The organism is Microbacterium sp. UBA1612, from assembly GCF_002321605.1.
Classification (GTDB): Bacteria; Actinomycetota; Actinomycetes; order Actinomycetales; family Microbacteriaceae; genus Microbacterium; species Microbacterium luteum.
Map to the genome: position 1 here is coordinate 4,472 of NZ_DCMW01000023.1, position 230,686 is coordinate 235,157.

A 230,686-nucleotide genomic window follows, 5' to 3' on the forward strand; every position below is an offset into this window, starting at 1 on the left:
GAGGATGTGCCCGCCTGGAACAGCAGCGGCGTGCGCTGCGGTCCGGGCGGCACCGTCAGCAGGCCCTTGGCGTCGAAGTGCGGCCCGTGGTGCTCGATCTCGCGCACCTTGTCGGGGTCGGCGAAGACGCCGCGCTCGCGGTCGACGGCGAGGCCGTCGTCATCCCATGACCCCTCCCACAGTTTCAGCGACAGGTCGACGTGGTCGGTGGCGATCTCGTAGCGCTTGTCGTGGTCGGTCAGCGGGATGCCGAACAGGCGCGCGGACGCGTTCTGACCGGCGCCGGTGACGATGTTCCAGCCGATGCGTCCGCGCGTGAGGTGGTCGAGCGTCGCGAGCTTGCGGGCGACCATTGGAGGCTTCTCGACCATGGTCGAGAGGGTGACGGCGAGACCCAGGCGGTCGGTCACGGCGGCGAGGGCGGGGAGGATCGCCATCGGATCGGCTTTCGGGAACTGGATGGCGCCGCGGATCGCGGCCGGCGGCACGGCATCGTCGACGATCGGGTATCCGTAGTCGTCGGCGAGGAACAGGAAGTCCACGCCGGCTTGTTCGCAGCGCCGTGCCATCGTGACCCAGTACTCCAGGTCGAGGTAGTCCGTCGACCGGTTCTCGGGCAGCTTCCACATGCCCATCGGGCCTGCGCTCTGGAACATGCCGAGCTTCCACGGTGCCGCCATCCGACTCTCCTCCGACCTGAGTGAACTGAACGGTTCACACTGTAGGCGGCGATTGTTTCGGCGAGGTCACCGGCGGGTCAGAAGCGCGTGCACCGTGGCGTGGTTCGCCGCGCGAAGCTCGTCGGGATCGACGCCGGTGAGGGTGAGGAACTGCAGGCCGCGCCAGAGGCCGACCAGCTGCGTCGCCGCGACGCGGGCGTCGTCGGCGCCGAAACCGTCGCGCCGCAGCACCTCGGCGGTCGCGTCGATCCACTCGTGCGCGATGCGGTCGGTGAAGGCGTCCCAGCCGTCGCGGTCGCGCATCGCGGTGCCGAACTGCTGGAAGAACAGGCGCAGGAACGGGTGGTTCTCGGGCGCGGAGAGGTCTTCCCACACCGCCAGCAGGCGCTGTTCGATCGGACCGTCGCCGGCGAGGCGGGCGAACATGTCGCGCAGGCGGGGAAAGCGCTCGAACGCCGCCTGCGCGGCCTCATCCAGCAGCCCCTGCTTGGAGCCGAAGTAGTACAGCACCATGCGGTTGTTCGACCCGATACCGCGCGCGATCGCGCTGAGGCTCATGTCGATCACGCCCTCGCGCAGGATGAGGTCGGTCGCGAGCCCGAGCAGGCGCGCGCGCTCCGGGCTGTCGCCGGCGTCGTTCACGCGAGCCAGGCGTCGATGGCGGACCTCGCGCGCGCCTTCGTCTCGTCATCGGCGAGGGTGGTCTCGATCGAGGTCCACGCGCACGCGGCGAGCTGCTCGTCGGTCATCCCGAGTTCCCGCCGGCACAGCTCGTACTCGTCGAGGATGTCGGGCCCGAACAGGATCGGGTCGTCGGCGTTGATCGAGCAGCGCACACCCGCATCCAGCAAACCCACGAGCGGATGCGCGGTCATGTCGTCGACGACTTCGAGCAACAGGTTCGAGGTGGGGCACACATCCAGCGGGATGCCGCGATCGGCCAGTTCCGCCACGAGCGCCGGGTCTTCCGCCGCGCGGACGCCGTGGAGGATGCGGTCGGCCTGCAGGGCATCCAGGGCGTCGCGGATCGACTCCGGGCCCACGAGTTCGCCGGCGTGCGGCGTGGACTGGAGCCCGGCGGCCTTGGCGAGGGCGAACGGCTCGGCGAAGTCGCCGGCGGGGTAGCCGCGCTCCTCGTTGGCGAGCCCGAGGGAGACCACGCCGTCGCCGGCGCGCGCGGCGGCCGCACGAGCGATCACCATGGCTTCATCGAGATCGCGCATCCGGTCGATGGTCGGCATGAGTCCGAAGGCGACGCCGTGTGCCGCCGACGCGGCGCGGGCCAGCGCGATGAGTTCGTTCAGCGCCGCCTCGACGGTGCCGTAGCGTTCGGCGTAGAACTGCGGGCTCACGGCGAGTTCGAGGTAGGCGACGCCCTGCGCCGCCTGATCGGCGAAGATCTCATCGGTCAGGATGCCCAGATGGTCGGGGTGGTCGAGCGAGGCCAGGAGGCTGCGATACGTCGCGCTGAATTGGGTGAAGCCGGCGAAGCCGGTCGTCGGCGCCTCGTCGATGCCGAGCTTCTGCGACAGTCGCGTGAGCGTCGCCGGGCGCATCGCCGCCTCCATGTGCAGGTGCAGGTGTCCCTTGGGGAGGTCGCGCAGGTCGCGCGTGGCGGGGGCGGGGGTGGTCACGGATGCTCCTGGGGTCGGCGAAGTGAATCGAACGGTTCATACCCTACGGTCGCGATGTTTCCGCGACGTGTCCGGCGAGTGCCGCCGTGCCTGCACGCGACGAGGGCGCCCCGACTGCGGTCGGGACGCCCTCTGATCGCGCCGGGTGGATGAGGTTTACCCGGCGAGCTGTCCGAGCTCCCGCAGATGGCGGTAGGCGCCCTTGAAATAGAGGAGCGGCTCGGTGTCGCGCTCGTGCCACTCGGCGGGGCTCATCTCGACGACCTTGCCGATCACGATGAGGTGGTCGCCGGCTTCGTGCTCCGCCCAGATCTCGCAGTCGACCCACATCAGGGTGTCGGCGATGATCGGGTTGCCGGAGGCGGCCGGGCTCCAGTCGATGCCGGCCCACTTGTCGGTGCCCTTGCGGGCGAACTGGTTCGAGACGGCGCGCTGATCGTGAGCGAGCACGTTCACGGCGAACTTGCCGTCTGCGGCGATCCGCGGATACGTGGTCGACGTCTTCATGACGCTGAACGACACCAGCGGCGGATCGACGGACACCGAGTAGAACGACTGGCACGTGAAGCCGATCGGTGCGCCGTCTTCGGTGCCGGAGACGATGGTGATGCCCGAGGCGTAGTGGCCGAGCGTGTCGCGGAAGCGGCGCGCGTCGATGGCCGTGGGCGGGGTGGGGTGAGACATGAATCCTCCTTCGGCCGTCGTTCAGGCGGTCACGGGCGCGTCGGCCGTCGCGGCGGCGACGGTGGCCAGGCGGTTGAGATTGCTGCGGTACTCGGCGGCGGCGTTGGCGACGACCTCGTCGAGCTTGTCCATCTGGCTGAGGGCCAGGTAGAAGCCGCGTCCGGGAACGGTCGCGCCGAGCTCCACCAGGAGCGGTGAGAGCGTGAAGGTCGGGCCCATGGCGTGGGTGAAGTCGGCGCCGGTGTGGACCGGGATCGCGGTGACGCCGGCGAGGCCGTTCGCGGGGTATCGATCGAGGAAGGCCTTGAGAAGGCCCGTGTAGGTCGCCTTGTACGTCGGCGACGCGAACGCCACCAGATCGCTCTCGGCGACCTGCGTGTTCAGGGCGGACATCTTCTCCGACGGCCACGCGAAGATCTCATCCACGTGGTCGGCGAGGTCGATGACCTCGAGTTCGTACGAGCCGGGGCTCAGCAGGTGGGAGACCAGAAGCTCGGCCACCTTGCGGGTGCGGGATGCCGGCTTGGGGTTGCCGACGACGACCATCACTTTCAACGACATATGTTGCTCACATCCGTACCGGTTGAGGGGGAACGGAGAGTGCCGTGACTCCACGTAGCGCAGGGGCTGTGGAGCGCACGAGACCTCCACACGCATCCAGGTTCTTTTGGCCCGGAGCGCCCGCAACGGCTTACGCTGCGTGACCGATTCTGCCACCGCCGTGTTTCCGGTGTGTGACGTCGGTCACAGAACGACACACACTCGGCGCAATACGCCGTTTACATCCGTGTGACCGACGGGCAACGCGTCCGGCGCACACTGGATCTCGCAGCGTAAGCCGCTGCGGACCCTCTCGGGACACAAGACCCCGGGGGCAAGCATCGGGTCTGGTGACGGACCGCGTTCGTTGCGTGCCGCCGATCGACCCGTGCTCACCATCCGAGCGACGTCGTCGAAAGGGAGTCCGTCATGACCCTGCTGTACCCGGACCTGTCCGAGAGCACGCGCGTGCTCGATGTGCCAACGCACGACCCCGACCATGTGCGCGGGGCGATGGGAAGGTTCCCGACCGGCGTGGTCGCCCTCTGCGCCATCGTCGACGGCGTGCCCGTCGGCATGGTGGCCTCGTCGTTTTCCGTCGGAGCGTCGTACAGCCCGCCCATGGTGATGTTCTCGGTGCAGAACTCCTCCACGACCTGGCCGATCCTTCGTCGGGCCGAGCGCATCGGCGTGAGCGTGCTCGGATCGCATCAGTCCGACGCCTGCATGCAGCTGGCTTCCCGCAGCCGCGACCGCTTCGACGGGCTGGCCACGACGGTGACCGACGACGGCGCCGTGCTGATCGACGGCGCGGCGATGTGGTTCGACTGCGACGTCTACAGCTGCGCTCCGGCCGGAGACCACTCGGTCGTCGTGATGCGGGTGCACACCATGAACATCGACGACGCGGGTGCGCCGCTGATCTATCACGAGCGCAGGTTCCACGGGCTGGCCGTGATCGACGGAGGTCGCGCGTGACCCCGGAGGAGCTGCGCGTGCTGGCGGATCCTGCCGAGGCGGCGATGGTGCACTCCGTCGGTGGGGCCCCGGCCGTGATCGGCACGGTCATCCACGGCGATCAGCGCGGGCGCGAACTGGGCTTCCCGACCGCGAACCTCGCGCTCGCATCCGACGACCGCATCGAGGACGGCGTCTGGGCCGCCGACGTCTACGTCGGCAACGTGCGCCACATCGCCGCCGCCTCGATCGGCCGCCGCCCCACGTTCTACGCCGCCGGAGGCGTGCGCCTGCTCGAACCGTTCCTGCTGGATTTCGACGGCGACCTCTACGGTCGAACGATCGTCGTGCACCTGCGCGAGCGGATCCGTCCGCAGCGGCGGTTCGCAAGCGCGGTCGCGCTCATCCAGCAGATGCGTCGCGATGTCGAGGACGTTCGCCGGTGGGCGCAGACGGCGCGTTCGCGACCGCTTCGCGCACGCGCGGCGCTGCCCGCGGGCGCCGCATCGCGATCACCGCAGCGGCATGGGGCGCGGGACGCCCAGCGGCGCCGCCTCATCGAAGCCGCGGTGCAGCAGGAGCTCGCCGCTGGCGCCGTCATCTCGCACGAGCGGATCGCCGCCGTGTCCGGCGTGCCGGTCGGCTACCTCCGGTGGCTGCTCCCGTCGATCGACGACCTGCGCGCGGTGGCTCGCGAGGTCACGGTGCCGTACCCCCGCTGAGCGGTCCTGGGCGGCGCCAGGCGGATCAGGAGCGGTGCGTGCGGTAGTACTCCAGCAGGGCGCGGGTGGATGCATCCTGCGCGGCGATCGCATCCTCGTCGCCCTCGATCGCGGGGGCGATCTGCAGCGCGAGCTGCTTGCCGAGCTCGACCCCCCACTGGTCGAAGGAGTTGATGCCCCAGATCACGCCCTGCGTGAACGTGATGTGCTCGTACAGAGCGACCAGCTCGCCGAGCACGCGCGGGGTGAGCGCCGGCGCGAAGATCGACGTGGTCGGCCGGTTGCCGGCGAAGGTGCGGGCGGCCACGAGCGCACCCGTCGTGCCCTCGGCCTCGACTTCCTCGGCGTTCTTGCCGAACGCGAGCGCCTTGGTCTGCGCGAGGAAGTTCGACAGGAACAGTCCGTGAACGTCGCGGCCGTCGTCCTGAAGCGGGTAGGCGGGGTTCGCGAAGGCGATGAAGTCAGCCGGGATGAGGCGGGTGCCCTGGTGGATGAGCTGGTAGAACGCGTGCTGTCCGTTGGTGCCCGGTTCGCCCCAGAACACCTCGCCGGTGTCGGTGGTGACGGGCGTGCCGTCCCAGCGCACGGACTTTCCGTTGGATTCCATGGTGAGCTGCTGCAGGTACGCGGCGAAGCGGCTGAGCTGCTGGGCATAGGGGAGCACGGCGTGCGACTGGGCGCCGAGGAAGTTGACGTACCAGACGTTCAGGAGCCCCATGAGCACCGGCACGTTCTCGGCGAGGGGCGTCGAGCCGACGTGCTCGTCGACGGCGTGGAAGCCCGCGAGCAGCTCGCGGAAGACCTCCGGGCCGAACTCGATCATGAGCGACAGGCCGATGGCCGAGTCGACCGAGTAGCGGCCGCCGACCCAGTCCCAGAACCCGAAGGCGTTGTCGGTGTCGATGCCGAAGTCGGCGACCTTGGGCAGGGCGGTCGAGACCGCGACGAAGTGGTGGGCCACTGCGTCGGTCTTCGCCGCATCCGACCCGTCGATGGCGCCGGCTGCCTCGAGCCCCGCCCACAGCCAATCTCGCGCGAGCCGGGCGTTGGTGAGGGTCTCGAGCGTGGTGAAGGTCTTCGAGGCGACGATGAAGAGGGTCGTCTCGGGGTCGAGCCCCTTGGTCTTCTGGGCCATGTCGGTCGGATCGATGTTCGACACGAACCGAGCCTGGATGCCGGCATCGGCATACGGCTCCAGCGCGGCCGAGATCATCACCGGGCCGAGATCCGAGCCGCCGATGCCGATGTTGACGATATGGGTGACCTTCTTGCCGGTCACGCCCTTCCATTCCCCGCTGCGTACGCGGTTGGCGAAGCCCGCCATGCGCGAGAGCACCTCCTGCACGTCGTCGTCGACGTTCTGTCCGTCGACGACGAGCGCGGGCTCGGAGCCGGCCGGGCGACGGAGGGCGGTGTGCAGCACCGCACGATCCTCTGTCGTATTGATGTGCTCGCCGGCGCGCATCGCGGCGTAGCGCTCGGCGACACCGGTCTGTTCGGCGAGCTTCACGAGCGAGGCGAGGATCTCGTCGGTGACGAGGTTCTTCGACAGGTCGACGTGCAGGTCGGCGAGCGGGAAGCTGAGCTTTCCGACACGGTCATCGTCGGCGGCGAACCAGCCGCGCAGATCGGGGTCGAACGAAGCGCGGTGGGCGTCGAGCTCAGCCCACGCGGAGGTGAAGGTCGGATCGATGGGAGCAGTCACGCACCTACCGTAGCGCGGCGGCCGCGCACCCGGCATGGCACCGCTCGCCTCGGCGGTGTCACGCCCCGAAGGACTGCATGCCGACGACGGAGAGCAGGCGGATCTTCTCGCCGTCGTCGCCGCCGGGCTCCGGGGTGAGCACCAGCAGCGCGTGTGGTTCACAACTCCTCAAAAATGCGGCCTGAGACGGCTGAGCCGTGCCTCACGGGGCCCGAAGCCCGATTCTTGAGGAGTTGTGAACAGCGGTGCGGTTCGGGCGGTGCGGTGCGGGCCGTGCGGAGCGTCGGACTTCCGCCCCCGGCACCCGCAGCCGCTCCCGGCCAGCCCTCTCGCGACGCGCGGGCTCAGGCGCAGCCGCAGCTGCCGCCGAGCTGGAGGGCGACGGCAACGGTCACCGTGCGTGGCGCGACTGAGCCGTCGCCGGGGTCGGTGAGCAGCAGATGGGCGGCGAGGCGGCCCATGAGCTCCATCGGCTGCCGCACCGTGGTGAGCGTGGGGGTGGATGTGCGCGTGGCCTGGATGCCGTCGAACCCGGCGATCAGCACGTCGCGCGGCGCCTCGACACCCCGCTCGCGCAGCGCATCGATGACCGCCAGCGCGGTCTGGTCGGTCGCGCAGACGAGCGCGTCCGGAAGCGACCCGGCATCGGCCCGCTCGAGCAGGGCGGTGAAGACGGGGTCGACGCCGACGTCCACCGGGTCGACCAGTTCGCCGGTCGCCCCCGCGTGAGATACCACGGCTTCGTCGAAGGCGTCGCGGCGCTGGCGGGGATCCCAGCCGTCGGCCGCGCCCACCCACCCGAGGCTGCGCGCGCCGTGCACGGTGACGAGGTGGTCGACGAGCGAACGGATGCCGCCGACGTTGTCGGCGAGCACGTGGTGCCCCGGCCCGCCGTCACTGGAGACCATCACCACCGGCACCGAGGAGCTCAGCGCGGCCGTCGGAGCCAGGCCGACGTGGCCGGGGAGGATGGCGAGCCCGTCGACCTGACCGGCGGTCTCGGCGATCTCGTTCGGCCCGGTGCCGCCGCGTCGCAGCAGCACCCCGGTGGTGTTGCGGCGGCATTCCAGCACGAACCCGCGCTGCACCTCGTCCACGTAGAGCGGGAAGACCTTCGGCTCGCTGGCGCGCGCGTCCTCGGCGGCATCCCACTCCAGAACGGGTGCGCCGAGGTCGAGCGTCGACAGATCGACGAGACCCTCGTCGGCGGCCGGCGTTCCGGGTGCGACGTCGAGCAGCAGGTCGAACAGGTGCAGCCCGAGCACCCCGGTGCGGCCCCGGGCGAGGTTGCGCGCCGAGCCGCTCGGCACGTACCCGATCTCGCGCGCCGCCTGCAGCACGACCTCGCGCGTCTCAGCACGCACCTTGTCGGGGCGGCGGAACGCGAACGACACGGTCGCGATCGACACGCCGGCCCGCTCCGCGACGTCGTAGACGGTCGGTCGGCTCGTGGGCATGTGCTCCTCGCTCTCCTGGGAGATCCTACTGACGCGCCGCCACCGGCTCCGAGGCCGCCGCCACCGGGGCCGGCGCCACCGGACGCAGGCCGAAACCGCGCGGGAAGACGGGGTCGGCGGTGCCGTCGGGAACATCCGTCGCCGACGCGCGCACCGCATCCATCGACCGGGGAATCTCCACCGGCAGCACGCCGCGCGGCGGGATGCGGCCCGACAGGGCCGCGAGGACGGCCTCGTCCGAGCTGCCGTAGTCGGCGACGAGGGCGGATGCGACCGGCAGCAGCGGGGTGAGCACGGCCGGGCGATCGAGGTTCACGACGATCACGAGCGGCACCTGATCGGCGATGCGCGCGAGACGCACGGCGAGTCCGGGCGGGAACTCCAGCGACCCCTGGTGGAACCACTTCTCCAGGAACAGGTCGTCGCGCGGGTCGAAGGGCGCCCCGATCCGCACGATCGCGACATCCGCCTCCTCGGGCCGCACGGCGCGCTCGCCGTACGCGGCGAGGGCATGATCCGCGAGGCCCTCGGCGTAGATCCGCGCGCCGGGTGCGGCGAACAGCGGCAGCGTCTCCTCCCGGTCGACGAGCACCGTGACCGACTCCGCCTGGGCCCGCGTTCCGGCCTCTCGGAAGGCGGCGTTGCCGACGATCCGCTCCGCGGCGTCTTCGTCGACGTAGGGATCGTCGAACAGGCCGAGCTGGAACTTCACCAGCAGGATGCGCCGCACCGACGCATCCAGGCGCTCCTCGGCGACGGCTCCCGAGCGCACGAGGTCCAGCAGCAGGTCCACGCACTCCTCGCCGCCGAACTGGTCGACGCCGGCATCGAGCAGCATGCGCATGCGCCCCGTCGCGTCGAGGTGCTCGACACCCCACGCGCGGGCGGGGAGCACCTGGTCGCCGACGTGGTTGTCGTTGACGAGCTCCCAGTCGGTGACCACGACGCCGTCGAAGCCGAGCTCCTCCCGCAGCAGGTCGGTGACGATCTGCCGGTTGTAGGCGAACCCGACCTCGTCGATCGGCCGCCCGTCGCGCTCGAGGCCGACCGGCATGCCGTAGTACGGCATCATCCCCGCCGTGCCGCGGCGGATCGCCTCGCGGAACGGCGCGAGGTGGTACTCGAACATCCCGCCCGGGTAGTCCTGCTCGCGGCCGTACGGGAAGTGCGCGTCCTCGCCGTCGCGCTGGGGTCCGCCGCCGGGGAAGTGCTTCGTCGTGCACGCGACCGACTCCGGCCCGAGCGCGTCGCCTTGGAAGCCCTCCAGATACGCGGCGGTGATCTGCGATACGCGCTCGGCGTCGTAGCCGAACGTCTGCGCCTGGCGTCCCCAGCGGGGCTCGGTCGGCAGGTCGATCTGCGGGTGCAGCGCCGCACGGATGCCGACGGCGCAGTACTCCTGCCGGGCGACGTCGGCGAAGGTGCGGATGACCTCGAGGTCGTCGAGGGCAGCGAGGCCCATCGGCTCCGGCCACTGCGAGAAGGGCCCGGCCGAGAAGGCGACCCCGGTGTTCTCGACGAACGCGTGGCGCGGGTCGGTGCTGATCGTCACGGGGATTCCGTGCGGGGTCTGCTCGGCCAGCCGCTGCAGGTTGTTGCTCCAGCGGGCGCCGGCCCGTGCGGTCGGGATGTGGTGCACGTTGAAGTGGCTCATCCCCTTGCCGAGGATCACCGTCGAGGTCGGCGACTTCGAGATCGCTCCGGGGGTCTCGAGCAGATCGCCGTCGTCGCCGAGCTCGATGACCGTCTGGAACATCAGGCCCGCCTTCTCCTCGAGCGACAGGCGCGCGAGGAGGTCGGCGGTGCGTTCTTCCGGCGTGAGGCGAGGGTCCTCGTAGGGGTCCATCACCCCGTTGCCGTTGAGGTCGCGGAACCGGGTGCCGTCGGGTGCGGTCGAGAGGGTGGGCTGCATCGGAAGGGCTCCAGAGAGGGGTCTCGGGTCGGAAACAGGGATGCGCGGCGCGGCCGGGCCGGTCACTTCAGGCCCGTGGTCGCGACGCCGCGGATGAACCAGCGCTGCAGGAACACGAACAGCAGGATGATCGGGGTGATCACCAGCACGGACCCCGCCAGCAGCAGCCCGTAGTTCGTGGCGTTCTGCCCGGTCGAGTACAGCGACAGGGCCACCGGGAGGGTGTACATCTCCTCGGTCTGGGCGGCCACGAGCGGCCACAGGAAGTTGTTCCACGAAGACAGGAACGTGAGGATGCCGAGGGTCGCGAGCGGCGGCCCGCACAGCGGCATGACGATGCGCGTGAAGATGCGCCACTCGCCCGCGCCGTCCAGGCGCGCCGCCTCCAGCAGGGGCTCGGGGATGCCGAGCATGAACTGGCGCATGAGGAACACGCCCACCGGGGCGGTGACGAACGGGAGGATCAGCGCCGGGTAGGTGTTCACCAGGCCGAGCGAGGAGACCATCACGAACAGCGGCACGAAGGTCACCACGCCCGGCACCATGAGGGTCACCATCACCAGCAGGAACAGCAGCCGCTTGCCGGGGAACTCCATCTTCGCGAGCGCGTATCCGACCATCGAGCAGAACACGAGGTTGCCGAGCACGGTGAACACGGCGACGATCGCGCTGTTGGCGAAGAACTGCCAGAAATCCAGCGGCCCGAACCAGGCCGCGAAGTTCTCCAGCGTCGGGTTCTGCGGCAGCCATGTCGGCGGCCGCTGCAGGATCTCGCCCTGTGTCTTCAGCGAGCCGAGCAGCATCCACACGAACGGGATGAGCCACAGTACCAGCCCCACGGTGAGCACCGTGTAGGTGAGGGCGCGGGGTCCGAAGCCGCGGCGCCTGCGCCGGCGGGGCGGGGTGGGGGATGCGGCCGCGGCGGCATCCACGGGACGGTCGAGGACGGTCGTCGTCATCGGTTCAGTCCTTCGATCGGAGCAGGCGGAACTGCAGCAGGCTCAGCAGGGCGATCGCGAGGAAGAGCACGTAGCTGGCCGCCGAGGCGAGGCCGTACTCGCCGAATCCGAACTGCTGGTAGGTGTAGTAGGCGACCGAGAGGGTCGAGTCGAGGGGGCCGCCGCGGGTCATCACGAACGCCTCCTCGAAGAACTGCAGGTAGCCGACCGAGATGAGCACGGCACCCAGCAGCAGGGTGGGGCGCAGCAGCGGCAGGGTCACCGACACGAGGCGTCGCCACGCGGATGCGCCGTCCATCGTCGCCGCCTCGTTGACGTCTTCGGGCACGGCCTGCAGGCCCGCGAGGAAGATGATCATGAGGGTGCCGACGTTGCGCCACACCGCCATGACGATGAGCGAGGGCAGGGCCCACGTGGTGTCGTTCAGCCAGTTTGGGCCCTCGATGCCCACGAGTGCGAGGGCGGAGTTGAGCAGTCCGTCGGGCAGCAGGATGTAGCGCCAGACCACGGCGACGGCGACGATGCTCGTGACGACCGGGGCGTAGTAGCCGACGCGGAAGAACGACACGATCTTGCCGCGACCGCTGTTGAGCGCGAGCGCCAGGGCGAGGGCGACGACCATCGTCAGCGGGATGCCGACGAGCACGAACACCGCCGTCACGCGCATCGAGGTGAGGAACCGCGGATCCTGGAAGAGGGTGAGGTACTGCTCGAACCACACGACGTTCACCGCGAACGGGCTCTGGATGTCGCGTGAGGTGAAGTCGGTGAACGACATCGCGAACGACCCGATGATCGGGAAGAGCATGAACACCGCGAAGACGGCGACGAAGGGGAGTGCGAAGCCCCATGCGATGAGGGCCTGACGCTTGCGCTGCCGATCGTGCAGCCCGCCCTTGCGGGTTCCCGGGCTCCCGGAGCCCGTGCGGGCCCCGGGAGCGACGAGTGTCGAGGTCGACATGGGTCAGGTCACTCCAGGCCGATGGCGTCGGCGTCGGCCTGAAGGGTGGCGAGCACGCCGGCGATGTCGCCGTCGCCGCGGCGGAGCTGTTCGAGGGCCTGGTCGCCCTTCGCGGCCACCTGCACCCAGCTGGTGGTCACCCGCGGGGCCTTGGCGGTCTCGAGCTGCGTGCCGAAGGTCTCGAGGCTGGCGTCGTCGGCGAGCGCCGGGTCGTCCCAGGCCGACTGCGCGGCGGGGAGGTCACCGGTGGCCTCGTAGAACGCGACCTGCGTCTCGGGCTGGCTCAGCCAGTCGACGAGCTTCCATGCCGACTCGGCATTGTCGCTGCCGTCGAAGACGACGAGGTTCGCGCCGCCGCTGAACGACACCGACTCCTCGTCGGCGGGCAGCACCGCGGTGGCGTACTGGTCGGCGAACTCCTCACCGGCGGCCAGTTCGAGCGAGCCCCGTAGGAAGGGACCCTCCACGACCATCGGGGAGACGCCGGAGACGAACTCCGACTCCGTCGCGCCCGAGGAGAAGTCGGCGTTCGGGTCGGCGAGGCCCTCATCGAAGAAGCTCTGGTAGTACTCCAGACCCTCCGCCATCTCGGGGGTGTCGAGGGTCCACGACTCTCCGTCGGTGAGCTCTGCACCGGCCGACCACGGCATCCACATCGACCCCTGGAACGAGTCCGCGCCCGCGGGCAGGCGGATGCCCCACTCGCTGCCGGCCTCGGTCTGCAGGTCGGTGGCCATCTGCTTCAGCTCGTCCCACGTGGTCGGAGCTTCGTCCCATCCGGCCTCGGCGGCGAGGTCGGTGCGGTAGTAGAGCACGCGCGTGTCGACGTACCACGGCACGCCGGCGGCGCGCTCGTCGAACTCGGTGGTGCTGACGGCGCCGGGGAAGAAGTCGGCGGTGTCGATCGCGTCGGGGACGGTGGCGAACGCGTCGCCGAAGTCGGCCATCCACGTCGAGCCCATCATGGCGACATCCGGTGTCGTGCCGCCCGCGATGGCGGTCTGGAACTTGTTGTGGGCTGCATCCCAGGGGATGGCGGTGACGTCGACCGTCGCGTCGGGGTTCGCCTCTTCGAACGCCGCGACGAAGTCGGGAAGCGCCTCGCCCTCGGCGCCCATCGCCCACACGGTGATGGTGCCTTCCGCGGGGCTGTCGTCGAGGGTGACGGCCTCGGACGGGCCGGAGGCGGTGTCGTCCGCGCGTCCGCACGCGGTGAGGGTGAGGGATGCGGCGGTGAGCGCCGCGACACCCCCGAGAGCGGTCTTGAGCTTCACGTGTTCCTCCTTGAATCGCGGCTGATCCGGCTGTGGATCTATGCGCATAGATTGCGATGGCTCCCAGGAGTCTAAGCGCATAGATTGCGATCTACAACCCTCATGCGAATAGGGCGAGGTTTATAACTCCTCAACAACCGACGTGAATGCGCGTTTTGGGCGCCCTCAGGTCGATACCCGGTCCGGAGAGGAGGAGTTATGAACGCGCGCGGTGTGGGTGCGACGCGTTGGGTGCCCGCCTAAGAGCGGAAGTAGCGGCTGGCGGAGCTCGTGTAGAGCAGCAGCAGTCCGATCAGCGGCAAGACGGAGCCGAAGATCCCGGCGAACAGCCCCTCGCCGTTGAAGATGCCGATGATCTCGAGCGCGATGTTGATGACGAAGACGACGGTGGCGATGATGCGGGCCGTGTTGTTGCCGCGCCACAGGCCGACGCCGACGGCGAGGGTGACGACGCCGAGGACGAGGCTGATCCAGGCGAGCAGCGCCGACGGGGTGATGAGCAGTCCGCCGAGGATGCCGAAGATCGCCCCGATGATCTGGAAGAACCCGATCAGCCAGGCGACGATCGCGACGAGGGTGACTCCGAGAGGACGGTTCATGCCTCACACGCTAGCGGGGCCGGGTCGGGTTCGCACGTGCCGTGGCTCTGCGGCTTCTCATAGGAATCTCCCCGGGTGAATCACGGGTCGATGAGGCAGGGTGGAGGGGTCGGCTCGCCGGCCGGCATCCCCCCCCCTCGCTGGAAGGTTCCGCATGTCCGACGACGTCCGACACGATGCATTCGACGAGCTTCTGTCTTCGCAGAACGAGCAGGGCGGCGGCTCGGGTGAGGGCGGCAACGCGTTCACCGTCGCCTTCCGCGGGTACGAACGCCGCGAGGTCGACGACGCCATCGGGGAGTTGACGGCGCGCGTGCAGCGCTATCAGAACGAGCTCGCCGCCACCGAGCAGTCGCGTCGCGACTCGCTCGACGAGATGCGTGCGGAGCAGCAGGCCGAGATCGAGAAGCTCGTCTCGGACAACGCCGGGGCCCTCGACAAGCTGCGTTCGGAGCAGCAGGAGGCGCACGCTCAGCTCGAAGCCGACCTCGCCGCGGCGACCGCCCAGCTGGGCGAGGCCGAGACGAAGGTGACGGCGCTCACCGCGGAGCTTGCGGGCACCCCCGTCGAAGAGGGTGTTGCCAACGACCGCGAGCAGTTCGAGGCCGTGCTGCGGGTGGCAGAGGAGCAGGCGAGCCTGCTGATCCGCAACGCCGCGTCGCAGGCCGAGCGCCTGCTCGAAGCCGCACGCGAGCAGGCTGAGGGTGTGCGATCCGAGGCGAAGACCGACGCGGCGACGATCGTCGAGAAGGCGCAGCACGACTCCGACCAGAACCGGCTGCGCATCGACACGGAGTACACGGCGCACGAGGCGCGCCTCGAGCGCGAGGCCGCGCACGCGACGGAGAAGGTGCTGCAGGCCGAGCGCGAGGCGGAGGCCATTCGATCCGAGGCAGAGAAGGGTGCGGCGGCGCTGCGGGCGATGGTGACCCGCGAGACGACCGACATGCGCACCGAGGCCGAGGCGGCCGTGCGGGAGATGAACGCGCGGGTGCTGGAGTTCGAGGAGACCCTGACGCGGCGCCAGGACGACGCCCAGCAGGAGTTCCTCGTGCTCCACAACCAGGCCGTCTCGCACGCCGAGCGGATCACGTCCGACGCGAACGCACAGGTGGCGGCATCCCTCGAGCACGCCCAGCGCATCTCGAACAAGGCCGAGGACTACGAGCGGCTCATGCGCGCGCAGGCGCAGCAGATCGACGCCGACGCGCGGGTGAAGGCGCAGCAGACCATCGACCGGGCGCGCGAGAAGGCGCAGAAGATCGTCGACACCGTCACCGGACACAGCAACGATGTGCTGCGCGACGCCGAAGACCGTGCCCGGCAGCTGCGCTGGCAGCAGCAGCAGATGACGAGCTTCATGGCCGAGGTGCGCGAGCTCATCCGCCCCGACGGCCTCAAGGTCGCGGATCCGGCCCCGTCCGGGGATTCGGGAGACGCCGAGGCGTCGCGGAGCGTCGAGCGGTCGGGCACCGTCGAGGCATCGGAGGCGTCTGACGAGCCCGCGGATGACGATCCCGCCGCCGGCGACGAGGGGCCCGGTTCCGGCGAGTCGAAGACGAAGGGCGCTGCTTCCGGCGCGTCGAGGTGACGTGAGGGCGGAGTCGCGCGGCTGACGTGCCCCAACTCAGGCTGAGAAGGTCTTACCGGCTCGCATTCGGCCCCGGCAGGCCGTCGCACCCTGAGTAAGGGCACGCGGGTTGTGGTTGCCCACGCCCAACCTGGGCGTCGTGCCGGTGGCCATGTCGATGCCGCCGGTGCTTGGGGTCGGGTGCCGGCTCACCCGCGGATCCGGCCCTAACTCAGGCTCAGCAAGTGCCTGATGTTTCCCAGATGGCGCTTTACGTCGTTGGAGCCTGAGTTGGGGCACATGGACAGGGGAAACGGCTCCGTCCGCCCGGGGGTCGGCGGCGGGCGCCGGCGGCGAAGGCCGTCGTCCGCGGGCGTCGCGTCAGGGGCGGCCCATGCCGTGGTATTCGAAGCCGGCGCTGCGCCAGGCGGTGGCGTCGAGGCAGTTGCGGCCGTCGATGACGACCTTGCCGGTGACGAGGGTGGCGGCGTGGGCGGGGTCGAGGTCGCGGCGCCATTCGTCCCATTCGGTGACGACGATGACGGCGTCGGCGCCGGTGAGGGCCTGGTCGCGGTCTTCGACGTAGTCGAGTTGGGGGTGGATGCGGCGGGCGTTCTCGATCGCGGCGGGGTCGGTGACGGTGACCTTCGCGCCGAGGCCGTGCAGGCGCACGGCGACGTCGAGGGCGGGGGAGTCGCGGATGTCGTCGGAGTGGGGTTTGAACGCGGCGCCGAGGACGGTGACGTTCTTGTTGTAGACGGTGCCGCCGAGGGCGGTGACGGTGAGGTCGACGGCGCGGTCGCGGCGGCGGAGGTTGATCGCGTCGACCTCGCGGAGGAACGCGACCGATTCGCCCTTGCCGAGTTCTTCGGCGCGGGCGCTGAATGCACGGATGTCCTTCGGGAGGCAGCCGCCGCCGAAGCCGATGCCGGCGCCGAGGAACTTGCGGCCGATGCGGGCGTCGTGGCCGATCGCGTCGGCGAGGGTGGTGACGTCGGCGCCGGTGACTTCGGCGATCTCGGCCATCGCGTTGATGAAGCTGATCTTCGTGGCCAGGAACGCGTTGGCGGAGACCTTCACGAGCTCCGCGGTGGCGTAGTCGGTGACGATGAACGGCGTGTTCTTGGCGATGGCGGTGTGGTACACCTCGCGGAGCACATCGGCGCAGCGTTCTCCCTCGGGGGTGGGGTGACCGTTCTCGGACGGAACGCCGGCGACGAGCCGGTCGGGGTCGACGGTGTCCTGCACGGCCCAGCCTTCGCGGAGGAACTCGGGATTCCACACCAGCGTCGCACCGGTCTCGGCGACACGGCCGGCGAGGTTCGCGGCGGTGCCGACCGGCACGGTCGACTTCCCCGCGACGAGGTCGCCCTCGGACAGGTAGGGGAGCAGGCCGTCGACGGCCGCGTTGACGTAGGTGAGGTCGGCGGCGTATCCGCCGGCCTGCTGCGGCGTGCCGACACCGATGAAGTGCACCTTCGCGCCCTGCGCGGCGGCCATGTCGGTCGTGAACGACAGGCGTCCGGACGAGATGCCCTCGGTGAGGATCTCCTGCAGGCCCGGCTCGAAGAACGGCGCGTCACCCTTCGACAGCGACGCGATCTTCCGCTCGTCGACATCGATCCCGACCACCTCGTGACCGATCGAGGCCATCGCCGCCGCGTGCACCGCACCCAGGTACCCGCACCCGATCACCGAAAGACGCATGAAACCCCCATGAGAGAAGACAGACACTCTGTCTTACCAGACAGACGTTTCCACTCTGTCACGGCGCTCGCACGGCGCGGAGCACCACATCCTCCACGTGGTGGCCGCTGGCGGCTCCGGCCGGTCGCGGCCGCGTCTCGCGCACCTCGATGCGCCAGCCGCCGTCGGCCGCGAGTGCAGTGGCGATCTCGTCGACGCCGACGTACGCCGCCGGATCGAAGATGCGCGTGTGCGACGCCGGATCGCTCTGCTCGAGCGCCCACGACGGCTCGTGTGCGACGACCAGCAGCGTTCCTCCCGGTGCGACGGCACCGAGCAGCGCCTGCAGGCCGCGGCCCTCGGGTGTGCGGGCGAAGGATCCGTACTGCAGCGAGACGAGGTCGTACTCCTCCGCGCCGTAGGGGTGGATGCTGTTCGCATCCGCGTGCACGGTGCGCACGTCGAGCCCGCGGCGCGCGGCTTCCTCCTCGACCCTCCCGAGGGCGCGGGAGGAGACGTCGGATGCGGTCACATGCCATCCCCGCTCGGCGAGCCATAGCGCATCCGCTCCTTCGCCGGTGCCGACGTCGAGCGCTCGACCGGGGACGAGGTCGGATGCTTCGGCGACCAGCGTGCCGTTGGGGTTGCCGCTCCAGACGCGCTCGCCGCCGTAGCGATCGTCCCATTCGACCTCGACGCCGGAGGGGCGGGCGCCCGAGGCCAGATCGTCGCCGGCGAGGCTGAAGGCGATCTGTGCGCCGACGAGGCTGCCGTTCGCCGCGGCGGGCAGCACCTGCAGGCTCGGGTCGGCGACGTTGCCCGCGGCGAAGACGCCGTCGACGGCGGTGCGGCCGGTGACATCCACCGCGAGCGTCTCGCCGAGACCGCTGGGGTGGGGTGTCGCCTGCAGACCGAGGCCGGTGAGCATGCCGGTCCGTGCATGAAAGCGCGATCCCACGAGCACGGCGTCGGCGGCGAGCATCCGGCCGTCGACGAGCTCTATCCCGAGGGCGCCGTCGGCCTCGGCGACGCGCGACACCGCGGTCTCGACGACGGGCACGCCCGAGGCGGCGAGGGTCTGCAGGGCGTCGCGATCGATGCCGGTGCCGTCGTGCACGACGACCGTGAGCCGGTCGGTGAGGTGCCGCATGAGCGGAGTCGGATGCAGCCCCAGCGGTGTCGTCACGATCTGCACCACCCGGCGGTCGCGCACCTCCCAGCCGTGGCAGAAGGGGCAGTGGATGACCTCGCGGCCCCACCGCTCTCGCAGCCCGTCGATCTCGGGCAGCTCGTCGGTCAGGCCGGATGCGACGAGCACCCGTCGCGCCAGCAGCGCGCTGCCGCCGGAGAGCTCGAGGCGGAAGAGGTCGCCGTCGCGCCGCACATCGAGCACGCGCCCGGACAGCACTTCGCCGCCGTAGGAGCGGACTTCCTCGCGGCCGATCGCGCGCAGCTCGGCTGGCGGTGCGCCCTCGCGCCCGAGGTAGCTGTGCATGTGTGCGGCGGGGGCGTTGCGTGCCGTGTCGTCGTCGACGACGATGACCGACCGGCGCTGGCGGGCGAGCTGCAGCGCGCCGGCGAGGCCGGCGGCCGACCCGCCGATCACAGCGACGTCGCAGCGGCGCGTCATGGCGGGCGGCGTGTGCGCGGCGGCACTGTGCGCGGGTGGGGTGTGCGCGGCGGCGTCGGTGTGCGGATCGTGGTCGTGGCCCATGTCGACAGCGTAGGCTCGCCTGGCGGATTCCGGATGCCCGCTTGCACAATTCGCAAGGGCAGCGCATGCTGATCCCATGGTGACCGCAGACGTCGAGAAGCTCGCCCGCGCCCGCCTGCGCAGCATCCGCACCACCCTCGGCTACTCGCTCGACGAGATCGCCGCGCGAAGCAATCTCAGCGCGTCGACGATCAGTCGCATCGAGACCGGCAAGCGCACGCTGAGTCTGGACGTGCTCGTGCCGCTCGCCGGCGCGTTGCAGGTGAGTCTGGATGCCCTCTTCCACGCCGATGACGATGACGACGTCGTGATCCGTCCCACGCAGCATCGCTCCGGCAGCCGCACGACGTGGGCGCTGAATCGCGTCGACGGGCGCACGATGGCGATGAAGATGCGGCTGGAACCCGAAGCCGCCCTGCCCGCTCCGCGGGTGCATCCGGGATACGACTGGTTCCTCGTGCTGGAGGGTCGCGTGCTGCTGCAGCTGGGGGAGCGGCGGATCGAGGTCGGCGAGGGTGAGGCGGCGGAGTTCTCGACGATGACGCCCCACGCGATGACGGCGCTCGATGCCCCGGCAGAGCTCGTGATGGTGTTCGACCGCGAGGGCCAGCGCGCGCATCTGCACCGCTGAGTCGTGTCGGGAGGTCGCGTGCCGGGACGTCGCGTGCCGGCAACGCCGAATTCGTGTTGGGGCGCGTCACAATCCCACATGGCGGCCCGCGTGTCGGGCACAGTAGGGATGCCGCCCGCTTCGGGCGGATCCGCATCCGATCACTTGGGGGATATCCGTGACCAACGTTCCCGCCTCGCCTTCGCTGTCGCAGCCGCTCTACGGTGCGTCGTTCGGGCAGGCCTTCACGCGCTTCTGGAAGAAGTACGCGACCTTCAGCGGCCGCGCGAGCCGCAGCGAGTTCTGGTGGTGGTACCTCGCGAACATCATCATCGTGACGGTGCTCTACATCATCACCGCGATCGGCGGCTTCGCCGGGGCGAGCATCGACTCGGCCACCGGTGCGTCGGCGCCCGGCCCGCTGTTCGGTGTGGGGATCGCACTGCTGGTCATCTGGTGGCTCGCGATCATCGTGCCGACCCTGGCGCTCTCGTGGCGCCGTCTGCACGACACGAATCGTTCGGGCCTGTTCTGGTTCCTCGGGTTCATTCCGGTCGTCGGCGGCATCATCCTGCTGGTGCTGTTCGTGCTCGACAGCGACCCGGCCGGAGCGCGCTTCGACGCCTGATCCTCGCCCAGCCGCAATGCGGGCCCGTCACCCCGGTGGGTGGCGGGCCCGCATTGCGTTCTGCAGCGGGCACCCGGGTGCGGTCAGTCCTCGCCGCGGTCGTCGACCGTGGCCTCTTCGGCGGCATCCATCGCGGCTTCGCCCTCTTCCGGCGACTCCGAGCCGGCGCCGCGGGTGCCCTCGTTCGGACCGGGCGCGGCGCTGTCGTCGTGGCGGTTCGTCGATTCTTCTGTCGTCATCGTGACTGTTCCCCTTTCGTCCTCGTCTACTCAAGAGGCTGCGCGGCCGAGCGTGCAGGGGGTTGCGGATGTCGGGGAGACGTGGTGGGTCGTTCGGCCGGCGCGGGCCCTAGGCTGGGCGCCGTGACCGACATCCTGGGAGAACAGTTCGTGCTCGACGACGGCGCGGTGCGCGTCGAGGTGAGTGCGCTCGCCGCCGTGCTGCGGGAGGTGCGGGTGCGCGGCATCCGGATCACCGAGACCGTCGACCCGAGCGGACTGCCGCCGAAGGGGTGTGGCATCGTGCTGTCGCCGTGGCCGAATCGCGTTGCGGATGCGCGCTGGCAGCTGAACGGCGCGACGCAGCAGCTCGACGTGACGGATGTCGCGCGCGGCGGTGCCATCCACGGTCTGCTGCGCAACACGGCCTACACGCTGCGTGAGCGCACGGATCGGTCGCTCACGCTCGCCGCGATGATCCATCCGCAGCACGGCTGGCCGTTGCTGCTCGAGTCGTGGGTGACATACGCGCTGGATGGCGACGGTGTGGCCGTGACGCACGGCGTGCGCAATCACGCGGATGCGCCGGCCCCGTGGGCCGTCGGCGCGCATCCCTACTTCCGCGTCGGTGAGGTGTCGACGGACGAGCTGATGCTGCGGGTCGACGCCGGCGTTCGCCTCGAACTCGACGAGCGCCTCAATCCGGTCGCCGAGCGGGATGTGATCGCGGGCGAGTTCGATCTGCGCGGTGGGCGTTCGCTCCACGGCGCCGATCTGAACGTCGCCTACGGGCGACTCGCGAATCGCGACACCCGGGGGACGATCGCGCGGCTGGAAGCGCCGGACGGTGCGGCGACGGAGGTGTGGGCCGATCCGGAGTTCGGGTGGTTGCAGGTGTTCACGCCCGCCGATTTCCCCGGCGCCGACGGTGTCGGTCGCGCGGTGGCGCTCGAGCCGATGTCCGCGCCGCCGAATGCCCTGAACTCCGGCATCGATCTGATCTGGCTCGCCCCCGGCGAGACTCGCGAACTCACCTGGGGCGCCCGCCACCTCCCCGCCTGACCCGCCCCGCCCGCCGCCTCTCCCGGCCGTTGAGCGAGCACCCGCGCCCCCCGGTCGTTGAGCGAGCGAAGCGAGCCGAAACGCGCGCCGCTTCCCCTCCCAAGAACCCAAGCCATCGACAGAACTGTACGTACAGCATGGACAAGACGTACAGACCAGGCTAGAGTTTCCTCGTCGGCGCAGCGGCGCGCGACGGGCGAAAGGAAACACATGCCTCTGGTCAGCGGCCTGGATGTCATCCAGGAGTGCACGTCGAAGAAGCTCGTCGCGGGAGCGTTCAACACCACCAACATCGAGACGACGATGGGCATCGTCGCCGCGATCGAGCGGGTCGGGGTTCCGACCTTCATCCAGGTGGCCCCGACGAACGTCGCACTGTCAGGATTCGAGTACATCTACGACATGGTGAGCCGCCGCCTGTCCACCACCGACGTGCCCGTCGCCCTCCACCTCGATCACGGCAAGAACCTCGGCGCGGTCGAGAGTGCGCTGGCCGCCGATTTCACCTCGATCATGATCGACGCGTCGGAGGAGCCCTTCGAGGAGAACCTCGCCACCTCGGCGAAGGCTCGCGAGATGTGCGGCGACGCGATCGCCCTCGAGGCCGAGCTCGGCAGCATCGGCGGCAAGGAGGACGAGGTCGGTCCCGAGCACGCCGACATGACCTCGCCCACGCAGGTTCCGACCTTCGTCGACGGAGTCGGATGCGACATGCTCGCCGTCTCGGTCGGCAACGTGCACGGGTTCTCGCCGACCGCCCGCATCGACTTCGATCTGCTCGCTCAGGTGCGCGACGCCAGCTCTGTTCCGCTGGTCGTGCACGGCGGGTCCGGTCTGCCGCCCGAGGATCTCGGTCGCCTGCGGGAGTTCGACGTCGTCAAGGTGAATGTCGCGAGCGACCTGCGCAACGCGATGATCCGCACCTTCGGCGAGGCTTACGTCGCCAACCCGAACGAGGTGTCCCTCATCCGCGTCTCGAAGGAAGCCGTTGCGTCGATCACCGACGTCGTCGAGAAGCGCATCCGCATGCTCAATCCGTCCGTGGTCTGACAGGACCGCACGTGATTCCCACCATCACCGTCGATATCGGGACCACCGGCGTCAAGCTCGCGTGCTTCGACGCGGCCGGTGCGGTCGTGTCGTCGACGACCGTGCCCACTCCGACCCGACGCGACGCGTGGGGGGAGATCTACGACCTCGATGCCCTCGACGCGGCGATCACCGCTTTCGTCAGCGACCTCGACGTTCGCAACGAGGTGCGTCGCATCGCGATCACCGGCACGGGGGAGTCGGGCGGACTCGTGCGCGGCGATCTCACCCTCGCCTCCCCGATGATCCTGTGGCACGACCACCGCGGGGAAGCTCTCCTGGCCACCCTGACCGATGCCGACCGCGAGCGGCTCTACGCGATCACCGGTCTGCCGGCGAACCCCAACTACGGCCTCTCGAAGGTCGCGTGGGCGCTGCAGCACGCCGGCCCAGACGACCGGGATGCGCAGTGGCTGAACGTCGCCGAGTATCTCGCCGCGACGTGGACAGGTCGACGGTGGGCGGAGTACTCCCTCGCCAGCCGCACGATGGCGCTCGACCTCGAGCGCGGCACCTGGTCCGACGAGGCGTGCGCGCTGCTCGACGTGCCCACGAGCGCCTTTCCCGCCCTGCGGCCGGCCGCCGACGGCGTGGCTGTCAGTGCGCGCACCTCGCGGCGCTGGGGCCTGCACCGCGAGACGCGGGTGCACGTCGCCGGACACGATCACATGGTCGGTGGGGTCGGCGCCGACCTTCACCGGGGCGAGTTGCTCAATTCCACCGGTACGACCGAGGGCCTCCTCTTCCTTCGCGACGCCCCGCGGCTGGACGCGCGGGCGGCGTCGACGAAGATCGCGAACGGCATCTCGTGCGACGGTTCGTCGTTCACGCTGTTCGCCTCCATCCCCACCGGCGGCTCGGCGTTCGGCACCCTCCATCGGCTGCTCGGATGGGATGCGGCTGACCTCTCCTCTCGTATCGGGCACCTCTACGAGCGCTACATCGCCGGGCGGGTCGACCTCGATGCCGCGCCCGTGGTGCTCCCCTATTTCCGTGGGAGCCCGCCACCGGCGAAGGATGCGTCCGCGCGCGGGGTGATCGCCGGCGTCGGGGATGCCACGACTGCCGATGACCTGATCGTCGGATGCTTCCTCGGCATGGTGCGGCAGTTCGCCGACGTGCTCGGTCTGTTCGACGAGCCGGTGGATCGGGTCAAGGTCATCGGCCCCGCCGCGCGAAACCCGCTCTGGCTGCAGCTGAAGGCGGATCTTCTCGGCGTGCCGCTCACGGTGGCCCGGTTCCCCCAGGTGGTGTCCCGCGGGGCGCAGGCGATCGCCTCCCACCTTCCGGGGGACTGGGCGGCCGCCGACACGTACGAGGTCGACGTCGACGCAACCCGCCACGCGCGTCTGCAGGAATGGCTGGCTGCCGACGCGATCCGCTGGGGCGCCATGAAGGAGATCGGCGCATGACGGGGTCGCGGCTGCTCGTCGCGGGCATCGACTCGTCGACCCAGGCCTGCAAGGTGACCGTGCGGGATGCTGCGACGGGAGCGACGGTGCGCGAGGGGAAGGCGCCGCATCCGCTCGCGACGATCGTCGATCCCGAGGTGTGGTGGCGGGCGCTGCTGGACGCGGTGCACGCGGCGGGTGGACTCGACGATGTCGCCGCCATCTCCGTCAGCGGTCAGCAGCACACGCCGATCTTCCTCGACGAGACCGGCACGCCGACATCGCCGTCGCCGCTGTGGAACGACACCGGGTCGCACCCGCACATGATCGCGCTGAACGCCGAGCTCGGCCGCGATGAGTGGATCCGGCGCACCGGCCTCCCGCTGACCCTCTCGGACACGGTCGTGAAGGCGCGATGGCTGCGGGACCGGCATCCGACCCGAGCAGCAGCGACCGTCGCGATCGCTGTCGTGCACGACTGGCTCACATGGCGTCTTCGAGGCCATGGCCCCGGTGGCGGCGGCATCGACGAGCTCGTGACCGACCGGTCGGAAGCATCCGGAACCGGATACTGGTCGCCCGATACCGGGGAGTACACGCACGACCTCCTGGTGCATGCGCTCGGCCGAGATGCGCTCCTGCCACAGGTGAGGGGACCGCTCGATCGCGCCGGTGTCACCGCGGCGGGGCTGCCCGGAATTCCCGCGGGTATCGCGATCGGTGTCGGCAGCGGCGACAACGCAGCCGCCGCACTCGCGCTCGGACTTGCCGACCGTGACGGCGTCATGAGCATCGGCACGTCGGGCGTCGTCTACGCCCGGTCCGACACGCCGGTGCACGACTATGCCGGCTACGTCTGCAGCTACGCGGATGCGACCGGTGAGCACCTGCCGCTCGTGGCGACGCTCAACGCCGCCCGCAACCTGCACGTCGGCGCCGGACTCCTGGGCTGCTCGTACACGGAGCTGTCGGACCTCGCGCTGACCGCCCGAGCCGGCGCGGAGGGGCTCACGCTGCTGCCGTACTTCGAGGGTGAGCGCACGCCCGACCTTCCGGACGCGCGAGGCTCGATGCACGGTGCCACGCTGACGAACCTCACGCGCGCCAACTTCGCGCGAGCGGTCGTTGAGGGGACGATGGCCAGTCAGGTGGCGATGCTCGATGCGCTGAACGAGTGCGGCGTGGCCGTCGATCGACTCCTGCTGATCGGCGGAGCGGCGAAGAATCCCGCGGTGCAGCAGGTGCTCTCGCAGATGGTAAGTCTGCCGATCGGGATCCCCGCCGCGGATGAGTACGTCGCGCGAGGAGCGGCCATGCAGGCGGTCGCCGCGCTTGACGGTACCTTCCCCTCGTGGCCGGTCGATGTCGCGGCACTTGACCCGGTGCCGCATGAGCCGTTGATCGCGCAGCAGCATCGCCGTGCGCAGGAGTCGCTCGGCTACGTCGATCCGGCGGTCGCGCGACGCTGAGTCGGGGGCCGACGGGGCGCGCTCGCACTATCGTCGAGAGGGTCGGTACCCGATCCGACCCGTCGATGAGGAGTTCTCACGTGCCCCCGTCGCGACGCATCCCCGTCAGTGTCGGCATCGATGTCGGCACCACGAACACCAAGGTGGTCGCCATTGATCGGTACGGCGTCGTCATGGCGCGCGCCGGCCGCCCGACCCCGCGCGATGCGACCGACCTGTCGGTGCGTGCCGAGAGCGTTCTGGATGCCGTGGAAGACATGGTGCTCGAGGTCTGCGGCGATCTCCTGGAGGTGCAGGCGCTGAGCGTGGCGGGCGTGGGGGAGGACGGCGTGCTGGTCGATGCGCATCTGAATCCGCTCACTCCGGCACTCACCTGGTACGACCCGCGGCGGCGGGAGATCTTCGATGCGCTCGCCGATCATCTGCACGGCGACGACACCTTCGACGTCGAGATCGACCCGGTGTGCAGCATGGTCGGCTGGGTGTGGGCGCGTCGGTGGGAGGCGTCGGATGCCGCCCAGGGGTGGGTGTCGTTGACCGATCTCGCCGCGGCCAGGTGGGCGCGCCGGCCGTTCCTCAGCGATACCCTCGCTCCGCGCACGGGGGCTTGGCGAAGCCGGGACCGTGCGTGGGCCGTTCCACGTGTGGAAGCGACGCTGGGGGATCCGGCGCTGCTGCCGCCCGTCGTGGCGGCCGGTGAGGTGCTCGGCGGGGTCGCGTGCGACGCCTTTCGCGACGCCGGCATCCTCGCGCCCGACGCGGTGACCGTCGCCGGCGGACACGACCATCCCATCGCCGCGTGGGGTGTGCGGCAGATGCTCCCGGGCGCCGTGCTGGATTCGATGGGCACCGCAGAGGTCGTCGTGGCGCGCGACGGCTCGGACGCGGGTCACCGCAGGCCGCACGTGGACATCGCCCCGGCCATCCGGCAGTCGGGCGTGACGCTCCTGCACGTCGAGGAGCTCGCACGCAACGTGCAGTGGGCATCGCGGGAACCCGAGGTCGCCGACGAGATCCGCGCGCTGCTCGTCGGCAGCCGCGCGCCGTTGGAGGTGTGGGAGGCCGGCTACTTCGTGCGGGGCGCCCGAGGCGGCGTGGCGCCCGCGTACGCGAAGGATGCGCCGCGCGACCCGCGGGTGCGCGCATCCGCTGTCTTGGGAGCACTGGCGGTGGCGGGGCGCGACGCCGTCGATGTGGTGAGTCCGGGGGCGACCGAACGCGGCGTCGTGCGACTTGCAGGCGGCTGGGTGCGCTCGCCGGGGTGGCTGCAGGTGAAGGCCGCCGTGCACGGCGCGGGCGTCGCGCCCATCCTCGAGCCCGAGGTGACCGCCGTCGGTGCCGCGATGCTCGCCGCTGCCGGGCGAGGGTGGGATGTGGATCCGGTGCAGGCGTTCGGGGGTTTCACCGCCGAGATGCTGCGGTGACCTCGGCGGGGTTCAGCTTGCGGAGACGCTCACCTCGAGGGGGATCAGCTCGGTCAGCACCCAGGTCTCGTAGTAGTCGAATCTGAGTCCGCTCTTGTCCCACGACAACGAGCGAACGCGGAGGATCGGTGTGTCGGCCGTGATCCCGAGATTCTTCGCGACGATGTCGGGGGCGGCGAGGGCGTCGATCACGCGGCGCGCGCCGTGGGAGACGAACCCCGCCATCTGAAGACGCTCGTTGACCGAGCCGGTGCCGTCGAGCACCTCCGTCGCGGTCGACATCGTCTGTCCGGCGAGGCCCGGCATCCAGTTGGTGCTGAACATCGCCTTGTCGCCGTTCATGGATCGCACGCGCTCGATGGCGAAGACCTGCTCGTCGGCGTCGAGCCCGAGGGCTTCGCCGACGTGCTCGGGGGGAACCGTGAAACCCGCCGCGATGACGGAGGTCTCGATGCCGGTGCGGCCGTGCCGGATCTGGGACTCGAGGAAGCCTTCCTGCACCGTCCATCCGGTGGGGGTTTCCGGGGAGGAGGCGAAGACGCCTCGGCGCGGGATGCGGTGCGCGAATCCGTCGGACTCGAGCTTCGACAGCGTCTGCCGCACGGTGGCGCGGGAGAGTCCGTAGTCGCGACACAGTTCGAGTTCGCTCGGGAGGCGCTCGTCGGGCGCGATCTCGCCGGCCTGGATCTGCGCGCGCAGGATCTCGAAGAGCTGCTCGTAGTACGGAACGGGTGAGGTTCGTTCGATCGTCGGCGGCACTGGCACACTCCTTTGGGCGCAATGGTACAACTCGAGTCCCGCTGGGACGTACCGAGCTAATTGTACGTACAGTCTCGACAACACGGACAAAAAGGGATAGGTTGGCGGAGTCGCAGAGAGTTGCGACGTCTCTCGCACCGGGAGGCAACACAAACAAGGAGGTTTGCCGTGGCTCAGCGAAAGTGGAAAACGGCGGTGGCCGGCATCGGCATGGTCGGGGTAACGGCCGGTCTGATCGCCGGATGCTCGAGTGACAGTGGGGGAGAAAATGGTGACGGTGAGGTAACCATCACCGTCGCGCTGGCTGCGAATCCGCAGATGCAGACGGCTGAATCGCTTATCGCTGACTTCGAGGAGAAGAATCCGGGAATCAACGTCGAGTTCACGGTTCTGCCTGAGAACGAGTTGCGTCCGGCTGTCACGAAGGACGTTTCTACGAACGCAGGTCAGTATGACGTGGCCATGATCGGCAGCTACGAGGTCCCGATCTGGGCTGAGCGAGGCTGGATCATACCGCTGGACGAGTATGCGTCCGCGGACACCGATTGGGATGAGGCGGACCTCCTTGAGCCGATCAAGAATATTGTCTCCGATGACGGGACACTCTTCGCTGCCCCCTTCTATGGTTCGTCATCGTTCTTGATGTACCGCAAAGATCTGGCTGAGGCTGCTGGCGTGACGATCTCGGAAAGTCCGACGTGGGATGAGATTCGTGCTGCGGCTGAGGCGATGGATGACGAAGAAGCGGGTATCTCCGGTATTTGCTTGCGGGGTCTTCCCGGGTGGGGGCAGAACCTCGCAGCCATCACTACGGTCATCAACACATTCGGCGGTCAGTGGTTCAACGAAGCGTGGGAGACGGAACTGACCATGCCCGAAACGGAAGAGGCCGTGGATTTCTATGTTGACCTCCTCCGGGACTATGGGCAGCCGGACGCAGCTGCGTCAGGCTGGGAGGGGTGCTTGCAGTCATTCAGTCAGGGGCAATCGGCGATGTGGTACGACGACACCGTCTTCGCTGGGTCGGCCATCGATCAAGCGGCCTCGCCGGAGATTGCTGACAACATCGCTTTTGCGATGGCGCCGACGGGCCCCGCTGATATCCCGTCGGGTTGGCTGTGGTCGTGGGGGCTCGCTGTGACCAAGAGCAGTCAAAACCCTGACGCCGCGTGGAAGTTCATCTCCTGGGCCACGAGCAAGGACTACATTCAACTCGCCGGAGAGAACGCCGGCTGGGATGCAATTCCGCCCGGCTCGCGCCACTCGACCTACGAAATCCCTGAGTACCTCGAGGCTGCGGACCGCTACGCGGACCTGACCATCCAGTCGATCGAGGCTGCCAACCCTCTTCAGCCGACCGTGAACCCGGTGCCCTACACGGGTGTTCAGTATGTGCAGATTCCGGAGTTCGTTGAGATCGGTGACTACGTGTCTCAACAGCTTGCGGGTGCAATCAGTGGCGCGCAGAGCGTCGACGATGCACTCGCGGCCAGCGAGGAGTTCACGAGCAACATCATTGAGGAAGCTGGCTACGGCCAGTAGTTCGATTGGGCGCGCCCGGGCTCATCCGGGCGCGCCCGTCATTCTGAGAAAGAGCTGATCATGAGCCAATCCGCCGTCATGGATGCTGTCGACTCGACGGAGGTGGTCAAGGTCGACCCGGTTGCACCGCCGCCGATGACGCGTGGCGAGAAGTGGAAGCGACGTGGACCCCTCCTGCCCGCCTTGGTATTTACGCTCCTGCTCACCCAGATTCCGTTTCTTCTTACCCTCATCTTCAGCTTTCAGCGCTGGCGGCTTCTGGACGGTGGGGAGGCGACCTTCAACGGGGGGAAGAACTACGTCGATGTGGTGCAGGATCCTGTTTTTTGGCGGTCGGTAGCCAACACGGTAGTGATGACGGGAGGGTCGACGCTTGCGTGCATCATTGTGGGCCTCATCATGGCGATCTTTCTCAATCATGCCTTTCCTGGCCGAGGGATCGCTCGAACGCTGGCCATCACCCCATTCTTTGTGATGCCGGTCGCGGCTACGCTCTTCTGGAAGTCAGCGATGTTTGATCCGACATTCGGATTCTTCGGATTCGTGTCGCGCTCTCTCGGCTTGCCTGCAATCGCCTGGCTGTCTGAATTTCCAATGGCGGCGCTTGTCATTCTCCTCACATGGCGATTTGTTCCGTTCGCGATGCTGATTCTGATCGCAGGTCTGCAGTCTGCGCCGCAAGACCAGCTCGAAGCGGCACAGATGGACGGTGCGGGGGTGGCTGGTCGCTTTCGGCACGTGACGCTTCCGCACCTGCGCCCTTTCCTTGAACTGGCGGCGCTCCTTCTGGCGATGAATCTCATCCAGACCTTCGGCGAGATCGCGCTGCTCACCGCGGGTGGTCCCGCCTACGCCACAACCAACATCACGTATTACATCTTCTTGACCGCCTTCAACGCATTTGACTTCGGTCAGGCTTCCGCCCTCGGCATCGTCGCTCTGGTGCTAACGATTGCACTGATCCTTCCGATGCTCCGGCTGCTGTCAGGGATATTCCAGACGGAGGGACGTCGATGAGTACACGCGTCACTGAGACGAGGGTCATTGTCACCGGTGACGCTCGCAGGAAGGCCCTCGCGGTCGCTCCCCAATCCGGACGTAAGCGGTGGGTCTCCTTCGGTATGGCGACCGGAGCATGGATCAGCAGCCTCGTGTTGTTCTTCCCGATCGCGTACATGGTGCTGAAGAGCTTTCAGACCGAGCAGGTCGCGGCGGCGGCCGTCCCTCAGTTGATCTTCGTGCCGACCCTTGAGCATTACGTGCAAGCCTTTGAGTCGGGTATTTGGCCGTATGCGATCAATTCGATCGTCGTTACCATTGTTTCAACGTTCGTTGTCGTCGCGCTTGCCTTGCCCGCGGCGTGGGCCCTATCCGTGCGCGCGATTAAGAAGCCTCAGGATTCGCTGTTCTTCTTTATCTCCACAAAGATGATGCCGATCGCCGCTGGCATCATCCCCGTGTACGTCGTGGCCAGCCAGCTCGATTTGTTGAATACGACCGCAATTCTCGTGATCATGCATCTTGGTATGAATCTCCCACTGGGCATCTGGATGTTGCGTTCGTTTATGCAGGAGATACCAAACGAGATCATGGAAGCGGCGGCGGTCGACGGCGCTAGTTCAGCGCGAATCGGCTGGTCGATCGTCCTGCCACTCATGCGCCCGGGAATCGCGTCGACTGCTCTGCTCTGCGCCGTCTTTTCTTGGAACGAATATTTCTACGCAGCGAACTTGACCACCACCAACTCAACGCTGCCGCTGTTCATTCAGAAGTTCTTGAGCTTCGGCGAACTGTATACCGCTCAGGTTGCCGCCGTGGCAACCATCGTCAGCATCCCTGTCATCATCGCGGGGTGGTTCGCGCAGAAGTCTCTCGTCCGCGGCCTCTTGTTTGGAGCAGTGAAATGACAGATTCCAAGATGCGTGCAGCCGTCCTCGACGGGTGCGGTGGGATTGAGATTCGGGATCTCCCGATTCCGGTGCCTGCGCAAGGCGAGGTTGTCATCGCGCCGGTGGGAACGGGGGTTTGCGGTACGGACTTGCATCTCGCCTCAGGCGACTACCCGCACGGCCGTTTCCCCGTCGTGCCGGGCCACGAGTTTGCGGGGTACATCGCCGCGGTCGGACCCGACGTCTCGCGCTTTGCGGAGGGCGACTACGTCGGGGTCAATCCCAACGTATCCTGCGGCGAATGCAGGTGGTGTGTGATGGGAGCTACCAACCTTTGCGCGTCGCTCTTCCCTGTCGGGGTTGCCATTAACGGGTCAGTCGCCGAGTTTGTCGCCGTTCCCGAACGGATTGCGTTCCCGATCAGTGAATCCATCACGCACCGTGCCGCACCCCTCATCGAGCCCTTCGCTTGCGTGCTGCACGCGCTCGAGCGCGTGCCCGATTGGGCGGCGCAGGAGATAGTGGTCTTTGGCGCAGGCTCCATCGGCCTCATGGCCATCGTCCTCGGCCGGGCCGAGGGTGCTGCTGGTATCCGGGTCGTCGAGCCCAATGCCGCGCGCAGGGAAGCTGCAGAACGACTCGGTGCACTGCGTGCCGTGGCAACGGTTGGCGAGCTCGACCGTGATCAGTTCGACATCGCGCTTGATGCCAGCGGTCACCCCGTCGCAATAGCCCAGGCGATCAGCGCCCTGGGGCCGCGTGGACGACTCATCCAGATGGGTGTGGCGTCGCCTGCGGCGACCGTCGCACTCAACCCCTATGAGGTTTTTGCGAAGGAGATCAGCATCGTCGGCTCGAACTCGCTCGCCGAAAAGTACCCGGCCGCAGCTGATCGAATGGTCGACCTGCAAAGTGAGCTCGATTGCCTGGTGACATCAACCTTCTCCATAGAGGACTACGCCGCAGCGATGGTCGCGGCGACTAGTCCGGATCAGATCAAGGTGCAGGTCGTCCCTGAGCGGAGACAGTCGACTACAACGTCCCTTTAGCGAATCGGTAAAAACCTAGAGGGTGTAGGTTAACGCGCATGCCCCGCGCGAACCTCTCCCAAGCCGCCGTCGTCGACGCGGCCGCGCGCCTCGCCGACCGCGACGGTGCGGCGGCGGTGACGGTGTCATCGGTCGCCCGCGAGGTCGGCGTCAAGCCGGCGAGCCTCTACGAGCACGTCGACGGCCTCTCGGCGCTCCTCGACGGCGCGCACGTGCTCGCCCTCCGTGAGCTCGCAGCGGCGGTGGCGGATGCCGTTGCCGGCCTCGCCGGAGCAGACGCCCTCCGCGCCTTCGCCGACGCGCACCGCGCCTACGCGACCGCGCGTCCGGGGCGGTGGGAGCTCCTGCAACGTGTCGCGAGCCCGTCGACGGTGGCCTCGCCCGAGGCTGCACGCGTCGGATCGCTCACCCTCGCGACGCTCCGCGGCTACCCCGTGCCCGACGATCAGCGCGTGCACGCCGCGCGTCTCGTTGGGGCAACGATCAACGGCTACCTCGCCCTCACGCGCAACGACGCGTTCTCCCATCGCGCCGAGCCCACCGACGTGTCGTGGCGCGCGGCCGTCGACGGTCTCGACCGGGCTCTCACCACCTGGCCGGCCGAACACATTCACTCGAGCGACCCGGAGAACACCGCATGATCAGCCACCCGTTGACCCTCGACATCGTGCGCGGCGCCGCCGAGCTCACCCCGGATGCCGCCGGGGTGGCCGTGCACCGCCTCCCGCCCGCGGTGCGTCAGCGGTTCCCCGACCCGCTGCTGCTCGACCGCGAGTCGCAGCCCTCGGGGGTGCGTGTCGCCTTCGAGACCCGCGGATCCCGCGCCCACCTCACCTTCCACACCACCCGTGCCGTCTTCCGTGGGCTCGAGCGATCCCGCGGTGCTGTCGACGTGTTCGTCGACGGTGCCCTGCAGGGGCGAGAGGAGCTGACCGGCGGGGATGCGATCGAGACCGATCTGCGCACCGGCGCCCGCGATCATCGAGCCGGTGCGCCGCAGACGGTCACTGTCGATCTGCCCGACGGTGCATCGACGGTGGAGTTCTGGCTGCCGCACAACGAGACCGTGCACCTCGTCGACCTGCGCGTCGACGCGCCGATCACGCCGATGCGAACCGACGGCGTGCGGCGATGGGTTCACCACGGCAGCTCGATCAGCCACGGCTCCAACGCGACGGCGCCGAGCGAGATCTGGCCGGCCGTCGCGGCCCGCGCAGTACGCGGCGTGGAGCTGACGAACCTCGGTTTCGGCGGTAGCGCGATGGTCGACCCCTTCATGGCGCGCGTCATCCGCGACACCCCGGCCGACATCATCAGCGTGAAGCTCGGCATCAACGTCGTGAATGGAGACGCCATGCGGCTGCGCGCGTTCGTGCCCGCCGTGCACGGCTTCCTCGACACGATCCGCGACGGTCATCCCGACACGCGCCTGCTACTCATCTCACCGCTGCACTGCGCGATCCACGAGGCGACGCCCGGTCCGGGTGCGTTTGACCCGGAAGCGCTCGCCGCCGGCGAGGTGCGCTTCGCGGCGACCGGCGACCCGACCGAGGTCGCCGCTGGCCGACTGACGCTCGAGGCCATCCGGGATGCGCTGCGCGACGTCGCCTCGCGCCGCTCCGACGACGCGAACCTGACGTTCGTCGACGGCCTCGAGCTCTTCGGCGCGGCCGATGAGGAGCGTCTTCCGCTGCCGGATGCGCTGCATCCCGGCCCGGAGGCGCACCGCCTGATCGGCGAGCGCTTCGCCTCGTACCTCGCGCGATAGCCGGAGCCAGGTGGCGTCCGTCAGGCCGGCTATCGTCGTTCACAACTCCTCAAGAATGTGCGCGCCGGGCCGAATCGCCGGCCTGAGGGGCGCGAACGGCCCGGATGTGAGGAGTTGTGAACGCGCGCAGGTCGGTTCGCTCCCTCGACAGGGCCCTCTGCGCGACGAGCTAGCCCGCGGACCGCGAATCCACAACCCCCGGATTGCGGCGAGACCGGCGGTGCACAGTAGGACCATGCGATGCATCACCTACGCCGGAGAATCGGTCATGACCAGTGACGACGTCGCAGAGGTGCTCGTCACCCTCACAGCCGCGATCGCCAGTCACCGCGAGGCCGAGGCGGCACGGATCCCGATCGTTCGCGAGGACGGGTCCGTCGCGCAGGCCGATCTCGTGATCGGGGTCGGCAACGACGTGCTGTCGGCTCCCATCGACTGGGATGGTGATGAGCCCGACTTCTCCGAGGCGGCCGCGAACATGCGTCGGCATCGCCACTACCCCGACCAGGAGCGTGCCGCGGTGTCGCCGACGCCGCCGCAGGAAGAGGTCGGCTGGGATCCCGACCTCGACGGCTGGCCCGCGTCCTGACGCGGCACCCGCCTCCTGGCCGTGCGGCTGCACCGGGACGCATCCGCGTCGTAACCCCGTCGCAACACCGGCGGCGCGCACGCCCGGCATGATGGGACGATGCCCGAGCAGCCGCCGCCACGACGACCCGAGATCGCCGTGCCCCCGCGACCGCCGCTCCCGCCCGACCGTCGGCCGACGCCGGCATCACGGACGGAGCCCACGCACGGCGCTCCGGCATCCGCCGGCGTCACCCCGCGCGTGCGCTCGATCGCCGGATGGATTCTCGGCGCCTACCTGCTCGCTCTCACCCTCATCGCCTTCTGGCCGTCGCCCGTGGATGCGGGAGCCGGTCCGCTCATCCGTTTCGTCACGCGGCTGATCCCCGTGCTGACGTACGCCCGCATCGAGTTCGGCGCGAACATCCTGCTCTTCGTGCCGCTCGGGGTGCTGCTGACGCTCATCCTGCGCGATCGCGCTTTGGTGCTGCCGATCGCGATCGTGCTGACGCTCGTGATCGAGAGCGTGCAGGGGGTGCTGCTGGACCGCCGCACGCCGAGCGAGCTCGACATGGTCGCCAATACGGCCGGTGCCTGCATCGGCCTGCTGGGCGTCGCGGCGTGGCAGTGGTGGCGTCGACGAACGGCCGACTGACCCATCCGGCGGACTGCGATCACCGACCTTCGGTGGGGATGCGCCGTTGTCCGTCGGTGACGAGAGCGTGCGCGGTGGCGATGAGGCCTGCCGTGGCGAGCACTCCGAACAGGGCCAGTATGAACATGGTGCCGCCTCCTCGGTGTCAGTGGACTGCTGGCATCGAGTAGAGCGCATGATTGGACCGCATGTCGCGATCCAATACCGACCTTCTGGCCCGTCATAGCGTCACGCACAGACTCGTCGTCCATCCGGTTCAGCGCGGAGTCAGCGCGCACCCGGCAGACTCGATTCATGCGTGTGCTGCTCGTCGATGACGAGGTGAGGTTGGCGGAGGGCATCCGTCGCGGCCTCGAGGCGGAGGGGATGACCGTCGACGTCGCCCACAATGGTGTCGACGGCCTGTGGCGTGCCCGCGAGCAGGACTACGACGTCGTCGTGCTCGACGTGATGATGCCGGGCATGAGCGGTTACCGGGTGTGCCAGAGCATGCGGGCCGAAGAGATCTGGACCCCGGTGCTGTTCCTCACCGCGAAAGACGGCGAATGGGATGAGGTCGAAGGCTTCGAGACGGGCGCCGACGACTGGCTGACCAAGCCCTTCTCGTACCCCGTGCTGGTTGCACGGCTGCGTTCGCTGGTGCGACGGGGCGCGACCGCGCGTCCGGCAACCTTCTCGGCGGGCGACCTCGTGCTCGATCCCGCGGCCCGCACGGTGCACCGCGGCGATACCGAGATCGAGCTGACGGCGCGAGAGTTCGCGGTGCTGGAGTTCCTCATGCGCCACCCCGCCGAGGTCGTCACCAAGCTCGAGGTGCTCGACAACGTGTGGGACGACGCCTTCGACGGCGATCCCAACATCGTCGAGGTCTATATCGGCCGGCTGCGGCGCAAGGTCGATCGTCCGTTCGGTCGCGATGGCATCCAGACGCTGCGTGGGGCGGGGTATCGGATGGCCGCCGATGGCGGCTGAGCGTCGCGCGTCACGGCGCATCCGCACCCGCATCACCCTGGTCGCGACGGCGGTGGTGGCCATCGTGCTCGGTCTCGGGGCGTGGGGGATCGTGTCGCTGCTGGCGCAGAACCTGACGTCTGGTGTAGCCACGCGTCTGGAGTCCGAGCTCGCCAGCATCGCCGACGGACTGGAGGGCGGACTCGTGCCGGCGGCGTGGATCGCCGAGCGCGACGACGATTCCCTCATCGCCTGGCGCACCACGGCCGCCGACGAGACGACGGTGGTCGTCAACGCCGACGATGCCCTGGCGCTCCCCGACACGGTCGAGGGCAGCCCGGTGCGCACCGTCATCGACGGCGAGTCCTATCTCATGGTGGGGGAGGCGCTCGACGAGGGCACCCTGCTGCTCGGTGCATCCCTGGCCGAGGTGGATGCGGCTGTCGCCGAGACCGGCACGCTGCTCGCGCTCGCCGTGCCGCTCGCCGTCGCGGTCGTCGGGCTCGTCGTCTGGGCGGTCGCGGCGCAGGCGCTGTCGCCGGTGGATCGCATCCGGCGCCAGGTGGACGCGATCGACGCCGACGCGCTCGATCATCGGGTGGCGGTACGCGGAACCGGCGATGAGGTCGACCTGCTCGCGGCGACGATGAACCGGATGCTCTCGCGCATCGAGGAGTCGTACGCGGCACAGCAGCGGTTCGCCGGTGATGCATCCCACGAACTGCGCTCGCCGTTGGCGACGATGCGGCAGTACGCCGAGCTGGCCGAGGCGCATCCCGGCGCGACGTCGACGGCGGAGATCGCCGACGTCGTGCGCGAGCAGGGCGCGAGGATGCAGGAGACTCTCGAGGGTCTGCTGCTGCTGGCGCGGCTGGATGAGCGGGCGGTGCGGGCATCCGATGCCATCGACCTGGACGATCTCGCCCGGGCGCAGGTCGCACGCCTGGCCGGCGAGGGGCTCGTCGTCGATGCCCGCAGTGTCGAGCCCGTGCGGCTTCGGGGTGACGCGCGGCTGCTGCGACGGGCGGTGGAGAACCTCGTCGACAACGCGCGGCGTCACGCCCGGGACCGGATCGCGGTCGGGGTCCGCGCGGTCGACGGCACCGCGCTGGTGTGGGTCGACGATGACGGACCGGGCATTCCCGAGAGTGAGCGATCGCGGGTGTTCGATCGCTTCGTCCGCCTCGATGAGGGTCGTTCGCGAGACGCCGGCGGCAGCGGTCTGGGCCTCGCGATCGTGCTCGAGATCGTGCGCGTTCACGGGGGATCCGTGCGCATCGACACCGCCCCGCTCGGCGGCGCGCGCGTCGTGATCGAGCTGCCGATCCGGGATTCCTGAATGGGCTGTCAGCAGGGTTCAGATGGGGTTCAGTGCTCGCGAGGGAGAGTGAGGGCATGACGAACAACGACGACACCCCCACCACCCCGCTGGATGATGCCCGCGACCCCGGCCCCGCTCCGGAGCCGTCGACGCGGCCGGCGTCGGAGAATCCCGCGCCGAAGCGTTCGGTGGCGCGTCCGCTGCTGATCGGCGCGGCAGCCGGTGTCGGCGTGCTGCTGCTCGGCGGGCTCGGCGCGCTCGCCGTCGATGCGCTGACCGACGGGCGCGATGTCGAGACCGTTCCGGCGGCCGAGGTCGGGCCGGACGGGTCGGGGCAGACGACGGGCGATGCGGATGCATCCCGCCCCGACGATGGCGGCCAGAGCGACGATGCTGTCGGGCCGAACCAGACGCCGGGGTCGCCCTTGGCTGAGCGTGGCGAGCCGGCGGCGCTGGTCGAGGCGATCGATCGCGCCGTGGCGGCCGCCGATGGCACGGGCGCGAGTGCGGTCGAGGTCGAAGGTCGTGGCTGGTCGGTGGACGTGATCCTCGCGGACGGCACCGAGGTCGATGTGCGTGTCGCGGTGGATGGGGCCACGACGGTGCGTGCCGACAATCGCGACGACGACGCCGACCCGGCGCTGGACACCTCGCGTATCGCCGACATCGCCGACGCCGCGATCGCCGCCGCCGGTGGCACCGGTGTCGTCAGCTCGATCGAAACCGATCGCGACGACGACCATGAGTTCTCCGTGTCGGTCTGGACCGTCGGCGACATGATGTCGGACCACGATGACGACGACGGGCATCACGGTGGCCACCACGAGGTCGAGGTCGACCTCTCGGCCTCGCTCGAGGTCGTCGACATCGACGACTGACCGGCGGTCCCATCGCTCCGAACCTGTGGGGGCCAGAATGTACCCAGCAGAACAGGAGATGCCGTGCCCCCACTCTCGCCGCGCGATCAGGCCCAGGCATCGTGGGTGCGAGGAGACGCGGCCGCCGCGATCGGGGTCGCCTTGCAGCACGCGACGGACGAATGGATGCTGCGGGCCGCCTGTGCGATGGCGCTGCGCAGTCACCGCGTGGACCTGCTCATGGTGCACATCGACGACATCTCGGCGCTCGAGCGGGGCGTGGAGCGCGACGGCGTGCTGGCGAGTGTGCTCGTGGGGGAGGGTCGTGTCGACGAGGCGGCGTCGGTTGTGCTGGCGATCAGCCCCGACGAGGTCGCCGCCACAGACGACCGCCCCATCGCGAGCGCGGCATCCCTGCGCAGCGCGGCGATCGCCTACGTCGCACTCGGCGCGATCGCCTCCGGTGCGTGGGTGGTGGCAGCGCGGTGCCTCGCGGCGGTTCGCGCGGCCCTCGATGCTGAGCCGGCCGACGCCACCGACGAGATCGGTCGCTTCGACATTCTCGGGATGGCGGCCATGATCGAAGCCCACACGGGCACCGAGAACGAGGCCGTTGTCGCTCTCGAGTCGGCGCTCGCTCCGCTGCGCAGCCGCAACCTGCTGTCCAGCGAGCATGCCCTGGCGCTGATCGCCCTCGGTGACGTCCATCACCTGCACGGCTCGCTCGAACGCGCGGCCGTGAACCTCTCCCGCGGTGCTCGTCTGACGGCCGCATCGCGACCGGGCTTCATCAGCCATGCGCGGGTGCTGCTCGCGTTCATCCGGATCCGACAGGGGCGATGGGCCGACGCCGCCGTCGAGGTGGAGCGTCTGGGCGAGCCGAACGACACGATCGAGCGAGACTGGATCCGCACGCAGATCCTCGCCGTGCGGGGATTGCTGCGGGTGGTCACGGGCGATCTGGATGCGGGCGCGGCCGACTTGCGCGAGGCGCGTGTGCTCGCCGAGACCACGCCGAGCAACCTCGCCGCGATGGTGCTGCTGCACGCACGCATCGTCGAGGCCGTCACGCGAGGTGACTGGGATGGGCTGCAGCACGCCCTGGACGACTCCGAGGAGCCGGGATACCGGCATCCGTATCGAGACGGGGAGTGGCGCGTTCTCACCCTCGTCGCCGCGTGGAATCGGCGCAGCTTCGCCGACTTCCGCCGGCGACTCACCGACTGGGCATTGACGAGCGATGCGGTGGACGACCCGTACTACTGGGCGTGCGCGAGCCTCGCGGCGGAGTTCGAGGAGCGTCATTCCGATGCGCTGGCGGCTGCGGAGCGTGCGCTGACCGTGCTCGGCCCCGCGCAGGACCCCATGGGGCAGGTGTGGGTGCGCATGGTGGTCGGGCGCTACTTCGTCAGGTACGGCGACGAGGGCTCACCGGATCCCGATCGCGCGCGGGAGGTATGGGACCACGTGATCGCGCAGCTCCGAGGACTCGGTGCGTTGGCGCTCGCGGAGCGGTGCGAGGGCATCGTCGAGCGGATGATCGCCCGTTTCGAGCGGGATCGCGGCGCGCATCCGCTCGCCTCGCTCACTCCCCAGCAGGTGCGCATCGCCCGCGCGGTCGCCCAGGGGTACACGAGTGACGAGATCGCTGCGATCGAGTTCCTCTCCAAGCGCACGATCGACTATCACGTCACGAACATCGTCGTTCGTCTCGGCCTGTCGAGCCGCCGTGAGATCGCTCGCGTGATCGACGCCGCCGACTGACACGAAGACTGTCATTCGATACGAGTGAGCCGGCGTGGGCGGATTCATAGACTTCACGCGACGGTACCCGACGGTCATGGACCACGGACGCTCACAGGGGGTGGGCGACATCGTTGCGCGCGCGTCTCGGGTCACAAGCTGGGGGGCGACCCGAGACGCGTGCGCGGTCTCGGACGCGGTGCGTTGTGTCGCGTGTCGCGTGCATCGTGTGTCGCGCGCGTCGGGCATCGCGCGTCTCGCGTCGCGCATCGAGTGTCGCGTGTCGCGTGTCGCGTGTCGTGTGCATCGCATGTCGTGTGCACAACTCCTCAAGAACGCGCGGGTCGGCCGTCACCTCGCCGGATGCGCGGCCCGGTTCGCGCAAGTTTGAGGAGTTGTGAACACGTGGGCCCGGACACGCGCCGTCTAGCGGCGCGCGCCCCCGATCGACCCGCCGTCGGCAGCTGGGCGAACGCCCTCCGCATGCGGCTCCCGTCAGAGGGCGGCGAACAGCTGGCGGAGGGTCTCGTCGGGGCGGTCGCGGTGGGGGGAGTGGCCGGCGTTCTCGACGACCGACATCGTGATGTGCGGGTTGGTGCAGACCTCGGCGGCGAGGTCTGCGGTGAAGATCGAGAACACGGCGGGGTCGGCGCCGATGATGTGGGTCGGGATGCGCAGGGCAGCGGCCGCGGCGCGCGCATCCCAGTCCGGGTTCTGCGTGTCGGTCTCGGCGACCGCCCACCGGCTGACCTGGCGCGACGAGAGGGCTTTGAGCTCGAGGTCCTGCTCGTGCCACCGCGGATTGTCTCGGCGGACGTCCTCGACGGTCACGTCCATGAACGCTTCGTCCTGCGAGGAGCGCACCGCGTCGCGCTCGCCGTCGGTGATCCGCAGCCCGGGGTCGATGAGCACGAGGCGGCGCGTCCAGGCGGGGTTGTCGGCGGCGGCGAGCGTGACCGCAGCCCCGCCGAGCGAATGACCGATCACGAGGTCCCACGGTTCATCGTCGTCGGGATGCGCGATCGCGACGTCTGCCGCATAGGCGGCGAGGGTGTAGTCGAGCGCTCGCGGCGCGGTGCCGTGGCCGCGCAGATCGACGGCGCTCGCCCTCCATCCGGCGTCGGCGAGGGCGACACCGAATCGCCACATGAGTGCTCCGTTGGAGCCGAGGCCGTGCACGAGCAATGCCCGCGCGGGGGCACGCGGATCTCCCCAGCTCAGGCGGGGGAGGGTGACAGGTGTGACCACGGCCTCATCCTAGGGCGTGCATCACGCGGGCCGGTGGGTGTGCAACTGCCGCCAGCCCCGCCGAGCGTTGCGTAGCAGGCGACGCGGTTCACGACTCCTCAAATCCGCGTCGGCCCGGAGGTCACAGCCGCTGCCAGGCAGCTGTCACGCCACGATTTGAGGAGTTGTGAACGCGAACGAGCCCGGCCAGGGCGCCCTTGCCGGCGAATACCCGGCGCGGCCGCGGTGGCGGTCGGGCCCGGGGTGGCGCGCCCGATACACTCCGGAACCGTGGAGCGCTCGCTGGTCGTCGATGCCCTCGGGCGCCGTGTGCGGATCGACGGTCATGCCTGCGACCGCGAGCAGTGGCAACTGGTCGAGCGGTGCTGGCGCGACGCGGTGGCCCCGCCGGGCCCGGCCGACGCGCACGTGCAGGCGGTGCCGACGGGCGAACCGAACAGTTGGCTCTCGGTCCTCGCCGGCGAGGTCACCCGCGTGGCGCTGCAGCTGAACCGAGGTCGGCTGTGGATGCTGCATGCCGCCGGCATCGCCGCCGAGGACGGGCGTGTGATCGCGCTCGTCGGCCCCTCGGGACGGGGCAAGACGACAGCTTGCCAGGCGGCGGGCGCGGCATTCGAGTACGTCTCCGACGAAGTCGTGGCCATCGATGCCGACGGGCGCGTGTGGGCGTACCGCAAGCCGCTTTCGGTCAAGGAGCCGGAGCGTGCCGCGAAGTCGCAATGGGCCCCGACCGACCTCGGGCTGAGAGTGCGAGAACGTCCACTTCGGCTCGGGCGCATCGTCGTCCTCGATCGGATCGACGGGGCAGCGTCGGCCGGGGGCACGCCGCGCGTCGAGGCGATGGATCTCGGCGACGCCTTGACCGACCTCGTGGCGCAGTCGAGCTTCCTCGCCGACCTTCCTGCGCCGTTGCGCACGATCGCGTCGCACGTGGCGGCGACCGCCGGCGTCGTGCGCGCGACCTACGCCGATGCCCGCGAGCTCAGCGACGTGTGGGGTGAAGTCCTCCCGGCGGCGACAGCGACAGGGGCCGCGGTCGGCGCCGCACCAGCCGGTACGAAACTCGTCGAACCGCCCCTCGTGGCGGCACCCCCGCCTGAGGTGGCTCCGGAGCCGTACGCGCGCTCGCCTCACCTCGATGCGGTCGGCCTCTCCTCTCCCGACCGCATCGCGGTGCTCCGGCGCGACGACGACACCGACGGCGAGGACGCCGGCGGTGAGGCTGTCGTCCATGTTCTCGCGGGGGTCGCCCCGACGCTCTGGCGGCACGCGTCCGGGGCGTCCATGGAGACGCTGCGCGCCAGCGCCGTCGGTCTGCACGGCACGCCCCCGTCGGACGATGCTGCGACTCTCGTCGCATCGGCCGTGAGAGAGCTCGAGGAGGCGGGGCTGCTGCAGCGTGGGGCCGCGCACTGGGCTGTGGCGCCGGATGTGTCGTGGACCGGAGCAGACGACGTCGTCGCCTGCTCGCTGCGGGACGACCGCGCCCCCGTCGCTCTGCAAGGTTCGGCGGCAGTCATCTGGCGTGCGCTCGCCGAGGGTGGGACGGAGGCGGAGATCTGCGAACGCGTGATCTCCGTGTCGCAGCCGACGAGTGATGACGTGCCCGCGCAGGTCTCAGCGTTCCTCCGCGACCTGCTCACGCGAGGGTTGGCGTCCGTCGATGGAGGGATGCGACACCGCCCATCCGAGCGCACGGGAGAGTGACCGGGCGCTGCGTCCCCAGCGCCGCACGCGGGCGAGCATGATGTCGGCCCAACGGTCGCGGACGCCGGGACGATGGCGCAGCATGTCCTCGCGGCTCGGCCAGATGGCCCGCCACATGACGCGCAGGCGATCGAGGCCTCGGGCGCGCCGCCAGGCGGTCCACCACAGCAGCGCCGGCGTCTGCGCGCCGCGCACCTTGTCGCGCCAGTCGTCGAGCCCGGGCGCCGACCGCTCCTGCGCTGAAGGCACGATGTCGACCCCCCACGCGCGCAGCTCCGTCTCGAGCGTCACCGCGCATCCCGTGGCGTGCGCGAGAAAGACGAGGTCGTCGCGCTGCGTTCCCGTGAGCGGTGACTGCCGCAGATGCGCCAGGTCGCGCTGGTGACGCGGATTCTGCGGACCGCCCCGCAACGCGTGAAGAGCGGTGATCAGCCGATTCGCCACGGCATCGGGCACCTGACAGACCCGGTGTGCGAACGCCTCCTCGGCGCGACGATGCCATAGCAGGTCGAAGACGGTGAGCGGGTCGGCGAGGAATCCGGGGAAGTAGCGGTGCACGTCCGTCGAGTGCGGCCAGTCCGGGTGTCTCAGCGTGCGCGAATGGAGGGTGAAGCGAGCGCTCGCGAAGGTGTCGGGGAACTCCTGCCAGCCCGCCTTCTCGATGAGCGCAAGGAACGCTTCGAAGCGGTCCGGGCTCACCAGCACGTCGACGTCGCCGGAAGCATGCGCGGGCCGTACCCCCTGCCGGGCGAGTGTCGGTCCCTTCAGCAGCAGCACGCGGATGCCGTTCCGTTCGGCGATCCCCTGCATCCATGCGTGGCCGAGATCGATCGCGTCGGCCAGATCGATCGGAACGGGGCGGGCGTCCACGCGCGTCACCGCCGACGGTCAGGTTCCGGGCCGCACGACGGCGGTGTCGACGCGCGACGTGCGCTCAGCCTCGAGCGCCCGGCGGTAGCCGCGCATGATGAGCGCCCGCCGCAGCAGCCGTGTCGCGGCATCCTGCAGTCGCCAGGCGTGCAGGGCCCCGCTCATCCGGTACGCGCCGACGACCGCCGCCTGAAGCGCGCCCCCTCGGTCGTGATCGGCGATCCGCCGCTGAATCGCGCCGAGCACGCGCGAGTACGACCGGGGGATCGTCACCATCGGCGTGAGCTGGCCGGGGCGCTCTCCCCATCGGCGCTCGAGGTCGGCGACCGCCTGTCCGCGCACCTCGCATTCCCTCATGTATGCGGTGATGCCGCGGGCATGGTGGTGCGCCGCGATCGCACGATCGTCGAAGACCGCGGTGGCCCCCACGCGTGCCAGGCGTATGCCGAGATCGAGATCCTCGTTGTACTCCAGACGCTCCGAAGCCTTGAACGACTCCGCCGCGAGATACAGCGATCGGGGGAGAGAGACGTTCCCACCCCACAGGGAGCCGAGGATGGTGTCGGAGTCGCCGCGCCGCCACCCGGCGACCTGCGCATCGTAGTCGCGCGCGTAGAGATAGGTCGGGGCCTGGTCGGACCCGCGTCGGGTCGGCAGGGAGACGGGCATGTACCCCTGCAGTACCCGCGCGCCGCCCTCGGCGTGGAATCGACGATGGCGGGCGACCAGCCCCGGGCCGGGGATCACGTCGTCGTCGACGGCGAGCACCACGTCTCCGCGGGCGCGCTCGAGCCCGGCGATGCGGGCGCGGGCGAGTCCGACGTTCTCGGTCAGCTGCACGATCTCGAGGGCGTCGTCACCGAGCGGGAGCTCATCGCGCCAGCCCTCGTGCGGACCGTCGAGCACGACGACGATCTGATCGGCGCCCTGGCCGCGGTACTCGTGGATGAGTGGCGGAAGGCGGTGCAGCCGCCGGTACGACGGCAGCACCACCGTGACGGTCGGCGCGTTCCCGTTCCCGTTCACGCGACCGGACGACCGGGGTCGGGGAGGCCGGTCATGAGCTCGTACATGCGCCCGACGGTCTGCTCGACATCGGCGGTCGTGGACATGTTGGCGCCGATGAACAGCCGGCCGTTGTACATGATGCCCGCGGCGGCGAGGCTGTCCGTTCCGAGGCTCGCCGGGAACGGCGCGACATCGAGGATTTTCGCCCCCGCGAAGAAGCGCGGCCGGGAGACCCAGGGCAGCAGCGTGCTGTAGCCGATCGGAAATCCGGGCGCCGGCGGGTAGGGCTTGTCGTCGTCGCGCTCTTCGACCTGACGATGGATCGCGCGCACGGTCGCGGACAGATCGGCGTCGGCATCGCCGGAGACCGACATGTCGCGTACGTGGTTTCGGATGTGCGACGCGGCCGACGAGTGGAACGACACCGGGAACCGCAGACTCACCACGCGCTGCTCGCCCGGCCACGCTCCCACCATGGCCGCGGCCTGAAGATCGCTGAGGGTGCCGCCGTGCTCCCGGGCGCGGCGACCGGCGAGCCCGGCATCGAGCGCGCGATACGCCGAGTGGCGCGGAGGCAGTGCCGCGCGGCGCGCGGCCTCGCCGCCTCGCCCATAGCGCAGCGGCAGCAGCAGTCGCGCCCCGACCCGACGGATCCGCCGCAACACCGGGCGGCTCCAGTAGGAGCGCCACGCTGCGCCGAGCGAACCCTCGCGGCGCCACCACTCCTCGAGCGCGAGCCCCGGCAGGTGCCAGGCACGCGCCGGCGGCACGGCAGCGAAAGGATCGCGCGGTTCGGGAAACGGCTCGTCGGCTTTTGCCTGGGTCACGGTGGAGAACAGGCGCATCCCGGACAGCCCATCCGTCATGGCGTGGTGGAACATCATCCCGACCGCGACGCGACCGTCGGTCAGGGCGGTGATCCGGATCCGCCAGAGCGGATGCCGCAGCGAGAAGACCGGATCCTCGGCGCCGGAGAGGCGCCGCAGGTCTGCGGTGGCGGGATCCACAGCAGTGTCGGAGAACACGAGGTGGCGATCGAGATCGAAGTCGTCGTCGGGCACCCAGGCCGGCGGTGTCAGCCCGAGGAACGAGCGCTGCAGGCGAAGGCGGAAAGACTCGGTGCTCGCGACGGCCCCCTGCACGAAGGCGCGGATCCGTACTCGATCGAGGGAGCCGTCTGGGTGCAGCAGCGGGCCTCCCTCGGCGATCAGCAGGCCGGGGGTCTGCATGTTCTCGAACGAGATGTGGTTGGAGACGTAGCCCTCCTCCCAGATCTGCATGAATTCGGCGTGCGGCCGGGTCGGCCGCTCGGGTGCGATCTCATCGCTCGCGGTCACAGTCGTCGACATCGTTGCTCCTCAGGAAGCCAGGCGCGGTTCGGTCACGGTTCGAACGGTCAGCGGGGATCCCGTGAGAACCGATCCCTCGCTCCGCAGAATCAGGGGGATGGCGACGATGCCGCTGGCGTCGGCGACCGCGATGTGGCACACCGCCTCGGCGTCGTCGGGTGCGGGCGTGGCGGATACCTCGAGCGTGCGGAAGTCGAGGCCGAGCCCCTCGCCGGTCGCCTTCGCGGCCGCCTCCTTGGCGGTCCAGGTCGGAGCCAGCCAACGCCGTCGCGCGAGTGAGTCGAGACTCTCGGAGCGTGCCGCTTCGGCTGGAGAGCACATGCGCCGACGCAGGGCCCGGGAATCGAAAGCGGTGAACGGTGCCGCTTCGACATCGGCGCCGATCCCGTCACCGGCCCCGACCGCGACGAGCAGAACGTCACCGCTGTGCGACACGGAGAAGTCGGCGTCGAGCCCTCGAAGTCGGGGCTTCTCGCCGCCCGATCCCCGATCGATCCCGCGCCAGCGCAGTCCGAGCTCGCGTGTCACCATGTCTTCGACCCACCGTTCGGCGATGTGCGTCAGCTCCCGGCGCGGCGCGTCGCAGCGCCCGAGCACCCAGTGCACGGCGCGTTCGCGCACGTGCACAATGTCTCTCTTCGGCGGCGCATCGGTGTCTCGCGACATGGTCAGCGGCAGGGTTCCTCAGCCGGCCGCGACCCGCGCGGCGAGCCCTTCGCCGAGTTCACCGAGCGTGGCGAACTCGCCGAAGAAGGTCGGATCGACGGCGACGGCGTACGTGTCTTCGATGTCGCCGCAGAGCGTGAGCACATAGATCGAGTCCAGGCCGAGCTCGGTCAGCGGCGCCTCAGGGGTGATCGTCGCGGGATCGACCTGGTCGTAGAAGGTGATCCTGTCGATGAGCCAGGACGTCATTGACGACACAGCATCGGTGGGAGCGGTCGTGGTGTCAGACATGTTCTCTCCTTCGTGTTCGTACGGTGTGTGATGCGGTCAGACGGGTGCGGCCTCGGCGGATTTCAGACCGACGGCATGCAGGTAGGGCATCGCCCCCGATGCCACGAGCCCGCGCGCCGGAGCACGGCGGACCTTCCCTGTCGGGGTGCGAGGGACGCCGCCGGCCGACACGAGCCCGATCGCGATCGCGGGCAGGGAGAAGCGCGTGACGAGTTCGTCTTCCAGACGCGCCAGAAGCGTCTCGACGGGTTCCACGGCCAGATCGGGGTCGTACTCGATCACGAGCGCGATGCGCTGGCCGGTCTCCAGCTCGAACGCCGCCCCCACGCCGAGCGCGGGTGAGAGCGCGGCCGCGGCGGACTCGATGTCCTGCGGGTGGATGTTGCGTCCGCGCAGGATAATGACATCCTTCAGCCGACCCGTCACGTAGAGCTCACCGTCGACGATCGTGCCGAGGTCGCCGCTGCGCACGTACGCCCCGTCGTCACCGGCCAGCGTGTATCCGAATGTCTCGGCCGTCGCTTCGGGACGGCGGAAGTATCCCGGTGAGACCGCGGGCGAAGAGATCCAGATCTCGCCCAGAACGCCTTCCGGAACCGCCTCGAGGGTGTCGGGGTCGACGATCGCGAGGCGGGTCTCAGCGCTCGGCACGCCACACGAGATGAGTTCGACGGCGTCTTCGGCCGCGGACGGGACGAACTCTCCCGTGGCGAGGCGGTCGGCGTCGACGTGGCTGACGGTGTACGGCACCCCGAGCGGCTTCGACGTGATGAACATGGCCTCGGTCATCCCGAACGCCGGAGCGACCGTCGCGGGGTCGAGCCCCGTCGAGGCGAAGCGCTGGGTGAAGGCGGCGACGGTGCTCGGACGCACCGGCTCGCTCCCCGAGACGAAGCATCGCACGGCCGACAGGTCGAGTTCGGCGACCTGAGCGTCGGTCGCGAACTTGACGCACAGATCGAACGCGAAGTTGCCGGCGAGGGTGAGCGTCGCGCGGTGGGTCGACATGAGGTGCAGCCACGACATCGGCCTGCGCTGGAACTGCTCGGTCGTCGTGAGCACCACCTTTCCACCGTTCACCGCGGGCACGAGCACCTGCATCATGAGGCCCATCGCGTGGTGCAGGGGAAGCCACCCGACGAGGGTCGAGGTCTCGTCGGCAGCGATCAGCTCCGACGCTGCGTCCGCGGTCGCGCGCAGGGCGCGGTGCGTTCCCATCACGCCCTTCGGATCGCCCGTCGAGCCCGAGGTGAAGAACAGCCAGGCGATCGCGTCGGCATCGATCGCGGGCGGCATCCACGCATCCGCATCTCCCGTGTCGAGCAGCTCGCTGAGAACGGCGATCGGGATGTCGATGTCAGCCGCGGCCAGCACGGCGGCGAGCGTCTCGTCGGCGATGATGACGGACGCTCCCGCCGCGCGAGAGATGGCACCGACCCGCTCGGCGACCATCGCCGGTGGCAGCCCGTATCCCGCGACCGGGGTCGGAACGAAGGCGGCACCGGCGTAGAGCGCTCCGAAGACGGCGTCGACCCATCCCAGCCCGGGACTCAGCGCGATGACGACGCGGTCGCCGACGCCGATGTCCTGCTCGGTCAGCGCGTGCGCGATGGCGCGGGATCGTCGATCGAGGTCGGCGTAGCCGCGGAACTCCGACGTGTCGAGGCTCGGGTGGAAGAGGATGCCGCGGTCATCGCCGTGTGCGGCGGCGGTCTTCTGCAGGCAGTCGTGGGCGAGAACGGGCGGAACAGACATGCTCCGGTCTCCTTCGAGGGTGGATGATGAACGGTGGTGGCGGTCGGGGAGGGACCTGCCGGGCCGGATCTCGCTGGGATGTGGGGTGTCCGGCCCGGCAGTCTCGTCAGGCGGGAGTGAGCACTGGGCGGAACCCTGACGAGTAGAGAGGGCGCAGCGTGCCGGACTCGATGTGAGAACGAGTGGGCATGCGGCGCACCTTGCCGGTGGGGGTGCGGGGAAGGGTGCCTTCGGTGACGAAGGCCACGGCGAGCGACGGGAGGGAGCTTCGCGACATGAGGCTGTCCCGAACACGGGCGCCGAGGGCATCCATGCTCTCTTGCGTTTCCGCGAGGGCTTCCTCGTTCACCTCGAGCACGACGCCGACCACCGAGGGGTGCCCGGTGAGCTCGAACGCCGCTCCGATGCCGATCGCGGGCGAGACCGTGCGGGCGGCCGCCTCGATGTCCTGCGGGTACAGGTTGCGACCCCGCACGATGATCATCTCCTTCAGGCGGCCCGTCACGAACAGCTCACCGTCGAGGATCGCGGCCAGGTCGCCGGTGCGCATGAATGCGCCGTCGTATCCGCCGATCGTGTGACCGAAGGTCTCGGCGGTCGCGTCGGGTCGACGGAAGTAACCCGGCGAGACCATGGGCGAGGCGACCCAGATCTCTCCGACGATGCCATCCGGCACGGGCTCCAGTGTCTCGGGGTCGACGATCACGACCTGCGTCTGATCGGTGGGACGGCCGCAGGAGACCCACTCGACGGTGCCGTCGCCGTCGGCGGGCACCAGCTGACCGTTTTCGAGTCGCTCGGCGTCGAAGCGTCGGATCATCAGCTCGTCGTCCGGGAACTTGCCGGAGATCATGTTCGCTTCGGTCATGCCCATGACGGGGGCGACCATCTGCTCGGTCACTCCGGTCGAGGCGAACCTTTCGAGGAAGGCGTGCAGCGTCTCGGGGCGAACCGGCTCCGAGCCTGAGAACAGCACTTTCAGGCTGCGGAGGTCGAGCTCGGCGATCTGCTCGTCGGTGGCCAGCTGTGTGACCAGGGCGAAGGCGAAGTTGCCGGCGGCGCTCATGGTGCCGCCGTGCTTGCTGATCAGCTGCAACCAGATCACCGGCCGGCGCTGGAACTGTTCGGTGCCCGTCGCCACGGCCTGTGCACCGTTGATCGCGGGGATGATGACCTGCATCATCAGGCCCATGATGTGGTGCATCGGCGCCCAGCCGACGAGCGTCGCGCGGGGGCTGCTGTCCCACATGTCCCGCGCGGCGTCTGCGGTGCCGAGCACCGTGGAGTGCGTGGCGATGACGCCCTTGGGGTCGCCGGTCGATCCCGACGTATAGAGCAGGTAGGCGATCGAGTCCCGTCCAGCGCAGGCATCGACCACGCGTCGGCGTCGCCCTCTGCGAGCAGCTCCTCGAGCAGGAGCACCTCCATCCCGAGTGAAGCGGCGTCGATGCGCTCGAGCACGCCGGCGTCGGTGATGAAGACGGTCGCCTCGGCCGCGCGCGCCATCCCGGCGATGCGCTCTCCCATGACCGCCCCGGTGCCGTAGCCGGCGACGGGGGCGGGGATGAAGGCCATGCCGGCATAGAGGGTGCCCCAGGCGGCGTCCGCCCACTCGAGGCCGGATGACAGACCGATGACGGCCATGTCGCCGAGGCCGTGCCCCCGTGCGGTGAGGGCGTGCGCGACGGTGCGCGCGTTGCGGTCGAGGTCGTCGTAGCGACGATGCCGCGACGAATCCGGAGTGTCGTAGTAGAGGATCCCGTGGGTCTCGCCGACGGTGCGCGCGGTGTGGCGGAGCGCGTCGACGAGTGTGGTGCGCGGAGAGGTCATCATCGTCATCCTTTGGTCGGGTGGTGCCGGGTGTGGTGTCACGTCGTCGTGGCCGAGGCGTGACCGACGGAGAGAGCGGGGTCGTCCGGAACGGGTGGGAGCCCGAAGATGGTGCTGCGCGCGCGGGGGTAGCCGTCGCGCCAGTCGGCCCGGCGCCGCCACGCCTCTTCCCACGTGGGGTTCCGGCGGCGCAGCAGCGCGCCGAACTCCAGGAACCGGATGCCGAGCCCCCGCGCGGGTGCCGGCCATGTCGTTCGCAGCACCGTGGCCTTGCCGGCCATCACCATGCACATCTTGCGTCCGCTCGAAGACGTCGACCCGCCGACGGCGTGCACGATGGTCGCGGACGGCACGATGACGGGGTGCAGTCCGCGCGCGCGGGCCCGGTGCGAGAAGTCGGCGTCTTCGCCGTAGAGGAAGAAGCGCTCGTCCATGCCCCCCAGCTGCTCCCAGGTCGTGCGTGTCGTCAGGAGCAGGCATCCGGTGATGATCGGCACTTCGCGCACCGTGTCGCGCTGCCAGTGCCCGAGCGATTCGGGATCGAAGACGCGGGATCGCTTGAAGACGGTCGACAGACCGGTCGCGAAGCACAGAAGCGACCACAGCGACATGGCCCCCCAGCACGAGCTCGGGTCGGTGGTTCCGTCCGGGCGCAGCGTGCGACCCCCGTAGACGCCGAAGAGGGGGTGGGTGCGTGCGAACGCGACGAGGTCGTCGACCGCGCCCGGGAGCACCTCGGTGTCCGGGTTGAGGAGCACGACGTACTCGGCGGTAGACCGGCGTACGCCGAGGTTGACGCCCGCCGCGAAGCCGAGGTTCTCGCCGGCGTCCACGACGGAGATGTCGGGGAACTCCTGCCGCAGGGCGCTCGCGCTGCCGTCGGATGATCCGTTGTCGACGACGACGACCTCGAGCGGGGTCTCGGTGTTCTCGCGCAGCGTGCGGATGGCGGTCGCCGTCTCGACCCGCGTGTTGAAGTTGACGACGATCACGGCCGCCTGTGCGCCGCCGTTCATGCCGCGTCCTCGACGGGCTCGGTCTCGGCGGGCTCGGTCTCGATGGGCTCGATGCCGCCGCGCCACCCCAGCACGCGCGCGGGGACACCGCCGACGATGGCGGCGGCCGGGACGTCTTTGGTCACGACCGCGCCGGCGGCGACGATCGCGCCGTCGCCGATGGTCACCCCCGCGACGACGACGGTGTTCGCACCGAGCCAGACGTCACGCCCGATGGTGATGTCGCGCTCGATCTTCGGCTGGTCCATGACGAATTCGCCGGGGTCGGTTCGGTAGTTCGAAGCCGTGAGGGTGACGTGCGGCGCGAGCAGGCACTTCTCGCCGAGGGTGATGCGTCCGGTGGCGTTCCCCGCCCAGATGATGCTGTGCTCCCCGATGTGCGTGCCTGCGCCGAGACGGATGCGTTCGGCGTTGCGGAACGAGACGTTGGGCGCAAAGCTGACCTCGGCGCCGCGGTCGAGCAGTCTCACCTGCTGAACGTGCGAGTACGCGGCGAAGTGAAGCAGCCGGAACGCCTGTGCATACGTGCGGGGATCGACGAGCGACCTCAGCACTCCGGACACCTTGCTCACGACCCGACCTCCTCTGCTCGGACGCCCGCACCGCTCGCGGGAACGGCTTCCGGCGGATCGGTGTCGACGAGGTTCTCGCCGTCGACCGGGCGCCATCGCGCCGCGAAGAACCCGGCGAGGAGCCCCGCCACATAGGCCCGCTGGGCTGCGCGACCTCGTCGTGTGCGCGCGCGGCGGAAGGATCCGACCGCCGCGCGGCGGATCACGATACTCAGAAGCGTCCAGCTGCTCCCGGGGTGCGTGCGGCGCCACTTCGCGAGCATCGCGCCGAGCCCGCGTCCGTAGGCGGCGTTGAGAGTGGTGTAGTCGTCGTCGCCTCGCGTGTTGACGTGCGTCACGGCGGCGTCCGACACACGCGCGAGCCGCCCCGCCCCGGCGAGGGTGCGGCAGAACATGTCCAGGTCCTCCGCGCCGCCGAAGCGCCGGCCGGCGCCCAGAACGGGGTCGAACCCTCCCGATGCGAGCACGCTGTCCCGCCGGAACGCCATCAGTGCGCCGTGCCCGGCATCCAGACCGTCCGCGACGCGGGTGAGAACGTCGACGGTCGGCGGGGGTGCTGCGGATCGGTCGCCGTGGTCGCGGAGGCGTCCGGTGACGCCGACGGTGGCGGCGTCGGCGAACGGCGCGATCAGCGGCGAGAGGAATCCCGGATCCACGACGCAGTCGTCGTCGGTGAACACCACGATCGGACGATCTGTGGCGGCAAGCCCCAGGTTGCGTGCGATCGAGAGACCGGGGACGTCGGAGCGGATGTATCGGACACCGGCAGCCTCGGCCACGTCTCGGGTGGATGTCGTGATCGATGCCGAATCGACCACGACGATCTCGGCGCTGCGCGTCGCCCGCAGGATCGCGGCGAGCGCCGCCGCGAGCATCTCGGCGCGGTCGCGTGTGCACACGACGATCGTCACGTCGGATGCCGTCGGTGACGCTCCACGCGCCGCCGAGGTTTGGAGAGAGTTCTCCACCCCAGTGTCCTTCCCCCAGAAAAGGTCAACGGCACCGGTTTTCCCCAGCGGCGCCGTCGTCGCGACTCACATTCGCGGGTTTCGGTGCCGGTTGCAAGCGTCAGCGGCGTTGTGCGATCGGTCTTCCCACCGTGTTAACACGGACGCAACACAGCGGTGGGAAAGTTGTCGAGCGGCCCGGCACTGCGCCGCCTCCGTGCCGGTCCCTGGGGACTTCGGATCGTCATGGAGCTGAACTCAGGGGGAGAGTGACGGTGCCCATGGAACAACCTACGTATCTGCGTCGACTGCTGAACCAGAAGGTTCTGCTCATCATCGGATTCGTCGTCGCGGTGGCGGCCGGCCTGCTGGCGGGGTTCACCGTCGAGGACGGCCAGATCGAGCCGCGAGCGGACCGCTCCTATATGGCGTCGTCGACCGTGCTGCTGACGTCGCCGCAGCCGGACTACTTCCAGGTCGAGATCCCGGGGGAGACCACGGCGCTGCCCCAGTCCGACGATCCGGAGGCGCAGGAGGTCGTCGTGCAGGACCCGACGCCGATCAACCTGTCCGACAGCGCGATCATCCTCGCCTACATGGCGTCGAGTGACGAGGTGGCCGCCGAGGTCGCCGCACGCACCGGCGACTTCGAAGACGGCGAGGGGATCTCGGCGGTACGCCGCACCACCCAGCCTGCCGGTGACGAGCAGTTCGGGGGGCGTCTGACCCTGCCGATCATCGACATCGTCGGCGTCGCCACCTCGGCCGAGCGGGCGGAGGAGATCGCCGCCGTGGCGACCACCGTCTTCGGCGAGATGGTCCTCGCCCAGCAGGAGGAGTGGGGCGTGGCCGAAGACATCCGGCTGAGTCTCGACGAGCTGAACGCCCCCGTCGCGGGCGATCCGGAGGGCGGAAACCCCGCCATCCCGGTGGTCGTCGTGACCGTCGGCGTGTTCCTGCTGTTCGTCGCGCTCGCCCTCATCATCGAGGCCGTTCGCGATCGCCGTCGGCGTCGGACCGGATCCGACGAGGACGACGTGAACGATGACGCCGGCGCTGACGACGAGGACGATGTGCCTCACGAACACGCGGATGAGGTGCCCGAACCCGTCGAAGAGCGTCAGAAGGAGCTCGTCGGGGCAGGTTCGGCCGAAGCGGAGGCCGCTCCGCGCTCTCGCCGTCGCCGGTCGGCTCACGACGACTTCGATGAGCTGCTGAACCGGGACGACGCCGCTTCGCGCGCGTAGGGGGCCTTCGGTGTCGGTCGACTCTCAGACCACCGCGCACTCGTTCACGCCGAGCACTCCGAAGCGGGGCACCAGGCCCTGGGACGTCGTGCTCGCGGTAGCGGTCGGAGCGGTCGTGATCGTGGCGGTGCTCTTCCTCGATCCGCTCATCATCGGCGGGGTGCTGCTCGTCGTCGCGGGACTGTTCGTGGTGCGCCGCGGCTTCTTCAACTGGACCACGATGCTCTTCGTGCTCACGGCGGTCGTGCTCTTCGTCCCGATTCGTCGCTACGCCCTCCCGATCCAGGTGGGCTTCGCCCTCGAGCCGTACCGGGTGCTCATCGCCGGCCTGCTCATCGCGCTCGCCGTCTCGATCTTCCGGCGAGGGGCCTCGTCTCTCAAGCCGGTCGTGTGGGGGTGGCCCATCGCGATCTTCCTGTGGGCGATGTTCGCCTCGCTCATGGTCAACGCCGTGACCCTCACGGAGACCGAACTCATCTCGGGCGGCTTCGCGAACATCTTCCAGCTCGCCTTCCTGCTGTCGGTGATCGTGCTGACGCGTCAAATGCTCTCGACGGAGCTCGTGACGATGATCCTGCTCAACGTCATCGTCTTCGCCGGTGCGTTCGTCGGCTTCTTCGCCTTCGTCGAGCGCCTGACGCGGCAGAACATCTTCCTCATGCTCCACCAGTTCCTGCCGCTGACGATCCTGCGCGACGACGCCGAATCGCTCCGCGCCGGCGGGGGGAGGGCGTACGCCTCGTCGCAGCATCCGATCGCCCTCGCGGTGCTGTTCTGCATGATCATTCCGCTGGCGATCTACCTGATGAGATTCAGCCCGTGGCCCCGGTTCACCTTCACCCGCAGGCTCGTCTACACGGCGGCGATCGGCGCGATGCTGGTCGGGATGCTCTCCGCGGTCTCGCGCACGGGCGTGGTCACCCTCGGGGTGATGTTCCTCTTCCTCCTGGTGTTCCGGCCGAAGCTCGCCGGAATCCTCGTGGTGATCGGATTGCCGCTGCTGGTGGTGGTGGGGCTCGTCCTGCCGCAGCTGGTCGAGACCATGGTGCTGTCGCTGTTCGACATCGAGGGGGTGATCGCCTCGCAGCTGACGAGCCCCGGCATGGCCGGGCAGGGTCGACTGGCCGACCTTCCCGATGCCTTCGACGAGTTCGCGCAGTACCCCCTCGCAGGGACCGGCGTCGGAAGTCGCATCGTCGTGGGCGACGATGCCAACGCCCAGATCCTCGACAACCAGTGGCTCGGAACGCTGCTGGAAGCCGGCGTGCTCGGCATCGTCGGGCTGATCGCCCTGTTCGTCTGGCCGGTGTTCGTGATGATGCGCTTCACGCTTCGCTCATCCGCTCCCGAGAGCCGTCGCTTCCTCACCTTCGCGATCGCGACATCGACCGTCGGGTACGCCACGGCGATGTTCTTCTACGACGCCTTCGCCTTCATGCAGACGCTGCTGCTGCTGAGCATCCTCTACGGGGTCGCGGCGTGGGCGATGACCGATAGCAAGGACGCGCGGGAGACGACCACCCGCGACGCGACGGCGCTCGAGGCTCGGGTCGCCGGATGACCGCGCTGAGCGTCGTGATCCCGGCGCACAACGAGGAGGCGGTCATCGCCCGGGCACTGCGCGGGCTCCTCGATTCCGCTGCCGACGACATCGACGTGATCGTCGCGGCCAACGGCTGCTCCGACGAGACGGTGTCGCGAGCGCTCGCCGTCGACCCCCGCGTGCGCGTGGTGGAGACCGGCTCGGCGTCGAAGATCGCCGCACTCAACCTCGGGAGCGACGCCGTCGTGCGCTATCCGGTGGCGTTCGTCGACGCCGACGTGCGGGTCTCGGGCGAAGACCTGGCGACGCTTGCCGCCCGCCTCGAGGCCGACGCGACGCTCTTCGTGGCGGCGCCGGCCATGCAGGTGACCCCGTCTCGCTCGTGGTGGGTGCGACAGTACTACCGGGTGTGGGCGCTCACCGACTACCGGGCGAGCGGGCACATCGGATCCGGCGTCTACATGCTGACCGCGGCGGCGCGAAGCCGCTTCGACCGCTTTCCGGATGTGATCGCCGACGACCTCTTCATCCAGCGGCTGTTCGCTCCGGAGGAGCGGCTGACTCCGCGCGACCTCGACTTCTGCGTCGACGCGCCCGCGACGGTGCGTGCTCTCATCGGACGGAACACGCGGATCGCGGCGGGCAACCGCCAGCTCGCCGAGAGCTTCCCGGATCTCGCGCCGCCGCCGGGATCGACCGGTGCGAGGGCGCTCGTGGGCCGTGTGTGGCGGCGTCCGGGCCTCTGGGTCGGCTTCGCCGTGTACGCCGGCGTCTACCTGACCGCGCACCGACGAGCGCGAAGACTCCTCGCCCGTCGTGCCGAGATCGCCTGGACGCGGGATGACACCACGCGCGTGGGTGCGGCATGAGCACGGCGAATCTCGCGCAGAAGGCGAGCCGGGGCATCCTCCTGACGATGGGGGGGCTGTGGGGTCGAGCGGGACTCCAGATGATCTCGACGATCGTGCTGGCCCGGCTGCTCACCCCGGCGGACTTCGGTCTGATCGCGATGGTCGGCGCCGTGATGGGGATCGCGGAGCTCGTGCGCGATTTCGGCATGACCGGCGCGATCATCCAAGCGCAGAACCTCAGCGAACGCGTGTGGCGGAGCCTGCTGTGGCTGTCCGCGGCGATCGGCATGGTGCTCGCCGGCATCGTCGCGCTGTGCGCGCCCCTGATCGCGGCGCTCTACAACGAGCCGCGACTGGTGCAGATCACGCTGCTGATGGCGCCGGGCGTCTTTCTCAGCGGGCTCGTGATGCCTCTGCAGGCGAGGGCGACGAAAGAGCTGCGCTTCGGCACGCTCGCCTCGCTCGATGTCTCCACGATGGCGTTCGGCGTGGTCGTCGGCATCGTCACGGCGTTCCTCGGGTGGGGGTTCTGGGCGCTCGTGGCCATGGCCGGCGCCCAGTTCGTCGTGCGGCTGGTGGTGCTGTGGGCGATCGTGCGACCGCGGTTCGGCCCGCCCCGCATCGTCAAGGAGACGTGGCCCCTGCTCGGCACCGGCGGCAGCATCTTCGGGGCGGAGCTCCTCGGCTACGCCGAGAAGAACCTCGACAACGTCATCATCGGCGCCACTCTCGGTCCGACCGCTCTCGGCCAGTACTCCCGCGCCTATGCGCTGTTCCTGCTGCCCCTGCAGCAGATGAACGGTCCGCTCGGGCGCGTCGCGCTGCCGGTGCTGAGCACTCTCCGCGACGAGGGCGAGCGCTATCGTCGCTACATCCGCAGCGCCGCGCTCGTGATCGGATATCTGACGCTTCCGACCTACGCGATCGCCGCGGGTGTCGCGCAGCCTCTCGTGCTCCTGCTGCTCGGTCCGGGTTGGTCGACGGCCGCGACGATCTTCACCCTCCTCGCCATCGCCGGGTTCGCGCAGGCGATCGGGCGCCTGCGAACCTGGATCTACATCTCGCTCGGGCACTCGCACCGTCAGTTCGTCTACGACCTCGTCGCCCGGCCGCTCATCATCGCCGGCTACGTGTTCGGCATCTGGTGGGGCGGCCTGAACGGCCTGGTCATCACGTACGGGGTGATGAGCCTGCTGCTGCTCGTTCCCGGATTCGCCTTCGCGATCCGCGGCACCTTCGTGCGCGGCAGCGACATCGTGCTGCCGATCCTCCGCCCGGCCGTCATGGCGATGGTCGCGTTCGTCGCGTCGTACTTCGTCTCGCGGCTGGTGCCGAGCCCGGTGGCGATCCTCGAGATCCTGGTCGGATGCGGTGCCGCACTCGTGTGCGTCGCCCCGCTGTTCCTCCTTCCGGGCTATCGCCGCGACGTCGCGCGCATCCTCGAGTTCGTGGGGCGCGTGCGCGCGCCGAAGACGCCGAAGCAGCAGGAGGAGGCGGAGGCGATCCTCGAGGAGGAGCTCGAGCCGATCGAGCCGCAGACCTTCGCCGAGGCGGCGGAGAGTGAGCCGCTGCGGCGGGAGCCGGAGGGCCGTGCCCACCCGCGGCCCGGGGAACCGACCGCACCGTCCGCACCGACGGCAGCGGCCGGTGCCGGCCTCCTGCGCCGGGACCTGCGCAGCCGCGACCGGTGAGGGCGGCCGCTACCAGGTCCAGATGCCGGCGAGCGTGGCGTCGTCGTAGTCGGGGATGTCCTGCCGGGACATGATGTCGTTCGCGCTCCACGCCGAGATGCCCGTGTCGACGCTCCAGGCTCCGCTCTGGCTCGGCTGCTGCGAGTCGACGGGTTGGTAGCTGAGCGTGCTGTTCTCCACGACCGTGAACCCCATGCGCCCGACGGCGCCGGCGACGATGGAGTCCGTGAGGCGCACGTCGCGGCATCCGCCCGAGAAGGCGTTCGGCGTGCCCTCGTAGTCGCCGGGCTGCAAAGGGTAGATGCGCCACGGGAGCTGTTCGCCGAGGATCATGCAGTGCTCGTACTCCGCGCTCACGAGCTGGTCGTGCAGCAGCATCGCGGCGTTCGACGAGCCGTAGTCGACGCAGTCCACGCTGAGGAACGGGCCGAACTCGCCGTCGCCGGTTCCCTCCAGCTGCACCGTGTCGCAGTGCGCGTCGCTGTCGGCGGGCTTCACCGACGGTCCGAACACGCACCCGTAGCGGCTGATGTTCGTCATGGCATACGACTCGGTCGGGCGGATGCCGACGGTGTCTTCCGGGTTCTGCCGGAATCCGAGCACGAGCTCGTAGAAGGCCAGTGCATCGCCGCCTCGGGTGATGTTCGCCGATGCGAACCGACTCCAGCCGAGCTGCATGTTCGTGCACTGCGTGAGGGCGAAGCTGCCGGCGCTGACGAAGCCGAACAGGGAGAGGCGGGAGCACTGATCGAAGCGGATGCCGACGTCGGCGACCGTGATCGAGCCGAAGCCGTCTCGGGGGCAGATGAGCACGTTGCGGGTCCACTCGGGGTCGCCGAATCCGCCGAGGGCGGGGCGTGCGGATGACGTGGCACCGTCTCCCGGGAGACTTCCGGAGGCGACACGGATGACGACCCCCTCGGCCACCTGCTGCGGCGTGAGCCCCTGCAGCTGCCGGCCGATGTCCACCCAGTCGCATTCCGCCTCGAGCTCGTGCACGGCGGTGTCACCGAGCCAGGGCAGCTCTTCGGGATAGTGCGTGCCGTTCGGCCCGAAGGTCGCGGTCGTCCCCGGGCGGCTGCTGCCGCTCGGCAGCGGTGTCGGTGACGACGGGAGCGGCGTGGGCGAGACGACGACCCGCGGGTCCATCGGGGCGCACGCGGTCACGGCGGCGCCGACGGCAAGGAGCATGCCACCCCTGAGGAAGGTGCGTCGGTCGAGGTTCCCGGAATCCATCGGCCTCCTCAGCCGCCCACGCGGGCGCGGCCGGTGGGGAGCAGCGAGAACGGCGGCGGGGTCGTCACCCGCACGGAGCGCTGCGCCGCCTCGACGATGTCGTCGCGGGTCAGCGCATCCGGAAGCCGCAGGGTGGCCAGTCCGCGCCGATCGAGCTCCCGCGCCACCTGCATCTGGTGCCCGTCGATGTGCTCGTGCTGCTCGGCGCGTCGTGGCAGGAGGATCGGGTGCTTGCCTGCCTCCAGGGCGGTGAGTGCCGCCCCGACGCCGGCATGCGTGAGAACGACGTCGGCGTCTCGGATCGCGGCCTTCAGCTCCGCGTGCGGCACGCCGATGCGGGCATCGATGTCGAGTCCGGCCACATCGGCGTCGCCGGTCTGCCAGAGCACCTCGTCCATGTCGGCCACGAGCGGCGCGATCGCCTCGATCATCGCGGTGAAGGGGTATCCCTCCTGCGTTCCGACGGAGACGACGGCCCGTCGCGGCGTCCGCGGTGTCACCTCGCGGGGTCCCGGCTCGTACTCGTCGAAGATCGACCCGCGGTACTGCCACTTCTCGTCGGCCCACGCCGGGTACTGGGTGTAGGTCTTGATGCGCGGCACACGCGCGATGATCTTCCCCGTCATCGACGGTCCGTCGGCGCGCGCGGCGCTTTCGATGTAGTGGGTGGGGATGCCCCGCATCGCCGCCTGCGGCAGGAAGGCGACAGCGGGACTCGACCCGGTGCTCACCGCCTCGACGAAGTGGTGATGGCGGAAGACCGACCCCGACATCGCGACGAGCTTGGCGAAGTTCTTGCCGTCGCGCGGGGCCGTGAACGGCGCATAGATGACGCGGCGGCCCTCGAGCAGTGACTCGCTGAGCGCGTTGCGGAAGGTCACCCACACCTGGTTCTCGGGCAGGTAGCCCAGGCGTTCGGCGAATCCGGCGAGTTGGCGCAGATGGCCGCCGCCGGAACAGACGAGCAAGACGTCCCCAGTACTCATTGTGAAACCCCCAGAGTTTCGTGCCCTGACATGGTCGGAGCGGTTGTGATCAGCCGCCCAGGAGCGACAAGATCTCTCGATGTCGCGCCGTCCACGCATTGGCTGCGATGTACGACGCTCTCGCCGGTTCTTCCTGGAGCCCGATTCCCAGTGCGGGATCCAGCAGGTCGACGAAGTCGGATACGGATTCGGCCAGGAGCACTCGGTCTCCGAGACCGCGGACGGGGCGCAGGTCGGTGGCGAGCACCGGTCTGCCGGCGGCGAGGTATTCGTACACCTTGAGCGGGCTCATGGCCTCGGTCAGCGGCGTGCGCCGGTGGGCGAGAAGTGTCAGCTCCACGTTGCGGAGCACCGCCACGACCTCGTGACGGCGCACTTCACCGCGGATGTGGATGTTGGGTCGGCCGCGCAGCGAGCGGATGTACGTCGGATCGGGCACCGGGCCGATGAGCACGATGTGCAGATCGGGTCGGGCGACGGCGAGGGTCTCGAGCCCGTCGATGTCGAGGCGGGAGTCGAGGGTGCCGAGGTAGGCCGCGCGGGGGCCCGGGATGCGGGCGAGCCAGTCCGGTGCCGTCGGCTGCGCACCGAGCCATTCCCGCGGCTCGATTCCGTTGGGGACGACCCGGTGCGGCCCCGTTGGCTCGATGCGGTCGATGATCTCCTGCGAGACGGCGGCGACCGCGCGCCCGCTGGCGGCGATGCGGCGGTAGGCCTCGCGGTACGCCGGCCAGTAACGGCGTCTCGCGGGGGAGCTCAGCCAGTCGTCGCGGGCGTAGTAGAGCGCGCCGCCGGTCCAGTCGAGGTCGGTGAAGCCGCCGACGAGGGGACTGGCCGTCACGAACGCCGGCTGCTCGAGTTGGGCAGCCTCCGCCGCGCGCCGCACGATGCGCTCGTAGTCCCGGTACACCGCGGCCACGTCATCGACGTGCACCGGATCGGCGCGCGCGATGCGCATCGGGCTGACGTGCCGGAACTTGTCGGTCTCGCGCGCCCGGTGGCGGATGTCGACGAGCGCTCGCACCCAGCTGGTGATCCACGAGCGGAAGGGATCGGCGACGAGCACACGACGCACCTCGGGGCTGTCGATGAGCGTCGACACCAGGCGATCGGGCGGGCGCATCATCCCGCGCTTGTGCGCGTCGGCGTAGGACTCGTACGAGAACGTGAAGACGAAGTCGCGCGCCCGGTGGGACGTGCCGGGCTGGAGGGGAGAGGATGCGGCAAGCGTCACGGCAGACTCCTGAGGATTCGTGCGGGAGTTCCGGCGGCGACGGTGCGGTCGGGGATGTCTCGAGTGACGACGCTGTTGGCTCCGATGACACTGCCGGCACCGATGGTGACGCCGGGCATGACGACGCAGTTCTGCCCGAGCCACGCGCCTCGCTTGATTCGCACGGGGGCGACGCGGGAGAGGGGCTGGTCGCGGATGAACGCGTCGGGGTCGTCGAAGCCGTGCGAGTGGTCGGAGATGTAGCAGCCGCGCGCCATCGCGACCCCCTCTTCGATGTCGATGCGCTCCACTCCCGATATCGAGGTCTGATTCATGCGCACGCGGTCGCCGATGACGATGTTCGGTCCAGGTGCTCGCTGCTCGGGAACGATGAGCCACGACCCGGCGCCGATGAGCACGCGGTCGCCGACAGCCACGTTCGCCACACCGGACAAGCGTGTGGGGAGCAGGATGCGGGATGCGGGTCCGAAACTCGCGAAGCCGCCCGCCGCGAGCTTGCTGAAGACGAGGTCTCTGGTGCGCTGCGCCGTCAGCAGCAGGTCGAGGGCGGTCATCGCGCCGGCTCCGGATCGTCGGCGCTGCTCATCGTCTGGAACTCCTCGACGGCCGGGTCGACGGGCCGCCCGGCGAGGACGGCGTGGGTGATGGCGACCAGCCGTGCGATGTAGTCGGCCTCCCCGAGACCGCGATGGCGGGGGAGGGAGGTTTCCTCCCGGACACCCTCGCGCGTGAGCACGGCGATCGCGGCGGTGAACGCGTCGAGGTCGCCGCGGGGGACGAGCGTGCTGTGCACGCTGCCGTCGAGGTATTCGTCGATGCCTCCGGCGTCCGTGGCCACCACGGGCACACCCGCGGACAGGGCTTCGATCGCGACGGTGCAGCCGGACGCGTGCCGGTTCTCGTGCAGCGGCAGGGCGACCACGGTCGCCGAGCGGTACACCGTGCGGAGCAGGTCGGCCTGCCGAAGGCTTCGCACGGTGACGTTGGGGGCCCAGTCGAGGGCGCGCACCTCATCCGACAGGGAGATGACATCGACCGCGACGCCGGGCATCGCGCGGGCGGCACCGGCCATGAGATCCCAGTCACGATGCCGGTCGTTTCCCACGACGACGACGCGGGGCTCGGCACGTTCGGCCGGCTCTCCCGCGTCGGCGAAGTGCGTGCCGAAGGGAACGCGCAGCACCGTACGGCCGGGTGCGAGGCGGTGGGCGTCGTCGCGGTTGACGCGGCTCAGCACCACCTCGACCGCGTGCCGGCGCAGCAGGAGGCGGAAGAAGCGGGTGCGGATGCCGGACAGCTCGGGCCACAGGTCCCACAGCCAGACCGACTGCGCGATGCTCGCGGCTCGGTAGCGGCGTGGTCGCAGCAGCTTGAGGAGGGCGACGGCGAGATGCTCCCGCTCGGTGTGCGTCCACACCGCGTCGGCCCGGGCGATCGCGTCTCGGTTGCGCCACACGTGGATGAAGTCGAACCCGAGCACGCGTTTCGCGGTCATGCGCCACCACCGGGCCGTGGCGCCCTCGATGCGGTCGGTCGACCATTCCAGGTCGAAGGCCGACTCGGCGAGGTGGTATCCGTACGGCGTTCTGTCCGCGACCTCACCGCGCCGATGGCGCTCTTCCCAGGCGTTCGGATTCAGTCCGTACCGAACGATCACCGCAATGCGCGGCCGATCCATATGCGCCTCCCCACTGGCACAAGAAAGCGATGCTTCCCCAAGCAGCATCGCTGGGTTCAGCGTAGACCGCCGAGCGTCGGGGGCACCTGTTCGTCACGTGATCGTTTCATGACGGACACGTGACGGATTTCTGCCCGACCGCAGGTCAGCGCAGCACGGCGTCGAACGCTGCCACGATGATGTCGTCACCCTCGCCGCGTCGAGGCTCCAGGTGGTGATCGCCGTCGTCGAGCACCACCACCTCGGCGGTGCCTCCTGCCGTGGTCCACGCATCCGCCGTCCGCTGCGCCCACTCCGCCGGAGCGACGTCGTCGGCCGATCCGTGCAGCAGCAGCAGCGGCTCGGTCGCTCGGTCGAAGAACGTCGCCGGTGAGATGTCGGCCCAGTACTCCGGGTCCTCGGCCGGCAGGCCGATGCCCTCGGCGGCGAGTTCGTCCGCGAGGTCGGGGTCGTCTTCGGCGACCTGACCCAGGGCTTCACCGAGGTCGGATGCCGGTGCGCTCATCGCGATGACCAGGTCCGACGCGCCCGGCGAGATCACGGCCGCATCCAGAGCGAGAAGACCGCCGAGGGAATGCCCCAGCAGACCGACGGCATCGGGATCGACGCCGTCGATCTGCCCGCTTCGGGCGATCTCGAGCGCGTTCACGACATCGAGCGCCATGCCCCAGTCGAGCACCGTCGACCAGCCGAAGCCCGGATCGATGGTGAGGTTCGCTGCGGTGTCGGCCGAGTCGGATCCGGCATAGCCGCGCATGTCGGTGGCGAAGACGGCGAATCCGGCGTCGAGCAGCGCTCGCTGTTCCGGCACGAGATCGCGCCCGGTCTCGTAGTCCTCCGGGTCGACGCTGCCGTGCACCACGACGACGATCGGAACCGGTCCGTCCGCGTCGGGGATGCGGAGCACGCCGGTGACGTTCGCGCCGCCACTGTCGTATGACACCTGCACCGCGCTCTCCCCACCGACGGGCTCAGCCGGTTCACCCACGACGAGGTCGGGTGTCGAGCGCTCGCTGTCGATGAGCGTCCGCACACTGCTCGTGTCGACCGGCGGGGTCGTCGGTGCGCTGCTCAGCGTCGGCGTGGGCTCGGGTGGCGGGGTGTCCGCGCACCCGGCCAGAGTCATCACGCTCATCACCGCCCCCACGACGATCGCCCCGCGGACAGCGGTGGCGGGGAATCGCCGCGACCGGCGGCGGAGAGACGTCGGCTGCACAGGGCTGACAGTACCCCCGGGTGGACGGGGCGCCGCCGTCCGTCACATGACGTTTACACGCCGGGGCGGCGATCCGGGCGCGGTGCGGCGCCACCCACCCCACTGACGACCGTCCAGCCGTGGGGAGCTGCTGACGCGTTCTCGGGCTCGGTGCCGGTCGCCGGGGCGTAGCCGTAGTAGTCCTGCGCGCCGCGCCGCCGCGGCGTCTTGTTGAGCACGACCCCGAGCACCCGACCGTTGACGCGCGAGATGTTCTCAAGGGATTTCTCCAGCATCTCGAACGTGCTGCGCCCGGCCGAGACGACGACGAGGGCGCCGTCGGTCGAGGCGCTGAGCACGGCCGCATCGCTGACGAGCAGGGTCGGTGGGGTGTCGATGATGACCAGCCCGTGCGTGGTGAGCATCTCGACCAGCTCTCGCATGCGCTGCGAGCCGAGAACCTCGCTCGGGTTCGGCGGGATGCGCCCGGCCGGCAGCACGAGCAGGTTGCGGTCGGCGCCGACGGTGTGGGCGACATCCTGCACGCGCGCCCGGCCTGAGAGCACGTCGGTGAGGCCGGCGCCCTCCGGCAGCCCGAACAGCCCCGCGACGACGGGGCGCCGGAGATCGGCGTCGACGAAGGCGACGCGCTCGCCGGCGGCGGCGAGGCTCATCGCGAGGTTCGCCGCCGTCGTCGACTTGCCGTCACCGGGCAGGGGACTGGTCACGACGATCGAGCGCGGGGGGTTGTCGACGTCCATGAAGCGCAGGTTGGTGCGCAATTCGCGCATCGCTTCGGTGAGCGCCGTGCGGGGTGCGCGGGCGTCGGGTGTGGCGAACGAGAGCACCTCGCGGTGATTGTCGAGGTCGCGCTCGAGGGGGAGGGTGCCCACCACGGATGCGCCGGTTTCGCGCTCGATGTCGTCGGCCGATCGCACGCGGCGGTCGAGCACGCTGCGCAGCACTGCATACCCGATGCCGAGGGCGAGGCCGATGAGTCCGCCGAGGGCGACGTTGAGTTCGATGTTCGGCGACGATGGCGAGGTCGGGAGCACGGCGGAGTCGCCGGGGATGAGGGTGACGGCGGCGGACCCGGGGGTGCCGTCGCCCTCGATCTGGTCGATCGCGGCGGTCATTCCGCGGATCCAGGCCTCGGCGAGATCGCGGGCCGCCTCGGGGGACGAGGCCGTGGCGTCGACGTGGATGACGACGGTGTCGAGCGGGTTCGAGACGTCGACGCGGTGCACGAGCGATTCCGGGGCCGTCTCCAGCCCGAGCTCGTCGATCGCATACTCCGCGACGACCCGCCACGTGCCCATGTCGAGGTATGAGGTGACCTTGCTGCGGGCGAGCTGGTCGCCGACGAGCGGCGATCCACCGCCGGAACTCTGTGCGTACTCCTGTGCGGTGACGTACCCGCTGGTGCTCGCGGTGTACATGCGCGGCTGAAGGAGGCTCCACCCGAGCGCGACGGCGAGTCCGAGGATCGTCAGCAGCGCGACGCCCATCCAGTGCGCGCGCAGAATGCGCAGGTAGTCACGGAGTTCCACGAGTCCCCATTCGTGTTTTCCGGCACTCTAGCGTGCCGAACGTGACTCAGCGGGATGCGGACTCGGCCCAGTCGTCGAGCTCGCGCTCGCGGAGCGCGTCGATGTCGAGTCGTCGCACGATGCCCGTGGCGACGGCGGCGAGCACGACGAGAGTCAGCAGTACGGCGATCACGGTTCCCTTTCGCATCACGGCCTCCTTGCCGGATGGATGAGAGCGACGGTACAACGCCTTGCCGGCTGTGCCGCCCGCCCACGCGGGGTGCGAGTGGAACGGGATGGAGCAGGCACGGCCTCCAGCATACGTGGTGACGACGAGCGTCTGATCAGGCGCCGACGGCGCTGTCAATGTGAATTCCGCGTTTCACCGGGAGAATGTACCGAGATTCGGCGCAGTGTTCCTCTAGGGTTTCGCGTGCAGCACCTACATCCGACGACCGATTTGGGGCGATCGTGGAACTGTCAGGCATCGGTATGGACCGACGCACACTCTTGAAAGCCGGCGCCTGGGCGGCACCGGTCATCGTCTCGACGACGGTCGTTCCGGCGATGACGGTCTCACCCACCGTGACACCGTCCACCGCCTCGGTGGACACCGTCGGGGAGTACCCCGCGTTGCGGGTGGAGACGGTCGAGGGTGGCGCTCTTCCGGCCGGCACCTATATCTTCTCGGCAGCGGGGTTCACGCCGACCGCCGAGACCGTGCTGACCGAACCGGCTCTGCCGGGAAGCATCGAATACTCGGGCGCTGACGCGGTCATCGTGCTGGGCGATGGCAACGCCATGTCGTCCTTCACCGTGTACATCGTCACGAGTGCGCTGGGCAGCGACGTCGACCGCACCGCAACCCTCACCGCCTCGCTTCCGCTGGAGGCCGGCGGCGGCGGCGCAACCGTGGAGCTCTTCGAGCCGGCACCGCAGCTGAACGCCCCCAGCGGCTTCTTCGGTCCCGACGGCTCCCACTGGCCCACCCGCACTCCCTGGGTGCATGACGCGTTCGACTCGGTTGTCGAGGTCGACCCCGACTGGGGTCAGATCGGCGCGGCGATCGCCGCCGCGGACCCGACGAGCAAGGTCAAGGTCCTCGTGCGCCCCGGCACCTTCGCTGCCGGCGGTGGTTCGGGCTCCACGAGGGCCGGTGATCTCCACGACGTCGGTTCGGTGGGCCGCGATTGGCGCGTTCTGGTCACCCCGCGCGACGGCTGGGGTTCTGTGGCCGGCGTCGGAACGATCGCCGACGGCGCCGGCTATGCGATCGTGAACCTTGCCGGCGTCGCGATGATCGGGGTTGATTTCCGTGCGACGGGCGTGCTGGTGCGCAACTGCCGGGACTTCGCCATCGGCTGGTCCACCTTCGGCCGTCTGAACGCCACCTCCAACGCCCACGAAGGGTTGTCCGATGTGGAGATGGTGGAATGCGTGCTGCCCGACCTCACTGACAACGGCGTAGACCGGATGGCCGTGCGTGTGGCAAACGACTACTCCGCCTCCGGCGTGAGTATGCGCGGCTGTTACGTGGCACCGGCCTACAAGGTGGCAGGCTCCTCGGCGCACTGCGACACGCTTCAGACAAGCCGGTCGTCCGGTGCGGGCAACGTGAGTGGCATCAGCATCGAGGACTCGGTCCTCTTCGCGTCGAGCTCCGCGGTGGTCATGGCCGAGCACACGCAGGGAGTGTCGCTGGTGCGCAGCGCCTTCATCGGTGGCCTTCGGGGTACCGGCCGCTATCCGATCGCGGACGGTCTTCATCTCATCGAGGGTGAGAACACCCTGTGGGGGCAACCGGCCTCCCAGGGAGACCTCGTGACAGGTGTGACGGCGAGCGAGGGTCTGGTTCTCGGTTCCATCCGCCAGTCATGGCAGTTTGACAGCGTGACCGACACCGTCACGACCGACGTGACTCCGCCGGCGCCGTCAACCGGCTCGTTCGTCGTCGATAACGCGACGTACGGCGATCAGGACGTTGTCCTCGGCCAGGAGTGGTACGAAGCGAACTGCCCGATGCCCGACGCGGCGCGTCTCTTGCAGATCTGGTCCGCACTGGTCTGATCTGGCTCGATCGGCGGCCCTCGGGCGCGTTCGCGCAAAACTTCCTTGTCCCACCAGCCCCACTGGTGTACTCCTTTTCCCAACAGTGTTCGACGACGAGTTGGGGCGATCGTGGAATCGATGAAGAGTGAATGGGGTCGGCGCGACGTTTTCCGCGCCGCAATGCTGGCCGTGCCGGCCTTCGCCGTCGCGCAGACGATGATGCCGGGTCGCGCGAGCGCGACGACGATCGATCCGTCGTGTGAGGTGCCGGCGGATCCCGTGCCGACACCCGCGCCGGAGGCGCCGGCTTCGGCGACGGGCGCTTACGGCCCGGCCGGATCGCACTGGCCGGCGCGCACGCCTGAGCCAGGCGACGCCTTCGACCTCGTCGTCGAGGTGGAGCCGAACTGGTGGACCATCCAGAACGCCATCGCCGACGCCATCCAGCAGCAGCCGCAGGGCAAGATCAAGATCGCGGTGAAGCCGGGAGTGTTCGATTACGGCTACGGTGCGGGCTCGACCGACTACGGCGTGCTTCACGGCATCAACGCGGGCGGGCGCACGTGGCGCGTGCTGGTCGTGCCGCGCGACGGCTGGGGCACGGTCACCGCCAGCGGCACGATCGCGCAGGCATCCAGTCGTGGCTATGCGTTCGTGAGCGTCTCGGGAATCTCGGTCGTGGGCTTCGACTTCAGCGGTCAAGCGGTGCTCGTGCGCGACGCACAGGACTTCGCGCTGGCATGGTCGACGGTCGGTCAGCTGAACATCACCGCCAACAACGCGAACACGAGCGGGGTCGAGTTCGTCGAGTGCGTGCTGCCGAATCAGGTCGATGACGACACGGATCGCATGGCGTTCCGCATCGCGAACAACTACTCGATCGACGGTGTTTCGCTCCTCGGATGCTACGTCGCGCCGGCCTACAAGGCGGCGGGATCGAGCTCGCACTGCGACACGTTCCAGGCGAGCCGATCAAGCGGGAGCGGCGGGATCCGCAACCTTCGTTTCGAGGACAGTGTCTTCTTTCAATCCAGTTCGCAGGTGCTCATGATGGAGCGCACGAGCGGGGTGAGCCTCGCACACTCCGCCTTCATCGGTGGTCTCCGCGGTACGGGGCGTTACCCGATCGGTGCCGGGCGGCATGTGATGACGGCGCAGAACACGCTGTGGGGCAAGACGACGGATCCGGTCACCAATGCGACGGCATCGGATAGCTTCATTGCGGGTTCGATTCGCGGATGGAACTTCGCGAGCGCATCGAACACGGTGGTCTCGCACACCCCGCCGACGCCGGCTTCGGGCGAGTTCACAGTCGACGACGCGTATGCGGCCGCAGATCAGCCGTTGCCGCAGGGCTGGTACGACGCGAATTGCCCGATGCCCGACGCGGCACGACTCGCCACGATCTGGGCGGCTCTCTGACGAGAACACGAGACCCCCGGAATGATCCGGGGGTCTCGCGCGTGGGCACCGTGTTGGGACGGAACCACGGCTCGGCGGAGCGACGTCGCCGTCAGCTCGGAATGTTCAGGACGGTGTAGCCGACAAGGGCGGCCACGACCGGCACGATCACGATCATCGCCCACACCGGCAGGCCACCGACCTCCTGGCGCCACCACGGCGTCAGTGGTCGGGACTGCCGCGGCGCATACAGCGTGCGTCGGCGAGCGTTCATGATCCCCCCAGATTGGTGAACGTTCCAGCGTGGCGGCTCAGAGCACCCGCGCCTTCGAGGCTAGCCAGCGGGTGCGCCGTCGGTCGATGCCGAACGGACGCACCGGGGATTCCTCGACGTTCGCTGTGCTATTCCTGCGCCAAGCGCGATGGATACCGGGCGTCAAGCCCGCCGATGACGACGCAGCCACACTCCGGTGCCGACAGCCGCGGCACCGAGCGCTCCGAGCCCGAGGGTCCATCCGATCACGCCGCCCGTCGCCGGGAGCTGCCCGGTGGCTGCCGCCGGAGTTGCTGTCGGGTCGGGTGTCGGTGTGTCCGTCGGCGATCCCGTCGGCGACGGGGAGGGCGTGACGGTGGGCGTCGGCGACGGGGTCACCGTCGGCGTCGGTGACGGGGTGACCGTCGGCGTCGGCGTGGGCGTCGGCGTAATGGTCGGCGTCGGAGTGGGCGTCGGCGTTGGGCCGTCGCATCCGATGACGGTGACGCGCGGATCCGCGGTGGTCATCTCGCCGGTCGTCCAGTCGGGCTCTCGGTCGCCGTCTTCGTGGAAGCCCCAGGCGATGGCCGTCGCGCTGGCCGCGAGTTCGCACGTGCACCCGGGAATCTCGTGGTAGTAGGTGCGGCTCTCGCCCGCGTCGTACTTCGTGGGACCCCACCGCTTCACGGTGCTGCCGTACGACAGCTCGGCGACCCCCCATGCGGTGACGGACGACAGATTCTGCGAGACGATCGTCGCGGTCGGTGTGTCCTTGTCTGTGAAGTCCAGCACCACCGACACCGAGCCGGAGAGGCTGTCTGCGTTGGCCGCTGTGATGGACCAGGTGCTGATCCCGCCGATCACCAGCGCTCCCGCGATCCCAGCCGACAGCAGACGCCGTTGTTTCGTCTTCATGAGTCCCCAACCTCGTATGACGCGGACAACATCACTGCCCGATGCTCCCCCAATGAATGCACCGAACTCCGCTGCCCAACTCTGGAACGTTATCGGTCACGCGACCTCGTCGGGTTACCGCCGCGTTTCCAACGAATTAAGGAGGCGGCGGGCCGGCCGGTCGCGCGCACCAACTCAGGCTGGACGATGTCCGCGCGCCCTGGACTCGGGCCTCCACCCGCGTCTGGACCCCTCCAGCCTGAGTCAGGAAGCGGGGTGTGGTTGCAGGGGGTCGGCGCGAGGAGCCGGCTTCCCAACGGCATTGAATCAACCGGCGGCGTGACGTCACCTCACCGACGTCACCACCGGTCGCGTGCACCAACTCAGGCTGGGGGTGCCTGAGGCCGGTCTCCTCGGGCCTCCCGCCTGATTTGACCCGCTCCAGCCTGAGTTAGGGCTCGGCGGAAGCACGTGGGCGCGGGCACGTGCGCGCGGGCCCGGGAGATCGGTCGAGCCCGAGACGCGTGGTTGCCCGCGGGGGAGCGGGACGCCCGGCGGAGTGGGACCGCCGGGCAGAGGGGCCAGACGTCAGCCGGGAAGAGGCTCGACGAGATCGATCGTGTCGCGCAGCGGTGCGATGGGGATGCGAAGCACGACGGCGAACGCGATGATCGATGCGGCCGCATAGGCGATGTAGAGCGTCGGGATGCTGTGTTCGGCGCCGGTCACCGTGCTGCGGCTCAACTGTTCGACCACGACGCCCGAGAGGGCGACCCCGACAGCACCCCCGAGCGTCTGGCCGAAGATCACCAGTCCCCCGGCGGCCGGCGTCAACCGCTGCGCGGCCGCGTTCTGCACGATGAGGATGAGGTTCGGATGAACGGTCGCCGTGCCGGAGCCGACGAACGGGCTCTCGCGGGGGCTGCATGCGCCCCTGGCGTGAGCCGCCGCCCGCGCGGTCGCGCGGGCGGGCGGCCCGTTACTGCCGCGGATGCCTCGGCGGAGACCGGCGAGGTCGGACGGGTTGCCTAGAAGGGCGCGGCGGACGCTTCTGCCGTGGGTGGGTCGGCGTCTCCGGGCCCGCCGACCCCGTCGGGCATGAACATGACCCGTGGTGGTGGGTCGTCAACGTATTCCAGGCCGGAGGGTGCGGTGAAGTGCAGTCTTCCCCCGGGCATCTGGACGACGGTCCATCCGGCGGCTTGTTTCAACGCATGGTGGCTTTCGCAGAACGCGCCCATGTTCTCGACGTCGGTCTTACCGCCAAGAGCCCAGTCTTCGCGATGGTCGATGTCGCAGTCCATCGCGGGTCTGCGGCACCCAGGGAACCGGCATCGGATATCCCGCGCCACCAGATACCTCCGCTGAGCCGGTGTGGCGAAGCGTCGGTCGACGGCGAGGACGACACCGGTGATCGGGTCGAGGAACACTCGGTCGAAGTCGGGGGCGTTGCCGGCGAGGATCTTCGCCGTCTCCGGGTCCACCGCGCATTTGCCGTTCAGCTGCGCTCCGCCCAAGGTCGTTCCCGCGAGTGTCGTGGCGGGGACGGTGACCTGCACATGCCCGCGGATCGCGCCCAGCCCGCCCTCGATAGCGTCGCCGGTCGGGTCGACCGAGGGTGATGCGGTGAGCAGCATGTCCAGCAGCACATCGGTGCGGATCTGATTCAGCGACCGCTCATCAAACCACAGGTCCTCTTGGACCGGCGCCTCACCCTCGACGGTGGGCGCGGTGTCGTCATCGCACGGAATCTCGGGAGCGGCTCCGCAAGCGCCTTCCCGCTCGGCGGCTTCGCGTCGTGCTGCGCGGTCCGCGGCTTTGATCGCCTTCCCTTGTCGGGTCAGTCGGTCGTAGGCCCCGTGCACCTCCACGCTCGGCCCGATCACTCCGAGCATCGACATGCCGTCTCGAAGATCATCGACCCAGATGCGCTGATCGAGCACCGCCCTGTCGTGACGTTCCTGCATGCTCTTTGGGTTGAGGTTCTCCGCGACCTGCTCCGCATACGACCGAACCCGTGCGGGGGAGGTCGTCTCGGCGTAGGCGAGCACGTCGTTCTCGAAGGCGCCTCGCGCGGCGCGCTCGTCGAGTTCACGGCCGGTGTCGACGATCACGGAGGTGTGGGCTCGGGAGATGCGGCCCTCGTGCAGCGCATTCCAGGAGTCGGGAAAGTCGTTCACGAGGCGGTGCGCGTCGTAGAGGTGCGTCTGCATCGTGCGGTCGTTCATCCTGGAGGCGACCGCGAGCTCTGCGGCCATCGCGCGTAGCGGCATCTCACGCTCCCTCGCCGAGGCCGAGCGCAGGCGTTCCGTCTGCTCGACGGTGAACGCGTAGGCCTCGGCCAGGATCGCGGAGGTCTTCGCCGCTGCGGCGGCCTCCTCGGCCCGAGCCACCGTCAGGCGGTGAACGAAGGACGCGGTGCGCTCCGCGGTCTCGGATGACTCGTTGCCAGGAGAGAACATACTGATGCCCACCTCGTCTGCGGCTGGACGAGACGGCGCGCTCGTCCAGTGGTACGACGACAATGGGCACTTTGTCGTTATCGCTCAGTGTAGTACAAAGATTCGATACTCGTCAAGGGCAAGAGCTCAAGCTGTCGCCCGAGGCTCACCCCCGCTTCTTGACGGGCGTCACCACCAACTCGTTCACGCACACCGTGGCGGGGCTTTCAATGACGAAGGCGACGGAGGCGGCGACGTCGTCGGGGCTGAGCATCGACTGGCGTGCGACGGCATCGGGCACTGACGGACGCATCGACAGGAAGTCGCTGTCGACGTCGCCCGGGCAGAGGTTGCAGGCGCGCACGCCGTGCGCGTTCTCCTGTGCGTTGAGCGTCTCGCTGAGTGAGGACAGGGCCGTCTTGCTCGCGCTGTAGGCGACGCCCGCGTCGGGGGAGAACCGCCACCCCGAGTAAGAGGAGATGAACACGATCGTGCCTTCGCCTCGTTCCCGCATACCGGGCAGCACGGCCTGCACCGCGCCTACGGGGCCGAGGAGATTTGTGGCGACGATGGCGTTGACGCTCTCCAGCGACTGGTCTCGCCAGGAGCGTTGCGGATCGTTGAGGCCTGCCGACAGTACGAGGTCGGTCACCGTGCCGAGCTCAGCCACGATGTGGTCGTGGCACGCGGCGATGGAAGCGGTGTCGGTGACGTCGAGCGGAGCGGCGACGGCGGTCCCGCCCTCGCTCCTGATCTCGCGCGCGACCCCATCCAGCGCGTCCTCGCGCCGGCCCGACAGGGCCACCGCGAAGCCCGATCGCGCGAGCCGCCGCGCGCTCGCGCGCCCCATCCCGCTACCTGCTCCCGTGATCCACGCGACGCGGGTGATCTGATCCGCCATCGTGCCTCCTTTAAAAAGATTACGTTTCATCTCAAACACTACATAAGGTATGTTTACTCCGACGAAAAGGGGTATCGATGCAGATCGCACTCGACGGCAGAGTGGTCGTCGTCACCGGAGCCGCGCGGGGTATCGGCCGCGTCATCGCCGAGACGTTCGCGAGCGAGGGAGCCGTGACGATCGGGCTCGACCTGTCCGTTCCCGACGACGGGGGCGACCAGATCCACTGGCGGTCTGTCGACGTCACGCAGCTGGATGCGGTGACGGAGGCCGTCGAGGACATCATCATTCGGCACGGGCGGGTGGATGTGCTGGTGAACAACGCCGGCATCAATGCCGAAGGCGACGTCGATGCCATTGATCCGGCGCTGTGGGACCGCGCGTTCGAGGTGAATACACGCGGCACCTTCAACACGTGCCGCGCTGTCATCCCGCACATGAAGGGGCAGTCGTCGGGTCGCATCATCAACGCCGCCTCGTTCGCCGCGATCGTGCCGAGCGTCGGGGCAGCCGCATACGGGGCCTCGAAAGCGGCGGTCGTGCAGTTCTCCCGCACGCTCGCCAGCGAGCTCGGACCGTGGGGCATCACCGTCAACTCCTATGCGCCCGGGATGATCCCCACCGACATGAACGGCTTCGCCGAGATGTCGGCCGAGGCTCAGGCTGAGCGGCTCAGTACGCTGAGCCTCCGGCGCTGGGGGACGGCGGAGGATGTCGCTCACCTGCTGTGCTTCCTCGCGAGCGATCTCGCTTCGTACATCACCGGCACTCTCGTCGACGTGAGCGGCGGCAAGCTCGCCACCCAGGCGCCGTCGATGGCGTATGACCGACCGGGTGCGCCGCTGCTCGTCGGCTGAGCATTGACACCGCCGAGGCGTCCATTCGTATGATCTCAACGGCTGGCCAGGCTGATAACCTCAGCTTTCATGACTGCCTCGCATCCCACGGAAGGCCTCTCTTCCCTCGCCGGCCTGCACTCGAAGGTTCTGGATGAACTCGGCGCTGCGATCTGTGCGGGAGAGCTTCCCGCCGGATCCGTCCTGACGCTCGATGACGTCGAGTCGACCTACGGCATCTCACGTTCCGTGGCGCGCGAGACCGTTCGCGTGCTGCAGTCGATGGGGCTGGCGGTCTCGCGCCGGCGCGTCGGGGTGGTCGTGCTGCCGGACACGGAGTGGAATCTCTACGACCCGCAGATCATCCGCTGGCGTCTTGCCTCGCCCGACCGTGCTGCGCAGCTGGCTGCCCTCGTCGAACTGCGTGCCGCAGTCGAGCCCGAAGCGGCTCGACTGGCCGCCCAGCGCGCGACGTCGGCGGAGATCAGCGATCTCATCGCTCTGGCGGGAAAGCTGTGGGCTGCGGGCGAGGAGGGTGACGGCGAGGCATTCCTGGCGCTTGATGTGCAATTTCATGCTCGCGTGCTGCTGCTCTCGCGCAACGCGATGTTCGCGCGGCTGGACTCCCTCATCGCGCAGATTCTCGTGAGCCGCACCGAGCACGGCCTCGTGCCATCGGAGCCCGACGTCGTGGCGCTGCAACGGCACGTAGACGTCGCGGGCGCCATCCAGCGACGAGACGGTGACGCCGCGCACGATCTGATGCGATCGATCCTCCTGCAGACGATCGATGAGATAGACACGATCTCTGATCAAGGGGATCCGATTTCAAGCTGGCATTGATAAAAAGATTACGTTTAGACCGATGTGCGTGATAACGTAAATTTACGCCATAGCGGTCGTCGGCGGCAGCCCTCTCCGAGCTCCGTCTCCCCTTCTCGGGGCGACCGGGCTCCGGATCGAAGTCGATCCGCAAACTCTGAGAGAGGAAGTCAATGAACGCTGTGCGAAGAGGCCGAGTGATCAAAGCAGCCGCGCTGGCCGGTACTGCCGCAGTCGTGCTCGCGGGATGCTCCACGCCCGGCGGGTCTCCGTCCGCGAACCAGGACGAGATCACACAGGAGCAGATCGACGAGGCGATGAGCACCCCGACGACGATCGACTTCTGGTCGTGGGTGCCCGACATCCAGAACGAGATCGACCTGTTCGAGGAGAAGTATCCCGACATCACCGTTCAGCTGTCGAACCAGGGCGGCGCGACGGCGCAGTACCAGAAGCTGCGCGCGGCGGTGCAGTCGGGCGAGGTGCCCGATGTGGTGCAGATCGAGTACTCGTTCCTGCCGTCCTTCACCATCACCGACAGCGTGCTGGATCTCACCCCCTACGGCGCGGCTGACCTGGAAGACGAGTACGTGCCGAGCACGTGGGGCCAGGTCGCCTACGACGACGCCGTCTGGGGTCTGCCGCAGGACGCCGGGCCCACCGGGCAGCTCTACCGCACCGACATCTTCGACGAGGCCGGAGTCGAGGTGCCCACGACGTGGGACGAGTACGAGCAGGCCGCGATGGCGATCAAGGAGCAGACCGGGTCCTACATCACCGATCTGCCGGGCAACAGCTTCTCGCCCATCCTCGCCCTCTTCTGGCAGGCCGGCGCGCAGCCGTTCGCCTTCGACGGTGACGAGACCGTCACGATCGACCTCGACAGCGACGAGGTCATGCAGGTCATCGACTTCTGGGGCGGCCTCATCGAGCGCGACCTGGTCGACACTGCACCCCAGCTCGACGACAACTGGTACCAGAGCATGTCCAACGGCACGTATGCCAGCTGGCTGGCGGCCGCGTGGGGTCCGGTGTTCCTGCAGGGTACGGCGGCGAACACCAGCGGACTGTGGCGGGCCACCGAGATGCCGCAGTGGGATGCCTCGGCGCCGGCATCGGGCAACCAGGGCGGATCGGCGATGGCCGTCACCACGGATTCGGATGCGGCGATCGCCTCGGCGGAGTTCGTGAAGTTCCTCAACGCCGACCCGGAGTCGACGGTCATGCTCGCCACCGAACAGTTCCTCTTCCCGGCCTCGGTCGAGGTGCAGGAGATGCCGGAGTTCCGTGATCAGGAGCTGGAGTTCTACGGTGGCCAGGAGGTCAACGCTCTCTTCGCCGACATCTCGGCGACCGTCGACCCGTCGTGGCAGTGGCTTCCCTACAACGACTTCGCCAGCGCCAGCTTCAAAGAGACCCTCGGCGCGGCGATCACCGAGAAGGGCGATCTGGTCAGCGCTCTGCACGCCTGGGAGGACGAACTCGTCGAGTACGGCGAGTCGCAGGGCTTCACGGTCGTCACGGACTGAGACCGATGGGGGCGGCGCATGCCGCCCCCATCCACCGAGAGGAGAGACCGATGACCGGTCTGGCAATCGCATCGCGGCGGGGTCTCACCGACCGACAGCGGCGGAACGTCTGGGCGTACCTGTTCATCGCTCCGTTCCTGCTGCTGTTCGTGACGATGCTGCTCGTACCGCTGCTGTATGCCGGCTACCTGAGCTTGTTCCGCGTGCAGCTGATCGGGGGCGACGCGTTCGTCGGCCTCGAGAACTACGCGCGAGCGATGACGGATCCGCGATTCCTCGGCGGACTCGGCCGCATGGCGCTGTTCCTGGTCATCCAGGTGCCGATCATGCTCGGTCTCGCGTTGTTTTTCGCCCTCGCCCTGGACAGCGCTCGGGTTCGGGGCGGCAAGTTCGCGCGCCTGGCGATCTTCATCCCCTACGCCGTGCCCGGCGTGGTCGCCACCCTCATGTGGGGATACCTGTACGGCGACAATTTCGGACCGATCGCGCAGGTGATGCGGGCCTTGGGGCTCGGGTCGCCGCAGTTCCTGTCGCCCGACAACATCCTCGGCTCGATCATGAACATCGTCACGTGGCAGTTCGTCGGCTACAACATGGTCATCATGTACGCCGCGCTGCGGGCAATCCCCGCGGAGCAGTACGAGGCGGCTCGTATCGATGGGGCCGGCCAGTTCCGCATCGCGTGGAGCATCAAGATCCCTTCGATCCGCTCGGCGCTGGTGCTCACCGGCATCTTCTCGGTGATCGGGTCGTTCCAGCTGTTCAGCGAGCCGAAGCTGCTGTACGAGATCGCCCCGAACGCGATCGGGTCGTCGTTCTCCCCGAACCTCTATGCCTACAACCTGGCGTTCACCAACCAGGACATTAACTACGCCGCGGCCATCGCCTTCCTGCTGGGATTCATCATCATGATCGTCTCCTACGTGTTCCAGCTGTCCACCGCGCGTCGTGAGAAGGGAGCCCGGCGATGACCACGACCATGACTCGGGCGGTCACCACCGCCGACGCCCCGCGGTCGGCCCGCCGCCGTGGCACCGGGATGCCTCCCGGTGAGGGGCGCAGCACGGTGCTGACCGTGGTGATGTGGTTGTGCGCGGGGTACTTCCTCATTCCGCTGTTCTGGCTGATCATCGCGTCGACCAAGGACAACACCGGCCTGTTCACCAGCTTCGGTCTGTGGTTCGCCGACGAGAACCACTTCATCGACAACCTCGTCCAACTGTTCACCTTGCGCGACGGTGTCTTCGGCGTGTGGATCTGGAACACCGTGCTGTACGCGGTGGTCAGCGGCGTCGGCGCGGCGTTGCTGTCGGCGGCTGCCGGCTACGCCTTCGCCAAGTACGACTTCCCGGCGAAGAAGTTCCTCTTCGCGGTCGTGCTCGGCGCGATCATGGTGCCGATGACCGCCCTCGCGATCCCGACGTATCTGCTGTTCGCCGGAGCAGGCCTCACCAACACCGTGTGGGCCATCATCCTGCCCTCGCTGGTGAGCCCGTTCGGGGTGTACCTGATGCGCATCTACGCCGAGGAGTCGATCCCCGACACGCTGCTCGAAGCTGCCCGCATCGACGGGGCCGGCGAGTTCCGCATCTTCTGGCAGATCGCCCTGCGCATCATGGTCCCCGGCCTCGTCACGGTGCTGCTGTTCGCACTCGTGGCGACGTGGAACAACTACTTCCTTCCGCTGATCATGCTCTCCGACCCGACGCTGTTCCCGCTCACACTCGGGCTCGCGCAGCTGCAGGCCGCGAGCGAGGCGGGCGGCGGTGCGTCGGCGCAGTTCTCCACCGTGATCACGGGGTCGCTGGTGTCGATCGTGCCGCTGGTGATCGTCTTCCTCTATCTGCAGAAGTACTGGCAGTCGGGCCTCACGACCGGGGGTGTCAAGGAATGAACCGCCTCAGCGCAATGAACGATCGCGTCGCTGCCGACCTCGCCGCCGATGACCGCAGCCGTGGGCTCGTCCATGCTCCGGTGGCGATGGATCGTCCGTTCCGTTACTTCGAGGAGCTGTTCCCGCTGCGTGGCGCCATCCTGCCGCGTGCCGATGCGGTCTCGGATGCGCCTGAGCTCTCGCTCGACGGCACGTGGGAGTTCCGGCTGAGCGACACGGCGGATGCGGCCGTCGACTTCATCGGGGACGCCGCACCCACGGGTGAGTCGTGGGGCAGCATTCCCGTGCCCGCGCATTGGCAGCTGCAGGGCCATGGCGCGCCGGCGTACACGAACCGGCGCTACCCGTTCCCGGTCGATCCGCCGTATGTGCCGCATGAGAACCCGACGGGGGATTACCGACGCACGTTCCGCGTGCCGGCGGACTGGCAGGTCGAGCGCGTGCTGCTGCGTTTCGACGGCGTCGACTCGCTCGCCAAGATCTGGCTGAACGGCACCGAGGTGGGGGTGATCTCGGGCAGTCGCCTCCGTAGCGAATTCGACGTCACCGATCTGCTGCGGCGGGATGCGGAGAACGTGCTGGCGGTGCGGGTTCACCAGTGGTCGTCGGGCAGCTACCTCGAGGATCAGGACATGTGGTGGCTGTCGGGCATCTTCCGTAGCGTCACCCTTCTCGGGCGACCCGCTGCGGCGATTCACGATCATTTCGTGCACGCCGACTACGACACCCTTCGGGGCGAGGGGGTGCTTCGCGTGGAGTCCTCGACTCCCGCGCGAGTGATCATCCCCGAGCTCGACGTCGACACCGCATCCGGCGCCGAGGTGCGGATCCCGGTGCAGCCGTGGTCGGCCGACGAACCGCGGCTGTACGACGGCGAGCTCGTCAGCGACGGCGAACGGGTGCAGCTCAGGATCGGCTTCCGTCGGGTGGAGGTCGTCGACGGCGTGCTGCTCGCCAATGGTCGTCCCCTGCTGTTCCGTGGGACGAACCGGCACGACTTCGACCCCGACACCGGTCGCACCGTCTCGATGGAGCGCATGCGGCACGACGTCGAGATGATGAAGCGCCACAACATCAACGCCGTGCGCACCAGCCACTACCCGCCTCAGGCGGCATTCCTGCGGCTGTGCGACGAACTGGGCCTCTGGGTCATCGACGAGTGCGACTTCGAGACACACGGCTTCTTTCCGGTGGACTGGTTCCACAAGCTGGCCGGGAACCCCGCCGAAGACGTGCGGTGGCGGGATGCGCTGGTCGATCGTATGCAGCGGCTCGTGGAACGAGACAAGAACCACCCGAGCGTCGTGATGTGGTCGCTGGGCAACGAGTGCGGAACCGGTGAGAACCTCGGCGCGATGGCGCGATGGGCGAAGGAACGCGACCCGTCTCGCCTGCTGCACTACGAGCGCGACTGGTCGTGCGAACACGTCGACGTCTATAGCCGCATGTACACCACGCATCGCGATCTCGAGCTGATCGGGCAGCGTCAGGAGCCCCCGTTCCCCGATGCGGACCTCGATGCGCGGCGCCGGGCCATGCCGTTTCTGTTGTGCGAATACGTGCACTCGATGGGCAACGGCCCCGGTGGCCTCGCGGAGTACCAGGAGATCTTCGAGCGGTATCCGCGTATCGCGGGTGGCTTCACGTGGGAGTGGTTCGATCACGGTCTACGGCAGGTGACAGCCGCCGGTGAGACGTTCTTCGCCTATGGCGGCGACTTCGGTGAAGACCGGCATGACGGCAACTTCATCGCCGACGGAATCGTATTCCCGGACGGCACGCCGAGCCCAGGGCTGCACGAGCTGAAGAAGGTGTTCGAGCCGGTGCGCATCACCGTCTCGTCCGGCGAGGTCGTGGTGCGAAATCACTACGACGCCACCGATCTGTCGCATCTAGCGTTTCGGTGGTCGGTCGCCGACGACGGTGTCGAGGTGGCAGCCGGCGATCTCCCCCTGCCGCACACGCCTGCCGGAGAGAGCGCGCGTCTGCCGTTGGCTCTGGATGTGCCGGACCACGATCCCGCCACGGAGCGCGTGTTGACGGTGCGGGCGGTGCTCCGCGAACCGACCGCCTGGGCACGTGCGGGACATGAGGTGGCGTGGGGTCAGTCTGTGGTCACCGAGCGCGCGCAGCCGGTCGCCCGTCTGATCAGCCCGGTGCCGCACGGCGAGCAGGTAACCGTCGGCTCCGCGATCCTGGATGACACCGACGGTGGGCTGCTGTCGTTGGCCGGCATCGAGGTCGACGCACCGCGGTTCGACACCTGGCGCGCCGTGATCGACAACGATCGCGACTTCTCGTGGGAGCCTCACGAAACCCGCTGGCGAGAGATCGGCCTCGATCTGCCGCGCTACCGTGCCGGAGCGATCGAGGTGGGCGCTGAAGCCGTGGTGGTGCCGGGACGACTCGGATTCGACGGCAGCGACTTGGCCTTCGACACACGGCTTACCTGGTCAGCCGATGAAGCGGCGGTGAGCCTGCGGGTTCAGGCCCAGCCGCTCGGTGACTGGGATGTGCCGTTGCCACGCTTCGGGTTGCGCATGAGTCTGCCTGCGGCATTCTGCGACGTGGAATGGTACGGACCCGGTCCGGAGGAGTCGTACGCAGACAGCTCACGTGCCGCGCGGCTCGGTCGCTGGTGCCGTACGGTCGAGGAGATGCAGACGCCGTACCTGATGCCGCAGGAGAACGGGAACCGACGGCACGCCAGGTGGCTGCGCGTCGCGTCTCCGGAATCGGTGCTCACGATCACTGGCGATCCGCATGTCGACTTCACCGCGCGTCGATGGACCACCGAAGACCTCGCCGCCGCAACGCACCCCAACGAACTTCGTGCATCGGACCGTGTGTGGCTGAACCTCGACGCGGGGCAGACCGGTCTCGGCTCGGGTTCGTGCGGCCCCGGTGCGCTGCCGGCCCAGCGCCTCCTGCCAAGGAGTTTTGATTACACGCTGACTTTCATGGTCGAGTGAGGACTGCGATCGTGTGATGCGGTGAGGTTCATACGCACACCTGTTCGATAGCTCCGATTCCGGTGATCGACGCGCGGACCGTTTCCCCGCGGCGGAGGTAGCGGCGCGGAGACATGCCGAATCCGACCCCCGGCGGCGTGCCGGTGAAGATCAGGTCACCCGGCATGAGAGTCACCACCGCGGACAGGCGGGCGATGAGGTCGGGAACCGAGAAGATCAGATCGCTCAGAGGCGCCGACTGCATCACTTCGCCGTCGACCGTGCATTCGAGCACGGTCTCTTCGGGGGTGGGCATCTCATCGGGTGAGACCAGCACGGGACCCAAAGGTGCGAAGCCGGGGAACGACTTGCCCAGCGAGAACTGCGCCGGCGCACCGAGGAACTGCACCTCACGGTCTGAGTAGTCCTGACCGACGGTGAAGCCGGCGACGTGGTCAAAGGCGTCCTCGGCCGCGATGTCACGACCGCCGACCCCGATGACGGCTACCAGCTCGACCTCCCAGTCGACGCTGTCGCCGCTGAGGGGAAGGTCCTCGTAGGGGCGCGAGATCGACGACGCGAACTTGGTGAAGACGATCGGTGCCTCGGGAACGACGAAACCCGACTCGGCGGCGTGGGCGACGTAGTTGAGGCCGACGGCGAGGATCTGCGCGGGGCGCGACGAGACCGGCCCCAGAGAAGAGGATGCCGGCAGCGGTGCGGCTGCTGCGGCCGACGGGTAGCCCTTCGCCCACTGGCGGAATGCCGCCCACTCCTCGTAGAGCCGCGTCACGTCGGAGGGGAACCGTCCCTCACTCTCGTGTTCGACGTCGACCGGCCCCGCATCCGTGAGCAGGGTCGCACGTTCGTCGACGACGGCGAGCCTCATGCGTCGGTCGGCAGCGCGACGATTGCGTCGATCTCGACGTCGAACCCGCGCAGTGCGGCTTCGATCGTCGTGCGGGCGGGAAGCGGTGCGGTGAGGTACTCCGCGGCGACGGCGTTGAACTCGGCGAAGTCGTCGAGCGAGCGCAGGTAGACGCCGTAGCGGACCGCGTTCTGGAGGCTGCTGCCCGCGGCCTGCGCGACCGTCTCGAGGTTCTCGAAGGTGCGTCGCACCTGGTCGGCGAAGGTCTCGGCGACGCGGTTGCCGTTCTCGTCGAACGGTCCCTGTCCCGATAGGAAGACGAGGCCGCCGACGGCGAGCCCCTGCGAATAGGGGCCGGCGGGCGGTGGGGCGTCGGTGGTCGAGACGGAACTGATCATGGTTCTCCTTCGTCGGGGTCGGATCTGGGTAATGGGAACAGTGGTCTAGGCGTGAAGTCGCGGGACGGCGGCGAGGAGCCCCCGGGTGTACTCGTGCTGCGGGTCGGTGAGGATCTCGGCGGTCGGGCCGTGCTCGACGACCGAGCCGCGGTACATGACGGTCACGACATCGCAGAAGCGGGCGACGACGCCCATGTCGTGGGTGATCATGAGAACCGCCATGCCACGCTCCTCGGCGAGACGGTCCAGAGTGTCGAGCACCGCGGCCTGCACGGTGACGTCGAGCGCGCTCGTGGCCTCGTCGGCGATGAGCAGGCGCGGCCGCGCGGCGATAGCCATCGCGATCATGACGCGTTGGCGCATCCCGCCGCTGAGCTCATGGGGGTACTGGTTGTACACCCGCTCGGCATCGCGGATGCCGACCTCGTCGAAGCTGCGCAGCACGACGTCGCGGGCTTCGGCCACCGTGAACGTGGAGTGGGTGCGCAGCACGTCGAGCACCTGTCGGCCGACCCGGAACACCGGGTTGAGCACCGACATCGGGTCCTGGAAGATCATCGATACCGCTGCGCCCCGGGTGCGACGAAGCATCGCTGCGTCGGCGGTGAGCATGTCGTCGCCGTCGAAGAGGACGCGCGAGTCCTGGCCGTACTGCATGATGCGTTCGTCGTTTAGGCGCAGCACGCTCATCGCGGTGATGGACTTGCCCGATCCCGACTCGCCGATGACGCCGACGCGCTGGCCCGCTTCGACCCGGATGTCGACGCCGTCGACCGACGGCGCGGCGGCCCCTGCGAAGGTGATGCGCAGGCTCTCGATCGACAGCAGACTCATGACTCCTCCGTGCGGGTGGCGAGGTCGATCGGACTCGTCAGATCCGAGGGAGCGAGGTGGGCGCGGTGACGCTCGGCCGGGTCGGGTTCGAGCACGGCATCGAGCAGGGCTCGTGTGTACGGATGCTGCGGGTTGCGGAACACCTCGTCGGTGGGGCCGGTCTCGATGATCTGGCCGAGGTACATGACCGCGACGCGGTGCGAGATGCGACGAACCACGCCGAGGTTGTGGGCGATGAAGAGGTAGGCGATGTTCTGCTCGCGCTGCAGCTCCTCCAGCAGCGTCAGCACCTGCGCCTGCACCGACACGTCGAGGGCGCTGGTCGGCTCGTCGCACACGATGAGGGTCGGATGCAGCGCGATCGCGCGGGCGATGGCGATGCGCTGGCGCTGCCCGCCCGAGAACTCGTGCGGGTAGCGGCGGGCCATGGCCGGGTCGAGCCCCACCCGCTCGAGGAGCGAGGCCACCTCAACGGGCAGTTCGGTGCGCGGGGCGGCCTTGTGCACGAGGAACGGCTCGGCGATCTGGACGCCGATGCGGATGCGCGGGTCGAGGGTCGAGTACGGGTCTTGGAAGATCATCTGCAGCCGGCCGCGCGTGGTGTGCCATTGCGCCTTGGTGGCCGTGTGGAGTTCCTGGCCCTGGAAGCGGATGGACCCGCGGTACGGGGTGAGCCCGAGCGCGGCGCGGGCGATCGAGGACTTGCCCGACCCGGATTCGCCCACCAGGCCGAGGGTCTCGCCTTCGCGCACGGAGAGGCTGACGCCGTCGACGGCGTTCTTGTCGCTGCGGCCGTAGTCGACGACGAGGTCGTCGATCGTCAGGAGGTCTGGTCGGGTCATCGTGTCCTCCTCAGAAGCACACCGGGTAGGCGTCCGGTCACGCGGCCGCTTTCGGCCACACACTGGCCGGCGACCCACACCCGCTCGATCCCGGCCGGGGCGACGAGGGGGTGGGCGTAGTCGGCGCGATCCCGCACGGTCGTGGGGTCGAGGGCGACGAGGTCGGCGGGCGCACCGACGCGGATGCGGCCGCGTGAGGTCAGGCCCAGGCGGTCGGCGGGCTGCGCGGTCATCTTGTGCACCACCGCTTCGAGCGCGAATCCGGCATCGAGCAGGTCGCGCATCGCGTGGGGGAAGGTGCCGATGGAACGCGGATGCGCGCGGTTGAGCGTGTGATCGAGCGCGAGCGCGACGCCGTCGGAGGCGACCGAGACGTAGGGCTCGGCGAGCACGCGGGCCGCGTCGCTCGGGCGGGTTCCGACGATGATCGCGTCGACGGCGGCGTCGTGCGCGTCGATGAGGTCGAGCAGGATCAGCGCCCAGTCGCGCCCGAGCCGGTCGGCGGCCTGGAGCTGTTCGAGGGTGCAGCCGAGTTCGGGCGTCTGCCCCTCGCCCGCCCGCACGATGGTGATCGCGTCGGGCGAAAAGTGCACGGTGCGCCGCAGCTCGTCGGCGAGGGCTTTGCGGTTGCCGCGCACCTCGGCGAGGATCTGCGCCGTGCCGCGTGCCCGCAGCTCGGAAGGTATCAGCTGCAACGCGGTGGTGTGCCCGGCGAGGTACGGGTAGGCGTCGGCGGCGACGTCGGCATCGCTGGCGCGGATGCGTGACAGCGCCGCGTCGAGCGCCGCTCCCTCGGAATCGACGATGGAGCGCAGGTGCGAGATCTGCAGCCGCGCCCGCGCGGTCGTTGCGACGGTGAGGATCTCATCGACGGCGTCGACGAGCCCGTCGGCGTCGTACGCGCGCAGGTGCACGGCGACGAGGGCGTCGGCGGCGGCGACCGTGGCGGCGAGTGCTCCGAGCTCGGTCGGGTCGCTCAGCTCGCCGGGCGCGTACATGAGCCCGTAGCTCAGCCCCCAATACCCCGCATCGAGTGCGTCGGCGACGACGCGCGACATCGCCGCGCGGTCGGCCGGTGCCGCGGCGCGGGCGGCGTCGCCCATCACGCGTCGGCGCACGGATCCATGGCCGAGGAGGGGGGCGATGTTCCATGCGGCGGCGAGGCCGTCGAGGGCATCCAGGTACTCCGCGGGGCTCTCCCACGACAGGGGCACCGAGGGGACGACGTCGATCGTCGCGATCGCGTCGCGGAAGCCCTCGCCCGAGGTGGGGGCCGGGCTGAGTCCGCAGTTGCCGATCACCTCGGTGGTGATGCCCTGCAGCACACGCGTGTCGCCGGTGGGGTAGGCGAAGCGGGTGAGGTCGGAGTGGGCGTGCAGGTCGACGAACCCCGGGGCGAGCACGAGCCCGTCGAGGTCGTGGCGCGTCGTACCGGTCGCGGTGCCGGGGGCGTCGATGGCGGTGATTCGGTCGTCGGCGATGGTCACGTCGGCCCGGCGCCCGGGTGCCCCGGTGCCGTCGACGACGAGCGCTCCGGTGAGGACGGTCGCGGTCATGCGGCTCTCCGACGTCGCATCGGGTTGCTCGACTCGGCGACGAGTTCACCGGCGAACATCAGCGCCGCGGCGGCGAGGGTGATCGTCAGGCCCGCGGCGATCGCGTAGTAGGGGGCGGTGACGTAGTAGGCCTTGGAGTTTTCCAGAATGGTGCCCCACGTCGCTTCGGGCAGCGGCACACCGAGGCCCAGGTAGCTCAGACCGGCCTCGATCAGCACGGCTTCGGCCATAAGCTGCGGCACGAGGGTCGCGAGCGGCCCGGCGGCGTTGGGAAGGATGTGGCGCCCGAGCATGCGGGCGGAGCCGACGCCGACCACGCGTGCCGCCGTGATGAATTCCCGCTCGCGCAGCGCCTTGGTCTGGGCGCGCAGCAGGAGGAACACGCGGGGGAAGAACAGGAATCCGATGATGAGAGTGAGGCTCCACGGGCTCGATCCGAAGCTGGCGACCATGAGGATCGCGAACAGGATGAGCGGGAAGGCGAGGGTGGCCGACGCCGTGCTCGACAACGACCAGTCGACGAAGCGTCGCGAGGTGCCCGCGATGAGTCCGGTCGGAACGCCGATCACCAGGGCGATGAGCACGCTGCCGCCGGCGATGAGGGCTTCGAGTCGCGTCGCGTAGACGAGCCGCGCCCAGATGTCGGCGCCGGCTTCGTCGGTGCCGAGGGGGTGCGCCCAGCTCGGCGACTCGAGGATCGCGCGCGGGTCGACCGCGGCGGGATCGTAGGGGGTGAACAGGCCGGGGAAGGCGACCATCAGCAGTGCGATGGCGGCGACGCCGAGCATCAGCACGCGCGCGGTGCCCAGCCGCTGGAGGAGGCGGGGACGGCGGAGGTCGGTGGAAGCGCTCATCGGGAGATCCTCGGGTCGACGAGTCGGTAGACGATGTCGGCGACATAGCCGATCAGGAGAACCACCACGGTGGTCAGCAGCACGGCGCTCTGCACGACGAGATAGTCGCGGTTGAGCACGCTGCTCAGCAGCAGCTGGCCGAGGCCGCCCAGGCCGAACACGGCCTCGACGAGCACCGCACCGCCGATCAGGGCGCCGATCTGCACACCCACGATCGTGATCATCGGCAGCACGGCGTTGCGGGCGGCATAGGCGAAGACGCGCCGTCGGGTCGGCAGCCCCATGGCGAGGGCGGTTCGCATGTAGTCCTGGCGGAACACGTCGGTCGCCTCGGCGAACACGAAACGGGTGAGGATGCCGCTGAGGAAGACGCTGAGAGTGGCGACGGGGAGCGCCATGTGCTCGATGAACCCGAGCGGGTCGTCGGTGGGGGCCACATAGCCGCCTGACGGGAACCAGCTGAAGTTGACGGCGAAGACGATGATGAGCACCAGTCCGAGCCATACGGCGGGGATCGCCACACCCATCGTCGAGGAGAACCTCACGAGGTTGGGGAACCAGCCGCGGCCGCGGTAGGCCGCCCAGGTTCCGGCGAGAATCGACACCGGCACCGAGATGATCACGGCGAGGGCGATCAGCCACAGCGTGGGGGGAAGCGCATCCACGATCAACGTCGTGACGCTGACGCCGCTGCGGGCGGACTCACCGAAGTCGCCGGTGAGCATCGAGGTCAGCCATATTCCGTACTGCACGATCCAGGGCTGGTCGAGCCCCATCTCGATGCGCAGCTGCGCGAGGGTCTCGGCGGCGTCGGGGCGTCCCGCCTGGGGACCCAGCAGCAGCACTGCCGGGTCCCCGGGCGTGAGCCGGAGGGCGAGGAAGACGAGCACCGATACGAGCCACAGCACCACGAGGAGCTTGCCCGCCTCGATGAGCGCACGTCGCGCCAGATTCATCTTCCTCTCCCTCCGTGGATCACTCGGCGACCGTCGCGTCGGTCAGCATCGGCCAACCGAGCGGGTTCACCGCGTAGCCGTCGACACCGGTCGCTGCGACCGAGTAGATCGGGGTGAACTGCACCGTCATGATCGGCAGCTCCTCGACGAGGATCTGCTGAAGCTCGCCGTAGATGTCGGCGCGCGCCGACTCGTCCGAGACAGCGAGGGCATCGGCGGCGAGGCCGGAGACCTCCGGGCTGACGTAGTCGTCGGTCAGGTGCGGGTTCATGATGATGTCGAAGAACGAGTTCGGGTCGGCGCCCACGTTGAACACGTTCCAGGTGGCGTCGTAGTTGCGCGACACGTAGGCGTCGAGCCACACCGACAGCTCGGTCACGTTCGGGGTGAGCGTGACGCCGATCTCAGCCAGAGAGGCCTGCCACACGCGCGCGATCTGCTCGGCGTCGGGGAAGCCGCTGGGAATCTCGAGCGTGAAGCTCAGGTCGCTTGCGCCCGCCTCCTCGAGCAGCGCGGCAGCCGCGTCGAGGTCGTAGCTGTAGCCCTCCTGCTCGGCGTAGGCCCAGCTGGACTCGGGGATCGGGCTCCACTGGATGGATCCGTCGCCGCCGTAGGCGATGTCGCGGATCGACTCCTTGTCGAGCGCCATCGCGAGAGCCTGGCGCACGCGCTCATCACCCAGGGTGCCCGAGGCGTTGAACTCGATGAGCGAGAGGCTGTTGGTCGCCGACGGCTCGACGATCCCGGCGCGGTCGGTGTCGACCTGCTCGGCGGTGGCCGAGGTGACGGAACTGACGATGTCGATGTCGCCGCTGTACAGGCTGTTCAGGGCCACCTGCTGGTCGGCGACCGGCTTGTACACGATCGACTCGGTCGCCGCGGCCTCGCCGAAGTAGTCCTCGAAGCGCTCGAGCACGATCTCGTCGTTGGCCGACCAGCTGACGAACTCGTACGGGCCCGAGCCGACAGGGCTGCTCGAGGCGTCGTCGAATCCACTGGGGGCGACGATCGCGATCGAGGCGATCCCCGAGAGGAAGGCGGCGTTGGGCGAGTTCAGCGTGATCACCACCGTCTGGTCGTCGGGAGCGTCGTACGACTGCACGTCGGCGAGGCGGCCGGACCAGATCGAGTCGGTGCCGTCCGCGGCGCGCTCGAGCGACTCGATGACGGCGGCGGCGTCGACGGGGGTGCCGTCGTGGAACACGGCGTCGGCGTCGAGGGTGAAGGTGAACTCCGTCGCGTCTTCGTTCGCCTCGAACTCCGTCGCCAGATCGCCCTGCAGGTTCAGGTCCACGTCGTAGTCGACGAGGCTGCTGAAGACGAGCTCGCGGATGGCGTATTCGTAGATGATCAGCTGATTGGTGTGCGGGTCGAAGTTGTCGATGTCACCCGCGAGCGCGACGACCAGCTCGTCGGAGACATCGGCGGCGTCGCCGCCGTCGCTGTCTGCTGATCCGGCGGCGCAGCCACCGAGCAGCAGTGAACCCGCGGCGACCGCGGATACCGCGGCGACCCAGGGTCGGTTACTCTTTCGCATGGTACGAGACCTCTTTCCGTTGGAGGGGTGGTGCTGGGGCGACCGGTGGTGCGGCATGTGGTTCGGGATCAATGCCGAGCCACCGGGGTCCACAGGTCGACGACCTCGGTGTCGTCGACGATGGCGATGCGGCTCCACATGTTGACGACGCCGCATGCGTGATTGGGGAGGATGCGCAGTCGCTCACCGACGCGCATCGTGTCGGCCGCGGGCCCGTCGAGCATGCCGTGCTCTTCGTAGGCCCGGGTGAAATCGATCTCCGCGACGGGTGCACCGGCGCCGTCGACGACGATGCCGAAGCTGTTGTCGCGATTGGACCCGTCGGAGCTGAGGGCTTTGATGCCGGCGTCGATGGCCGCCTGCTGCGGGCGCACCGTGCTGATGACGGTGGTGTGCAGGTGCAGGGCGCACTGGTCGATGGTCGCCGAGCCGAGCCGCCACTGGTTGCCGTCGAAGAACACGTACGTGCCGGGGCGCGCCTCGGTGACGCCGTCGACGAAGGGTGCGGAGTCCCACCCGGGCGTCGAGCCCACCGAGACGGTGGGCACGTCGATCCCGGCAATCCGGATGGTCTCGGCGGCGCTCACGAGAGCGGAACTCGCCGCCCGTCCGGCGTCGCGCAGCTCGTCGCGTTCGCCGCGCATCGAGGCGAGCTGGCCTTCGTGCGTGTAGACACCGTCGAGGTGGACTCCGGGAAGCGCGGCGACGGCGCGGGCGATCCCGACCGCCTGGTCGCCGGTGACGCCGGTGCGTCGCAGGCCGGTGTCGACCTCGACGCGCACCGGCACGGTGACCCCCGCGGCGTCGGCGTCGGCGGCGAGCAGCGCGACCAGCTCGGTCGAGTCCAGTCCGACGATGACGCGGCCGCGACGGTTGGCGTCCACGACCCGGCGTCGCTTGTCCGGGGTGGCGGGGGCGTGAGCCCAGAAGAGGTCGTCGAAGCCGGCATCGAGGAGCGCGTCGACTTCGGCGAGGGTCGCGCAGGTGAACCCGACGGCGCCGGCGTCGCGCTGCCGGCGGGCCACCTCGATCATCTTCGAGGTCTTGAAGTGCGGGCGCAGCGCGATTCCGGCGGTGCGCATCCGCTCGGCCATCGCCAGGATGTTCGCGTCCATGCGCGAGCGGTCGATGACGAGCACCGGCGTGTCGAGGTCGTCCAGGCGGGTCATCGCAGCGTCCCCATCCGCTCGGCGGCGGCGCGCACCCACTCGAAGGAGGGCGCGGTGGCGGTGCCGTAGTTGTAGAGCGCGAGCCGGTCGATGCCGCACCCGAGCACGGCCTCGACCTTCGCGAGGAAGTCGGCTCGGGTGGGGGAGAAGCTCGGCCACACCGTGAGCGCCACGGTGAGCGGGGTATCGTCGGTGTCGCTGAGACCACGGACGGCGAGCGTGTGATCGATCTCGGCGGCGACCTCGCCGGCGGTGGGGAAGTAGCTCTCGAGCACGAAGCCGTCGGAGTGGGCGAGGGTGGCGGCGATGTCGACGCCTTCGAGCCAGTTGGTGGGTGCGGGTCGTCCCCATACCGCGGCGCTGACGTCGAGCTGCACGCCGTGACGGCGTACCGCGGCGGCGGCGTCGATGACGAGGTCGGTGACGGTGTCCATCCGCATCCGCGTGTAGGCCGCGAGCTCGGGCCACACCATGTGCAGCGAGGCGAGGGCGGCCACGGTATCGTCGTCGCGGCCGGCGGGGTGTTCGACGTTCCATGTGCGGTGCAGCTCGGTGGTGACCTGTGCGCGCAGGCGCTCGGCGTCGATCCCTGCCGCATGTGCGCGCGAGATGCACGACGTGCAGAAGCACAGTGAGAGCAGGTAGCGCGTCGTCGCGTCGAGGCGGGCTCCCCACAGCTCGTGGGGATGCCCGTGGCCGACGAGCAGGTACGACAGGCTCTCGACGAGAACGCGCTCGAACAGGATCGTCGCGCTGACGGCGTCGAGCAGCTCGATCGCGTACGTGCGGGCGGCGGGGCTGGAGGGGCACAGGCCGTGCGTGAAGTGGTCGCCGAAGCAGTTCTCGATCGCCGCCTCGGGGTGCGCGGTGGCGAGGTCGGTGTTGTGGAACGCGATGGCCCAGCCGTCGACGGCCACACCGGCCGCGTCGGCGGCGCGCTTGAAGCGCGGGTAGAGATCGGGGTCGGTCTGCGCGATCGACGACGGGCGGACGCTCAGCCCGGTGAAGGCGTCGGCCGGCAACGGCAGGTGGGCGCGGTTCGCTTCGGCGACGGTCGAGACGCGTGCGGTGCGTCGTGGCGCGAGCACTTCGGCCGAGTGGTAGGCGGTGGCGATCTGCAGTCGCGTGACGCCGCGTTCGGCGACCTCGTCGACGACCCGCTCGGGGGTGTCGGCCTGCAGATCCCAGGGGTAGATCATCATGCTCAGTTCAGCCATGGGATGCCTCCCGGTAGAGCGACTCGATGAGGGTGAGGGTCGGTTCGAGGTCGTCGACGCCGAATCCGTCGACGCGGGAGCGGAAGGCCCGCCACTGTGCGAGGAAGGGGACGGTGTCGATGTCGATCGCGTCGCCGGAGCTCTCGCCGGCGGCGGTGACGATCCGCCATGACCCGTCCATGCCGACACAGGCCGACCCGCGGGTGCCGGTGATCACGAGGCCGGTGCCGAGCGACTCGTACGGCGCCCACAGCAGCTCGATTGCACCGGACGTCCCCCCCGCACGAAAGTGCACGGCGGCGTGGTCTTCGGTGTCGTGACCGGGGATGACCGAACGCATCGTCGCGTGCACGTCGGTGAGCGGCCCGAGCAGTGCGCGTGCACGGTCGAGCGCATGCACCCCATTGGTGACGAGCACCCCGCCGCCGCTGACCGAGCGGTCGAAATACCAGGCGGGCAAGGCGCCGTCGGGGAGAGCGAACGCCATGCGGTCGGTGTAGGTGAGCAGTTCGCCCAGCTCGCCGTCCCTGACCGCGCGTCCGAGCTCGACGTACGCGGGCCAGTGCCGTGTCGACATCCCCACGAACACCTCGGCGCCGTCGGCGACGGCCGCGCGCAGCGGCGAGGGGTCCTGCCCGGGGATGCGGTGCGGCTTCTCGACGAGCGTCGGGATGCCGGCGGCGGCGAGTGTCGTCAGCTGGTCGAGGTGCTGGAACGAGGGGGTGGCGATGATCGCCGCGTCGATCTCTTCCGGGCCGTCGAGAGCGCCCGTGAGGGAGTCGAAGGGGAGCGCGTTCTCGTCGAGTGCGCGGGCGCGAGCGAGGTCCGCGTCGACCACGACGGTCACGCGGTCGCCGGCGGTGCGCACGGCGGCTGCGTGACGGTGGCCCATCGCGCCGGCGCCGACGACGAGAACGCGCTGACTCATGCGAAGATCCCGTCCTTCTGCATGCCCGCGAGCACGGTGTCGGCCGCTTCGAGCGTGCGGTCGATGTCGTCGTCGCTGTGGGCGCCCGAGATGTGGTTGCGCTTGAGCGTCATGGGGTACATCACGAAGCCGGCATCCGTCATACGCCGGTGGAAGGTCGCGTACGCGGTGTCGTTGTTGCGCAGCAGATCGCGGTAGCCCTTGATCTGACCGTCCATGAAGTAGCAGATGAAGACCGAGCCGAGGCCGGTGATCGTCGCGGGAATGCCGAGCCGTCCGGTGATCTCGCGCAGGCCGTCGCGCATTCGCTCGCCGAGGCGGGCGCTGTGCGCGTGGAATCCGACGTCGGGGTCGGTGATGAGCGTCATCGTCTCGATGGCGGCGGCCATGGAGACGGGGTTGCCGTTGAATGTCCCGGCGAGCACGACATCGCCGCCGGCCGAGCTGAACCGAGACATGAGGTCGGCGCGCCCGCCCATGCCGGCGACGGGGAAGCCGTTGCCCATGGCCTTGCCGTAGCTGGTGAGGTCGGGGGTGATGCCGCACAACTCCTGGTAGCCGCCGGGTGCATGGCGGAAGCCGGTGATGACCTCGTCGAAGATCAGGATGCTGCCTTCGCTCGTCGCGAGTTCGCGCAGGCCCTCGAGGAAGGCCTGGTCGGGTAGCAGTGCGCCGACGTTGTGGGGCACGGGCTCGAGGATGATCGCTGCGATCTGGTCGGGGTAGGCCTGAAAGAGCGCCGTGACCGAGTCGAGGTCGTTGAACTCGGCCACGAGGGTGGAGTCGAGGGCGTCGTCGAGGATGCCGGCCGACAGCGGGTCGCGGGTGTAGGCGCGTTCGGCCGGCGAGGCGACGTTGCGGGCGACGGCGTCGTGCCATCCGTGGAAGCAGCCCTGAAACTTCAGCAGGTACTTGCGTCCGGTGACGGCGCGGGAGAGGCGCACGGCCTGCATGGTGGCCTCGGTGCCGCTCATGGTGCTGATCGACATCTCGACCGACGGGATCAGCTCGGCGGTGAGTCGGGCGACTTCGATCTCGAGTTCGGTGACGCCGAGTCCGACGAGGTCGAGGTCTCCGAGGGAGCGCTGCACCGCTGCGTTCACCCGGTCGTCGGAGTGGCCGAGCAGGATCGCGCCAAAGGCGGCGTGGTAGTCGACATACTCGCGTCCGTCGAAATCGACCAGGCGCGAGCCCTTCGCCATGCGGAAGCCGGAGGGGCTGCCGATGCTGCGGGTCGCGGAGTTCACCCCGCCGGGGATGTAGGTGCGGGCCTGGGCGAGTAGGTCCTCGGTCGCGGTTGACACGGGTGGTTCTCCTTAGGTGATGCGTGGTGCTCGTGCGGTCGACGTCGTGTCGTCAGCTGGTGGCGCGGGGGTCGTCGAGCCCGAGCAGGGTCAACGCGTCGCGGTGGATGATCTGCTCGACGGTGTCGTCGTGCACGTGGGGGAGCGTTCCGGCGCGCATGGCGGCCAGGTCGCGCAGGCCGGCCAGCGCGTCGGCGGGACGCCAGAGGGGGAAGTCGCTCCCGAAGAGGAGCTTGTCGGTCACGCCCCACTCCTGTGCCGCCACCAGGGCCATGAAGCCGTCCATGGGGCGCGACCAGGCCGCCGAGACGTCGGCGAACACGCGAGCGTGCTTGCGCAGCACCACCATCGCGTCGCGCTGCCACGGGTGGCCCATGTGGGCCATGATCTGCGTGAGGTCGGGGTGACGGCGTGCGACTTCTTCGACGACGAGCGGCTGACTGATAGACAGGCGACCCTGCGGGCTCGGTGTCGCGCCCATGTGCCAGAGGATGACCAGGCCGTGCTGCACGCACATCCGGTAGAACGGGTCGAAGTCGGCCGAGAGCGGGTCGAAGAGCGAGAGCACCGGGTAGAGCTTCACGCCTTTGAATCCAAGCGAGATGGCTTCTTCGAGCTGTTCGCGCCAGTCGGTGTCGAGCGGATCGAGTGCGGTGAAGGCGATCGTCGGCGTCGTCAGCTGCGCGCAGTAGTCGGCGACGAAGCTGTTGGGGGTGTGCACACCGGCTCGGGTCGCCGCCAGCCCGAAGACGATGGCGACGTCGACACCGCCTTCGGTCATCGCCTCGTCGAACTGAGCGGGCGTGATGTGCGGATACGGTTTGCCGTAGGCCGGCTCCCAGTTCTTTCGGTGTTCGTCGCCCCAGTGCTCGGGGAGCAGGTTGTGGGTGTGAACGTCGACGATCATGACGCATCCTCACTTCGTTGGTGGATCCCGCCGCTAGCGCGCAGTGACGGGAGGAACCGTGCGTTGGCGGCAAGGTCGCCGGCGACGCTCTGGAGCGTGGGGAGCAGCTCGCCGCGTCGCTCGGGGGAGAGTTCGCCTGCTGGGCCCGAGACGCTGACGGCGGCATTCACGTCGGTGTCGCTGGGAACGGGCACGGCGAGGCAGATGACACCGATGTCGCGTTCTTCGTCGTCGAGGCTGTATCCCTGGCCGCGGATGCGCTCGAACTCGGTGTCGAGTGCTTCGCGGGTCGTGAGGGTGTGCGGGGTGAACGCGGCAAGGGGCCCCGCGGGCAGGTGATCATCGACACGATCGGGGGCAATTCGCGAGAGCAGGAGCTTGCCCAAGCCGGTGCAGTAGGTGTGGTCGAGCGAACCCGCGCTGGAGCGGAACCGCAGGGGGCGGTCGGGCTCTTCGACGCAGACGTGCAGCACCCACCGGCCCTCGAGCACGCCGATGTTCGCGGTGAGGCCGGTGCTGGCCGCGAGCTCGCGAAGGTAGGGCGCGGCCACTTCAGCAGTGTCGGCTTGACGGCGGTACGTCTCGGAGATCTCCAGCACGGCATGGCCGACGGTGTACTTCGGCGGGTTGCCGCTGCGGTAGACGAACCCCTGCTCCTCCAACACGGCGAGCAGGCGCACGAGGGTGGATTTCGGCAGCTCGAGCGCCAGTGAGAGATCGGCGAGTCCCATCGCGCGTTCGGTTGTGCCGAGTGTGCGAAGGATGCGCAGCGCACGGACCAGTCCTTGCGACTGGTAAGACGTGGCATGGCGTTCCATGTTCATGACCATAGGTTGGCCGCGTGCACCGGATGTTGTCAAGGAGTTAATTCCATGTTTCGCGGCATGAAACGCCAAACATGGAACGAGTAGTAGCTGAGCGCGGTGTACGTCGGTGCTCTGGTGTTCGTCGGAGCACTTGTGTCCTCTGCCGCGCATCGCGCTGTTCGCAACTCCCCAGAGATTGAATACGACGGCTCTCTCGAGGCGGATTTGCCGCTCGAATCGCGCATCTATGCGGAGTTATGAACCTGTATCGGTGGCCACTCTCGACAGCGTCGCCTTCGAACCCGGCCGCCCGAGGTGTGGCGACAGAGGAAGCTCACGTGGCCACGCGCCGCCACGGCAGCCGTCGTTGCGACCCATGTGGCGGGAATCTTCGCGAACACGGTCTTCGTCAGGGAGCGTCCCGAACGCTGTCGAGGGCGCGTTGCGGATGAGGCCACGGCCTCAACCTTGGCTCACGATTGGCCTGTGTATCGAGGGGGGCATCCACTCCCGATCGGATCGGTGGCAAGTGGAGGCAGCACGCCCACGCGCCCTGCGAGGCCGGGCGCACTGCCACCACTTGCCACCGATCAGCCGGACTACGCGTTTCTCAGCCCCGCGAAGATGTCGCTCAGCTCGCGAACATCATTCGTTGAGAGGTCGAGGCTCGCGCCGTTCACCAGCGAGGCGACGCGACCGGCCGTGCGGGTCGCGGGGATCGTGAACATCGCGGGCGACTGCGCGAGGATCCACGCCAGGGTGAGTTCGTGAGGCGTCGCATCGTATCGTCGAGCGACGTTCGCCAGGTCGGACGACGACCCCAGCTGCCCGCTGCGATCGACGCCACCGAAAGGTGCGTAGCCGATGAAGGCGAGGCCGAGCTGCTCTGCGAGTCGAACGACGGGCTCGCTCTCGACGTTCCACGGTGAGAACTCATTCTGAACGGCCACGAGGCGCGGCCCCAGAAGTGCATGCGCGGTGTGCAGCTGCGCTTCATCGACGTTCGACACTCCGATCGAACGGATCGAGCCCTCCTCTGCGAGGTCCGAGAGGCACCCGAGTGAGTCTTCGAAGGGGACTGCGGGGTCTGGTCGATGAAGGTAGTAGAGCTCGATATGGTCCGTGCCCAGCCGGCGGAGCGACCCTTCGCACGCGGCCCGGAGCGCTGACGGACTCGCGTTGCAGTAGCGCTCACCGGTCTCCGTGACCGACCGGCCGCCCTTCGACGCGATGAGAAGTGCGTCTGCCTGGCCCTTCCACGAAGCAACCGTCTCCGAGAGGAGGCGTTCATTGTGCCCAGGCTCTTCGCCGCCAAGCTGGTAGCTGTCTGCCGTGTCGATGAGGGTGATGCCCGCGTCGAACACCGTCTCGATTACGTGTCGTGCGGTGACCTGCGCCGGGCGTGGTTCGACTCCGGAGAGCTGCCAGCCGCCGAACCCGAGGCGGGTGACCTCGCGGTCACCGATCAGAGCGGTCCGCACGGCAGCTACTTGACCCGGTTGCCGTAATAGACGCGAACGGTCGACTGGTCGACGAGGCGCTCGAATCCTTCGAGCACGACCGCCATCTCCGAGCTCTCCTTCTGCATCTTCTGGTAGGCATCCCAGTCTTCGATGGTGATTTCTTCAATGATGTCGACGCCGGTGTCATCGGGCTCTCCCCCCAGGATCTGCCACGGGACGAACCCATCGATGGAGTCCTGGAACGGTGTGATCCGCTGGTCAACCGTTCGCGACCATTCCTTGTACGCGTCCATGCTCACGCCGGGTGCGAGTCGATACGTGATGAATACCTTCTGCATCAGAAACCTCTTCCTGGAGGGGGTCGCTGCTCGGAGTCGACCAGCGGTGTTGGATCGACCGAAGCAGCGCTGTATTGCGCCGAGATGTCGAGGTCCTTGAGCCGCGGTTACGCCAAGTCGATCTGAGGGGACGGTCTTGTTTCTGGCTGCATCTCTGCACTCCGCCGGCGCGTTCGTGTGAACGTTCTGTCGACGGTCGGCGACACCTCTCGTCCCCATCTGGCGCTACGACGCGGCGGAGGGATTCATGTTCGGCGCAAAGCCCTGCTCCAGGGGCGGCCGAGCCGCCGCGAGCGACCGGAAAGGGGCCCGAATTGGCGCAAACAAATGGCAATTCAGTGCGCCTACGATCGGGCAAAACATCTGGCAGGCGGTCCCTTCGGGCCCCAGGAAAGAAGGAGACGCATGTTCAAGCTCGGCTGGTTTGTGAACGGCTTCAGCCCAAAGACGTGGACAGGCCCGTGGGGTGGCGTCGGCGGCACCGAATGGATGGGGCCGAAGTTCTGGATCGATGTGGCCCAGGGTCTCGAGCGCGGCGGGTTCGACATGTTCTTCATGGAGGACTCCTCGATGATCGAGGACACGTATCGGGGAAGCATGGAGGTCACCCTCAAGTACCCGGAGATGGCGCCGAAGAACGATCCCATGCCGCTCATGCCGCTTCTGGCGGCTCACACGCAGAGCATCGGTCTGGTCTCGACGATTTCCGTGATTCAGTACCACCCCTTTCTCGCCGCCCGGCTCGGCGCGACCCTGGACCACTTGACCGAGGGGCGGATCGGTTTCAACGTAGTGACCTCGGTGAGCCACCGTGTCGCCCAGAACTTCGGCTTCGACCAGCACTTCGCGCACGCCGAGCGATATGCGATGGCGGAGGAGTGGATGGATGCGGTGCGCGCTCTCTGGGACACCTGGGAGCCCGACGCGCTCGTTCTCGACACCGAGGAGCCGCGTTTTGCGGACCACACGAAGGTGCACACAGCTGACTTCAACGGCAAGTACTTCAAGTCTCGTGGTCCGCTGAACACCCTCCCGGGCCCGCAGGGACACCCTGTGATCGCCCAGGCGGGTGGATCGCCGCGTGGTCGAGACCTCGCCGCGCGCAATGCCGAGGTCATGCTCGGGCTCGTCAACAGTCCGGAGGAGATGGTCGCGTTCCGTGCCGACATGGATGAGCGCCTGCGCAAGTTCGGACGTGACCCGGAGGACCTGCACATCTTCTTCATGTGCCACGCGTACATCGGTGAGACGGATCGGCACGCGCAGGAGCGGTTCGACGAGGTACAGAGCCACCGCTTCGATTTCGACGAGATCGAAAAGCGGCTCTGGACGATGTCCTACACCAGTGGCGGCGAGATCGACTATGCGAAGTACGACCTCCACGGCCCTGTGCCCACGACCCTCGGCAATGGTGAGACGACGACCCACAAGGCCACACTTGCCGCCGCGGCGGATGGGAAGAGCCTCTATGACCTCGTCACGGGCCGCAGCACCTACGGAATGGACTTCATCGGTTCCGCGAAGACGATTGCGGCCCAGATGAAGGAGGTTATGGACAGCACCGGTCGACCGGATGGATTCCTGATCCAGGGGATCGAGGATGAACTCTCGCGGCGAAGTCTGGCCGAGATCACCGATGGACTCTGCGCGGAGCTTCGACGGCAGAAGCTCATTCGAAGCGGGTACAACCACAAAACCTTCCGCGAGAACCTCGCGGACTGGGGCTGACACGTCTCCATCAATGCGATAAGGGGGCTGACCGTTCGGTCAGCCCCCTCATCGCATTGCGGATGCCGCAGTTTGCGCGATCAGCCTGTCATGGCGTGATTCGGAAGGACGAGTTGAAGTCCGACTTCCACTGGTTGGCCGAGTCCCGGGACCAACTCGCTTCGGTGCGCGAGGTGAGGATGACTAGATCGGAGCGGTACTGCGCGAAACCGTACTCCCACGCGGTGCCTTGGCTGTCTCGTAGCACTTGCTCGCGAACGATGAGGGCATCTCCCGGTGTGATGGAGAGATGCTCAGCGATTGCTTCATCCGCGACCCGCGCATCGACGGATACATCCATGGCTCCGAACTCGACGCCGTATTGGTGTGGGAACTCCTCGACCAGCCGACGCATCTCCGTGGTGGATTCCAGGAGTGAACTGGTGTGCGGTCCGGCGGAGAACACCGTGAGAATTCCGAGGGGCGTCGTGTCGACCGAGAGCGCGTACTCAGCCATGACAATCTGCCCGTCCGCGTTGCCGAGCCGCATGGTGAAGTAGTCGGAGGGTGCGAGGATGTGCCGATCGATGCGTCGCACGGTCATGGTCTGATCGTCCCTCATCGGCACGATGTCCTGCAGCGGGAAGGGGACGACGTCCTTGTCGATGATCGTGCCGACGCGCACTTGACGTGTCACAAGGCCGTCGTGGTCCAGCTGCTTCAGTGCGTCTCGCACGGCTGCGCGCGAGAAGCCGAAATTCGCCATGATCGAGTGCTCGTCGATCGGGAAGCCGCGCGGAAGACCGCTCGACTTGATGGCGAACCTGAGGAGCGTGTAGGCGCGATAAGCAGCCCGCTGTCTCCGAGAGCTCTGAGGGGTGTTGACCATGCCGCCTCCTCCTCAGCAGATTACTCCGCCCAGCGTGTGAGCTTCCCGAAGAGCCAGGAGGCGAGGCCGTAGGTGGCCGCCGCGCAGGCAAGTACCCAGATGCCGACCAGTGCGAGGACCCCCGTATTGGCGAATTGCTGCGACTGGTTGACGATATTGCCGAGTCCTGTCGTCTGGCCGAGGAACTCGGAGGCGATCACCATGCTCCACCCGAGCCCGAGTGAGAGCATGACGCCGCCGCGGATCCCGGGGAGAGCCGCGGGGCAGATGGCGAGGAGGTAGGCGCGGACCGGGCCGGCGCCGAGTGACCGTGCATACTCCGCATAGGTTCCGGGAACCTGATCGAGGGCGGTTTCGGCGGTGACGAACACGATCGGGAAGACCGCGAGTGACACGAACACGATCGAGCCGGTCTCGCTGTGGCCGAACCAGAGGCTGAAGAGCGGGATCACTGCGATGAGAGGGATCATCCGGGCGGCGTGCGCGGGCAAGCGGAGGATGGCGCGCACCGTGCGAGACCACCCTGTCGCCACGGCGACGATGACCGCGAGAAGGATACCGATCCCAAGGCCCGCGGCGAGGCGGCGCAGTGATGCGAGAGTGTTGTCGAGCAGGGCGAGGGTGGCGCCGGCGTAGGTCATCTCGCCGCCCTGGTTGGTGGCGTCGATTCCGAGACCGCCACGCCAGTAGTTCGCGAGATCGAGATACGCCGCGAAGATATCGGCAATGTTGGGGACGACGTTCTCTCCGGAGACCGGGCTCACTCCTCGAGCGAAGGAGATCACGTGCCAGACCGCGATCAGCATGATCGCCGATGTGACACTGGCTCCGATGTAGAGCGATCGTCGGGAAGCGCCGGCGCGGTGTGCCGGTCGCGCGGCGGGTGGTGCCGTGCGGTGGGTGCCGGACGTGTCGGCGAGGACCGTTGTTCCCATGTCGTTCAAGCCCATCTCGTGATTGCGCGCCCGAGCAGAAGCACGATGGCATCCACGATCAAGGCGATGACGGTGATGCAGAGAATCGTGGCGAAGATCGAATCGACCGCGCCGGTGTTGGCTGTCAGACGGATGAGCTGCCCGATCCCGGCTGAACCTCCGAGGAGTTCAGCGACAGCCTGCCAACCCCATCCTGCGGCGAGCGAGAGTCGAACTGCGCCGACGAGCTGTGGCACGACCGCCGGCAGAGTGACGCTGGAGAGGATGCGCAGGGGAGTCGCGCCCAGTGACCGTGCATAGTCGGCGTAGACCCGTCCGACGGTCATCGCGGCGCTCTGGGCGGTGATGGCGGTGGTCACGAAGGCGGAGAGGATCACCAGCCCGGATTGGGCGAACCGATCGGTGCCGAACCAGATCATGAGGAAGGGGAGGATGACGACGAGCGGGATGGTCCCCAGTACCAGGACGATGGGTTCGAGCACAGCACGCGCCAGGCGCGCGTAGGCCATGACGATCCCCACGAGCACACCGGCGAGGGAGCCGATCGCGACTCCGACGACGACATTGACGGTTGTGTAGACGAGCGCGTCTGCGAGACCGGACTCCGCGAACGTGAAGTACGCGATCGCGGGAATCTGCTGCCAGTCCCGCGGGATGGCGATCAGGGTGTCCAGCGGCGAGGGGACCTGACTCGACCTCATCGTCAGTGCGGCGACCTGCCAGAGGACAAAGACGAGCGCGATGCCGATGAGAGGGAGCCCGACCGTTCCGATGTACTTGCGGACACGCAGGGCAATGGAGCCGTCGCTGCTTATCCGCTCACTTGTCACGGGAAGCACCGCCGCCGTGCACGAGTGCGGTTTCGAGGTGATGCATGACATCGACACGAATCGCATTCACGTCGTCCCCGACGAGCGTTTCCGGGGTGCGTGGGTAGGGCTTGTCCAAGCGGCGGTCGACAACAATCTGACCTTTCACGACGACGACGATGCGTGTGGCCATCGCGAGGGCTTCATCGAGGTCGTGTGTGACGCAGAAGACGGTGTTGCCTGACCGCTGCCAGAGGTCGTACAGCACGGAGTAGAGCACCTTGCGCCGCGCGTAGTCGAGTCCCGTGAACGGCTCGTCCATGAGGAGGACATCGGGTTCGTTGGCAAAGACGGCTGCGATGGCTGCCCTGCGGCGCATACCTCCTGACAGCTGTTTCGGCCATGCATCGGCATAGCTGGAGAGGCCAACCAGATCGAGTAGTCGATCGGAGATGCGACGCCGTTCGGCAGGAGGAAAGCCACGAGCCCGCAAACCGAACTCCACGTTGGCGCGCACCTTCATCCAGTTGAACAGGGTGTCTTTCTGAAACAGCACTCCACGGTCGCTGCCGGGACCGGTGACGGCCGAGCCGTGCGCGCGCACGTCACCGCTATCCGCCTGCAGGAAACCCGCCACGAGGTTGAGGAGGGTGGACTTGCCGTGACCTGACGGCCCGATGACCGCGATGAATTCACCCGGAGCCACGCTCAGCGACACTCCGTTCGCCGCGGAGATCGTCTCACCGTTCTCGAGCGTGAACGCTTTGTATACGTCGCGGAGCTCGATGGCGGGTAGCGCGCTGGACGCGGCGTCCGGGGTGTTGCCTGCCGCGGAGCCGTCGGCCTGGCCAATGTATGTCATGTGAGTCTCTTTCGATCACGGACCACGTCGGGCCCCTGCGGTCGCGCAGGGACCCGACGGCCGGTCACTCGGCTGCGGCCAGAATGCGGTAGGCGTCGAGGTAGTTGCGGTTCGATGCCTGAGCGGCAGCAGCCGCGAGTGTTCCGTCATCGGCCGAGGAGTCGGCGGCCAGATCTTCGTAGTCGTCCTTGAGCTCGACCATCAGGTCGTACAGCTGCTGCGCGACGACGAAGTCTTCGACGACGACGCCGTCACTGAGAACCCCGGAAGCCTGTGCGGCGGCGATCTGGGCATCGTAGATCGCCGAGAGACCGAGCGGGTTCTCGGGATCGTTGAAGAATTCCTCCGCGGCGTCGAAGCTGATCAGCTGATAGAAGTCCTGGAACAGCACAGCCGATTCCTCGACGGTCAGCTCATATCCGGTGGCGGCGTTGAGATACGGCAGTGAGATCGCCAGGGCCTGGTCAGGCTCGGTCTCGATGTAGTCGATGATGCGCCAGTAGACCGACATGAACCGAAGAATGGTCTCGAGGTTCTCGTCGAGATATTCGTCGGTCACAGAAAGCCCGACGTGTCCGATCCCCAGTGCGGTGAAGTCACTACCCGTGGGGAGGTTGTTGGCCATCTGCTCGAACCCGAAGACGGGCTCGAAGCCCATGTCCAAGAGTTGAATGGACTGAGCAGCACCTGACACCAACGTGTAGTCAACGCCCTCGCCCTGAGCCAGCTGCACGATCTGCGTGTCGTCGAGCGACTCGAGCGAGCCGAAGCTCTCGACGGAACCGCCGCCGATCTGAAGCATGCCGTCGAGGAGATTACGCGCGCTCGCGACATCAGCCGATAGCGCAACCGTCGCCCCATCCATGTCGGCGATGACCGCCGCCGTGGCGTCCTCGAAAGACATTCCCTCATCGACATACTCTTCGACCGATGTGGCGTCTCGGTCGGGAGCGGCGAGCACATAGTTGCCGATGAACGAGTTGAGGACCTGCACCATCTGGATCTCGGGCTGTTCCTCATAGCGCTGGACCATCGTCGGGATGTAATCCACCACGACGTCGAGTTCACCCGACAGGAGGAGGCCGGGTGTCACATCGGTCAGCTGGGTCTGCCCTTCCTCGGGCGAGAGTGTGATGCCCACGTCTCCGAAGAAGCCCTCTTCGATACCGATGTAGCCGATGGTCGTGTCGCCGTATGGCCACATGGAGAAGGGAACGGTAGCGTCGGGGATCTCCCCTCCGGCTGATGGCACGAAGTCCGAGAACAACTCTTCGGACTCCGTCACCTCGGGTGCGGAGCTTGCGGCGCTGGCGCATCCAGCGAGTGTCAGGCTCGCTGCGATGAGTGCAACGCCGACGACCCGGCGCGACCGCCCTCGGGCAGCAAGACTACGGAGTAGCTCGGACTTCGCGTTGGACATCGATCTCCTCGTTTCGGGGATGCAGCCCCGACGAGGTGAGAAAATCGTAGGCCGGGGTTGCTGTGGGGAGCAGGGCGTGAGTGAATGCTCGGTGCTGAGCGCGACGATCACCAAATCGCCGACCGCCCTCGGGGCAACTGTTAACACGGCTGCAACGCACAACCGCCGCCCGAAATGGTGGCGCAAAGAAATCGGCATTGGCGTAACAGGAAGGCAAAGCGCGGCTTCCTCGTCCCTGAGACCGTATGGCCGCCCGAAGAGCGGTTGCGGAGTAGAGAAAAAGTCCAGATGAAAGGCTGTAACGTCGTCAAAAGCCTGAGGTGCTGCAGCACACTTTTCGCCTGGAGGGCCGCTGCACGCCGAAGCGATGTCGAAGGCTCCACCTCGGCAGTGGCGTATTCCTGCCGGGGCTCGGCTCAGAGCGGCGCAAGAGATTCTCAGAACGCGAGGTGCCTAGGCTAACCGCGGTGATGCAGATTGCGTCATCGGCTGATCCGTTTGGCTGCTCGGCGGACGGTTCCATGTCTTCGCCCACCTCAGCCGTTCACCAACGTGTCGACAAGTGCAGCAGGCCGCGCTATGAGACCCCCGCGAGCAGCCTGCTGTAGGTAGTGAAGGCGCGATTTCGCTCCGAGGCGGCGTGCATGGCCGCCGGATCCGGAGCCGTGAGCTCCTCGTCGTGCTCGAGTCCCGCTGCGTCGGGCCACCAGCCGGCGGCTTCGGCAGCGAGGACCGCTGCGCCGTATGCGCTCCCGCGGTCGGCATAGCGAACCTCGCGTCCGAAAGTGTTCGCGATGATCTGGCGCCACGATTGCGACCTCGCGCCCCCTCCGCCGATGTGAACGGTGGATGCGCCCGTGCCGTCGACGCCATCCGCGAGCCGGCGGAGTTCGAATGCGACGCCCTCCATCACGGAGTACGCCAGGTCGTCTCGTGAGTGGCGCGCGTCCAGACCGATGAAGGATCCGGGGGCGCCCCCGCCTCCGTCGCGGTGTCCCTGCAGGTAAGGAAGGAAGATGGGCAGGTCGTCGAACGCCGCCGGGTCTGGGGCGAGGTCGGGGAGAGAGGTACGCGTGACTTCCGAGAACCACTGGAGTGCCAGACCCGCTGCGTGCGTGGAATCGAGGGTGAGCCAGAGGTCGTCGTAGGAGTGTCGAAAAGCGCCGAGGCGCGGCTCGGCCGAGGCGGAGAAAGCGACACCGGAGGTTCCGAGGGAGAGTCCGAGCCGGCCTGGTTCGGTGACGCCCAACGCGACCGCCTGTGTCGCTTGATCACCCCCACCGCCGATCACGGGCGTGCCGGTCAGACGCCGCAGGGGGTCATCGTCAGGGAAGCGGTCGAACGCTCCGACCTGTCCGGTCACCGCGTGCGACGACACGATGCGGGGGAGGAGGTCGTGAGACAGCGTCAAGCGTTCGAGCACCGCATCCGCCCAGTGACCTGACCGGGTGTCCATGAACCCAGTGCCGGATGCGTCTGAGTACTCGGTGGCGACACCGGCGCCCAGGCGCCGTCGTATCTCGTCCTTCGGGTTGAGAATGACGCGTACACGATCGAACAGGTGGCGACGATTGTCGCGGAGCCAGAGGGTGTGTGCGACGGTGAACGCCGGCATCGCGGGATTCCCCGTGATCTCGGCGAAGGCTGGCTCGCGCTCTTCGATCGTTCGGCACTCGAGGGTCGAGCGCTTGTCCGACCACAGCACGGCAGGGTGCACGGGCTCACCGGATTCATCGAGAAAGACGCTCGTGTGCATCTGGCCCGTGAGTGAGATGGTGGTGGTCTCAGGTCCAGGTGACTCGCCCGCAGCGACGAGCGCCTCGACGAGCTCGCGGGTGGATGCGAGCGCTGCTTCCCACCACGCGTCGGGGTCTTGCACGGCCGCCCCCTCGAAGGGGGTGGCCGTGGCGTAGGGCGCCGACGTGCGCGAGACCGTCGATCCTGACTCCGTGATCGCGACCGCCTTCACCGCGCTCGTTCCCACGTCGATGCCGATGGCGATTCGCCCGGCATGACTCACCACAGGGTGTACCCGCCATCGACCACGATGATCGAACCGGTCATGAAGCTCGTCGCGTCGCTCGCCAGGTAGAGCGCGGTGGGAGCGATCTCGTCGACGGATCCGTAGCGCTGCATCGGAACCTCGTCACGCCAGTAGTGCCGGTAGTCCTCGTACTCGGTCGACGCGATCTCTGTGCGCACGTACCCCGGGGCGATCGCGTTCACGCGGACTCCGCTCGTCGCCCATTCCGCGGCGAGCGACCTCGTCAGGTGGTGAACGGCCGCCTTCGAGATCCCATAGGGCGAGTGCCACTGCGGCCGGTTGATGATCATTCCCGACATGGACCCGACGTTGACGATCGATCCGGTTCCGTTCGCGGTCATGGTGCGCCCGAAGATCTGGCACGCTTTCCACACGGCGTCGAGGTTGGTGTCGAACAGGCGACGCCACTCGGCGTCGTCGAGCTCCAGAGCATCCGCGTGAAATCCGATGCCGGCGTTGTTGACGAGAACGTCGACCCTTCCGAAGCGCTCGATCACATCGTCATGCAGGTGCTGCAGCGAATCGCGCTGAGCGACGTCGGTGCGGATCGCGACGGCCTTGCCACCCGCGGCTTCGATCTGTGCAACCGCCTCCGCGGACTTCGCCTCGTCGCGGGCGGCGATCACCACCTGTGCTCCGGCTTCGGCGAATCCGTTGCAGATGCCTCGGCCGATGCCGCGGTTGCCGCCGGTGACGACGGCGACGCGACCGTCGAGGGAGAACTTGTCAAAGATGGTCATTGTTCGTGTGCTCCTTCGGGGGTGGGGTCGGGGGCGAGGGCGGAAGCCACTTCCGAACCGGGAGTCGCTCCGGTCATGACCGCGACGACATCCGCCATGGAGGTCACCTTCGGGTCGACCACGGCCTCGCGGCGCCCGAGTCGGTGGATGTGGATGCGGTCGGCGACCTCGAAGACGTCAGGCATGCTGTGGCTGATGAGAACGACGGGAAGGCCGCGCTCCTTGACCCGGCGGATCAGGTCGAGAACTTGGCCGGTCTCGCGTACGCCGAGGGCCGCTGTCGGCTCATCCATGATCACGACGTTCGTCGCCCACGCCGCGGCGCGCGCGACCGCGACTGCTTGCCGCTGTCCGCCGGACAGGGTCTCCACGCGCTGACGAATCGACTGGATGCGGATGCCGAGGTCTGCCATGTGCTGCGCGGCCTCCTTGCGCATGCGCGCCTTGTCCAGATTGCGGAAGAGCGCTCCATCGAGCGAGGTGCGGCGCAGCTCTCGACCGAGGAAGAGGTTTGCCGCGATGTCGAGTTCCGGTGCGACGCCCAATTCCTGGTAGACCGTCTCTATCCCTGCGAGGCGGGCTTCGAGAGGGGATTTGAAGGAGACGCGCTTCCCGTTGAGGAGGATCTCCCCTTGGTCGGGAACGAGTGCCCCCGTGAGCGCCTTGATCAGGCTCGACTTGCCGGCGCCGTTGTCTCCGACGACGGCGAGCACTTCGTCTTCCGCCAGGTCGAAGTCGGCGCCTCCGATCGCGGTGACGTGTCCGAATCGCTTCTGCAGTCCCCGTGCCTGCAGGACGGGAGCGGATGCGGGTGAGGACTCCGTGCGGGGAGTCGGGGCAGCGTTGGTGTTCATTCAGCGCTCCTTCCGTCGCACGAATTGATCGACGAGAACTGCCACGATCACGAGTGCCCCTGTGGCGATCTGCTGGTAGAGCGAGTCGATCCCCGCTTGCGTGAGGCCGTTCTGGAGCACCACGACGATGAGCGTTCCGATGAGCGTGCCGATGACGCCGCCGCGCCCACCGAACAGGCTGGTGCCGCCGATCACGACGGCGGTGATGCTGTCGAGGTTTCCCATCTGGTAGGCGCTGGGATCGGCGATCGGCGTGCGGCCGAGCGTCTGCCACGCCGCGAGGGCGTAGACGAGGCCGGCCACGACATACACGGAGAACAGCACCCGGTTCACCTTGACGCCATTCAGGCGGGCTGCGTTCGGGGCATCACCCACCGCGTAAACGTGGGTTCCCCAGCGGGTGCGGGTCAATGCATAGGCCATCGTCGCCGTGAGCACCAGCCAGAGCACGACGCCCCAGGTGATCGTGAAGCCGCCGATGGTGGTTCCCTGCCCGAGCGCGGTCAGGAGGCCGCGCTCGATGGAGACACTCTGCGAGTTCGTCAGGAGCCGGGCCGTCGCCGTCAGGATGGTCAACATCCCGAGCGTCACGATGAACGGCGGCAGCTTCCATCGGGAGACGATCCAACCGTTGAGAGCTCCGGCGCCGGCGCAGACGAGCACGCCGACGCCGAGGCCGAGCAACGGGTCGACGCTTGCGGCGACTTCGGCGATCATGACCGTGCCGAGCACCATGATCGATGCGTTCGCCAGGTCGATGCCCGCGGTGAGGATGATGAGCGTCTGCCCGATCGCGAGCGTGCCGATCACCACCGACTGCTGCAGCATCAGGGAGAAGTTGGCGGCGGTGAAGAATCGGTCGGTGGTGAGCGAGAAGATGACGATCGCCACGAGCAGTGCCAGCAGCGGGCCGGCGATCTGCACCGACATCAGGTCGCGCCATCGGGCGCTCGATGCCGGTCTCTCGACGGACGGGATGGTGGCGGTGACCCCGGGGCCTGGTTCGCTCACGGTCGCGCTTCTCCGATCTCTATGTGTTCAGCAGGCTCACTCGCCCCAGCAGTTCTCGAGTCCCCAGGCCGAGTCCTCCGACTCCACGCCCTCCACCGGGTCGTCGGTGATGAGAGTTGTGCCGGAGTCGATGACGCCGCTCGGCTTCTCGCCGGTCTCGACGAAATCGATGATCGCCTCCACGGCGAGTTCGCCCATACGGCTGGGGAACTGCATCACGGTGGCGCCGATCTCGCCGTCCTGCACACTCCGCACACCGGCGCAGCTGCCGTCGATCGAGGTGACCAGCACCTGGTCCTCTTTGCCCGCGTTGCTGATTGCGATGTACGCGCCCTGAGCGGCCGGCTCGTTGATCGTGTAGATCGCGTTGATGTCGGGGTGCGCGGAGAGCAGGTTCTCCATGGCCGTTTGCCCGGTTTCGACATTCGACTCGGTGAGGGCGGTGCCGACGATCTCGGGCGAATCGTCGGTCAGGCCGAATCCCTCGAGGAAGCCGTCGTGCCGGGCGCCGGCGGTCTTGTCGGAGAGGTCGTAGTCGAGCATGGCGACCTGCGGTTCGGCGTCACCGAGCGAGGCCTTCGCCCACTCGCCCATCAGAGCGCCGCCGGCGAGGTTGTCGGTCTCGAACGACGCGTCGGCAGCGTCGGCAGGTTCAAGGGAGGTGTTCACGGTGACGACGAGGATGCCCGCGTCTCGTGCGCGCTGCACGATGTCGACGAGCGCGCTGGCGTTTGCGGGGTCGAGAACGATTCCCTTCACGCCTTGGGCGATCATGTTCTCGATGGCGGCGACCTGTGTCGCGGAATCGCCGGCAGACTGCGACTCCGCTGTCATAACGTCGAGACCGGCTTCCTCGGCGGCGGCGACGGCGGACTGCTGCAGATTCGCGAAGAAGGGATTGGCGAGCTGCTGCTCGACGATGCCGATGGTGAACGATTCGTCGGATGATGACGAGCCGGGGTCTGCGCTCGAGCAGCCGGCGATGACGAGGCCGGTCGTCGCGGCCAGTGCTGCGATGGCGAGAGCGCGACCTGAGCGGTGCGTGGCAAGCTTCATTGCTTTCTCCTATCCGGGTGTGTGCCGGCGCGCTCTGCGCGTCTTCGTCGGCAGTGAGCACCACGGTGCCCCCTTTTTAGTGATCTGTCAAGCATTGAAGAGTTAAATTAGGTAAAACAAAGAACGTAAATATAATGAGGTTGTGCCTGAAAAAAGCTCGGCCTCGACGACGTGGCCCGTCGCGACAGGATCGCGTGCCTGGGTGCCCGGTCAGGGCCCCGGAGTCGTTCTCACCGAGATCATCCGCCAAGGCGTGGCTTCGCGCCCAGCTCTCGAATCTGCGACCGGGCTGTCGCGGCCAACCATCAGTGACCGGGTTCGCCTGCTCATTGACGCGGGGTTCGTCACGGAGTCGACGCAGACGCGATCCTCGCGCGGGCGCCCCGCGGGGGTGCTGGAACTGCGGGCGGACGCGCGGGTCATCCTCTGCGTGGATATCGGCGAAGAACGCGCTCGCGTCGCCGTCGCAGACCTCAAGGCTCGGATCCTGGTCGACTCGGTGATCGACGTGCGGATAGCGGCGGGACCGCGGGCGGTTCTCGACGCGATAGCCGAGACGGCGCGCTCTCTCCTGGATGCGGAAGCGGTCGGGGGAGCCATACTCGGCGGAATCGGCGTAGGGCTGCCGGCGCCCGTCGACTACGCCACGGGCAAGACCATCGGATGGTCGATCATGGCCGGGTGGGACGGGTACGGGGTTCGAGAGCATCTCGCCGCTGAGTTTCGGGTGCCGGTCGTCGTCGACAATGACGTCAATCTGTTGGTCATGGCGGAGCACCGGCTGTGCTGGGCAGAGCAGTCCCATCTCTTCTTCTTGAAGACGGGTACGGGCATCGGCAGCGGACTGATCGTCGACGGCTCGGTCAATCGTGGACGGTTGGGGGCGGCCGGCGATATCGGTCATACGCACGTGCCCGGGCATGGTGATCCACAGTGCCGCTGCGGCAACCGCGGCTGTCTTGAGGCGGTAGCGGGCGGGTGGGCGCTCGCTCGCGAGTTGCGCCTCCGCGGCGAGCCCTACGAGCAGACGCATGACGCGCGCGGTGTTGTGGCAGCGGTTGCGCGCGGCGATGCCCCTGCGATGCAACTGATCAGAGACGCGGGGCGGACGCTCGGCGAGTCCGTCGCCTTCGCGACGAGTTTGCTGAACCCGGCCGTGATCGTGATCGGTGGCGAGCTCGCGAAGGCGGGAGACGCGCTGATGGCAGGTGTTCGCGAGGTCGTGTATCAACGATCACTGCCCCTGGCGACGAAGCACCTCGTGATCTCGTTGACCCGGCTCGACGAAACCGCGGGGGTCGTCGGAGCGGCCCTGGTCGTTGCCGAGCAGTTGCTACGCCCCGACCGAATCGACGAGGTCGTGCGCCAGACCGTGAACTGATCAGATCGGCCGCCCTCGAGAACCGGTGTGGCTAGTGAGGGGTGACCGTCGTGTTCTGCCTGAGTGACTCGAGGTACCGCGGCAACTCGTTGGCGGCGTCAGTCGGCACGAATCCTGAGCCTGCGATCTTTTCCAAGGAGAGCACGCTGTTCGTTGGGCGAGGAGCGATCGGCGTCGTCGCTTTCGCGAAGTAGTCGGCGGTCGAGGTCGGTGACACTCGCTCCCGGTCATGCCCGCCCAACTCGTATACGCTTCGTGCGATCTCGTACCAGGTCATCGGCTCGCCACCGTTGGTGAGGTTATAGACGCCGTGCTCTGGTCGAACCTCGAGCAGGTGCTGGGTGGCTTCGGCGATGGTGGTCGTGAGGGTGAGCCGCCCAGTCTGATCGCTCACGACCGACGGATCAACTTCGCGTTCGGCGAGGTTGGCCATGGTGCGGATGAAGTTGTTGCCGTCTCCGATGACCCAGCTGGTGCGGATGATGTAGTGGCGGGGGACCGTTCGGACGATGGCGTCGCCCGCGGCTTTGGTCTGTCCGTACACGCCGAGCGGTGAGACGGGGTCGGTTTCGCTGTATTCGCCCTGCTTGGTGCCATCGAAGACGTAGTCGCTGGAGATATGGACGAGCGTGATGCCGTTTTCGGTGGCGATTCTGGCGAGTTCCGTCACGGCGGTGGCGTTGATGGTCCACGCGGCGGTACGGCCCTCGAAGGTTTCGGCGTTGTCGACGGCGGTGTAAGCGGCGGCGTTGATGATCGTTTCGTAGTCCCGCCACCGCCGCGCTTCTGGGAGCGCTACGGGGTTGGCGAGGTCGATCTCGGCTCGGGTCGCGAACTCGACATCGGCCCGGCCGCCCCACAGGTCACGCAGTGCGCGGCCGACCTGCCCGTTCGCGCCCAGCACGAGCGTCTTTCGCGGCGGGATCGGGGTGACCTCACCCAGCTGGGGGTGGTTCTTGTCTTTCTCGCTGAGCTCGGCCTGGTCGAGGGGGATGGGCCAGTCGATTCCGATGGTTTCGTCGGCGAGGTTGAGGAAGGCGTATTCGGCGGTGGGGGACCAGTGGTCGTTGACGAGGTAGGTGTAGGCGGTGTCGGGTTCGAGGGTCTGATACGAGTTCCCGACTCCGCGGGGCACGAAGATCGCTTTCGACGGGTCGAGTTCGGTGGTGAACACGGTCCCGTAGGTGGGGCCTTCGCGCAGGTCGACCCAGGCGCCGAAGATGCGGCCGGTCGCGACGGAGACGAACTTGTCCCAGGGTTCGGCGTGGATGCCGCGGGTGGTGCCGACCTTGTCGTTGAAGGAGATGTTGTTCTGCACCGGCCCGAAATCCGGAAGCCCGGCTTCGGTCATCTTCTCCCGCTGCCAGTTCTCCTTGAACCACCCCCGCGAATCCCCGTGGACGGGCAGGTCGAACACCACCAGCCCCGGGATGGGGGTCTCGGTGCGGGCGAGGGCTTTACCAAACTGCGTCATGGAGTCCTTCGGGCCGGAGCCGGTCGTTGAGCGAGCGAAGCGAGACGAAACGTGGCCGCTACTGCCCCCGGGTGGCGTAGAACGCTTCAACACCGTCTTTCGCGGGTGCCCACCACGCTTCGTTCTCCCGGTACCAGTCGATGGTCGCCGCCAACCCCGCTTCGAAGTCGCCGTATTGCGGGGTCCAGCCGAGTTCTGTGCGCAGGCGTGTGGAGTCGATCGCGTAGCGCAGGTCGTGCCCGGCCCGGTCGGTGACGTGATCGTACGCGTCAGGTGCCTGTCCCATGAGGGTGAGGATGAGCTCGACGACGGTCTTGTTGTTCTTCTCCCCGTCCGCCCCGATCAAATAGGTTTGCCCCATCTCACCCTTGTCGAGGATGGTGAGCACGGCGGAGGAGTGGTCGTCGGCGTGGATCCAGTCCCGCACGTTCTCACCCTTCCCGTAGAGCTTGGGGCGGATGCCGCGGATCACGTTCGTGATCTGCCGGGGGATGAACTTCTCCACATGCTGAAACGGCCCGTAGTTGTTCGAACAGTTGCTGATGGTGGCCTGGACCCCGAAGGAGCGCACCCACGCCCGCACCAACAAGTCACTCCCCGCCTTGGTGCTGCTATACGGGGAGGAGGGGTTGTACGGGGTGGTTTCGGTGAACCGTTCCGGGTCGTCCAGTTCCAGATCCCCGTAGACCTCGTCGGTGGAGATGTGATGGAACCGCACCCCATGCTTCCGGGCGGCTTCCAGCAGCGTATAGGTGCCGATGATGTTGGTGTCCAGGAACGGGCGCGGGTTATCCAGACTGTTGTCGTTGTGCGACTCCGCCGCGTAATGCACCACCGCATCCACCCCGGCGAACAACTCATCCACCAGGCCGGCGTCGGTGATGTCACCCTTCACAAACCGGAACCGATCCTCCGGCAACCCGTTCAGCGACGCGAGGTTCCCGGCGTAGGTGAGCGCGTCCAACACCGTCACCTCATGGTAGGTGTGGGCCAGGACGTGGTGGACGAAGTTGGAACCGATGAACCCGGCACCCCCGGTGACCAGCAACCGCATCAGCGATCCCCCCGCTCCAACAACCCCAGCAAATAGGATCCATACCCTGACTTGACAAGCTTTGCCGCGCGTTCCGCGAGTTCGTCATCGCTCAGGAAGCCGCGACGCCACGCGACCTCCTCCGGCGCACCGATCTTCATGCTGGTGCGCCGCTCAATCGTGCGGACATACTCCGCCGCATCCAGCATGTCGTCAAACGTCCCTGTGTCCAACCACGCCGTCCCTCGCGGCAATACCTCCACCTGTAGCTTCCCCGCATTCAGGTAGGCCCGGTTCACGTCCGTGATCTCCAACTCACCCCGCGCCGACGGCTGAAGGTTCCGGGCGATCTCCACCACGTCGTTGTCGTAGAAGTACAGCCCCGGGATTGCGAAGTTCGACCGCGGGACAGTGGGCTTCTCCTCAAGGCTCACCGCCCGGCCGGTGTCATCGAACTCCACCACCCCATAAGCCGACGGCTCCGCCACCCAATACGCGAACACCGCCCCACCATCGATGTCGGCGAACCGGGACAACTGTGACCCCAACCCCGGCCCGTACAACAGGTTGTCACCAAGCACCAGCGCGACGGTGTCGTCGCCGATGAAGTCCGCACCGATCGTGAACGCCTGCGCCAACCCATCCGGCGACGGCTGCACCGCTAACGAAATCGACACCCCAAACTGCGACCCATCACCGAGCAGCCGCTCGAACGACGCCGCATCATGCGGCGTCGTGATCACCAGAACCTCGTCGATCCCGGCCAGCATCAGCGTCGACAACGGATAGTAGACCATCGGCTTGTCGTAGACAGGCACGAGTTGCTTCGACACCCCCAACGTCACCGGATGCAACCGCGTCCCCGAACCACCCGCGAGAATGATGCCCTTCACGACTCCCCTTCTTGTTCTTGCTCAGCTGTGATGCCTGTATCGGTTGCTGGGACGATCTGCCCACCGAGTTCGCGGCGATCGCATGTCTAGACCTATCAGATGTGTGTTGCGCTGACGTGTCAGATCTAGGGCGTCCAACTCTGATGTCGTTACAGTGGCCAGGAGTGTCAGTTGACGGCTATCGACGACGACATACTTCTCATGGCCGAACGGTTCTCACTTCTGACCCGCGCACACAGTATGGTGAGCGGGATGTCTGTACTGAACACAATTTGGCCGGGGCTCGGACGAGACTTACTCAACGGGATCATCGGTAGCGCAGTTTTCCCCCGGCCGCTGCGATGGCGCGTACTCCGTGCACTCGGCATGAGTGTCGAGTCGGCGAACATCTCCCCGTCGGTGTGGTTCGGCAGCTTTAGTCGAGTCACAATCGGGGGCGGTACGTTTATCAACTATGGGTGCATGCTAAACACCTCGGCGCCGATTCGAATAGGGAAAGACTGCGATGTCGGAATGCGGGTTACGTTCGTCACCAGCTCGCATGAGATCGGTTCCGCACATCGACGCGCGGGGACTGCGACTGCCAAGCCCATTGAGGTGGGGAACGGTGTGTGGATCGGCGCGGTTTCGACCATTCTCCCAGGCGTGACCATCGGTGAGGGTGCGATCATCGCGGCCGGCGCCGTTGTGAGTCGTGATTGCGAGGCGCACTCGCTCTACGCTGGCGTCCCGGCTCGCAAAGTTCGAGAGCTTCCCTCGGTTTGACTGATTGACCAAAGCATGTTCTCTTCCGAGCTACTGACTTAGGTAGGGGGCGAACTGAGACCGATGCAAGCGCCCGAGATACGATTTGGGGCGACTCGCGGTCACGCGCCTCGAGTCTCTTGTCGCTCTGCCTTCAGCCAGTCGGGCGACAGCGTCCACCGGAAGGGGCTTGCAAGTATCACTCTGCCGAGGAGCAGCGACACCCAGGCCAGTAGGGCGGCGAGAATCGGTGGGATTATCGCACCATAAAGTTGTGGATCAGCCGAGATGATGCTGCTGAAGCCGGTCAACTTGACCAGTCCGCTGAGGGCGGATATGGCAAATATGTGGAATATGTAAACCGGCAGAGTCAGTTTGCCTACGCCTTCGATCCAATTGACCACCGCGTTTCTACCCGGTAGATGAGGCAATGCGGTTGCTACAGCAACGAGCCCGATCGCTGCCAATAGGGGGCGAGTCCAAGCGATAGCATCAGTCCAAACGTAGGCCAGCGCGACAGCTAAATACAGCATTGCTAGCGTCGCCGCGAGCGGACCTGTGGAATGGTTCATTATCGTCTGCCACCATTTTTGGCCGTGAATCCCGATGAAGAACCATACAAAGTTTGCCGACATCTGACCAAACATGAGTGGGTCTGCGGGCCGCTCAAGAAGTGGGCGAAAAAAGGCATCGATAGTGGGCGCCGCAAACGCAAGAGCTGTCAGTGGAAGCGTTAGCCAAACGCTGTGGGCCCCGAGAAGTCTCTCCACCGACCACGCCAAAACGAAGAAGAACGCAAGGGCCCAGATGTACCAGAATGAAGTTGGGAGGACTAGAGCGAGGATGAAGCTAGGCCACGACGGGTGTTCATCGAATCCAGGTATCGGAACCCATAAGCGCAGCAAGAAAAGTGCGGTCCAGAACGCATAGATGTAGTAAAAGCCTATGGTTCGCGCCTTCGATTCTTTAAGTGGTCGGCGGACTGCGCTGGCAGCCAGGTAACCGGAGATGAAGAAAAATAGCGGCATTCTAATCGGTGCCATTGCTTCAGAGAACAACCACCATACGGCAGGGGAGCCCCCGTTGAACTCGTTCTCGATCCATAGCGACACGTGTAGTAGAACCACGAGTAGAATTGACGATCCCCTTCCAAAGTCAATCCATCGCTTATGGTCCCGTCGAGACACCTCTGTCATACCGGCTCCCTTGAGTCGTGCACCTTGTTGCCTGCAGTTCGGAGTCTGCTGAAACCAGCATCCAGTGGCATCTTCGATACACCCGCACCCGCGTTGTCGAATGAAGTGCTTCGGCTTGTCGTAGATCGGCACGGGAGGACTTCACTTCGCCAATTTGCCCCCGCGAGCGTCGCACGTCGTGCGGCTTTAGCGGCGCTCCGCAAGTAGTAGGCTCCGTCATTTTGGCTACGTCTATTTCGCGCGAGCGCCAATGCTTACTCGCTTCGTACTGTGGCGAGCCGGTATAGCGCGAATGTCGAAGTCTCGGCTTGTGCTCGCGGTCGTAGCTCCCAGTAGCATGGCGAGTGCGACGGGGAGGCCGGTCCATGAACTGAGCGCCAGAAACACCCCTGACAGCACGATCGACAGTGACGCTATTCCGAACGGCTCGAGGAAGCGCCTCCGCCCTGCGAGCCACAGTAGAAGTGCTCCGAAGAAGGCCAAGCCAAGCCAACCCCATTTGAACACTAGCAGCGCAGGTTCCGAGTCGACCGTTAGGGCTAGATCCTTGATACCGAAGGCGCTCGGCACAATGTATGTGTGCTCGGGCAGTCCACCTAGTCCCCACCCTAGGGGCATCTCGCGCAATGAGAGGAGAAGGTACTGGTAGAGGACGACCCGATACTGCGAGCTTGCCTCTGTGCCGTCGGAGCTGCTGAGGACGGTATCGCTCGGCGCTACCGAGAACGCCCATGCGACGACGGCCGCAATCGAGATTATTACTAGTGGGAATGAAACAAGCGCACCGGCCTTCCCGCTAGAGAGCCTTTCGCCGCGGCGTGACCATAGCGCTAGCGCGAGCGACACGATGAACACGACAACCGCTCCGCGGCTGTCGGTGGCGAAGATGCCCCCGAACAGCACAACGACGGCCACTACGCGCAGAGACGGGCGAGCAATAAGGGTGACGGCAAGAGGTGTGGCCGCCACTAGAAGGGCGGCAAGGACTAGAGGGTGCTCGGAAGCAAGTATTGCCCGTTGGGCACCGTCTCGCACGAGGCTCCGCGCAATGTCAGGGCGGGGAAGTAGCATCTCACCTAGTGCTGCTTCCACCATGGCGAAACTCCCCATCGTCAGCGACCAGAATAGATACGAGCGCTTGAGCGATGCGCCGTTACCGGTTCTGACGAGGGTGTAGCCGAGCGTTGCCGAGACCGGTAGGAGGACCAGGTAACGAAACAAGGCATCGCCCTCGCTCGGCTCGATGCCAGCCACGGGGGATCCGATTATCCATAGCGAGGTTGCCGCGAGCGAGTACCCGCCCAATACTCGCGCGAACCTTATGTCGACCGCTTCTGGACCCACGTTCTTGCGCAGGATCGCGAGTATCCCGTAGCCCAGGGCTAGCGCGAGCACGTACCGCAATGGCATCGTGGACTTCAGTACGCCCGCGAAGAAGACTGACGCTATCGCAACGTTCGCGAATATCGCGGGGGCGTGTCGACTGGCGCCGGCAATAGCGAGAATCACTATTCCAAATACCAAGGTGGCAAGCGACGCGATCACAAGAAAACCCTCAAGTCGTTCGATCGTTTAGGGTGGCCAGCGAATTCATCGATCAAGTCTGATCTGGCTAAACTGAGCGCGCGCATCGATCGGATCAAGGTTCCACGGTTCTTGTGCCAACAGGCGCCGCCTTGTGTCCTCGTTCAAGCGATACCTGGCATGGCGCGCTGGGTTCCCCACCACAATCGAGAAGTCTTCCACGTCGCGTGTAACTACTGAGCCCGCTCCTACCACTGCGCCAACTCCAATTCGCTTCACGTTCGGCAGGATTGTCACATTGGCTCCGATCCAGCTGTCGTGCTCGATCGAGATCCTTCCTCTCTCTACATCATGCTCGATCGAGGCTAGCCCTAGGGTGGGGTTGTACCAGTATGGGTGAAGGGAAGGAGCATTGAGAGGATGCGAGGCGCCGAACCTTCGCACATTCGGTCCAATCGACACATAACGACCAATCTGCGTTCCAGTATCCGCTAGACCAGGCGTCAGCAAGCTTCCGTAGCTGTAGGCGCCAACGTCCACGCCATGTACTTCGCGGAGCAGGGAGCGCAGAGTGATGCTCGACATTTGCCCGCCCTCGAGACGAGTTATCAGCGCGAGGACCCGGAGGGACCGAGTGCGCCGATACACAACTGAAAGGGCGGCCGCAGCTTGTGAAATTTGCATTCGGGGCCGCCGTAATTGAGCGGCGGTGGAACTACCGGCAAGGTTAGCGCTCATCGACCCTCCCGAGCGGCCTCTGAGTAGGCCTTCTCGTACGCAACTCCGCAGCGATGCGCCGAGAATTCCTTCCCGCGCTCTTGAGCGCGGAGCCCAATCTCGCTCCATTGGGCACGAGCTTCGATCACTCTGAGCAACGTGTCGGCCATGTCGCTAGCGTCCCCCATTTCCGCGAGGTAGCCGTCCTCCCCATCTGTTATGACCTCGATGGGCCCTCCCGCACGGGTGGCAACGACAGGCCTCCCCAGAAGCATCGCCTCGATCACGACCTTTCCGAACGGTTCGGGTCGTTTCGACGGGACCACTGCTATGTCTGCAGCCGTGAATGCGCGCCAAGCACTCTCGATGTGACCCGTCAATATCACCTGATCGCGGAGCCCATGCCTCTCGATCGAGGTCTCAATCTCCGATCTCCAATCGTGATCGCCGGGGAATACGTCTCCAACTATCGCAACTTGAGAGCGGACACCGCGATCTCGGAGGGTCGCGATCGACTCGACGAGAATGTCCTGGCCCTTCCATGCATTGAGTCGCCCCACGCATGCGATCTTTGTGACCCCATCAATTTCGATGAATGGCCATTCGAACTTGCCGGGCGATGACGCCGGAATCGACGTACCTGAATGGATCACCCTTGCGCGCAACCGGAGACGCTTTGGGAGGCAGTCACGGACATAACTACTTGCGCACGCAACGGTTCGGGCACCCGCAAAACTGACTATGTGGGCCAGACCCCTGCCTAGCCATGTGCTCGAGAGATCCTCATGAATTGACCACACAACCTTCTTCCGTCGCGTTGCCCGCGTCAAGCTGTAAGCCGCAAGATTCGTTGAGCAGACGACGTGAATGACGGATGCTCCGCGCACGACTGCGAGCTTGCGAAACGAGCGCATCGCCCGCGCGATGTACATGAGTTCCGGTATCGGCCGGGATCGAAGCAATGCGCGACGAAGGCTCGGGACTTCCGCGTACACGACGTCAACATTCATGTTGCGCAGCTTCTCAGATAGGGGTCCGTCACCGGGCAGCACCACGCTGACATCCCATCCCTCCCGAGACGCCTCTTGAGCTGCGAAAATCGTTACCTGGCTCGACCCGTATAGATCGATCGATTGCGAGACGATTGCTACCTTTTTCAACGAGCGAGCCTCTCGATGATGCCGGCAACCGTGGTCGCCTGGTGCTCGGGTTGGAAAACGCGAAGGCTGTCGTTATGAGCGTCGGCAGTGAGCGACGATCCTTCTTCGATTAGGGGCCAACGCAGCAAGAGACTTGCGATCTCGGGAGAAAAGCCGTCAACAACGTGGTCGTCAACGATGGCTGGAACACCCCACAGAAGTGACTCGATCGCCTTGACCTTCACGCCGCCGCCGCGCCGCACGGGTACAAGACTCACGTCGATCGCGCCATAGAAATCGGCCAAGTCCTCGACCTCTCCCAAGACAGTCACGTCTGCGGGCCAAGATAAGTCAGTGCAGCCGAAGCCGGCCACGACGACGGAGACTCCCATGCTACGGAGACGTGGTAGCCAAGACTTTGTGAGCACCGTGGCGGCGTCTTGGTTGGGCCAATAGTGGAAGTTTGCGATGAAGCCGGCGGTTGCTCCACGCAGCTTCCTGACGCTGCGAGTGCCAGATCGTGGTGTGGTCATGACGGCTGTCGGGAGCCAGGACGCGTCAGAATCACCTTGGAAGTCGGCGTAGTCGCCATAACCCGCGTAGGTCGTCGCAACGGACGCGTGTGCGACTTCGCGGTGTACTCTCGCGAGAGCTCTGGCCTGAGCCAAGGAGGTCTGGCGCGCGAGCCCGGAGCGATAGCTTGCCTCAAGCTTCGCCATTCTGTACCAGCTGTCCCAAAAATCCGTCCACACGCGTACGTGTGACATGCGCGAGAGCTCCCGCGAAATGAACGGCAGCGCTGAAATTACGAGGTCGGAGTCTCGGGCTTGGTCTTGCAGGCGGTCCGGCAACGTTGTCCCGCGAGGAGCGCTGAAAGGGAGCGGAAAGAAGTGGCGCTTAAACTCACCGAGACGTGCAGTCGCCCCGGTGGCACGCTCTCCGGTGCGGCGCTGAGGTATGTCGTAGAAGCACACTTCGTGGCCAAGAGACTCGAGGATCTGGCCGAGTGATTTCTTCCGCACGCCTCCACCGTGCAGCTTTCCCGAAGGGTTCTCCCAGGATACGAAGGTGATCCTCACGCGTTCCTCCCAACTATTTCGACATCTCGACATGCAGGTCTCAATCCTGCTATCAGGCCGCGAATACGTTTTTTTTGTCGTTCCTTAGCGCCCACTGGTTTTCCGATCGTCCCGACGACCAACCGAACGATTAGCTCGAGCACGAAGAGCGTGCGCGCCCAATGATGACCTTGCCGCGCTAGTAGCCACTGAAGGTTTCGGGCTGCGAGGTACTGGTCAAGGTTCCCGCCCGGGGCCTGTGACGCACGCGCCGTTTGAATGCATCTGACCCGCTTTCCGAGAATGCTACGTACCCTCCAACCCAGGTCAACGTCCTCGAAGTAGAGAAAGTAGGACTCTTCCAGTCCGCCCAACAGCTTGAAGTCGTCCGATCGAATCATGAAACAAGCTCCATCCAGCCAGTCAGCTTCGAGAGTGCTCTCAGCAGTCGACACGAGAGTCTTTCGGTTGGCCGGGCGGAAGAACGGCGCAGGTTGGAGACCGCCAGTTGACCACACTGAGCCGTCACGTGAATCATCGAGCTGCGGACCGACCAAGCCAGTGGTGGGCGTGGCGTGTAGGTGGCTTACCAGTGTGGCGATTGTCCCGTCGGCCACCGTTACGTCATGTGTGACCACGAGGAGATAGTCGACTTTGTCCTGCAGACATGCGGCTCCCGCGTTGACAGCGGCGCCATAGCCTGGGTTGTCTAGATCAATCCAGTTCTCCTCGGGAACGATTTTTCTTGGGTTAGTCAACAGTTCAGCACTTCCACCGTTGTTCACAACGACAAGATCTTGCGGCCGTATCTTGTGCCGTTCGATGAGGTTGACCATCATCCCCTCTAGGTCCGCTTCGCGGAAGTAGTGGACTACAACAGCGCCAACGCCCCGCTCGTCGCCCGATTTGCTAGTCACCCTTTAAGCCTCCTAATCACCTTCTAGTCCTCCCTTGAAGTGTGCGACTAGGCCTCGAAAGCTGACGTTCAGAAGGCTTCTTCCGGCAAGCGCAAAGGAGTAGGCGAGTGCACCCGCCGCGAGCACGATTCCCGCGGCGAAGATTCCGAGAGAAATGTTGCTGATAGTGCCCAGTGCGCTTCCCATGACCAACGCAGAGAGGGAGATGGCTGTCAGGGGCCAGAGCGACTGTCTGCCTGACGATGTGAACTGAATCACGGGTGCGATTACTGCTAGTCCAAGCGTCGCCGCGCACGCAGCAGGTATGTAGGCGCGCGCCGATACGAAGTCCTGCCCGAGGAACCACGGAAGAAAGAAGTATGCAGTAGGCGCGCCAGCGATGACCAGTACGACAGCGAGCATAGTGCAGGTCTGCTGTAGCAACCGCAGCCGATCGACAGGCGAGACGGCGGGGCTTTTAGCGTAAGACCGCTGAATGATGGTGAGGACGATGGCGTATGCGACCTGCGGTATGAGCGCGGCGGCCGAGTAGAGGCCAACCTGTCGCGTGGAGCCGCCGCTCAAAGAAACCGCCGTGTCGGTCTTGAGTACTAGTGCGTCGATCACCTGCGATGCCCATGAGCGTGAGGCTCGGTCAAACATGCGCCGCCCACGATATTCCGGGTCTGACTTCATCTGTAGTTTACGATCACGATATCGGTCAAGTTGGGGCGCGAGAAGCCTGCGCAGTGCGAAAGTAAGAAGGGCGACTTGGACGACGATCCCGGCCGCGTTGGAGTAGATCGCGACGGTGACATTTAGCGTGCCCATCAAGAACGCCGCGACCACGACTATCAGGGTGATAGCAGCGCCAGACAGGTTGACAGCGCCGACGGTGGCTGGTCGATCTATCGCCACAAGCACATTTGCATCAACGCTTCTCAACGAGGCCATTGCGCTGAGTGTCATGAGGACTAGCGTGGCGATGGTCGCGGAGAAGTCGAATCGGAGGACGAGCGCCGCTGTGACACCTACGCCTAGAGAGACGGGAATTGCCAAAAGCGAAGCCTTCAATGCGCTCTCGCGCCAGAACGTGATCGAGAAGCGATCCGTACCCACACTGTGTCGCGCCAGCCATCCGAATCCAAAGCCAGCCGCGATTATCACAACGCCGGAGATGAGCATGATGATCGTCACCTCACCGCGCCCCCCGGGGCCGAGGCTACGCGCGGTCATCGGCGCGGTCAGAAGTCCCGACAGCATCGGCGCGAGGTTGCCCATCAGATGGATGGCTTGACGTTTCAAATCGAAACGCGCCTCTCGCGACGTGCCCGCCGGAACGCTCCGACGAATTGACGGATCGATAGTATCGGCCGCCGCGCCAACCATCTCCAGCGTGGGACGCCTCTCCATGACGGGACGGAGTGTCCGCCGAGTCGATATCCCAGGCCTCGGGCTGCTCCTACTTCGCGACGGGTTCGCTGAGAGGGCTGAACATTTCCAAGCGACTGAATGTCGGCTGGCCTGGCGGAGATTGCGTCGAGTGCAAGCGCTTCCTGGACGATTTGCTCACCCACCGGGGTGCGGGAGACGAGCAGGCTGCGACCTTCGCTCTCCGTGAATAGGGGGTAACCGCGCTCGTCCGTCTCCCAGCTGTCCGCCGCGACGATGTCGGCTTGTGAGCCCATTCCGTCCTGGCAGAGTTTGCACCTCGTGTGCAGGTGCTTGTTCAAGATCTGGCCCCAGGACTTCTCGTACGGCATCGATCGTTCTTCACCACCGCGAAGCTGCACAGAGAACTTACCCGGCCACCCGTTGCCGCGATACCGCAGAGACTCAAGCTCGCGTCCATCGACGTCGAGACGGGAAAGTACCTCCCGAGTGCCTTTCCAGCTCGGAGTTCCTGCGCAGAAGAAGCTGAGGTAGACGACGACGGTCGGGTAGCCGTCCTCTGAATGAGAAGTCAGGAAGCGGCGCAGTCCCGCGATATCACACGGCTTCCCGACGACCGCTATCCGCGCGCCCGTGCCGAGATCACCGAGGTGCTGGAATGGGGTGGCCGGTGAATATCGCGATCCGCTCAAGGTCGCGCATGCGTCAACACTCCGAATGACGCGCATTTCGTTCGTTAGAGGCTCGCTTCCTTCAGCAATCCCGAGAACTGCTTCGACCTTGCCGGACGCAATCAGGTGGCCAGCGATCGCTGTGATTGCGCCGCCGCTGCTCCCTGTCCGTCGTACATCGCGGTCACTTGCCCACGCCTCGCGAGCTTCAATGACATTTCCCCACATGGCAGTCGATTGCGGTCCGCCTGTTCGGCGGGGGCGCTCATAACCTAGGCCTGGACAGAACCGCCTGAACTGATCCGATTCGTCGGGGGTCAGCTCACTTCCCGCCGTCAGGTGCGCCTCCTCGAACCCGTTGGACCCACGGGACATGGAGACTTTCTTGGGGAACGCGAGTGCGCAAACGCCACACCCAACGCAAAGGTCCCCATTGGTAACCGCTGTCGGGTCGCCAATATTCCTAGCCATTACTCTCCGAACTCGATTGCGAACTTTGCGATACGTCGTTGCCCCTCGGCGCGCGCTCGCCGTGCGCTTATCGCGAGCTGATTGTCGCCTACGAGGTCTAGTACCGCTTCGACACGAAAGTCGTTCGAGCGAAGGTCTAGAACGTGGTTGTATCCGAGGTCACGGAACAGAGAATCGAATTTGTCAGAGTATGCGAGAGGCACTGTGGGAACGCCTAAGCTCAAGGCGTTCAAGCACGCGTGCATTCGACTTCCTACGAGGACAGTTGCGCCAGCGACTATGCTTCTCGCGGCTCCGAGGGTTGTGGGGCGGTGAACCTTCAAGTCAGGGTATTCGCTCCCGAGCATCTCCGATATCTCCGTGTCGTCGTCACGCTCCCCGCCCGCGAGGACGTGCGGCAGAAGAGATACGGGTGAACCGCGTTCGATCTGCTTCTCGATGATCGTCCGCACGGTCGCCTGGTAGACCCGAGAGTCGACGTGACGATTTTCTTCCCAAAGCAGCCCACTAACGTTCAATACGAGCCCGTTCGAAGGCGTTCGCTCCGGCTGATCGCGAATCGCAAAAACAAGATCCGAACCAAGCATTACTCCTTCGAAGCCAGCTGCTCTCGCTCGCGCCAGCGAGTCTGAGTCTCGCGCCCAGACTGCCTTTGCTTTCTTCATGGCGAGACGGCCTGCTGATCTGCTCCATGCACTTTCCCACGGACCCAGAGTCTGGGGAGCGAGGATCGGAGGGCGTCGAGCATTTGCTGCCGCGAGCTTGCCAGCGAGCATCTTAGCGAAGCGCTTTGCTCCATATATTGACGCAAAACTATCGCCTTCTCCGACATCGATGATGAGATCGTATTGCGCAAGTTCAGACTTGACCTGTCCCCATGGCCACACGGCGGCAATTCCCAAGCGCTTTAGCGAGAGCGAGCCTGAATCGAGAGGCTTGCGATGGCTCGCAAACGTTACGGACGCGCTATCCGGCAGAAGGTCGCGAATGCCTTGTGCGAGAGCGCGTACGCCCAAATTGGGGGAATCAGGATCCGCCCACAATACAAGAACTTTTACTGGAGACAAGACTTATACACCTCGGCTTTTTTGCTGCGGATTTCCGTGCACCCTGGGCGGGGTGGTGGGACCAATGCGTGACGTCATTCGCTCGAGTGTTCCGCTTTGACGCGACCAAATGCCCTATAAAGCGAGCTCTCATATAGGGAGCAAACTCGCTTCCACGTGAAGTGCGTTAAAGCGCGTCGTCTTCCTTCAACAGACATCCGGTTCTGCTCTTCTCTGTCGGCTGAGAGTGCCTTGGCGGCTCGGGTGATCGAATCTGGGTTTGGCTCTACGTATCGCCCAGAGCCGCGCAGAACCTCGCGGTTGTAGGGTGTATCGCGTGCGATCGTGGGTGCGCCCATCGCCATCGCCTGTACCAGAGCTGGGTTTGTTCCACCAACGCTGTGACCATGGAAGTATGCAGCCGCATGTTGCCAGAGCGAGAACAGCCGACGATCGTCGTTTATATGCCCGTACCAGTGAATCCGCGGGTGTATCGCTGCAAGTTCGCGCGCCCGATCGTCAAGTTCGCCGCCGTACCCGGACGATCCGACGAGCACGACGTCCGTGAACTCGGCTATTGCCGGAGCGGCATCGAAAAACTGCGGCACCGTGTTTTCTGGAACGAAACGAGCCACCATAAGCGTATAGCCGCGATGCACTAGCCCTTCTTCGACCGGAAGCTCCTCGCTAACGGTGTCGCCACCATACGGGATGTAGTCTCCGTCGCGGTTGAACTCGACGTCCCAGCGTCGGGAGATCTCGTGCGCGTCAAAGACCAGACGATCGGCGTACTTCGCGGTCATCCGTGCGCCTCTATAGAACATCCACTTAGCGAGACGGCCCCACTTAGCTCGGTCCCACTCGATTCCGTCCACATTCATGACGGTCGGTATTCCGGCGCGCCTGAGGAGTGGGAGCCAATAGCCGTTCGCGCAATTCATGACGAGCGCGACATCGGGCTTCTCGCGTGCAGCATGAAGGGCCGCAGTCATGCCGAAGGTTAGAGTGCTCAGAGATTTTGTTTCGATGCCCCACGTCTCGATAACGCGCACGCGCCCGTCTCGGGTTGAGTCGTCCAACTTCGTGGCCCCTGGGCGGCCATATACGGTGACAGCCCAGCCTCTATCGGCCAGGTATGGCGCGAGGTTGCGGACTGCAGTCTCGAAACCGCCGTAATAGCTCGGGTAGCCACGTGTGCCGATTATTGCGACTGAAGGCAATGCGGTTCCTTTCCATGAGCGAGGTATTCTGTTCCTCGCGGTGCCGGTCGGCCTTCGGGGTGGGGAAATCGGCGCCTCTCGCGCTTAGCTATGGCTCCCCTTGTCCCCCGCTGTCGCGCCTGCAGTCTTCCCTCTCGGGCCCACGCGGCGATGCTCCGGTGCAGCTTCTCGGAGAATGCTCGCCCGGGGAGAGCAATCGAGTTCGACGAGTGCAGTGCGGTATGGATCATGGCGCGCGCACGCATCGAAGTTATGCCGCGGCTGATCCGTGATCGGTAGGAAGAAGGTTCACGCGCATTCAGATCATGTAGGTAATGCTTCACGCCGCAGTTGCTCCCGGGCGCAGTACCGCTCCAGCGGTTTTCGCAACGATTGCCAGGTCGCCTAGCAAACTCCAGTTCTCGACGTAGGAGAGGTCGAGACGAACGGTGTCTTCCCACGAGAGCGTCGATCTCCCGCTGACCTGCCAGAGGCCGGTGATGCCGGGCTTCACGATGAACCGTCGATGCACGTGATCGGCGTACTGTGCTACCTCCGACGGGAGGGGCGGTCGCGGGCCGACGAGCGACATCGAGCCGCTGATTACGTTGAAGAGCTGGGGGAGCTCGTCGAGACTGAACTTACGCATGATCCGCCCGATCGGTGTGACCCGCGGGTCGTTCTGCATCTTAAAGAGCACCTCGTTGCCGGCGTCGCGTTGCTGCTCGGCGAGCTTCTCGAGCAGCTCCTCGGCGTTGACGACCATCGAGCGGAACTTGATCATGGTGAACTCTTTGCCCTGAATGCCGACGCGGGTCTGGCGGAAGAAGACGGGGCCCTCACTAGAGAGCCGGACTGTGATGGCGAGGAAGGCGAGGAGCGGGCTGAGAACGATCACGCCAAGCACACTGGCGACGAGGTCGACCATGCGCTTGAGGAAGAGCTGTCCCTTCGTGAATCGAGGAGTCTCGACGTGGATCAGCGGAAGGCCCGCAACCGGGCGCGTGTGAAGACGCGGGCCGGCGATGTCTACAATGCTCGGGGCGAGCACGAGGTGCTGCTTGCCGGCCTCGAGTCGCCACGAGATCTGCTTGACCTTGTCAGGAGGCAGCTCGTCGGTGCTGGTGACGGCGACGGTGTCGGCACCGGTCGTGGCGAGTGCCCTCTCGACGTCGTCGATGCCACCGAGAACGGGGAGCGTGCCGTTCCGAAGAGTGAGGGCGCGAGCGTTCGAGGTCGTGCAGGCACCGACCACGGCGTAGCCCGCCGAAGGCGTGCGCTCCAGCTCGCGTGCGATCTGGGTCACGGAGTCGGGGGAGCCGACGAGGAGCACCCGTGCCGAGTACTCGTTCATCGAGCGGTGGGCGATGAGCCACTGTCGCCACATCCACCGGGAGAAGACCAGCACGAGGATTCCGGCGGGGAGGCTGAGAAGGAGATACCCGCGAGCGACTTCGACCTTGAGGAGGAAAGCGGCGATCGCAATGAAGCCGAACAGGGTGAGGCTCGCGTTCGCAACCCGCACGTACTCAGCCGTGCCGGTGCCGATCACCCGCTCGCTGCGGGAGTCGATCAGGCTGAGCGCCCACATCCAGAGCACGACGAGGCCGGCAGAGAACATCCAGTAGGAGACATCAGTGATGGCGGCGTTCTCGTGGATCGCCAGATCGACGTTGCCGGTTCCGAACCACACGATCTGCGCGCCGAAGACGACCCAGATGAGCACGAACAGATCGCTCACTCGCAGGCGACGCGCGAAGCGCCTGCGCCAGTTGCGCTGCTTCGGCGATGGGCGTGACGGCTGCGCAGAGCTGGCCGCGGTCATCGGTGTTGCTGCTGCATCTGTCGACGTCGTTGTCGTGTCGCGATCAAGAATCGACACGATTGCCTTTCACTTCTGGTTCTCCCCAACAGAACGAAGTGCCCCCCTGATGAGACGGATCTCATCCGGTGACAACTCGTCGAGCATAGCGGGATACACGCGTGCATCCAGGACGGCGAGGGTGGGTGCAGTCAGAAGTTAACGTGATCGACCCATATTTGTCTGTCCCCTCTTTGGGGGATACGCGCGTGCATCGGGGGTGGCGCGTCGTTTTGGGGTGGGCGGTTGAGGGGTGCGGGTTGCGGGGTTTCGATACGCCGCCCTTGGCGGCTACTCAACCACCGGGGTGGTCGGCGGCTACTCAACCACCGCGGGGTTGGGGGTTGGCAGCGGGGGGTTGAGGGAGAAGGTCGCCGCGAGGGCGTTCAGCTTTGGAATCAGGGTGGAGTCGTCGATCGCGATACGCGTGAAATGCGAGTGGTAGACCTTCACGTTGGCTGCGCCGTGCAGCCAACGCAGGTTGATCGTCGACCGTCGGGCGAGCTCCTGCGCCGGCAGCGGCGCGACATGCACGTCGGCCGGAGTCGAGTCCACGACAGCGAGCAGCTGGTTCGCGTGCAGCGCACCGCGCACCTGATTCGCGTGGTAGCACTCCAGCGACGTTCGGTCCTTCGTCGACAACGCCCGGGCCGGCGACCAGATCGCCCGGCTGCGGGCGCCCGCCATCCGCACCGAGTCGTTGCCCTTTCCGCTCTTTGAGGGGATCACCGCCGTCCACCCTGGCGGCTGGCCCGGGTAGCAGAAGCTCCTCAGCAGGCGAGTCGCCTGGGCTGTGGTGAAGGGCGCACTCGTGCCGACCACGGTGGTCACGATCGTGGGGTCTGGATCGCGATGGGAGCGCCCTCGTGCTGCGCCGAAGAGCTCCTCCTCCCATGCATCCAGGAGCCAGTGCAGGGTCGCCTTGATGGAGTGCTCGTTGCCGGAGGCATCCGTGACCACGTGTTCGGTTGCGATGCGCGCGTGCAGGTCGACCGCGTCGTCTGGCTGGAGGGTGATGTCGACGGTGGCGGTGATAGCCACACTCGCTCCGCCGGGGTGCGCATACCGTTCGGCGGTCAGCGTCACGCCGGGGGTCGTGTTGTCGACGGTGACCGTGTCGGGACTCTTCAACGGAGCCTGCTTCTCCCACGCTCCCGCCGCATCTTTGCTCGGTACCGTCGACGCCCAGTACCGGCTGGGCTCGGGGTCGACCGTCCACGGGGGAGCGACGGGCGTCGTGCCGAGCATTCCGGAATCGAACGCCCGCACGTAGGCAGAGCGCTGTGCCAGTCCGCCGCCCGAAGCGATCAGATCGGGGAGAGCGGAAGAGAGCGTGAAGCTGATGAGCATCCGCTCGATCGTTGCCATGGTGCCTCCGTTGGTGGTAATCAGGTGGTGACTGAACAACCGTCGTTCTCACGACGGATTGGGGCCGCCCGATGGCGGGCCTTGACCGGGCTTCGGCCCGGTCATTTCATGTCAGCTGCACCGGAGAAATCGTTCCGTGATCCGACAGGGCCGATGTCTTCACCTCGCGCACCGACGCTCCGTCGGGAACGAAGGCGATCGTGCTTGCCGGGCGGCCGCGGCGCAGCGCCCGGTAGAGGGCGCGGGCGCTCCGTGCGGTGATCGCGGCATCGAGGTCGTCGGGATTGCCACCGCTCACCTGCATCACCGGCGCCACCAACGCCATGTCGAAGCCGGAACGAAGCACGATCGCCGTCTGCGCGGTGCCGTCTTCGGCTCGCACCGTCGCCGACGGGATGTTCAGCTGACGCGGACGCCACCGCATCTTCCACAGCAACCGCGCCGGTGAATCGCCCGGCTCGAAACGGAACGATCTGATCAGATGGTGAGCCAGCACCAGGAGCAACCAGACCGCCACCCCGGCGGCGAGGGCGAAGACCATGAGGCCCACCACATCCGAGAACCCGTAGACATCCGGGAACTGCCGGTCGAACAGCGCGTTGTAGACCACCGGGAACAGGAAGGCCGGGAAGAGCGAGACGATGCCCAGCGCGGCGGTGGCGGCGAGGCCGGATCCGCTCGTGAGGTCGAACCGCTTCTTGGGCGACACGCGCGTGTACAGAACCCACACGACCAGCACGAACAGCACACCCGGGACGATCCAGAACGCCGGTGCCAAGGCGGCGGTGAAGACCGTGGTGACATCCGACTCGCCGAACACGCTCACCGTCAGCGAATGGCTGGCGGAGGCGAAGCCCGTCGTCGACGAGTCGAGCTGGGAGTAGCCGAGATCGAGCACGATCAACGCCGTGCCCGGGCGCACACCGTCGTCGGCCTCGACACTCACCAGGAGCGTCACGCCGCCGCCGGGCGCGACCACGATCGGGTCGGTGAGGCGCAAGTGGCCGGGCTCGCCGGTCGCGTCTTCGCCGCTGACAGAGACGGTGAGGAAAGAGGGGTAGGTGATGACCGCCGACTCGATCGTCTGCTCCGCCGTGCTGGAGTTCGTGATCGAGAAGATCAGGTCTGTCGCTCGGGTGTCGATGAGCGACGTGGGGCCCTGTGCGGTGACGGCGAGAGGGCCCGGCGCGGCCGTCGGCCATGTCGCCGGCGTGACGGTGAGCGTCGCGGCCTCCTGGCGGAGGGTGTCACCGAGACGGTAGGTGACGTCAGCGACGAGCGTCGTCGGCCCGGGGAGCTGTGCGACCACGGTGACCTCGGCGAGGAGAAGTAGCGACCCGCCTGCCGGCATCGACGCTGAGGCGTCGTCGCCGATGATCTGCGGCTGCGGCGCGAATTCGATCGTGATGTCGTCGCGGGAGATCTCGCCGACCCGCAGCTGCGTGATCGGCTGGTCGGAGCCGTTGTCGATCGACAGCGCCGTCGCGACCGTCTCGCCGCGGACCGCCGTGAGGGTGTTGGGGGTGAAGGTGATTGATACGGCGGTGGCGGGGGTTGCGGTTGCGTTGGCTGCGGTGAGGGTGGACGTCGCGGTGATGGAGGCTGCTGCGGGGATGGTGGCTGAGGCTGGGGAGGCGGCCGCGGGAGCGGCGGTGAGGGTGGTGGCTGTGGCTGGGGAGGTGGCCGCGGGAGCGGCGGTGATCAGGAGCAATGCCGCGGCAATCGTCGCGGAGACACCCAGCTGGCTGAAGCGCCGCATCCCGAACCCCCTCGTTGCACCATCGGTGGCGCCCACAGTAGGGGAACGGGGCTCCGCAGGGTATAGGGATCTCGTGCGCGGGTGGGTGGGGCGCCCGCGGTGCGCTCGGTTCGCGACGGGGGATGGCGGTCGAGATGACGGCAGATGGGCGGGGGAGGCGAGTGAGTCATGCGTCAGCGCCCGGGTTCGAGTGCGCAAAAGGCATGGTCTCGGCGGAAAGGCATGGTCTCGTGAAGAAGTTTGTCGATTTCCCGTGCAATCGGCGCTTTTGTGGGCTGGAATGTCGGTGGCCCTCCCTAGTCTGAAAGCAGATCGAAGCAACGGATCGGGGCGAAAATGAGCGACGAAAAGCAGCGCGAGGCGGATGCTCTCCGTACGCGTGAACTCGTCGCCGAGGCGAGTCGATTTCGAGCTCTCGCCGCATACGCGCTCGCCGAGTTGGAGCGCACGCACGCGGACGCGTACGCGTTGACGCAGGAGCAGACGGCGCGGTTGCGTGATGCGTCGACGCGGGAGCGGGAGATGCCGTTGCGGTCGATGGCCGCGGAGCTAGCGGTGGACGCGCGGGTCAGTGATCGCACGTTGCAGTCGCAGTTGTTCGAGGCGCATCGCACGGTGACGCAGTTCGCGGCGTCGTGGGAGGCGTGGCGTGAGGGACGGGTATCGCGCGCGCACGTGCGGGTGATCGTCGACGCCGGCGCCGATCTGGCTGATGATGAAGCGCGTCGGGCGTATGAGGCCGAGGTGTTGACTTATGCCGAGACGACCTCTGCCGGGCGGGTGAGGCCGTTTGCGGAGCAGGTAGCGGAGAAGCACAACCCGAAGACGATGCAGGATCGTCATGATGAGGCGGTGCTGGACCGGCGGGTGTGGGTCGAGGATCTGCGCGACGGGATGTCGATGCTCGGGGTGATCGGGCCGTCAGTCGAAGTTCACGGGGTGCACGACCGGCTCACTCGGCAGGGGAAGGCGATCAAGGCCACCGACCGTGCCGCCCGCCGCGAAGCCGCCGACCGCGCCGCCCGCCGGGAAGCCGCCGAGCGCGACGCCGCCGGGGGTGACGCCGACGGCCGCGATGGTAAGCAGCCGGAGTCTTCGCGGGGCGGTGGCGAGATGAGGCCAAAGGACACTGGCGCGAGTTTCGGATTGGACGAGCCGGGGGAGTCGTGCGGGACCAATGGTGGTGACGAGACCGAGTCCTCCATCTGGTTTGACGAGCGGACGTTGGATCAGATCCGCGCCGACCTGCTGTTGGACATGTTGCTCACCTCCTCACCGTCCGTTGACCCGACCGGGGGTGCCGTCGATGGTGGGTTGGGCGCGATTCGGGCTCACGTGCAGGTCACGGTGCCGGCGACGACCCTCGCGGGAACCACCACCGGTGGAGCAGAACTGGACGGGAAGTGCGCCGTCGACCCCGAGACGGCGAAGATCCTCGCCGGGAACGTTCCGAGTTTCGATCGGGTGTTCCTCGATCCGATCACGGGCGCGGTGCTCGCCGTGGACCGGAGGTTCGTGACCGCGGAGCAGAAGCGGTACCTGGTGGCGCGGGATATCCGGTGCCGGTTCCCCGGGTGCCGGCGCCCCGCCCGTGATTGCGACTGGGACCACCGCGAGGACTGGGCTCTGGGCGGGAAGACCGATGTCAACAATGTCGGGGCGTTCTGCAGACGGCACCATGCGATGAAGCAAGCGGCCGGGTGGACGGTCGTGCAAGAACCCGGTGGAAGGTTGCGGTTTACCGCGCCGTCGGGGTTGGAGTACGTCGACGATCCGCCACCGCGGGTGGTGTTCATGCCCGATCCACCCCCGGCTCAGGACACAGCCGGTGAGGTGGTCGCGCCCTTCTGACCCGGGTCAGCGGGCAGGAGCGCGTGGCGGGACGTTTCGTCTCGCTTCGGTCGCTCAACGACCGGGTGGGGCGTGTGTGTGTTGTGGGGCGCGTTTCGTATTGCTCGGCTCGCCTGTGCATGGATACTCCAGGAGTTCGTCGGGAGAGCCCGACCTCAGGACGCCGTCTCGCCCGGGCTCACGACCGCCTTCGCGGTCTTCAGCAGGATCGCGATGTCGCTGAGCAGTGACCAGTTCTCGACGTAGGAGAGGTCGAGACGCACCGACTGATCCCAGGACAGGGTGGAACGGCCGCTCACCTGCCAGAGGCCGGTGATGCCGGGCTTCGCGAGGAAGCGGCGGTGCACGTGATCGGCATACTGCGCCACTTCCGACGGCAGCGGCGGCCGCGGGCCGACGAGCGACATGGAGCCGCCGATCACGTTGAACAGCTGCGGCAGCTCGTCGAGGCTGAACTTGCGCATGATCTTGCCGACCGGCGTGACCCGGGGGTCATCCGTCATCTTGAACAGCACCTCGTTGCCCGAATCGCGCTGCTGGCGGGCGAGGTTCTCGAGCATGTCTTCGGCGTTGACGACCATCGAGCGGAACTTCAGCATCGTGAACTTGCGACCGCGCAGGCCGATGCGGGTCTGTCGGAACAGCACCGGCCCCTGACTCGACAGCCGCACCGTGATGGCGAGGAACGCCAGCACCGGACTCAGCGCGATCACCCCGAGAACACTCGCGATGAGATCGACCATGCGCTTCAGGAACAGCTGGCCCTTGCTGAACCGAGGCGTCTCCACGTGGATGAGGGGGAGACCCGCGACCGGGCGCGTGTGCAGTCGGGGCCCGGCGACGTCGATGATGCTCGGCGCGAGCACGAGGTGCTGCTTGCCGGCTTCGAGGCTCCACGAGATCTGCTTGACCTTGTCCGGCGGCAGGTCGTCGGTGCTGGTGACGGCGACCGTGTCGGCGCCGGTGGCGGCGATCGCGCGATCGACGGCGTTGACCGAGCCCATGACGGGGATATCAGTGCCTGCGATCGTCGAGGCCACCGCGGCGTTCGGAACGCACGCTCCGACGACGAGATAGCCCGCGGCGGGCGTGCGCTGCAGCTCGTGGGCGATCTGGGTGACCGACTGCGCGGAGCCGACGAGCAGCACCCGCGCGGAGTACTCCTTCATCGACCGCCGTGCGATCAGCCAGTGCCGCCACAGCCATCGCTCGAGCACGAGCACGAGCACACCCGCCGGGAGACTCAGCAGCAGGTAGCCGCGGGCGACTTCGATGCCCAGCAGGAACGAGGCGATCGCGATGAAGCCGAAGAGCGTCAGGCTCGCGTTCGCCACCCTGATGTACTCGGTGGTGCCATGGCCGATGACGCGATCGCTGCGGGAATCGATGAGGGTCAGTGCCCACATCCACGCCAGCACCAGTGCCGTCGAGAACAGCCAGTACGACACCGCGCTGATCGCGGCGTTCTCATGAATCGCGAGATCGACGTTGCCCGTGCCGAACCACACGAGCTGGGCGCCGAAGACCACCCAGACGAGCACGAACAGGTCGCTGAACCACAGCCGCCGCGCGTAGTGCGTGCGCCAGCGCGACGCAGACGTCGTCGAGGGGTGCGCTGCGTCGGCCGTCGCGGCCGGCGTCGGAGCCCCCTGCCCGGGCGCACCTATGGTCGGTGAGTCCGGCGACGTCGTTGTCGTGTCGTTTTCTATCGTCGACACGATGTGCCTTTCATTTCGATCTCCCCAGGAACGAAATACATCGGCGAAGAGCGAACTCAACGACGGTGCACGTCCACAGCATAGGGAGCGGACTGTGTCGCGCGGGTTACGTTTTGCCCCGGCACCTGTTCGTCAGACGGGGGTAGCGCTCAAGGGTGCGCATGCCTCAGAATCGCTGCACATGAACTCGCCTGTGAACGACCTCCAAGATCGGGCCATTCGGGGTACGATCGGGTAAGTTCGAACCTCTGTCTGGGAAGAAGGAAGCTATGAGCAAGCGATTCGAAGAAGAGGACGTCGACTGAGACGCCCTCCGCCCTGACTCTTAAGGTTGGCGCCGCAGAGACTCGAGTCTCTCGGCGTCAACTTCTTTGTATCGGATCTGCATCGCCAGTTTCTCCAACGCCACGTATGCCTTCTCCTGGCGGCGTTGCGGCTCCGGGTGGGTGCGGCGGATGGCGATGTACGGTTCGAATCGTTCGAAGGTGCGCTTGATGATCGTGCCGCCGGCGTCCACCAGCACCGCCCGGCGGTAAACCCCCAGCTCCACGCCCACTGCAAGCCGCTCAAGCCCGTTCAGGACCGCGACGGCGGCGTGAACGAGATTGGTTCGCTCCGTGTCGGTGAACAGCGGCGGCGTGGTTCCGCGGCGCACGATCACTCCCAGGATGCGGATCGGCCGTGTTGGACGCTCGGCGCTCCCTTCTGCGAGAGCCTGCGCCTGAGCGGACGTCAATTCGCGCGGGCCGAGCATTTTCGAGATCAGCTTGCGCTCGGCGACGGTGTCGTCGGACCACTTGGTCCGTGCCTCGAGTGTCGCCTGGCGGCGCGTCGCACGCCAGTTCATCCATGTGGCGAACGTGACGGTCACCAACGATGCCAGGGCGATGACAGCGCCGGCAAGAGCCGCGTGCTCGCGAGCGAACGCCACGTGCGGAGACAGGTCGACATCGCGCAGCAGAAGGGCGACGATAACCGCCACCGCCGCAGCGAGGAGCACGGAAACCACGTGTATCGCCTTGATCTTTCGCAGCATTCCCCAGTTCACAGACCGTGTTTACCACGAGCGAAGACGTAACGAGGCGCACAATCCCCAGGGCGAGAACAGCCGGGACCGACGTGCTACGGGGTCACGACGCGCCGAACGCGGGCTGCGTGCGTCGGCTGCGCCGGATCGGTTCGGGCGCCGCCGCCGGGAGACGCTTCGCGTCGACGTTGATGCGCACGAGGTAGATCACCACGAGCGAGAGCACCACCATCTCGCCGGAGTCCTCGACGAACCCGAGCGAGCGGTCGATGAGACGGATATCGAGGAAGAACGAGTGCACGATGTCGACCAGCACCGCGAACACCAGCAGCGTCGCGACGAGAAGTGCGATGGTGCGATGGATCAGTCGAGTGCGCGCATCCGCCCTCAGATAGGCGATCACGATCGGTGTCGCGAACACCAGCAGGGCCACACCCGACACGGCGAGTTCGCCGAACGTCTGCGGCCCGACGGGGCCGATGCCGAACGCCCACGGCTGCATGGCGTAGACGAAGCCGACCACCTCGTGCACCATGAACGCGTCATCGACGAAGAAGTACAGGAAGAGCGGGATCCACGCGGCGACGGACCAGCTGCGGCGCGCGACGGCGAACATCGCCAGCAGCACCACCACCCACAGGTACTTCACGTATTGGTACGCCTCGCCGTAGCTGCCGTCCATGTCGACGCGCAGCACGTTCGGCGCATCCCAGCCGACCATCACCACGACGTGGATGAGCCCCAGGGCCACATCGACGCCGAGCACCATGGCGGCGATGAGCACCACCGAGCGCTGATTGCGGAACAGCCATTTCCCCTCGTGCGCAAGCGCGGTGAAGACAGACATCCGTGGACCTCCCCAGTGGTCCTCGCGGTGTCGACTGCCGCATGCTGCTTCGCACGGAGGCGACGCCTAACGATCATCGTTTGCCGGGGAGTATAGAGCCGTTCACCCGTGGTTCAGGATTTGTTTACCTGGTGGTAACCGGTGGCGGCGCGTTTCGTCTCGCCTTCGGCTCGCTCAACGACCGGGGAGAGGCGGGTGTGGGTGGGGGTGCGTTTCGTCTCGCCTGCGGCTCGCTCAACGGCCAGAAGGGGACGCGGTGAGGAAGGTGGCGAGGGTGTCGAGGAGGGGAGGGAGCGGCGTCGACTGCTGGGCAGTCGCGGTCAGGGTGAGGCGACCGTCGTAGAGGATCGCGAACATCGACTGCTCGTCGTGCGGCAGGGAGGCGGGGAGCACGATGACCTCGTCGAGCGACGCGCCCAGCAGGAACCGGGTGCGCGAAACCCAGGGCACGAGCGTCGCGTAGCCGATCTCGCGCGCGGGGACCGGCGGCGTGTGGGTGCCGGCGCGGGCGTCTGCCAGCTGCCGCTTCACCGTGGCGACGAGATCTGCCGACGAGCCCGAGCGGTCGCCATGGATCGCGGCGTCGGCGACGCGGTTGCGGCTGCCCTCGGTGGGCTTGCGCAGCACCGGAACCCGCACCCGCACCGGGCCGCCCTGGGCCCTGCCGGCATGGATCGCCGCGGCCACGACGAGGTCGTTCATCGTTCCGTCGAGCTCGGTGGCCGTCTGCTGCACGATGCTCGCGTCGAGGGTGCGGTGTCCGGAATGCGTGGTCACCGCTCGGGCCGGGCGATCCCTGAGGCGCCGGCTGACCCGTGCAGCCACGCGCCGCGCGCGCCGGAGCGCCGGCTTGCGCAGATACGCCCGCACGCGACCGCGCATGTCCGGCGACGCACGCCACCAGGTCGTCCACGCGAGCAGGGGAAGCTCGATCGGCCCGGCCGGGCGCTCGTCACGGAAGAGGGGCTCGCCGGGGTCGGGGGCGGCATCCGCTTTCGATGTCGTCAGCGCGCGCAGGAAGGTGAGCGTGCGCAGCGCATCGCCGCCGGCGTGATGCATGAGGATGCCGAGCGCGACGCGACCGTCGGTGAGGGGCGTCACCTGCAGGCGCCACAACGGTTTGTCGGCGTCGAGGGGTCCCTCCTCCCACCCGATGAGAGTGCGGAGGTTGTCGTCGGACAGCGCGGTCTCGGTGCCGAAGCGCACGTGATCGTCGATGCGGATGCCGGCCGGCACCCACGCTGGGGGAACGAGACCGAGGAATGAGCGCTGCAGCCGCAGGTGAGCGTAGGGCACCGCCGTCGTCGCGGACTCGGCCCAGGCGGTGATCGCCCGCCGGTCGAGGGATCCGTCTGGCCGGCGCAGCGTGCCGCCGTCGAGCACCGCCACCCCCTGCATGTGCATCGAAACGAAGGTCTCGGTCGTGCCGACGTAGCCCTCCTCCCACACCTGCATGAATTCGGCGTGCGGGCGTCGTGCGGGCCGTCGTGTCATGTGCGTTCCCCCTCCGCGGATGCGCACACTGTGACAGCAGGTTGTTGCGATCGTGTGAACACCTGCGCACATCACTTCCGGCGCGTGACGGCAGGCGCTTAGCATGCCGTCATTGGCCGACGGCGCCCAGCTGAATGACGAGTCACGCGAATCTGGGGGTCGCAATGATCGTTCCGGCAACATATCTCGATGCCATGCAGGCCACCGCGGCGCGCGCCGGTGACGACCGCGGCATCCGCTTCTACACCGATGAGAAGACCTCGGTGCGTCGGGGCTACGCCGAACTCGACGAGCGGGCGCGGGCCCGGGCGGTCGAGCTGATGCGTCTCGGATTCGGCGTCGGAGACGTCGCTGTGCTCGGCTTCGAACCGGGCCTCGGGTTCGCGGAGTCGGTGTACGCCGCCCTCTACGCCGGCATGACGATCGCGCCGGTTCCCGTCACGGTCGGGCGCAACCCGCGGAGCGTGATCGAACGCATCGAGACGATCACCGCCGACTCCGGGGCACGCCTCGTGCTGACCGACGCCGCCGCCCGGCCCCTGTTCGACGAGGCCGACCTCGGGCCGGCGCTCGTGCGGGAGCTCGGCGAGCCCGACCTCTCGCTGGCCGACGCCTGGACGGCACCGGAGATCACCGCGGACAGCATCGCTCTGCTGCAGTACACATCCGGATCCACCGGTGTGCCCAAGGGCGTCGTCGTGACGCACGGCAACCTCGTCGCCAACGAGGAGGCGATCGGGGCGACCGTGCACGACGGCCCCGACGCGGTCTGGGTGGGGTGGCTGCCGCACTATCACGACATGGGGCTCATCGGCCTGCTGCTGCGGCCTATCTACGCCGGGGTCGACTCCATCCTCACCTCTCCCTCGCGCTTTCTGCGTCGGCCGCTGATGTGGCTGCGCCTCATCGCGAAGCACCGCGGCACCTTCACCGTCGCCCCCGACTTCGCCTACCGCCTGTGTGCGCAGGTGGTCACCGACGAGCAGCTCGCCGAACTCGATCTGTCGTCTCTCACGCACATCGTCACCGGAGCCGAACCCATCAAGACCTCCACGGTCGAGGCGTTCACGAGCCGGTTCGCCGCTGCAGGATTGGACCCGGCGGCCATGATCCCCGCCTACGGCATGGCCGAGACGACACTCATCATCTCGGCCGCCTCCGGGCGGGAGGTGCGCTCGCTGTCGGCCGATCTCGGCGGCATCGAGCGCGGTGACCTGCTGCCGGCGGTCGATGACCGATCGGTCGACCTCGTGCTGTGCGGGCCGCCCGTGCCCGGGTCGACCGTCGCGATCGTCGACCCCGCCACCTGCACACCGGTTCCCGACGGTCGCATCGGGGAGATCTGGGTCAGCGGACCAAGCGTGACCCAGGGCTATTGGGGGCGCCCCGATGCGACCGCCGAGGTATACGGCTTCCACGTGCCGGGTACCGACGATCCGTTCCTGCGCACCGGCGATCTCGGCGCGATGATCGAGGGGGAGGTCGTCGTCGCAGGTCGGCTGAAAGACCTGATCATCTCGCACGGACGGAACGTCTTTCCGCAGGATGTCGAAGCCACCGCATCCGCCGTCGTCGGCACCGACCCGTCGTGTCTCAGCGCCGCGTTCGCGCTCGACGAGCATCAGCCCACCGAGGTGGGCGTCGCGGTGGAGGTCGACCCGCGCACGCTCGCGAGTGGAGACGCCGACGCGCTCGTGCGCGACGTGCGCCGTGCCGTCATGAGCGAGTTCGGTCTGCCGAGCGTCGGGATCGCCCTGCTGCGCAAGGGCACGCTGCCGCGCACCACCAGCGGCAAGATCCAGCGGCGCCGTGCGCGTGCGGAGCTGCTTGCCGGCGACCTCACGCTTGCGGCGGTCGACGGGATCACCGTCGACGGGGAACGCGCGCTCGATGTGCCGGTGACATGAGCGCGACCGTCGAGACCGTGACGCCGGTGATTGTGGATGCCTACGGGCGCGCGGCGGAGTTGGACGCGTACCTCGGCGATCCCGCGGACCCCGGTGGGCGGATGCCGCTCGCGGTGACGCTCGAGCGTGACCACGACCGGGCGTTCCCCGCCGAAGCCGTCGCTGCGCTCGACGCGTGGGGGTTGCCGCGGCGCTACGTGCCCGAGGCATTCGGCGGCGGTCTGCGCGACGTCTTCGAGCTACTGCTCCTCATGCGCACCGTCGCCGCGCGGGATCTGACGGTCGCCGTCGGACACGGCAAGACCGTGCTCGGGGCGATCAGTGCGTGGGCGGCCGCCGACGACAGCGCGACGCACATGGCGCGGATCGTCGGCGCGGGTGAAGCTGTGTCGTGGGGGCTGACCGAGAAGGACCGGGGGAGCGACCTCGCCGCATCGCAGACGGCGGCGGCGAGCGCCGGCGGTGGCATCCGCCTCGACGGGCACAAGTGGCCGATCGGAAACGCCACGCGGGGTCGCGCGATCACCGTGCTGGCCCGCACCGAGGACAAGCCCGGACCGCGCGCCCTGTCGCTCGTGCTCGTCGACAAGACCGAGGTCGACCCGGCGACCCTGTCGTACCGTGCGCGGCGGCCGCTGCACGGCATCCGCGGAGCAGATATCAGCGGCATCGACTTCGGCGGAACCGTCGTGCCGGGCGATCGGCGCGTCGGTGCGCCGGGGCAGGGAATCGAGATCGTGCTGAAGAGCCTGCAGGTCACACGCACGCTGTGCGCGGCGCTGTCGCTCGGGGCGGGTGACCAGGCGCTCGCGTGCCTCGCGGCATCCCGTGTCGACGCGGCGGTGATCGCTCGCGGAGCCGCCGATATGCTGCTCGCGGAGGCGGTGGCCTTCGCCGGTGCGCGGCTGTTCCACGTCGCACCGGCGGAGATGGCGCTGACGAGTGCGTTCGTGAAGGTGCTGGTTCCCGATCTCGTCGATGGCGTCATCCGCGATGGTTCGTACGCTCTCGGTGTCAACGTGCTGCTGGAGGACGGGCCGGGTGCGGCCTGGGAGAAGGTGGCGCGCGACGCGAAGGTCGTGAGCATCTTCGACGGCAATTCCGTCGTCAACCTCAACGTCGTCATCAACGAGTTGCCCAACATCGCGCGCGGAGTCGACGAGGAAGCGGGCGACGTCGACGCATTCGCGTTCGATCGGGATGCGGGCGCGTTCGACATGTCTGGTCTGCGCTTGGTCACCCGGCGGGGGTCGCGCCTGCTGCGCTCGCTGCCCGATCTCGTCGAACGGCTCGACGACGGGCGTGCCCATCCCGAGGCGGTGCAGATTGCGCGGGCCCTTGTGGGGGTCTGGCGCGAGCTTGCCGTGCGCGTGCATGAGACAGAGCGCGCGGCGCGTCCGCCGGTGGCGCAGTTTGCGCTCGCCGAGCAGGTCACGTCGGTGTTCGCCGGCGCCGCAGCGATCGCCGTCTTCGTCGCCAATCGGGATCACGCGAGCGGCGACGCATGGAACGGCGACCTCTGGCTGCGCGCCGCGCTCGCGCGCGTCACGGGGCGGCTCGCCATCGACATCGGCACGTTGCCCGCCGCCGAGCTGCAGCAGCTCGCCGTCGGCGGATCGATCAGCCTTCTTCCGGAGTGGCGCGCACAGGGTCGAGGTGGCGCATGACGGTCGTCTCCTCGAGCGCGCACGAGGTCGCGGGGGTCGTGGTGGCCTCTCGCCTCGAGACGGCGCTCGGTGACCCGCGCACCGATGCCGGCCTCATCCGCTTCGCCGATGTCGTCGCCTCGGAGGACATCACGCGGGTGACGCCCGAGGTGCGGCGCGCAGTGCTCGACGATCACGGTCTCGCGTTCGAGCTCGTGCCCGAGATGTGGGGAGGGGCGGGTGGCGGACCGTCGGAGGTCGCTGCGCAGCTGCGGGCGCTGTTCCGCCGCGATGCGGCGGCCGGAGCGGAACTCGGCGGACTTGCCGCGTTGGCCGCGGCCGGCGTGTGGACGCAACCCGCCGCGGGACTCGTGGCCCGGGAGCTGCTGTCGCTGCGTCCTATCGCCGTCGCGGTGGAGGCCGGCGAGATCGCTTCCGATCCGCAGACGGTCGCTTGGCGCGTGAGCGGTGTCCTCCCGCTCGTCGCCGTTCCGCTGGAGTCTCGGTGCGTCGTCGTGCGCAGGGGAGCGGCCGCCACGCTGATCGGGCTCGACGGCGCGCTCGCCGTCGTCACGCCGCGGTCGACGACGGGGCTGCGCGGTCTGCGGTTCTGTGCGCTCGAGCTGCGCGACGCCCCGGTTCTCGCCACCTGGAACGTCGACCCCGCCGGTGACGACCAGGCGCAGGCGATGCTCGCATCGGCCTGGTGCGGCACCGTCGACACCGCGCTGCGGCTGGCGGTCCCGTATGCCCGAGGCAGGGCGCTGTACGGCGGTGCCGTCTGGGATCTTCCGCACGCGCGAGGGCTCGTGGCGGGGGCTTTCGCGGACCTCCTGCTCGCCGACGCGATCGCCGCCGCCGCACTCGCCGGGCGGCACGTCTCGGCTCTCGAACTCGTGCCGACGCTGCTCGGCGACGCCATGCGCGCGCTCTCCGTGCTCTTCGGTTCGACGTTCTTCGCGCGGGTCGAGCCGTATGAACTCGTCGAGACCCTCGTGCGGGATGTGACGAGCATGCGACTGATCTCAACTCCCCGTCACCGGATGTCGACGGCGACACCTGGTGACGGGGTCGAGCTCTTCGAGGAAGCAGCGGAGTCCCTCGAAAAGGCAGCGGCGGGTGCGCCAGCGCCCCTGCGCCGGGCCGTGCGTGATCGGCTGGCGGCGCGACGCGCCGGCCGGCGCGACGCGTTGCAGGCCGACGCGATCGAGCACCTCGCCACGGAGGTGGATCGCCGAGCCGCCGCAGACACATCCCTGACCTTCGACAACAGCGGGGTGTTCGCATCCCGAACAGAAAGGACGACGACATGAGCGTCACCGAAACCGGAGCGGCTGTCGAGAACTGGCTCGCGGGCCGTATCGTCGCCTACGGCAAGAAGGATGCCGGCGACTTCACCCTCGACACCGACTTCTCCGACATCGGGCTCGACTCCGTGTACGCGCTCACCCTCTGCGGCGACATCGAAGACGAGTACGGCATCGAGATCGACCCCGAGCTGATGTGGGACCACTCCAGCATCCGATCGCTCGCCGGAGCGCTCCGGGAGCTCGGCGCGGTCTGACGGGCCAAGAGCATGGGCCAGTCGGCCCGTCTGTTAAGGGCGAGATGCGCGCGATGAAGGACGACGAGCAGACTCCCACGAGCGGTGGGGCGACCGCACCGGCCGTCACCTCGGGAAGTCCACCTCCGGACCGGCGCTGAGCAACGCCCGGAGGCGGCGACGTGGTTCGTGCCGTCGCCACCACCTCGTGAGACAGCGCGATCCGCCGGGGACGGCTGGCCCCCGGCGGATCGCGACGTCTGCTCGGACGTCAGTCGTTGAGCGTCGCCAGCTCCGACGCGGGGTCGGCTCCATCGGCGATGTTCTGCAGCACGACACCGAGATCGGTCTCGAGAGAGTCGTTGCCCGGCGAGACCAGCTTGCGGGGATACTCGCTCGCCTGCATCGTCTCGGTAACCAGCGCCACGCTTTCCTGCGCCAACTCGCTCTCACCTTCCTTGAGCTCAACGTCGACGTCGGTGGCGACCGGGAAGCCCTGCAGACGGTTGACCCAGATCTGCTGACCGGCACCGACGGCCATGAACTCGACGAATGTCGCCGCGGCCTCCTGCTTGGCCTCATCGATGTCGCCGCTCACGGCGATGGCGAAATCGACGCCCGACGTCGCACCGGCATCCGTCTCACCGAGCGTGGGGAACGGGGCCATACCGATCGCATCGCCCTCGACCTCGCTACCCGGCACCTCGGGGCTCGTCGAGAGGGTGGCTCCGACATGCCATGAGCCGGTCGGCATGCCCAGGGCGCGCCGCGCCAGGAAATAGTCGTCACGAGCAGACGGGTAGGTCGTCGTCGTGGTCGCTCCGTCCTGGAAGATTCCATCGGCGAACAGGCTCTGCCAGACTTCGGCGGCGGCGACGAGGCTGTCGGAGTCCCAGGGGATGTCCCCGCTCGCGGCCCGGTAGATGTCGCCGCCTTCGCCGAACTGATTGCTGAGCCAGACGAAGAAGTCGGCGCTGTGCCATGTGTCGCCGGCACCCATCGCCATCGGTGCGATGCCCGCCTCGCGAGCCGCCTCGCTCATCTCCAGCAACGAGTCGTAGTCGGTCGGCAGCGACAGTCCGAGTTCTTCGAACAGCGTCTGGTTGTAGAGGTAGAACTGCATGCCGGCGGTGAGCAGGGGTACGGCTGCGAGAGTGCCGTCGGTGGTGGTGGTCTGCTCCAGAGCGCCCTCGCTCACCCCATCGATCCATCCGGCGGCGTAGTCGTCGACCGGGAGAGCGAACTCTGCATAATCGTCGAACGACGACCCGACCTGCACGCCGTAAAGGTCGGGAGTCTCGCCGGCGAGGATCGCATTGTCGAGGTTCGTGAGATAGGACGCGTAGTCCTCGTCACGGGAGAACTCGATGTCGATGTCGGGGTTCTCCTCCTCGAACGCCTCGATGATCTCACTCCACTGGTCCTGCGTGGGCAGCCAGGAACTGAAGGTAAGGGTGACGGTGCCTCCGGTATCGGCATCGCCGCCCGAGCTGCCGCAGCCGGCCAGCGCGAGCGCCCCCGTGGCGGCTAACGCGATCGCGGAGAGTGTGCGGGTACGCAGTGCTGTTTTCATCGATGTGCTCCTTTGCAAGGTGATCATTGGATGGATGGGGTCGGATGGGCCGTCCACTCGTACCGAGTGAGACCTGCCCCGGTGAGCTCGATGCGCTGCCGCGATGAGGCGGAGTCGTCGAAGGTCAGAGGATGGATTCGTCGCCCGACCTGCACGAGGGCCTGTCGACCCTGCCGGGTGCTGCGCACCGCGACGCCCGCTGCGTCGGTGAAGGGCGGGTCCATCGGGTAGCGCTGCGAGGCGTCGCCGGGTCGCAAGAGGGTGTATGCGTCCGCTTCCACCAGCAGACGCACCGCTTCGGCCCCCCACGGTGCGAAGAGCACGCGGCTCCCCGGCGTCGGCAGGGCGAACTCGTGCACCATCGCTGACGACGAATCGCTGTCGCCCTCGAGGACGACGCTGCGTCCGGGGGGTGCGACAAGCCCGGTTGCTCCCGGGTCGCGGCGCGGCTGAACGGAGAACACGTGCCCCGCGTGATCGAGGTCTTGGCCCCAGAGGTCCATGTGGCCGGTGAAGGAGAAGGCGGAGAACTCGGTAGCTGTGCGCTCCGACACGAGGCCGAACCGCGCAGCGATCTCCGGCACCGGGAATGCCAGTGTCGTCGAATCACCGACACGAACCTCGACGCGGTCGAACATTCGGCGAACCTGCAGCTGCTGCCACCGGTCAAGCCGTGCCCGGCGCAACTCGGTGCGGGCGATCACGGTGCCGACGCCGCGGAGCCAGCGTCGTGCGATCAACTGCGACGTCGCCGCATCCGCCAGCACCTCGACGACGTCATCGTCTCCGTTGGCGGCGACGACCACGCCCGCTCGGGCGCCGCGATCGGAGATCTCGACGCGCATCCACACCTCGGCGACGTACGCTGACGCGGCCGCCGATGTCTCGAGGCGCGTGCGCTCGGCAGCAGTTGTGCAGACGCGATCGTCCGCGAGGTGCACGCGTCCTTCTCGCACGTCCCAGCGAGCATCGAGCTCGGCGCCGGAGAAATCGTCGGAGACCTGGGGTCGTGCCGGAGCGTCGAGCTCCGTGGAACCCGGGCCGGTGGTGATCAGGCATCGCGTGGTGTGCAGCAGCGGATCGATGCGCATCGTGCGCTGTTCGACCTGAGGGTCGAGCGGATCCGCGGCATCCCGCCCGTGGTAGACGATCCAGTCGTCGACGAGGTTCGGGGCGCGCACGACGGAGTTGTGCCCCGTGCCTTCGACGTCGCCGTTGCGACGCATGAGCGGGGCATATTCGTGATCGTTCGGATGCTTGCGCCACACCAGGTCGTGGGGTGCGCCGTCGAGGACGGCGCCAGCCTGACCGATGAAGTAGTCGGGGCGCTCGTACGCGTTGCCCGAGTAGGTGAGATACGCGCGGTCGCCTCGAGTGAGGTACGTCGCACCCTCGATGGTGTACCAGTCGCGACCATCGCCGAACCTGTCGTGCTCGAAGACCTCCTGTTCGAGGGAGGGGCGTACGATCACGCGGGGCCGACCCTCGAGGCGATCGAAGTCGAGCAGGCGATCGGCGACGATCGACGTGCCGACGTACTCGTCGTCGAGGCCCGTGACGTCGTTCGTCGAATAGAACATGACGTACCCGCCCTCACCGTCGGGCACGACATGCGGATCGATCGAGAACGTGTCGAAGAACTGGGTGACCAGCGTGAACGGACCCGTTGGATGGTGGCTCGTGGCCAGTTGCAGCACCTCGTCGTGCGGGTCGGTCGACCCGGCGGGTCTGCTCGAGACATAGAGGTAGAAGACGCCGTCGACGTAGATCGTGCACGGTGCCCAGTAATGAGTGCGGCCCGGCACCTGCAGCGCCGCCCCGACGCGCGTCCAGGACACGAGATCACTCGAGACGCTCACGTTCACCTGCGTCTCGCCCGTCGAGTAGCAGTAGTAGAGCCCGCGGTAGCGCAGCACGAACGGGTCGGGGTCGGTGCGGGCGATGCCATCGGAATACCCCAGCGGGTTGCGGTATCGCTCGGCTGTCACCATCGTTCGGTCCTTCGGTTCGGTGTCGACGGGCGTCGTCATCAGCTCTTCACCGCGCCTGCGGTCACGCCGGCCTGCAGGTAGCGCTGGCTGACCAGGTAGACGATGACGGAGGGGATCGTCATCAGGATGAGACCGGCGTAGAGCTGAGAGATCTGCTCCTGGCTCATTCGGTCGTCCTGCAGGAGGGATATCGCCTGGGTCACCGGGAACAGCTCCGGCGAGGACAGCAGCAGATTCGGCAGCAGGTACTCGTTCCACGAGTAGACGAAGGCGAGGACCCCCACGGTCGCCAGGGTGGGCCCGCTCAGGGGAAGGAGCACGCGCCACCAGACGGCGAAGGAGTTGCATCCATCGAGGGTGGCGGCCTCAATTAGCTCGTCGGGGAGAGCGTCGAAGTGGTTGCGCATGAGCAGAATCATCATCAGCGCGTTGAAAGCGATGAGCGGGATGATGACGCCGACGTAGGTGTTGCGCAGTTCGAGCGTGTTGATCGTGAAGAAGAGGGGAGTCACCACGGCAGCGACGGGGACGGCGAGGCAGGCGAGAAGGAGTCGATAGATCACCTCGCGGCCGCGGAACTGCATCTTGGAGAACGCATAGCCCGCCAGTGCCGAAATGAGCATGATCACGAGCGCCGAGACGCCGGCCATGAGAAAGCTGTTGCCGATCGCCGACCAGTAGTCGAATGACTCGTGAGTGAGGACGACGGCGTAGTTGTTCCATCCACCCACCGAGATCGACATGTAGACGGCGACGCCGATCGGGTAGAGCCACAAGGCGGCGAGCGCCCCCAGGGCGGCGTACATGGCTACGCGTGCCAGGATCTGCTTTCGCATCGTCACTTCCTCCGTCCGCTCACGCGCATCTGCACCAGTGAGAGAAGGAAGGCGAGCAGGAGGATGACCATCCCAATCGCGGAGGCGTAGCCGGCTTCCCTGTTGGAACGCTCCTGATACAGGTAGGTCGAGAGAAACTGCGTCGAGTCACCGGGGCCTCCACCTGTGGTCAGCCACACGATGTCGAAGGTCTTCAGGGCACCGACGATGCCGAGGATGATGAGCACACTCGTCGTCCCGCGCAGCGACGGGATCGTGATGGACCACAGACGGCGCCACCATCCCGCTCCGTCGAGCGTGGCGGCCTCGTACAGCTCATCGGGGATGGACATGAGACCCGCGAAGTAGATCATCATCGAGAAGCCCATCCACTGGAAGATGTTGATCACGATGATCGACCAGAGCCCGAGGTCACGGCCGAGCCATTCGATCACCTCACCCTGGCCGAGCAGCCCGAGCGCGCGAAGCGACTCGTTGAGCGACCCGAAGTTCGTCTCGAGCATGTACCGGAAGACCGTGGCGATGATCGCGGGTGCCATGGCGATCGGAAGGAAGAAGAGTGCCTTGAAGAAGTTGCTCCCGGGAAGCCGCTCTTTCGCGATCACCGCGACCAGGAGACCGAGCACCGCCTGGATGAAAACGGTCGCGACCATGAAGACGAGTGTGTTGCGCAGCGCCGTCCAGAACGTTCGGTCGGACAGCAGAGCCGCATAGTTGTCGAGCCCGACGAAGTTCATCCGGGTGAGGCCGTTCCAGTCGGTCAGGCTCGCCCAGGTGTTGAAGCCGATGCTGAAGTAGATCAACACCCCCGAAATGACGACGACGGGGAGGATGTAGAGGTACGGCACGTACCGCCCGCCCAGTGTCTTCATCATGCTCCTTCGCCATTAATTCAACGTTGAACTACTTGCCCGACGGGACATCGAGAAGTCATCGGGTTGACGAGATCGTGACATAGTTCAGCGTTGAACGCAAGCGGCCGTTTCGGGCTATGGTGGGCCTCGTAGAGCATGACGGGAGGGCGATGATGGCTCGTGTGACATTGGCGGACGTTGCCGCCGTCGTGGGCGTCAGCGCGAAGACGGTCTCGAACGTCGTCAACGGCACGGGGTGGGTCAGCGACGACATGCGCGCACGCATCCTTGCCGCCATCCGCGAACTGGACTATCGGCCCAACCTCGCTGCGCGTCAGCTGCGCGGCGGATCGAGCGGTCTGCTCGCCCTCGCCGTTCCCGATCTTCGCGAACCGTACTTCGCCGAATTCGCGGCGCAGTTCGTCGCGACGGCCCAGGAGCGACGCCAGACGGTGCTGATCGCCCAGACCGGCGGCGACCGCGCCGCAGAAATGGCATTCGCTGAGGCTGAGGGGATGCCGGCGCTCGACGGGCTGGTTCTGAGCCCTCTCTCCATCACAAAGGCTGACCTCGAAGAACGTCGCTCACGCACCCCGATGGTTGTCGTCGGTGAGCACGGCCGCGCTGTCGTCCCGGCCGGCATCACACACGTCGGCATCGACAATGTCGCCGCCGCGCACGCCGCGACGGACTATCTGATATCGCGCGGGCGCACGCGGATCGCGGCGGTGGGCGTCCAGCACGAGGGGTCCACGGCGACCTCCCGTCAGCGATTCGTCGGCTACCGTCAGGCGCTCGCCGGAGCCGGTATCCCGCTCCTCGAACCGCTGCTCTGCCCGGTCGGGCCGTTCAACCGCGCAGAAGGATCGCGAGCCGTCGACGCGCTGATCGAGCGCGGTGCGGCCTTCGACGCACTCATGTGCTTCAACGACACGCTCGCGCTCGGCGCGCTGTACTCACTCGGAGCCCACGGCGTCGCCGTTCCGCGCGATGTCGATGTCATCGGATTCGACGACATCGAGGAGGGGCGCTTCTCTATCCCTCCCTTCGCCACCGTCGACTCGGGGGTGGAAGCGGCGTCGAGGATGATCCTCGATCTCCTTGCGGCACCCGCCGAGCTCCCGGGCGGTCACCATGAAGTGCCGTTCCGCCTCATGCGATGCGAGGGAGAGCGGATCCGAGCATGATCAGCATCCATCCCGTCCCCGGAAGGCGCGCAACTCCCGTATGACCAACATTCTCTTCCTCATGACCGACCAGCACACCCAGTCGACGTTGGGCAGTTACGGCAACGAGGTGGTGCGCACGCCGCACCTCGATCGCCTCGCCGCCACGGGCACCCGGTTCGCCGAGACATTCACCCCAACGGCGATCTGCACGCCTGCGCGGGCCAGCCTGCTCACCGGTGCCGCCCCCTTTCGGCACAAGCTGCTGGCCAACTATGAGCGGAACGTGGGCTACCTCGAAGATCTCGCGGACGGCCAGTTCACCTTCGCGGAGGACCTGAGGGCGGCGGGGTACAACCTGGGCCTCCTTGGGAAGTGGCACGGCGGTGTTCGCAAACAGGCCTCCTCGTACGGCTTCGAAGGGCCCCACTTCGAAGGCTGGCACAACCCCGTCGATCATCCCGACTACCTCGCCTATCTCGCCGAGCGCGGGCTTCCCGCGTACGCGATCAGCGACAAGGTGAGAGGGACGACGCCGAACGGTTCCGAGGGCAATCTTCTCGCCGCGCGACTCCATCAACCGCTCGAGGCGACGTTCGAGCATTACCTCGCCGATCGCACGATCGAGATGCTGGAGCGCTTCGCCGCGGGTTCTGACGGTCACGAGCCCGCCCCGTTTTTCCTTGCCACCCACTTCTTCGGTCCGCACCTGCCGTACATCCTGCCGGACGAGTTCTTCGACATGTACGATCCCGACCTCGTCGAACTGCCGGTCTCGGTCGCGGAGACGTTCGAGAACAAGCCCCCTGTGCAGGCGAACTACTGCGGGCTGTGGACATTCGACACCCTCAGCGAAGAGACGAGTCGCAAGCTCATCGCCGCGTACTGGGGCTACATCACGATGATCGACCACGAGATCGGCCGCATCCTCGACGCCGTCGACCGGCTCGGGCTGACGGATTCGACGGCCGTCATGATGACCGCCGACCATGGGGAATTCACCGGGGCTCATCGACTTCACGACAAGGGTCCCGCGATGTATGAGGAGGTCTACCGCATCCCGGGACTCATTCGCCTGCCCGGTGAGCCGGCCGGGCAGGTGCGGGAGGAGTTCGTCTCGCTCACCGACTTCACCGCGACGATCCTCGACATCGCCGGCCGTGACACTGCGCCGGCCGTGGACAGCCGATCGCTCCTCCCGCTGGTTCGCGGCGACCACCCGGAGTGGGCCGAGAGCATCCTCTGCGAGTACCACGGTCACCACTTCCCGTATCCGCAGCGAATGCTCCGCACCCGCACGCACAAGCTCGTCGTCAATCCGGAGTCGGTCAACGAGCTCTATGACCTGCTGCGCGATCCGCACGAACTGGTGAACCGCATCGACGATGACGCCTACGCCGACACGCGATCGCAGCTGATGCGTGAGCTGTACCGGCAGCTCCGCGCGCGCGGTGACAACTTCTACCACTGGATGACTCCGATGTTCGACATCGGCGGCGGTGACTTCGATGCGACGCTGTCCTCCTTCGAGCCCGCGAAGGCGCAGTGAACGGGAGGCGTCGGCAGTCTTGAAGCGACCGCTGGGGTCGGCCTCAGCGGCGACCGTCTGTCATCTCGGACGCAGTCGGACGCAGTCGGAGGTGTGCGCCGAGGCTGAGACACGTGTCGGCTGAGGCCCGTCCGTGGTCGGGATGTCCGCGGACGAGGACGGTGCGGATGGCGCACGTCGCGCCACGAGCCCACTCGCCGTCAATGAACGGTTGCGCGCGAGGTCGCCACGAGGACAGCGTCTCTTCTTCACGAATTGAGAGCATGTCCCACTAAGTGTCGTATATATGTTCTACCCTCGAGGTAGTCAGAAATCGACGCGGGGGCTGCGATGACGAAAGAGGATCGGCGGAAGTTGGACGCCGCTCGCACGCGTGAACTGGTCGCTGAGGCACGTCGGCTGCGGGTGGTGATTGCGGCTGCGGAGGCGGAGTTGGCGCGGACGCATGCTGACGCGTACGAGCTGGCGCAGGAGCAGATGTCGCGGTTGCGTGATGCGTCGACGCGGGAGCGGGAGATGCCTTTGCGGTCGATGGCCGCGGAGCTGGCCGTGGATGCGAGGGTGAGTGATCGCACGTTGCAGACGCAGTTGTTCGAGGCGCACCGCACGGTGACGCAGTTCGGGCCGTCGTGGGAGGCGTGGCGTGAGGGGCGGGTGTCTCGTGCGCATGTGCGGGTGGTCGTCGATGCCGGCGCGGATCTTTCCGACGATGAGGTGCGTGCCGCGTACGAAGCCGAGGTGCTCGCTTACGCGGAGACGACCTCCGCCGGGCGCGTGAGGCCGTTTGCGGAGCAGGTGGCGGATAAGCACAACCCGAAGTCGATGCAGGAGCGGCACGATGAGGCGGTGCTGGACCGGCGGGTGTGGGTGGAAGACCTTCGCGACGGAATGTCGATGCTGGGGGTGATCGGGCCGTCGGTGGAGGTGCATGGTGTGCATGACCGGCTGACCCGGCAGGGGAAGGCGATCAAGGCCGCCGATCGCGCGGTGCGCCGGGAAGCTGCCGAGCGCGATGCCGCTGGGGAGCCCGAGGAGCGAGAGTCGGACAGCGTCTGGTTCGATGAGCGGACGCTGGATCAGATCCGCACCGACGTACTGCTGGACATGATGCTCACCTCCTCACCCTCGGTTGAGCCGACCGGCGGTGGTGTCGAGGGCGGGTTGGGGGCGATCCGGGCTCACGTGCAGGTGACGGTGCCGGCGACAACGCTCGCAGGAACCACCACCGGTGGGGCGGAGCTGGACGGGAAGTGCGCGGTGGACCCCGAAACGGCGAAGATCCTTGCGGGCAACGTTCCGAGCTTCGATCGGGTGTTCCTCGACCCCGTCACCGGGGCCGTGCTGGCGGTGGACCGGCGGTTCGTGACGGCGGAGCAGAAGCGGTATCTGGTGGCGCGGGATATCCGGTGCCGGTTCCCCGGGTGCCGACGCCCCGCCCGGGATTGCGACTGGGATCACCGCGAGGACTGGGCGCTGGGCGGCAAGACCGACGTCGACAATGTCGGGGCGTTCTGCAGAAGGCATCACGCGATGAAGCAGGCGGCCGGGTGGACGGTCGTGCAAGAACCGGGTGGCAGGCTGCGGTTCACTGCGCCCTCCGGGTTGAAGTACACCGACGATCCACCACCGCGCGTCGTGTTCATGCCCGACCCGCCACCGGCTCAGGACCCAGCCGATGAGGTCGTCGCGCCGTTCTGACCCGGGAGGTCAGCGGGTAGATGCGCGACCGGACGTTTCGTCTCACTCCGCTCGCTCGACGACCCGGCTAGGCGGGTTCGAGTCCGGTCAGAGGACCGGCGCGATATCGGTCTGCCTGAAGCCGTCGCCCTTGAAAAGCAGCGGGGCGCCCAAGTGTCGAGCGAGCGCGTAGGAGTAGCAGTCGCCAAGGTTGAGTGCGGCGGTATGGCGCCCTTTGCCGAAGCGGCGCCACGCGGCCGACGCGATCGACGCCTGCGTGGCATCGAGCGGAACGGTGCGGATGCGCGTCTCCCGCAGCACGGCCGCGAGGTCTTGCGCGGCAGCACTTCCCTGGCGTGCTTCTGCGACGATCGTGGCCTCGACCAGTGTGGCGGCGCTGACGCACGCGTCGCCGCTGTTTGCGGCGAGCGCCCGGGCGAAGGGAAGGGCGTCGCGCTCGCCGAGCACGATCGCCATGAGCGCCGAGGTGTCGACCGCGATGGTCACGTAGGCAGTCCGGCACCGTCGTAGCCGAGGATCTCATCCGTGGCTCGGTCGTCGAGGGTCTCGCGTTCTCGCGCTCGCGCGATGATGCTCTCGAGCTCGGCGAGCACCTCGGGGGCGGTGTCTCGTGCCTGCACCCGTGCGAGGCGCTCGGCGAACGCGGCGCGTGCGGCGACGGTGATGCTCTCGCCGGTGGCGGCGGCGAGCGCCCGCGCGAGGCGATCGGCCTCCGGATCTTTGATGTTGAGCGCCATATCCGCATTCTACTTCGGGAGGAAGAAAGGCGGACGGAAATGAAGAAAGGCGGACGGCTCCGACGTCATCGCCGTCGTGACGCGCGGGGCCACGGCGCCCAGCTGATCGCATCACGCGATAGCCGTCGTCACGTTTCGGCGCACGGCACGACGCGCAGCTCACCGTCGACCACGACCGGTGCCGTGCCCTCGATGCGCACGAAACCGTCATCGGTGACGAGGCATGTGGTGGCGCCGGAGCCGGTCGCCGGCGCGAACCACGTCACCACCACCGCCGTCCCAAGGCTCGCCGTGCCGACAAGCGTGGCGATGACTGCCGCAGTGAGTAGTCGACGTGCGCGCGAGACCTCTGCGCGCACTGCCGCGTTCCAGTCCTCGTACGCGCCATCCACCTTCTGCTGATCGGCGCGACGCGACAGTTCGTCGTCGCCGAACGGATTCCCGTGCGCCGCAGCGTAGGCGCAGAAGACGCCGGTGCCTACGGCGACAGCACCGGCGATCATCAGCGCGATGATCGTGAACTGGGTGGACGCGGGAGCCTTCGTGAAGGTCTCGGCACCCTTCACGACCACGGCCGTGGTCAGCACCCCGGTGACCGCAGCGAGACCCGGGATCCACTTCTCGGCGCGCGTGCGCACACGCGCCAGTTCGCCGGCACGGTGGTCCTGCAGCTGCTTGAGGGCAGCGAGATCATGCGGGGCTGTCACGTCGGCCCCTCTCGAGAGGCACGCACGAGGAAGGTGCGACCGCACGACGGCTGGTGGTCCTTGCCGTGCGGACCACCGCAGCTGCACGCCGCGATGAACTCCCTCGTCGTCGGCCCGGTGTCCGTGTCGGAGGTGTCGGCGTCGCTGTCGGCTGCATCGCTATCGGCACCGAGGAGCGGCGGGCCATACGCGGGCCCGAGACACCACGGACAGGGGCCGCTTCCGGCGACGTAACCGGCAGCATCCGTCGTGAAGGTCCACCCGGAGGGAAGGTCCACCTCGAGAGGCGGCCCGGGCACGTAGGGCGTCGTCAGATCATGCGCCATGAGAACCCTCCCTCCACTCCCGCGTGTGCTGGAACCATAGCGGAGGCCGGCGCGTTCGCGACAGAGGCGCGATACCGTCGTCGGGTGAGCAGCCGTCGCCCGAAGAACCGTCGTCCGCAGCAGCGGCGCAGCCCGCGCCCTCCGTCGCCCGCCGGCGCATCCTTCGGGCTCGGTCGGCCGCCGGAGCCGCTCGAGCCGCCGGAGCCCGCGGCCGACACCGGAATGCTCGTGCTTGAGACCGAGGTCGCCAAGACGCTCGCCTCGCCGCATCCGGTCGACCTGCTGATCTACGCCAGCACGTTGCTGGCGGGCATCCCGTCGGCGGACGAGCCTTCGCCGTTCGAGAAGCGACCCGACGACGACGTCGACCTGCCGAGCGTGGACGAGCTGATCGTCATGTTCCGCGAGGCGGCGCGGATGCCGACCGACGCGCTCCTGCTCGTGCTGACACGGCTCGCCGGCGACGAGGTGAGGCAGCGCCGTGTCGATCGGGAGGTCGCCGCGCGGCGGCATCCCTTCCCGTCCTGGCTGACGCGGCTGGATGAGATCCGCCCGGTGCGGGCCGTGCAGATGGGGCACGTGCTGGGTGACGGCGAGAACGTCGCGCTCGGAGTGCACCTGCCGGCGGGCGATATGACGGTGCTCGTCTACGTCGACCACAACATGGGCACGGTGGTCAAAGACGCGTTTGTCATCGACGCGCCGATCGCCGAAGTCGTCGCCCGCCTCGACAGCCTGCTGGGCGCGGAGTCGCCGGGCGAGACCTTCACGCGTGAGATCACGCTGGCCGACGCGCGGGCGAAGATCGACGACGCGGTGCGGTTCGGGCGCATCACGTATCCACCGTTCGAGACCGAGACGTGGCCGGCGGTGCGTCCGCTCGTCGAGTGGATGCTGCGCCTTCTGCCCGCCGGTGGCAGTGGGTACGCAACGGAGGAGATCGAGAGCGACCAGATCGAGGCGCTCGCCGAGCGGATCATGGCCTCTCCGCACGGGCGCGGCCTGCGCAGGAGGAAGGGCTCGGACGATGCCGACATCGTCGAGACGCTGCTGTGGCTCGGGGCGCAGCAGCTGGGCGGAGACCCGCTGCGGTGGTCGCCGGTCACGGTTGAGATCGCGCTGCTCGACCTGGTGCCGCGCAAGATCGTCGCCGACGCGGCTTATCTGCGGCGGGTGCCCGAGGTGATGCGGCACGTGGTGACGTTCGCGCACGCTGAGCGCAGCATCCCCGAGCACCTGACCACCGCCACCATTGCAGCCGTCGACGAGTTCGAGCCGCAGTACCTCGACGCGATCTCGTCGCCGCGACGACAGGGGCCCGAAGCGCTTCTCGAGCAGATGGGGATGCTGCCGCCGCTCGACGGCGCTGCCGACGACGATGCGGAGTTCCCCTCGTTCGACGACGCGGACGTGTCGTTCTTCATCGAGCTCGTCGAGAGCGCCGTCGGCGGACCCGAGGCCATGGAGGCGCTGGATGACACACCGCTGCCCGACGAGCCGCTCGACCTCACGGGCACTGCCGACGACGTGGGCGAGCGGGTGCGCGGCGTGGGCGCACTCGCGGACGACGCCGTGGCGAATCTCTTCGCGGATGACGCGAGGCGAACGGAGCTGCGCACGGCCGCGCGGCGGATCCTCGCGCGGATCGCGGCCGCCGACCCAGCGATCTTTCGCCGCAGATCCAGCGATGCGGCAGCCGCGGCCGCCGTGCTGTGGATCGCCGGATCGGTCAACGACGCCTTTCGCGCCTCGCGCGGCGGGGTGACCGTGAGCGCGATGATGTCCGCGTTCGGCCTGAAGGGGTCGCCGTCGCAGCGGGCGCAGCCGATGCTCCGGGCCCTGGGCGTGCCGGTGCCCGAGGACTGGAGCAGGTCGCTCGGAGACCCGCTGCTGCTCGTCTCGGGCAGGCGCCGCACACTGCGCGAACGGTGGGAGTCGCTGCAGGCGATGCGCTGAGGGCACTTGCCGCCTTCCCACGTGCATGCGAAAATGCATGCATGGTGGCGATTCAGGTGCGACACGTGCCTGACGACGTGCGCGGGGAACTGATCGAGGCCGCACGCCGGGAAGGCGTCTCGCTGCAGCATTACCTCCTCGATGTGCTCGATCGGGAGGCGAGACAGGCCCGCCGCCGACGTTGGCTCGATGGCGTCAGACCCGCGACGGCGGGGGAGGGCGCGGGTGCGACGGCGACGGAACTCATCCGTCGCGACCGTGACAGTGCCGCATGACGGTGGTCGTCGACGCCTCGATCATGGCGGAGGCTCTGGACCCGTCCTCTGCTCGACGTCTCGATGCCCTCGATGTGCTCGGCGAGGACCTTTCCTGGCTCGTTCCCGGTCACTTCCTGGTCGAGGTCGCGAGCGCGTTGCGCGGCCGCATGCTCGGCGGAGCCATCACGCCGGAGCAGCTCGCTGCCGCGCTCGGTTCCCTGGAGCAGGCTGACGTCGACGAGCACTCCATCGCTCCGCTGCTGAGACGCATGGGCGACCTCGCGGCGAACGCGACGGCCTACGACGCCGCCTACGTCGCGCTCGCGGAGCGGGCGGGGGCTGACCTGGTCACGATGGATGCGAAGCTCGCGCGCACCCCCGGCGCCACCTGTGTCGTGCGGTTGCTCTGACACCTGCTGGCTCGGGACCGCGCTCGCTGCGCGAGGGGTGCCGTGTCGGTGGCTTCATCCAGCTGTGCAAGAACGATCTTCGGCTGGTCACCTCCAGCGAGCGGGCGATCAAGACGGCTGCGGGTTCGCGTCGAAACGCGATCCTCCGGGGCGTTGCGAGAGCAGGGTGAAGACAAGCAGCACCACGGTACCGGCGAGCGGGATGAAGACGATGAAGAACCATGCCCCGGTGCTCCGCCCCGCGTGGGCCGCGGTCAGGGTTCCTTGCCGACGCGATGACCGTTGATGAGGTTCCCGATGTACGTCCGAACGCGGTCGTGCAGACGAGATGCCGCACCGTCGAGCGGGGTCTCCGCATCGATCAGGGCACGGAGTTCATCGAGCGTGGACTCGACCACGCGGTCGGCGCGGCGGACGCCCCACGCCGATGCTTCGGCGACGAGGTCGGCCGCCGTCAGTCGGGCGTGCACATATTGACCGTTGACGGCCAGCGCGACGCGCCCATCCACATCCGTCCGGTGGGCCATCGGAACGACGTCGTACGCCGGTGCCAGCGTCACATCGCCGTCTCTGGCGTGCAGCAGGGCGAGGTTCTTCGTGTGCAGGTCGAGGTTGCCGACCGCGACGGTGAGCACCAGCATCCGTGCGAGCGCGTGGAGATCGTCGGAGCGCGCATGCCGCGCCAGCACATCCGCCACGCGGGCAAGGCTGACGACGCCGCCGATCTCCTGATACTTCTGGTTTCCGGTCGCTCCGAGCGCCTGGCTGAAGTCCTCCTGGTGGATGCGGGTGCCGGTCGCTCGGTCGAAGCGTTCGACGACAAGGGTCGGGAGGCCATCGAACGACGTGACGTGTGTGTCGAACGCGGCGAGCTGCATCCCGCGGGCCAGGCGCGCTCCGTACTCCTCGTCGAAGATGACGGTCGGAAGCTGTGAAAGCTGCGGTTTGAGAATGTGCGTCGAGGGGAAGCCGCCGGTGACGCGGGCCCAGCCGTCGTCGGTCCGCGCGAGTACGACCTTCGGTTGAACGCCCCCGAGAGACGACTTTCCGGCCACGGGGTCGTTGCCGAGCGGTGCGGAGAGCGGGTCTTCGAGCAGTCGCCTGATCTGAGCCGCATCGACCGGGATGGCGCGCCCGGTAGGGGGCTCGGTCGGGTCATCGACATCCCAGATCTGGAGGGCTCCTGCGACGTCGCGGCCGTATGCCGCGAGGAAGGCCGGCACATCGCCACGCCGGAGCCCGCGGCGAGAGAGCATGTGCTCGAGCTGGTCGCCCTCGGGCAGCAGCTCGGCGAACCAGTTGCGACGGCGGCCCGCATGATGACGGGGCGGGCGAGGCGATAGGGGCACCGCCGTCGACAGAACGCGGCTGTTCGTGCCGAACCGGGCCATCGCGTCGCGGGAGATCTCGATGTCGAAGGTCCGCGCGTCGCCGACGAGGTGTCCGATCACCTCGTCGTACAGCTCGACGGCGAGTCTCATTCGTCTTCGGGGGGCAGCTCGGCGGACAGTTCGACACCGGTCGCGCGGAGGAGATCGAACACCTTGCGCATGTATATCGTCGGCTTGCCCGATTCGATCTCGCTCACGGATCGCTGCGACAGCCCGAGCTGGTCGGCGAGAGCGGTCTGCGAGAGGCCCCGCGCAAGGCGCGCCTGCTGAATCACGAGGCCGATGTCGCTCGGCGATTGGATGCGGGTTCGTGCCGTCGACATGGCGCCTTCCTTGCTTCGGGTGATGCTGTCTGCGGCCCCGCGCTATGCGGATTTCCGGATACCTTCGGCCTATTACATTTTCCGGATAGGAAGCGGGTATGTCAATATCCGGATAAGGGTGGCGGCGGAGCGGGGTGGCTTTCGGCGCTCGCTGGTGGGGAAAGGGGTGGCTCGGCGGGAAACGGGCTGGCTCGAGAAGAAGTTTGTCGATTTCCCGTACGGTCGGCGGTTTTTCGGGTGGAATGTCGGTGGCCCTCCCTAGTCTCGAAGTAGTCAGAGATCGAACCGGGGGCGTGATGAGCGACGAGAAGCAGCGGGAGGCAGATGCCCTCCGCACGCGGGAACTCGTCGCCGAGGCACGTCGGCTCCGGGTGATGATTGCTGCTGCGGAGGCGGAGTTGGCGCGGACGCATGCTGACGCGTATGCGTTGACCCAGGAGCAGATGGCGCGGTTGCGTGATGCGTCGACGCGGGAGCGGGAGATGCCGTTGCGGTCGATGGCGGCGGAGCTCGCGGTCGACGCTCGGGTGAGTGATCGCACGCTGCAGACGCAGCTGTTCGAAGCGCACCGTACGATGACGGAGTTTCAGGCGTCGTGGGAGGCGTGGCGTGAGGGGCGGGTGTCTCGCGCGCATGTGCGGGTGATCGTCGATGCCGGAGCGGATCTTTCCGACGATGAGGCGCGTGCCGCGTATGAGGCTGAGGTGCTCGCTTACGCGGAGAAGACGTCTGCTGGGCGTGTGAGGTCGTTTGCGGAGCAGGTGGTGGAGAAGCACAACCCGAAGACCATGCAGGAGCGCCACGATGTAGCGGTCCTGGACCGGCGGGTGTGGGTCGAGGATCTCCGTGACGGGATGTCGATGCTGGGTGTGATTGGGCCGTCGGTGGAGGTGCGCGGGGTGCATGATCGGCTGACCCGGCAGGGGAAGGCCATCAAGGCCGCCGACCGTGCGGTCCGGCGCGAAGCAGCCGCGCGTGCCGCTGCCGACACCGCCGCCGCCGCCGGACGCGACGCCAAGCAGCCGGACCCTCCGCAAGGCGACGGCGAGATAGCGGCGACGGACGTGGGCGTGAGTTTCGGACTGGCCGAGCCAGGGGAGTCGTGCGCGGCGGGCGGAAGCGACGCGACGGAGAACCTGTGGTTCGATGAGCGGACGCTGGATCAGATCCGCACCGACGTGCTGTTGGACATGATGCTGACCTCCTCACCGTCGGTTGACCCGACCGCGGTCGAGGGTGGGTTGGGTGCGATCCGAGCTCACGTGCAGGTGACGGTGCCGGCGACAACGCTCGCGGGAACCACGACCGGTGGGGCGGAGCTGGACGGGAAGTGCGCGGTGGACCCCGAAACGGCGAAGATCCTTGCGGGCAATGTCCCCAGCTTCGACCGGGTGTTCCTCGACCCCGTCACCGGTGCCGTGCTCGCGGTTGATCGCCGGTTCGTGACGGCGGAGCAGAAGCGGTACCTGGTGGCGCGGGATATCCGGTGCCGGTTCCCCGGGTGCCGACGGCCCGCGCGGGATTGCGACTGGGATCACCGGGAAGACTGGGCGCTGGGTGGAAAGACCGACGTCGACAATGTCGGGGCGTTCTGCAAACGACACCACACGATGAAACAGGCAGCCGGGTGGACGGTCGTGCAGGAACCCGGCGGAAGGTTGCGGTTCACCGCGCCCTCCGGGTTGGAATACATCGACGGTCCACCACCGCGGGTGGTGTTCATGCCCGACCCACCACCACCGGGCTTTGATCCGACCGGTGAGGCCGTCGCACCGTTCTGACCCTGGAATCGGGGTCAGGCGGTGAGGATGCGCTCGTTCACCTCGCGCTGCCAGTCGCGCAGCTGCCACATCGGGTGATGCGGGGCCGCGTTCGAGCAGAGCACCAGGCCCCACACGCCGTGCTCCAACGCGGTGTCGATGCCGTGCTCGGCGAGAGAGCGACCAATCGGCCCCTCTTCGAACGTGCCGTGCAGGGGCGTATACCCGACCCACCCCTCGCCCACGACCGCCGGCACATCCTGCCAGCGCGCCCACGCGGCGATCGCGATCGTGCGTGACTCGATCTCGCGTCGCATCACCTCGTCGAACCGCGGATAGTGCTTCTCGAGCCATGCATCCCACAGCGCGGGATCCAGTTGGTCATACCCGTAGAACATCTGATCGGTCACGACCGTCGCGCGGTATTTCCACTCGGCTGCCCGCCCGTACGCTGCGACCGACGGGGCGTCGGAACGCAGCATCCGCTCGAACGCCTCGTTCGGAAAGACCGCACTGCCCTCGGAGCGGATATCGACCAGCCTCTGCAGCTCGTCGAGTACCCCGTAGCTGTACACGTGGAACTGTGCCGCACCGAGTCCGGCGGGCACGCGGTGCATCGCCAGGTGGGGAGGCTTGCCGTAGCTGGCTGTGACGAGCAGATCAGGATGCGCCGCGCGCAGGCGCGCGACCTCGGCGGCGCCGCCGTCTTCGAGCGCTGGGAGGATCGAGAAGTCCACCTCGTTGTGCAGCTCGACCATCGCGATGCGGTCGCGGTGACCGGCGTCGGTGAGCTCTCCCAGGAGGCGATCCCACGCATCGGCCAGCAAGCGGTAGCGGTCGGCGAGACGAACGGCGTCGATGGCGTCGAACCACGCCGACGACGCCGCGAAGGCTGGGGACTGCTGGTACTCCCAGCTCGCGAGGAGCACCACAAGGCCGTGCCGCTCGGCCGCATCGAACAGCTCGAGCAGGCGTGCGCGTACATCAATCTCGTAGCCGCCTGGGGCGTCATACCACCGGGTGCGCTGTCCGAAGAAGCCTCCGGCGGGTGAGACGCCCATTCCCTCGATGGTGATCGTGCTGTCCAGGCCCAGTCCGCCGGCGATGAGCAGTGGTGCGGCACAGATGCGCACGGCGTTGTATCCGAGGGAGGCGGCGTCGGCCATCGCCGCGTCGATGTCGGCGTAGGGCTCACCCTCGCCGGCGCGGGTGTACCAGGAGAAGTCCCACAGGGTGATCGTCAGTCGCTGGGGGAGGTGGGCGGGAACAGGTCCGGTCAGCGCCGTCTCGTCTCGGGTGACGGTTCCTGCGCCGAGATAGCGCTCGGTCATGCAGATGCCTCCTGTCGATTCGTCTCGAGTGCGGCGGCCCGCGTGAGGGCGCGACCGCGGGTGGCCAGCTCGTCGAGCTCGTCGGCAGTACGCCGTCGCGCGGCGGCGGTGCCGGTGTCGAAGACCGTCAGCTCGGGCAGGGAGGTCGCGAAGTAGTCGACCGCGTCGGGGGCCTCGTGCAGCGCCTGTGCGCGCTCGCCGAGCACACGCCATGCGGCCTCTGCCGCATCGGCATCACCAAGGCGAAGGTGCGCGATCCCGCGCCAGAACGTGAGCGCATCGGCTGGCCGCTCGGCGACCGCGAGCGGCGTCGGCGCTACCGCGCTCGCCCACGTGGCGCGCGCGGCATCCGCGGCGCCCTGGGCCGCACGCACATCGCCGAGAAGCACGATGCGCTCGAGCGCCGGTTCCGCGGGGTGGCGACCCTCGCCGAGATGCGCCGGCACGGAGAGCGTGAGCAGCTGTGCAGCCTCGACGAGCGCGTCGGGGGTGCCGTCGGCGAGGAGCGCACGCGCCTGGGCGCAGATCGCCCGGTCGAAGGCTGCGATCACGCGACCCTCGCCGCCTTCGAACGGGCGGAACTCGCGCGAGGTGAGCACCCGCCACGCCTCCCAGATGCGGTCGAGGTCGAGCAGCAGGGACACGTGCCGCAGCGCGAGGTCATCCCGAGTGCCGATGAGAGGGGCGTGCTCGTTGAGCAGGGCGAGGCGGGCACCCGCATCGAGGCCGCGTCGCTCCGCCAGCAGGTCGCGTTCGAGCACGAGGCGGGCATCGGCGCGCAGATGCAGGGCGTGACGCAGCGCCGCGTCGGCGCCTTCGTCGTCGCCGGTCGCGGCGACCCGCGCCAGCGCAAGGTTCCGCCACATGACAGGGTCGGTCGAACCCGCATCTGCGGCGGTCTGCAGTGCTGTGACCGCGTCGGTGTGTCGCCCGGCGTCGAGGAGCCACATGCCGAGCAGTCCCGCGGCGGTCGCGTCCGTGCTGTCAGCGCGTACGGCTGCGCGGAGCGCGTCGTACTGCTCTAGTCCGGCGGGGAACGCCAGCGATGCGTCGGCGGCCGCTCCCGCGCGCCGCTCGGCGCTCGCGGCTGCAGGCTCTCCGGCACGGTCGAGCCAAAGCGCGCGCAGGTAATGACGCAGCGGGCCCGCCCGTCCGGCCGCCGGTGTGCTCGACGCGGGCGCCTCGGTTGCCGCCAGCGCGACATCCAGGCGCGCCGCGCGTTCGAACTCCGCCCCGACGTCGAGCGCGGTGCGCTCATCGAGCGGGGTGAGGGAGTCGGCCTCCGGCGCCTCGTCGGCGGTGCCGGGCGCCGGCGCGGCGAGTGCGCGCACCAGCGCAGCGGATGCGGCATCGAGCGGGTCGTCCCGGTGCAGGTGCCTCGCGAGCGCGAGCGCGCCCATGGCGTCCGGATCCGCCAGGGCGACGAGGCGCCGCGCCTCGGGCACAGCGCCGGCCGTCTCGGCAAGGTAGCGCGCGTCGACGGAGCGCCCGGCGCGCAGCGCGATGCGGGCCCGCGCGAGAGCAGAGGGAACGGACCACGCCGCGTTCCACCCGGCGCGGGCGAACGCGCGGTCGGCGGCAGCGTCATCGCCGAGGCGCTCGTGCACGAGGCCGAGCAGGTACAGCGGCTCGCCGTCGCGCGGGCTGAGGTTACGCGCGGTCGCCCGGCTGACGGCGGTCTGGAGTGCCTCGAGCGCAAGCGCGTACTCGCCGCGGCGGAGGTGCCATGCGCCGAGAGCGGTGGCGGCGCGGGTGTCACCCGGGTCACGCCGGAGCGCCTCGCGCAGGTAGGGGAGGGCATCGCGCGTCGGGTGCCGATACTGCTGCAGGTGCGTCGCGGTGACCAGAAGCTCATCGGTCGAGGCGATCTCGGTAGGCGCCGAGGGCTCGGTCGCCACCCACGGCTCCCCGTGGGTCGAGTCACGCGCCCGCCACTCGACCAGCACGACGTCGCCGTGGCGCAGCGTCACACGATCGACGTCGGCGGAGCACGCCGATCGTGCATCGACCACCTGCACGAGGGGCGTGGCGGGGGAGAGCGTGCCGCTCCACTGCCACACCTCGTCTTCGCCGATGGCGGCCGACACCGTGAGCCCGTCGTAGGCGCGGGTGACTGCGACGCCGATCCGCGTGCCGCCGGGCTTCGCATCCACGGAGATCGCCGCATCCGTCGTCGCCTGTCGCACGGGGCCCGTTCGATGGATCGGGTACCAGTACTGACGGAAGCGCTTGGTCTCACCGGGCAGCAGCCAGGCGAAGTCGGGCTGATTGTCGGTGAAGACACCGGCCATGAGCTCGACGTAAGGACCGTCGGTGTCGGTCAGCTGCGCATCCCATGCGCGGCCGATCTCGCCGTCCCCCCAGGTCCACTGCTTCTTGCCGGGCGAGATCGCCGGATCGGCCCAGTGCACGAAGCCGGCGTCGGCGGCGTGATCGTATCCGCCGAAGAACGCGTCGTCGGTGTCGGTGATCATGTACGACGTGGGCACGGGAATGTTGCTGTACACATCGATGCGGTCGGCGTCGGCGCGCTGCGCGGCCAGCGCCGGGTAGTCCACGCCGTAGTACGGCCGATCCGCTCGCGGGAACGCCGATATCGCGCGTCGCGCGTGATCTGCGACGTAGGCCACGTCGTCGGGGAAGAATGACTGGTACCGCTCGTGGGAGGCCGCGGCGACGTTCGCCCACCACAGGAAGGTCTGCGTCCCATCGGTGCGGTTGTGCAGGTGCACGTCGGCTTCGATGAGGGACGAGCCCGGCCGCACGCGGATGCCGTGCGTTCCGCGCATCCGCTGCAGAGGGTCGATGTCGCTGTGCCACACCACGACGGCGCCGTCGTCTTCCCGTTCGATGCGTGCGTCTACCGGCAGGAACGTCGCCGGGCGGTGGTGCTGCGGCCAGTTGAACTCCACGCCGCCCGAGATCCACGGGCCGGCGAGGCCCACCAGGGCCGGTTTGATGACGTTGTTGCGGTAGAAGAAGTCGTAGCCGGCGACCTTGTCGAACCCGATGTGGATGCGCCCGCCGATCTCGGGGAGCAGCATCAGCCGCACGTAGGCGTTCTCGAGGTGGATCGCGTTCCACCGCCGCGGCTTCTTCTCCGCCGAGACCGCGTCGATCATCGGCAGCGGGTACACCCGCCCGCTCGAGCCCTGATAGACCCTGCGATCCAGGAACAGTGGGTAGGGGTCGGGGTCGCCCGGTTCGTACGTGTCAATCCACACCGGCTCACTCCAGCACGCGACGCCGCCCTCGGCGAGGATCGCGGCCTGGTCGGCGGGGGCGTCGGGAAGCAGGATGCGGCTCGGGGCGTCGTCGTTCCGTGTCACCCGTGAACGCTAACCCGCCTCCAACAGGAGTCACCATGGTCGAAGGGCGCTCCGACCTGGACGATCCGCTGGCCAGTTTCCGATTCCGCCGTCACTCGTCCAGGGCTCGCGGCGGCGGTGCGACAATGGCGCGATGGACGGTGGATACCTCGAACGGCCCGACGGCTTCGAGCACCAGCTCCTCAGCGTCGTGCCCCGCCCACTGGTCGAGACGGCGCTCTCGCGGGGTCACCCGCCGCATGACAGTGACCGATGCCGGGTACTTTCCCCGCGCGGAGCATCACGGTCGCCATCGCCCGAGCGGTATTCCCGAGACGATCGTCATCGTGTGTGTCGCCGGCGCGGGATGGGTCGACGTCTCGGGCGTTCGCACGCGGGTGGGGAGTTCGACGGCGATCGTCATCCCGGCGGGCACTCCGCACGCCTACGGCGCGGCGGGCGACGACCCCTGGACCATCTGGTGGTGTCACGCACGGGGAACCGATGTCGCGGAGCTCGTCGACGCGTGCGGCGTCGACGGCGGCCACGTCACCCTGTCGCTGCGAAGCGTGGAGAAGGCGACCGCGCTGCTGGATGAGATCTCCCGCTCTCTCGCGCGCGACACCACCCCCGCGCGGCTCGTGGCGACATCCGGAATGGCCTGGCGGCTGTTCACGCAACTCGCCGTCGACCGGCGCCTGGCCGTCGATGGCACCCCGCTCGAACGCGCGATGCGCTACCTCGAGGAGCGGATCGACGGGCGCGTGCAGGTTGCAGAGCTCGCGGCAATGGTGGGCCTGTCGCCCTCGCACCTGGCCGCCCTGTTCCGCGACGCCACCGGGGGAGGGGTGCTCGCCCACCACAACGCGCTGAAGATGGCGCGGGCACGCGTGCTGTTGGACACGACCGACATGACGGTCGCCGAAGTCGGTCGCGCGACGGGCTTCGACGACGCCTTCTACTTCTCCCGGCAGTTCCGGCGCGTGCACGGCGTAAGCCCCCGCGCCTACCGCGAGCACCGCAAGGGCTGATCCATCGCCTCGTTTCGCGCGGTGCCCTGCCCGCTCCGCCCGCGCCGCTCCGCCCGCTCCGCCCGCTCCGCCCGCGATGTCCTTAACGCTCCGCAGTCACTTTTTGCGGGTTCTCGTGGCGATGACCCGCAAAAAGTGACTGCGGAACGGACCAGACCCGCATGATCGTGGAACGGGGCAGTGCGGAACGGCAGCGAAGCGAGGTCAGCCCTTTGTGGCGCCGGCGGTGAGGTCGGCCCGCCAGAACCTCTGCATCGCGACCATGAGGACCACCAGGAGCACCGCCGACACCGCGGATCCGGTCACCACGAGCTGGTAGAACATCGGGTCGCGCTGGGTCTGAGAGTTCCAGAGGGTCAAGCCCAGGGTGACGGGGAACGTCTTCGTATCGTTGAGCATCACAAGAGGCAGCAGGTAGTTGTTCCAGATGGTCACGAACTGGAACAGGAAGATCGTCACCAGTGCCGGGCTCATCATGCGCACGGCCATCGTCGCGAAGATGCGCAGGTCGCCGGCACCGTCAATGCGCGCGGCTTCGATGATCTCGTCGGGCACGCTCGCATTGGCGTGGATGCGCGCGAGATACACCCCGAACGGGCTCACCATGCTCGGCAGCAGCACGGCCCAGTACGTGCCCGTGAGGCCGACGGTGTTGAGCAGGAAGTACAGCGGGAGCGCGATGACGGTCGCCGGCACGAGAACTCCGCCGAGGATCGTCGAGAAGAGCGCCTCCCGACCCCAGAAGGAGTACTTCGCGATCGCATATCCGCACGCCGCCGACAGCACCATCGCGACCAGGGCGCCGGCGCCCGAGTAGAGGATGCTGTTGAGCACCCAGCGCGTGAAGATGCCGCCGTCCTGTGTGAACAGCGTCACGAGGTTCTCCCACGCCTGCGGGCTATCGGAGAACCACAGGCCGAACGAGCTGAAGAGGTCGCCCGGCGATTTCGTGGCCGCCACCAGCACCCATACCAGCGGCAGCAGGAAGTAGATCGTCGCGACGACGAGGACGACGTTGACGGCAGTCGCACCGCTGACGGTGCCCTCCCGACCGCCACGACGGCGGCGCGGTGCTGGCACTTGCGTGGTCACCATGCGCGGTTCCCCTTCCGGTTGACCAGGCGGAGGAATCCGAACGAGAACACGAACCCGATGAGTGCGACGATGACCGCCATCGCCGCCGCGAGATTCGGGTTGCCCTGCGCGAACGCCTGGTTGTAGGCCGCCATGTTGGGGGTGAAGGTGGAGTTGATCGCCGTCGTGAGAGGCGCAAGCACGAGGGGCTCGACGAACAGCTGCAGCGTGCCGATGATCGTGAAGACGGTCACGAGGATGATCGAGGGCCGTACCAGCGGCAGCTTGATGTTCCACATGATCGACCAGGCCGACGCGCCGTCCATCCGGGCCGCCTCATAGAGCTCGGAGGGGATCGCATCCAGCGCGGCAAGCAGGATGACCATGTTGTAGCCGGCGAACCCCCACAGGGCGATGTTCGCGATCGCGAACAGCACGTTGCCGCTGGACAGCGGATCGACGTCGAGGCCGAGGCTCGACAGCACCTGCAGCACGGGGCTCGTGGCCGGCACGTACAGGAAGCCCCACAGCAGGGTGGCGATGACGCCCGGCACTCCGTAGGGCGCGAAGTAAAGCACGCGGAAGAAGCGCGGTGCACGTGCGCGGCCGCTGTCGATCAGCAGGGCGAGTGAGAGGGCGGTGAACACCATGAGTGGTACTTCGATGACCGAGAACACCAGCAGGCGACCCAGGCTCGCGAGAAACGCGGGATCGTCGAACGCGCGAGCGTAATTCTCGACGAAGACGAACACCGTCTCCGGCGCCCCGAGTCCGAGCCCGGAGTTGCGGGTGGCGAACATGCTCTGGACGAGCGCGAAGACGATGGGCGCGACGAAGAACAGTACGAACATGACGACGAACGGGAGAACGAGAACCCACAGCGCCGTGCGTGGACGCGCGCGGCGGCGGGTGATTGAGGGTGCCGTGGTCACGGAGAGGCCTTCGATCGGAGGGGTCGGGGAGGGATGGCGGGAGGGGCGGGCGCCGGGGAAGCGCCCGCCCCTCCCGGCGGTGTCAGTCGATGGCGATGCCGCGCTCTTCGAGCGCATTCACCATGTCGAGTTGCGTCTGCTCGTACGCCTCCGGCAGCGGTGTGCCGGCATCGACGGCGGCCTTGACGTTGTCGGTGAGCGAGGCGAACAGCGTTGACGACAGCGGCGGCCACACCCACGACGTGTCGACGTTCGCGTCGGACTCGGCGAAGACATCCCAGATGTCCTGGCCGCCGTAGAAGTCGAACACCTCCGGGTCGTCCTGGAGCGCCTCGATTTGGCTCGTGTCGGCGATCGCGGGCCATCCGGCGCCCACGTTGGTGAGGATGTTCACGCTCTCCGGGTCGGAGTTCAGCCACAGGGCGAACTCCGCGGCCGCCTCTGGGTTGTCCGATCCCTTGAGCACTGCACTCGCCGAGCCTCCGGCCCACGTGGCCGAGACGCTCTCGCCGGCCTCCCACTGCGGCATCGCGCCCACACGCCAGTCGCCGGCGGTGTCGGGGGCGGTGCCGCGCAGGATCGCGTCGGCCCACGAACCCGAGATCCATGTGACGACGTTGCCGTTCTGCATGTCGGCGTTCCACTCGTTGGAGAAGTCCGCCTCGATCTTCACGAGGTCTTCGTCAAGGAGCTTCTGCCAGAACTCCGCGACGGTCATCGTGTCTTCGCCGTCGATGTCGACCGTCCATGCGTCGCCCTCGATGCCGAACCACGTCGCGCCGCCCTGCTGGGCGAGGCCGATCAGCCACGGCGCCTGGTTGAAGGCGAAGGCGGTGATGTAGCGGTCCGGGTTGGACGCGCGGATGACCTTCGCGGCCTCGTAATACTCGTCCCACGTCTCGGGGTAGGCGATCCCGAGCTCGTCGAAGATGTCGGCGCGGTAGAACTGGCCGAGCGGGCCGGAGGCCTGCGGCACGGCGTAGACACGGTCGTTGAACTCGCCGGTCTGCCACTGCCACGGCACGAACAGGTCCTCCGAGTCGCTCACGTAGTCGGTGATGTCTTCGAGCGCGTCGTTGATGAGGAAGTCGGGGATGGCGTCGTAGCCGAGCTGGACCACATCCGCGGGGTTGCCCGCCTGAACGGCGGACAGCATGGTGGCGTAACCGCCGTCCGGGCCAGCGGTGATCGTCTCGAGCGTCACTTCGATGTCGTCGTGCGACGCGTTGAACGCGTCGACGGCACGATCGATGTTCGGCACCCACGACTGGAAGGTGATCTGCGCGGGATCGTCGGCGGTGTCGCCGCCATTCCCCGATCCCGAGCAGCCGGCGACCGCCAGCGAGAGCACCGCGGCGCCGGCGACGATGCCTGCGACGCGTTGTCGGGAATGAGAAGTGATGGACATACATGCTCCCTTGCGATGCGGACGAGACGTCCTCGTCTGTTCTGGTGCGCACCGAGACTATGGGCGTGAAGGGGGCCTGCCACATGGGCGAACCTGTGTCAGACCTGGACGATTCCGCGGGTCTGGAGAGGAGGTGAGTGGGTCGGGCTGTCGCTCGCACGACTCGCTCGACGATCGGGGCGGTGCGATGGGGCTTGCGTGCCGGTTTGACGAGCCCATGCGGTGAACAACGCAGGAGATTCGGGGACTCCGAGGCTCCCGCCGCGGGTCTGCGACGGTTTCGTCGGCAGATCTCCTGCGTTGTTGACGGGGTCGTGTCAGCCGGTGGCGACCAGGGGCGGCGCTGCGACGACAGTGACAGTGATCGATGCGGTGCGGCCGCTCTCGCCGATGAGGACAACCTCGTGGCTGCCCGGGGTCGTGTCGGAGGGCACGGCGATCGTGCCGGAGAGGGCGCCCGCGTCATCGGCGGCGAGGGTGCCGAGGCTCACCGGCGTCGAGTGCAGTTCGACCTCGACCTGCTCTTTCCCGAGGAAGCCTTCGGCGTCGAGCTGCAGGCTCTCGCCGGCGGTCACCGTCTGTCGATCCAGGCGGAGGCTCACGTTCGACAGCGACATCTCGACGTCGACGGTCGTGGTCAGCCCGATCCGCACCTGGGCGGTTCGCGTCACGGTTTCGAATCCCGCCAGCGAGAAGGTGAAGGTGTACTGGCCGGGAGCAAGCTCACGCAGGTGAAAGGCGCCGTTGGCTTGCGTGACGGTTTCCTGTCTCACGCCCGGCTGCGTCGGCTCGGCGACCACGGCCACTCCGGGCAGCGCGGCTCCGGATGCGGCGATCACGACCGACCCGCGCACGTCTCCCGTCTGAAGGTTCTCGTCCGAGGGTGCGGAGGTGGCGGACGGTGCCGGGGTCGTCGCGGGGGAGGAGCTCGACCCCGGGCTGGGGACGGTCTCGGCCGAGGCCACCGAGGTGCCGATGAGCGCCGCGAATGCGGCGGTGACAAGGGCGGCGATCAGTGCCGTGAAGCGGGAGCGGAGTGGTGTTCGACGCGCGGGCGTGGCCACAGGCGGATCCTTCAGTCGGGTGCGGAGAAGTTCCCCAACGCTATCGCCTCACCCTCGTGTCGGCCCCGGCGAGGGTGAGGCGCGCGCTTCGGGGATCACCCTCGCGGTGTTCGACGCGGGCTTCCCCCACGTGGAGCGCAATAGAGTGTCAGCAAGGTCCGCGGCACCCGAATCCGTGGGAATCCACTCCAGCGGAGGATGTCGTTGACGAACACCGTTCCGGGGCTCGACGCCCGGCCGCTTCGCCACGCACCGCCCCGCCGCCGGCCGCACACGCTGCAGCGGCCACGCGTGGAGGACGCGATCGAGCGCAGCGTTCATGCGAACCGCATCACCGTGGTGTGCGCCCCCAGCGGATTCGGCAAGACATCCGCGGTCGGCGGGTGGAGCGCGCAGCACCCCGGCCGGGTCGCGTGGCTGTCCCTCGGGTCATGGGATGACGAGCCCGCGCGTCTGGGTGGGCGGGTCGTCCGCGCCCTCCACGCGCTCGCCGCATCCGAACCGCGGCTCGGTGCCGTCGCCGGCGTCGACCCCGCCGAGATCGACAAGCCCGTCGTCTTCGACGCCCTCCAGGATGCGCTGGACGCCCTCGACGAGCCGGTGCACCTCGTCATCGACGATGCTCACCGCGCGGGTGATGCCCTCGCCGAAGGGCTGCTGGGTGCGCTCATCGCATCCGGATCCGAGCGGCTGCGCCTGATCTTCGTCGGCACCGGCGGCCTCGATGCGCGGCTGTCTCGGTGGATCGCCGGGGTTCCGGATGCCCTCATCGGCGACGACCGGCTCGCCTTCGACGCCGACGAGGTCGCCCGCGTGCTGACGGACGGCGACGGTAGGGAAGCCCCCGACGCGCAGGCGGTGTTCGCCTCGACCCGCGGATGGCCGATCGCGGTGCAGTTCATCCGCTTCGCCGGCCGGGCTGGTCGTGACGGCGACGGCATGGGGGTCGAGGCCTTTCTGCGCGACTACGTTCGCGACAACGTCTTCCGCGACCTTCCGGACGAGCTGCGCCAGCTCATTCTGGAGACGGCCGTGTGCAAGGAGCTCACCGTGCCACTCGCGGAGGCGGTGACCGGCCGCGCGGACGCGGGAGCGCTGCTGTCGCGCGCGTTGCGAATGGGCCTGTTCCTCGACGCCTTCGACGGTGGAGAGGCCACGATCTATCGGTGGCATCCCCTGTTCGCGCGGCTGTGTCGAGCCATCTCGGACGAAGAGGATCCCGGGCGCAACGAACGATCGCACCGCGCCGCCGCACGTCATCTCGAGCAGGATGACGCGTTCGCGGCGATCTTCCACTGGCGGCTGGCCGATGATCCGCGCGCCATTGTTCGGGTGATCACCGAACGGTGGGTGCGCATCGTGATCGGAGCCGACGCGGCAGCGCTCGACCGCATCTGCGCGGCCCTCCCCGCACCCCACCAGAACGACCCCGCGATCCTCCTGGTGCGCGCGTGCGTGCACGACGTGCTGGGGGCACCTCATGCTGCCCGGACCTTCCTCGCGCAGGCGGTCGCCGTCGCCGGCGACGAACCCGACCAGGCGTTCGCTCTCACCCTGCCGCGCGCCCAGCTGTTCCTCCTCGACGACCGTGCCGCGCTGGCGACCGCGGCCGAGCACGTGCACGCCGGACTGGTCGCGCACGCGCATCCCGACCGGCGTGGGCGGGCCGCCTTGCTGTTCCTGGTGGGCTGGGCGGGCATGCGGCACCGGCTCACTCCGCGCAAGACCATCGACCATCTGCGCACCGCGGCACGCGAAGCGGATGCGCTCGGCGACGACGTACTGGCCGCTCGCGCGCGCCGGCTGCTGGCATTCGTGCTGGCCTGGGCCGGTGCCCTTCGCGACGCCCGCGGTGTGCTCGAGGAGCTCGGCGAGGCCGCCGACGATACCCGACCTTGGCTGGCTTCCGGCGGCGGCGCCGTGACGGTCGCTGCGGGGATGATCGCGTACTGGGCCGATGACCACGAGGCGGCGGTGCGCGATCTGCGTCGGGCGCTCGCGGGAGAGCGGGCGGCGTCGTCGTTTCGCGGCGTCGCCGGCGTCATGCTCGCCCTCGCCGCCGCGCGCTCGGGCGACGACGTCGCGACCGCACGGGCGGTGCTCGAGCTCGACGCGCTCCCGGGTGGCGACCGCCAGGGGGTGTCGTGGGGAGCCTTCCGGGCGATGGCCGACGCGGCGCTCGCCGACGCCGAGGGGCGCGCGTCCGAGGCGCTGGCGATCGCGCGCAGCCATCGGTCGGGCGATCTACCCCTGGTCAGCGTGGTCTTCGCGGAGCTCATCCGGCGTTCGGGCGACGCGCCGCGCGCACTGGAGATGCTGCGTTCGCTGGGGCCCTATCGCGAGGTGTCGTACGTGCGCTGCGCGACGCTTCTGACGGCGGCGCTCGTGCACGCCGAACGAGGCGCTCACCGGCTCGCCCACGAGTACGGCGAGCAGGCGCTGGAGATCGGCACGAGAGAAGGGCTGGCGCGACTGTTCGTGGGCGCGGAGCCCGCCATGCGCGACCTGCTCCGTGCGCACCTCGCACGGGGGACCGACTACGAGGATCTCGCCGCCCGAGGGGCGCGCGATGTCTCGGCGTCGGGCCCCGTTGCGACCCTGTCGCCGCGTGAGCGCGCGGTTCTGGACCTCTTGGGCACGAGCCGGTCGGCGAGTGAGATCGCCGACGCGCTGCAGCTGAGTGTCAACACGCTGAAGACGCACACCCGCTCCATCTACCGCAAGCTCGGGGTCAACTCCCGGCGGGAGGCGGTGCGCGCCGCGCGCTGAGCCGCCGCGCCCATCGGCGCATCACCCCGACGTCGGCCGCATCTCACCCCGCGATCATGACGGGCGACGGGTCGGGCCCTAGCCTCGACGACGGGCCCCATTCGATGGCTGGCCGCGGCCGTCTCACCCGCGTTGGGGGCTGGTGAGCCCGCCGCGGCCGCCGCGTGGACTCAAGCGGCTTCCTCGGTTCCCGAGGAGGCACGCACCCGGAACCACAGGCTGATCTCGCGCACCGCCCGCATGATGCGGGTGCGCTCGGCCGAGGCGTCGAGATCGGCGAAGGTGTCGCGGAAACCGTCGGGCAGCGCTGTGCGCGGCATCGCCATCGGCTGGAAGCCCATGCTCCAGTCGGAGAACTCGCGCACCTCGATCGGCTCGTCGAGGATCACGCTCATATCGGTGTGGCGCGGATCGGCTCGGATCTCGTCCGCGAGGTCGTGCACGGCGCTGCTCGCGCCCTCGAGGATCTGCACGAACTGGCCCTCGCGGTACAGCAGCATGCCCGTCACAGCCAGGCGCGCGTTGTTGTCGCGAGCGCGCGTGAGGATGGCGTGCAAGGCGGCGTCGTCCAGCGGCGCCGTCGCGGTGCTGATGTAGACGAGCGAGATGAGGCGGTCGTCATCGGGCGTCGCCGGCGTGGCTTCGGGCGGAGTCATACGGCCGCCTCGAGGGGGGCGTCGGCGGCGTGGTGGTCGATCAGGATCCGCATCGCGTCGAGGCGGTCCATTGTCGCGCCCACGCGCCGCGAGCGGCCGTTGAAGACGAGATAGGTGCCGTCTGCTTCGCGGTCGAGGTATCCGAGGAACACGCCGTCGCGGTTGGCGACGTAGAAGCCCTCCTCGACACGCGACCACGCGATGCCGTAGCCGCGGCGCGGGGGCGCGGTGATGTCACGGGCGGGCGGTCGGGGAGAGATCCGGCGATCGGGCATGAGTCCATGCTCCCGTGGACCGCCCTCGGATGACGCCCCTTGCGCCGCGGCGGATCTTATGACAGTGGCACGGGCGTGTTGTCGTCGCCCGCACGTAGAGTCATGCCGTGAGTGACTTCGAGGGTCTGCCGCTTCCCACCGCTGAGCAGAAGGAGGTGTCGTTCCTCTCCCGCCGGGGCAACGAGGTGATTCTCCGTCTGATCGACACGGACCGGTTCGAGGTGAAGGTCACCGAGCATCCGGACTACACGGCGGTCCTCACACGGCACGCGCCCGATGATTTCGAGCTGCAGCCCGTTCGCGACGTCGACGGGGTCGCCGACGACGGCATCACGGCGCACGAGCTCTGGGAGAGGTTCTGACGAACGTGCATCCGGCGGGCACCCGTCGTCGGAAGACACTGATGACCGCATGCGTCGCAACCTTGGAGGTAGACCGTGTCCACGTCGACGACGACTCGAACCGATCCCACCACGCGCGGGCGTGACCTCGCCCGGCAGATCATCATCCTCGTCAGCTCCGTGCTGGCGATCATCGCGGCCTTCATCGGGTCGGGGGCGTTCTTCGGAACCCCGATCCAAGAGGCCGCCGGCGGTTTCCTCGACGCTGACTCGACCCTCACCGCCCCGGGAACGGGAGCGTTCCGCATCTGGAGCGTCATCTACACCGGCATGCTCGCGTACGCGATATGGCAGGCGCTGCCCGCGCAACGCCACGACACCCGCCAGCGCATCGGCTGGTGGGTCGCGGCATCCCTGATTCTCAATGCGGTGTGGATCGGCGTCGTGCAGGCCGACCTGCTGTACCTCAGCCTGCCGGTCATCGTGCTGCTGCTGGTCGTGCTGTGCCGCATCTTCGTCACCCTGCGCCGCACCGCGCCGAAGAACCGGGTCGAGGTCGTGGTCGCCACGGGGCCATCGGGCTGTATCTCGGATGGGTGATCATCGCGACCGTTGCGAATGCCACCGCGATCCTCGTCGCCGCCGGGTTCGACGGGTTCGGCATCGCTCCCGAGATCTGGTCGTCGCTGGTGCTGGCCGCCGCCGCAGCGGTCGGCATCGCGCTGGGGTTCTGGGGCGGCGGCCGTATCGCGCCGGCGCTGTCACTCAGCTGGGGGATCGCGTGGGTCGCCGTCGCCCGATTCACCGACGAGCCGTACTCGCCGGCGACCGGTGTCGCCGCGATCGTCGCGGTGGCGCTCATCGTCATCGCCACGCTGTTCGCGCGCTTCCGCCACGCCCGTCGCGCACACGCCGATCGCTGAGCGAGCCCCGTTTCGTCTCGTCGCTGCGCTCCTCGCTCAACGAACGGGGGTGGCGGCGGTCAGCGCACGCGGAGGGCGCCGGGTTGCATCGACACCCGGAAGGCGCGGGCCTCGCCGATCTCCTCGCCGTCGATCTGGAACACGCGAGGCGCCGGCAGTGACACGTGGATGCTGTGGGCGCGGCCGTGCGTGATGTCGTCCGTGTCCGTCGAGCCGTCGTCATCGTCGCGGCGGATCATGCGACCCAGATTGCTGTCCCACAGCATCGTCGTGAGAGTTCCCAGCCAGGGGGCGAGCCCATCCGCGCTCAGCATCAGGAAATCGAGCTCGCCGTCGCCCGGGTCGGCATCAGGCAGCAGGGCGAAACCCGCCTGCAAGGTGCCGCAGTTGCCGATGAGCAGGGTGTGCCCGGTCTCGTCACGACCGGGCTCGTCGTCCACGGTGAGTTCGAACGAGACCAGGTCGCTGGCGCGGAGCGCCCGCCCGAGGGATTCCACGTACGCCAACCAGCCGGCCTTGCTCTTCAGCCCCTCATCGGTCTCGGCGATCATGTTCGCGTCGATGCCGAATCCGATCATCACCACGAAGGCGTGCCGCTCCGCCCCCTCGGCCAGATCGACCTCGACCCACCCGACGTCGATGCCGCGTGGCGTGCCGGTCGCGGCTCGCTCCACGGCGGCCGGCACGTTCCGCAGCGGCACGTCGAGGTTGCGGGCGAGCAGGTTTCCGGTGCCGAGAGGAACGAGACCGAGGTCGACGTCGGCCCGCACATCCGCGAGATGCTCGGCCACCGCGCGCACCGTGCCATCGCCGCCCGCCACGATGACCACCTCGGGCGCCGTTGCCAGAGCCTGGGCCGCGACGCCCTGGCCGGGGTCGTCCACGGTCGTCTCGAACCACGCGATCTCGTCAGCGTCGAAGACGCGCAGCAGTGGCTCTTCGAGCGTCTCCCGGTCGGTCTTCGATGGATTCCACACCATGGCGGCGCGCACAGCACTCATATGGCGAGCGTAGGGGTATCGATGAGCATGTCTGTCCTCACACGAATGCCCCGTCGATCGACGGGGCATTCGGTCGGGATCGCAGGCGCCTTACTTGAAGGCATCCTTCACGTTCTCGCCGGCCTTCTTCAGGTTGGCCTTGGTCTGGTCGGCCTGGCCTTCGCGCTCGAGGCTTTCGTCGTCGGTGCTCTTGCCGGCCGCCTCCTTGCCCTTGCCCTGAAGGTCTTCGGCGGCGTTGCTGATCTTGTCGTCAAGTCCCATGACGGCTCCTTTCGACGTGGTGTCACCGCGACGCTACGCTCGGACACCGCCGCGGAGAGGGGCCTCGTCAAGTGCGGCGATCTCTGCTAGTGATCGCCGCACGAGGCCTGGCCGTCACCGTCGAGACGCGTTATCGTGCGCAACGAGATCGTCCCTTCCCTCTCCGGTTGGGCGGGAGGGAAGGGACGGTCGCACCCGTGGGGTGCTTGCATCAACGCTAGCGCCGCTCGCCTGAGATTGTCCCCCGAAAGGGGGACATGATCGCCGGGTGTCAGATGCCGTCGATCGCGCTGCGACCGTCGTGTCCGCCGTCGAACAGTCCGCCCCACGGCGTGTCCGTGTCGCCCGTGTCACGGCTGTCGTAGGGCACCGTCTCCACGGTCAGGGCGATCCGCTCGCGGCCCGTCATGAACAGGCTCACCGTGCGGTTGCCGACGACGACGAAGGTCACAAATCCTCCGCCGTCCTTGATCGCCGTCGCGATCCGGTGTTGCAGGTCCTCGAGGTCTTGATCCTGCGCGAGGCGGAACGGATCATCGCCCAGCGTGAGAGTGCTGCGAACCATCGTCTTGGCGTCGGTCATGGTCAGCCATGCTAGTCCGGCCATATCCGCGGCACGGTGGGGGTGTCGGCGCTGGTGGAGGGTCGCTACCATACCGACCAGATGGGCCGGGATGAGGGCGCGTGATGGCAGACATAGGTGCGACGGTCGCGGCGGATTCGGACGCGGCGCGTCGCAACGCCGAGGTCGTGCAGCGATTCTTCGACGTCGTCCTCACGCCACCGCACGACCTCGACCGGATCGACGACCTCATCGCCGACGACTTCGTCGATCGCACTCCCGACGACGGCGACACGACGCGCGCGGGAGTCATGGCGAAACTGGCAGCGCTGTTCACCCAGGATCCGGCCGCGTCGTTCGCGCTCGAGGCGCTGGTCGCCGCCGGCGACGGTGTGGCCGCGTTCTCGGTGCTGCGCACGGGCGGCGCGGCGACGCGTTTCGCCGACCTGTATGTGCTGCGGGATGGGCGGATCGCCGAGCACCGGCACGTGGTCGAACCGCTGAGCGGGGCGCTTCGCTAACGTAAGGGGTACCCGCTTGGAAGGTCACCCGAATGCCTTACCCCGAGCTCCTCTCCGCACGCGTGCGTCTCGCCGGCGAAACGCGTGTCCGTCGTGCCCGGAGAGCAGTGGCGATCTGGGCGGATGCGGTCTCCGGCGGCGCGTTCTTCAACCGCTGGAGCACAGGGCTGTCGTTCGTCCTCGCGACGTTCGTGGGCGTGCCGACCCTCGACAACGCCTCGCTCGAGGGTTACGCGAAAGCCGTCGTGGTCGCGGCGCTCGGCTGGGTCGTGCTGGCCGTGCTGCTCGTGCCCGCGGCGATCGCCGAACGCCGCATCCGTGCGCGTGCGGCGCGGGGCGTGACGGTGGTCGCCGCGCTCCTGCTCGTGACCTGCATCCGGACCCCGCTGAACGACTGGCTCGGGGTGCAGCTGTGGGGTCTGAGCAGCGCCGGCCATTTCGGCCCCCGCACGGTGACCAACCTCATCTCCGCCATCGTGCTGTTTTCGCTCGTCGCCGTGACCCACGCACAGTATGCCGAACGCCGCGCTACGAGCGCCCGCCTGCGCAATGCCCTCGCGACGATGCAGGTGCGCCTCTCCCGTGCCCGCCAACAGGTCGCGCTCACGCGGCAGACGCTCGGTGACACCGCCGGCCGGCTGCGTGCGGAGCGCGACCGCATGCTCGCGGGACCGCTCGATTTCGACGCCGTCCGCTCGTACGCCGACGAGGTGCGCTCGAGCAGCCACGCGCTCGAGCGCCTCGCCGTCGAGGTCGCCGAGGCGATATCCGAGCCGGAGGTCATCGACACGACCGTGCGGGTGCGGCGCTCGCTGTCGGAGCGACTCGTCGCGACCCCCTGGCTCGTCGTGGCGATGGTCTACGTCATCGGCACCCTTCCGTTCTCGCTCGCGGCGGGTGGTCTGCCGGTGGTGGTGCTCGGGATGCTCGGGGTCGCCGCGATCGATCTGGCCGCTGGAGCCGTGGTGCGGTGGGTCATCCCGGACCGGCAGGGTCCGCTGCGCCCCATCCTCTTCGTCGCGGTCTGGACGGCGGCCGGCGTCGCGGTCGCGGCCCTCTCGCTCACGCTCCTGCCCGACATCGGCGTCGTGGGACTCGTCGGCGTCATCGCCGTTCCGGGGCTCGTGATCGTCCTCTCCCTCTGCATCGACGCGGTGCACCAGGCGCGCGCCGTGGCGCGACGGGCCGAGACGCTCCTCGCCGATGTCGCGCGTGACCTCGCCGAGGAGACGGCCCGCGCTCACGACCCGCTGCCCCGGGCGGTGAGTCTGCTGCACGGCCGGGTGCAAGGACGCTGCGTGGTGCTCGCCGCGCACGTCGACGAGGGCCACGCGCGGGAGAGGCACCTGGCGGACTTTCGACGCGAGACCGACGACGCTTTCGATCGCATGCTCGGTGTCGAGGACCGTGAGCACCCCGCCGCGACCCGGGTCGGCGGGCTCGAGGATGCGGGTGCGGGCCCGATCGAGCGCATCCTCGGTGCCTGGGGTGCCGTGCTGGAGGTCACCGTGAAGACCTCCGACGGCGCAGCCATCGCGATGATGGATGCCGACATCGCGCGGCGGGTGGTCGAGGTCGTCAACGAGGCGCTCGTGAACGCGGTCAAGCATTCCGGCGCGCGGTCGGCCGTCGTCGACCTCGATGTGGCCGACGACGGCCGGATGCGCGTGCGTGCCATCTCCAACGGTCGGCTGCGCGAGCAGGCGAGTCGAGCCGAGGGCCTCGGTACGCGGGACGTCGATGTGACGGTCACGCAGTCCGGTGACGACGTGGTCTTCGACGCCCTGCTGCCGGAGGCCTCAGGCCACGGTGTCGGGCGGTCCTTCGTTGCGGCGTCTGTTCCCGCGCGGCGTTGAGGGAACGGATGCAGCCCCGCGACGCCCGAGGCAGCGGCGGGTGACCCGGGGCGTCAGAGAGCGGCGAGCAGCTCGGTGCAGGCCTGCTCGCAGCGCCGGCACGACTCCGCGCACACGCGGCAGTGGTCGTGCATGTCGGCATGGCTGCCGCACTCGGCAGCGCACGCGGCGCACGCCGTGCGGCAGGCCTCGAGTACGGCCCGCACGACGGCGAGGTCGGGCTGGGTCTGTCGAGCCAGCACGGTCGACGTCGCAGCGCAGATGTCCGCGCAGTCGGAGTTGAGGCGGATGCAGCCGACCAGGTCGGCCACCATCTCTTCGCCGAGGCAGGCATCCGCGCACACGGTGCACACCTGCGCGCACTCCACGCACGCCTCGAGGCAGCGGCGCACGAGCTCGCTCGTGTCGCCGCCGTCCACCTGCGGGTGGGAGGACCACATCTGGTCGATCACCGTCATCGTCTTCTCCTCGCTTGTCGGGTCCGGGTCGATCTGACCAGCCCAACAGACCTCGTCAGGATGCGGCACCGGGTTGACAGAGCGATCGGGCTCGCCGAGATGATGGTCTGATGACCTCAGCGAGCCGCCGCGACCGCAACACCGACATCGACGTCCCGGTGGGACGTGACGAACTCGTCATCCGCAACCGCTACGAGACCCTCAGCATCGTCAACGACGTGCTCATCGGCGTGCTGTTCGTGGTGGGGAGCGTGCTGTTCCTCTGGGAGTCGACGTCGATCGTCGCCACATGGTTCTTCATCGCCGGCAGCGTGCAGTTCCTCGTGCGACCGGGCATCCGTCTGGCCCGCAGGGTGCACCTGAAGCGGTTCGGCGCGGGCCGTGACCGCACCGACCACGTCGGAGACTATTGACACGGCGAAGGCCCCGCCGGAGCGGGGCCTTCGCGACGTGAGGCGCGGTCAGTGGATGGGCACGCCGCCGGTGACCGCGATCGTCTCGCCCACGACGTAGCTCGACTCCTGCGATGCGAGGAAGACGAACGCCGGCGCGAGCTCGACCGGCTGGCCGGCCCGGCCCATGGGAGTCTGCTCGCCGAAGTGCTCGATCTTCTCGTTCGGCACGTACGCCGGCTGCAGGGGCGTCCAGACCGGGCCCGGAGCCACGCCGTTCACGCGGATGCCGCGCCCGATGAGCTGCTGCGCGAGCGCGCGTGTCCAGTTGGCGATCCCGGCCTTGGAAACGGCGTATTCCGCAAGCGACGGCGAAGGCTGGAAGCCCTGCTCGCTGGAGGTCGTGATCACCGCGGCGCCGGCCGGCAGGTGGGGCGAGGCGGCCTTGGTCAGCCAGAACAGCGGATAGATGTTGGCTTTCATGACGTGGTCGAGCGTGTGCGTCTCGAAGTCGTCGATGCTGTCCACCGTCGGCATCGCGCCGGCGTTGATCACGAGGATGTCGATGCCGCCGAGCTCCCCGACGGTCTTCGCCACCACGTCGACGTTCGTCTGCTCGTCCTGCAGGTCGCCGGGGAGAAGGAGGGCCTTGCGCCCCTCCTTCTCGATGAGCGCCGCGACCTCCTCGGCCTGCTTCTGCTCCTCGGGCAGGTAGCTCAGTGCCACGTCGGCACCTTCCCGGGCGTAGGCGATGGCGACCGCGCGGCCGATGCCGGAGTCGGCTCCGGTCACGAGTGCCCTGCGACCCGGAAGTCGGCCCGTGCCGACATAGCTCTGCTCGCCATGGTCGGGAGCAGGGTTCATCGCGTGGACCGTTCCGGGCGCGCCCTGCTGCTGCGGCGGGAAGGGCGGACGCGGGAACTGCGTGGTCGGGTCCTGCATCGTGTACATGTTCGCCATGACGACTCCCGTCAGCGCTTCTTCGGAACGCGATTCTCGGCGCTGACCATCCAGGCCAGCTGCTCGAGACGCTCGAGCACCTCGTGGAGGAGATCCGCGGTCGTGGGGTCTTCCTCGTCGATGCCGTCGTGCACATCGCGGACCGTGCCGGTGACCGCATCCAGGCGCTCGGTCATGAGGTCGATGACTTCCGCGGTGTCGATCTCGCCCTGCGGGAACTCCGGCAAGGTGGTCGTCTCGGCGATCACGTCGCTGCGACCGTCGGGAAGCGCGTGGAGGGCGCGCATGCGCTCGGCGATCGTGTCGGTGAACTCCCGTGCGGCGTCGATGATCTCGTCGAGCTGCAGGTGGGTGTCGCGGAAGTTCTTGCCGACGACGTTCCAGTGGGCCTGCTTGCCCTGCAGCGACAGTTCGATCAGATCGACCATCACCTTCTGCATGCTCTCGCTGAGCTGCTTCGACGCGGTGAAGCCCTTCTCCGCGTTCTGCTCGTCCGTCAGTCCTGCACCCGAGCCGCCGCGGGCGGGGCGGCGCTTGTTCTTCGTCGAGGTCGAATCGGCCATGGAAAACCTCCCTTTCGTGAGGAATGAACGGGAGAGACGCTAGGCCCCGTGCCGGGGTGCGCGAACGGGCTTGCAGGATCGGGCATCGGTTGCTACTTTGCCTGCGCCGCGCAACGCGGCGGCGCGTACTCCGAAGCGGGCGAGGATGCAAGCCTCCGTCGGCGCTCGGGTTCGGTTCCTAGCGTGGGGCCCATGCACGACACCTCGCCGGACCGCCCCGCGCCGGCTCCGGGCGTCGACCTGCGCACCTACGCGCCGATCGGCGATGGGCGCACGGTCGCCCTCGTCGGCCGCAACGGGCGCGTCGACTGGATGCCGTTGCCCAACCTCGACTCCACGCCGGTGTTCGCCCGCCTGATCGATGACGCCACCGGCGGGTGCATCGACCTGGAACCCGTCGAGGCCTACACCGTTCGCCGCCGCTACGTCGCGAACACCAACGTGCTCGTCACGACGTTCGACACCGCATCCGGTCGAGCCCGTGTCACCGACACGATGGTCACCGGCGTCGCCGGCCGCCTCCCGTGGGCCGAGCTCGCCCGCCGCATCGACGGCGTGAGGGGGACGGTGGAGTTCGCGTGGGCCGTGACCCCCGGCACCCGGCTGCAGACCGCGGGGCCGTGGCTGGAGCACGTGCGGGATCGGCGCATCCTGCGCGTGGGTGCGACCTCCCTCGCCGTCGACGGCGAGAACCACGACCCCTCCGATGCCGACGACATCGACGGGCGTCCGGCGATCTCCGGCCGCTTCACGACCGGCGAGGGATCCCGCCACCTGCTGGTCATCTCGGCCACCGACGGCGAGCCGCTGCACTTCCCGGTGCCCGGAAACGTGCAGCGAGGCATCGATCGCACCGTCGACCAGTGGCGCCTGTGGTCGCGAGAGTTCGGCTACAGCGGCCCGTGGGCGGGCGACGTGCAGCGCAGCGCCCTCGCCCTGAAGCTCCTCGTCTACGCTCCCACCGGCGCCATCGCGGCGGCGGCGACGACCTCGCTCCCCGAGAGCGCACGCGGCGGCAAGAACTGGGAGTACCGGCTCGCGTGGGTGCGCGACCTCGCCTACACCGCCCGTGCGCTGGTGCGGTTCGGGCTGCGGGAGGAGACGCACGCGTCGATCTCGTGGCTCGTGCGCACCATCCGCGAGCAGGGGCCCGACCTGCACGTGATGTACGACCTGCGCGGCGGCATCATCGACGGCACGCAGACCTTCGACGTGGCCGGATGGCGCGGCATCGGCCCGGTCGTCGCCGGAAACCCCGCCAACGACCAGCTGCAGCTCGGCGTCTACGGCGACCTCTTCTCGATCTGTCGCACCTACGTCGACGCCGGCAACGTGCTCGACACCGCGACCGGCCGGCTCCTCGCGAACATGGCGGACCGCACCTGCGACGTGTGGCGCAATCCCGACTCGGGCATGTGGGAGCTCGACGACGTGCAGCACTACACGTCGTCGAAGATGGGCTGCTGGCAGGCGCTCCGCGACGCGGTGCACCTGGCCGAGCTCGACGTCATCCCCGGAGAGCCCGAGCGCTGGCGCACCGAGATGGCCCTCATCGAGGCGTGGGTGCACGAACACGGCTGGTCCGACGATGCCGGGGCGTACGTCATGCATCCCGGCACCTCCGACCTCGACGCGTCGGTGCTGCTGCACGCCGAGAGCGGCTTCGACCGCGGCGAGCGGATGTCGCGCACCATCGACCGGCTGACCGCCGAGCTCGGTGCCGGCCCGCTGCTGTATCGCTACACGGGAATGGACCGCGAAGAGCACACCTTCGTCGCGTGCGCGTTCTGGCGCGCGAGCGCGCTCGCCTGCGTCGGACGCCACGAGGAGGCGCTCGCCGCGATGGACGACCTGGTCTCCCGCGGCAACGACGTCGGCATCTTCGCGGAGATGATCTCCGAGGACGACGGAGCCTTCTGGGGGAACCTTCCGCAGGCGCTCAGCCACCTCGCGCTCATCAACGCCGCTCTCACGATGGAGCAGCTCATCCCCGCGGAGGTGCTCGGTGACCGCTGAGATCCGGGGTGAGGTCGAGGTGTTCCGATCGCTGAGGTCGGTGCTCGTGGAGAGCATCTTCTGGGATGACCGCACGGGCGAGGTCGTGTGGGTGGACATCACCGCCGGAACCCTGCACCGCGGCCACCTCGACGGTGCGGTGGACGGCTCGGACGACGTCGTCGTCGCGCTCCCGGTGCCGGTGAGCGCCGTGCAACCCGCGCAGGGCGGGGGCTTCGTCGCGGCGCTGAAGGATCGCGTCGTGCTGCTCGGGCCCGGCGGCACCGTGGTGGATGAGCCCGCGAGCGTGACGCATGCCCATGGCGGCATCAGGTTCAACGAGGGCAAGGTCGACCCGTACGGGCGGTTCGTGGTCGGCGCGATGGACGTCTCCGTGGGCGACCCCGATGCCGGTCTGTATCTCGTCGACGCCGACGGCCGGCTCGACGTGTTGCTCGGGGGATTCGGGGTGGCCAACGGGTTCGAGTGGTCTGACGACGCACGCGAGATGTACGTCACCGACACCGCGACGCAGACGGTGTACCGCGGGTCGTATGCCGCGGGTACCGATCCGCTCGGCGAGCTGGAGCCGTTCCTGGTCGGGCACGCCTCCGACGGGCTCGCCCTCGACACCGACGGACGGTTCTGGAACGGCGTGTACGGCGGGGGCGAGGTGCTCTGCTGGTCGCCGGACGGCGAGGTCCTCGCGCGCATCCCGATGCCGGCGCCGAACGTGACGTCGGTCGCCTTTGCGGGCCCGGATCGCGACCAGCTGCTCGTCGGCACGGCGCGCGAGAACCTCACGGAGGAGGATCTCGAGGCGTCGCCGCTGAGCGGATCGATCCTGCGGATCCGCACCCGCGCGACCGGGCGCCCCGTGCACATCTTCGGTGCCCCGGTCGTTGAGCGAGCGGAGTCCGTTCCGATGCTTGAGCGAGCGGAGCCCGTTCCGGTCGTTGAGCGAGCGGAGCCCGTTCCGGTCGTTGAGCGAGCGGAGCGAGACGAAACGCACCCCGCACCCTGACCTGCCACACCATCGACAGAAAGGCATTCGACATGGACCTTGGAATCACCGGCAAGAAGGCCCTCATCACCGGCGGAGACTCCGGCATCGGCTGGGAGACGGCGCGCATGCTCCTCGCCGAAGGCGCGATCGTCGTGCTGAGCGACAAGGATCAGAGCTCCCTCGACGAGGCGGCGGCGAAACTCGATGCACCCGACGGTGCGCTCTTCGCCTACGCCGCCGACGTCACCGACACCGCGGACCTGGCCGAGCTGCACCGCAAGACCTCGGCGGCGGTCGGCGCCATCGACATCCTCGTCCAGTCGGCCGGGGTCACCGGCGCGCAGGGCCTGTTCCACGAGATCGACGACGAGGGGTGGACCTCGACCATCGACATCGACCTCCACGGACCTGTGCGTCTCGTGCGCGAATTCCTCCCGGATCTCCGCACGGGCGGATGGGGCCGGCTGATCTTCCTCGCGTCGGAGGATGCGGTGCAGCCCTACGACGACGAGCTCCCGTACTGCGCGGCCAAGGCCGGCATCCTCGCCCTGGCGAAGGGCCTTTCGCGCTCGTACGCCCGGGAGGGGCTGCTCGTGAACGCGGTGTCGCCCGCGTTCATCCACACGCCCATGACCGACGCGATGATGGAGAAGCGCTCCACGGAGCTCGGCACGTCGTTCGACGAGGCCATCACGTCGTTCCTCGACGAGGAGCGTCCCTACATGGAGCTGAAGCGCCGCGGTGAGCCGGCCGAGGTCGCCGCCGTGATCGCCTTCCTGTGCTCCGAGCACGCGTCGTTCGTCAACGGCGCGAACTACCGGGTCGACTCCGGCTCGGTCGCCACGATCTGAGGAGGTACCCATGGGCGATGACATCCAGACCTACGACTACCTGATCATCGGCGGCGGGATGGTCGCCGACGCGGCCGCGCGCGGCATCCGCGAGCGCGACACCGCCGGCACCATCGGCATCCTCAGCGCCGACTCCGATGAGCCGTACACGCGGCCGGCGCTGTCGAAGAAGCTGTGGACCGATCCTGACTTCACCTGGGACCAGGTGCCGCTGAACACCGTCGCCGACACGGGCGCCGAGCTGTGCCTGAACACCCTGGTCACCCGCATCGACCGGTTCTCGCGAGCCGTAGAGACCGACGACGGGGAGCTCGTCGGCTACCGGCGCCTGCTGCTCGCGACCGGGTCGACGCCGCGCACGATCCCGGCGCCCGAGGGCGATGACCGCATCCTCGCGTTCCGCTCCGCCGAGGACTACCGGCGCCTGCGCGAACTCGCCGGACGGGTCGGGCGCATCATCGTCATCGGCGGCGGATACATCGGCACCGAGATCGCCGCGGCGCTCGCACAGAACGGCGTCGAGACCGAACTCGTCTTCCCCGACGCGACGCTCGGCGCCTCGCAGTTCCCGCCCGCGCTCGCCGAGCGCTACGAGAAGCTGTTCGTCGACGGCGGAGTCGAACTCCAGCCCGGGCGGCGCGTCGAAGAGATCCGCGCCGAGGGCAACGTGCTGCACGCCGTGCTCGACGACGGGCAGGAGCGCGCCGGCGATGCGGTCGTGATCGGGCTCGGCGTCGATCCGGTCGTCGACCTCGCGGTGGCGGCGGAGCTCGCCATCGACGACGGCGTGCTGGTCGACGAGCACCTTCTCACCAACGACCGCTCCATCTGGGCCGCGGGTGACATCGCCGAGTACCCTGATCCGATCCTCGGGCGCACGCGGGTCGAGCACGTCGATAACGCGAACGAGATGGGGGAGGCCGTGGGGCGGTCGATGGCGGGTGAGGAGACGCCGTATTCGCACACGCCGTACTTCTATTCGCAGGTATTCGGCACGCGCTGGGAGGCCGTGGGCACCGTCGACGCCTCGTGCGACCCGCTGACAGTAGACCTCGGCGACGACCGCGCGGTCGTGTACTACCGCGACGAGTCCGGCGCGCCGGTGGGCGTGCTGCTGTGGAACGTCGAGGATGCCCGCGACCTCGCGCGCGCGGTGCTCGTGGACCGGGAGACGTCCGAGGACGCGCTGCGCGCCCGCATCCGCTGACGCGGATGTTTCGTCTCGCTCCGCTCGCTCGACGACCGGGAGCTGGTCGTTGAGCGAGCAGCGCAGCGACGAGACGAAACGGGGGTGGGGTGGCGCCTCTCGGTCGTTGAGCGAGGAGCGCAGCGACGAGACGAAACGCTCACGCGTGTGGAAGCTGTGAATCCGGAACGTTTCACGCCAGAGTGGTCGTTATGCCCTCGATGCTGGAGGATCGCGACGTGCGGTGGCGCATGCGCGCCCTGGTCCGCGGGCAGCTGCCCTTCCTCCTGGCGGTGCTGTACCTCGTCGTCGCGCTCGCCGTCGCGGCTCCGCACCTCCTGGGTGCGCCCTGGGTCGACGTCGGCTTCGGCATCATCATCGTCGCCACGATCGCCGGGGTCGCGATCCCGTGGGAGCGGCTCGCCGCCTGCTGGCTCGCGGTCGTGCCCATCCTCGACATCGTCGCCGTCGGTTTCCTCCGGGCCGATCTGATCGCGACTTTCGGCTGGGTCGGCGGCCTTGCCCTGCTGCCGATCCTGTGGCTGGCCTACGGGTTCGCGTGGTACGCGATCTTCGGTGCCGTCATCGGAGCGGTCTTCATCACGCTGTTGCCGTATCTGCTCGACCAGGCGCCGCCGGGGACCGCGCAGGAGTGGTTCAACGTTCTCGGCCTCCCGATGCTCAGCGTCGGGATCGGCGTCGTCGCGATGCTCGCCTCGCAGCGCCTGCGGCGGAGCGCCCGGGCGACGCGCGAGGCCCTCCAAGCATCGCGAGACGGGGAGATCCTGCTCGCCGACGTACTCAACACGGTCAACGCCGCGGTCGTCCACTTCGACGCCGACGGTCGACTCGTCGCCGCCAACGGCCACGCGGCGCGGCTTTCGGCGCTGGCCGGCATCGACCTCGCCGCGCCGCCATACATTGCCAGCGCCGTCTTCGACGCTGATCGCGTCACGCCCGTGCCGCCCGACCGGCAGATCGTGCCACGCGCCCTGCGTGGCGAGGAGCTCGACGACGGCATCTCGTGGATCGGCCCTCCCGGTCAGCAGATGGCGGTCGTCGCCTCCGCCCGTCGCGTGCGTCGAGACAACGGTGAGCTGCTCGGCACGGTCTTCATCGCGTACGACGTCACCGACATCGCGCACGCCGCCGAACTGCGCGAGCAGTTCCTCGAGACCGTCTCGCACGAGCTGCGCACCCCGATGACCGGCATCCTCGGGTTCCTCGACCTGCTCGAAGAGGAGACACCATCCGATGCCGACAAGCAGCGCGAGTATCTGGCCGTCGTGCGTCGCCGCAGTGCCGACCTCATGGACCGCGTCCGGGAGATGCTCGCCGCGGCCGAGTCCGACGCGCCTCTGCGACTGGGCACGGTGGATGTCGCCGCACTCGTGGACCGCGCCGTCGCCGTCGTCGAAGACGCCCACCCCGAGGCGGGACGCCGCATCACCGCGGCGGCGCCGCAGGAGGTGCTTGCCACCGTGGACGGTGCCCGCCTCAGTCAGGCGGTGCGGGAACTGCTGGTGAACGCGGTGAAGTTCGGTGACCCGGGAACACCGATCGCCGTCGAGCTCGCCGTCGACGGTGACCACGCCCGCATCGCCGTCGCGAACACCGGGCCGGACATCTTGCCCGAGGAGCAGACGCGACTCTACGACCGCTTCTACCGAACCCCGCAGGCGATGTCGCGGGCTATCCAAGGGTTCGGGCTCGGGCTCACCGTCGTCGCCGCCACAGCGCACGCGCACGGGGGAGAGGTGCACGTCGCGAGCGGCTCCGGTCGCACCGTCTTCACGCTCGAGGTGCCGATCGCACCCGCGCCACCGTCGACGTGAATCGAGCGGCTGAGGGACGCCGGGCAGCGAGCAGATTGCTAGCGCGATTCGATCGAATCGTCAAGGCCCTCTTGCGCGCCCATCGGCGGGCGGATGATTGACGAGCAGGGCACGAAACGATCTCCATCGGCAGTTCGGGACGTCGCCGGCGCATCCGATTCTCTCCCAGTGCTCGGATGACGGCGACGAATCTGCCGCCTGCGGGAAGCCGTGGTCAGCGACCTTGGGGAAGGCACGCGCACATCACGGATTCCGGGCTCCTCGTCATCGGGTAGGCGAGGAGCCCCTCCGTGCGCGCATCGGGAAGGGTGATCCCCTCGGTGCCGCTGCTGGGGGGAGGGGGTGGCGACGTCGCCGAGGGGACCACCACCCAAACGCCGGCCATCCCCAGAGTTGGGCACGGGTTTGGCGAGAACCGCTCCGCCGTGGTGCGCGGCGGAGAGTGCGAGGTTCGGGCGATCGACAATCTATCGAGTTCGCGGGCCGGCATCAATACGTTCGTGTATCTCGTTTTCGCCGATCGGGGCCGCCGTCCCGGTGCAGACGAAAGCGGCCGGCGCGCGGAGTGGGGGAACTCCGCCGCGCCGGCCCGGGGGGCACTCGAAATCAGGGTGCCCCGGCGTCAGGTCGAGGTGTCAGGCTGCGACCGTGGTGCGGGCGCGCACCGGGGTGCGCCGTGCCGCGGAGCGCATCTGCGCCGGCGCGGGGGTTTCGGTGACGGAGGGGATCTCGTCGTCGATGTCGACGGTGAGGCCGGCCGAGGAGTTGGCCATCTCGGCCATGTGCTTCAAGACGGGCTGGTTCAGCTTCTCCGGCTCCGCCGAGTCGAAGACGAAGCGGAGCGGAATGGCCGGCTGCAGCCACAGCGTCGTGCGCCCGGGCTGCTGCCCCTGGCCGTGCTTCCACGACAGGGTGAAGCTCTCGCCTCGGCGCAGCTTGGTGCCGACGATCACCTTGATGTGAGCAAGGAGACGGTCGGGGAGCTCGATCGGATCGACGGCGTTCGAGTAATAAAGGTGTCCCATGAGATTCCCCTCCAGGCTCGTGTGGATTACTATGTGAGTAACTCTTACGTATTTTTACTAGTTTGTCTAGTTACTTCGCAAGGAAGGACCCGATCGGTCGCACGGAGAGGAGGAAGCGGTGAAGACAGCACGAGACATCGAGCGGAGCGAATCCGCTCCCGTCCGACCAGCGGTGAGATCGACGGTGGACCTCGCCGGGTACTGGTACGAAGCCGACCTCGCCGAAGCCAGAGCGCGGTCTCGAGCGGTGCTGGAGGCGCTGCGTCTGTATCGCGCCGCCGAGATGGCGATGCGGCGGCGCACGCGCGAGTCCATGGCGATGGGCGAGAACGAGCTTCTCGTCCTCAGGTACCTCATCCGCAAGGGCGACGCCCTGGTGCGGCCCGTCGAACTCGCGACGTATCTCGGGGTGTCGACGGCATCGATGACCGCTCTGCTGGACCGGCTGGAGAAGTCCGGACACATCACGCGGGTCGCCAATCCCGAGGACCGGCGCAGCATCTTCGTGCGCGCGACCGCGGTGACCGATGACGAAGTGCGCGGCACGCTCGGTGAGATGCACGAGCGGATGTACGCCGCCGTCGAGGGCATGACCGCCGCGCAGGCCGATGCCGTGATCGGATTCCTCACACGCATGTCCGCGGCGGTCGACGGCGTGGCGGTGGAGGCGCGGTGATCTACGTGCTCGTCGGAGGACCGCGCGACGGCCAGTACGTCGACGACGTGCCGCGCGGCTACCGACCTGACCCGGCGGAGGCGTCGAGCTCGCCGTACGACGCGATCGAGGGGTTCGATCTCATCCGAGCCGTGTGGTACCAGTCCGACCCGGCTCGACTTCGCGCGCTTCTGGACTGACCTCGCGGCGGTATCCGCTCGGCGGCGATGAATCGATATGATCGCCGGGGCCGCGGCGTCCGCCTCGTCGCGCGGGAGGCACCACACAGCGATGACGACGTTCGAGATCGGCGACACCGACTTCCTGCTCGACGGTGAGCCCCACCGCATCCTCTCGGGCACCATTCACTACTTCCGCGTGCACCCCGACCAGTGGCGTGACCGCGTGCGCAAGGCGCGTCTCATGGGGCTGAACACCATCGAGACGTACATCGCCTGGAACGCCTACGAACCGGTGCGCGGCAGGTGGGACCAGACCGGAGCACTCGACGTCGGTGGCTTCCTCGACATCGTCGCCGACGAGGGGATGCACGCCATCGTGCGGCCCGGCCCCTACATCTGCGCCGAGTGGCACAACGGCGGCCTGCCGGTATGGCTCACCCGGATGCGCGATGTGCGGCCGCGTTCGAGCGACCCCCGCTACCTGGAGCCGGTGGTGGACTACCTGCGGCGCGTCTACGACATCGTCACGCCCCGGCAGATCGACCGCGACGGCACGGTCGTGCTTGTGCAGATCGAGAACGAATACGGCGCCTACGGCAGCGACGAGGCCTACCTCGCCGAGCTGGTGCGGATCACGCGCGAGGCCGGGATCACCGTGCCGCTGACCACCGTCGATCAGCCGCAGCCGCACATGCTGCGGGGCGGAAGCACCCCCGGCGCGCACCTGACGGCGTCGTTCGGGTCGCGCAGCGCCGAACGCCTCGCGACACTGCGCCGGCACCAGCCCACGGGCCCGCTGATGTGCTCCGAGTTCTGGAACGGCTGGTTCGACTGGTGGGGCGGTGTGCATCACACCACCGCCACCGCCGCGAGCGCGCACGACCTCGACGAACTGCTCGCCGCGGGAGCATCCGTGAATCTCTACATGTTCCACGGCGGCACCAACTTCGGCGCAACCGCGGGTGCGAACGACAAGGGTCGTTACAAGCCCCTCGTCACGTCGTACGACTATGACGCACCCCTGGATGAGAGCGGTCATCCGACGGAGAAGTATCACGCGTTCCGCGAGGTGATCTCCCGGTATGCGCCGGTTCCCGACGAGCTGCCGCCGGCGCGTCCGGCCGCGCCGGAGATGACGGTGGCGCTCGCTCCGGCCGGCGTGCGGATGCCGTGGATCGACCCGGTGGCGTCGGCGCAGAGCGTGAGGCCGTTGACCTTCGACGAGATCGACGCGCTGACGCCGGTAGTCGCCTACGAGACGGTCCTGCCCGATGACGCGTTCCTCGACGCCGACGCACTGCCGCTCGTGTTCGACGAGGTGCGCGACCTCGCGTGGGTGTCGGTCGACGACCGCCCGGTCGGACGCATCTCCCGCACGCTCGGAGAGCGGGCGCTGGCGATCCCGGCCGGCCGCCGCCTGCGCGTCGTGGTCGAGGACCAGGGACGCGTGAACTACGGATCGCGTCTCGGCGAGGCGAAGGGGCTCATCGGCTCGGCCCGCCTCGGGGCGACCGAGCTGACCGGATGGACCGCCACCGCCGTCGATGTCGACGCGCTCGCGTCCGCGGCCGCATCCTCGTTCCTCGTCGGGGCGGAGGCGGGCGATATCGCCGCGTCCGTTTCGCCCGGTGAGGCGGGTGCGGCATCGCTGGCCGGACCGATCGTGCTCGTGGGAGAGTTCGACGCCGTGGGCGGGGTCGACCTGTTCCTGGACACCGCCACGTGGGGCAAGGGATTCGCGTTCGTGAACGGATTCCCGCTCGGTCGCTACTGGCAGGTCGGCCCGCAGCGCACCCTGTATGTGCCGGGATCGGTCGTGCGGAACGGCCGGAACGTCATCGTCGTCATCGAGTGGGAGCAGGTGGTCGCCGCTGAGGCGCGTTTCGTCGCCGAGCCCGGCCTCGGTCCGCTGGAGGAGTGACGACGCCGGCGGTGCGGGTCACCCCGCGTCGATCTCGGCGCGGCGGTCGGCGCGGGTCTTCAGCAGGCTCGCCGCCGTCGCCACCGCGATCGTGGTGCCGATGAACACCAGGGAGAACCAGATGGGGATCTCCGGCGCCCACTCGACGCCCTCACCGCCGTTGATGAACGGCAGCTCGTTGACGTGGAGCGCGTGCAGCAGCAGCTTCACGCCGATGAAGCCCAGGATCACCGCCAGCCCCTGCGCCAAGTAGACCAGGCGCTCGAGCAGGCCGCCGATGAGGAAGTACAGCTGGCGCAGCCCCATCAGGGCGAAGGCGTTCGCGGTGAACACGATGTACGCCTCTTCGGTCAGCCCGTAGATGGCGGGGATCGAGTCGACCGCGAAGATCAGGTCGATGAAGCCGATCGCGACGATGGTGAGAAACATCGGCGTGACGAAGCGGCGCCCGTCCTTGACGACGGTGAGGCGATCCCCGTCGTAGGCGTCGCTGACCGGAAGGTGGCGCCGCACGAAGGTCATGAAGCGTCCGTTGGCGGGATCGTGGTCGTCGCCGGCGAACGCCTGACGGTAGGCGAGCACCAGCAGCAGGGCGCCGAAGAGGTAGAAGATCCACGAGAAGTTCGCGATCAGGCCGGCCCCGATCGCGATGAACGCCCCGCGCAGGATGAGGGCGATGACGATCCCGATCATCAGCACCTTCTGCTGGTAGATCTTCGGCACCGCGAAGCTCGTCATCAGCAGCAGGAAGACGAACAGGTTGTCGATCGACAAGGCCTTCTCGGTCAGGTACCCGGCGAAGTACTCGCCGCCGTACGTCCAGCCCGCCACGGCGCCCAGGCCCACGCCGAACAGCAGCGCAAGACCGATGTAGAACGCCGACCAGCGCGCGGCTTCGCCGATCGAGGGCTCGTGGGGCTTTCGCACGTGGGCGTAGAACTCGTACACGAAGAACGCGACGGTCACCGCGAGGGTGATGATCCAGACGAGCGGAGTGACGGACATGGGGGCTCCAGACGAGAGACGACGGCTGACGGGCCAAGGTCTCTTCCGGTCCGATCGGACCCGGTGGATGCGGAACGCACCGTCGCGTCCGTCATGACGCACCCACCGCAGACGGGAGTACTCCCCTTGCGTCCGACCATCATACGGGTGCATCCGGTCGCGGGCGTCATCCGGAATACCTCTGCGGAGGTCGCCATGAAAACCAAGAAGTCTCCCACCGCATTCGCCTACCGCTACACCCGCTACGGGGACGCCGACGTGCTCGCGCGGCATTCGTTCCCGCTGCCGGGGCCCGGCCCCGACGAGGTGAGCGTCGAGGTCATCGCCGCGGGCATCAACCACATGGAGGTGTTCCTGCGCAACGGCCGCGAGGAGACCTGGGCCGACGACCCCTGGCCGCGCGGCTCGGGAAGCGACTTCGCGGGTATCGTGACCGCGGTCGGCGAGAACGTGTCGTCGATCCGCGTCGGTGCGGATGTGGTCGGTCACGTGCGCACCGGCGCCCACGCCAGCCACCTCAACGTTCCCGCGGACCAGGTCGTGTCCAAACCCGGCGGCGTGGACTGGGAGACGGCCGGCGGGCTCTACCTCGCCGGTGCGACCGCGCTGGAGATGCTCGAGGACCTGAGGATCGGGCCCGACGACACGCTGGTGGTCACCGCCGCCGCCGGCGGCGTGGGAAGCATCCAGGTGCAGCTCGCGGCGCATCGGGGCGCGCGCGTGATCGGCACGTGCGGTTCCCGCAACTTCGACTACCTGCGACAGATCGGCATCACGCCGGTCGAGTACGGACCCGGCATCGTCGAGCGCATCGAGAAGGCCGCTCGCGGCGCGAGGGTCACGGCCTACATCGACAACTTCGGCAAAGAGACAGAAGACGTCGCCGGAGCGCTGGGCGTGCCCGCCGAGCGGTATCGCTCCAGCGAGGACCGGCGCGAGGTCGAACTCGCGCTGCTGCGCGATGACCCCGACTCCGTGGCGCACGGCACCGAGCGGCTGCGGCAGATCACCCGTCTGGCCGGTATCGGCGCCTTCCGGCTCCTCGTCTCAGGTCTCTATCCGATCGAGGACATCGTCGAGGCCTACGAAGACCTGCACAAGCTCCACTCGCGGGGAAAGGTCGTCCTCGCTGCGCATCCGGTCACGACCGCTCGCACCCTGCGTGCCCGCGAGTTGCACGAGTCGATGCCCTGACCGGCGACGGATGCGTCCGGTCAGCCGCTGATGGTCGTGAGTGTCTCGCCCGCCCACACCGCGGTGCCCTCGCCGGTGACGGCGATGGCGGTCGGTGCGGTCACGTCGGCCTCGTCGGCGCATCCCGCGGCGGCCGGCTGTGCGGGGTCGGCGCCGGCGAAGCGGGTCAGCGCGATGCCGGCGCAGTCGGCGGCGACCCCCGCCACGATGACGTCGGCGCCGTCGACGGCGACAGCGGCGGCGCCATCGGTCTCGAGCGTCGTCCAGGTCACTCCGTCGGCGTCGAGCACCCAGGCCTGCGCGTCGCACACCAGCGCCACCACGTCACCGGCGGCGCGAAGGCCGCGTGCGTCGGCGCACGGCGCGTCGATCGCACCCGACGGCAGCTCCACCACTCCGGCGTCGGCGGGGGAGATGTAGCGCGCCGCCGACAGCACGAGATCGTCGTACGGCTCCCAGAACGCCCCCTGCGTAAAGGTGCGCCAGCCCTGGGTCTCGCAGCCCTCGCCCACGGCGACGACCATCTCCGCCTCGGTCTCGGCGAACGCGTCGAGTGCCGCCACCGCGGTGATGTCCCGGTAGCGGCCGGTCACATCCGTCCACGACTGACCGCCGTCGTCGGATCGTTCCACGAGCGGCTCATCGCCCCCGCAGATCCCCGCGGTGGAACGCCACCAGACGCCGGAGCCGATCGACAGGAAGCGATCGTCCTCACGCGCGGCGACGGCGACGTCGGGCGAGGTCTCGGTCGGCGTCGGAGACGCGGACTCCACGCCGAGGCTGAACGTGGGGACCGGCGCCGCGCTCTGAGCGCCGCCGTCCGGGTTGGCCCGGTCGTACGCGATGTAGGCGACGGCGCCGACGACGATCGCGAGTACGACGACGAGCGCGACCGCGCCCCACTGGGCACCCGCCGGCGTGCCCGATCTTCCCCCGGCCATCGCAGGCTACGGGGCGGACGGGCGCCAGGCGGAGTCATCCTCCGGCGCTTGCTCGGGCGCGGCGTTCGCGGCCTCGGCGCGCGTGGCCGGAACCGGGGGCGTGGCCGTCGATCGGCGGCGCGGCGCGGCATCGGCGGTGGCATCCGGCGCGGTCTGGTCGGCGGCATCCGGTGCCGCGAGCCCGAAGAAGCTCTCGTCCATCGGAGCCGCCTCGGTCTCGGGCTCGACGGGAGCGGGACCGGGGGTACGGCGCGTGCCGCGCTTCTTCTCGGGCTGCTCGCGGTAGCCGTACCCGTAGCCGTATCCGGCGCCGTAGGCGTAGTACGAGTCAGGGCCGCGCGTCGGGACCATGGTCAGCGCGACACCGGCGATCTTCGCCCCGACCGTGCCGAGGGCGTCGACCGCGCCGCCGAGCTGGTGGCGGTTCGTGCGTCCGGCGGCGACGATCACGATCGCGCCCGATGTGGATTTGGCGAGGATGGCGCCGTCGGTCACCGGCAGGAGCGGCGGCGCGTCGCACAGCACCACGTCGAAGTCGCGCTCCAGCACGCTGAGGAGGGTTTCCATCTGCTTCGATCCGAGCAGCTCGCTCGGGTTCGGCGGGATCTTCCCGGCCGGCAGCACGTACATGCTGCGGTGACCCCACGGCAGCATGACGTCGCCCACCCGCGCCCGGCCGATCAGCACGTCGGTCAGGCCCGCGCCGCCCTCGATGCCGAGGTACTCGGCGACCTTCGGCTTGCGCAGGTCGGTGTCGAGCAGCGCGACGCGCTTGCCGGCATCCGCGAGGGCGATCGCCAGGTTGATGGTCGTGGTCGACTTGCCCTCGCTGGGCACGCTCGAGGTCACGACGAAGCTCGAGCGGCCCTCCATGTCGAGGAACTGCAGGTTCGTGCGCATGGTGCGGAACGACTCCGCGCGCGGGCTGAGCGGATCGGCGTGCACGATGAGCGGACGCTCTTTCGCCTTCGGGTCGAAGGCGATGGCGCCGATCAGGGGCGTGTCGGTGACCAGCTCGACGTCGCGCGGCGTGCGGATGCGCGTGTCGACGACCGAGCGGAGCACGGCGACACCGACGCCGATGGCCAGGCCCACCAGGGCGCCGAGCGCGAGGTTCAGCGGCACGTTGGGGCTCGAGGGGCTGAGCGGCGGGATGGCGTCTTCGACGCGCGTGAGGCGCACCGGACTCGTCTCGGCGCCGGTGGTGTTCTCGATCGACTCGACCGCCGACGACAGGCTCGCGCCGAGCGCGTTGGCAATGTTCGCCGCCTGCACCGGGTCGGGATCGGTGACGGTGATCGTCACCAGCTGCGTGTTGAGCGGGTTCGAGGCGGCGACCTTCGACGACAGGGAGTCCGACGTGACACCGAGGCCGAGCTCCGCGATCACGGGGTTCGTGACGATGGGCTTGGTGACCAGTTCGGCGTAGGTGGTCATGCGGGACTGCGTGAAGTTCGCGCCCTGCTGCAGCTCAGACACGCTGAATCCCGACTGCGTCGACACGAAGACGGTGCTCGAGGCCTCGTACTGCGGTTCGCGGGTGAGGGAGTACGCGGCGGCGGTGCCGACGCCCAGGAGCGTCGCGATCACGATGATCAGCCAGTTCTTGCGCAGAATGCGGATGTAATCGGTGAGCTCCATACTGGCGCCAATCCTGCCACAGCCGTTGTTACAGCCGATGACGCGGCGTGAGTCGATTCATGACGGGGCAACCAGCCGCACGACGCGCACGACGGCGTCGATCGCGGGAACGAGCTGTGCCGCCGACCGCTGGTACACGCTCCACTCCTGCCGGTACGGGTCGACGACGTCGTCGTCGTTCGGGTCGGGCGGTGGGGGGATGAGGCCGCGCCGCGCCGACAGCACCTCGGCCGCGGCCCGCAGCCGCTGGCCGGCGTCGGTTCCGGCGTCCGCAGCGGCGGCGAGCAGGTCGTCGTCGGAGGTGACGGCGGAGAGACGGGCGAACTCGCGCGCGGTGAAGGTGTGACGCAGCCGCGAGGGGGCGAGTTCGGCGATCTCGCGGCGGTGCTCGCGGGTCATCGTGATGATGAGGTCGGGGGAGGAGAGGTGCGCCTCGTGCAGGAACCTCGACCGGTGCGCCGCGGACACCTCCGCCGGCACTCCCAGGTGCTGCGCGAGGTAGGCGGCCTCCCGTGTCATCTCGGCGGCGGGCAGTCCTCGCGTGCCGGCGCTCGTCACTGTGGCGCCGGGCAGGCGCGTCTGCAGCAGCTGCGCCGCGAGCGGGGAACGACAGATGTTGCCCGTGCAGACGGTGATGAGCTCGACCAACCAAGTCTCCTCGCGTACCTCAGATCCGGGCGGCCCCGGTAGCGTGTTCGCGTGCCCGCCCACTCTAGCGACGACACCGCGTCGACCGCCGCGCTCATCGAGGAGCTCCCGGCTCCCGACGGAGAGCCCACGCGGCGGAGCCGTTCGCGCCGTCGCGAGCGTCGCACCGACTGGCGGCTGGGGGGACGAACGGTCCGTCGGTGGCGGGAGTGGGTCCTGGCCGCCGCGCTCGCCGGCCTCGGTGTCGGCGTGCTCGCGGCGACCGCCGCATCCCTTCTCTGGCCGACGGCGTGGGGGTCGGCGGCGGCCATGGCGCTGCTGTGGCTCGGCATGCTCGCGCCCGTCGTGTTCGCGCTCACCCGCTCGCGCCCGGTCGGCCTGCTGCGCCTGCGCACTGTCGATCTGCTCTTCGGTGTGGCGCTCGGGCTGATGCTTCGGCTGTTGCAGGGATGGCTCGCCGCCGCAACCGGCGGCGACGAGGCCTTCCCTCAGCTGGAGCGGCTCGGCGGGCAGCTGCCGGACGGGTGGGTGTTCACCGACGTCGTCGCGCCGGTCGTCGTCGCCCCGCTGGTGGAGGAGTTCTTCTTCCGCGCGGTCGTGCTCGTCGCGCTCTACACGGTGCTTCGTCGCCCGTGCGGGAAAGCTGTAGCGGGGACCGCGGCGGTGCTGTTCTCGAGCGGGCTGTTCGTCGTGGTGCACGGGCTGCTCGGTGAGCTCGCCGTCGACCAGGTGGTGTCGATCGGGCTGCTGGGCCTCGTGTGCGGCGCTCTCGTGATGCTCACCGGGCGCATCTGGGCCGCCGTGCTCACCCACGCGGTCTTCAATGCGGCGTGGGTGGGGCTGGCCCTCGCGGGCACCGCGCTGGGGTGAATTCGCGGTCTGCGCAGACCCGCCGCCGGCACATTCGTTTACAGGACGTTTACGCAGCGAGTTTGGTCAGCGAGTTCCCAGGCTCTAGCCTTGAGGTACATGAGGGGGTAGCCTCTCGTATACACAGCAGTCACACAGGTAACTTCAGCCACTCGTCGGGCGGGGGTCTGCAGGCCGCTTCCTCGAGAATATTGCCGCCACTCGGAACTGTTGGGAGTCCCGTGTTCAAGAAGTCTTTCGCTGCGCTCGCTATCGCCGGCGCGCTCGTCCTCGGTGGTTCGGCCGCCGCAACCGCCTACACCCCGTCGGGTGGCGCCGTCTCCGACCCGGTCATCGCGCCGGGCCAGTCGACCATCATCACCTTCACGGGCCTCGAAGCCTACGACCAGGTCGTCTTCACCATCACCGGCCCGTCAGGCGCTTCGCTCACCTCGATCGCCTACGCCGCATCGGGTGACACCGTCTACTCGGTCACCAAGGATGTCGTCGACGGCTCCGCTTCCGCCACCTTCACGGGTGGTGGCGCGGGCACCTACGAGGTCGTCCTCACCGACACCGACGGCAACGTCATCGCGACCACCGAGATCACCGTGACCGCCGACAGTGACTCCGACTCGGACTCGGGTGAGCTGCCGGCCACCGGTGGCGACGTCCCGATGGGCGCCATCTGGCTCGGTATCGGCGCCGTCGGCCTCGGCGGCATCGCCGTGACCGCTGCGGCTGCTCGCCGTCGCGCCTCGCAGAACAGCTGACGCTCTCTTCGAGCGACACCATGACGGAAGTCCCGGGTTCACGCCCGGGACTTCCGTCATTTCGTTTTGACCGCCCGTGGTCGGCGCTCGGGGTCGCCGGCGCGGGGTTGATCGCGACGGTGATCGTGATCGCTCTGTCATCGTCCTGGCGAACTGCGCTCACGGGGTGGCCGGCGTGGGCGGTGTCGCTGGTGGACATCGTGCTCATCAATGCGCCGATGGCGCTCGCCGTCTTCGGCGCCGCTCGCATCGGCGCCTCCCGCTCGGAGGGGCTCAGCGCGCGCGGAAGGATCGAGACGCGCGGGATCGACGTGCTGCTCGGTCTGTCGCTCGCGGTGATGATGCGCGGGCTCGTCGAGCTCATCGTGCCGACGACAGGGAGCCTCGGCGGAGCGACACTGGATGCCGGCGCCCTCGAGACGGTCGTCGGCGTCGCCGTGCTCATCGTCGGCTATGTGGCTGTATCGCCCATCGTCGAGGAGCTGTTCTTCCGCGGTCTCATCCAGCGCGCGACCACGCAGATCGGCGGGGGAGCCTGGCTCTCGCGGATCGCGGCGATCGCCGTGACCACGGCCCTGTTCGTCTTTCTGCACGTCGGGACGATCGGGGTCACGCCGACGTGGGCGATCTTCGTCGCCGGAGTGATCGTGGGCCTCGGATGCGGTGCTCTGGTAGCCGCGACCGGACGCGTGACCGGAGCCGTCGTCGCGCATGTCGGTTTCAACGGGAGCGGTGTCATCCTGCTCCTCGTGTAAGTCATGGTGGAATCCTGCGCACGCGTTGCGGAAGCGCCCTTGATAACGCCTATGCCGCGGCGTTGAATGTGAGTGTCGGATTGCTGCTGGGGAAGGTTGCAACTCCTGACATACACCCCAATCGCTGTTGACTGGGTTCAGCGGCTCGGGGGCGCCGCGAAGCGCACCGAGCCGCTCCGTCTTCGGGGGTCGACGGCGGCAGGGTTGCGCCCAACCGCAACCCTGCCGACCTCGACGCGTCGCGTGTTTGCTGATCCGCCCACCATGCCGTAGTGTTGAACCTTGGTGTCTGCGCCCTGCTGGCACGGCACCGCGAACGTGAGCCCTCCACCCGGCCTGTTCACCCGGCATCCGCCGCGGAACGACCACCGGAGCGGGATTCACGAACCTCTCCGTTCGATCAAGAAAGCAGCACTATTGTGACGCGCACGTACACCCCCAAGGCTGGCGAAGCTCAGCGCGAGTGGCTCGTCATCGACGCCACCGACGTCGTTCTCGGCCGCCTCGCCTCCCACGCCGCGGCCCTGCTCCGCGGCAAGCACAAGCCGACCTTCGCTCCCCACGTCGACATGGGCGACTTCGTCGTCATCGTCAACGCGGACAAGGTGGCCCTCACCGGTCAGAAGCTCCAGAAGAAGATGGCCTACCGCCACTCCGGCTACCCGGGCGGTCTGAAGGCCGTGTCGTACGAGGAGCTTCTCGAGAAGAACCCCGTCCGCGCCGTCGAGAAGGCCGTGCGCGGAATGCTCCCCAAGAACAGCCTGGGCCGCCAGCAGCTGTCGAAGCTCAAGGTGTACGCCGGCGCAGAGCACCCGCACGCCGCGCAGCAGCCCCAGACGTACACCCTCGACCAGGTCGCCCAGTAAGCGCCGCCTCAGACAAGGACACACTCGTGGCGAACATCCAGGACACCGCAGACATCTCCAACTTCTCGACCGAGACCCCGGCCGACGAGGCCGTCGTGGCCACCGAGCGCCCCGTGCTCTCGGTCCCCGGCGCCGCCGTCGGTCGCCGCAAGCAGGCCATCGCCCGCGTGCGGCTGATCCCCGGCTCGGGAACCCTCACCATCAACGGCCGTGCGTTTGAGGACTACTTCCCGAACAAGCTGCACCAGCAGCTGGTCACCGACCCGTTCACCCTCCTCGGCCTCGAGGGCGGCTACGACGTCATCGCACGCATCCACGGCGGCGGCCCCTCGGGCCAGGCCGGTGCGCTCCGCCTCGGCATCGCCCGTGCGCTGAACGAGATCGACGCCGAGAACAACCGTCCGGCGCTGAAGAAGGCCGGCTTCCTCTCCCGTGACGCGCGCGTCAAGGAGCGCAAGAAGGCGGGACTCAAGAAGGCCCGCAAGGCGCCGCAGTACTCGAAGCGCTGATCGAGCAACCGTCCTCCATGCCGATCTTCGGTACGGACGGGGTGCGGGGGCTGGCCAACGGCCCCCTCACCGCCGATCTCGCTCTCTCCCTGGCCCAGGCGACCGCGGTCGTCCTGGGCCAGGGTCGTACGGCGGACGCGCGACGCGCGGCCGGCAAGCGCCTCACCGCGGTGGTCGCCCGCGACCCGCGCGTGTCGGGTGAGTTCCTCACCGCCGCCGTCTCGGCCGGTCTCGCCTCATCGGGCGTCGACGTGCTCGACGCCGGCGTGCTGCCCACGCCGGCCGCGGCGTTCCTCATCGCCGACACCGACGCCGCCTTCGGCGTGATGGTCTCCGCCTCGCACAACCCGGCACCCGACAACGGCATCAAGATCTTCGCCCGAGGCGGTGTCAAGCTCCCCGATGTGGTCGAGCAGCGCATCGAGGCGGCCATGGACGGCCCCAAGCTGCAGCCGACCGGCGGCGGCGTCGGCCGCATCCGCCGGTTCGCCGACGCGGAAGACCGCTACATCGTGCATCTGCTGGGCTCGCTTCCGCATCGCCTCGAGGGTCTCCACGTCGTGCTGGACTGCGCGCACGGTGCGGCATCCGGCGTCTCACCCGAGACCTTCTCCGATGCCGGGGCGACGGTCACGGTGATCGGTGCCGACCCCGACGGACTCAACATCAACGACGGCGTCGGCTCGACGCACCTCGACGCGCTCCGGACGGAGGTCGTGCGCCTCGGCGCAGACCTGGGGATCGCCCACGACGGCGACGCCGACCGGTGTCTGGCCGTCGACGCCGACGGCACGGTCGTCGACGGCGACCAGATCATGGCGATCCTGGCCGTGGCGATGAAGCAGCGCGGCCATCTCGCGCAGGACACGCTGGTGGCCACGGTCATGAGCAACCTCGGCCTGCACCGTGCAATGGCCGAGCACGGCATCCGGGTCGAGCAGACCGCGGTCGGCGACCGCTACGTGCTGGAGAGGATGAACGCCGGCGGCTACTCCCTCGGCGGCGAGCAGTCCGGTCACGTCATCATGAGCGAATACGCCACGACCGGCGACGGGCTGCTGACCGGCCTCCACCTCGCCGCGGAGATGGCGCACCGCAAGGCCACGCTCGCGGAGCTCGCATCGGTCATGACGGTGTACCCGCAGGTGCTCGTGAACGTGAAGGATGTGGACCGCTCGCGGGTCGGGGATCCCGTCGTCGCGCAGGCGGTCGTCGACGCCGAGCGCGCGCTCGGCGAGTCGGGTCGCGTGCTGCTGCGCGCATCCGGAACCGAGGCGCTCGTGCGGGTGATGGTGGAGGCGGCGTCGGAGGATGACGCGCGCTCCCACGCCGACGCCCTCGCGTCGGTGGTCGCCGAGCGTCTCGCTCTCTGACCCGTTTCGTCTCGCTTCGCTCGCTCAACGACCGGCAGGGGCGCTTCGCTCGCTCAACGACCGGCGCCGGGGAGGTGGGGTACCCCTTCCGGTCGTTGAGCGAGGGAGCGGAGCGACCGAGACGAAACGCGGGCCGCTCATCCGCGGCCGCGCCCTCGCGAACTCCAGCCGCGCACGGCGTCGAGGCCGCCGTCGATGAACGCCTGGCGTTTCGCGTGGCTCCATCCCTGAATACGCTTCTCCCACAGGAAGGCGTCGTCGATCCGCGCAAACTCGCCGCTCCACGCGAGCTCGACGGGGAGTCGGCGGGAGGTGTACGCGGCGCCCATGCCGGCCTGGTGCTGCGTGACGCGCCGGTCGAGGTCGCGGGTGCTTCCGATGTAGAACGTGCCGTCGGCGCACCGGAGGATGTAGAGGAACCCCATCGGGTGACCGTAGCGGCGGTGCCGACGGCGGTGTTCGTCTGTGCCGCGGATCTGTGGGCGTGTGCGCGGGGCCACGGGGTGGGGAGGGCGTTTCGTCTCGCTTCGCTCGCTCAACGACCGGCAGGGGCGCTTCGCTCGCTCAACGACCGGGGCCGGGGAGGTGGGGTACCCCTTCCGGTCGTTGAGCGAGGGAGCGGAGCGACCGAGGCGAAACGCGGGCCGGCCCCGGCTATCCGCCGCCGTCCTCATCGGCGAAGAGCGAGGCCGATGTCGGCCGTTCGCGCGGCGACGAGGGCCGCGATCCCGGCCGCATCCTCGCCCGCGATGACCGCGTCGATCGATGCGGTCTCCCACGTCTCGAGCACGATCCTCGCCAGGGTCGCAGAAGCGATGCGCGGCGAGAGACCGTAGGCGCGGAGCGCGAGACCGAGGATGTCGGCGATCTGCGCCAGCGTGCGCTCTTTGAACGTGCGGTAGGCCTCGGCGATCGCCGGGTCGCGCATGGCGCGGATGCGCACCTCCGCCATCAGCAGCACGCCGGTGCGGTCCTCGGTCGCCATGTCCGCGATCGCGCGCACCACGTCGGCGGGGTCGGCGGGCATCGGCGCCGCCGCGGACGCATCGCCGAAGGCGTGCACGAAGCCCGCTGCCCGCCGCATCCGATCGTTCGTGACCTTCTCGATGAGTTCGAGGAACAGGTCGTCCTTGGAGGCGAAGTTGGAGTAGAAGGCCCCGCGGCTGAAGTGCGCCTGGGCGCAGATCGCCTCGACCGTCGCCGCGTCGATCCCGACCTCGGCAAACACCTCGTACGCGGCGCCCAGGACCCGATTGCGCGTCGCTTCGCGCCCCGTGCCGTCGACGGAGACATACGAAGTCCGGCTCCCCTCCCGACGTTGCTGTTCCAACCTATCCCGGCTGCGAGGGACGGTCGCGGCGACGATGCCGTCAGACTCGAGCCGGCACACATAGGCAACGCTGAAGCGCGCCAGGGTTCCCGCATGAGCGGGGTTGGTGTCCTAGGGGCAACACCTCGAAAGGACGGCACCCCATGGACGAGAACCTCTCCACCGCACAGCAGACCTCGCAGCAGGAGGCTGATGCGACGACCGTCGCACGGCCCTGGTACCGACGGCCGGTGATCGTCGCCTGCGCAGGTGTGGCGGTGGCGACCCTGGCGACGACCGCCGTGGTCGGGGTGACAGCGACCGCTTCCGCCGCATCCGACACGACGCAGACCGTCGCCGCAGCGCCCGCCGTGCCGCAGGCGCCGTCGTGGGGCGGCGGTGGCCGCGACGGGAGCGGATACGGCGACGAAAGCCAGACATCCGGTACGACCACCTCCGTCAGCGAGGCGACCGAGGCGAACGCCGATGAGTCGACCGGTGTCGTGATCATCGAGACGGTTCTCGGATACAGCGAGGCGGCCGCGGCGGGAAGCGGAATCGTGCTGACCGAGGACGGCCTCGTCCTCACGAACAACCACGTCATCGACGGCGCGACCGAGATCTCGGTGACGATCGCGACCACCGGAGAGACCTATGCCGCCACGCTCGTGGGAACCTCCGAGGACTCCGACGTCGCCCTGCTGCAGCTGGAGGGGGCGTCAGGGCTGGAAGTCGCCGCCATCGACGACGACGACGAGACCGTCGGAGAGGCCGTCACCGCGGTCGGCAACGCCGAGGGCGGCGGCGTGCTGATGGCCGCGGACGGCGAGATCACCGCCCTCGAGTCGTCGGTGACGACCGCGTCGTCGGGCACGACCGCGGGTGAGACGCTCTACGGCATGATCGAGGTGCTCGCCGACGTGGTCTCGGGCGATTCCGGCGGGGCGCTGCTCGATGATGAGGGCGAAGTGATCGGCATGACCACCGCCGCGTCGGTCGGCGGCGTCGTCACCGTCGGGTACGCGGTCCCGATCGAGGATGCGCTGGCTATCGTCGAGCAGATCCTCGCCGGCGACGAATCCGACGGCGTGACCGTGGGGTACTCCGCCTTCCTCGGCGTGCAGACCGCCGCGGCCACCAGCACCGGCTACGGCGGCTACGGCGGGTCGGGGTCGGGGTCGGGCTCGACCCAGACGACGACGACGTCCGGCGCGACCATCGCCGGCGTGATCGCGGGCACTCCGGCCGCCGACGCAGGCCTGGCCGCGGGCGACACGATCACCGCGGTCGACGGCACGGCGGTGGCCGACACCACGGAGCTCGCCGAGGTCCTCGCCGGCTACGAGCCGGGTGAGATCGTCACGATCACGTGGACCGACTCCTCGGGCGCGACGCAGTCGGCGAGCGTGACCCTGATCGAGGGTCCGGCCTGATCGCGGTGGCCTGATCGCCCGGCCACACCGGTGTCACACCGCGGGGGCGCTCCATGACAGCGACTCGATGTAGCGCAGCAGGACGCCCTCGCGGAGAGCCCACGGCGACACCTCCAGCTCGTCGACCTCCATCACCTTCATGGCCTGGTGGAGCACGACGGCGGCCGCGACGATCTGCAGGGTGCGGTCGGCGGTGATACCGGGCAGCTCCTGTCGGGCGTCGGCGGGGATGCGCGCCAGGCGCGGGATCCAGGCCTTCAGCGCCTGTCGCGGCAGCACCATCCGCTCGGTGCCCGACCATCCGGCCATGGGATAGCCGGCGAGCTTGGCGAGCGACCGGATCGCCTTCGACGACCCGACCACATGATCGGGCCGGGGGAGCGAGGTGAAGGTGTCGGCGAGCGGTTCGAGCTTCTTCTTCGCGTGCTTGCGGAGCCGGTCCACCGCGTCTTCTCCGGGCGGGTCGTCGGGCATGTACCGGAGGGTCATCCGGCCCGCTCCGAGCGGCACCGATGCGGCCGCATCCGGAAGCTCGTCGCCGCCGGCCGCGATCTCGAGCGATCCGCCGCCGATGTCGAACAGCAGGATCTGTCCGGCCGACCATCCGAACCACCGGCGCACGGCGAGAAACGTGTAGCGGGCCTCGGTCTCGCCGCCCAGCACCTGCAGCGGCTGGTCGAGCGCCTCTTCGATCGCCTGGATGACGGCGGGGCCGTTGGCCGCTTCGCGCACCGCGGAGGTGGCGGTGGCCAGCAGCTCGGCGACGTTCTCGGCGGCTGCCATCTCGCGCGCCTCGCGCACCGCGGTCACGAGCGCCTCGACGCCTTCGGGCCGGATGGCGCCGTCGTCGTCGAGGTAGCGCATGAGGCGCAGCACGGTACGCTGCGAGGTCGTGGCGAGAGGACGGCCGCCCGGGCTCACATCCGCCACCAGCAGATGGACGGTGTTCGAACCGATGTCGAGGACTCCCAGTCGCACGTCGCCAGCGTACCGACGCGGCGGGTCCGGGCGCACCGCATGGATACGATGGGGCGGATGTCGATCGACGACCAGGTGACACCGCAGACCCCCGCGCTCTCGCTGTATCGCGAGATCGAGCGCGACGAGTGGGCCCGGATGGCGGGCGGACTGGCCCAGCCGCTGACGGAGACCGAGGTCGTGCAGATCCGCGGCATCGGCGACCGTCTGAGCCTCACCGAGGTCGCGGAGGTCTACCTGCCGCTCAGTCGGCTGCTGTCGCTCTACGCCAGTTCCACCAAGGCCCTCGGCGTGGACACGAGCACGTTCCTCGGCGAGCAGGACTCCACGACGCCCTTCGTCGTCGGGGTCGCCGGGTCGGTCGCGGTCGGCAAGTCGACCATCGCCCGGCTGATGCGCGAACTGATGAGCCGCTGGCCCGGCACACCGCGCGTCGAGCTCGTCACCACCGACGGATTCCTCTACCCGAACGCCGAGCTGGAGCGGCGGGGTCTGATGGATCGCAAGGGTTTCCCGGAGTCCTACGACCGGCGCGCCCTGGTGCGTTTCCTCACCGAGGTGAAGTCGGGAGCCGACGAGGTGCGGGCGCCCTTCTACTCGCACATGCGTTACGACATCGTCCCGGATGCGCACGTCACCGTGCGCCGCCCCGACGTCGTCATCGTCGAGGGCCTGAACGTGCTGCAGCCGCCGCCCGCGCCCAATGATGTCGCGGTGAGCGACCTGTTCGACTTCTCGATCTACGTCGATGCCGCTCCCGACGACATCGAGCAGTGGTTCGTGCACCGCTTCCTCGCGCTGCGCGAGGCGGCGTTCAGCAACCCGAACTCGTTCTTCAACCGGTTCGCGCAGATTCCCGACGAGGAGGCCGTTCCGCGCGCCCTCGGCTACTGGCGCGACATCAACCTCCCGAACCTCGTCGAGAACGTGCTTCCCACGCGTCACCGCGCGAGCCTCGTGCTGAAGAAGGCCGCCGATCACGCGGTCTCCAGCGTGCTGCTGCGCAAGCTCTGACCCGCACGGCGACGCTTCCGACGCCGCTGCGCCGACGCAGCGCTGTCGACGCTTCGCGAGGAGAACACGCCTCAAGAGGAGGCGTAGCGTGTATCCGTCCTCTGGTGGCGGGATCTCCTCCTCAGGGACCGAACCCGGCCCGCCGTGGGTGATGCGACCGCGTCCTGGTCGATTGGCGTTCGCTCACAGGTTTCTGCCAGGTTGGAAGGACCCGATGACGACCTTCCCCCCGGAGAACTGTGTTTCGAGCTGCCCGCAGCGTCGCGCTCGCCGCTGCCCTCATCGTCCTTGCCGGCGCCGCGCCTCTCGCTTCGCCGGCCGCCGATGCGGCGGAGGAGACGCTTCCACCGCCTTCTCTCGCCGACCAGCTGGCCGATGCCGCGCAGGCCGGAGCGAGCGGAGCCGAAGAACTGGCCGACGCCGTCGGTCTGCCCGCGACCGGGCCGGGCAGTCTGCAGGTGGACGACGAGGGGCGGGTCTCGGCGACGCTGACGTTCGCGACGCGCCCGAGCGCTGAACAGATCGACGCGGTGCGGCAGCTCGCGCGGGTCGATCGCGTGTACCGTCTCAGCCCGTCGGTCGCCGTCGCTGTGTCACCCGCTCAGCTGTCGGCACTGGCCGCGCTCCCTGGCGTGGTGGCGGTCGCGCCCGACCTGCGTGCGGCCGTCGGCACGTCATCGTCGTCCGCCGCCGCGCGACCCGCGACCGCGGCCGCCGAGAGCTGCCGCAGCGTCCCGGTCGACGCCGACGAGCCGCTGAAGACGGCCCTCGCGCGCGACGCCTTCGACGTCGATGGCAGCGGCGTGACGGTCGGCATCCTGTCCGATTCGTACGCCACCTCTGCCACGGCGACCACCACCCCCGCGGAGGACGTTTCGGCCGGCGTGCTCCCCGGACCCGGCAACCCATGCGGATACGACACGCCCGTCGAGGTTCTCGCAGACCACCCGGGCGGCAGCGACGAGGGACGCGGGATGGCGCAGATCGTGCACGGCATCGCGCCCGGGGCGCGCATTCTGTTCGCGTCCGGGTTCGGCGGGATGATCGACATGGCCGAGAACATCCTCGCGCTCGCCGACGCGGGCGCGGACATCATCGTCGACGACATCAGCTACGTCACCGAACCCCACTTCCAGCAGGGAATCGTCTCGTCGGCCATCGAGATGGTCAAGGCGGACGGTGTGGCGTACTACACCTCGGCGGGCAACGCGAACGCCGTCGGCGCGGACGGCACACCGAGCGAGGGCCTTCCCATCGCCGGATGGCAGGCGCCCGAGTACCGCGGCGTGGCCTGCCCGGAGTGGGTGTGGGTGCCTGAGGAGGTCGTCGCCTACGACTGTCTCGACTTCGACCCGGGAGACGGCGTCGACCCCGTGCAGACGGTCGGACTGCTCGCGACGCCGTCGGCGCCGACCTTCGCCCTCGGCTGGGGGGAGCCGCAGGGCGCGGTCGCATCCCACTTCTCGCTGCAGCTGTACTCGGATGAGCCGGTGCCCGCCCTCGTCGCGGCGGGCGTCACGCCGGACCCGCAGGTGCCGATGGAGATGCTGACGGTCAGCCCCGTGCCGACGGACGGGGAGTACGGCTTCGTCGTCGTGCGCGATCTCACCGGTGACGTCGCCCCGCCACCTGCCGTCTGGATCGGCACCTTCGGGAACGGCACGGCGCTCGCGTGGCGCGAATACGACCGCGATGCCGGCGGTGACCTCGTCGGAGCTGTCATCAACGGCCACAACGGGGACGGCTCCGGCGTGAGCGTCGCCGCCGCGGCGTGGGACTACCCGTGGGAGCCGGAGTCCTTCAGCTCGCCCGGGCCGGGCACCATCCTCTTCGAGCCCTACGACCCGTACGGGCCGCCGTCCGCGGCCTACCCCGAGCCGATGACCGTGGCCGCACCGCAGATCACCGGGGTCGACGGGGAGCGGACGAGCTTCTTCGAATCGCCCTTCGACGAGGACGGCGAGGTGGTCTACCGCTTCTACGGCACGTCGGCCGCCGCCCCGAGCGTCGCCGCGGTGCACGCCCTCGCCCTCGAGTACGCTCCCGGCGCCTCTCCGGCCGACATCCTGACGGCGACCGAGGCCACGGCGGCCGAGATGAACAATCCCTACTGGCGAGTGATGCCCGACGCGCACGTCTACGGCGCCGGACTCGCTGACGCCCACGCCCTGCTGGCAGCTCTGCCCGACCCGACACCGACGCCCGAGCCGACACCGACGCCCGAGCCGACCTCGCCGGAGCCGACGCCCGAGCCGACCTCGTCGCAGACCGCCGCGCCCTCGCCTGCGGCGGCGTCCGACCGGCCGTCAGCCGAGCCGGCACGGCTCGCGGCCTCCGGATCGACCCCACCGCTGTCGGCGGCTTTCCTGGCTGCCCTCCTGATCGCCGGCGGTGTCGCGATCACGTGGACTCGACGCACGAGGCGTCGCCGATCGCCCTGACCCGGCGTGTTCCGCCCGCGGGGTTCAGTACCGGGCGGGGCGCCAGGCGGCGCAGATTACGATGGAGCCCATGTGTGGAATCGTCGGATACGTGGGCCCGCGGCAGAGCCAGGCCATCCTCTTGGCAGGCCTGTCGCGACTGGAGTACCGCGGATACGACTCCGCCGGCATCGCCGTGATCGACGGCGCCGGTGCGCTCGACATGCGCAAGCGCGCCGGCAAGCTGCAGGTGCTGCGAGACGACCTCGTCGGGCACCCGATGACCGACGGCACCACGGGCATCGGCCACACCCGATGGGCGACCCACGGTGGCCCCACCGACCAGAACGCGCATCCGCATCTGGCCGATGACGACAAGCTCGCCGTGATCCACAACGGCATCATCGAGAACTTCGGCGAGCTCCGCGCCGAACTCGACGGGCACCCGTTCCGGAGCGAGACCGACACCGAGGTCGCCGCCGTGCTGCTCGGCCACGCCTATGCCGCGAACGGCGGAGACCTCGTCGCCGCGTTCCGCACGGTCGTCGCCCGCCTCGAGGGGGCCTTCACCCTGCTCGCGATGCACCAGGACCATCCCGGCCTCGTCGTCGGCGCGCGCCGCAACTCGCCGCTGGTGATCGGCCTCGGCCAGGGGGAGAACTTCCTCGGCTCCGACGTCGCCGCGTTCGTCGAGCACACGCGCGACGCCCTCGCGATCGGGCAGGACCAGATCGTCGCGATCACCCCCGCCGGCGTGGAGGTGACCGACTTCTTCGGAGCTCCCGTCGAGGTCGAGCCGTTCGAGGTGACGTGGGATGCGAACGCCGCCGACAAGGGCGGCTGGTCGTCGTTCATGGCCAAGGAGGTCTCCGAGGAGCCCGAGGCGGTCGCGAACACGCTCCGCGGGCGGATCCGCGACGGTGTCGTCGCCATCCCCGAGCTGGAGGGACTCGACGACCTCTTCGAGGACATCTCCCGCGTGATCGTCGTCGCCTGCGGCACCGCCTCCTATGCGGGCATGGTCGCCAAGTACGCCATCGAGCAGTGGGCGCGCGTGCCGGTCGACGTCGAGCTCGCCCACGAGTTCCGCTACCGCGATCCGGTGATCGGCCCCGAGACCCTCGTCGTGTCGATCAGCCAGTCGGGCGAGACGATGGACACGCTCATGGCGGTGAAGTTCGCCCGCGAGCGCGGCGCGAAGACCCTGTCGATCTGCAACACGCAGGGCGCCACCATCCCGCGGGAATCCGACGCGATCGTCTACACGCACGCGGGACCGGAGGTCGCGGTGGCCTCGACGAAGGCTTTCGTCGCCCAGATCACCGCCCTCTATCTGCTCGCCCTCCACATCGGACAGGTGCGCGGTGCGATCTCCGCCGATGAGGTCGCCGCGCAGATCGAGGAGTTCGAGGCCGTTCCCGGCAAGATCCGTCGCATCCTCGAGACGGAGCAGGAGCGCATCGAGCAGTTCGCGTACTGGATGGCCGACACCCGATCGGTGCTCTTCCTCGGCCGCCATGTCGGCTACCCGATCGCGCTCGAGGGGGCGCTGAAGCTCAAGGAGCTCGCCTACATCCACGCCGAGGGTTTCGCCGCCGGGGAGCTCAAGCATGGCCCGATCGCCCTGATCGAGCCCGGTCAGCCGGTGTTCGTGCTCGTGCCGTCGCCGCGCCACTCGGCGCTCCTGCATGCGAAGGTCGTCTCGAACATCGAGGAGATCCGCGCGCGCGGTGCCCGCGTGATCGCCGTCGCCGAAGAAGGCGACGCGGCCGTGCTCCCGACGGCCGACGAGGTGCTGCGCATCCCCCTCGCCGGGCCCCTGTTCGAGCCGTTGCTGTCGGTCGTGCCGTTGCACATCTTCGCCATGGGCCTGTCGACGGCGAAGGGACTCGACGTCGATCAGCCGCGGAACCTCGCCAAGTCGGTCACCGTGGAGTGAGTGCACGCCACCTGCGGTGAACAACGCAGGAGATCCGCGTCGAATCGGGCAGGACAGGGTCGAATCCGCCCGCGGGGCAGCCGATCTCCTGTTGTTCACGGCTCGGGCCGGTGCCCGACCCTCGGCAGCGGCCGCGATAGGCTGGCGGGCGTCGTCGGACGCCGCATCGGACGATGGAGGGAGCGCCGCATGATCGTCGGAATCGGCGTCGACCTCGTCGACATCGCCCGCTTCGAGCGAACGATCGCGCGCACGCCCCGGCTGCTCGGGCGGCTGTTCTCGCCCGCCGAGCAGGCGCTCAAGCCGCGGTCGCTCGCGGCGCGCTATGCCGCGAAGGAGGCGCTGATCAAAGCGCTCGGCGGGTCGGACGGCGTGCACTGGACCGACATCGAAGTCACCCGCGAGCAATCGGGGCGGCCATGGTTCGCCCTGTCGGGGAGCACCGCCGCCGTCGTTGCCGACCGCGGCATCGAGACCCTCCACTTGTCGATGTCCCACGACGCCGGCTTCGCCGTCGCCTACGTCGTCGCCGATGGTGCCGGCACGCCCGCCGCCGGCGCAGGAGGGGCGGCCGCATGAGAGGCATCCACCACGGCGACATGCGTGAGGCGACGATCGACCTCGACGCGATCACCGCGAACGTGCGGCACCTTCGCGCTCTCACCGGCGTTCCCGTGATCGCCGTGGTGAAGGCGGACGGATACGGCCACGGCGCCCCGCGCGTCACGGCCGCCGCGCTCGAGGGCGGGGCGTCGCGGCTGGCTGTCGCCGACGTCGACGAAGCCCTCGCTCTGCGCCGCGCCGGGGTGGATGCGCCGTTGCTGGCGTGGCTCCACGCGCCCGGCGCCTCGTTCGCTGAGGCCGCCGCGGCGGGGATCGAGATCGGCGTCTCCCGCATGGACCAGCTCGTCGCGGCAGCGGATGCGGCCGCGGCCGGCCGTCCCACCGCAGTGCACCTGAAGCTCGAGACCGGCCTCGGCCGCAACGGCATCGCCCCCGCCGACTACCGCGTCGTCTTCGCCGAGGCAGCACGCCTGGAGCGCATCGGACGCGTTCGGGTGGTCGGCGTCTTCAGCCACCTCTCCAATGCGTCGCCCGAAGCGGACCGCGCCGCGCTGGACGTGTTCGAACGGGGTGTCGCCGAGGCCGCATCCCTCGGCCTCACCCCGCACATCCGCCACCTCGCCGCGACGAATGCGGCCATCGCCCTGCCCGAGACGCGGCTCGACGCCGTGCGCATCGGCATCGGACTCTACGGCTTGTCGCCCTTCGACGACCGCTCCTCGGCCGACCTGGGGCTGCGCCCGGCGATGACGCTGCGCGCCCGCGTCGCGGCGGTGCGCCGGGTGGATGCCGGGCACGGCGTCTCCTACGGCTACGACTACGTCGCCCCGCGCGAGACGACGCTCGCGCTCATCCCGCTCGGCTACGCCGACGGCGTGCCGCGTCAGGCGTCGGGACGGGGGCCGGTGACGATCGGCGGCGCACGGTTCCCCGTGGCCGGCCGCGTCGCGATGGATCAGTTCGTCGTCGACGTCGGAGAGCATCCCGTCGCCGTCGGCGACGAGGCGGTGCTGTTCGGCGACCCGACCCTGGGCGTCCCGTCCGCCGACGAATGGGGCGAGGCGGCCGGAACCATCAACTACGAGATCGTCACGCGCATCGGACGGCGCGTGCCGCGCGTGTACGGGAGCGCCCGGTGACCGGCCTCGACGCGATCGTCGGTGCCCGGGAGCTGACCACGCCGGCCGACATGCACGCGTTCGGTGTCGAGATCGGTCGGATGCTGTCGGCGGGCGACCTCGTGGTGCTCACCGGTCCGCTCGGGGCCGGCAAGACCACACTCACGCGCGGGATCGCCGAGGGGCTCGGCGTGCGGGGACCGGTACAGAGCCCGACCTTCGTGCTCGCCCGCACGCATCCGTCGCTCGTCGGCGGCGCGCCGCTCGTGCACGTGGACGCCTATCGGCTCGGATCCGCTGCGGAGCTCGACGACCTCGACATCGACCTCGAGTCCTCGGTGGTGATCGTCGAGTGGGGCCGCGGCATGGTCGACGGCCTGCGCGAGAGCTGGTGGGAGATCGAGCTCGACCGGGAGTGGCACGGCCGGGGCGTCGACACCGCGTGCGGCGTGACCGCGCGCGAGGCCGACCTCGATGCCGACTCACCGCGGATCGCGACCGTCACCCGCCGCCCCTGATCGCCTCGATCGCGTCGAGCACCGCGTCGGGGCGCTCGACGTGCGGGAGTGTCCCGTGCCGGAGGCGGTGCGCACGCGAAGCTGAGGGATGCGCGCGGCGAGGGCGACATCGTCGCTCGGCGACGCGAACACATCGCGCGGACCTCGCACGACCTGCGCGGGGCAGCGGACGGCGCTCCACGCATCCTCGTCGTAACCGACAAGCATGCGGGCCGCGCGGGCGAAGGCCGTCGGGCGCACCTCGGTGCGGAACGCGGCGACCACGCTCGGGTCCACGCGCGCGGAGAACAGCGGCCGCGTCAGCAGCGGCAGCAGCCTCGCGGCGGCGACGCCCTCGACGATGGCCGCGCCGCGGGGGCCGAACGCCGAGAGCACCCGCATGACGGCGAGCATCCCCGCGAAGCCGGGCAGCCGCATCCCGCCGCGCAGCGGATGCCGGATCGCGTCTATGACGCTCGCGCCCGTGGGGGCGACGAGAACGACGCCCACGGTCGGACCGGGCGCTCGCGCGGCGAGGTCGAGCGCGACGACGCCGCCGAGCGAGTGACCCGCGACGATCCAGTCGTCGTATCCGAGGGAACGCACGAGGTCGGCGATGGCGTGCGAGACGTCTTCGACGTGCAGCGCGGGATCCAGCTCGCCGCTGTCGCCCCACCCCGGCAGGTCGACGGCGACCACGTTCTCCAGGGTGCGGCCGGTGTCTCGCGCGTACGCGGCGAGCGGGGTCCAGGTCGTCCATGTGCCGGCGGCGCCGTGCAGCAGCACGGTCGCAGTTCCCCCGGTGCGGCGCCCGGCGCGCACGGTGAGATCGCCGACGGCGGTCGGGATCACGACGGTGCGCCATCCTGACCCCGCGGGATCGTCCGAGAGCGGCGGCGTGCCGCCCTCGCGCACGTACCGGGGGAGGTGCATGCGTGTTGTTCGTCGTCGGGGCGCGGATCGGATGGGCGAGCAGGCCACGGCCGGCTCCGATTACGCTGGAAGGCGTGATTCTGGGCATCGACACGTCGATCGGCACCGCGGTGACGGTGATCGAGCCCGACGGCGTCGTACGCGCCCAACTCGACAGCGGCGACCCGCGCGGGCACGCCGAGGTGATCGGCGATCACGTCGCGCGCGTCCTGGCGGAGTCGGAGATCACGAGCGCCGACGTCACCCATGTCGCCGCGGGTATGGGCCCCGGGCCCTTCACCGGCCTGCGCGTGGGCATCGCCGCCGCCCGCGCCTTCGCGCTCGGCCGCGGCATCCCGCTCATCCCCGTCGTCAGTCACGATGCCGTCGCCCTCGACCGCATGCTGATGGCGGCCATGACCGGCGCCGACGAGGAGCGCTTCGCCGTCGTCACCGACGCCCGCCGTCGCGAGTTCGCGTTCACCGTCTACGAGGGCCTCGACGATGACGGCCTCCCCGTGCGCGTGGCCGATCCGGCTCTCGCGCCGCGCGACGAGCTCGATGCCGCGCTCGCCGCGCACGGCGCCCGCCGACTCGACGCCGGTTCGGTACCCGCCGCGATGCTGGCTCTCGCCGCCGGTCGTGCCGTCGCGGCCGGCCGCCGGATCGCCGCGGACGACGCCCTCTACCTGCGCTCTCCGGATGTCACCGCACCCACCGCGCCGAAGCGGGTGATCGCGTGAGACTGCGCACCGGAGACGTCGACGACCTCGAGGCGATCATGGCGCTCGAGCGGGCGTCCTTCGCCGGCGACGCCTGGAGCGAGACCGCCATGCGGGCAGAGCTGGCCTCCCCCCACAACCACTACGTCGTGGCGGAGCAGGCGGGTCGCCTGATCGGCTACGCGGGGCTGCGCGCCCCGTCGGGTGCGACGGACGCCGACGTGCAGACCATCGCCCTCGACAAGACGTTCCGCGGCCGCGGCAGCGGCCGAATGCTGTTCCGCGCCCTTCTTCAAGAGGCGGCGGAGCGCGGCGTGCGCGAGGTCTTCCTCGATGTGCGGGCCGACAATCCGGCCGCCCAGCGCCTCTACGCCTCGGAGGGGTTCATCGATATCGGCCGCCGCCCGAATTACTACCCGGACGGCAATGTCGACGCCATCGTGATGCGCCTGGACGTGCCCGGATGGGCCGCGTCGCGCGCATCCCTCTCCCCGATGTCGGAGAATCTCGCCGATGTCGGAGAATCCCGGCAAAATCCTCCGACATCGGTGCGAATCTCCGACAAACCGGGCTCGGCCGGGGCAGGGGCAGGGGCCGGGGCCGGGGCCGGAGCCGGGGCTGCGGCCGGGGCGGGGACTGCGGCAGAGGCGGGGGCGTGCACGTGAACCGACGCGAGCCGCTGGTGCTCGGCATCGAGACCAGCTGCGACGAGACCGGCATCGGCATCGTGCGCGGCCGCACCCTGCTGTCGAACACGATCGCGTCGTCGATGGATGAGCACGCCCGCTACGGCGGGGTCGTGCCCGAGGTCGCCGCCCGCGCGCACCTCGAGGCGCTGCAGCCGGCCATCGAGACAGCCCTCGCCGAGGCGGGAGCCTCCCTCGCCGACCTGGATGCGGTGGCGGTCACGAGCGGTCCGGGGCTGGCGGGTGCGCTCATGGTCGGGGTGGGCGCGGCCAAGGCGCTCGCGGTATCGCTCGACCGTCCGCTCTACGCGGTCAATCACCTCGTCGGGCACATCGCCGCCGACATCCTGGATGCGGATGCTCCGCCGCTGGAGTACCCCACGGTGGCGCTGCTCGTCTCCGGCGGGCACACGTCGCTGCTGCTGGTACGCGACCTCACCACCGACGTCGAGCTGCTGGGCGAGACGGTCGACGACGCCGCGGGGGAGGCCTTCGACAAGGTCGCGCGTCTGCTCGGCCTGCCCTACCCCGGAGGGCCGGAGATCGACCGCGCCGCCGCGACGGGTGATCCCACCGCCATCCGCTTCCCCCGGGGCCTGTCCCGCGCGAGCGACATGGCGTCGCACCGATACGACTTCTCGTTCTCCGGCCTGAAGACGGCCGTCGCGCGGTGGACGGAGCAGACCCGTGCAGCCGGGGAGGATGTTCCCGTCGCCGACGTGGCCGCGAGCTTCCGCGAGGCCGTCGTCGACGTGCTCGTGACGAAGGCGCTCGCCGCGTGCGAGGCGTACGGCGTGCCGCGCCTCCTGCTCGGTGGCGGGGTGATCGCGAACCGCCGCCTGCGCGAGGTCGCCCTCGCGCGCGCCGAAGCCGCCGGCGTCGCGGTGCGCATCCCGCCGCTGTCGCTGTGCACCGACAACGGTGCGATGATCGCGGCGCTCGCGAGCGAACTCATCATGTCGGGGCGCCGACCCTCGACTCTCGCGTTCGGCGCCGATTCGACGCTGCCGGTCACCGAGATCCAGGTGGCCGAGCGTCCTGCCGAACGGACGGACGCCGCATGACCCCTGATGCGACCGACGACCCGCAGGGGCAGGATCTCGCCCCCGTCTCCGGCGAGTCGCGCATGCCCGGCGAGCACCGGGGCGGCTTCTCGCGGCTGCCCACGGGGCCGCTCGGCATCACCGAGATGTCGGCGCCGACCGATCCGTCCGAGGCGCCGAGCACCGACTCGTGGGCGATGCCCGCGCCGCCGCTGCGCAGCGCGTTCGCGGCCTGGGCGCTCGGCATCGCGATCGCGGGCCTGCTCGCATCGTTCTTCGTCGGATGGGCGTTCCCCCTCGGCCTGATCGCGATCGTCGTCTCGGTCATGGCGTTGCGCCGGCCCACCGAGGACCGCGCGATGGCGGTTTGGGCGATCTGCATCGCCTCGGGGTCGGTCGTCTACAGCGCGGGCTGGCTCGTCTTCGCCGCTTACAGCGCGAACCTGTTCAGCTGATCGCGCCCCCGTCGACCGGGCGTCACACGCGATCTGCGAGGATCGCCCGCCGCGTGTCGCCGACGCGCGTGAGCACGAGCGTCGCTGCCGCGTCGCCGCGCAGCTTGAGCTTGGTCCGCAGCGCGGCCGGGTCCACGTCGACGCCGCGCTTCTTGATCTCCAGGCGCCCGATACCCCGGGAGCGGAGCTCCCGCGCGAGCGCCTTCGTGTCGGTCGGCAGCTCCTCGCGCACGCGGAACGATGAGACGAAGGGGCTCGTGAGCGCCGCATCCGAGGTGAGATAGGCGATCCGCGCATCGAGCGTGCCCGCCTCGAGCGAGCGCGCGACGTCGCCGATGAGGCGGGCTCGGATGACCGCCCCGTCGGGTTCGTGCAGGTAGGCGCCGAGCTCCCGCGGCGCCGCATCCTCGGCATCGGCGCCGGCGGTGATCTCCCACGCGTGTTCGCCGCGGGTCACGAGCGCGGCTCGGCGCACGCCCGGCCGTGCGAGCTCTCGAGTCCACAGCACCAACTCCACCGTCGACCCGTCGGCGCTGACCCACTGCGCCTCGACGTCGTCGGGGATGCGGTCCCGGTCCAGTCCCGGTCCGAGCTTCACACCCACCGGTCGTGTGCGGGCGATGTCGAACACCCAGTCCAGCGACGGCGACCATTCGTCGGCGTTCGTGCGGGAGGTCTCTCCTCGGCCGGGCGTGCGGCGGGCAGGGTCGAGCCAGATGCCGTCGGCGCGCGTGAGGTCGGATGCTTCGGCGCGGCCGTGCGCGACGGTGACGGCGTCGCCGAACGGAGCGAGGTTGTAGGCCGCGATCGCCGCGGTGATCTCATCCGCGTCCACCGCGTCGACCGACAGGCCGAGCCCGGCGAACCCGAGCGCGTCACCGCCGATGCCGCACCCCAGGTCGGCGACGCGCGTCAGGCCCCCGGCTCGAAACCGCCCGGCGTGCAGCGACGCGATCGACATGCGCGTGGCCTGTTCCAGGCCCGCGCGCGTGAACAGCATGCGCTGGGCGAGGGCGCCGAACTTCGCTTCGGCCTTCGTGCGCAGCCGCGCCTGACCCACGAGCGCCGATACGAGGTCGGGGGAGTGACCGGCCGCTCGCAGGGCGGACACCTGCCGCGCGACGTCGTCGGAGGTGCGCACCGCGGGCATCGCGGCGAGCATCCGCAGCCCGTCGGGGGTGAGCAGGGCGGTCAGTTCCGACGATTCCATCCGATCCAGCGTAGGTGTTCGGTCGCCGCGCCCCGAGCGGACCGACCCCGGATCCCGGAAACCCCGAACCCCGGACGTGAACCCCGAACCCCGGATCAGACCCCTAGGGGACCCCCGGAAGTCTCCGGGGGTATCCCGGATGTCGCGGCACGCGATCGGGCGGACTATGGATCCGCAAGGCCGCCGAAGGCTTCATCGAAGGGACTGGGACAATGGCTACTGGGAACGACTTCAACGACGGAATCATCGTCGACGACACGCTCAACGACAACAACGTCGGTGTCAACGAGAACGAGATCCTGTCGAACAACACCGACAACTCCGACAACTCGACCAACGACTCGGGTAATTCGTCGACCGACGGGAACTTCTCGGACAATTTCTCCGGGAACACCGACAACTCGGACAACTCGACGAACACCGCGGTCCTGACCGACGCGTCCGACAACTCGGACAACTCCATCAACGACTCGGGTAATTCGTCGACCGACGGGAACTTCTCGGACAACTTCTCCGGGAACACCGACAACTCGGACAACTCGGACAACTCGGACAACTCCGACAACTCCGACAACTCGGACAACTCGGACAACTCGGTCGACGTGGACGTAGAGGTCGATGCGCGTGACCAGTCGGACAACTCGACGAACGACTCCTTCAACGACGAGGACTCGTACAACGACTACGAGGACTCCTACAACCAGGACTCGTACAACGACACCGAGATCAACATCGACAACTCGACGAACCTCGACGACGAGTCGGTCACGGTCGGCGTGCGTCAGTACAACACCGGCTTCGGTGACTTCCACGTCGGCGGCCTCGCCGGCGCCGGTGCCGCCGCTGCGGGTGCTGCTGCCCTGAACATCGAGATCGACAACCGTGCGACGCAGGTCGACCAGTCCGTCAACCAGGCGATCAGCGCCGACGGCCCGGTGGTTCAGGGATTCGCAAACGGTGCAGTCGTCAACACGGGTGACTGGGGCGCTGCCGCCGGTGACGACGCCGAGGTCAACACCACCGAGACCCACATCTCGACGGGTGACATCCTCATCGGCAACACGACGGTCGAGACCCACATCGCCGACTCGTTCAACGACATGTCGACCAACAGCTGGACCGAGTACGAGATGGAGATCGACGACTCCTTCAACGACTTCTCGGACCACACCGAGGTCGAGGTCGAGATCGAGGACGCGTTCAACGAGTTCGACTCCGACGTCGACAACGACTGGGAGTGGGAGAACAACGGCAACGTCTTCTCCGACGACTCCGCCGTCATCGACGACATCAACCTCTGATCATCGTCTGACACGCACCTCGCCCGGTCGCCTCTCGAGGCGGCCGGGCGAGGTGTCTTTCGGCTCCGATCCGCCCTATCCCCGTCTGGCGGATCGAGATAGCGTGGGGCGCGGGGACAGTTTTCAAGGGGGAAATGCGTGAGCGACGACATCGCCAAGCGAGACGATCAGACCGCCAGCGAGCCGGCGATGGTGTCGCCGCAGACGGGAAGGCAGCTGGTCGCGCTCGTCGACAACGTCGAGTCGCTCGCCGCCGCCACCGGTCGTGCCGATCTGGCCGAGCGGCTGGAGAACACCCGCAAGCGGCTGCAGGACCCGAACGTGCGGGTCATCGTGGTCGGGGAGTTCAAGAAGGGCAAGAGCAAGCTCATCAACGCCCTCGTCAACGCCCCGGTGTGCCCGGTGGACGACGACGTGGCCACGAGCGTTCCCACCGCGGTGGGTTACGCCGAGACGCCCCGCGCGTGGGTCGTGCAGCAGAAGGGCGACCAGCCGGGCGTCGTCGAGCAGATCGACATCCCTCTCGAAGCGCTCGCCGACTACGTCTCCGAGCGCGGCAACCCCAGCAACGAGCAGAAGCTGCTGTCGGCCGAGGTCGTGCTGCCGCGCGAGCTGCTGCGCGGCGGGCTGCGGCTGGTCGATTCGCCGGGCGTCGGCGGCCTCGACTCCACCAACGCGCTCACCACGCTGGCGGCGCTGTCGTCCGCGCACGCCGTGCTGCTCGTGTCGGATGCGTCACAGGAGTACACCGAGCCCGAGGTGCAATTCCTGCGCCACGCCATGCGCGTCTCGCCGAACGTCGCCGCCGTGCTGTCGAAGACGGATCTCTACCCGCAGTGGCGCGACATCGAGCGCATCGACCGGTCGCACCTGGGCGATGTCGGCGAAGTGCCGATCTTCTCCGTCTCCAGCGATCTGCGGCTGCTCGCGGCCGAGCACCACGACCGCGAACTGAACGACGAGTCGGGGTTCCCGCAGCTCGTCCACCATCTTCGCGGCGAAGTCCTGGCGCACGCCGAGGTCGTTCACGCCCGCAGCGCCGTGCACGACGTCGTGTCGGTCGTCGACCAGATGGAGGTCTCCCTCACCTCCGAACTGAACGCCATCCTGCATCCCGAGGACACCCCGCGCATGATCGCGCAGCTCGAAGACGCCAAGGCGCGGGCCGACGAGTTCCGCGGGCGCTCCTCCAAGTGGCAGACGACGCTGAACGACGGGGTCGCCGACCTCATCTCCGACATGGAGCATGACCTGCGCGACCGCCTGCGGCGGGTACAGCGCGAGGCGGAGGCATCCATCGACGAGGGCGACCCGGGGCCGATCTGGGAGCAGATCACCGAGTGGATCGATCAGCGCATCAACGCGGCCGTGTCGGAGACGTTCGTGTGGACCGACGAGCGCTCGCGCTGGCTGTGCGAAGAGGTCGCGGAGCAGTTCTTCGAGGGACAGACCGAGATCCCGCTGTTCGCCGTCGGCGACACCGAGGGCGTGCTCGATCCCGTCGACCGGATCGCCGGCGTCGACTCCGGTCAGATGGGTGCGGCCGAGAAGATCTTCATCGGCGTGCGCGGCTCCTACGGCGGCGTGCTCATGGTCGGGCTCGCGACCGGGCTCATCGGACTGTCGCTCATCAACCCGCTGTCTCTCCTGGCCGGTGTGCTCGTGGGCCGCCGCGCCTACCGCGAAGACATGACCAACCGGCTCGCGCGCCGCCGCTTCGAGGCGAAGACGGTCGTGCGCCGCCACATCGAAGAGGTCATCTTCCAGGTCGGCAAGCAGCTCAAGGACCGTCTCCGCCTCGTGCAGCGCGCGGCGCGCGACCACTTCGGCGGCATGGCCGACGAACTGCACCGTTCGCTCGGTGAAGCGGTGCTGGCTGCCAAGCAGGCCGCCTCGACGTACGCCAGCGGCCGGGACAACCGGGTCAGGGAGCTGCAGACGCAGATCCAGCAGCTCGAAACGCTCAAGCGCAAGATCCCCGCGATCGCTCCCGTCAGGCAGCTCGAGGCGGTGCGCTCGTGAACACGCCGTTGCGCGACGACGCCGCGCGACTGCTCGACGCCGCCCGAGCCCGCTACACCGACGACGCCGAGGCCACCGCGCGCCTCGACGAGTTGCACCGTCGCCTGCACGAGCCGCTGCGTCTGGCGCTGGCGGGCATGGTCAAAGCCGGCAAGTCCACCCTCCTGAACGCGATGCTGGGGGAGCGGATCGCTCCCACCGACGCCGGCGAATGCACGCGCGTGGTCACCTGGTACCGGTATGCCGCGACCCCCTCGGTCACCCTCCATCGCCGCGACGGCGAGGAGCAGCGCCTGCCGATCCGTCGCGAGCGAGGGCGCCTGATCTTCGACCTCGGCGAGACCTCGGCCGACGATGTCGACTGGATCGACGTCGGCTGGCCCTCGAGCGGGCTGCGATCGCTCATCCTCATCGACACTCCCGGCATCGCCTCGCTGTCGCAAGACGTCTCGGCGCGCTCGACGACGTTCCTCGTGCCCGAGGCGAGGCCCTCGGCGGCCGACGCGATCATCTATCTGATGCGCCATCTGCATGCCTCGGACATGAAGTTCCTCGAGTCCTTCCGCGACACGGCAGCCGGTCAGTCCCAGACGGTGAACGCGGTCGCGGTCCTCTCGCGCGCCGACGAGATCGGCTCGGGCCGCATCGACTCGATCCTCTCGGCGAACAAGGTCGCCCGGCGCTACGAACTCGACGGGGAGCTCGCCTCGCTCGCCCTGGGCGTCATCCCCGTCGCGGGGCTGCTCGCCGAGAGCGCCCGCACCCTTCGCGAAGACGAGTACGCGGCCTTCAAGGAACTCGCCGCCCTCCCGCGCGAGGATCGGGAGAAGCTGCTCATCTCGGCGGACCGCTTCGTGCGGCCCTCGCAGGCGACGACCCTCACCGAAGCGGCCCGCCGCGCCCTCCTCGCCCGGTTCGGCATCTTCGGCGTGCGCCTGGCGACCGCGCTGCTGCGCCGATCCACGCCGACCTCCACGGACTTCGCCGAGATGCTCGTGCAGCAGAGCGGACTGAACGAGTTGCAGCAGTTCGTCCGCGAGCAGTTCCGCACGCGCGCGGCGACGCTGAAGATCCGGGGTGTGCTGGACGGCCTGGAGCGCGTGCTCGCGGATTTCCCCCGAGATGACGTCGACGACGTACGCGGCGGGATCGAACGCATCCGCGCCACCGCTCACAGCCTGCGTGAGCTCTCGGTGCTCGCGCGGGCGCGCGCCGACGGGCTGCCGCTGGCACCGAGCGACGCGGACGAGGCGGAGCGGATCATCGGCGGCAAGGGGACCGCGCCGACGGTGCGACTCGGTGTCGGCGATGACGCCACCGACGATGACATGCGGGCCGAGGTCGACCGGCTGCTGGACCGGTGGCGCGCGCTCGGCCAGTCTCCGTTGACCGAGCGGAGCGCCTTCGAGGTCTGCCGCGTGGTGACCCGCAGTCTGGAGGAGATCGCGTCAGTACTCCCCGCTGTCTCCGGAACGCCGCACGTCGTGCTTGCGGGCGGTCCAGGAGAGGGCGCCGCGTAGCGTGCTGAGCAGCAGCGCCAGCACGGCGAATCCGGCTTCGCCGATGAAGAGCTGACGCAGCATCGAACCGTACTCGCCGCCCCCCACGAGCTCGAGCGCGATGAGGAAGGCGACCACCTGCATGATGACGGTCGCGAACTGCCACCAGCGCGCTCCGGGCTTGCGGCTGGAGAACGACACGAGCAGCACGATCTGCATGAGCACGAGCGCGACGATGATCGCGAACACCGACCAGTAGACGATGTCGGCCGCGGCCTCGTAGGTCTCCGTCGTACGGTCTGCGCTGACCGCTTCGATGGCCTCGATGATCAGCGGCAGCTGGTCCTCGCGGATGACGAAGTAGAAGACCACGGTGACGGCGCCGAAAGCGAGGCTCAGCACCCACAGGAACTGACTCAGGCGAACTGAGAACGGCGGCGGTGCCTTCGTGAGGACCGGAGCGCTGTTGCCGCTGGAGAGCGTGGGGCGCTCCGGTGCGTTCCGCGGGGGCTTCGGCGGCGCGGAACGCGGGGCGGACGCCGGCTGCTGCTGCGCCGGTGCGGGTAGCGGAGGGCGCGGCGGGATCTCCTGGCGGGCGGGTGACGTCGATGTCTGCGACACGGTGGGCTCCGGTTTCCGAGATACCTCACCCGCCCGCCGTGACGGGGTCTCGGCGGGCGGGTGAGGGGTCTTGCGATCTGGGGACACGAGGCGGGCCTTACGGCTGCTCTTCGAGTTCCATCTCCATCGGCGCCTCGACGTAGTCGGCGGAGGAGTCGGCCTCCCAGGTGTCTTCGGTCTCCACCGGGGGAGCTTCGACGGCCACGGTGTTCTCCACGGCGACGTCGCCGCCGATGTCGCCGTTGTTGACCGCGACCTGCGTGTTGTCCACCTCGGTCTCGGTGTCGTTGAACGACTCCTCCACCTCGACATCGACATCGGTCTCCGTCGATCCGTCGTTGAAGGACTCGTCGACGTCGGCCTCGACCTCCGTGTCGGTGTTGGTCGAGGAGTCGTTGAACGATCCGTCGACGTCGACGTCGGTGGTCTCGTTGCCGATCGCGATGTCGCCGGTCTCGATGTCGGTGGTCGACGTGTCGACGCTGGCGGTCTCACCGGCGGCGGCTCCGCCGTCGCCGCTGTTGACGATCGCCTCGTTGTCGAAGATCTGGTTCACGTCGCCGTTGGCCCAGATGTTCTGATTCACCGACTGGTCGACGATCGTCGCGCGGTTGTCGATCGTGAACGACTGGGTGATCGTGTTGATCTCCTCGACCGGCGTGGGCTTGGGCCCAGGCGGGTGGGGATGCGGGTGGGGGTTCGGGTGCGGGTGCACGTCGGGCCGGTCGACCACGACCGGGGCGACGGCGCGCACGTCGTCGGCGCACACGTCCGACAGGCCGTTCGCGGCGAGTGTCCCTTCCGGATCCTGTTCGAACTCCGCTGCGGCCTCCGGGTCGCGCAGAAGGCTCAGGATGAATTCGATCAATGCATCGGCGATGGTCGCCAGCGGAGTGGTCATGGTGTCTCTCCCGTCGTTTCGAGACTCGTTCTCGAGGCTATGCAGGTATGCGAGGTTCGGAATCGGGGATAACCCCGAAAGATTCTGTGGGCGCTTAGGGATCTGCGCGCGAGCTCGGGGGTCATCGCCCGGCCCCTTCCGTCGTGTTCATCGCGACGCGCAGCTTCGCCAGCAGATCCGACCGCGACGTGGCAGCCAGGCGGCGCCGGATCTGCCCGATGTGGTGCTCCGCCGTGCGCGGAGAGATGAACAGCTCCGCACCGATCTCGGCATACGTGCGGCCCTGCAGCACCAGCTGGGCGATCTCGTGCTCACGCTCGCTGAGACCGGTGTTCGCGGATGTGGGAACCGGACCCGTTGCCGGCTCGCCCGAGGGCGCCGTCTCGCGCGGGTGCAGCTCCCGCGCGCACGCCAGCAGCCGCGCCCCGACCTTCTTGTCCTTGCTGCGACGGGCTCCGTGCCCGGCGAGGCGAGCGCCGTCCCACGCGAGTCCGACCGTGGCGAGGCCCCGGGCGGCCGCTTCCACCGCGTCGGGGTCGACGGTGCCGGCGAGGATCGCCGTCCACACGCGCCCGGCCTGTGCCATGCGGGCGGCGAGCGGGTTGTGACGGGCGGCGGCGACGAGTGCCTTGGCGTGCGGCGCCAGGTCATCGGGGCGGTTCTCGAGGATGCCGCGCTGGATGCCCGCCCAGTGCAGCGCCGTCGCCCACACCGACGGCTCCCCGAGCCGGTCGACGAGGGCGAGCGCGTCGCGGAAGGCCGGCTGCATCCAGTCGGCGTCGCCCAGACGGGCCGAGACGATCACGAGTTCGCTCAGCGGCAGCAGCATGTACAGGTCGGGTTCGACGCGGCGCACCCGGCTCTTGAGCGAGTCCCAGGCGGATCCGAGCGCCGCGAGGTCGTCGTAGCGACGCGCGAGTTCTACCGTGACGGCCGCGGCGATCACGTCGTCGCGCGCCGAGAGCACGCCGCTGTCGGCGGTCGCGGCGGCGAGCGAGCGACGCGCCTCGGCGACCTGCTCGCGCTGCACGGCGATCCACGCGTTCCACAGCAGCAGGCGCGGACGCCAGCGGCGGCAGTGCGCGGTGTGGGTGAGGGCGTCGGTGACCACCGTGTGGGCGAGGTCCAGGTCCCCGATCCCGATCGCGGCGGTCGCGGCGATGACGGCCGGAAGCTCGGGCGTCGGTGAGGTGTCGCGGGCGGCGCACGACAGGTCAGCCGCGCGGCGAAGGTCGTCCACGGCCTCGCGGGGGCTGTCGTCGGTGAGGGTGGCGCGCAAGCCGCGATCCAGCAGATCGAGCGCGACCCCCCGGGCAGACGGGGCCGCCGGTGCCGTCGCATCCGCTGTGCCCGAGGAGGGGTCGCGCTCGACGAGTCGGCCGGCGCCGGCGGCGGCGACGAGGGCGCGCGTGCGACCGGGCGCCGAGGCCGGAGGCATCGCACGGTACGTGTCGTGTGCGATCGACATCATCCCGCGGTCGGCCCACGTCGTCGCGAGCGTGTCGGCGGCGAGGTCGTGATCCCGATGTGCGCGGTCGATCCCCACGCCGCCGAGGAGCAGTCCGGCACCGTCGCCGTCCCCCGCGGCCCACAGGGCGTGCGCGTGCGCGGCGGCGATCTCGGATTCCGGCACGCCGCACGCGACGGCGCGCTCGAAGAGTGCGGCCGCGAGCGCCGGCTGGCAGGCGATCTCGGCGCGTGCGCGTTCGGCGATAGCGCTGCCGAGCGCGGGATCGACGACCCCGTCGAGACTCGCGGCCAGGTCGGAGCCCGGCACGAGGTCGAGCGAGCCCTGCCGGATGAGATCGATGAGCACGTCGATCGACGTGCTGGCCCGAGCCGCGTCCGCCACGAGCGGAAGGGGACGCCCGTTCGCCGTGAGCAGTCCTTCGGCGTGGCCCTCTGCGATGACCTCCGCGGCGTCGGCGGTCTCGGCACCGGCGTCACGCGCGCCGAGGCTGAGCGTCTCGATGCGGCGGCGAACGGCCGGCGAGACCGTCTCGAGCCGGTGCTGGATCCGGCGGCGGACGACGCGTGCGAGCTCGCGGTGCTCGGGGTCGTCGCTGCAGTCCTGGAGGTCGTGCGCTTCGACGCACGCGGCGACCAGCCACGCGGTGCCGCCGCTGATGTCGAGGATGTGCTGCGCGCACGCCGCATCCGCCGACAGCAGATCGGTGCGCACCTCGGCGAGCGTCACCTCGCCCAGCAGCAGCGGCGGGTTGTCGTGCTCGACCACGCGCGTGATCTCCACGAGCGCCGGCGGCGCCGGCCACGTGCGGTAGGCGATGACGAGGCCCGCGTCGGGTCGATGCGCGCGTTCGAGGAGTGTTCCGAGCGCCTTCTCGTCGAGCTCCTGCGCGTCGTCGACGAGGAGGGTCACGTCGTCGTCGATGCGGTCGGTGCGATTGCGCGCCGACCACAGGTGGGTCGGTCGGCCGTCTCGGTCGAGCCGACCGCGCAGGTAGGCGAGCGCATCCGTCTTGCCCGAGCCGGCACCCCCGACGATCGCTGCGCGCAGTGGGGGTCTGCGCGTGACGAGGTCGTCGAGGGCGCCGAGCGCGTGGGCAGCCCGGGGAAGCATCTCTACCGTCGGATCGGTGGTCTCGGTGAGCCTGTTCACTATCGCCCCCGCACGCTACTCAGCCGTCACCGTCGTATCGGACGGGCTGGGGCTGGGCGACGTGGGGGGAGTCGTCTCGGTCTGCGTTTCTGAGGGCGCGGGGTCGGGTGCCGTCGAGGTCGACGCGGTGGGTTCCGGCTCGCTCGTCGGCTCGGGCTCCTGCGTCGGGGTCGTCTGATCCGGCGTCGGGTCGGTCGTCGGCGACGGGTCCGTCGTCGGCTCGGTCGGGGTCGGGTCCGGCTCCTGCGTCGGAGTGGTCGACGGTGTCGAGGGCGAGGGCGTCGACGGGGTGGTCGGCGTCGGTGTCGATGTGGTCGGAGGCGTCGACGGCGTGGTCGTCGACCCGCCGGATCCGGACGAGCCGGTC

210 protein-coding genes and 3 pseudogenes (1 of these 213 only partly in view) are annotated in these 230,686 nt (G+C 68.4%); 87 read left to right on the top strand and 126 right to left on the bottom strand.

The genetic code is table 11. The annotated features are described in order from the left end of the window. The 5 genes from B3S45_RS09745 to B3S45_RS09765 all read right to left on the bottom strand — a co-directional run. On the bottom strand, positions 1–680 hold a 680-nt coding region (locus B3S45_RS09745), incomplete at its 3' end, for an LLM class flavin-dependent oxidoreductase (RefSeq protein ID WP_286720191.1). Between the two features lie 66 nt (positions 681–746). Beyond that, positions 747–1,322, bottom strand: a complete 576-nt coding sequence (locus B3S45_RS09750; protein WP_286720194.1) for a TetR/AcrR family transcriptional regulator — start codon at positions 1,320–1,322, stop codon at positions 747–749. Next, entirely contained in the window at positions 1,319–2,314 is a 996-nt protein-coding gene (add, locus tag B3S45_RS09755; protein WP_286720197.1) for an adenosine deaminase, read from the bottom strand. Before add ends, B3S45_RS09750 begins: the two co-directional genes overlap by 4 nt. A gap of 156 nt (positions 2,315–2,470) precedes the next feature. Then, complete coding sequence (locus tag B3S45_RS09760; protein ID WP_286720199.1) at positions 2,471–2,998, bottom strand: flavin reductase family protein; 528 nt, start codon at positions 2,996–2,998, stop codon at positions 2,471–2,473. A gap of 21 nt (positions 2,999–3,019) precedes the next feature. After that, entirely contained in the window at positions 3,020–3,559 is a 540-nt protein-coding gene (locus tag B3S45_RS09765; protein ID WP_286720202.1) for an NADPH-dependent FMN reductase, read from the bottom strand. A 408-nt stretch (positions 3,560–3,967) separates the two neighbouring features. Between B3S45_RS09765 and B3S45_RS09770 the strand changes: the two genes are divergently transcribed. Continuing rightward, a complete protein-coding gene (locus B3S45_RS09770) occupies positions 3,968–4,516 on the top strand; it encodes a flavin reductase family protein (protein ID WP_083336635.1) in 549 nt (182 codons plus the stop codon). After that, the gene (locus tag B3S45_RS09775) at positions 4,513–5,217 is read left to right on the top strand and encodes a riboflavin kinase (protein WP_194383779.1); all 705 of its coding nucleotides are present in this window, start codon (positions 4,513–4,515) and stop codon (positions 5,215–5,217) included. The genes B3S45_RS09770 and B3S45_RS09775 overlap by 4 nt, the downstream gene beginning before the upstream one ends. Before the next feature lie 25 nt (positions 5,218–5,242). On the opposite strand, the gene pgi is transcribed toward B3S45_RS09775, so the two are convergent. The 7 genes from pgi to B3S45_RS09810 all read right to left on the bottom strand — a co-directional run bounded on the left by pgi (position 5,243) and on the right by B3S45_RS09810 (position 14,084). Continuing rightward, a complete protein-coding gene (gene pgi / locus B3S45_RS09780) occupies positions 5,243–6,958 on the bottom strand; it encodes a glucose-6-phosphate isomerase (protein ID WP_286720207.1) in 1,716 nt (571 codons plus the stop codon). A 308-nt stretch (positions 6,959–7,266) separates the two neighbouring features. After that, positions 7,267–8,379, bottom strand: coding sequence for a LacI family DNA-binding transcriptional regulator (locus B3S45_RS09785; protein WP_286720210.1), 1,113 nt, complete (start codon positions 8,377–8,379; stop codon positions 7,267–7,269). Between the two features lie 25 nt (positions 8,380–8,404). Beyond that, positions 8,405–10,291: a glycoside hydrolase family 3 protein gene (locus tag B3S45_RS09790; protein WP_286720213.1), complete on the bottom strand. Its 1,887-nt coding sequence runs from the start codon at positions 10,289–10,291 to the stop codon at positions 8,405–8,407. 62 nt (positions 10,292–10,353) lie between these two features. After that, positions 10,354–11,250, bottom strand: coding sequence for a carbohydrate ABC transporter permease (locus tag B3S45_RS09795; RefSeq protein WP_071045603.1), 897 nt, complete (start codon positions 11,248–11,250; stop codon positions 10,354–10,356). A gap of 4 nt (positions 11,251–11,254) precedes the next feature. Next, positions 11,255–12,211: a carbohydrate ABC transporter permease gene (locus tag B3S45_RS09800; RefSeq protein WP_071045604.1), complete on the bottom strand. Its 957-nt coding sequence runs from the start codon at positions 12,209–12,211 to the stop codon at positions 11,255–11,257. An 8-nt stretch (positions 12,212–12,219) separates the two neighbouring features. After that, positions 12,220–13,485, bottom strand: a complete 1,266-nt coding sequence (locus tag B3S45_RS09805; RefSeq protein WP_286720217.1) for an extracellular solute-binding protein — start codon at positions 13,483–13,485, stop codon at positions 12,220–12,222. Between the two features lie 239 nt (positions 13,486–13,724). After that, the gene (locus B3S45_RS09810) at positions 13,725–14,084 is read right to left on the bottom strand and encodes a hypothetical protein (RefSeq protein ID WP_286720218.1); all 360 of its coding nucleotides are present in this window, start codon (positions 14,082–14,084) and stop codon (positions 13,725–13,727) included. A gap of 154 nt (positions 14,085–14,238) precedes the next feature. On the opposite strand from B3S45_RS09810, the gene B3S45_RS09815 reads away from it, so the two are divergent. Continuing rightward, positions 14,239–15,675: a cell division initiation protein gene (locus tag B3S45_RS09815; RefSeq protein WP_286720220.1), complete on the top strand. Its 1,437-nt coding sequence runs from the start codon at positions 14,239–14,241 to the stop codon at positions 15,673–15,675. Positions 15,676–16,035: 360 nt separating this feature from the next. On the opposite strand, the gene B3S45_RS09820 is transcribed toward B3S45_RS09815, so the two are convergent. Both B3S45_RS09820 and B3S45_RS09825 read right to left on the bottom strand, forming a co-directional pair. Beyond that, on the bottom strand, positions 16,036–17,361 hold the full coding sequence (locus B3S45_RS09820; RefSeq protein ID WP_286720222.1) for a UDP-glucose dehydrogenase family protein: 1,326 nt from the start codon (positions 17,359–17,361) through the stop codon (positions 16,036–16,038). 58 nt (positions 17,362–17,419) lie between these two features. Continuing rightward, positions 17,420–19,054, bottom strand: a complete 1,635-nt coding sequence (locus B3S45_RS09825; RefSeq protein ID WP_286720224.1) for a bifunctional NAD(P)/FAD-dependent oxidoreductase/class I SAM-dependent methyltransferase — start codon at positions 19,052–19,054, stop codon at positions 17,420–17,422. Between the two features lie 76 nt (positions 19,055–19,130). Here B3S45_RS09825 and B3S45_RS09830 point away from each other — a divergent pair, with 76 nt between their 5' ends. Both B3S45_RS09830 and B3S45_RS09835 read left to right on the top strand, forming a co-directional pair. Next, on the top strand, positions 19,131–19,685 hold the full coding sequence (locus tag B3S45_RS09830) for a helix-turn-helix domain-containing protein (RefSeq protein WP_071045609.1): 555 nt from the start codon (positions 19,131–19,133) through the stop codon (positions 19,683–19,685). A 157-nt stretch (positions 19,686–19,842) separates the two neighbouring features. Continuing rightward, complete coding sequence (locus tag B3S45_RS09835) at positions 19,843–20,292, top strand: DUF805 domain-containing protein (RefSeq protein WP_194383769.1); 450 nt, start codon at positions 19,843–19,845, stop codon at positions 20,290–20,292. Positions 20,293–20,375: 83 nt separating this feature from the next. Here B3S45_RS09835 and B3S45_RS09840 read toward each other — a convergent pair whose 3' ends face one another. After that, on the bottom strand, positions 20,376–20,531 hold the full coding sequence (locus B3S45_RS09840; protein ID WP_176759454.1) for a hypothetical protein: 156 nt from the start codon (positions 20,529–20,531) through the stop codon (positions 20,376–20,378). A gap of 123 nt (positions 20,532–20,654) precedes the next feature. Here B3S45_RS09840 and B3S45_RS09845 point away from each other — a divergent pair, with 123 nt between their 5' ends. From B3S45_RS09845 to B3S45_RS09865, 5 genes are all read left to right on the top strand, one after another. Next, positions 20,655–21,572: an aldose 1-epimerase family protein gene (locus tag B3S45_RS09845; RefSeq protein WP_286720231.1), complete on the top strand. Its 918-nt coding sequence runs from the start codon at positions 20,655–20,657 to the stop codon at positions 21,570–21,572. Between the two features lie 210 nt (positions 21,573–21,782). Then, positions 21,783–22,622 carry a class II fructose-bisphosphate aldolase gene (locus B3S45_RS09850; RefSeq protein WP_286720234.1) on the top strand — a complete coding sequence of 280 codons (840 nt, stop codon included), beginning with the start codon at positions 21,783–21,785 and terminating at the stop codon, positions 22,620–22,622. A gap of 11 nt (positions 22,623–22,633) precedes the next feature. Then, a complete protein-coding gene (locus tag B3S45_RS09855; RefSeq protein ID WP_286720237.1) occupies positions 22,634–24,073 on the top strand; it encodes an FGGY-family carbohydrate kinase in 1,440 nt (479 codons plus the stop codon). Next, positions 24,070–25,521, top strand: coding sequence for an FGGY family carbohydrate kinase (locus tag B3S45_RS09860; RefSeq protein WP_286720239.1), 1,452 nt, complete (start codon positions 24,070–24,072; stop codon positions 25,519–25,521). The genes B3S45_RS09855 and B3S45_RS09860 overlap by 4 nt, the downstream gene beginning before the upstream one ends. Positions 25,522–25,601: 80 nt before the next feature. Further along, positions 25,602–26,945, top strand: a complete 1,344-nt coding sequence (locus B3S45_RS09865) for an FGGY family carbohydrate kinase (RefSeq protein WP_286720242.1) — start codon at positions 25,602–25,604, stop codon at positions 26,943–26,945. A 12-nt stretch (positions 26,946–26,957) separates the two neighbouring features. Here the strand turns inward: B3S45_RS09865 and B3S45_RS09870 are convergent, their stop codons facing one another. Further along, entirely contained in the window at positions 26,958–27,704 is a 747-nt protein-coding gene (locus tag B3S45_RS09870) for a GntR family transcriptional regulator (RefSeq protein WP_286720245.1), read from the bottom strand. Positions 27,705–27,872: 168 nt separating this feature from the next. Here B3S45_RS09870 and B3S45_RS09875 point away from each other — a divergent pair, with 168 nt between their 5' ends. The 12 genes from B3S45_RS09875 to B3S45_RS09930 all read left to right on the top strand — a co-directional run bounded on the left by B3S45_RS09875 (position 27,873) and on the right by B3S45_RS09930 (position 40,067). Beyond that, positions 27,873–29,246, top strand: a complete 1,374-nt coding sequence (locus B3S45_RS09875) for an ABC transporter substrate-binding protein (protein ID WP_286720250.1) — start codon at positions 27,873–27,875, stop codon at positions 29,244–29,246. Between the two features lie 60 nt (positions 29,247–29,306). Then, positions 29,307–30,263, top strand: coding sequence for a carbohydrate ABC transporter permease (locus tag B3S45_RS09880; RefSeq protein ID WP_286720254.1), 957 nt, complete (start codon positions 29,307–29,309; stop codon positions 30,261–30,263). Continuing rightward, entirely contained in the window at positions 30,260–31,153 is an 894-nt protein-coding gene (locus B3S45_RS09885; RefSeq protein ID WP_286720257.1) for a carbohydrate ABC transporter permease, read from the top strand. The genes B3S45_RS09880 and B3S45_RS09885 overlap by 4 nt, the downstream gene beginning before the upstream one ends. Beyond that, entirely contained in the window at positions 31,150–32,184 is a 1,035-nt protein-coding gene (locus tag B3S45_RS09890) for an alcohol dehydrogenase catalytic domain-containing protein (RefSeq protein WP_286720260.1), read from the top strand. The genes B3S45_RS09885 and B3S45_RS09890 overlap by 4 nt, the downstream gene beginning before the upstream one ends. A 38-nt stretch (positions 32,185–32,222) precedes the next feature. Next, positions 32,223–32,825: a TetR/AcrR family transcriptional regulator gene (locus B3S45_RS09895; RefSeq protein WP_286720261.1), complete on the top strand. Its 603-nt coding sequence runs from the start codon at positions 32,223–32,225 to the stop codon at positions 32,823–32,825. Further along, positions 32,822–33,952 carry a GDSL-type esterase/lipase family protein gene (locus B3S45_RS09900; protein ID WP_286720263.1) on the top strand — a complete coding sequence of 377 codons (1,131 nt, stop codon included), beginning with the start codon at positions 32,822–32,824 and terminating at the stop codon, positions 33,950–33,952. The genes B3S45_RS09895 and B3S45_RS09900 overlap by 4 nt, the downstream gene beginning before the upstream one ends. Positions 33,953–34,220: 268 nt before the next feature. Then, positions 34,221–34,541, top strand: a complete 321-nt coding sequence (locus tag B3S45_RS09905; protein ID WP_286720265.1) for a hypothetical protein — start codon at positions 34,221–34,223, stop codon at positions 34,539–34,541. Between the two features lie 99 nt (positions 34,542–34,640). After that, positions 34,641–35,174, top strand: coding sequence for a VanZ family protein (locus B3S45_RS09910; RefSeq protein ID WP_286720266.1), 534 nt, complete (start codon positions 34,641–34,643; stop codon positions 35,172–35,174). 294 nt (positions 35,175–35,468) lie between these two features. Next, positions 35,469–36,146, top strand: coding sequence for a response regulator transcription factor (locus B3S45_RS09915; protein ID WP_286720269.1), 678 nt, complete (start codon positions 35,469–35,471; stop codon positions 36,144–36,146). Further along, complete coding sequence (locus B3S45_RS09920) at positions 36,136–37,464, top strand: sensor histidine kinase (RefSeq protein ID WP_286720271.1); 1,329 nt, start codon at positions 36,136–36,138, stop codon at positions 37,462–37,464. The genes B3S45_RS09915 and B3S45_RS09920 overlap by 11 nt, the downstream gene beginning before the upstream one ends. A 56-nt stretch (positions 37,465–37,520) precedes the next feature. Further along, on the top strand, positions 37,521–38,324 hold the full coding sequence (locus tag B3S45_RS09925; RefSeq protein WP_286720273.1) for a hypothetical protein: 804 nt from the start codon (positions 37,521–37,523) through the stop codon (positions 38,322–38,324). A gap of 63 nt (positions 38,325–38,387) precedes the next feature. Further along, positions 38,388–40,067: a helix-turn-helix domain-containing protein gene (locus B3S45_RS09930; RefSeq protein WP_286720274.1), complete on the top strand. Its 1,680-nt coding sequence runs from the start codon at positions 38,388–38,390 to the stop codon at positions 40,065–40,067. A gap of 474 nt (positions 40,068–40,541) precedes the next feature. Here B3S45_RS09930 and B3S45_RS09935 read toward each other — a convergent pair whose 3' ends face one another. Next, positions 40,542–41,294, bottom strand: coding sequence for an alpha/beta fold hydrolase (locus tag B3S45_RS09935; RefSeq protein ID WP_286720276.1), 753 nt, complete (start codon positions 41,292–41,294; stop codon positions 40,542–40,544). A gap of 270 nt (positions 41,295–41,564) precedes the next feature. Between B3S45_RS09935 and B3S45_RS09940 the strand changes: the two genes are divergently transcribed. Continuing rightward, positions 41,565–43,001, top strand: a complete 1,437-nt coding sequence (locus tag B3S45_RS09940; RefSeq protein ID WP_194383761.1) for a PqqD family peptide modification chaperone — start codon at positions 41,565–41,567, stop codon at positions 42,999–43,001. On the opposite strand, the gene B3S45_RS09945 is transcribed toward B3S45_RS09940, so the two are convergent. The 11 genes and pseudogenes from B3S45_RS09945 to B3S45_RS09995 all read right to left on the bottom strand — a co-directional run bounded on the left by B3S45_RS09945 (position 42,912) and on the right by B3S45_RS09995 (position 53,326). Then, a complete protein-coding gene (locus B3S45_RS09945) occupies positions 42,912–43,880 on the bottom strand; it encodes a nucleotidyltransferase family protein (protein WP_286720279.1) in 969 nt (322 codons plus the stop codon). The two genes, B3S45_RS09940 and B3S45_RS09945, sit on opposite strands and share 90 nt — an antisense overlap. Positions 43,881–43,889: 9 nt before the next feature. Beyond that, positions 43,890–44,897: a glycosyltransferase gene (locus B3S45_RS09950; protein WP_286720282.1), complete on the bottom strand. Its 1,008-nt coding sequence runs from the start codon at positions 44,895–44,897 to the stop codon at positions 43,890–43,892. Next, positions 44,894–46,228: a wax ester/triacylglycerol synthase domain-containing protein gene (locus tag B3S45_RS09955; RefSeq protein ID WP_286720285.1), complete on the bottom strand. Its 1,335-nt coding sequence runs from the start codon at positions 46,226–46,228 to the stop codon at positions 44,894–44,896. The genes B3S45_RS09950 and B3S45_RS09955 overlap by 4 nt, the downstream gene beginning before the upstream one ends. 9 nt (positions 46,229–46,237) lie before the next feature. Then, positions 46,238–46,849, bottom strand: coding sequence for a 4'-phosphopantetheinyl transferase superfamily protein (locus B3S45_RS09960; protein WP_286720288.1), 612 nt, complete (start codon positions 46,847–46,849; stop codon positions 46,238–46,240). A gap of 63 nt (positions 46,850–46,912) precedes the next feature. Further along, complete coding sequence (locus tag B3S45_RS09965) at positions 46,913–47,185, bottom strand: acyl carrier protein (RefSeq protein ID WP_286720290.1); 273 nt, start codon at positions 47,183–47,185, stop codon at positions 46,913–46,915. Between the two features lie 36 nt (positions 47,186–47,221). Continuing rightward, a complete protein-coding gene (locus B3S45_RS09970; RefSeq protein WP_286720292.1) occupies positions 47,222–48,940 on the bottom strand; it encodes a fatty acyl-AMP ligase in 1,719 nt (572 codons plus the stop codon). Positions 48,941–49,046: 106 nt separating this feature from the next. Next, positions 49,047–50,318, bottom strand: a complete 1,272-nt coding sequence (locus B3S45_RS09975) for an AMP-binding protein (RefSeq protein WP_286720295.1) — start codon at positions 50,316–50,318, stop codon at positions 49,047–49,049. A 77-nt stretch (positions 50,319–50,395) separates the two neighbouring features. Next, positions 50,396–50,779: pseudogene (locus B3S45_RS09980) on the bottom strand (AMP-binding protein); the annotation flags it as partial. Positions 50,780–50,808: 29 nt separating this feature from the next. Continuing rightward, a complete protein-coding gene (locus B3S45_RS09985; protein ID WP_286720298.1) occupies positions 50,809–51,786 on the bottom strand; it encodes a glycosyltransferase family 2 protein in 978 nt (325 codons plus the stop codon). After that, positions 51,783–52,358, bottom strand: coding sequence for an acyltransferase (locus tag B3S45_RS09990; RefSeq protein WP_286720301.1), 576 nt, complete (start codon positions 52,356–52,358; stop codon positions 51,783–51,785). The genes B3S45_RS09985 and B3S45_RS09990 overlap by 4 nt, the downstream gene beginning before the upstream one ends. Beyond that, entirely contained in the window at positions 52,355–53,326 is a 972-nt protein-coding gene (locus B3S45_RS09995; protein ID WP_286720304.1) for a glycosyltransferase, read from the bottom strand. The genes B3S45_RS09990 and B3S45_RS09995 overlap by 4 nt, the downstream gene beginning before the upstream one ends. A 260-nt stretch (positions 53,327–53,586) precedes the next feature. Between B3S45_RS09995 and B3S45_RS10000 the strand changes: the two genes are divergently transcribed. From B3S45_RS10000 to B3S45_RS10015, 4 genes are read left to right on the top strand one after another with little or no spacing between them, the layout of a single operon-like run. Next, complete coding sequence (locus B3S45_RS10000) at positions 53,587–54,552, top strand: hypothetical protein (RefSeq protein ID WP_194383751.1); 966 nt, start codon at positions 53,587–53,589, stop codon at positions 54,550–54,552. Positions 54,553–54,562: 10 nt separating this feature from the next. Further along, positions 54,563–56,113: an O-antigen ligase family protein gene (locus B3S45_RS10005; protein ID WP_286720306.1), complete on the top strand. Its 1,551-nt coding sequence runs from the start codon at positions 54,563–54,565 to the stop codon at positions 56,111–56,113. Then, positions 56,110–56,964, top strand: a complete 855-nt coding sequence (locus B3S45_RS10010) for a glycosyltransferase (RefSeq protein ID WP_286720309.1) — start codon at positions 56,110–56,112, stop codon at positions 56,962–56,964. Before B3S45_RS10005 ends, B3S45_RS10010 begins: the two co-directional genes overlap by 4 nt. After that, the gene (locus B3S45_RS10015) at positions 56,961–58,637 is read left to right on the top strand and encodes a lipopolysaccharide biosynthesis protein (protein ID WP_286720312.1); all 1,677 of its coding nucleotides are present in this window, start codon (positions 56,961–56,963) and stop codon (positions 58,635–58,637) included. The genes B3S45_RS10010 and B3S45_RS10015 overlap by 4 nt, the downstream gene beginning before the upstream one ends. Before the next feature lie 9 nt (positions 58,638–58,646). Here the strand turns inward: B3S45_RS10015 and B3S45_RS10020 are convergent, their stop codons facing one another. From B3S45_RS10020 to B3S45_RS10055, 8 genes and pseudogenes are all read right to left on the bottom strand, one after another. Then, on the bottom strand, positions 58,647–59,873 hold the full coding sequence (locus B3S45_RS10020) for a hypothetical protein (protein ID WP_286720315.1): 1,227 nt from the start codon (positions 59,871–59,873) through the stop codon (positions 58,647–58,649). A gap of 8 nt (positions 59,874–59,881) precedes the next feature. Beyond that, on the bottom strand, positions 59,882–60,859 hold the full coding sequence (locus B3S45_RS10025) for a glycosyltransferase (protein ID WP_286720317.1): 978 nt from the start codon (positions 60,857–60,859) through the stop codon (positions 59,882–59,884). A 49-nt stretch (positions 60,860–60,908) separates the two neighbouring features. After that, entirely contained in the window at positions 60,909–62,093 is a 1,185-nt protein-coding gene (locus tag B3S45_RS10030; RefSeq protein WP_286720319.1) for a glycosyltransferase, read from the bottom strand. 55 nt (positions 62,094–62,148) lie between these two features. Then, a pseudogene (locus tag B3S45_RS14665) lies at positions 62,149–62,236 on the bottom strand (DapH/DapD/GlmU-related protein); the annotation flags it as partial. Positions 62,237–62,643: 407 nt separating this feature from the next. Next, positions 62,644–63,771 (bottom strand): glycosyltransferase, encoded by a 1,128-nt coding sequence (locus B3S45_RS10040; protein ID WP_286720323.1) that lies wholly within the window; start codon positions 63,769–63,771, stop codon positions 62,644–62,646. 145 nt (positions 63,772–63,916) lie between these two features. Next, the gene (locus B3S45_RS10045) at positions 63,917–64,987 is read right to left on the bottom strand and encodes an alpha/beta hydrolase family protein (RefSeq protein ID WP_286720326.1); all 1,071 of its coding nucleotides are present in this window, start codon (positions 64,985–64,987) and stop codon (positions 63,917–63,919) included. A gap of 53 nt (positions 64,988–65,040) precedes the next feature. Beyond that, positions 65,041–66,516 carry a polysaccharide biosynthesis tyrosine autokinase gene (locus B3S45_RS10050; protein WP_286720329.1) on the bottom strand — a complete coding sequence of 492 codons (1,476 nt, stop codon included), beginning with the start codon at positions 66,514–66,516 and terminating at the stop codon, positions 65,041–65,043. A gap of 46 nt (positions 66,517–66,562) precedes the next feature. Beyond that, positions 66,563–66,703, bottom strand: a complete 141-nt coding sequence (locus B3S45_RS10055) for a hypothetical protein (protein WP_286720332.1) — start codon at positions 66,701–66,703, stop codon at positions 66,563–66,565. A gap of 284 nt (positions 66,704–66,987) precedes the next feature. Between B3S45_RS10055 and B3S45_RS10060 the strand changes: the two genes are divergently transcribed. Together B3S45_RS10060 and B3S45_RS10065 are read left to right on the top strand one after the other, a co-directional pair. Then, on the top strand, positions 66,988–68,562 hold the full coding sequence (locus B3S45_RS10060) for a hypothetical protein (protein WP_286720335.1): 1,575 nt from the start codon (positions 66,988–66,990) through the stop codon (positions 68,560–68,562). 120 nt (positions 68,563–68,682) lie between these two features. Continuing rightward, positions 68,683–69,966, top strand: a complete 1,284-nt coding sequence (locus B3S45_RS10065) for a hypothetical protein (protein WP_286720338.1) — start codon at positions 68,683–68,685, stop codon at positions 69,964–69,966. 91 nt (positions 69,967–70,057) lie between these two features. Here B3S45_RS10065 and B3S45_RS10070 read toward each other — a convergent pair whose 3' ends face one another. The 5 genes from B3S45_RS10070 to B3S45_RS10090 all read right to left on the bottom strand — a co-directional run bounded on the left by B3S45_RS10070 (position 70,058) and on the right by B3S45_RS10090 (position 74,434). After that, positions 70,058–70,219, bottom strand: a complete 162-nt coding sequence (locus B3S45_RS10070; protein ID WP_286720340.1) for a hypothetical protein — start codon at positions 70,217–70,219, stop codon at positions 70,058–70,060. Positions 70,220–70,381: 162 nt separating this feature from the next. Next, positions 70,382–71,113: a hypothetical protein gene (locus B3S45_RS10075; RefSeq protein ID WP_286720342.1), complete on the bottom strand. Its 732-nt coding sequence runs from the start codon at positions 71,111–71,113 to the stop codon at positions 70,382–70,384. A 567-nt stretch (positions 71,114–71,680) separates the two neighbouring features. Continuing rightward, the gene (locus B3S45_RS10080) at positions 71,681–71,950 is read right to left on the bottom strand and encodes a hypothetical protein (RefSeq protein ID WP_286720345.1); all 270 of its coding nucleotides are present in this window, start codon (positions 71,948–71,950) and stop codon (positions 71,681–71,683) included. A gap of 170 nt (positions 71,951–72,120) precedes the next feature. After that, positions 72,121–73,554: an HNH endonuclease signature motif containing protein gene (locus B3S45_RS10085; RefSeq protein WP_286720347.1), complete on the bottom strand. Its 1,434-nt coding sequence runs from the start codon at positions 73,552–73,554 to the stop codon at positions 72,121–72,123. Between the two features lie 145 nt (positions 73,555–73,699). Then, positions 73,700–74,434, bottom strand: a complete 735-nt coding sequence (locus B3S45_RS10090; RefSeq protein WP_286720349.1) for an SDR family oxidoreductase — start codon at positions 74,432–74,434, stop codon at positions 73,700–73,702. A gap of 77 nt (positions 74,435–74,511) precedes the next feature. Here B3S45_RS10090 and B3S45_RS10095 point away from each other — a divergent pair, with 77 nt between their 5' ends. The 6 genes from B3S45_RS10095 (at position 74,512) to B3S45_RS10120 (ending at position 82,487) form a co-directional block, all read left to right on the top strand. Then, on the top strand, positions 74,512–75,291 hold the full coding sequence (locus B3S45_RS10095; protein WP_286720352.1) for an SDR family NAD(P)-dependent oxidoreductase: 780 nt from the start codon (positions 74,512–74,514) through the stop codon (positions 75,289–75,291). Between the two features lie 69 nt (positions 75,292–75,360). Then, positions 75,361–76,113 carry a FadR/GntR family transcriptional regulator gene (locus B3S45_RS10100; RefSeq protein ID WP_286720355.1) on the top strand — a complete coding sequence of 251 codons (753 nt, stop codon included), beginning with the start codon at positions 75,361–75,363 and terminating at the stop codon, positions 76,111–76,113. Between the two features lie 176 nt (positions 76,114–76,289). Continuing rightward, positions 76,290–77,621: an ABC transporter substrate-binding protein gene (locus B3S45_RS10105; RefSeq protein ID WP_286720357.1), complete on the top strand. Its 1,332-nt coding sequence runs from the start codon at positions 76,290–76,292 to the stop codon at positions 77,619–77,621. Between the two features lie 50 nt (positions 77,622–77,671). Then, positions 77,672–78,592, top strand: a complete 921-nt coding sequence (locus tag B3S45_RS10110) for a carbohydrate ABC transporter permease (RefSeq protein WP_286720359.1) — start codon at positions 77,672–77,674, stop codon at positions 78,590–78,592. Beyond that, positions 78,589–79,515, top strand: a complete 927-nt coding sequence (locus B3S45_RS10115) for a carbohydrate ABC transporter permease (RefSeq protein WP_286720361.1) — start codon at positions 78,589–78,591, stop codon at positions 79,513–79,515. Before B3S45_RS10110 ends, B3S45_RS10115 begins: the two co-directional genes overlap by 4 nt. Positions 79,516–79,529: 14 nt before the next feature. Continuing rightward, positions 79,530–82,487, top strand: a complete 2,958-nt coding sequence (locus B3S45_RS10120) for a glycoside hydrolase family 2 TIM barrel-domain containing protein (protein ID WP_286720364.1) — start codon at positions 79,530–79,532, stop codon at positions 82,485–82,487. A gap of 28 nt (positions 82,488–82,515) precedes the next feature. Here B3S45_RS10120 and B3S45_RS10125 read toward each other — a convergent pair whose 3' ends face one another. From B3S45_RS10125 to B3S45_RS10200, 16 genes are all read right to left on the bottom strand, one after another. Next, positions 82,516–83,355, bottom strand: a complete 840-nt coding sequence (locus B3S45_RS10125; protein ID WP_286720366.1) for a fumarylacetoacetate hydrolase family protein — start codon at positions 83,353–83,355, stop codon at positions 82,516–82,518. Continuing rightward, positions 83,352–83,732, bottom strand: a complete 381-nt coding sequence (locus B3S45_RS10130) for a RidA family protein (RefSeq protein WP_286720369.1) — start codon at positions 83,730–83,732, stop codon at positions 83,352–83,354. Before B3S45_RS10130 ends, B3S45_RS10125 begins: the two co-directional genes overlap by 4 nt. A 45-nt stretch (positions 83,733–83,777) precedes the next feature. Next, positions 83,778–84,566 (bottom strand): ABC transporter ATP-binding protein, encoded by a 789-nt coding sequence (locus tag B3S45_RS10135; protein WP_286720372.1) that lies wholly within the window; start codon positions 84,564–84,566, stop codon positions 83,778–83,780. After that, positions 84,563–85,408: an ATP-binding cassette domain-containing protein gene (locus tag B3S45_RS10140; RefSeq protein WP_286720374.1), complete on the bottom strand. Its 846-nt coding sequence runs from the start codon at positions 85,406–85,408 to the stop codon at positions 84,563–84,565. Before B3S45_RS10140 ends, B3S45_RS10135 begins: the two co-directional genes overlap by 4 nt. Beyond that, complete coding sequence (locus B3S45_RS10145) at positions 85,405–86,964, bottom strand: N-acyl-D-amino-acid deacylase family protein (RefSeq protein ID WP_286720376.1); 1,560 nt, start codon at positions 86,962–86,964, stop codon at positions 85,405–85,407. The genes B3S45_RS10140 and B3S45_RS10145 overlap by 4 nt, the downstream gene beginning before the upstream one ends. Further along, a complete protein-coding gene (locus B3S45_RS10150) occupies positions 86,961–87,818 on the bottom strand; it encodes an ABC transporter permease (protein ID WP_286720378.1) in 858 nt (285 codons plus the stop codon). The genes B3S45_RS10145 and B3S45_RS10150 overlap by 4 nt, the downstream gene beginning before the upstream one ends. After that, on the bottom strand, positions 87,815–88,774 hold the full coding sequence (locus tag B3S45_RS10155; protein WP_286720381.1) for an ABC transporter permease: 960 nt from the start codon (positions 88,772–88,774) through the stop codon (positions 87,815–87,817). Before B3S45_RS10155 ends, B3S45_RS10150 begins: the two co-directional genes overlap by 4 nt. Before the next feature lie 19 nt (positions 88,775–88,793). Beyond that, complete coding sequence (locus B3S45_RS10160) at positions 88,794–90,311, bottom strand: ABC transporter substrate-binding protein (RefSeq protein ID WP_286720383.1); 1,518 nt, start codon at positions 90,309–90,311, stop codon at positions 88,794–88,796. 68 nt (positions 90,312–90,379) lie between these two features. Next, on the bottom strand, positions 90,380–91,480 hold the full coding sequence (locus B3S45_RS10165) for an alanine racemase (RefSeq protein ID WP_286720386.1): 1,101 nt from the start codon (positions 91,478–91,480) through the stop codon (positions 90,380–90,382). Further along, positions 91,477–92,697 carry a hypothetical protein gene (locus B3S45_RS10170; RefSeq protein ID WP_286720389.1) on the bottom strand — a complete coding sequence of 407 codons (1,221 nt, stop codon included), beginning with the start codon at positions 92,695–92,697 and terminating at the stop codon, positions 91,477–91,479. Before B3S45_RS10170 ends, B3S45_RS10165 begins: the two co-directional genes overlap by 4 nt. Continuing rightward, positions 92,690–93,625 carry a Gfo/Idh/MocA family protein gene (locus B3S45_RS10175; RefSeq protein WP_286720392.1) on the bottom strand — a complete coding sequence of 312 codons (936 nt, stop codon included), beginning with the start codon at positions 93,623–93,625 and terminating at the stop codon, positions 92,690–92,692. Before B3S45_RS10175 ends, B3S45_RS10170 begins: the two co-directional genes overlap by 8 nt. Further along, complete coding sequence (locus tag B3S45_RS10180) at positions 93,622–94,929, bottom strand: aspartate aminotransferase family protein (RefSeq protein WP_286720394.1); 1,308 nt, start codon at positions 94,927–94,929, stop codon at positions 93,622–93,624. Before B3S45_RS10180 ends, B3S45_RS10175 begins: the two co-directional genes overlap by 4 nt. Before the next feature lie 52 nt (positions 94,930–94,981). Beyond that, the gene (locus tag B3S45_RS10185) at positions 94,982–95,836 is read right to left on the bottom strand and encodes an amidohydrolase family protein (RefSeq protein WP_286720395.1); all 855 of its coding nucleotides are present in this window, start codon (positions 95,834–95,836) and stop codon (positions 94,982–94,984) included. Continuing rightward, positions 95,833–96,654: an IclR family transcriptional regulator gene (locus B3S45_RS10190; protein ID WP_286720397.1), complete on the bottom strand. Its 822-nt coding sequence runs from the start codon at positions 96,652–96,654 to the stop codon at positions 95,833–95,835. Before B3S45_RS10190 ends, B3S45_RS10185 begins: the two co-directional genes overlap by 4 nt. Before the next feature lie 587 nt (positions 96,655–97,241). After that, positions 97,242–98,123 carry an aldo/keto reductase gene (locus B3S45_RS10195; RefSeq protein WP_286720399.1) on the bottom strand — a complete coding sequence of 294 codons (882 nt, stop codon included), beginning with the start codon at positions 98,121–98,123 and terminating at the stop codon, positions 97,242–97,244. Between the two features lie 5 nt (positions 98,124–98,128). Further along, positions 98,129–98,443 (bottom strand): hypothetical protein, encoded by a 315-nt coding sequence (locus B3S45_RS10200; RefSeq protein WP_286720401.1) that lies wholly within the window; start codon positions 98,441–98,443, stop codon positions 98,129–98,131. Between the two features lie 177 nt (positions 98,444–98,620). On the opposite strand from B3S45_RS10200, the gene B3S45_RS10205 reads away from it, so the two are divergent. Further along, positions 98,621–100,171, top strand: coding sequence for an NtaA/DmoA family FMN-dependent monooxygenase (locus B3S45_RS10205; RefSeq protein WP_286720403.1), 1,551 nt, complete (start codon positions 98,621–98,623; stop codon positions 100,169–100,171). An 88-nt stretch (positions 100,172–100,259) separates the two neighbouring features. Here the strand turns inward: B3S45_RS10205 and B3S45_RS10210 are convergent, their stop codons facing one another. From B3S45_RS10210 to B3S45_RS10255, 10 genes are all read right to left on the bottom strand, one after another. Then, entirely contained in the window at positions 100,260–101,039 is a 780-nt protein-coding gene (locus B3S45_RS10210; protein ID WP_286720404.1) for a GntR family transcriptional regulator, read from the bottom strand. Between the two features lie 20 nt (positions 101,040–101,059). Next, entirely contained in the window at positions 101,060–101,989 is a 930-nt protein-coding gene (locus B3S45_RS10215; RefSeq protein ID WP_286720406.1) for an ABC transporter permease, read from the bottom strand. Continuing rightward, the gene (locus B3S45_RS10220) at positions 101,980–102,804 is read right to left on the bottom strand and encodes an ABC transporter permease (RefSeq protein WP_286720408.1); all 825 of its coding nucleotides are present in this window, start codon (positions 102,802–102,804) and stop codon (positions 101,980–101,982) included. The genes B3S45_RS10215 and B3S45_RS10220 overlap by 10 nt, the downstream gene beginning before the upstream one ends. After that, complete coding sequence (locus B3S45_RS10225; RefSeq protein WP_286720409.1) at positions 102,794–103,645, bottom strand: ABC transporter ATP-binding protein; 852 nt, start codon at positions 103,643–103,645, stop codon at positions 102,794–102,796. Before B3S45_RS10225 ends, B3S45_RS10220 begins: the two co-directional genes overlap by 11 nt. Before the next feature lie 64 nt (positions 103,646–103,709). Next, entirely contained in the window at positions 103,710–105,176 is a 1,467-nt protein-coding gene (locus B3S45_RS10230; RefSeq protein ID WP_286720411.1) for an ABC transporter substrate-binding protein, read from the bottom strand. A 466-nt stretch (positions 105,177–105,642) separates the two neighbouring features. Next, positions 105,643–107,088, bottom strand: a complete 1,446-nt coding sequence (locus tag B3S45_RS10235; protein ID WP_286720413.1) for a xylulokinase — start codon at positions 107,086–107,088, stop codon at positions 105,643–105,645. Beyond that, positions 107,082–107,849 (bottom strand): SDR family NAD(P)-dependent oxidoreductase, encoded by a 768-nt coding sequence (locus B3S45_RS10240; RefSeq protein WP_286720414.1) that lies wholly within the window; start codon positions 107,847–107,849, stop codon positions 107,082–107,084. The genes B3S45_RS10235 and B3S45_RS10240 overlap by 7 nt, the downstream gene beginning before the upstream one ends. Next, positions 107,846–108,703 (bottom strand): ATP-binding cassette domain-containing protein, encoded by an 858-nt coding sequence (locus B3S45_RS10245; protein WP_286720416.1) that lies wholly within the window; start codon positions 108,701–108,703, stop codon positions 107,846–107,848. The genes B3S45_RS10240 and B3S45_RS10245 overlap by 4 nt, the downstream gene beginning before the upstream one ends. Next, the gene (locus B3S45_RS10250) at positions 108,704–109,714 is read right to left on the bottom strand and encodes an ABC transporter permease (protein WP_286720417.1); all 1,011 of its coding nucleotides are present in this window, start codon (positions 109,712–109,714) and stop codon (positions 108,704–108,706) included. It lies immediately after the preceding gene. A gap of 36 nt (positions 109,715–109,750) precedes the next feature. Beyond that, complete coding sequence (locus B3S45_RS10255; protein WP_286720419.1) at positions 109,751–110,770, bottom strand: substrate-binding domain-containing protein; 1,020 nt, start codon at positions 110,768–110,770, stop codon at positions 109,751–109,753. A gap of 391 nt (positions 110,771–111,161) precedes the next feature. Here B3S45_RS10255 and B3S45_RS10260 point away from each other — a divergent pair, with 391 nt between their 5' ends. Continuing rightward, entirely contained in the window at positions 111,162–112,151 is a 990-nt protein-coding gene (locus B3S45_RS10260) for an ROK family protein (protein WP_286720421.1), read from the top strand. 31 nt (positions 112,152–112,182) lie between these two features. Here B3S45_RS10260 and B3S45_RS10265 read toward each other — a convergent pair whose 3' ends face one another. From B3S45_RS10265 to rfbA, 3 genes are read right to left on the bottom strand one after another with little or no spacing between them, the layout of a single operon-like run. Beyond that, positions 112,183–113,625, bottom strand: a complete 1,443-nt coding sequence (locus B3S45_RS10265; RefSeq protein ID WP_286720423.1) for a bifunctional dTDP-4-dehydrorhamnose 3,5-epimerase family protein/NAD(P)-dependent oxidoreductase — start codon at positions 113,623–113,625, stop codon at positions 112,183–112,185. Between the two features lie 58 nt (positions 113,626–113,683). Next, positions 113,684–114,682 (bottom strand): dTDP-glucose 4,6-dehydratase, encoded by a 999-nt coding sequence (gene rfbB, locus B3S45_RS10270; RefSeq protein ID WP_286720574.1) that lies wholly within the window; start codon positions 114,680–114,682, stop codon positions 113,684–113,686. Then, on the bottom strand, positions 114,679–115,551 hold the full coding sequence (gene rfbA, locus B3S45_RS10275; RefSeq protein WP_286720425.1) for a glucose-1-phosphate thymidylyltransferase RfbA: 873 nt from the start codon (positions 115,549–115,551) through the stop codon (positions 114,679–114,681). Before rfbA ends, rfbB begins: the two co-directional genes overlap by 4 nt. Positions 115,552–116,064: 513 nt before the next feature. Between rfbA and B3S45_RS14670 the strand changes: the two genes are divergently transcribed. Then, positions 116,065–116,316 carry a DapH/DapD/GlmU-related protein gene (locus tag B3S45_RS14670; RefSeq protein ID WP_414683087.1) on the top strand — a complete coding sequence of 84 codons (252 nt, stop codon included), beginning with the start codon at positions 116,065–116,067 and terminating at the stop codon, positions 116,314–116,316. 101 nt (positions 116,317–116,417) lie between these two features. Here the strand turns inward: B3S45_RS14670 and B3S45_RS10280 are convergent, their stop codons facing one another. From B3S45_RS10280 to B3S45_RS10330, 13 genes and pseudogenes are all read right to left on the bottom strand, one after another. Continuing rightward, positions 116,418–117,491, bottom strand: a complete 1,074-nt coding sequence (locus B3S45_RS10280; protein ID WP_286720427.1) for an acyltransferase family protein — start codon at positions 117,489–117,491, stop codon at positions 116,418–116,420. A gap of 231 nt (positions 117,492–117,722) precedes the next feature. Beyond that, positions 117,723–119,036, bottom strand: a complete 1,314-nt coding sequence (locus B3S45_RS10285) for an O-antigen ligase family protein (protein WP_286720429.1) — start codon at positions 119,034–119,036, stop codon at positions 117,723–117,725. Between the two features lie 713 nt (positions 119,037–119,749). Then, the gene (locus B3S45_RS10290; protein ID WP_286933361.1) at positions 119,750–120,892 is read right to left on the bottom strand and encodes a glycosyltransferase family 4 protein; all 1,143 of its coding nucleotides are present in this window, start codon (positions 120,890–120,892) and stop codon (positions 119,750–119,752) included. Beyond that, the gene (locus B3S45_RS10295; RefSeq protein ID WP_286720431.1) at positions 120,889–121,950 is read right to left on the bottom strand and encodes a glycosyltransferase; all 1,062 of its coding nucleotides are present in this window, start codon (positions 121,948–121,950) and stop codon (positions 120,889–120,891) included. The genes B3S45_RS10290 and B3S45_RS10295 overlap by 4 nt, the downstream gene beginning before the upstream one ends. Then, a complete protein-coding gene (locus tag B3S45_RS10300) occupies positions 121,947–122,846 on the bottom strand; it encodes a glycosyltransferase (protein ID WP_286720433.1) in 900 nt (299 codons plus the stop codon). Before B3S45_RS10300 ends, B3S45_RS10295 begins: the two co-directional genes overlap by 4 nt. A 12-nt stretch (positions 122,847–122,858) precedes the next feature. Next, the gene (locus B3S45_RS10305; RefSeq protein WP_286720435.1) at positions 122,859–124,238 is read right to left on the bottom strand and encodes a lipopolysaccharide biosynthesis protein; all 1,380 of its coding nucleotides are present in this window, start codon (positions 124,236–124,238) and stop codon (positions 122,859–122,861) included. Continuing rightward, the gene (locus B3S45_RS14675; protein ID WP_414683088.1) at positions 124,127–124,813 is read right to left on the bottom strand and encodes a Coenzyme F420 hydrogenase/dehydrogenase, beta subunit C-terminal domain; all 687 of its coding nucleotides are present in this window, start codon (positions 124,811–124,813) and stop codon (positions 124,127–124,129) included. Before B3S45_RS14675 ends, B3S45_RS10305 begins: the two co-directional genes overlap by 112 nt. A 123-nt stretch (positions 124,814–124,936) precedes the next feature. Next, positions 124,937–125,359 (bottom strand): annotated as a pseudogene (locus B3S45_RS14680) (coenzyme F420 hydrogenase/dehydrogenase beta subunit N-terminal domain-containing protein); the annotation flags it as partial. Then, a complete protein-coding gene (locus B3S45_RS10310) occupies positions 125,359–126,426 on the bottom strand; it encodes a polysaccharide pyruvyl transferase family protein (RefSeq protein WP_349675995.1) in 1,068 nt (355 codons plus the stop codon). The pseudogene B3S45_RS14680 and the gene B3S45_RS10310, both read right to left, overlap by 1 nt. Before the next feature lie 74 nt (positions 126,427–126,500). After that, positions 126,501–127,625 (bottom strand): glycosyltransferase, encoded by a 1,125-nt coding sequence (locus B3S45_RS10315; RefSeq protein ID WP_286720436.1) that lies wholly within the window; start codon positions 127,623–127,625, stop codon positions 126,501–126,503. A gap of 319 nt (positions 127,626–127,944) precedes the next feature. After that, on the bottom strand, positions 127,945–129,429 hold the full coding sequence (locus tag B3S45_RS10320; RefSeq protein WP_286720438.1) for a sugar transferase: 1,485 nt from the start codon (positions 129,427–129,429) through the stop codon (positions 127,945–127,947). A gap of 354 nt (positions 129,430–129,783) precedes the next feature. After that, positions 129,784–130,833 (bottom strand): hypothetical protein, encoded by a 1,050-nt coding sequence (locus B3S45_RS10325; RefSeq protein WP_286720439.1) that lies wholly within the window; start codon positions 130,831–130,833, stop codon positions 129,784–129,786. Between the two features lie 106 nt (positions 130,834–130,939). Continuing rightward, a complete protein-coding gene (locus tag B3S45_RS10330; RefSeq protein WP_286720441.1) occupies positions 130,940–132,592 on the bottom strand; it encodes a hypothetical protein in 1,653 nt (550 codons plus the stop codon). Positions 132,593–132,928: 336 nt separating this feature from the next. Between B3S45_RS10330 and B3S45_RS10335 the strand changes: the two genes are divergently transcribed. After that, positions 132,929–134,443, top strand: a complete 1,515-nt coding sequence (locus B3S45_RS10335) for an HNH endonuclease signature motif containing protein (RefSeq protein ID WP_286720444.1) — start codon at positions 132,929–132,931, stop codon at positions 134,441–134,443. 155 nt (positions 134,444–134,598) lie between these two features. Here B3S45_RS10335 and B3S45_RS10340 read toward each other — a convergent pair whose 3' ends face one another. From B3S45_RS10340 to B3S45_RS10355, 4 genes are all read right to left on the bottom strand, one after another. Next, positions 134,599–136,164 carry a sugar transferase gene (locus B3S45_RS10340; RefSeq protein WP_414683089.1) on the bottom strand — a complete coding sequence of 522 codons (1,566 nt, stop codon included), beginning with the start codon at positions 136,162–136,164 and terminating at the stop codon, positions 134,599–134,601. A gap of 322 nt (positions 136,165–136,486) precedes the next feature. Further along, positions 136,487–137,209, bottom strand: coding sequence for a DUF4760 domain-containing protein (locus tag B3S45_RS10345; protein ID WP_286720447.1), 723 nt, complete (start codon positions 137,207–137,209; stop codon positions 136,487–136,489). Positions 137,210–137,291: 82 nt separating this feature from the next. Further along, positions 137,292–138,035: a hypothetical protein gene (locus tag B3S45_RS10350; protein ID WP_286720449.1), complete on the bottom strand. Its 744-nt coding sequence runs from the start codon at positions 138,033–138,035 to the stop codon at positions 137,292–137,294. A gap of 234 nt (positions 138,036–138,269) precedes the next feature. Beyond that, the gene (locus B3S45_RS10355; RefSeq protein ID WP_286720451.1) at positions 138,270–139,529 is read right to left on the bottom strand and encodes a wax ester/triacylglycerol synthase domain-containing protein; all 1,260 of its coding nucleotides are present in this window, start codon (positions 139,527–139,529) and stop codon (positions 138,270–138,272) included. 164 nt (positions 139,530–139,693) lie between these two features. On the opposite strand from B3S45_RS10355, the gene B3S45_RS10360 reads away from it, so the two are divergent. The 4 genes from B3S45_RS10360 to B3S45_RS10375 are packed head-to-tail and all read left to right on the top strand — an operon-like array spanning position 139,694 to position 144,646. After that, the gene (locus B3S45_RS10360) at positions 139,694–141,436 is read left to right on the top strand and encodes a fatty acyl-AMP ligase (protein ID WP_286720453.1); all 1,743 of its coding nucleotides are present in this window, start codon (positions 139,694–139,696) and stop codon (positions 141,434–141,436) included. After that, a complete protein-coding gene (locus B3S45_RS10365; protein ID WP_286720455.1) occupies positions 141,433–143,103 on the top strand; it encodes an acyl-CoA dehydrogenase family protein in 1,671 nt (556 codons plus the stop codon). The genes B3S45_RS10360 and B3S45_RS10365 overlap by 4 nt, the downstream gene beginning before the upstream one ends. Then, complete coding sequence (locus B3S45_RS10370; RefSeq protein WP_194383710.1) at positions 143,100–144,395, top strand: acyl-CoA/acyl-ACP dehydrogenase; 1,296 nt, start codon at positions 143,100–143,102, stop codon at positions 144,393–144,395. Before B3S45_RS10365 ends, B3S45_RS10370 begins: the two co-directional genes overlap by 4 nt. After that, positions 144,392–144,646, top strand: coding sequence for an acyl carrier protein (locus B3S45_RS10375; protein ID WP_194383709.1), 255 nt, complete (start codon positions 144,392–144,394; stop codon positions 144,644–144,646). Before B3S45_RS10370 ends, B3S45_RS10375 begins: the two co-directional genes overlap by 4 nt. Positions 144,647–144,896: 250 nt before the next feature. Here the strand turns inward: B3S45_RS10375 and B3S45_RS10380 are convergent, their stop codons facing one another. Genes B3S45_RS10380 through B3S45_RS10395 form a run of 4 tightly spaced genes read right to left on the bottom strand, consistent with a single transcriptional unit; the run spans position 144,897 to position 149,900 of the window. Then, entirely contained in the window at positions 144,897–146,198 is a 1,302-nt protein-coding gene (locus tag B3S45_RS10380) for an ABC transporter substrate-binding protein (RefSeq protein WP_194383708.1), read from the bottom strand. Positions 146,199–146,221: 23 nt separating this feature from the next. After that, complete coding sequence (locus B3S45_RS10385; RefSeq protein WP_286720459.1) at positions 146,222–148,189, bottom strand: glycoside hydrolase family 43 protein; 1,968 nt, start codon at positions 148,187–148,189, stop codon at positions 146,222–146,224. Between the two features lie 38 nt (positions 148,190–148,227). Then, the gene (locus tag B3S45_RS10390) at positions 148,228–149,025 is read right to left on the bottom strand and encodes a carbohydrate ABC transporter permease (protein WP_194383706.1); all 798 of its coding nucleotides are present in this window, start codon (positions 149,023–149,025) and stop codon (positions 148,228–148,230) included. A gap of 2 nt (positions 149,026–149,027) precedes the next feature. Continuing rightward, positions 149,028–149,900: a carbohydrate ABC transporter permease gene (locus tag B3S45_RS10395; RefSeq protein WP_228480812.1), complete on the bottom strand. Its 873-nt coding sequence runs from the start codon at positions 149,898–149,900 to the stop codon at positions 149,028–149,030. Positions 149,901–150,052: 152 nt separating this feature from the next. Between B3S45_RS10395 and B3S45_RS10400 the strand changes: the two genes are divergently transcribed. The 3 genes from B3S45_RS10400 (at position 150,053) to B3S45_RS10410 (ending at position 154,292) form a co-directional block, all read left to right on the top strand. Then, positions 150,053–151,066 (top strand): LacI family DNA-binding transcriptional regulator, encoded by a 1,014-nt coding sequence (locus B3S45_RS10400; protein ID WP_390178892.1) that lies wholly within the window; start codon positions 150,053–150,055, stop codon positions 151,064–151,066. 40 nt (positions 151,067–151,106) lie between these two features. Next, positions 151,107–152,594: a sulfatase-like hydrolase/transferase gene (locus B3S45_RS10405; RefSeq protein WP_194383704.1), complete on the top strand. Its 1,488-nt coding sequence runs from the start codon at positions 151,107–151,109 to the stop codon at positions 152,592–152,594. 354 nt (positions 152,595–152,948) lie between these two features. Continuing rightward, on the top strand, positions 152,949–154,292 hold the full coding sequence (locus B3S45_RS10410; RefSeq protein ID WP_286720464.1) for an HNH endonuclease signature motif containing protein: 1,344 nt from the start codon (positions 152,949–152,951) through the stop codon (positions 154,290–154,292). 87 nt (positions 154,293–154,379) lie between these two features. Here B3S45_RS10410 and B3S45_RS10415 read toward each other — a convergent pair whose 3' ends face one another. From B3S45_RS10415 to B3S45_RS10430, 4 genes are all read right to left on the bottom strand, one after another. Next, entirely contained in the window at positions 154,380–154,778 is a 399-nt protein-coding gene (locus tag B3S45_RS10415; RefSeq protein WP_286720466.1) for a type II toxin-antitoxin system VapC family toxin, read from the bottom strand. Next, on the bottom strand, positions 154,775–155,029 hold the full coding sequence (locus B3S45_RS10420) for a type II toxin-antitoxin system VapB family antitoxin (RefSeq protein ID WP_286720468.1): 255 nt from the start codon (positions 155,027–155,029) through the stop codon (positions 154,775–154,777). The genes B3S45_RS10415 and B3S45_RS10420 overlap by 4 nt, the downstream gene beginning before the upstream one ends. A 128-nt stretch (positions 155,030–155,157) precedes the next feature. Beyond that, positions 155,158–155,736 (bottom strand): hypothetical protein, encoded by a 579-nt coding sequence (locus B3S45_RS10425; protein WP_286720470.1) that lies wholly within the window; start codon positions 155,734–155,736, stop codon positions 155,158–155,160. Further along, positions 155,733–156,062: a hypothetical protein gene (locus tag B3S45_RS10430; protein ID WP_286720472.1), complete on the bottom strand. Its 330-nt coding sequence runs from the start codon at positions 156,060–156,062 to the stop codon at positions 155,733–155,735. The genes B3S45_RS10425 and B3S45_RS10430 overlap by 4 nt, the downstream gene beginning before the upstream one ends. An 84-nt stretch (positions 156,063–156,146) precedes the next feature. Here B3S45_RS10430 and B3S45_RS10435 point away from each other — a divergent pair, with 84 nt between their 5' ends. The 3 genes from B3S45_RS10435 to B3S45_RS10445 are packed head-to-tail and all read left to right on the top strand — an operon-like array spanning position 156,147 to position 158,685. Continuing rightward, positions 156,147–158,018, top strand: coding sequence for a hypothetical protein (locus B3S45_RS10435; RefSeq protein ID WP_286720474.1), 1,872 nt, complete (start codon positions 156,147–156,149; stop codon positions 158,016–158,018). Between the two features lie 41 nt (positions 158,019–158,059). Then, entirely contained in the window at positions 158,060–158,293 is a 234-nt protein-coding gene (locus B3S45_RS10440; RefSeq protein ID WP_071045526.1) for a hypothetical protein, read from the top strand. Beyond that, positions 158,290–158,685 carry a type II toxin-antitoxin system VapC family toxin gene (locus B3S45_RS10445; RefSeq protein WP_071045527.1) on the top strand — a complete coding sequence of 132 codons (396 nt, stop codon included), beginning with the start codon at positions 158,290–158,292 and terminating at the stop codon, positions 158,683–158,685. Before B3S45_RS10440 ends, B3S45_RS10445 begins: the two co-directional genes overlap by 4 nt. 254 nt (positions 158,686–158,939) lie before the next feature. Here B3S45_RS10445 and B3S45_RS10450 read toward each other — a convergent pair whose 3' ends face one another. Beyond that, on the bottom strand, positions 158,940–160,166 hold the full coding sequence (locus B3S45_RS10450; protein WP_286720478.1) for a type II toxin-antitoxin system HipA family toxin: 1,227 nt from the start codon (positions 160,164–160,166) through the stop codon (positions 158,940–158,942). Continuing rightward, entirely contained in the window at positions 160,163–160,399 is a 237-nt protein-coding gene (locus B3S45_RS10455; RefSeq protein WP_071045529.1) for a helix-turn-helix domain-containing protein, read from the bottom strand. The genes B3S45_RS10450 and B3S45_RS10455 overlap by 4 nt, the downstream gene beginning before the upstream one ends. A gap of 134 nt (positions 160,400–160,533) precedes the next feature. Between B3S45_RS10455 and B3S45_RS10460 the strand changes: the two genes are divergently transcribed. Continuing rightward, positions 160,534–162,180 carry an HNH endonuclease signature motif containing protein gene (locus tag B3S45_RS10460; protein WP_286720481.1) on the top strand — a complete coding sequence of 549 codons (1,647 nt, stop codon included), beginning with the start codon at positions 160,534–160,536 and terminating at the stop codon, positions 162,178–162,180. A gap of 14 nt (positions 162,181–162,194) precedes the next feature. On the opposite strand, the gene B3S45_RS10465 is transcribed toward B3S45_RS10460, so the two are convergent. From B3S45_RS10465 to B3S45_RS10475, 3 genes are all read right to left on the bottom strand, one after another. After that, the gene (locus tag B3S45_RS10465) at positions 162,195–163,490 is read right to left on the bottom strand and encodes a cellulase-like family protein (protein WP_286720483.1); all 1,296 of its coding nucleotides are present in this window, start codon (positions 163,488–163,490) and stop codon (positions 162,195–162,197) included. Further along, entirely contained in the window at positions 163,487–166,819 is a 3,333-nt protein-coding gene (locus B3S45_RS10470; protein WP_286720485.1) for a DUF5107 domain-containing protein, read from the bottom strand. The genes B3S45_RS10465 and B3S45_RS10470 overlap by 4 nt, the downstream gene beginning before the upstream one ends. Positions 166,820–166,910: 91 nt before the next feature. Then, on the bottom strand, positions 166,911–167,051 hold the full coding sequence (locus B3S45_RS10475) for a hypothetical protein (protein ID WP_286720486.1): 141 nt from the start codon (positions 167,049–167,051) through the stop codon (positions 166,911–166,913). A gap of 7 nt (positions 167,052–167,058) precedes the next feature. On the opposite strand from B3S45_RS10475, the gene B3S45_RS10480 reads away from it, so the two are divergent. Next, a complete protein-coding gene (locus B3S45_RS10480) occupies positions 167,059–167,829 on the top strand; it encodes an AraC family transcriptional regulator (RefSeq protein WP_286720487.1) in 771 nt (256 codons plus the stop codon). Between the two features lie 204 nt (positions 167,830–168,033). Here the strand turns inward: B3S45_RS10480 and B3S45_RS10485 are convergent, their stop codons facing one another. The 4 genes from B3S45_RS10485 to B3S45_RS10500 form a co-directional block, all read right to left on the bottom strand. Then, on the bottom strand, positions 168,034–168,924 hold the full coding sequence (locus B3S45_RS10485) for a carbohydrate ABC transporter permease (RefSeq protein ID WP_286720489.1): 891 nt from the start codon (positions 168,922–168,924) through the stop codon (positions 168,034–168,036). Further along, positions 168,918–169,835, bottom strand: a complete 918-nt coding sequence (locus tag B3S45_RS10490) for a carbohydrate ABC transporter permease (protein WP_286720491.1) — start codon at positions 169,833–169,835, stop codon at positions 168,918–168,920. The genes B3S45_RS10485 and B3S45_RS10490 overlap by 7 nt, the downstream gene beginning before the upstream one ends. A gap of 82 nt (positions 169,836–169,917) precedes the next feature. Then, entirely contained in the window at positions 169,918–171,243 is a 1,326-nt protein-coding gene (locus tag B3S45_RS10495) for an ABC transporter substrate-binding protein (RefSeq protein WP_194383694.1), read from the bottom strand. Between the two features lie 317 nt (positions 171,244–171,560). Continuing rightward, positions 171,561–172,307: a carboxypeptidase-like regulatory domain-containing protein gene (locus tag B3S45_RS10500; protein WP_071045537.1), complete on the bottom strand. Its 747-nt coding sequence runs from the start codon at positions 172,305–172,307 to the stop codon at positions 171,561–171,563. 204 nt (positions 172,308–172,511) lie between these two features. On the opposite strand from B3S45_RS10500, the gene B3S45_RS10505 reads away from it, so the two are divergent. Next, positions 172,512–175,076 carry a LuxR C-terminal-related transcriptional regulator gene (locus B3S45_RS10505; RefSeq protein WP_286720494.1) on the top strand — a complete coding sequence of 855 codons (2,565 nt, stop codon included), beginning with the start codon at positions 172,512–172,514 and terminating at the stop codon, positions 175,074–175,076. 170 nt (positions 175,077–175,246) lie between these two features. Here B3S45_RS10505 and B3S45_RS10510 read toward each other — a convergent pair whose 3' ends face one another. Both B3S45_RS10510 and B3S45_RS10515 read right to left on the bottom strand, forming a co-directional pair. Then, the gene (locus B3S45_RS10510; protein WP_286720496.1) at positions 175,247–175,732 is read right to left on the bottom strand and encodes a BLUF domain-containing protein; all 486 of its coding nucleotides are present in this window, start codon (positions 175,730–175,732) and stop codon (positions 175,247–175,249) included. Beyond that, positions 175,729–176,007 carry a hypothetical protein gene (locus tag B3S45_RS10515; RefSeq protein WP_286720498.1) on the bottom strand — a complete coding sequence of 93 codons (279 nt, stop codon included), beginning with the start codon at positions 176,005–176,007 and terminating at the stop codon, positions 175,729–175,731. The genes B3S45_RS10510 and B3S45_RS10515 overlap by 4 nt, the downstream gene beginning before the upstream one ends. A 107-nt stretch (positions 176,008–176,114) precedes the next feature. Between B3S45_RS10515 and B3S45_RS10520 the strand changes: the two genes are divergently transcribed. The 3 genes from B3S45_RS10520 (at position 176,115) to B3S45_RS14650 (ending at position 177,271) form a co-directional block, all read left to right on the top strand. Next, the gene (locus B3S45_RS10520; protein ID WP_286720500.1) at positions 176,115–176,369 is read left to right on the top strand and encodes a hypothetical protein; all 255 of its coding nucleotides are present in this window, start codon (positions 176,115–176,117) and stop codon (positions 176,367–176,369) included. Positions 176,370–176,444: 75 nt separating this feature from the next. Continuing rightward, the gene (locus B3S45_RS14645) at positions 176,445–176,948 is read left to right on the top strand and encodes a tryptophan-rich sensory protein (protein WP_336510677.1); all 504 of its coding nucleotides are present in this window, start codon (positions 176,445–176,447) and stop codon (positions 176,946–176,948) included. Further along, positions 176,945–177,271: a hypothetical protein gene (locus B3S45_RS14650; protein ID WP_336510676.1), complete on the top strand. Its 327-nt coding sequence runs from the start codon at positions 176,945–176,947 to the stop codon at positions 177,269–177,271. The genes B3S45_RS14645 and B3S45_RS14650 overlap by 4 nt, the downstream gene beginning before the upstream one ends. A 59-nt stretch (positions 177,272–177,330) precedes the next feature. Here the strand turns inward: B3S45_RS14650 and B3S45_RS10530 are convergent, their stop codons facing one another. From B3S45_RS10530 to B3S45_RS10540, 3 genes are all read right to left on the bottom strand, one after another. Then, complete coding sequence (locus B3S45_RS10530; RefSeq protein ID WP_194383688.1) at positions 177,331–178,272, bottom strand: diacylglycerol/lipid kinase family protein; 942 nt, start codon at positions 178,270–178,272, stop codon at positions 177,331–177,333. 90 nt (positions 178,273–178,362) lie between these two features. After that, complete coding sequence (locus tag B3S45_RS10535) at positions 178,363–178,533, bottom strand: CsbD family protein (protein WP_194383687.1); 171 nt, start codon at positions 178,531–178,533, stop codon at positions 178,363–178,365. 271 nt (positions 178,534–178,804) lie between these two features. Further along, complete coding sequence (locus tag B3S45_RS10540) at positions 178,805–179,116, bottom strand: hypothetical protein (RefSeq protein ID WP_194383686.1); 312 nt, start codon at positions 179,114–179,116, stop codon at positions 178,805–178,807. Between the two features lie 104 nt (positions 179,117–179,220). Here B3S45_RS10540 and B3S45_RS10545 point away from each other — a divergent pair, with 104 nt between their 5' ends. Both B3S45_RS10545 and B3S45_RS10550 read left to right on the top strand, forming a co-directional pair. Continuing rightward, positions 179,221–179,616, top strand: a complete 396-nt coding sequence (locus tag B3S45_RS10545) for an ester cyclase (RefSeq protein ID WP_194383685.1) — start codon at positions 179,221–179,223, stop codon at positions 179,614–179,616. Between the two features lie 32 nt (positions 179,617–179,648). Further along, positions 179,649–181,472 carry a hypothetical protein gene (locus B3S45_RS10550; RefSeq protein WP_286720504.1) on the top strand — a complete coding sequence of 608 codons (1,824 nt, stop codon included), beginning with the start codon at positions 179,649–179,651 and terminating at the stop codon, positions 181,470–181,472. A 53-nt stretch (positions 181,473–181,525) separates the two neighbouring features. Here the strand turns inward: B3S45_RS10550 and B3S45_RS10555 are convergent, their stop codons facing one another. Further along, positions 181,526–181,930: a four-helix bundle copper-binding protein gene (locus B3S45_RS10555; protein ID WP_071045551.1), complete on the bottom strand. Its 405-nt coding sequence runs from the start codon at positions 181,928–181,930 to the stop codon at positions 181,526–181,528. A 110-nt stretch (positions 181,931–182,040) separates the two neighbouring features. On the opposite strand from B3S45_RS10555, the gene B3S45_RS10560 reads away from it, so the two are divergent. Further along, positions 182,041–182,343, top strand: coding sequence for a YrhK family protein (locus B3S45_RS10560; protein ID WP_286720506.1), 303 nt, complete (start codon positions 182,041–182,043; stop codon positions 182,341–182,343). A 48-nt stretch (positions 182,344–182,391) separates the two neighbouring features. Here B3S45_RS10560 and B3S45_RS10565 read toward each other — a convergent pair whose 3' ends face one another. Together B3S45_RS10565 and B3S45_RS10570 are read right to left on the bottom strand one after the other, a co-directional pair. After that, positions 182,392–183,282: an SDR family oxidoreductase gene (locus B3S45_RS10565; protein ID WP_286720508.1), complete on the bottom strand. Its 891-nt coding sequence runs from the start codon at positions 183,280–183,282 to the stop codon at positions 182,392–182,394. Between the two features lie 11 nt (positions 183,283–183,293). After that, the gene (locus B3S45_RS10570) at positions 183,294–183,845 is read right to left on the bottom strand and encodes a Dps family protein (protein ID WP_071045554.1); all 552 of its coding nucleotides are present in this window, start codon (positions 183,843–183,845) and stop codon (positions 183,294–183,296) included. A 192-nt stretch (positions 183,846–184,037) separates the two neighbouring features. Between B3S45_RS10570 and B3S45_RS10575 the strand changes: the two genes are divergently transcribed. From B3S45_RS10575 to B3S45_RS10595, 5 genes are all read left to right on the top strand, one after another. After that, the gene (locus tag B3S45_RS10575; protein WP_286720509.1) at positions 184,038–185,861 is read left to right on the top strand and encodes a glycoside hydrolase family 15 protein; all 1,824 of its coding nucleotides are present in this window, start codon (positions 184,038–184,040) and stop codon (positions 185,859–185,861) included. Continuing rightward, positions 185,851–186,864 (top strand): SMP-30/gluconolactonase/LRE family protein, encoded by a 1,014-nt coding sequence (locus B3S45_RS10580; RefSeq protein ID WP_286720511.1) that lies wholly within the window; start codon positions 185,851–185,853, stop codon positions 186,862–186,864. The genes B3S45_RS10575 and B3S45_RS10580 overlap by 11 nt, the downstream gene beginning before the upstream one ends. A gap of 32 nt (positions 186,865–186,896) precedes the next feature. Beyond that, positions 186,897–187,697 (top strand): SDR family NAD(P)-dependent oxidoreductase, encoded by an 801-nt coding sequence (locus tag B3S45_RS10585; RefSeq protein WP_286720513.1) that lies wholly within the window; start codon positions 186,897–186,899, stop codon positions 187,695–187,697. Positions 187,698–187,707: 10 nt separating this feature from the next. Continuing rightward, on the top strand, positions 187,708–188,904 hold the full coding sequence (locus B3S45_RS10590; RefSeq protein ID WP_286720514.1) for an NAD(P)/FAD-dependent oxidoreductase: 1,197 nt from the start codon (positions 187,708–187,710) through the stop codon (positions 188,902–188,904). A gap of 191 nt (positions 188,905–189,095) precedes the next feature. Next, positions 189,096–190,718 (top strand): sensor histidine kinase, encoded by a 1,623-nt coding sequence (locus B3S45_RS10595; RefSeq protein WP_286720516.1) that lies wholly within the window; start codon positions 189,096–189,098, stop codon positions 190,716–190,718. Between the two features lie 635 nt (positions 190,719–191,353). Here the strand turns inward: B3S45_RS10595 and B3S45_RS10600 are convergent. Beyond that, complete coding sequence (locus B3S45_RS10600; RefSeq protein WP_286720518.1) at positions 191,354–191,743, bottom strand: hypothetical protein; 390 nt, start codon at positions 191,741–191,743, stop codon at positions 191,354–191,356. A gap of 118 nt (positions 191,744–191,861) precedes the next feature. Between B3S45_RS10600 and B3S45_RS10605 the strand changes: the two genes are divergently transcribed. From B3S45_RS10605 to B3S45_RS10615, 3 genes are all read left to right on the top strand, one after another. Next, positions 191,862–192,419: a MarR family winged helix-turn-helix transcriptional regulator gene (locus tag B3S45_RS10605; protein ID WP_336510675.1), complete on the top strand. Its 558-nt coding sequence runs from the start codon at positions 191,862–191,864 to the stop codon at positions 192,417–192,419. Then, on the top strand, positions 192,416–192,598 hold the full coding sequence (locus B3S45_RS10610; protein ID WP_286720519.1) for a hypothetical protein: 183 nt from the start codon (positions 192,416–192,418) through the stop codon (positions 192,596–192,598). The genes B3S45_RS10605 and B3S45_RS10610 overlap by 4 nt, the downstream gene beginning before the upstream one ends. 91 nt (positions 192,599–192,689) lie before the next feature. Beyond that, on the top strand, positions 192,690–194,501 hold the full coding sequence (locus B3S45_RS10615) for a glycoside hydrolase family 35 protein (protein ID WP_286720521.1): 1,812 nt from the start codon (positions 192,690–192,692) through the stop codon (positions 194,499–194,501). 18 nt (positions 194,502–194,519) lie between these two features. Here the strand turns inward: B3S45_RS10615 and B3S45_RS10620 are convergent, their stop codons facing one another. Continuing rightward, positions 194,520–195,506, bottom strand: coding sequence for a TerC family protein (locus B3S45_RS10620; protein WP_286720523.1), 987 nt, complete (start codon positions 195,504–195,506; stop codon positions 194,520–194,522). 195 nt (positions 195,507–195,701) lie between these two features. On the opposite strand from B3S45_RS10620, the gene B3S45_RS10625 reads away from it, so the two are divergent. Further along, complete coding sequence (locus B3S45_RS10625) at positions 195,702–196,700, top strand: NADP-dependent oxidoreductase (protein WP_286720525.1); 999 nt, start codon at positions 195,702–195,704, stop codon at positions 196,698–196,700. 20 nt (positions 196,701–196,720) lie between these two features. Here B3S45_RS10625 and B3S45_RS10630 read toward each other — a convergent pair whose 3' ends face one another. The 3 genes from B3S45_RS10630 to B3S45_RS10640 are packed head-to-tail and all read right to left on the bottom strand — an operon-like array spanning position 196,721 to position 199,930. Continuing rightward, a complete protein-coding gene (locus B3S45_RS10630) occupies positions 196,721–197,641 on the bottom strand; it encodes a hypothetical protein (protein ID WP_286720527.1) in 921 nt (306 codons plus the stop codon). A 6-nt stretch (positions 197,642–197,647) separates the two neighbouring features. Beyond that, positions 197,648–199,282: a polysaccharide biosynthesis tyrosine autokinase gene (locus tag B3S45_RS10635; RefSeq protein WP_083336627.1), complete on the bottom strand. Its 1,635-nt coding sequence runs from the start codon at positions 199,280–199,282 to the stop codon at positions 197,648–197,650. A gap of 57 nt (positions 199,283–199,339) precedes the next feature. After that, the gene (locus B3S45_RS10640) at positions 199,340–199,930 is read right to left on the bottom strand and encodes a low molecular weight phosphatase family protein (protein WP_071045564.1); all 591 of its coding nucleotides are present in this window, start codon (positions 199,928–199,930) and stop codon (positions 199,340–199,342) included. A gap of 51 nt (positions 199,931–199,981) precedes the next feature. On the opposite strand from B3S45_RS10640, the gene B3S45_RS10645 reads away from it, so the two are divergent. From B3S45_RS10645 to glmM, 6 genes are all read left to right on the top strand, one after another. After that, a complete protein-coding gene (locus B3S45_RS10645; protein WP_286720530.1) occupies positions 199,982–200,800 on the top strand; it encodes a CPBP family intramembrane glutamic endopeptidase in 819 nt (272 codons plus the stop codon). A 221-nt stretch (positions 200,801–201,021) separates the two neighbouring features. Then, the gene (locus B3S45_RS10650; protein WP_071045565.1) at positions 201,022–201,552 is read left to right on the top strand and encodes an LPXTG cell wall anchor domain-containing protein; all 531 of its coding nucleotides are present in this window, start codon (positions 201,022–201,024) and stop codon (positions 201,550–201,552) included. 125 nt (positions 201,553–201,677) lie between these two features. Next, positions 201,678–202,307 carry a CPBP family intramembrane glutamic endopeptidase gene (locus tag B3S45_RS10655; protein WP_286720533.1) on the top strand — a complete coding sequence of 210 codons (630 nt, stop codon included), beginning with the start codon at positions 201,678–201,680 and terminating at the stop codon, positions 202,305–202,307. 419 nt (positions 202,308–202,726) lie between these two features. Continuing rightward, the gene (rplM, locus tag B3S45_RS10660) at positions 202,727–203,173 is read left to right on the top strand and encodes a 50S ribosomal protein L13 (RefSeq protein WP_194383664.1); all 447 of its coding nucleotides are present in this window, start codon (positions 202,727–202,729) and stop codon (positions 203,171–203,173) included. Positions 203,174–203,199: 26 nt separating this feature from the next. Then, entirely contained in the window at positions 203,200–203,682 is a 483-nt protein-coding gene (rpsI, locus tag B3S45_RS10665; protein WP_071045568.1) for a 30S ribosomal protein S9, read from the top strand. A 17-nt stretch (positions 203,683–203,699) separates the two neighbouring features. Then, on the top strand, positions 203,700–205,055 hold the full coding sequence (gene glmM / locus B3S45_RS10670; protein ID WP_286720535.1) for a phosphoglucosamine mutase: 1,356 nt from the start codon (positions 203,700–203,702) through the stop codon (positions 205,053–205,055). 137 nt (positions 205,056–205,192) lie between these two features. Here the strand turns inward: glmM and B3S45_RS10675 are convergent, their stop codons facing one another. Further along, the gene (locus tag B3S45_RS10675) at positions 205,193–205,480 is read right to left on the bottom strand and encodes a GIY-YIG nuclease family protein (RefSeq protein WP_286720537.1); all 288 of its coding nucleotides are present in this window, start codon (positions 205,478–205,480) and stop codon (positions 205,193–205,195) included. Between the two features lie 245 nt (positions 205,481–205,725). Beyond that, entirely contained in the window at positions 205,726–206,385 is a 660-nt protein-coding gene (locus tag B3S45_RS10680) for a TetR/AcrR family transcriptional regulator (RefSeq protein WP_286720539.1), read from the bottom strand. 143 nt (positions 206,386–206,528) lie between these two features. Between B3S45_RS10680 and B3S45_RS10685 the strand changes: the two genes are divergently transcribed. Then, positions 206,529–207,797, top strand: coding sequence for a S1C family serine protease (locus B3S45_RS10685; RefSeq protein ID WP_286720540.1), 1,269 nt, complete (start codon positions 206,529–206,531; stop codon positions 207,795–207,797). A gap of 33 nt (positions 207,798–207,830) precedes the next feature. Here B3S45_RS10685 and B3S45_RS10690 read toward each other — a convergent pair whose 3' ends face one another. Then, positions 207,831–208,775 carry a Ppx/GppA phosphatase family protein gene (locus tag B3S45_RS10690; RefSeq protein WP_071045593.1) on the bottom strand — a complete coding sequence of 315 codons (945 nt, stop codon included), beginning with the start codon at positions 208,773–208,775 and terminating at the stop codon, positions 207,831–207,833. Positions 208,776–208,832: 57 nt separating this feature from the next. On the opposite strand from B3S45_RS10690, the gene coaA reads away from it, so the two are divergent. The 6 genes from coaA to tsaE all read left to right on the top strand — a co-directional run bounded on the left by coaA (position 208,833) and on the right by tsaE (position 216,348). After that, the gene (gene coaA, locus B3S45_RS10695) at positions 208,833–209,789 is read left to right on the top strand and encodes a type I pantothenate kinase (protein WP_286720543.1); all 957 of its coding nucleotides are present in this window, start codon (positions 208,833–208,835) and stop codon (positions 209,787–209,789) included. Between the two features lie 239 nt (positions 209,790–210,028). Beyond that, positions 210,029–212,230, top strand: coding sequence for a S8 family serine peptidase (locus tag B3S45_RS10700; protein ID WP_286720544.1), 2,202 nt, complete (start codon positions 210,029–210,031; stop codon positions 212,228–212,230). Positions 212,231–212,300: 70 nt separating this feature from the next. Beyond that, on the top strand, positions 212,301–214,148 hold the full coding sequence (gene glmS, locus B3S45_RS10705) for a glutamine--fructose-6-phosphate transaminase (isomerizing) (RefSeq protein ID WP_286720546.1): 1,848 nt from the start codon (positions 212,301–212,303) through the stop codon (positions 214,146–214,148). Positions 214,149–214,337: 189 nt separating this feature from the next. Next, positions 214,338–214,727, top strand: coding sequence for a holo-ACP synthase (locus B3S45_RS10710; RefSeq protein WP_286720548.1), 390 nt, complete (start codon positions 214,338–214,340; stop codon positions 214,725–214,727). Continuing rightward, positions 214,724–215,851, top strand: a complete 1,128-nt coding sequence (alr, locus tag B3S45_RS10715; protein WP_286720550.1) for an alanine racemase — start codon at positions 214,724–214,726, stop codon at positions 215,849–215,851. The genes B3S45_RS10710 and alr overlap by 4 nt, the downstream gene beginning before the upstream one ends. Before the next feature lie 50 nt (positions 215,852–215,901). Continuing rightward, entirely contained in the window at positions 215,902–216,348 is a 447-nt protein-coding gene (gene tsaE, locus B3S45_RS10720; protein ID WP_286720580.1) for a tRNA (adenosine(37)-N6)-threonylcarbamoyltransferase complex ATPase subunit type 1 TsaE, read from the top strand. On the opposite strand, the gene B3S45_RS10725 is transcribed toward tsaE, so the two are convergent. Continuing rightward, positions 216,313–217,260 (bottom strand): alpha/beta fold hydrolase, encoded by a 948-nt coding sequence (locus tag B3S45_RS10725; RefSeq protein ID WP_286720551.1) that lies wholly within the window; start codon positions 217,258–217,260, stop codon positions 216,313–216,315. The two genes, tsaE and B3S45_RS10725, sit on opposite strands and share 36 nt — an antisense overlap. Before the next feature lie 74 nt (positions 217,261–217,334). On the opposite strand from B3S45_RS10725, the gene tsaB reads away from it, so the two are divergent. The 4 genes from tsaB to B3S45_RS10745 are packed head-to-tail and all read left to right on the top strand — an operon-like array spanning position 217,335 to position 220,145. Continuing rightward, positions 217,335–217,982, top strand: coding sequence for a tRNA (adenosine(37)-N6)-threonylcarbamoyltransferase complex dimerization subunit type 1 TsaB (gene tsaB, locus B3S45_RS10730; protein ID WP_286720552.1), 648 nt, complete (start codon positions 217,335–217,337; stop codon positions 217,980–217,982). Next, the gene (rimI, locus tag B3S45_RS10735; RefSeq protein WP_286720553.1) at positions 217,979–218,626 is read left to right on the top strand and encodes a ribosomal protein S18-alanine N-acetyltransferase; all 648 of its coding nucleotides are present in this window, start codon (positions 217,979–217,981) and stop codon (positions 218,624–218,626) included. Before tsaB ends, rimI begins: the two co-directional genes overlap by 4 nt. After that, positions 218,623–219,711: a tRNA (adenosine(37)-N6)-threonylcarbamoyltransferase complex transferase subunit TsaD gene (gene tsaD / locus B3S45_RS10740; RefSeq protein ID WP_286720582.1), complete on the top strand. Its 1,089-nt coding sequence runs from the start codon at positions 218,623–218,625 to the stop codon at positions 219,709–219,711. Before rimI ends, tsaD begins: the two co-directional genes overlap by 4 nt. Then, complete coding sequence (locus B3S45_RS10745) at positions 219,708–220,145, top strand: hypothetical protein (RefSeq protein WP_194383656.1); 438 nt, start codon at positions 219,708–219,710, stop codon at positions 220,143–220,145. The genes tsaD and B3S45_RS10745 overlap by 4 nt, the downstream gene beginning before the upstream one ends. Positions 220,146–220,167: 22 nt before the next feature. Here B3S45_RS10745 and B3S45_RS10750 read toward each other — a convergent pair whose 3' ends face one another. Further along, entirely contained in the window at positions 220,168–221,355 is a 1,188-nt protein-coding gene (locus tag B3S45_RS10750; RefSeq protein ID WP_286720555.1) for a class I SAM-dependent methyltransferase, read from the bottom strand. Between the two features lie 212 nt (positions 221,356–221,567). Here B3S45_RS10750 and B3S45_RS10755 point away from each other — a divergent pair, with 212 nt between their 5' ends. The 3 genes from B3S45_RS10755 to B3S45_RS10765 all read left to right on the top strand — a co-directional run bounded on the left by B3S45_RS10755 (position 221,568) and on the right by B3S45_RS10765 (position 226,198). Further along, positions 221,568–222,656, top strand: coding sequence for a hypothetical protein (locus tag B3S45_RS10755; protein ID WP_286720557.1), 1,089 nt, complete (start codon positions 221,568–221,570; stop codon positions 222,654–222,656). A gap of 138 nt (positions 222,657–222,794) precedes the next feature. Further along, entirely contained in the window at positions 222,795–224,678 is a 1,884-nt protein-coding gene (locus B3S45_RS10760) for a dynamin family protein (RefSeq protein ID WP_286720559.1), read from the top strand. Beyond that, on the top strand, positions 224,675–226,198 hold the full coding sequence (locus B3S45_RS10765) for a dynamin family protein (protein ID WP_286720560.1): 1,524 nt from the start codon (positions 224,675–224,677) through the stop codon (positions 226,196–226,198). Before B3S45_RS10760 ends, B3S45_RS10765 begins: the two co-directional genes overlap by 4 nt. Here the strand turns inward: B3S45_RS10765 and B3S45_RS10770 are convergent. The 4 genes from B3S45_RS10770 to B3S45_RS10785 all read right to left on the bottom strand — a co-directional run. After that, a complete protein-coding gene (locus B3S45_RS10770) occupies positions 226,127–226,798 on the bottom strand; it encodes a hypothetical protein (RefSeq protein ID WP_071046024.1) in 672 nt (223 codons plus the stop codon). The genes B3S45_RS10765 and B3S45_RS10770 overlap by 72 nt on opposite strands. Positions 226,799–226,895: 97 nt before the next feature. Continuing rightward, positions 226,896–227,699, bottom strand: coding sequence for an IniB N-terminal domain-containing protein (locus tag B3S45_RS10775; RefSeq protein WP_286720562.1), 804 nt, complete (start codon positions 227,697–227,699; stop codon positions 226,896–226,898). A gap of 121 nt (positions 227,700–227,820) precedes the next feature. Beyond that, positions 227,821–230,319 (bottom strand): LuxR C-terminal-related transcriptional regulator, encoded by a 2,499-nt coding sequence (locus B3S45_RS10780; protein WP_286720564.1) that lies wholly within the window; start codon positions 230,317–230,319, stop codon positions 227,821–227,823. A gap of 15 nt (positions 230,320–230,334) precedes the next feature. Next, positions 230,335–230,686, bottom strand: the 3' portion of a protein-coding gene (locus B3S45_RS10785) for an Hsp70 family protein (protein WP_286720566.1). It continues 1,670 nt past the right edge of the window; 352 of the gene's 2,022 nt are visible here — the last part of the coding sequence; its start codon lies beyond the right edge, outside the window; it ends in the stop codon at positions 230,335–230,337.

Coding starts and splice junctions, on each gene's coding strand:
- B3S45_RS09760 (WP_286720199.1), bottom strand. CDS start 2,998: ATGTCTCACCCCACCCCGCCCACGGCCATCGACGCGCGCCGCTTCCGC.
- B3S45_RS09765 (WP_286720202.1), bottom strand. CDS start 3,559: ATGTCGTTGAAAGTGATGGTCGTCGTCGGCAACCCCAAGCCGGCATCC.
- B3S45_RS09770 (WP_083336635.1), top strand. CDS start 3,968: ATGACCCTGCTGTACCCGGACCTGTCCGAGAGCACGCGCGTGCTCGAT.
- pgi (WP_286720207.1), bottom strand. CDS start 6,958: ATGCCGGGTGCGCGGCCGCCGCGCTACGGTAGGTGCGTGACTGCTCCC.
- B3S45_RS09785 (WP_286720210.1), bottom strand. CDS start 8,379: ATGCCCACGAGCCGACCGACCGTCTACGACGTCGCGGAGCGGGCCGGC.
- B3S45_RS09790 (WP_286720213.1), bottom strand. CDS start 10,291: ATGCAGCCCACCCTCTCGACCGCACCCGACGGCACCCGGTTCCGCGAC.
- B3S45_RS09795 (WP_071045603.1), bottom strand. CDS start 11,250: ATGACGACGACCGTCCTCGACCGTCCCGTGGATGCCGCCGCGGCCGCA.
- B3S45_RS09800 (WP_071045604.1), bottom strand. CDS start 12,211: ATGTCGACCTCGACACTCGTCGCTCCCGGGGCCCGCACGGGCTCCGGG.
- B3S45_RS09810 (WP_286720218.1), bottom strand. CDS start 14,084: ATGAACCGTCCTCTCGGAGTCACCCTCGTCGCGATCGTCGCCTGGCTG.
- B3S45_RS09815 (WP_286720220.1), top strand. CDS start 14,239: ATGTCCGACGACGTCCGACACGATGCATTCGACGAGCTTCTGTCTTCG.
- B3S45_RS09820 (WP_286720222.1), bottom strand. CDS start 17,361: ATGCGTCTTTCGGTGATCGGGTGCGGGTACCTGGGTGCGGTGCACGCG.
- B3S45_RS09825 (WP_286720224.1), bottom strand. CDS start 19,054: ATGGGCCACGACCACGATCCGCACACCGACGCCGCCGCGCACACCCCA.
- B3S45_RS09830 (WP_071045609.1), top strand. CDS start 19,131: ATGGTGACCGCAGACGTCGAGAAGCTCGCCCGCGCCCGCCTGCGCAGC.
- B3S45_RS09840 (WP_176759454.1), bottom strand. CDS start 20,531: ATGACGACAGAAGAATCGACGAACCGCCACGACGACAGCGCCGCGCCC.
- B3S45_RS09850 (WP_286720234.1), top strand. CDS start 21,783: ATGCCTCTGGTCAGCGGCCTGGATGTCATCCAGGAGTGCACGTCGAAG.
- B3S45_RS09860 (WP_286720239.1), top strand. CDS start 24,070: ATGACGGGGTCGCGGCTGCTCGTCGCGGGCATCGACTCGTCGACCCAG.
- B3S45_RS09880 (WP_286720254.1), top strand. CDS start 29,307: ATGAGCCAATCCGCCGTCATGGATGCTGTCGACTCGACGGAGGTGGTC.
- B3S45_RS09885 (WP_286720257.1), top strand. CDS start 30,260: ATGAGTACACGCGTCACTGAGACGAGGGTCATTGTCACCGGTGACGCT.
- B3S45_RS09890 (WP_286720260.1), top strand. CDS start 31,150: ATGACAGATTCCAAGATGCGTGCAGCCGTCCTCGACGGGTGCGGTGGG.
- B3S45_RS09895 (WP_286720261.1), top strand. CDS start 32,223: ATGCCCCGCGCGAACCTCTCCCAAGCCGCCGTCGTCGACGCGGCCGCG.
- B3S45_RS09900 (WP_286720263.1), top strand. CDS start 32,822: ATGATCAGCCACCCGTTGACCCTCGACATCGTGCGCGGCGCCGCCGAG.
- B3S45_RS09905 (WP_286720265.1), top strand. CDS start 34,221: ATGACCAGTGACGACGTCGCAGAGGTGCTCGTCACCCTCACAGCCGCG.
- B3S45_RS09910 (WP_286720266.1), top strand. CDS start 34,641: ATGCCCGAGCAGCCGCCGCCACGACGACCCGAGATCGCCGTGCCCCCG.
- B3S45_RS09915 (WP_286720269.1), top strand. CDS start 35,469: ATGCGTGTGCTGCTCGTCGATGACGAGGTGAGGTTGGCGGAGGGCATC.
- B3S45_RS09920 (WP_286720271.1), top strand. CDS start 36,136: ATGGCGGCTGAGCGTCGCGCGTCACGGCGCATCCGCACCCGCATCACC.
- B3S45_RS09925 (WP_286720273.1), top strand. CDS start 37,521: ATGACGAACAACGACGACACCCCCACCACCCCGCTGGATGATGCCCGC.
- B3S45_RS09955 (WP_286720285.1), bottom strand. CDS start 46,228: ATGTCGACGACTGTGACCGCGAGCGATGAGATCGCACCCGAGCGGCCG.
- B3S45_RS09965 (WP_286720290.1), bottom strand. CDS start 47,185: ATGTCTGACACCACGACCGCTCCCACCGATGCTGTGTCGTCAATGACG.
- B3S45_RS09970 (WP_286720292.1), bottom strand. CDS start 48,940: ATGTCTGTTCCGCCCGTTCTCGCCCACGACTGCCTGCAGAAGACCGCC.
- B3S45_RS09985 (WP_286720298.1), bottom strand. CDS start 51,786: ATGAACGGCGGCGCACAGGCGGCCGTGATCGTCGTCAACTTCAACACG.
- B3S45_RS10000 (WP_194383751.1), top strand. CDS start 53,587: ATGGAACAACCTACGTATCTGCGTCGACTGCTGAACCAGAAGGTTCTG.
- B3S45_RS10010 (WP_286720309.1), top strand. CDS start 56,110: ATGACCGCGCTGAGCGTCGTGATCCCGGCGCACAACGAGGAGGCGGTC.
- B3S45_RS10015 (WP_286720312.1), top strand. CDS start 56,961: ATGAGCACGGCGAATCTCGCGCAGAAGGCGAGCCGGGGCATCCTCCTG.
- B3S45_RS10020 (WP_286720315.1), bottom strand. CDS start 59,873: ATGGATTCCGGGAACCTCGACCGACGCACCTTCCTCAGGGGTGGCATG.
- B3S45_RS10025 (WP_286720317.1), bottom strand. CDS start 60,859: ATGAGTACTGGGGACGTCTTGCTCGTCTGTTCCGGCGGCGGCCATCTG.
- B3S45_RS10040 (WP_286720323.1), bottom strand. CDS start 63,771: ATGGATCGGCCGCGCATTGCGGTGATCGTTCGGTACGGACTGAATCCG.
- B3S45_RS10055 (WP_286720332.1), bottom strand. CDS start 66,703: ATGCGAAAGGGAACCGTGATCGCCGTACTGCTGACTCTCGTCGTGCTC.
- B3S45_RS10060 (WP_286720335.1), top strand. CDS start 66,988: ATGGACCGACGCACACTCTTGAAAGCCGGCGCCTGGGCGGCACCGGTC.
- B3S45_RS10065 (WP_286720338.1), top strand. CDS start 68,683: ATGAAGAGTGAATGGGGTCGGCGCGACGTTTTCCGCGCCGCAATGCTG.
- B3S45_RS10070 (WP_286720340.1), bottom strand. CDS start 70,219: ATGAACGCTCGCCGACGCACGCTGTATGCGCCGCGGCAGTCCCGACCA.
- B3S45_RS10075 (WP_286720342.1), bottom strand. CDS start 71,113: ATGAAGACGAAACAACGGCGTCTGCTGTCGGCTGGGATCGCGGGAGCG.
- B3S45_RS10085 (WP_286720347.1), bottom strand. CDS start 73,554: ATGTTCTCTCCTGGCAACGAGTCATCCGAGACCGCGGAGCGCACCGCG.
- B3S45_RS10090 (WP_286720349.1), bottom strand. CDS start 74,434: ATGGCGGATCAGATCACCCGCGTCGCGTGGATCACGGGAGCAGGTAGC.
- B3S45_RS10095 (WP_286720352.1), top strand. CDS start 74,512: ATGCAGATCGCACTCGACGGCAGAGTGGTCGTCGTCACCGGAGCCGCG.
- B3S45_RS10100 (WP_286720355.1), top strand. CDS start 75,361: ATGACTGCCTCGCATCCCACGGAAGGCCTCTCTTCCCTCGCCGGCCTG.
- B3S45_RS10110 (WP_286720359.1), top strand. CDS start 77,672: ATGACCGGTCTGGCAATCGCATCGCGGCGGGGTCTCACCGACCGACAG.
- B3S45_RS10115 (WP_286720361.1), top strand. CDS start 78,589: ATGACCACGACCATGACTCGGGCGGTCACCACCGCCGACGCCCCGCGG.
- B3S45_RS10120 (WP_286720364.1), top strand. CDS start 79,530: ATGAACGATCGCGTCGCTGCCGACCTCGCCGCCGATGACCGCAGCCGT.
- B3S45_RS10125 (WP_286720366.1), bottom strand. CDS start 83,355: ATGAGGCTCGCCGTCGTCGACGAACGTGCGACCCTGCTCACGGATGCG.
- B3S45_RS10130 (WP_286720369.1), bottom strand. CDS start 83,732: ATGATCAGTTCCGTCTCGACCACCGACGCCCCACCGCCCGCCGGCCCC.
- B3S45_RS10135 (WP_286720372.1), bottom strand. CDS start 84,566: ATGAGTCTGCTGTCGATCGAGAGCCTGCGCATCACCTTCGCAGGGGCC.
- B3S45_RS10140 (WP_286720374.1), bottom strand. CDS start 85,408: ATGACCCGACCAGACCTCCTGACGATCGACGACCTCGTCGTCGACTAC.
- B3S45_RS10145 (WP_286720376.1), bottom strand. CDS start 86,964: ATGACCGCGACCGTCCTCACCGGAGCGCTCGTCGTCGACGGCACCGGG.
- B3S45_RS10150 (WP_286720378.1), bottom strand. CDS start 87,818: ATGAGCGCTTCCACCGACCTCCGCCGTCCCCGCCTCCTCCAGCGGCTG.
- B3S45_RS10155 (WP_286720381.1), bottom strand. CDS start 88,774: ATGAATCTGGCGCGACGTGCGCTCATCGAGGCGGGCAAGCTCCTCGTG.
- B3S45_RS10160 (WP_286720383.1), bottom strand. CDS start 90,311: ATGCGAAAGAGTAACCGACCCTGGGTCGCCGCGGTATCCGCGGTCGCC.
- B3S45_RS10165 (WP_286720386.1), bottom strand. CDS start 91,480: ATGACCCGCCTGGACGACCTCGACACGCCGGTGCTCGTCATCGACCGC.
- B3S45_RS10170 (WP_286720389.1), bottom strand. CDS start 92,697: ATGGCTGAACTGAGCATGATGATCTACCCCTGGGATCTGCAGGCCGAC.
- B3S45_RS10175 (WP_286720392.1), bottom strand. CDS start 93,625: ATGAGTCAGCGCGTTCTCGTCGTCGGCGCCGGCGCGATGGGCCACCGT.
- B3S45_RS10185 (WP_286720395.1), bottom strand. CDS start 95,836: ATGATCGTCGACGTTCACACCCACAACCTGCTCCCCGAGCACTGGGGC.
- B3S45_RS10190 (WP_286720397.1), bottom strand. CDS start 96,654: ATGGAACGCCATGCCACGTCTTACCAGTCGCAAGGACTGGTCCGTGCG.
- B3S45_RS10200 (WP_286720401.1), bottom strand. CDS start 98,443: ATGCAGAAGGTATTCATCACGTATCGACTCGCACCCGGCGTGAGCATG.
- B3S45_RS10210 (WP_286720404.1), bottom strand. CDS start 101,039: ATGGTCAACACCCCTCAGAGCTCTCGGAGACAGCGGGCTGCTTATCGC.
- B3S45_RS10215 (WP_286720406.1), bottom strand. CDS start 101,989: ATGGGCTTGAACGACATGGGAACAACGGTCCTCGCCGACACGTCCGGC.
- B3S45_RS10225 (WP_286720409.1), bottom strand. CDS start 103,645: ATGACATACATTGGCCAGGCCGACGGCTCCGCGGCAGGCAACACCCCG.
- B3S45_RS10240 (WP_286720414.1), bottom strand. CDS start 107,849: ATGACCATCTTTGACAAGTTCTCCCTCGACGGTCGCGTCGCCGTCGTC.
- B3S45_RS10245 (WP_286720416.1), bottom strand. CDS start 108,703: ATGAACACCAACGCTGCCCCGACTCCCCGCACGGAGTCCTCACCCGCA.
- B3S45_RS10255 (WP_286720419.1), bottom strand. CDS start 110,770: ATGAAGCTTGCCACGCACCGCTCAGGTCGCGCTCTCGCCATCGCAGCA.
- B3S45_RS10265 (WP_286720423.1), bottom strand. CDS start 113,625: ATGACGCAGTTTGGTAAAGCCCTCGCCCGCACCGAGACCCCCATCCCG.
- B3S45_RS14670 (WP_414683087.1), top strand. CDS start 116,065: ATGCGGGTTACGTTCGTCACCAGCTCGCATGAGATCGGTTCCGCACAT.
- B3S45_RS10280 (WP_286720427.1), bottom strand. CDS start 117,491: ATGACAGAGGTGTCTCGACGGGACCATAAGCGATGGATTGACTTTGGA.
- B3S45_RS10305 (WP_286720435.1), bottom strand. CDS start 124,238: ATGGAGAGGCGTCCCACGCTGGAGATGGTTGGCGCGGCGGCCGATACT.
- B3S45_RS10320 (WP_286720438.1), bottom strand. CDS start 129,429: ATGACCGCGGCCAGCTCTGCGCAGCCGTCACGCCCATCGCCGAAGCAG.
- B3S45_RS10325 (WP_286720439.1), bottom strand. CDS start 130,833: ATGGCAACGATCGAGCGGATGCTCATCAGCTTCACGCTCTCTTCCGCT.
- B3S45_RS10330 (WP_286720441.1), bottom strand. CDS start 132,592: ATGCGGCGCTTCAGCCAGCTGGGTGTCTCCGCGACGATTGCCGCGGCA.
- B3S45_RS10335 (WP_286720444.1), top strand. CDS start 132,929: ATGAGCGACGAAAAGCAGCGCGAGGCGGATGCTCTCCGTACGCGTGAA.
- B3S45_RS10350 (WP_286720449.1), bottom strand. CDS start 138,035: ATGTCTGTCTTCACCGCGCTTGCGCACGAGGGGAAATGGCTGTTCCGC.
- B3S45_RS10355 (WP_286720451.1), bottom strand. CDS start 139,529: ATGACACGACGGCCCGCACGACGCCCGCACGCCGAATTCATGCAGGTG.
- B3S45_RS10360 (WP_286720453.1), top strand. CDS start 139,694: ATGATCGTTCCGGCAACATATCTCGATGCCATGCAGGCCACCGCGGCG.
- B3S45_RS10365 (WP_286720455.1), top strand. CDS start 141,433: ATGAGCGCGACCGTCGAGACCGTGACGCCGGTGATTGTGGATGCCTAC.
- B3S45_RS10370 (WP_194383710.1), top strand. CDS start 143,100: ATGACGGTCGTCTCCTCGAGCGCGCACGAGGTCGCGGGGGTCGTGGTG.
- B3S45_RS10375 (WP_194383709.1), top strand. CDS start 144,392: ATGAGCGTCACCGAAACCGGAGCGGCTGTCGAGAACTGGCTCGCGGGC.
- B3S45_RS10380 (WP_194383708.1), bottom strand. CDS start 146,198: ATGAAAACAGCACTGCGTACCCGCACACTCTCCGCGATCGCGTTAGCC.
- B3S45_RS10385 (WP_286720459.1), bottom strand. CDS start 148,189: ATGGTGACAGCCGAGCGATACCGCAACCCGCTGGGGTATTCCGATGGC.
- B3S45_RS10390 (WP_194383706.1), bottom strand. CDS start 149,025: ATGCGAAAGCAGATCCTGGCACGCGTAGCCATGTACGCCGCCCTGGGG.
- B3S45_RS10395 (WP_228480812.1), bottom strand. CDS start 149,900: ATGATGAAGACACTGGGCGGGCGGTACGTGCCGTACCTCTACATCCTC.
- B3S45_RS10400 (WP_390178892.1), top strand. CDS start 150,053: ATGGCTCGTGTGACATTGGCGGACGTTGCCGCCGTCGTGGGCGTCAGC.
- B3S45_RS10405 (WP_194383704.1), top strand. CDS start 151,107: ATGACCAACATTCTCTTCCTCATGACCGACCAGCACACCCAGTCGACG.
- B3S45_RS10420 (WP_286720468.1), bottom strand. CDS start 155,029: ATGGCGCTCAACATCAAAGATCCGGAGGCCGATCGCCTCGCGCGGGCG.
- B3S45_RS10430 (WP_286720472.1), bottom strand. CDS start 156,062: ATGGCGCATGATCTGACGACGCCCTACGTGCCCGGGCCGCCTCTCGAG.
- B3S45_RS10440 (WP_071045526.1), top strand. CDS start 158,060: ATGGTGGCGATTCAGGTGCGACACGTGCCTGACGACGTGCGCGGGGAA.
- B3S45_RS10445 (WP_071045527.1), top strand. CDS start 158,290: ATGACGGTGGTCGTCGACGCCTCGATCATGGCGGAGGCTCTGGACCCG.
- B3S45_RS10450 (WP_286720478.1), bottom strand. CDS start 160,166: ATGAGACTCGCCGTCGAGCTGTACGACGAGGTGATCGGACACCTCGTC.
- B3S45_RS10455 (WP_071045529.1), bottom strand. CDS start 160,399: ATGTCGACGGCACGAACCCGCATCCAATCGCCGAGCGACATCGGCCTC.
- B3S45_RS10465 (WP_286720483.1), bottom strand. CDS start 163,490: ATGACCGAGCGCTATCTCGGCGCAGGAACCGTCACCCGAGACGAGACG.
- B3S45_RS10480 (WP_286720487.1), top strand. CDS start 167,059: ATGACAGTGACCGATGCCGGGTACTTTCCCCGCGCGGAGCATCACGGT.
- B3S45_RS10485 (WP_286720489.1), bottom strand. CDS start 168,924: ATGGTGACCACGCAAGTGCCAGCACCGCGCCGCCGTCGTGGCGGTCGG.
- B3S45_RS10495 (WP_194383694.1), bottom strand. CDS start 171,243: ATGTCCATCACTTCTCATTCCCGACAACGCGTCGCAGGCATCGTCGCC.
- B3S45_RS10510 (WP_286720496.1), bottom strand. CDS start 175,732: ATGACTCCGCCCGAAGCCACGCCGGCGACGCCCGATGACGACCGCCTC.
- B3S45_RS10515 (WP_286720498.1), bottom strand. CDS start 176,007: ATGCCCGATCGCCGGATCTCTCCCCGACCGCCCGCCCGTGACATCACC.
- B3S45_RS10530 (WP_194383688.1), bottom strand. CDS start 178,272: ATGAGTGCTGTGCGCGCCGCCATGGTGTGGAATCCATCGAAGACCGAC.
- B3S45_RS10535 (WP_194383687.1), bottom strand. CDS start 178,533: ATGGGACTTGACGACAAGATCAGCAACGCCGCCGAAGACCTTCAGGGC.
- B3S45_RS10540 (WP_194383686.1), bottom strand. CDS start 179,116: ATGACCGACGCCAAGACGATGGTTCGCAGCACTCTCACGCTGGGCGAT.
- B3S45_RS10545 (WP_194383685.1), top strand. CDS start 179,221: ATGGCAGACATAGGTGCGACGGTCGCGGCGGATTCGGACGCGGCGCGT.
- B3S45_RS10550 (WP_286720504.1), top strand. CDS start 179,649: ATGCCTTACCCCGAGCTCCTCTCCGCACGCGTGCGTCTCGCCGGCGAA.
- B3S45_RS10555 (WP_071045551.1), bottom strand. CDS start 181,930: ATGACGGTGATCGACCAGATGTGGTCCTCCCACCCGCAGGTGGACGGC.
- B3S45_RS10560 (WP_286720506.1), top strand. CDS start 182,041: ATGACCTCAGCGAGCCGCCGCGACCGCAACACCGACATCGACGTCCCG.
- B3S45_RS10565 (WP_286720508.1), bottom strand. CDS start 183,282: ATGGCGAACATGTACACGATGCAGGACCCGACCACGCAGTTCCCGCGT.
- B3S45_RS10570 (WP_071045554.1), bottom strand. CDS start 183,845: ATGGCCGATTCGACCTCGACGAAGAACAAGCGCCGCCCCGCCCGCGGC.
- B3S45_RS10575 (WP_286720509.1), top strand. CDS start 184,038: ATGCACGACACCTCGCCGGACCGCCCCGCGCCGGCTCCGGGCGTCGAC.
- B3S45_RS10585 (WP_286720513.1), top strand. CDS start 186,897: ATGGACCTTGGAATCACCGGCAAGAAGGCCCTCATCACCGGCGGAGAC.
- B3S45_RS10590 (WP_286720514.1), top strand. CDS start 187,708: ATGGGCGATGACATCCAGACCTACGACTACCTGATCATCGGCGGCGGG.
- B3S45_RS10595 (WP_286720516.1), top strand. CDS start 189,096: ATGCCCTCGATGCTGGAGGATCGCGACGTGCGGTGGCGCATGCGCGCC.
- B3S45_RS10600 (WP_286720518.1), bottom strand. CDS start 191,743: ATGGGACACCTTTATTACTCGAACGCCGTCGATCCGATCGAGCTCCCC.
- B3S45_RS10615 (WP_286720521.1), top strand. CDS start 192,690: ATGACGACGTTCGAGATCGGCGACACCGACTTCCTGCTCGACGGTGAG.
- B3S45_RS10620 (WP_286720523.1), bottom strand. CDS start 195,506: ATGTCCGTCACTCCGCTCGTCTGGATCATCACCCTCGCGGTGACCGTC.
- B3S45_RS10625 (WP_286720525.1), top strand. CDS start 195,702: ATGAAAACCAAGAAGTCTCCCACCGCATTCGCCTACCGCTACACCCGC.
- B3S45_RS10630 (WP_286720527.1), bottom strand. CDS start 197,641: ATGGCCGGGGGAAGATCGGGCACGCCGGCGGGTGCCCAGTGGGGCGCG.
- B3S45_RS10635 (WP_083336627.1), bottom strand. CDS start 199,282: ATGGAGCTCACCGATTACATCCGCATTCTGCGCAAGAACTGGCTGATC.
- glmM (WP_286720535.1), top strand. CDS start 203,700: ATGCCGATCTTCGGTACGGACGGGGTGCGGGGGCTGGCCAACGGCCCC.
- B3S45_RS10675 (WP_286720537.1), bottom strand. CDS start 205,480: ATGGGGTTCCTCTACATCCTCCGGTGCGCCGACGGCACGTTCTACATC.
- B3S45_RS10685 (WP_286720540.1), top strand. CDS start 206,529: ATGGACGAGAACCTCTCCACCGCACAGCAGACCTCGCAGCAGGAGGCT.
- coaA (WP_286720543.1), top strand. CDS start 208,833: ATGTCGATCGACGACCAGGTGACACCGCAGACCCCCGCGCTCTCGCTG.
- glmS (WP_286720546.1), top strand. CDS start 212,301: ATGTGTGGAATCGTCGGATACGTGGGCCCGCGGCAGAGCCAGGCCATC.
- B3S45_RS10710 (WP_286720548.1), top strand. CDS start 214,338: ATGATCGTCGGAATCGGCGTCGACCTCGTCGACATCGCCCGCTTCGAG.
- alr (WP_286720550.1), top strand. CDS start 214,724: ATGAGAGGCATCCACCACGGCGACATGCGTGAGGCGACGATCGACCTC.
- tsaE (WP_286720580.1), top strand. CDS start 215,902: ATGCACGCGTTCGGTGTCGAGATCGGTCGGATGCTGTCGGCGGGCGAC.
- B3S45_RS10725 (WP_286720551.1), bottom strand. CDS start 217,260: ATGCACCTCCCCCGGTACGTGCGCGAGGGCGGCACGCCGCCGCTCTCG.
- B3S45_RS10745 (WP_194383656.1), top strand. CDS start 219,708: ATGACCCCTGATGCGACCGACGACCCGCAGGGGCAGGATCTCGCCCCC.
- B3S45_RS10750 (WP_286720555.1), bottom strand. CDS start 221,355: ATGGAATCGTCGGAACTGACCGCCCTGCTCACCCCCGACGGGCTGCGG.
- B3S45_RS10755 (WP_286720557.1), top strand. CDS start 221,568: ATGGCTACTGGGAACGACTTCAACGACGGAATCATCGTCGACGACACG.
- B3S45_RS10775 (WP_286720562.1), bottom strand. CDS start 227,699: ATGACCACTCCGCTGGCGACCATCGCCGATGCATTGATCGAATTCATC.